We start from the raw sequence: 174,820 nt of genomic DNA on the forward strand, positions 1-174,820 counted from the left end.
TATTGATTAATACTTCTTTGTTAGCTATATCTGTTATTGATACTTTTTGATCTGTATTTGTTATTATGTTTTTGTTAGTAGCATTAGCTATATCTTTTGTTGATATGTTTTTATCATCTGTATTTGTATTGATAATTACTTTTTTTTTATATTCTGTATTTTTCTTCCAACTTAATAAAGGATTGGTATGATAATTTCTCATATTTTTTACATTTCTAATGTCTTGATAATACATTTTTTTTTTATGAAAATGATATGCATATTTTTTATAATTATAAATATTTACCATATTATTAGGTCCATCAATATCACATAATATATCCTCTTCATCATCACAAGCTATTAATAAAAAAATAGACAATAAGAAAAGGATGATTTTAATTTTCATAATAAGATTTGTTTTGTCACTTATTTTTTATTATTTTTTATAAATTAATTTATGAGTTATTTGTTTATATTATTTTGAATTATGATTATGTGTGATATCTTTATCAAATAAATACCATCCACTTTTATCTTCTTCAATTAATTTAATTTTATCTAGATATTTTTTTATTAAATTTTCTTCTTCTATTTGTTCTTGTATATACCATTGTAAAAAATGATATGTAAAATAATCATGTTCTTTTAATGATAATTTAACTAAATCACTAACTTTTTGAGAAATTATTTGTTCATGTTTAAATAAATTTTTAAATACATCTTGTATTGAATTACATTGAGATGTTATATTCATATTATTATGAATATTTATATTATTCAGATCTGCATATCCACCTCGTTTATTAATGTATTTAATTAATTTTATCATATGAATATTTTCTTCTTGTGAATGATCATATAAAAAATGTGATATTCCATCAAATTCTCCATATTTATGTTCAACCCAAGATGCCATAGATAAATATAAGAGAGAAGATTCTAATTCTTTATGAAATTGTTTTTTTAATTCTAATTCTATAATGTGTTTTATCATTGATTTTTTATTTAAAATTTTTTGATTTTTAAAAATGTGGTCATTTTTTTAATTAAAGTATTTGTACCTTCTAATAATGGTAATCTTACATATGGATGACAAATCCCCATAATACTCAAAAAAGTTTTTATACCAACAGGATTTCCTTCTTCATAAAGATATTTAATCATATCTAAAATATTATAATAAATATGAAAAGATTCTTGAACTTTTTTATTAAGAGCTAAAGAAACCATTTTAGATATTTCGTTAGGGAATCCTTGTGCTATAACAGAAATTACTCCATCTCCACCACCTAATATTATAGGTAATGTAATAAAATCATCACCAGAAATTACATAAAAATGTTTTGGTTTTTCTGCTATGATATTATATGTTTGTAAAATACATCCAGACGCCTCTTTAATTCCTATAATATTTTTATAATTACTAGCTAAACGAATAACTGTATTAGGATGTATATTAACACCAGTTCTTTTAGGAACATTATATATAATTATATCACTATTAGTATGACTAGAAATTGATTTAAAATGTTGATATATACCTTCTTGAGTAGGATTATTATAATATGGGGTAACTGATAAAATAGCAATAAATTCAGATAAATCAATATTATTCATTTTATTTATAACTTCCTTAGTGTTATTTCCACCTATACCTAAAACTAATGGTAAGCTATTATTATTTATTGTTTTAATACATTGAATAATTTCTTCTTGTTCTTTATTATTTAAAGTAGGATATTCTGATGTTGTGCCTAATAATACTAAATAATCTACTTTTTCTTTTACATATTTTATCAAATTTATTATTCCATCAAAATCAATATCTCTATTTTTTTTAAATGGAGTAACTAATGCTACACCTGTTCCACCAATAAATTTTTTCATTTTTATTTTTAATTAATTTTGCAGATGTAGAATGAACATAATATTTAAAAAATTTTTTTATTTTTTTGTTTTGCAACAGATACTACAATATTTCTTCCCATTAATTCTGTTCCATTTAATTTTTCTATAGCCAATTTTGCATGTTCTTCATTAGACATTTCTATAAATCCAAATCCTTTACTTCTTTTTTTATATGATGAATCATCAAAAATAATTTTCGCATTAATTACATTTCCTATACCTATAGATGATTCAAAATGATCTTTTAATTCTTTTTCTGTAATATTATATGATAAATTTCCAACATATAATTTCGTATTTAATTTTGTATTTTTCATAAATTCATTTTTTTTAAATAAAAGCAAATTTAGAAAAATATATTTAATATCTTTTTATTTAATGAATATTCCTAGAATTTCATCTTTATTAGATAATGATTTTTATAAATTTACTATGCAAAATGCAGTACTTAAATTATTTCCTAATGTTCAAGTTAAATATCAATTTATAAATAGAGGATACCATCATTTTCCCAAAAATTTTGGAAATATTTTAAAAGAAATATTATGTACTATGAAAAATTTAAAATTAACTTATACAGAACGATTATATTTAGAAAAATATTGTCCATGTTTTGATTCTACTTATTTAAATTTTTTACATCATTATAGATATAATCCTAAAGAAGTTACGATTATACAAACTGGCTCACATATGAATATGTATATTGAAGGATTATGGAGTAGAACAATTTTATGGGAAGTACCATTATTAGCATTAATAAGTGAATTATATTATAAAATAACTAATTTACAACGAATATCATATAATAAAATTATTATTTCTACAATAAATAAATTAAAAATTTATCAAAATTTAAATGTAAAAATAGGTGAATATGGTACTAGAAGAAGATACTCTTATAAAGTACATAAAACAATTTTAAACATTTTTAATAAAAAAAAATATACATGTTTTATAGGAAGCAGTAATGTTCATTTTTCTAAAAATTTATCTATGAAACCAATTGGCACACAAGGACATGAATGGACTATGTTTCATGCAGCACAATATGGTATTAATCAAGCTAATCAACTAGCTATGCTAAATTGGATAAATATTTATAAAAATAAATTACATAATATAGCTTTATCTGATACTTATACTACACCAATGTTTTTTAAAAATTTTAATAAAACATTAACAAATCAATTTCAAGGAATTAGACATGACAGTGGAAATCCATTCATATTTATCAATAAAACACTAAAACATTATAATAAATTTCATATTAATCCATTAAATAAAACAATTATTTTTTCAGATAATTTAAATCCAAATACAGTTGCTAAAATTGCTTCTTTTTGTAAAAAAAAGATCAATTCATTATTTTGTATAGGAACTAATTTTACTAATGATGTTGGAGTTAACACATTAAATATAGTAATTAAAATGATTAAAACTAATCCAAAAAATAAATGGATATATGTAGTAAAATTATCTGATAATCATACCAAATCAACAGGTCAAAAAAATATGATTCATTTAGTCAAACAAATAGTAAAAAAATCATTATTATGACATAATGACATTATATTGTTATATCTTTATAATTAAGATACTTTGTTATGTTAAATACCATTAATAATAATCTGTTTTATATTGAAACCTATGGTTGTCAAATGAATAGTTCAGATAGTGAAATTATAATTTCGATATTATTAAAAAAAGGATTTTATTTAACATATAATATAGAAAAAGCTAATATTATTTTATTAAATACTTGTGCTATACGAGAAAAGGCAAAAGTTACTATCATAAATAGATTACAATATTTAAAATCATTAACTCAAAATAAAAATAAAATATTTGGTATTATTGGTTGTTTATCAAAAATTGAAAACGAATTTGTATCTAAAAAACTTGTAGATTTTTCCATTAATCCAAATTCTTATAAAGAAATTCCAAACATTATTAATTATATTAAACAAGGAAAAAAAATTAATTTTTATAAACTTAATACTAATAAAACAGAAAATTACGAAAATATATATCCATTTAGACAAAAAAATAAAGTTACTGCATTTTTAAGTATTATTAGAGGGTGTAATAATATGTGTACATTTTGTATAGTACCTTTTACAAGAGGAAGAGAAAGTAGCAGAAATCCATATTCTATTCTGACAGAATGTAAAAAATTATATAATAATGGATATAAAGAAATAACATTATTAGGTCAAAATGTAGATTCTTATTTATGGATCAAAACTTATAATAATCATAAAATTCATGTTAATTTTGCTCAATTATTAAATTTATTAGCTACTCACTTACCATTTATGAGAATTAGATTTACAACATCTAATCCTCATGATTTTTCTGATGAAATAATTCAAAGTCTATCTAGATATTCTAATATTTGTAAACATATTCATTTACCAGTTCAATCTGGAAGCAATAAAATGTTAAAATTAATGAATAGACAGTATACAAGAGAACATTATATTTTGTTAATAAAAAAAATTAAAAAAATAATCCCTGAATGTTCCATTTCTCATGATATTATGACTGGATTTTGTCATGAAAATGAAGAAGATCATAAATCTACAATAAGTTTAATGAATCAAATCAAATATCATTATGGATATATGTTTATGTATTCTCCAAGACCTGGTACTTATGCTTATAGACAATTACCAGATAATGTACCATATGAAATAAAAAAAAGAAGATTACAAGAAATTATTACTCTTCAAAAACAACATTCATATTTTCACATGAAACAATATATAGGACATATACAAGAAGTATTGATTGAAGGATGTTCTAAGAAAAATAATATGTATTTGTATGGTAAAAATACACAAAATATTACAGTAGTGTTTCCAAAAAAAAATTATAAAATTGGAAATTTTGTTTATGTGAAAATATTGGATTGTACATCAGCTACATTAATAGGTAATATAATTAAATACATTAATTAATTCTATATGGAGCATACTATTCAAAATATCAAAAGTAAACTTAATATTATTGGAAATGATTATGCATTACATAGAGCTTTAGAAAAATCCATTCAAGTTGCACAAACAGATATTTCGGTCTTAGTATTAGGCGAAAGTGGAGTTGGAAAAGAATTTATTCCAAAAATAATTCATCAATTGTCATACAGAAAACATTGTCCATACATTTCTATTAATTGTGGAGCTATTCCAGAAGGAACTATTGATAGTGAATTATTTGGCCATGAAAAAGGATCTTTTACTGGTGCTAATAATATGAGAAAAGGATACTTTGAGGAAGCTAATGGAGGAACTATTTTTTTAGATGAAGTTGGAGAATTACCAATTGCTACTCAAATACGTCTTTTACGAATATTAGAATCTGGAGAATTTATTAAAGTTGGATCTTCTAAAATTCAAAAAACTAATATTAGAATTATTGCTGCTACTAATGTAAATATGCAATATTCTATTCAAAATGGACAATTTAGAGAAGATTTATATTATAGATTAAATACAGTAGAAATTAATATACCAGCATTAAGATTTAGAAAACATGATATTAGATTATTAATAAAAAAATTTTCTAATGATTTTTCTGACAAATATAATATGCCATCTATTCAATTTACAGAAGAATCTATACGATATTTAGAAGCATATTCTTGGCCTGGTAATGTTAGACAATTAAAAAATATTATAGAACAAATTTCTGTAGTGGAAATCAACAGAAATATTTGTATCGATAACTTAAAAGAATATTTACCAAATCATATTACATCTATTGCTCATAATGAAAAAATTTATTCTCATTTTTCAACTAATCATGAAAGAGATTTTTTATATCAATTTTTATTTGATCTAAAAAGTAATTTAAATAATTTGAAAAATTTAATATTTCAATGGATTAAACAAGATGATGTTTTTTTAAAAAAAAATAAACATTTAATAGAAAAAATATTTGGAAATATTTTTCATTCATCTATTTATGATAAAAAACTAGATTCTATTTATCAATTAGTAAATTCATCATCATCATCAAAAGATAATATTCATAATGAAATGTCTGTTAATGTTAAAAAAAGTGACTTAAATTCTTTTTCATTACAAGAAAAAGAAATAGAATTTATTCAAAAAGCTTTAATAAAACATAGAGGTAAAAGAAAACAAGCAGCAAAAGATTTGGGTATTTCTGAACGAACATTATATAGAAAAATTAAACAATATGGATTATAAATCAAATTCAAACATAATATGTATACAATGATATTACTTAGTATATTTATTATTTTTATATGTTGTTTATTAATTATAATAATTTTAATTCAAAATCCTAAAAAAGGAATGTTTTATCAACCATTTATTGAAAATAAAATCAAATTTTTTGGTATCAAACAAACTAATTTATTCTTAATAAATATAACTTGGATATTAGCAATAATTATTTTAGTTTCTATTTGTTTATTTAATATTTTATTAAAAATTATGTCATAATGACATATATATAAAAAATAAAATTAATTTTTTTTATTTGGCATGTTTTTGGCTTAATTATAAATTAACCGTAAACTTTAAAAATAATTAATATGATGGATGTAAAGATTAAACCTTTAGCAGATCGTGTATTAATATTACCTGATCAAGCTGAAACACAAACAGCTTCAGGAATTATTATACCTGATACAGCTAAAGAAAAACCGCAAAAAGGTACTGTAGTTGCCATTGGTCAAGGAAAAAAAAATGAACCTATTACTTTAAAAAAAGGAGATAGGGTATTATATGGAAAGTATTCAGGAACAGAATTAAAATGGGAACAACAAGAATATTTAATTATGAGAGAATCTGATATAATAGCAATTATATAAATAATAATATTCAAAAATTTAAAAAAAATAATACATTATGGCAAAAGATATTAAATTCGATATTGAAGCAAGAGATAAGTTAAAAAAAGGAGTAGATGCATTAGCAAATGCTGTCAAAGTAACTTTAGGACCAAAAGGAAGAAATGTTGTATTACAAAAATCTTTTGGAGGACCACAAGTAACTAAAGATGGCGTATCTGTAGCAAAAGAAATAGAATTAGAAGATGCTATTGAAAATTTAGGTGCTCAAATGGTAAAAGAAGTGGCTTCTAAAACAAATGATGTAGCAGGAGATGGAACAACTACTGCTACTGTATTAGCACAAGCAATTGTAAGAGAAGGATTAAAAAATGTAGCAGCTGGAGCAAATCCAATGGATTTAAAACGAGGAATAGATAAAGCATTAGAAGTAGTAATTTTAGATTTAAAAAAACAATCTAGAGAAGTTGGAGGAAACAATCAAAAAATTCAACAAGTTGCATCTATATCTGCTAATAATGATGAAAAAACTGGAGCTTTAATAGCAGATGCATTTGAAAAAGTAGGAAAAGAAGGAGTTATTACGGTAGAAGAAGCAAAAGGTACTGATACATCCGTAGATGTTGTAGAAGGTATGCAATTTGATCGAGGATATCAATCTCCTTATTTTGTTACTAATACAGAAAAAATGATTACAGAATTTGATCAACCACAAATTCTATTATCTGATAAAAAAATTGCAGCAATGAAAGATCTATTACCAATTTTAGAACCTGTTGCTCAATCTGGAAAACCTTTATTAATTATTTCTGAAGAGGTCGAAGGAGAAGCATTAGCTACATTAGTAGTTAATAAAATTCGTGGAACTTTAAAAGTAGCTGCCATAAAAGCACCTGGATTTGGAGATAGAAGAAAAGCTATGTTAGAAGATATAGCAATTTTAACAGGTGGAACAGTAATTTCAGAAGAAACAGGAAGTAAATTAGAAGATGTAAAATTACATATGTTGGGAAAAGCAGAACGAGTGATAATAGATAAAGATAATACTACTATTGTAAACGGTGGAGGAAGTAAAAAAGATATCAGAGCTCGTGTAGATCAAATTAAAGCTCAAATCGAAACTACTACATCAGATTATGATAAAGAAAAATTACAAGAACGTTTAGCTAAATTAGCTGGAGGTGTCGCTGTATTATATGTAGGAGCTGCATCAGAAGTAGAAATGAAAGAAAAAAAAGATAGAGTTGATGATGCTTTAAATGCTACAAGAGCAGCAGTAGAAGAAGGTATTGTTGCAGGTGGTGGTGTCGCACTTGTACGTGCTATTAAATCATTAGATCATATTATAGGAGATAATCCAGATCAAGATACAGGAATACAAATAGTGAGACGATCATTAGAAGAACCATTGAGACAAATAGTTGCTAATGCTGGTGGAGAAGGATCTGTAGTTGTAGCTAAAGTTGCTGAAGGAACTGGTGATTTTGGTTATGATGCAAAATTAGGAGAATATAAAAATATGATTGTAGAAGGTATTATAGATCCAACTAAAGTTGCTAGAGTAGCATTAGAAAATGCAGCTTCAGTAGCTGGAATGTTATTAACAACAGAATGTGTAGTAACAGAAATTAAAAAAGATGAACCTAATACTCCTCCAATGCCTAGTGCTGGTGCCGGTGGTGGTATGGGTGGAATGATGTAAAATGAATTTTTATTTTGGCAGTATAGTATAAAAAAAAAATAGTGTCTAATTTAAGACACTATTTTTTTTTAATTCCAATTATTTTGAATTTTCAATGTTTGTTCTATTACATCTCTGACACAACCTTGTCCTCCTTTTTTTGGAGAAATATATTTAGAAATTGCTTTAATTTCTGATACTGCATCAAAAGGAGAACATGGTAAAGCAACAGATTTCATAATTTCAAGATCTGGAAGATCATCTCCCATATATAATATAGTATGTTTAGAAATATTTAGAATATTACAATATTCATTAAAATATTTTTTTTTATTATAAATTCCTTGATAAATATGATTAATATTTAATTTTCTTAAACGTTTAAAGACCATTATATCAGAATTTCTTGTTATAATACATATATTATATCCTTTTTCTTTTGCTAATTTCATTGCAAATCCATCTTTCACCGACATTTTTTTTCCTATATATTCATTTGGATATAAATATAACGTACTATCAGTCAATACTCCATCAACATCAAATATAAAAGTATGAATATTTTTCATAATATTCATATAATGTTTCATAATAGATAAAATATTTAATTATCATTTTGTAGTCTATACTATACATGTTATAGTTTATACTAGACTACTATGATAAAATTCTAAATAATAATTTTTAATATATTTTTTTTCTGATATTTTATTTTTAATGTGCAATATTTTTATTATTATTTTGATTATGGTTAAAAGATTGAAATTGTCCTTTAAAATCTTTTTGATGACGTTCTGAAATTACTTCTTCTCCTTTTTCATTAATAATGAATTTAATCATATTATCTAATATATTTCTAAATTTAGAAAAATCTTCCTTATATAAATAAATTTTATGTTTTTTATAAGTCATTTCTCCAGTTTCAGAAAAAGTTTTTTTACTTTCTGTAATAGTTAAATAATAATCACCTGCTCTAGTTTCTCTTGCATCAAAAAAATACGTACGACTACCAGTTTTTAAAGTACGTGAACATATTTCATTTCTTATATTTTCTTTTTCTTCCATTTCAATAATTAATTATATTTGATAATATTCATAAAAATAAATAAAACAAATTAAAATAAAAAAAATGGTATATAAAAAAATCATGTTATTTTATATATTTTTCCATGGTGTAATAATAAAAGTAAATCAAAATTAGATATATAAGATATATCATTAGTAATAATGACTATAGTTGTATTTTTCATTTTTTTTTGTAAAAAATTAATAATTAATTTTGTTGTTATATAATCTATTCCAGAAAAAATATCATCTAATATAATAATTTTTGGATTTCTTATAATTGCTCTTGCTATACATATTCGCTGTCTTTGTCCTACAGATAAAGTCATTCCCCGTTCTCCTAGTATTGTATTATATCCATTTTTAAAGTTTATAATTTCTTTATCTATCATTGCATTTTTAGCTGCTTCATAAACTTGATCAGGAGTAATTTCTTGATTAATACTTCCAAAAGCAATATTATTATATATAGTATCTGAAAATAAAAATGCTTCTTGAGAAAGATAACTTATATTTTTTCTAAAAAAAAATAAATTATGATTTTGCAATAAAATATTATCAATTAATATTTTTCCACTAGATGGATCATATAATCTAGACATTAATCTTCCTATAGTAGTTTTACCAGATCCAGTTTGACCAGTCACAATTAATGTTTTTCCTTGTGCAATAGTAAATGAAATTTTTTTAAATACACATTTTGTATTATAAATAAAACTAACATTGATAAATTGTATTTTCCCATAAAAATTGTTTTTTATTAAATTTTTATTCAAAATATTAGGATTGATTTGTAAAAATTGGTGAATACGTTTTATTGATACTTTTGCTTTTTCGATCGTTAATACTATCCAATTTAAAAGAAAAAAAGGAAAAATAATAATATTAATATAAGTAAAAAATTCTGCTAATACTCCTATTTCTTTTATATCTCCATTAAAATATTTTTTACCTCCAAATAAAAGAATTAATATATTACAATTTCCAATAAAAAAAATAATAATTGATGATAAAATGGTATTGATTGTAGATAAAGTAATATGTTGGTTATAATAATTTATAATCATATTATTATATTTTTTGTATAAAAATTTTTCAAAAAAAAAAGATTTAATTAAATGAATACCAGAAAATGTTTCTTGTATAAAAGAAGCGATAATTGCTTGATTTTCTTGTATATATTGACTAATTTTAAATAAATGTTTACTAATATAATAAATAATAATAAAAAGAATAGGAATAGGTATCATAACATAAAAAGATAATGATTTATTTAGACGAAACATTTGAATAAAAACCATAATAAATAAAATCATTAAATTTAATGTATACATAAATGCTGGTCCTAAAAATTGTCTAATATAAGAAACATCTTCAGTTAATCTATTCATTAAATCGCCAGTAGAATTATTTTGATAAAAAGACAAATTTAATTTTTGATAATGTGCAAAAATTTCATTTTTTATATCACATTCAATCATTCTAGATGTTATCATAATACATTGTCTCATATAATATTTAATTACACCACCAATTATTGGAATAATGGAAATAATTATTGCATATATTAAAATTTGTATTTTCAATTGATTATGAGTATTATATCTATAAATATCAATTTTATGTGTATAAGAAGCATAAAACATAATTTTAATAGTATTAATAGATTTTCCTATATAAGGAATGGGTAATAAAGTAAATATATTGGATATTACAATTAATAAACATCCTATAAAAAAACGATATTTATATTTGAAAATATATTTTTTACTAAACGACAATAACCTAATCATATTAATAAAAAATTTTGTTATTTATAAAAAATGTTAATTAGACGACACTTTAGAATAAAAATTTTGCAATTTATATATGCACAATATCTATCTAAAATGGATTCTAAAAAAGTAGAAAATAATATACTTTATAGCATTGACGAATTACATTATTTATATATTTCTCTTCTATGTTTAATTTTACAAATGCAACAACTTGCTATTATAACAATTCAAGAAAATAAAATATTATTAAATAATAAAATTATTCAACAGTTTGCATATAATTCTATTATTAATATATTATCTCATAATAAATATATAATTGAATATAATTCAAAAAAATATTGGAAATATTTTTTATGGCAAAAAGATGAATATTATATTAATATTTTATTACAAGATTTAATACAATTGAATGATGATAATATGTTTATTAATAATAATAATGTATCCTATTTTCAAAAAGACAAACATTTTATTATAACATGTTATAAACAATTTTTTTTTACAAATAAAAAATTAATAGAATATATAGAAGATTCATATCATACATATACAATATGTACTAAACTTGATTTATTTATAGCTCATCAAATGGTATATAAAACATTAAAATATATTGAATTATACACTCCAAACAATTTTAAATTAATTGATATTTCTCAAAATAATCAACAATTTATTATTAATTTATATAGAAATACTATTAATCATAAAAACGAATTAAATAACTTAATAGAACGAATTTCTACAAATTGGACAATAAAAAGAATATATATTATCGATTTAATAATATTACAAATGGCAATTTGTGAATTTTTATATTTTCCACATATTCCTCCAAAAGCAACTATTAATGAATATATTGAAATTACAAAATTATTTTGTATGGAAAAAAGTAAAATTTTTGTAAATGGCATTTTAGATAAAATTTTACAGTTATTAAATAAAGAAAACAACTTAAAAAAAGAAATTCATCAGAAATCATAAAACACATAAAACAATTGTTTTAAATTATTACTATGTATTATATATATTTGAAATTAGTACAAAGTTCTGCTGCAGAAACTGTTTGGATGTTTGCTCTAATATTTATTGTTTTCTATTTTTTTATGATTAGACCTCAAATAAATAAACAAAAAATGGAAAAAAAATTTCAAGAAAATTTAAAAACAGGAAATTATATTGTAACAACTTCAGGAATACATGGCAAAATTATTAAAATATCAAAATATTTTTGCATATTAGAAACAGTAGTGGGAAAAATTAAAACAGAAAAAAATACAATTTCTAAAGATTTAACTTATTTACGATATGGAAAAAATAATCCAAAAGTATTATATAAAGAAATAAATCATAAATGAAAAAATCAACTTATTTAATAGGAATAACTGGCCAGATAGGAACTGGAAAAAGTTTATTATCTCATTATTTTCAACAAATGCAAGTTCCAGTATATCAATCAGATATACAATGTAAAAAATTAATGAATAATAATTGTTTTATCAAAAAAGAAATTATTAAATATTTTGGTACACAAGCATATATTAAAAATAATACAATAAATTCAGTTGTTATATCTAATATTGTATTTAATAATAATCCTGCTTCATACTTAAAATTATTATGTAAAATTATATATCCTTGGATGGTATTAGATTTTAAAATTTGGCAAAATTATCACCATAAAAAGTTATATCTCATAAAAGATTCGGCATTATTATTTGAAAGTGGTTCATATAAAAATTGTGATTTAATGATCAATATAACTTCTTCTATAGATACAATTATAAAACGAGTCAGAAAAAGAAGTCGTTTACATGTAAATCAAATTATAAATCGTTTAAAATTACAAATTCCAAATAGATATAGAATAAAATATTCTAATTTTATTATAAATAATGAATCAGATATAAATTATTTAAAATATAAAGCAAAAACTATTCATAATCTAATTATTAATAAATTGAAATATGGGAAAAGGTGATAAAAAAACAAAACGAGGAAAAATAATTAATAAAACATATGGAAAACGTAGACCAAATCCAAGAAATGCTAGAAAAACAATAAAATAATATTTATTGATTTTTATTATTTAAATAATTTATTTCCTTGATTTTATTAATTAAAAATGAAATAAAATAAATTAATTGAGAAAAATTACTAAGAGCAGACACAATATATGTCATAGATGCCCACATTAAAGATTTTTTTGCATAATTATATTCTTGATCACTTACAATATTGCTATTTTTTAACCATTTTAATGCTTTATTACTAGCATTTAATTCAATTGGAAGAGTAATCATCGCAAACATAACTACTAAACAAAATAATCCTATACCACATTGTAACAGTATCGTATTTCTACTATTAGATGTATAATATGTAGTCATTCCTGATATTATACATATATTAGTCATTCTAGAACTAAAATTGATAACAGGAATTAAAAAATTTCTAATTTTTAACATTTTATATCCTAAATAATGTTGTAAAGCATGTCCACATTCATGAGCAGCTATTGCAGCAGATGTTGTATTTTTTTGATAAAAAACATCTTTACTTAAATTAATAGTTCTGTCTAGAGGATTATAATGATCTTGAAGAAATTCTTCTACAATACATATATTTACATTCTTTATCCCATTATCTTGTAACATTTGTTGAGCAATTTCATTTCCTGTCATATTATTATGTAAATTAAATTTAGCATAAAATCGAAATTTTATTTTTAATATTTTATTAACTACAGAACTAATAATAAAACTCATTCCAATAATAATATAGTATATCGACATCATACATAATTAAAATATGTAATATTTACATATTTACATATTATATTAATTATTAATAAAATTATTTTTTTTTTTTATATAAAATGAAAATATTTATTATAACTTACATACATAATAAATTTATAGTTCAAAGAATTGACTATGAATATTCCTATAGATAAAAAATTAAAACGTGTTGTTATTATTGGTGCAGGATTTGCTGGATTACAAGTAGCAAAAAAACTCCAAAGACATAAATATCAAGTGATATTAATTGATAAAAATAATTATTATACTTTTCAACCATTATTATATCAAGTAGCTACTTCCGGATTAGAACCAGATTCTATTGCTCATTCTATAAGAACGATTATCACACAAACTAAAAATTTTTTTTTTAGATTAGCTAATGTATATTATATCAATACAAAAAATAATCAAATTTATACCAATGTTGGTCATCTGAAATATGATTATTTAATCATTGCTGTAGGATCTGTAACAAATTATTTTGGAAATAAAAATATTGAATATTTTTCATTACCAATGAAATCTATTCCTGAAGCATTACATTTAAGAAATACAATTTTACAGAGTTTTGAATATGCATTATTAACGAATAATGAAAAAGATAAAGAAAGATTAATGAATTTTGTAATTGTTGGTGGTGGCCCTACAGGTGTAGAGTTAGCTGGAGCTTTAGCAGAAATGAAAAAATATGTTTTACCATATGATTATCCTGATTTAGATATACAAAAAATGAATATTCATCTATTACAAGCATCACCAAGATTATTAGATGGAATGTCTCAATATTCTGCACAACAAGCTTTTAATAATCTAAAAGATTTAGGTGTTAAAATTTGGATTAATTGTTTAGTAAAAGATTATGATGGAAAAGTAGTTTGTACAGCAACAGGACAAAATATAGAATCTTTTAATGTTATATGGGCTGCTGGAGTTAAAGGTGCTCTAATGAAAGGATTTCTTAAAGAAGAAATAGAAATCAAAGGAGAAAGAATTTTAGTAAATAATTATTTAAGAACATTAAACTATCATAATATTTTTGCTATTGGAGATATTGCATATATGGTATCAAATAAACATTATCCTAATGGACATCCAATGACTGCATCACCAGCTATACAACAAGGAAATTATATTGCAAATTATTTTAATAATTTTTTATTAGAAAAACATAAAATTATTAAACCTTTTATATATAAAAATTTTGGTTCTATGGCAACTATTGGCAGAAATAAAGCCGTTTGTGATTTTCATTCTTTTAAATTAAAAGGTTTTGTAGCATGGATTGTGTGGATGTCAGTACATTTATTTAGTTTAGTAGGATTTAGAAATAGAGTGATAGCATTAATGAATTGGATTATCCAATATTTTCAATATCATAAAAGCGTACGATTAATCATAAAACCTTTTAATAGAAAGAAAAAAAAATCATAATTTACTTAAATATTAAATTGCTAACTATATTTTTTATTTTACTGTCTGTTTCTAAATACTCTAAAAATATATTACTTTTTGCTGTAATTCCACTACCAGCATAAATAATAATTTTATTATTTTTAAGATTAATATTAGCACATCTTAAATTTAAATATAACTCTATGTTATTTTTACTAACAGGTCCAAAATATCCAGTATAAAATTGTCTATTATATCCTTCATATTTTGTTATAAAATCTAACGCTGGTTCCTTTGGAGATCCACATATAGAAGGTGTAGGATATATTGTATTTAAAAGCTTAAAAATATTTATTTTTTTATAAAAAACAAATTTAATAATAGTTTTTAAATGAAATAAACTTCCAACTTGTATAGTTTTAGTTTTATCTATTGAAATATATCCAGCATATTTATTTTGCAATATATTTTTAATATATTCAATCACTATTTGATGCTCTTCAAATTCTTTATTGGTCCAATCATACATCATTTGATTACTATTATCTTGTGTGATAGTTCCAGCTAAAGCTACTGTTGTTAATTGTTTTTTACCAATTTCATATGTTATTAATAATTCTGGAGTGGCACTAATCCAAAATTCATAATTCATATTATACCAAAGAACCACAAAAGTATTAGGATAAGAAACAATAAAGTTTTGAAAAGTTTTACGTAACAATAAATTATTACAATCAATTTCTAAAAATTTAGATAATACAATTTTATTTAACAATCCAATATTTATAAGTTTAATTGCTTGTGCAATTAATTTATTATATTTATAGGAATGTTTGAGTAAACAAAAATCATTCTTATTATTATTCTTATTATTCTTATTATTATTCTTATTATTATTATTTTCAATGTTTATAAAAAAAATTTGTTTTGTATATATTTTAATAATTGATGTTTGATTAAAACTACTTATTAAAAAAAAATTGTCTTGATTTATTGAACCAACATTCTTGTTTGTAGAAGAATAAAAATAAATTTTATTTTCATTTGGTCTTTTAAATAAAACAAATCTTTTTTTAGAAGAGTAATGTTTAATAATTTTTTTATATAAATCTTGTATTTTAATTTCTATCATTCATTATTATTATATTCAATATTTTTTGAAATAATTATATTTGTCATTTTACAAAAACTAATAATATTATTATCATTATTAAAAATTTTTACATTGATAAAATGTAGAGTTTTTCCTGTATGAATCATTTTAGCTTTCGCAAATAAAATGCCAGTTTTAATATGTTTAATATGATTAACAGCAATTTCTATATTAAATACATTAAATAAGATTTTATTCACATATATCAATGATAAAGTACTTCCAATACTTTCAGCTAAAGAAGTAATAATACCTCCATGAATAAATCCTTCAGGTTGAAAAAACGTTTTTTGTTTATCAATAATCATTTTACCTATTAATGAATCATGATCTATATTAATATATTTAATTTGTAAAAAATGCATTAAAGTATTTTTTGTATTTAAACTATTTAAATAAAATAATAAATTATTTTTATTTTTTGCATTAATTTCCATAATACAATTATAATTAGTTTGTAATAAACAATAAATCAACCTTAATTAAATTTACAATATTTAATAATGATTACAAATTAAAAAATTAATTAATCAAAAAAATGAACAATAAAATATTTATTCCTGTATTAGGAACAAATAAACAAATTATTGGCTTTGAAGAAAAAAATATAATTCATATAAAAGGATTATTTCATCAAGCAGTTTCGATTTTTATTTTTCATCCAATACAAAAAATGTTTATGTTACAAAAAAGATCTTATAATAAATATCATTCTTCTTTATTATGGACTAATACTTGTTGTAGTCATCCAATACAAAATGAATCTATTTTAACAGCTGCTCATAGATGTTTAATAGAAGAAATGGGGTTTGATTGTTATTTAGAAAATAAATTTTATTTTACTTATTATAAATTCTTTAAGAATGGTTTAATAGAAAATGAATTAGATTATGTATTTGTTGGATATTATTCTGAATCTCCAATTATTAATACCAATGAAGTAGATACTTGGAAATGGATATATTTAAATGATTTACTTAAAGATATTAATATCTATCCTAATTCTTATACTATTTGGTTTAAAATTATTATTAATAATTATTTAAATCAATTAAATATTAAATTTTACGATTAAGAAGAAATATATATACTAAAATATGAATTTACAAAATTATGAACTATATAATATGATGAAATATGAAAAAAACTATATTATACAATAATCACATTAAATTAAAAGCAAATATGATTATTTTTTCTGGATATCATATGCCACAGCAATATATTTCGTCTATTAAAGAACATCTTGCCGTGAGACATGCAGTAGGCATATTTGATATTAGTCATATGGGGAAAATTATTTTACAAGGTAATAACGTTAAACGTTTTATTCAATATTTAACAACAAATAATATATTACTAATTAAATCTTATCAAGCACAATATTCTTGTATAATTAATTATCAAGGAGGAATTATAGATGATTTAATAATTTATCAAATTTCAGACAATAAATTATTATTAATCGTTAATGCTATTAATACAGAAAAAAATAAAAAATGGATTAATTATCATATTAAATTATATAATTTAAATAATATATCTCTTTTAGATATTACTGATAAATATTCTATTATATCTATACAAGGACCAAAATCTATAAATACTATTCAAAAGATTACTAATATTTCTTTAGATCAAATGCCATTTTATCATTTTCAAATAGGTTCATTAGCAGGAATAAAAAACATATTAATATCCAGAACAGGATATACCGGGGCTGTAGGATTTGAAATTTATATACCAAATCAGTATTCTAATTTTATTTGGAATGAAATATTAGATATAGGACATAGATTTAATATTCATCCATGTGGATTATCATCTAGAGATTCACTAAGATTAGAAATGGGATATAGATTATATGGAAACGAATTATCAGAAAAGATTACACCCATAGAAGCAGGATTATCTTGGATAACAAAATTTAATAAACAATTTATATCTAGAGATTTATTAAAAAAACAACAAACTGAAGGTCAACATAAAAGATTGATAGCTTTTCTTATTAATAATGAGAAAAAAGGTTTCATTCCAAGAAATGGACATATTTTAAAAAATAATAATAATATTACAATTGGAACAGTAACTTCTGGATGTTATTCTCCAATGTTAAAAAAAGGAATAGGATTAGGATTTATAGAAAATATTAATTTTATCACATCTAATTCAATAAATTATTTTATTTATATAAATAACCGTAATATTCCTATTAAAATAGTTAAATTACCTTTTATAAAGGTTTAGTATTTTTGATTAAAAAAACACATAATTTCATAAGATTATATATACATCATCTAAAAAAAAATTTATTATTAGCTATACCTATATTTTTTACTCAATTAGGCATAATTATTATTGGTATATCTGATAATATAATAATTGGCTTTTTTGGTAAAAAAGCATTAGCTTCAATTTCTTTAGCTAATTCAATATTTTTTATTTTTATTATTTTTGGATTTGGAATATCTTCTGGAGTGTCTTCATTAATAGCATCGTCAGATGCTAAAAATGATTATGAAGATGGTGCTAAAATTTTTTATCATGGATTAATCATAAATTTTATATTATCTATTATAATGTATGTATTCATACATTTTTTTATATTATTAATTCTACCCTATTTAGGTCAACCTAAAGAAATTTTAGAACCAACTATATCTTTTTTAAAGATTATAGCTTTATCCTTTATTCCTTGGATGATTTTTGAAATGTTTCGTAAATTTTCAGAAGGATTATCTATTTCTAGTCCTATTTTAATTAGTACTTGTATATCCACTTTTATAAATATAATTTTAAATTTTTCATTTATCAATGGATATTATTTTATTCCTAAATTAGGATTTTTAGGCGTGGGATATTCTACTGTAATATCTCGTGTTATTATGTCAATAAATATTTTTCTTATATTAACACAACATAAAAAAACAAAAAATTATTTTCATACTTATAAATATTTTGATGTAGAAAAGAAATATTTAAAAAAAATATTCAAAATTGGAATTCCTTCTGGGATTTATATGTTATTGGAAATGAGCGCCTTTTCAATTTCTTCTTTTATTTCTGGAAAATGTGGAATAAAAGAATTAGCTGCACATCAAATAGTCATTAGTCTAGTATCTTCTACTTTTATTTTAAATACTTGTTTTTCTATTCCTGGAACAGTAAGAGTAGGGAATCAATTAGCATTAAAAAATTATTATGATTTAAGAATAATAGGATGGTCTGTAATATTTATGGGGACCATATTTCTTTCTATTTGCAGTATCTTATTTATTTTATTAAGAGATGATATAGCATTATGGTATATTAAAAATGATAAAGAAGTAGCATTGATTGTACACAATATAATGATTATTGCCAGTATTGTGCAATTATTTGATGGAATACAAAGCATTTTTATGGGTATATTACGAGGATTACAAGACGTATATATTCCATTATATATTAGTTTATTTGCTTATTGGATATTAGCTTTACCAATAGGATATATTTTATCTATTAAATTAAAAATTGGTGTTATAGGTGTTTGGATAGGATTAGGTATAGGTGTCATCGTATCCTCAATTTTATTAATGATTAGATTTATAAATCTTACAAAAAAACTTTTAAATACTATTAATAATCATTAAATATCTATATTTGGTGTTGAATATTATAATAAAATAATTATGGATTATATGACTAATATTTCTATTCGTTCTTTATTATGAAAACATTTGATAATTTTTTGTTAAACAAAAATATTTTACGAGCTTTAGCCGATTTAGGATTTATTCATCCTACTAAAATTCAGCAAGAAGTAATTCCATATATATTAAAATATGACAAAGATTTGATTGCATTATCACAAACTGGTACTGGAAAAACTGCAGCTTTTGGAATTCCAATTATACAAAAAATCAAATTAAATATTTATCATCCACAAACTTTAATTTTATGTCCAACTAGAGAATTATGTCTTCAAATAACTAGTGATTTACGTAGTTTAGCAAAATATATCGCTATACAAATTATTCCTTTATATGGAGGAATCAATATTCATAAACAAATTATTTATCTTAAAAAAGATGTACATATTATTGTTGGAACTCCAGGAAGAATTAATGATTTAATTAGAAGACGTAAATTATCTTTATACAATATAAAATATCTTATTTTAGATGAAGCAGATGAAATGTTAAATATGGGGTTTAAAGAAGAATTAGATACTATTATTCAAAAATTACCGAAAAAAAGACAAAGTTTACTATTTTCTGCTACAATGTCTACCCATATTAATCTTATTGCAAAAAATTATCTTATAAATCCTATTGAAATTATTATAGGGGAAAAAAACATTGGATCTAATGATGTAAAACATATTTATTACGTAGTAAATAAAACAAATAATAAATATTATACTTTAAAAAAAATAATGGATGTTAATCCAAATATATATGGAATTATTTTTTGTCAAACTAGGAAAAAAACTAAAGAAATTGCTAATTCTTTAATTAAAGATGGATATAATGCTGATGCATTATACGGTGATTTAACTCAATTTCAAAGAGAATCAGTAATGACTAGATTTCGAAATAAAACTTTACAATTACTTGTAGCAACTGATGTTGCATCTCGTGGATTAGATGTTCAAGATATAACTCATGTAATAAACTATAATATTCCAAATGAAAGTAAACTTTATGTTCATAGAAGTGGAAGAACTGGACGAGCTGGAAATTCTGGTATTTCAATATGCATTCTTCATACTAATAAAGAAACTCGTTATTTAAAAGAATTTGAAAAAAAAATTGGAACAAGTTTTCAAAGAATTACAATTCCTACTGATAAAGAAATATGCGAAAAACAATTACTAAATTTTATAGATAAAGTAAAAAATGTATCTATTGATAATAAATTATTAAAAATTTTTTTACCAAAAATAGAAAATAAATTAGTATCATTCAATAAAGAAGAATTAATAAAACGTTTTTTTTGGTTAGAATTTAGTCGATTATTTTATATTTATAAAAATTCTAAAGATTATAAGACAGCAATATTATATAAATCATCATCTGCAGTAAAAATTAAAAAAAAGTGTACACATTATTTAGATAAACAAAAAAAGTAAACAACTAATCTAGTTGTTATGTTATTTAATTATAAATTTTTATTTCATGTCTGGAAATACATTTGGTAAATTATTTAAAATCACGACTTTTGGAGAAAGTCATGGAAAAGCATTAGGTGGAATTATTGATGGATGTCCATCAGGATTAAAACTGAATATAAATTCTATTCAAGAACAACTTAATAGAAGAAAACCTGGTCAGTCATCTATTGTTACTTCTAGACAAGAATCAGATCAAGTAATTTTTTTATCTGGTATTTTTAACGACATAACTACTGGTACTCCAATTGGATTTATTATTTATAATAACAATCAAAAATCTAAAGATTATGAACATATTAAAAATTTATATCGTCCTTCACATTCTGATTTAACTTATGCAAAAAAATATGGAATAAGAGATTATAGAGGAGGTGGCAGATCATCCGCTAGAGAAACTATATGTAGAGTTGTGGCAGGTTCAGTTGCAAAACAATTAATAAACAAAATAAAAATTATATCTTACGTTTCTTCTGTTGGACAAATATCTGTAGATAAATCTTATAGTGATCTTAATTTTGAAAATATAGAAAAAACACCTATTAGATGTCCTGATATAGATATTGCACATAAAATGATATCAAAAATTAAAGAAATCAAAAAAAATGGAGATTCTATAGGAGGAACTATTACTTGTATTATTAAAAATGTTCCAATAGGGTTAGGAGAACCAGTTTTTGATAAATTACATGCAGAATTAGCAAAAGCTATGTTATCAATTAATGCAGTCAAAGGATTTGAATATGGAAGTGGATTTTTTGGATCTACATTAACAGGATCAAAACATAATGATTTATTTAATAAAGATGCAAGTACTAAAACTAATTTTTCTGGTGGAATACAAGGAGGAATATCAAATGGTATGGATATATATTTTAAAATAGCTTTGAAACCAGTTGCTACCATTATGAAAACACAAAAAACTATTGATATAAATGGAAATATAGTAGTTATGCAAGGTAAAGGTAGACATGATCCTTGTGTTTTACCTAGAGCTATTCCAATTGTAGAAGCTATGACAGCATTAGTTTTAGCAGATTATTGGATGTTTTATAAATTATCTAAATTTTCTTCAATTAAAATGTGAAATATAATATTTTAGTTGTTATCCTAGGTCCAACTAGTGTTGGAAAAACACAAGTATCTCTTTTCTTAGCAAAAAAATTCAACACTCAAATTTTATCTTGTGATTCTAGACAATTTTATAAAGAATTAAAAATAGGCACATGTGTTCCTAATAAACAAATTTTAAATTCTATTCAACATCATTTTATTGGACATTTATCTATACATGATGATTATAATGCTAAATTATTTGAACAAGATGCAATAAATAAATTACATAACTTATTTCTTACATATTCCATTTTAATTATGGTTGGTGGATCTAGTTTATACGAAAAAGCTGTCACTGTTGGTTTGTCTCAAATTCCAAAAATTAATAAACATATCAGAAATGAATTAAGATTTAATTTTAAAAAACATGGTATTTTATTTTTACAAAAAGAAATTAAAAAATATATACATAAAATTCCTCAAACATTAGATATTCAAAATCCATTTCGTTTAATGAGATATTTAGAAATTATCAAATCGACTCAACATTCACCATCATTTTTTTTTAGTCAAAAAAAACAAAAAAGAAATTTTATTACCATCAAAATAGGTTTAATATTACCAAAAGAACAAATATATTCTAACATTAATAATAGAGTAGATGATATGATGAAAATGGGATTATTAAATGAAGCAAAAAATTATTACGAATATAGACATTTAAACAGCTTAAATACTATTGGATATAAAGAAATATTTAAGTTTTTCTCAAAAGAAACAGTAAATATATATCATACTATTGATGAAATTAAAACGCATACAAGACAATATGCAAAAAAACAACTAACATGGTATAAAAAAGATCCTGATATAACTTGGTTTAGTCCAAAAGATAAAAAAAAAATATTATTTTTTATTATAAATAAAATGGGTAATACTGGATTCGAACCAGTGACCTCCTGCTTGTAAAACAGATGCTCTAAACCAAACTGAGCTAATTACCCAATCACAATAATACATAAAAAAAATCACAAAATTATTTTGACATGAAAAAATTTAATAAAATTTCTGAAACTGTAAAAGTACTGCCACTAATTAAAATTAAATCTTCTTTATTAGATTTATATTTAGCATTTATAAATGCATCTTTCACAGAATAAAAAAATTGTACATATTGATTATTTTTTATTTTAACTAAATCTTGTAAATTTTGAATAGATAATTTTCTATCTATATTTGGTTGACAAAAATAATAAAATGCATCAGAAGGAAAATATTGTAATATTTTTTTAACATTTTTATCTTTGACAAATCCTAACACTAAATGTAATTTATTATAAAATTCTTTTTTTAATTGTTGATTAATTATTTTTATCCCTTCTTCATTATGTGCTATATCACAAATAATTTTAGGATTTAACTGTAAAATTTGCCAACGACCTTGAAAATTAGTATTTTTATTAATTTTGATAAAACCATTTTTTATAGATTGATTAGAAATAATAATATTTTTTTTATTTATTAATAATTCCACAATTTTTAATACAAGTTGTTTGTTATAATTTTGATAAATTGATTCACATGGAATTGAATACATTGAAATATCTTTTTGTTTTTTTACAAAATAAATTGGAGCATTTTTCTTCAATGCTTCTTGTAAAAAAATATGTTTAATATAATTTTTACAAAATCCAATAATAACTGATATATTATTTTTAATAATTCCAGCTTTTTCCAACGCAATTTGTGATAAACTATTTCCTAAAATTTTTGTATGATCTTTACTAACATTTGTAATAACAGAAATTTCTGGAATAATTATATTTGTTGAATCTAAACGCCCACCTAAACCAGTTTCTATAATTGCCATAAATACTTTTTGATTTTTAAAATATTCAAAAGCTAAACAAGTATTGAGTTCAAAAAATGAAATATTTTTTTGTTCTATAATTTTTTTATTTTGATTAATAAATTCTATAATAAAATTTTTATCAATTAATTTTCCATTACAAAAAATTCTTTCTCTAAAATTTATTAAGTGAGGAGAAGTAAATAATCCAATATTATATTTTTCTTCTTGAAGTATAGAATATAACATATGTGCAGTAGATCCTTTACCATTTGTTCCTGCTATATGAATGCTTTTAAAAGCATTTTGTGGATGTCCTAAATAAGAACAAAAATAATTAATTCTTTCTAATCCAGTTTGATAATAATTTTTTTCTTTTTTTTGAAATGAATAAAAACGATCCAATATCCATTTAATAGTTTCAGTATAATTCACTATTTATAATTTTTTTTTATAAAAAATCACTAAATTTACGCTTTTTAAACAAAACCTTATATTAATAATTTGAATTTTATTGAAAAAATAATAGAGGACGATATTCAAAAAGGATTTCCTATACATAATCTTAAATTTCGATTTCCTCCAGAACCAAATGGTGCACTTCATTTAGGACATGTCAAAGCTATTTATTTAAATTTTTATTTAGGACAAAAATATCAAGCTCCAGTAAATCTGAGATTTGATGATACAAATCCTAATTTATATGATGGACATAAGTATGTAGAATTTATTAAAAATGATATAATATTTTTAGGATTTAAATGGGATAAAGAATGTTATGCATCAGATTATTTTCAAATATTATATGAATTAGCAAGAATGTTGATTAAAAATGATAAAGCATATGTTGATAATCAAACTCAATATATGATTCAAATTCAAAGAAAAAATCCTATTGAAAAAGGAATTAATAGCATATTCAGAAATAGATGTGTAGAAGAAAACTTATATCTTTTTGAAAAAATGAAAAATGGATGTTTTAAAGAAGGAACTTGTGTCTTGAGAGCTAAAATTGATATGAGTTCTTCTAATATGAATATGAGGGATCCAATTATGTATAGAATATTAAAAAAAAAACATTTTCGTACCAAAAATACATGGTGTATTTATCCTACTTATGATTGGACTCATGGACAATGTGATTATATAGAACAAATATCTCATTCTTTATGTTCATCAGAATTTGAAAATAGACGTCCTTTATATAATTGGTATTTAGATCAAATTGTTGATAAACAACAAAAAATCAAACCTAAACAAATAGAATTTTCAAGATTAAATTTACAAAATGCTATTACTAGTAAAAGAGAAATACAAAAATTAATTGATAAACAAATCATTAATTCTTGGAATGATCCAAGAATATATACTATTTCAGGATTACGTAGAAAAGGATATACTGCAGTAGGTATTAAAAAATTTATTCAAGATATAGGAGTGACAAAAAGAAATAATGTCATAAATATATCTCTTTTAGAACTAAAAGTTAGAGAAAATTTAAAACAAATTGCTTATAGAGTAATGGTAATTTTCAATCCTATTAAATTAATTATAGATAATTATCCAGATAATCATACAGAATGGTTATATTCACAAAATCATCCAGACAATATAGAATTTGGATTCAGAAAAATTCCTTTTTCCAAATTTATATATATAGAAAAAAATGATTTTTTAGAACAAAAAACAAATAATTTTTTTCGTCTTTCAATTAATCAATATGTTAGATTAAAAAATGCTTATATTATAAAAGCTCATTCAGTAATTAAAGATAAAATTGGAAATATTATAGAAATACATTGTTTATATGATCCACAAAGTAAATCTGGAACTATGAATAATAATAAATATACTAATAAAATAAAAAGTACTTTACATTGGGTATCTATTGCTCATTCTATTACTATAGAAACATATATTTATCATAAACTGTTTCAATTAAATAATAAATATGCTAATTTATTTGATCAAACCAATATTAATAATCAATCAATAGAAAAAATTATTGCTTATGCAGAACCAATATTAAAAAATGCTAAAATAGGAGAACATTTTCAATTTCAAAGAATTGGTTATTTTTACGTAGTTTATGAAAATAATAAATTAATTTTTAATCAAACTTTTCCTTTAAAAAAAAATTTAAAAAAAATTAATAATAAAAAATTATGATGATGAAATTTCAAAAGAAATATTTTCATAATCCTTTATTCCAGTTCCAGCAGGAATTTTATGACCAACAATAACATTTTCTTTTAATCCATTTAAATTATCTGTTTTACTACTTATTGCAGCTTCACTTAATACTTTGGTAGTTTCTTGAAAAGAAGCAGCTGATATAAAAGATTTAGTTTGTAAAGCTGCTTTAGTAATACCTTGTAATATAGGTTTAGCAATAGCAGGAATTGCTTGACGAGTAATTAATAATTTTTTATTTTTATATTTTAATACAACATTTTCATTTCTAAATTTACGATAACTAATAATATCTCCTACTTTAAAATTTTCAGAATGACCTGAATTTACGACAACTAACATTTGAGATATTTTATAATTTTCCTCTAAAAAATCATCTTTATATTCAATACTACCTTCTAAAAATTTAGTATCTCCAACATCGATAACTTCCACTTTTCTCATCATTTGAAGAATAATTATTTCAAAATGTTTATCATTTATTTTTACGCCTTGTAAACGATATACTTCTTGTATTTCATTAATTAAATATTTTTGAACTGCTATAGGTCCTCTTATATTCAAAATATCATTTGGAGTTACTGCTCCATCTGATAAAGGCATACCTGCTTTAACATAATCATTTTCCTGAACTAATAATTGATTAGATAATTTGACTAGATATTTTTTAATTTCTCCATTTTTAGATTCTACAATAATTTCTCTATTTCCTCTTTTCACTTTTCCATGACTTACTATTCCATCGATTTCTGAAACTACTGCAGGATTAGAAGGATTTCTAGCTTCAAATAATTCAGATAAACGTGGCAACCCACCAGTAATATCACCAGATTTAGCAGTTTTTCTTGGAACTTTGACTAAAATGGTACCTGCTTCTATAAATTCATTATCTTTAACCATTAAATGGGATCCTACTGGTAAATTATATATTTTTAATTCTTCATTATTATCATTAATAATTTTTAATGTAGGAATTAAATTTTTATTTCTGACTTCTGTAATTACTTTTTCTTGAAATCCAGTTTGATCATCTTTTTCAACTTGAAAAGTTACACCTTGTTCTAAATGTTGATAAATAATTTTACCAGAATATTCTGCAATAATTACTGCATTATATAAATCCCATCTACATATTAGATCACCTTTTTTTAATTTATCTTTATGTTGAACATATAAAGTAGCTCCATAAGGAATATTTTTCACCATTAAGACAGAATTAGAATATTTTTTGTGATTAATAAGTTTCATTTCCGTTGTACGAGAAACAACAATTTCTCTTTTTTTACCATAATTAGTTTTTACAGTTGTTAAATCCTCAAATTCGATAATACCATCATAATTAGCTTTTATTGTGGATGATTCGGAAATATTACCAGCTGTTCCTCCAACATGAAAAGTTCTCAAAGTTAATTGAGTACCAGGTTCTCCTATAGATTGTGCTGCAATAACACCAACTGCTTCTCCTTTTTTAACTAATTTTCCAGTAGATAAATTTCTTCCATAACATTTAGAACACAGTCCCATTTTGGCTTCACAAGTCAATGGTGATCGAACATATACTGAATTAATTCCAGATTGTTCTATAATATATGCAATTGACTCATCAATCATGTTTCCAGATGAAATAATTATTTTATTTGTTTTAATATAATAAATATTATTTAATGATATTCTGCCTAAAATTCGATTAAATAAAGATTCTACTACTTCTTCATTTTTTTTTAAAGAAGTCATTTTTAATCCTCTTAAAGTATTACAATCTTCTATTTTAATAATTACATCTTGTGCTGCATCTACTAATCTTCTTGTTAAATATCCAGCATCAGCAGTTTTTAAAGCAGTATCTGCTAATCCTTTTCTAGCACCATGAGTAGAAATAAAATATTCTAAAATCGAAAGCCCTTCTCTAAAATTAGATAAAATAGGATTTTCAATAATTTCTCCTCCTGATGATCCTGTTTTTTGAGGTTTTGCCATTAAACCTCGCATTCCAGAAAGTTGTCTAATTTGTTCTTTAGATCCTCGAGCACCAGAATCTAACATCATATACACAGGATTAAATCCACATCTATCTTCACGCATATATTTCATTACTTGTTCTGTCAGCATTAAATTAGTATTTGTCCATATATCAATGACTTGATTATATCTTTCATTATTAGTAATTAATCCCATATTATAATTATTTTTTACATTATCAACTTGCTGAATAGCATCTAATACCATATGATTTTTATCACTTGGAATAATAATATCACCTAATCCAAAAGATAATCCACCTTTAAAAGCATTATAAAATCCTAATTCTTTAATATTATCTAGAAATTTGGTTGTTATAGGTACATTTGTTAAATATAAAATTTGTCTTATGATTTCTCTCAAAGTTTTTTTTGTAAGCGATTGATTAATAAATCCTACTTCTTTAGGAACTACTTGATTAAATAATACTCTACCTACAGTTGTTTTTATTAATTTATTAACAAACGTATTATCTGTATTTCTAATATTAACTTTTACTTTAATAATTGCATGTAAATCAATAATTTTTTGATTATACGCGATTTCTACTTCTTCTGGAGAATAAAATGTCATTCCTTCTCCTTTTACCATTGTTTTATTATCATACTGTAATTCTTTAGTCATATAATATAAACCCAATACCATGTCTTGAGATGGGACCGTTATTGGGTCACCATTAGCAGGATTTAAAATATTATGAGAAGCTAACATTAAAATTTTGGCTTCTAAAATTGCACCAAAAGATAATGGTAAATGAACTGCCATCTGATCTCCATCAAAATCTGCATTAAAAGCAGAACACACTAAAGGATGTAATTGAATTGCTTTTCCCTCTATTAATTTTGGTTGAAAAGCTTGAATTCCTAATCTATGTAACGTTGGTGCTCTATTTAATAATATTGGATGACCTTTTAATACATTTTCTAGAATATCCCAGATCATAGGATCTCTTTTATCTATAAGTTTTTTTGCAGATTTAACAGTTTTGACTACTCCTCGTTCAATTAATTTTCTAATAATAAAAGGTTTATATAATTCAGCTGCCATATCTTTTGGAATACCACATTCATGTAATTTTAAATTAGGGCCAACAACAATTACAGATCGTGCAGAATAATCCACTCTTTTTCCAAGAAGATTTTGTCTGAATCTCCCTTGTTTTCCTTTTAAAGAATCTGATAATGATTTTAAAGGTCGATTAGCTTCAGATTTAACTGCAGACATTTTTCTTGAATTATCAAATAGAGAATCTACTGCTTCTTGAAGCATTCTTTTTTCATTTCTCAATATTACCTCAGGAGCTTTAATTTCGATTAATCTTTTTAATCTATTATTTCTAATTAATACACGACGATATAAATCAGTCATATCAGAAGCTGCATAACGACCACCATCTAATGGGACTAAAGGTCTTAATTCAGGTGGAATAACAGATAAAACATGAATAATCATCCAAGACACATTACCTCCATTTTTTTTACCTTCTTTAAAAGATTCTACTACTTGTAAGCGTTTTAAAGCTTCAAGTCTTCTTTGTTTAGAAGTATCATTATTAGCTGAATTTTTTAAATTTAATGATAAAGTATCTAAATCAATACGATTTAACATGTCTTCTATACATTCTGCTCCCATTTTAGCAATAAACTTATCTTTATTTGTATCTTCTACATATTGATTTTCTTTTGAAATTGTATTTAAAATATTTAAATATTCTTCTTCAGTTAAAAAAGTACCATATTTTAATGGATTATTATGTTCATCAACTGCTATTCCACTTTGTAACACTACATAACGTTCATAATAAATAATCATTTCCAATTTTTTAGAAGATAATCCTAATAAATAGCCTATTTTATTAGGAGATGTTCTAAAAGACCATATATGTACTACTGGTACAACTAAACTTATATGACCCATTCTCTCTCTTCTAACTTTTTTTTCAGATACTTCTACTCCACATCGATCACAAACAATTCCTTTATATCTAATTCTTTTATATTTTCCACAAGCACATTCGTAATCTTTTACAGAACCAAAAATTCTTTCACAAAAAAGACCATCTCTTTCTGGTTTATGTGTTCGATAATTAATAGTTTCTGGTTTTAATACTTCTCCATGTGATTCTTTTAAAATAGATTCTGGTGATGACAGTCTAATAGTAATTTTATTAAACTTATGATTGTTTTTATTATTCATTTTATTTTAATGTTTTTTATTCTTCTAAATGAATATCTAATCCTAATCCTTTTAATTCATAACATAACACATTAAATGATTCTGGATTATTAGGATCAGGCATAGGATCACCTTTAACTATCGATTCATAAGTTTTTGCTCTACCTACAACATCATCTGATTTGACTGTTAATATTTCACGTAAAATATTAGAAGCACCAAATGCTTCCAATGCCCACACTTCCATTTCTCCAAATCTTTGTCCTCCAAATTGAGATTTTCCACCTAAAGGTTGTTGAGTAATTAATGAATAAGGTCCAATTGATCGTGCATGCATTTTATCATCTACCATATGTCCTAATTTTAACATATATATTACACCAACTGTAGCAGGTTGATCAAAACGTTCTCCAGTACCTCCATCAAATAAATAAGTAGTTCCAAATTTAGGAATATTGGCTTTATTTGTAAATTCTGTAATATTATCAATAGTAGCTCCATCAAATATAGGTGTAGAAAATTTAACATTTAATTTATATCCTGCTAAACCTAACACAGTTTCATATATTTGTCCTATATTCATTCTAGAAGGTACACCTAAAGGATTTAATACTATATCTACAGGAGTACCATCCTCTAAAAATGGCATATCTTCTTCACGTAAAATACGTGCCACTACACCTTTATTACCATGTCTTCCAGCCATCTTATCTCCTACTTTTAATTTTCTTTTTTTGGCTATATATACTTTAGCCATTTTAATAATTCCAGATGGAAGTTCATCTCCTACGGAAATTGAAAATTTTTTATGTTGTAAAATATTATATGCATGTTTCATTGCAATTTCATAATTATGTAATATTTCAGAAATTAAATTATTAGTGTTTATATCATTAGTCCAATTATCATGATTAATTATTAAATAATCTTGTATACTATTTAATAATTTCATAGTAAATTTAGTACCTGATTTTATAATTTCTTTTTTATTATCATCATTATAAATTGTTTTAGAAAGTTTACCATTTAGTATAGATAATAATTTAGTTAATAATTTATTTTTTAATTCAATAAGTTGTTTATTATATTCTTTTTCTATTTTATCTATCTTTATTTTATCTAGAATTCTAGATTTTTTATTTTTTATACTTCTGGTAAATAATTTGGTATCAATAACTACTCCAAATAATGATGGTTCTGCTCTTAAAGAAGCATCTTTGACATTTCCTGCTTTATCTCCAAAAATAGCTCTTAATAATTTTTCTTCAGGTGTCGGATCAGATTCTCCTTTAGGAGTAATTTTACCTATTAAAATATCTCCTGGTTTTACCTCAGCTCCAATTCTTATAATACCATTATCATCTAAATCTTTTGTAGCATCTTCACTAACATTAGGAATATCATTTGTTAATTCTTCCATTCCTAATTTTGTATCCCTAACATCCAAAGAATATTCATCAATATGAATTGATGTAAACCAATCTTCGTTAACTACTTTTTCAGAAATTAAAACAGCATCTTCAAAATTATATCCATTACAAGGAATAAATGCAGCTTTTAAATTTCGACCTAACGCTAATTCCCCGTTTTCTGTAGCATATCCTTCACATAAAATTTGTCCTTTCTTCACTATCATGCCTTTTTTAACAATAGGTTTTAAATTAATACAAGTATTTTGATTAGTTTTTCTAAATTTAATTAAATCATATTTTTTCATAGTTGAATCAAAACTAACTAATTCTTCTATTTTCTGTTTTTTTTGATAAATAATAATTTGTTTTGCATCAACATAATAGACATATCCATCATATTCTGCATGAATTAAAATTCTTGAATCTTTAGCAACTTGTTTTTCTAATCCAGTTCCCACAATAGGAGTTTCTGGTTTTAATAATGGAACTGCTTGTCTCATCATATTAGATCCCATTAATGCTCTATTGGCATCATCATGTTCTAAAAAAGGTATTAAAGAGGCTGAAATAGACGCAATTTGATTTGGTGTTAAATCGATATAATTAACTTCATTAGGAATTACTATAGGAAAATCTCCATCTTTTCTAGCTATTATTCTATTAGATATAAAATTACCATATTGATCTATAGCATTTGCTTGAGCTATAATTTTTCCTTCTTCTTCTTCTGCACTAAAATATTTTATTGATTGCATATTTACTTTGCCATCATTTGCTAATCTATAAGGAGTTTCAACAAATCCCATTTGATTGATTTTTGCAAAAACAGCAAGTGAAGATATTAATCCAATATTTGGACCTTCTGGAGTTTCTATTGGACATAATCTTCCATAATGAGAATAATTTACATCTCTCACTTCAAATCCTGCTCTTTCTCTAGATAAGCCCCCTGGACCTAACGCTGATAATCGTCGTTTATGAGTAATTTCAGATAATGGATTTGTTTGATCCATAAATTGAGATAATTGATTTGTACCAAAAAAAGTATTAATTACAGAAGATAAAGTTTTAGAATTAATCAAATCTACTGGCATAAAAACTTCATTATCACGTACATTCATTCTTTCTCGAATTGTTCTAGCCATTCTAGCTAATCCAATACTAAATTGTGTATATAATTGTTCACCAACAGTTCTAACACGTCTATTAGATAAATGATCTATATCATCAACCTCTCTTTTTGAATTTGATAAAGCATTTAAATGTTCAACAATAGCAATAATATCTTCTTTAGTTAAAACTAAAGAAGAGTGATTAATATTTAATCCAAGACGTTTATTTAAACGATATCTTCCAACTGGTCCTAAACTATATCTAGTATCAGAAAAAAATAATTTATCTATAACACTTCTAGCAGTTTCTTCATCTGGTGGATCAGAATTTCTTAATTGTTTATAAATATATTCTACTGCTTCTTTTTCAGAATTAGTAGGATCTTTTTGTAACGTATTATAAATAATAGAATAATCTTTATTTTTTCCATATTTTTTATGTAATAAAATAGTTTTTACATCATGTTGATAAATAATATTAATATGTTTTTTTTCTATAATAGTATCTCTTTCAATTAATATTTCATTCTTTTCTAAAGAAATGACTTCTCCAGTTTCTTCATCTACCAAATCTTCATGCCAAATATTTAATATTCTAGCGGCTAATACTCTATCTAATAAATTATTGATATTAATTTTTTCTATTATTATTTCTTCTGCTAAATTAAAGATTTCTAATATATCTTTATCTCTTTCATATCCAATAGACCGAAGTAAAGTAGTCATTGGTAATTTTTTCTTTCTATCAATATATGCATACATAACATTATTAATGTCTGTAGCAAATTCAATCCAAGAACCTTTAAATGGTATAATCCTCGCTGAATATAATTTAGTTCCATTAGAATGATGAGATTGACTAAAAAATACCCCAGGAGAACGATGAAGTTGAGAGACAATTACACGTTCTGATCCATTAAAAATAAATGATCCTGATGGTGTCATATATGGATATGTTCCAAGATATACATCCTGATATACAGTTTCAAAATCTTCGTGTTCAGGATCTGTGCAATATAATTTTAATTTTGCTCTTAAAGGAATACTATATGTTAATCCTCTTTCAAGACATTCTTCTATTGAATATCTTGGGGAATCGATAGTATAACCTTTAAATTCTAAAACAAAAGAATTTCTAGCATCTGAAATTGGAAAAATTTCATGAAATGCTTTAAATAACCCTTCATTTTTTCTATTTTTTGGTTTTGTATCAATTTGAAAAAATTCTTTAAATGATTGTATTTGAATATCCAAAAAATCAGGATAATCTACATTTTTTTCTACTGTAGCAAAAGAAATTCTATCTGAATTTTTTTCTGTATTCACCTGTATTAACAGTAATTTAAATTTCTAATTAAAAATAGTTTATACATTATTGAAATTTATTTTAATTCAATATCTGATCCTATATCTTCAAATTTTTTTTTAATTATTTCTGCTTCTTTTTTATCTACAGATTTTTTAATTATTTGTGGAACATTATCTACTATATCTTTAGATTCTTTTAATCCTTTACCAGTAATTTCTTTGACTAATTTAACTAAAGATAATTTAGAATTTCCTAAAGATTTTAAAACTAAATCAAAAACATTTTTTTCTTCTTGTTGATCAATATTATTTGCTATTTTGTCAGCAGGTAGAGTAGATGTATTGTTTAATGAATGAATAGTACTAGGTTCAATGCCGTATTCTGTTTTTAATAATATCGCTAATTCATTAACTTCTTTGACTGTTAAATTTACTAATTGTTCTGCTAATTTTTTTATCATCTTATTATTCAATTTGTAAGTTATTTTTCAATGAATCAAAAATTATAAATAATTGATTTTTACCTAAAGATAATAAAATCTGTTTGATTGGATATTTAATTGATTGAATAATATCTAAAATTAAATCTTTTTTGGACTTTACATGAATTAATATATCTAAATCTTTATTTCCATAATAAAAATTTTCCTCTACATATGCACCTTTTAAATAAGGTTTTTCTAATTTTTCATCAACATGAAATTTTTTGATAATTTTAGAGGGTATATTTCCTAAATTAGAACATAAAATAGATGTATTTCCTTTTAATAATGGACTAAATGGTAAAAATTTTTTATTTTTTTGTAATGCTTTGTTTAAAAGAGTATTCTTTACTACTGTCATTTTTACATTAATGGTATTAAATTGTTTTCTTAAATTCATAATTTGATTAGCATTTAATCCTGATATATCCATTATATAAATGGAATTATTATTATCTAATAATGAATGTAAATTTAAAATATATTTAATTTTTTGTTCCTTTTTCATTATGTTTTTTTAAAACTAAACTGTTTAAATTTATTAAAATACTATTACTCATAGTAGATGATATATAAATTTTATTAATACCATCAAATCCACTTATACTTTCTTTACAATTATGTATGACCTGTTGAAATAGTTCATTGGCATTATTTAATAAATAATTAGAAGAAAAAGAAATTTTTCCAATAGAAGAATGCACAATACCATAACGATCTGATTTAAATGATCTTTTTCCACATTTAATTTCTTTTATAGATTTAGATGGATCTTTAGTTACAGTTTCTAATTTAGGATTGGGCATTAAACCTTTTGGTCCTAATATTTTTCCTACATCTAATAATTGGTTCATAATAGATGGAATTGCTATAATTACATCTACATTGAGCCACCCAGATTTAATTTTATTAATATATTCTAATCCAACATAATCTGCACCAGATTGTTTAACTTCTATTTCTTGTTCTTTAGGAACTAAAGCTAAAATACTAATATTTTTTCCTAATCCATGTGGAAATTTTATAATTCCTCTTAAAATTTGATTTTTAAAACGTTTATTAATTTTTAACCGAATAGCAACATCTACAGAAGAATCAAATTTGACAAAAGAAATCATTTTGATTATAGATATTGCTTCTTCTAAAGAATATGCTTTCTTTTCGATTTTATTTAAATATTTTTTTTGATTTTTTGTAAATTTTTTTGTTATCATTTCATTCATTATTATTTTATTCAAATAATATCAATACCTAAAGATTTCGCAGTTCCAATAATCATAGACATAGCTGATTTTATAGAATAACAATTCATATCTTTTATTTTATTATTAGCAATCGTTTTAATTTGATTCATATTTATTGTTCCTATTTTTTCACGATTTGATTCCTTTGATCCTTTTTTTTTATTTATTAAATTTAGTAATTGAATAGATACTGGAGGTTGTTTAATTATAAAAGAAAAAGATTTATTTTTATAAATATTAATAATAACTGGGCATAGTAGTCCTTTCAATCCTTTAGTTTTATGATTATATTGTTTACAAAATTCCATAATATTGACTCCTGAACTACCTAACATTGGACCAATAGGAGGAGCTGGATTTGCTTGTCCACCATAGATTTTTTGAATTTTTATGGTTTTGATCAATGTCAAAGATTCATGATATATCATAAAATTTTTTCTATTTGTGTAAAATTTAATTCTAATGGTGTTTTTCTACCAAAAATTAAAACAGATAATTCTAATTTTCTTTTTTCTTGATTTATTTTTTCAATGGTACCATTAAATCCACTAAAAGGACCATCTATTACTTTAATAGTTTCTCCAATTAAAAAAGGTAAATTAATATTTATATATTTATTAGATAATTTATCTGTATTAGTTCCTAATATTTTATCAACTTCTTCTTTTCTCATAGGTATTGCTTTTCCACCTTTTTTATCACTTAAAAAATTAATTACTCCAGGAACATTTTTGATAGCATGAATTGTTTTGAGTGCAAGAAATGCTTCTATCATAACATATCCTGGATAATGAACTTTTTCTCTATGAATTTTTTTACCTTTTCTCATATGAATAACTTTTTCAATAGGTACTAATATTTTTCCTATATATTCTTTAAATCCATTATTTTTTATTTCATGTTCTATATATGATTTTACTTTATTTTCTTGTCCACTAATCGTTTTTAAAACATACCATTTTCTTTCTAAAGGTCCCATTTTATTTAATTATTTTTTATTTTCAAAAGAAAAAATTTTTTTATAAAAAAAATAAAAATTTGATCTACTCCATATAAACATATGGATAGTAATATTGAAACAAAAAATACTAATAATGTAGTTTGTTTTAAATTGTTCCAATTAGTCCATGTTATATTATAAAATAATTCATTACACACTTCTATCAAATAATACGTTTTTTTCACAAATAAACAATATTTTTTTGCACGGATGGTAAGAATCGAACTTACGACCTTCGGTTTTGGAGACCGATGCTCTACCTATCTAAGCTACATCCGTTTAAGAGTAATATGTTTAATATGTTTATTCAATAGTATTAAATAGTGTTGTCTATTTATATTTCTTGATATGTAATTTAATTAATAATTGACACTACTTGTCCTGCTCCAATAGTTTTTCCACCTTCTCTAATCGCAAAACGTAAATTTTCACTTAATGCTACTGGTTGATTTAAATTTACTTCTATTAAGATATTATCTCCAGGCATTACCATTTCTACTCCATCTGATAATTTAATTTCTCCAGTTACATCTGTAGTTCGTAAATAAAATTGAGGTCTATATTTATTATGAAATGGTGTATGTCTACCTCCTTCTTCTTTTGTTAAAACATATACTTTAGCCTTAAAATTTTTATAAGGTTTTACTATACCAGGTGATGAAATTACCATTCCACGTTTAATATCCTTTTTTTCTATTCCACGTAATAATAATCCAACATTATCTCCAGCTTGTCCTCTATCCAAAATTTTGCGAAACATTTCAACACCAGTCACAGTAGATGTTAATTTTTTGTCACTAAATCCAATAATTTCAACTATATTTCCAGTATTAATGATTCCACTTTCTATTCTACCAGTTGCAACAGTTCCCCTACCTGTAATTGTAAATACATCTTCTACAGACATTAAAAATGATTTATCTATTTCACGAATAGGATTGGGAATATATTCATCTAATACATTCATTAAATCTTTTATTTTTTCAATCCATTTTTCTTCTCCATTTAATGCACCCAATGCAGATCCTTGTACAATAGGAATATTTTCTCCATCATATTCATATTTTGTAAGTAATTCTCTGATTTCCATTTCAACAAGTTCTAATAATTCAGTATCTGCTACTTGATCAACTTTATTTATAAAAACAACAATTTTAGGTACTCCTACTTGACGTGCTAATAAAATATGTTCTCTAGTTTGTGGCATAGGACCATCTGTTGCTGCAACAACTAAAATGGCTCCATCCATTTGAGCTGCTCCAGTAATCATATTTTTAATATAATCTGCATGACCAGGACAATCAACATGTGCATAATGACGTTTAATAGTTTCATATTCTACATGAGAGGTATTTATAGTAATTCCTCTTTCTTTTTCTTCAGGTGCATTATCAATTGCATCAAAACTTTTTTCTTCAGCTAATCCTGCTTGTGATAATACTTTTGTAATAGCTGCAGTTAAAGTAGTTTTTCCATGATCTACATGACCAGTAGTTCCTATATTTAAATGTGGTTTATCTCTTTTAAATTTTTTTTTTACCATGATCAATTAATTAAAGAATAAGCCAATGGCGGGATTTGAACCCGTGACCTCTTCCTTACCAAGGAAGTGCTCTACTACTGAGCTACATTGGCCATAATAATAATCAAAGAGCGGAAGACGGGATTTGAACCCGCGACTTTCAACTTGGAAGGCTGATGCTCTAACCAACTGAGCTACTTCCGCATGTGTATAATATGGGGAGAGCAGGATTCGAACCTGCGAAGGCACTGCCAACAGATTTACAGTCTGTCCTCGTTAACCAAACTTGAGTATCTCCCCTTTTATATTTATATTTATAATTAATTTAATACTTTAATTCAATTCAATTGTTTCTTTTCTTTTTATTTTATTATCAATATAATTTTATATAATAATTATTTTGAACAAAGCCGGTAGAGGGATTCGAACCCACGCCCCCGAGATTACAAATCACGTGCTCTGACCAACTGAGCTACACCGGCTAGTGTGTAATAATGAATTACGACTAATAAAGAATCAGGTATTCACAAATCTATAGAGATTTTTATAAATCTCAAAAAAATAATAATTTTTAATATAATTCTATTTTTATTATTTTTTTTCTAAAAAAAAATAATAAAAATATTCCTAATGTGATTAAAATATCAGCAAAATTAAAAATAAATTGAAAAAATTGTATATGATATCCTCCAAAAATAGGAATATAATAAGGAATATAAATATTAACTATTGGTAGATAAAATATATCTACTACACATCCATTCATTAATGGAGCATATCCTTGATTATTATAAATAATTAAATTATTAAATTTAGAAATTTCTGAGTATGTAATCCATTTGTTAATTACTTTATTATAAACAGTACCAGTTTTAAATAACAGTCCATATAAAGCACTATCAAAAAAATTTCCAATAGATCCTGAACAAATTAAAATTAAAGGTACAATTAAATAATTTAAATATTTATTTTGATATTTATTATAAAATAATAAAATACAATATAATATTATTATAATAAATACTAAACGTAATATACTTAAACATAATTTACCATAAAATCCTGGTAAAATAGATATTCCATAAGCCATACCAGGATTTTCTACAAATAGAATCCAAAAAAAAGAAAAAATAGAAATACCAGTACCAGGAATGAAATGAGTTTTAACATAAATTTTTAAACATTGATCTATGAAAATAGAAAAAATACTAATACTAAACATAATTTTTTTCACAATGTTAAAAATGTTAAGTATTTTATATTTTTGTAATTTTTATATATACTAATTCTTTTTCAATACTAATATCATTTACTATATCTTTTATATTGATTTTATTTTTGTTTACCATTAATAATTGATTTGATAAAGTTTCTTTACAGATATAATGTTTATATTTATTTATAATTAATATTAATTTTGTATTATTTATATATATTGTTAATAATATTTTTTCAGTAACTATACAATTATTATTTTTTCTTAATTTTTGAATATTTCTTATTAGATCTCTTATAATTCCTTCTTCTAATAATGAATTAGAAATATTTAAATCTAATGCTACAGTAAAGTTTTCATTAGATAAAATATCCCAATTTTGTATACATTGATGAGTTATTTTAACATCTTCAATAGATAATACAATATTTTTTCCTTTTAAACATATAGTATATTTTTTGTTTTTTTCCAATTTATTAATATCTTGTAAACTGAATTTTTTAATTAAATTAACTATATTTGGAGTGTTTTTTCCAAATTTAGGTCCCAAAGAATTATAAGATGGATCAATTTTTTTCTTTATTATATTAGAATATTTTTGATAAATATTATCAACTATGTCAACATGTTTGACATTAATTTCCATTTTAAAAATTTTTTCATAATGTGTTAAAAAAATTATATTTTTTTGTTTTTTTATTGAAATAATAATACGTTCTAATGGTTGCCTTATTTTAATATTATTTTTTTTTCTTAATGAAAAAACTAAATTAGTAATACTCTGAATAAGAATCATTTTTTTTTCTAATTTTGTATTTATTAAATGATTTATCCAAGTTGGGAACTTACTCATATGAACACTTTCAACATTATTTTCTTTTGTAACAGAATTTAGATCTAAAAAAATTTTTTCAGAAAAAAAAGGTATAATTGGTGAGATTAATTTTGCAATAGTCATTAAACTATTATAAAGTATTTGATATGCTGTAATTTTAGTGGATGTATAATTATTCTTCCAAAATCTTCTTCTACATATTCGTATATACCAATTACTTAATTTATTTACAACAAATGAAAAAATAATACGTACAACTTTAGTAGGATTATATTGAGAATAATAATAATCTACCATTTTAATCATTGAATGTAATTCAGAAATAATCCATAAATCTAATTCTTTATAACCATTATCTTCATCATTATCATATTTTAAAATATTATTTTTTTTACAAAATTTAAATCCATCAATATTTGCATAAATTGCAAAAAATGAATAAATATTATATAGTGTGCCAAAAAATTTATTAATTACTATATTAAGTTCTTCTTTATTAAATTTTAAATTATCCCAAGGTTCAGAACTAAATATCATATACCAACGTATTGCATCTGCACTATATTCATCAATTAAATGAAAAGGATTAATAGTATTAGCTTTACTTTTTGACATTTTTTTACCTTTTGCATCTAATATTAATCCAGTCGATAATACAGTTTTGTATGTAATAGAATTAAATAGTAAACTACCAATAGTATGTAATGTAAAAAACCATCCTCGTATTTGATCTGTTCCCTCTGAAATAAAATCTGCTGGAAATACAATATTATTATCTATTAATTGTTTATTTTCAAATGGATAATGATATTGTGCATATGGCATTGCACCAGAATCAAACCAAACATCTATTAATTCTGAATCTCTAGTCATAGGTAATCCATTTTTAGATACTAAAATTATATTATCTACAAATGGTTTATGCAAATTTATATTGGCATAATTTTCATTACTCATATCACCTGGAATAAACTTATGTAATACATTTGTTTTCATAAATCCATACTTAATAGATTTTTCTATTTCTAGATATAATTCTTGTATTGATCCAATAACTATTTGTTCTTTTCCATCTTTAGTTCTCCAAATGGGCATAGGTGTTCCCCAATATCTAGAACGTGATAAATTCCAATCTTTTACATTATTTAACCAAGTTTCAAAACGTTTTTTTCCAATATATTTTGGAACCCAATTAATATTTTTATTTAAATTAATTAATTCATTTTTAATTTTATTAGTTCGTAAAAACCAAGAATCTAAAGGATAATAAATAATTGGCTTATTAGTTCTCCAACAATGTGGATAACTATGAGTATATTTTTTTACTCTAAATAATTGATTTCTTGTTTTAAGAAGAGTAATAATTTCTTCATCTACTGAAAAGAACTTGTTTGTTTTTTGCTCTAAAATATCATAGTTTTTATTAAATTCTTGTTTTATATATTGTCCACTAAATATTGTAGGACATATATCTAAAAATTTTCCTTTTAAATCAACTAATGGAACTGGTATATTTTTTTTATTTAATACTAATATAGAAGGTAAATCATGTTTAATAGATAATTCAAAATCATCTATTCCAAATGTTGGAGCAATATGAATAATTCCAGTTCCTTCATTGATATTTACTACATTATATCCATCTATAACTTGAAAAGCATGTTGATTTTTTGAATAAGGAAAAGGAGGAACCCATGAAAATAATTGTTCATATTTAGATCCAATTAAATTTTTTCCTTGCATTTTATATAAAATACAATAAGGAATTTTTTTATTTTTTATAATTGATAATTTATTAAAATTAATATAATTATCAACTTTATAATATTTTTCAATAGGTAAAATATTATTAATTACATTTTCAGCAAAAATAATATTTTCTATTTGTAAATTTTGATTATATATAGCAACTAATAAATAAGATATATCAGATTTAATAGCTAACGCAATATTAGAAGGTAATGTCCATGGAGTTGTAGTCCATGATAAAAAATATATATTTCCTAATATATTTGGATTAATTATCTTTGGTAAAAATTCTTTTTTAGATTGAAATTTAACAATCGGAGTAATATCTGTAATTTGTTTATATACACCTGGAAAATTTAATTCATGATAACTTAATCCAGTTCCAGCAGCTGGTGAATATGGCTGAATAGTAATTCCTCTATATATAAAATGTTTATTATATAATTCTTTAATTAACCACCAAATAGTTTCTATATATTTTGTATTATAAGTTATAAATGTATTTTGATAATTTAACCAATATCCTATTTTATTTGTAAACTGAATCCAGTTTTTTATTGATTTATTTACTAAAGATTTACAAGTATTATTATATTTTTCGATACTAATTTTTTTACCTATATGATCTTTATTAATTCCTAATGTTTTTTCTACACTTAATTCAATTGGTAATCCATGTGTATCCCATCCAGGATTGATAATAATTTTTTTACCTTTTAATGTATAATATCTACAAAAAATATCTTTAATTGTTCTTGCTATAAAATGATGTATTCCTGGATCTCCATTCATAGATGGAGGACCTTCATATACAACATAAAAATCATTTCTATTATGAGTATTAAATTTGTTATATTGAAACCTTTTTTGAAGAATATTATTTTTTTCCCAAAAAAACAATATTTCTGATGAAATTTGGTTTAAATCCAAACCATTATATTCTTTAAATTTTATATTCATAAGTAAGAAAATAATCTATTTATATTATACAAAATAATCTCCATTTTATATATGAATAATAAAAACAATAAATTTTTAATAAAAAAAAACGAAACTCCATTAATGGAGCAATATAATGATATAAAATATAAATATCCAGATAGTATTTTATTATTTCAGGTAGGAGATTTTTATGAAATTTTTGGAAAAGATGCAATTATTTGCTCGAAAGTATTAAATATTGTTTTAACAAAACGATCAAAAAGTCATATTCAATTTGCTGGATTTCCATGCCATTCATTATCATCCTTTTTACCAAAATTAATACAATCTGGATATCGTGTAGCAATTTGTGATCAATTAGATATAAAAAAAGGAAAAAATATAGTTAAAAGAGGTGTTACACAATTAATCACACCTGGTGTTATAATCGATGAAAATATCTTAAATACTAAATCAAATAATTTTTTAGCATCTATATTTTCAAATAATCAAGATGTTGGATTAAGTTTTATAGATATTTCTACTGGAGAATTTTTTATAACAGAAGATACACAAGTAAATATTTTACAATATTTAGAACATTTTAAACCTAATGAAATTATTTTTCAAAAAACACATAAAACATTATATCAAGAATTATTAAAAAATAATTATTATACATATCCTATAGAAAATTGGATGTTTGATTATTCATTATCTTATGAAAAATTAATACATCATTTTCAAACTAATTCATTAAAAGGATTTGGAATAGAAAAAATGAAGTTAGGAATAATCGCTTCTGGATCAATATTAAATTATTTATATAATAATAAATATACACAATTACATCATATTACTCATATAAAAAAAATTCAAAAAGAAAATCATATGTGGATTGATGATTTTACTTTTAAAAGTTTAGAAATTTTTCATAGTCAAAATAAACAAGGAATATCTTTATTAGATATCATTGATCAAACATTAACACCTATGGGTAGTAGATTATTAAAACATTGGATATCTTTTCCATTAAAAAATATTATAGATATCCAAAAACGTCAAAATGCTGTTAATGAATTGTGTTTAAATAAATCATTATTAGATTTTATTAGACTAAAATTAAAAAATATTTATGATATAGAAAGAATGATATCTAAAATATCTATAGGGAAAATATCTCCACGAGAAATCTTAACATTACATAAATCTATTATTTATATTATTGAAATACAAAAAAAAATATTATCATATAATATAAATGAAAATAATTTTTTATTTAAAATTATTTCTTCATTAAAAAATATTGAATTTATATCTAAAAATATTGTAAATCTTATTCAACCTGATCCACCACATAATATAGATAAAGGAAATGTAATAGCTAATGGGGTGTCTAAAAAATTAGACAATTTACGATCTACATATTTATATCATAAACAACATTTACATGAATTATGTAAAATAGAAAAATTAAATACAGGAATTTCAAATTTAAAAATAGGATATAATAATATTTTTGGATTTTATTTTGAAATTAAATCTACCAAAAAACATAAAATTCCATCTTCTTGGATATTAAAACAAACATTAATTAATGTTAAAAGATATACAACAGAAAAATTAAAAAATTTTGAAATTAATATTTTAAATGCAGAACAAAAAATACATTTTATAGAAAAAGAAATTTATTATAAAATAATTAAAAAAATGACAGCAGATATTAAACCTTTACAAGCTAATGCAAAATTAATATCTAAATTAGATGTTTTATGTTCTTTTTCTAAATCTGCATTAGATAATAATTATATAAAACCAAATATTAATCATTCTTTTAAATTATTTATCAAACAAGGAAGACATCCAGTAATTGAACAACAATTTCAATCAAAAATATATTATATACCAAATGATATAATATTAGATAAAGAAAAACAACAAATTCTTATTATCACTGGTCCTAATATGTCAGGTAAATCTGCTATTTTACGACAAACTGCTATTATGATATTAATGGCACATATTGGAAGTTTTATTCCTGCAGAACAAGCCGACATTGGATTAATAGATAGTTTATTTAGTAGAGTAGGTGCATCTGATAATATTTCTTTAGGTGAATCTACATTTATGGTAGAAATGAATGAAACAGCAAATATATTAAATAATATTTCTCAAAGAAGTTTTATTATTTTAGATGAAATTGGACGAGGAACTAGTACTTATGATGGAATTTCCATAGCATGGGCAATTATTGAATTTTTACACAAAAATAATTTTAAACCTCTAACATTATTTGCAACACATTATCATGAATTAAATAACATGAATAATGTTTTATCAAGAATAAAAGTTTTTCATATTGCTGTAAAAAAAAATCGTAATAATATTATTTTTATGCGCAAATTAATATCTGGAGGATCTGAACATAGTTTTGGAATTTACGTAGCAAAAATTTCTGGTATGCCTGTATCAATAATTGTTAAAGCTAATATATTACTAAAGCAATTTATAATAACAAAAAATTTGATTCAAACTACAAATAATAATTTTACTTATCATATAAATCAAAAAAAATGTTTATTGTTATTAAAAAAAATAATATATTGTTTACATTCAATAGACATACAAAATATTAATAATTTAACAACAGACATAGCATATTTTAAAATTAAACAAATCATAAATTTATTTAATAATAATTTGCGAGAATAGCTCAGTTGGTAGAGTACGACCTTGCCAAGGTCGGGGTCGCGGGTTCAAATCCCGTTTCTCGCTTACTTAATAAAAAAACCCAGGTGGTGGAATAGGTAGACACACAGGACTTAAAATCCTGTGATCATTATTGATCGTACGGGTTCAAATCCCGTCCTGGGTACTTTTAGAATTAAAATAATTTGGAGATTCTTTAGTTATACTTACACTATGTGGATGATTTTCTTTTAATCCAGAATTAGTAATAGTTACAAATTTTCCTTTGTTAATTAATTCTTGAATAGTAGAAACTCCACAATATCCCATACCAGAACGTAATCCACCACAAATTTGATAAATTATATCTTTTATTTTTCCTCTATAAGGTACTCTAGCTTCAATTCCTTCTGGAATATATTTTTCATTAAAATTTAAATATCTATCTTTACTACCTCTATTCATTGCAATTATTGATCCCATACCAACATAAGTTTTAAATTTTCTTCCTTGATATATAATTTCTTCACCAGGTGCTTCATCAGTACCAGCAAATAGACTACCAATCATAACTGAGTTCGCTCCAGCAGCAATAGCTTTTACAATATCTCCAGAATATCGTATTCCACCATCTGAAATTACATTAACATTTTTTTCTTTTGCATATTTACATACATCAAGTATAGCAGTAATTTGAGGCATGCCTACCCCAGAAATAACTCTTGTAGTACAAATAGATCCAGAACCAATACCAACTTTTAAAATATTTGCTCCAGCATCAATAATATCTTTAGCACCTTCCATAGTAACTATATTTCCAGCAATTAAAACAATATTTGGAAAATTATTTTTAATTTTTTTAATTAAATTTAATACACTTATAGAATGTCCATGTGCTGAATCAATAGATATAATATCTACATTTTCTTTTACTAAATTATCTATTCGTTCTAAAGAATTTTTTTCTATTCCTATTGCTGCTCCTACTCTTAAACGTCCTTTAGAATCTTTACATGCATTTGGATATTTTATTATATTATCAATATCTTTAATAGTAACTAATCCAACTAATTTATTCATTTTATCTACAAGTGGTAGTTTTTCTACTTTTTCTGTTAATAATATTTTTTTAGCTTTTTCTAAAGTAATATTTTGATGAGATACTACTAATTGTTCTTTTGTCATTACATCTTCTACCAAAGAATTAATATCTACTCTATATTTTATATCTCTTTTAGTAATTATTCCTATTAATGTATTATCATTTTCAACAACTGGAAATCCAGAAATATTATGTTTTTTCATTAATAATTGAGCATCATATAATGTAGAATATCGTGATAAAGTAATAGGATTATCTATAATTCCACTTTCACTTCTTTTAACTAAAAAAACTTCTTTAGATTGATTTTGTATATTCATATTTTTATGAATAATACCTAATCCTCCTTCTCTAGCTATTGAAATAGCTAAAGATGATTCAGTCACAGTATCCATTGCCGCACTGATAATAGGAATATTCATTATTATATCTGATGTTAAATAAGTTTTTAAAGATACTTTTGATGGAAGAATGGAAGAATAAGATGGAACTATAAGAACATCATCAAAAGTTAAAGCTGTTTTTAATATTTTATTAATCATATATTAAATAAAATTTAAGTTTCAATATTTGTATGTATTATTTTTGTCAATTATAAAATATTTTTATATTTTTTTTATATATATTTTTTCATTTCAAATTTTTATATAAATTTGTTGTGAATATTAAATAATTTTAATACAATATTATTAATTATGATGAAAAAATTAAGAATTACTATTATTACAATTTGTTTCGTATTATCTTTATTTGTAAGTAGCTGTAATAAATCTAAAAATGAAAATCCTCCTACAACAACTGAGGAAGATAAAGCAGTTAATACTACAACAAATAATGAGAATACCAATGGTACTCCAACTTCACCATCTAATCCTATTGATGAAGAATCATCAAAATCTGATGAAAGTGTTACAAATTCTGGATCAAATAAAAATGAAAAAGATAAAATAATAACAACAGATTCAGAAAATAAAGAAAATGAAAAAAAATAGTAGTATTGAATTTATTATTTTAGTTAGTGAAGGTAGTGTAAGTTAAATAATTATTTTCTTATCTCTTCACTTTTTTTTTATATTATTTGATATTATTTTTATTTTTTTACCTTTACGTGATCTCATATAATAAATTTTTGATCTTCTTACCTTACCTTTTTGATGAATTTGGATTTCTTTAATATTTGGTTGAAAAACATAAAATATTCTTTCTATACCTATAGAACCACTTATTTTTCTAACAGTAAATGTTTTTGTATAACCTTTTCCTTGTTTTTTAATTACAATTCCTTTAAAATTTTGAAGTCTTATTTTATGTCCTTCTTTAATTTCAAAAAAAACAGTAATAGTATATCCAGAATTAAAATAAGGTATTTTTTTTATTATATTTTGTTGAAATAAATGTTTTATATAAAAATTAATTGACATAATAATATTATTATTTAATTTCTTGTAAAATTTGTTTATATAAATAATATAGTCTTTTTTGATAAGGACTTTCTATATATATTCTTATTAAATTTTCAGTATGAGATTGTCTTATATGAATCCATTCTTTAGTTGAACAAAAATTAATTTTCAATCCATCTTTAAAATTCATATTATGTCCTATATATATTTTTTTAATTTTATCTAAAAGTTGAATAATATTTGTATTATCATACAATTTAATTTTTTTCTTATACATATAATAATGAGGATATCTTTTTTTTAATTTAGTTAATGATATTTTAGATAATTTAGCTATATAAGTTAAAAATAATGATATTCCTAATAATGCATCTCTTCCATACCTAAATGGTGGATAAATAATTCCACCATTTCCTTCTCCACCAATAACCGCATGAACTTTTTTCATTTTTTGAATTACATTAATTTCTCCAACTGGAGTGGAATAATAAGGAACACCTTTCATAAAAGATAAATCTTTTAAAACTTGAGAAGAAGATAAAGTAGAAACTACTGGACCTAATGTATGTTGTAAGACATAATCAGCAATTGATACCAATGTATATTCTTCACCAAAAAATTTACCATTTTCACAAATAAATACTGCTCGATCAACATCTGGATCAACAGAAATACCTAAATCAGCATGCATATTTGGAACCATTTTACAAATATGTTTCAAATTTTTTTTTATAGGTTCAGGATCATGTTGAAATATTCCATTAGGAGTACAATGTATTTTTATCACTTGTACTCCCAGTTCATCTAATAACATTGGAACAGCTATACCACCAGTTGAATTAATTCCATCTACTACAATTTTAAATTTATATTTTCTAATTAGATGTTTATCTACTAATGGTAAAGATAAAATAGACTGTATATGTTTATAAATATAATTTTTATCATATACACAATGACTCCATTTTTCACATGGTACAAAATTTATATATTTTTTTTTTACTATTAAAGAAATTTTATTAAAATCTTTTAAAGATAAAAATTCTCCATTAGAATTAAAAAATTTTAAACCATTCCAATTCTGTGGATTATGACTAGCGGTTAATATTACGCCACCGTCTACTTGTTCATTGACAATAGCAAAACCAACAGTAGGAGTAGTAGTTAATCCAATATCAATAATTTTAATTCCAAAATTTATGAAAAGAATAATAATAAATTGATTAAATAATATGGATGTTATTCTACCATCTCTGCCTAAAATAATACACAATTTATTTTTTTGTTTTGTTTTTAACCATGTAGCATATGCTGCTATAAATTGCATAATTTCTATAAGAGTAAAATTGTTATTAATTTTTCCTCCTAATGTTCCTCTTATTCCAGATAAAGTTGTTATAAGTGTCAAAAATCATTGTACTTTGATATATACAAAAATATACAATATTTTTATTAATAAAAATTGATGATTTAATTTATACGTATTATATTTATATTAAAATAATAATATTACAAATATGATATCATTATATTGTTATAATAATTATTATATCTAATAATTTATAGTTTTATGTTTATAAATAAAAAATTTATTTTATTCATGATTATTAATTTAATATGCAATGAATTAATTTAATTATTATTAGTTAGTAATAGAATCGTCATTAATAAAAAGATCATTTTTATTCATAAATAATGTTTTATCATGATTATTATTGAATTTTTGTGAAAATAATGATGGTTCATTATTATTTTCAAAATCAATAAATTTTGATTGATGACTAATAAATTTAAGACGAAATTTATCTAATCCTCCATTTCTATGTTTAGATAAAATAATTTCTGCCTGACCTATACAAGACTCTTTTCCATATGTATCCCACGTTTCAAATCCATAATATTCAGGTCTATAAATAAATAAGACAAGATCAGCATCTTGCTCAATAGAACCTGATTCACGCAAATCAGAAAGAATAGGTCTTTTTCTTCCACTTCTCATTTCAACTGCTCTTGATAATTGAGATAATGCTATAATTGGAATATCTAATTCTTTTGCTATAGATTTTAAACTTCTAGAAATAATTGAAATTTCTTGTTCTCTATTTCTTATTATAAAACTAGATGAATTATCGTGAATTCCCATTAATTGCATATAATCTAAACATACTAATTTAATTCCATGTTTAGAAATTAAATGACGACATTTTGCCCTAAAATTAAATAAAGATAATGATGGAGTATCATCAATAAGCAAAGATGATTCTTTTAATTTTTTTGTTTTATAAAATAAATATTTCCAATCTAAATCTGAAAGATTTGATTGTTTTAATTTTTCTGATGAAATACCAGTTTCTGAAGAAATTAATCTTAATATCAATTGTATCGAAGACATTTCTAATGAAAAAACTGCAACTGGAATATGTTGATCTAAAATAATATTTCTAATAATAGATAGCATAAACGTTGTTTTTCCCATTCCTGGTCGAGATGCTAATATAATTAAATCAGAATTTTGAAATCCAGAAGTAATTTTATCTAAATGATAAAATCCTGAAGAAATTCCACTTAATCCAGTTTTATTGTTGCCTATTTTTTTAATTTTATTAATTGCTTTTATAATTAATGATCGTGTATTTTCATATTTTTTTTTATTTAAATAAATTTGATTAATTTCAAATAACTCAGATTCAGCTTTATCTAATAATTCAAAAACATCAGTTTCTTCATTATAACAATGTTCTATAATATTTGCAGATATATTAATTAACTTTCGTAATAAAAATTTTTGTAAAATTATACGACTATGATATTCTACATGAGCAGAAGAAACAACTTTTTGTGTTAATTCGATCAAATATAATTCTCCACCTACACAACTTAATTTACCTTCTTTACGTAATTTATTAGCAACAGTATATAAATCAATTGGATTATAATTATGATATAAATCTTGAATAGATTGAAAAATATATTGATGTTTTTTTTTATAAAATACTTCAGGAAAAATAAGATTCATGATTTCATGTAATCCTTGTTTATCAATCATTATAGAACCTAAAATAATTTCTTCTAAATCAATAGATTGAGGTGGTATTTTTCCTTTTTTAATAGAATTGGAATAATTCATACTGATGATATTAAAATTTATAAAGTAATAAATATTTGTATATTATACTTAACAATAAATAAATGAATTATTCCAAATTAACTTATTAATATTATTTATACATTTTAATTATCATTCATAATATCCTATAGATATATATTTATTTTTTCTCTTTTTAATCAATGTATCTATTTCTATGGAAGATAATTCTTCATAATATTTTATTATTTGTTCTTTGATAGTTAAATAAGCTTTATCAGGATAAAAATGTGCTCCTCCTAAAGGTTCTTTAATAATATCGTCTATAAAATTAAATTTTTGCATATCATAAGCAGTTAATTTTAAAGATTCAGCAGCATTTTCTTTATGATCCCAATCTCCCCAAAGTATTGTAGAACAACTTTCAGGAGAAATAACAGAAAACCAAGCATTTTCCATCATTGATATTTTATCTCCTATTCCAATTCCTAATGCTCCTCCACTAGCACCTTCTCCAATAATCAATACTATTATAGGCACTTTTAAACACATCATTTCGCAAATATTCTTTCCAATTGCTTCTCCTTGTCCTTTTTCTTCAGCTTCAATTCCAGGATAAGCTCCAGGAGTATCAATCAATGATACAATAGGCTTTTGAAATTTTTCTGCTAATTTCATTAAACGTAATGCTTTTCTATAACCTTCTGGATTAGGCATACCAAATCTTCTATATTGTCTATCTTTAGTATTTTTACCTTTTTGAGTTCCAATAAACATATACGTTATATCTTCTATGTTTCCAAATCCTCCTATTATAGCTTTATCATCACCAGTATATCTATCTCCATGTAATTCAATAAAAGACTTATTATTTGTAATAGATAATATATAATCTAAAGAATATGGTCTATTTGGATGTCTAGATAATTGAACTCTCTGCCAAGGAGTAAGATTTTTATGTACATTTTTAATAGTTTCTTCTAATTTTAATTGCAATTGTAAACGAATATTTGTCATATCAATACCACTATTTTTTTCTATTGTAATGCAATTAATATATTGATCCTTAACATTTTTAATAGGTAGTTCAAAATCTAAATATTCCATAAATCATATTTTTTTGATTATAGACAAGATGTAATATATTCTTTATTAAGAAAAGAAATATGTTCAGTCGAAATTCCTTTTGGACAATCTATTTCACATGCTCTAGTATTTGTACATGCTCCAAAACCTTCTTTATCCATTTGATTTACCATATTGATCACCCTTTTTTTTCTTTCTATTTTACCTTGTGGTAATAATGATAAATGAGAAATTTTAGCTGCAACAAACAACATTGCAGATTTATTTTTACATGTTGCAATACATGCACCACAGCCAATACAAGATGCTGCATCAAAAGCTTTATCTGCCTCAGAATGAGTAATAGGAATTAAATTACCATCTAAAGGATGTCCAAATGTTCCAACTGAAATAAATCCTCCAGACATTATAATTCTATCTAAAGAGGATCTATCTACTATTAAATCTTTAATTATAGGAAATGTTTTGGCTCTCCAAGGTTCAATATAAATTGTTTCCTCATTGCAAAAATTTCTCATATGTAACTGACAAGTAGTTACAAGATCGTTTGGTCCATGAGCTCTTCCATTAATATATAAGGAACACATTCCACAAATACCTTCACGACAATCATGATCAAAAGCAATTGGAAATTCTTTTTTTTCTAATAAAATTTGATTATTTAGGATATCTAACATTTCTAAAAATGAGCTATCTGGAGAAATATTATAAATTTTATATGTTTTAAAATAACCATTTACCTTATTATTTTTTTGTCTCCATATGTTTAATGTAAAATTTAAAGATTGTTTTGCTGTCATAAATATAATTTTTATACATAAGAACGAGTTTGTAACTTTACAAAGTTGAATATTAAATGTTCTTTATACATTATTTCTTCTTTAATTGACTTTTCTTTTTGATATTTCCATATAGAAACATATTTATAATTTTCATCATTTCTCATAGATTCTCCGTCTTTTGTTTGATATTCTTCTCTAAAATGACTTCCGCAAGATTCATTTCTATTTAATGCATCCATAGCAATTAATTCACTTAATTCTAAAAAATCTGCAATTCTTATAGCTTTTTCTAATTCATAATTCATACCATCTTTAATATTTCCTGGTACAAAAATATTTTTCCAAAAAAAATGGTTTAATTCTTGTATTTTCGTGATAGCTTTATATAATCCTGGTTTATTTCTACTCATACCAACATATTTCCACATTATATGTCCAAGATGTTTATGAATATAATCTACTGAAATATCTCCTTTTTTAGATACAATTTTTAATATTTTATGTCTTACATTTTTTTCTGATTTGTGAAATTCTTCATGATCAGTAGATATTTCATTTTTATTGTTAATAAATTTAGATAAATAATCAGATATAGTATAAGGAATAATAAAGTATCCATCTGCTAATCCCTGCATTAATGCAGAAGCACCCAGTCTATTAGCTCCATGATCTGAAAAATTTGCTTCACCTATGACATAACATCCGTTAATAGTAGACATAAGATTATAATCGACCCATAATCCACCCATAGTATAATGAGCAGCAGGATAAATTTTCATAGGTATATTGTATGGATTATCTCCAGTAATGGTTTCATACATATGAAATAAATTACCATATTTTGATTCTAATACTTGTTTACCATAAGATCTTATTGTATCAGTACTAATATTGTTAATCCCTAATTCATTACTTTTTTCTAATCCATAATAATTTATAGCATGATCAAAATCTAAAAAAATACCTTCGTTTGTATCATTATTTTCTATACCAAACCCGGCATTACATCTTTCTTTAGCAGCACGAGATGCAATATCTCTTGGAACTAAATTTCCAAATGAAGGATATTTTCTTTCTAGAAAATAATCTCTATTTTTTTCTGAAATATTTTTAGGAGATTGTTTACCAGTTCTTATATTAATAGCATCTTCTATATTTTTGGGAACCCAAATTCTTCCATCATTTCTTAATGATTCAGACATTAATGTTAATTTAGATTGAAAATTACCATGAATTGGAATACATGTAGGATGAATTTGTGTATAACATGGATTGGCAAATCCACCTCCTTTTTTATGAACCCTCCAAATAGCACTAGCATTAGCCCCCATTGCGTTAGTAGATAAAAAAAATACATTACTATATCCTCCAGATGCAATAATAACTGTATGTGCTGTATGTTTTTCCAATTCTCCAGAAACTAAATTTCTAGCAATAATACCTCTCGCTGCACCATCTATTACTACTAAATCCATCATTTCATGACGATTATACATTTTAATTCTACCTTTTCCAATTTGTCTAGACATTGCTGAATAACATGCAAGTAATAATTGTTGCCCTGTTTGTCCTTTTGCATAAAATGTTCGGGAGACTTTAGTACCTCCAAAAGATCTATTTTCTAAATATCCTGCATAATCTCTAGCAAATGGAACACCTTGTGCAACACATTGATCTATAATATTTGAAGAAAGTTCTGCTAAACGATATACATTTGCTTCACGTGATCTATAATCACCTCCTTTAATAGTATCATAAAATAATCTATAAATTGAATCATTATCTCCTTTATAATTTTTAGCAGCATTAATTCCACCTTGAGCAGCAACAGAATGTGCTCGTCTAGGAGAATCTTGATAACAAAAAACTTTGACTCTGTATCCTAATTCAGCTAAAGATGAAGATGCTGATGCACCCGCTAATCCAGATCCTACAATAATAATATCTAAATGATTACGATTTGAAGGTGAGATTACTTCTAAAGAAGATTTATAATTTGTCCATTGTTCATCTAATGAACCAGATGGAATTTGAGCATTAAGTTTATAATTTTGTTTCATAAAATTAATTATGAATCAAACAAAAAAAACCAAATCGCAATAAAAGAAAAACCTAAACATATAGACCAAACATAATAACATCCAAGTTTTTTAATCCATAACAAATTTTTTTTATTAGATAATCCTAATGATTGAAAAGAAGATGTAAATCCATGATTTAAATGAATACCTAAAATCAAAAAAGAAAATATATATATAAATGTATATACAGGATATTTAAATAATGTAGTGACTATTTTATAATCTGATATTACGTCTTTATTATTATTATGATAATATCTCATTGGAATTGTAAAATTCATTAAATGTAATATTAAAAATCCTAATACTAAAAATCCTGTATATATCATATTTCTACTACTAAATGTTGTAATATATTGTTTCATTGAATAATCAATACTATCTTGTGATAAAGAATTTTTTATATGCAATGTAATACCAAAAATTATATGAATTATAAATCCTAACGCTAAAACATATTCTAAAATTTTTATAAAAAAATTATTTCTCATAAAAAACACTGCATTATTAAATGATTTTTCTCCATCAAACAAAAACATATTTATACTTAAATGTAATAATAAAAATAACATAAGAAATACCCCTGTCATTGCCATGATTACTTTTTTCCCTATAGAAGATCTAATAAAATGAACAATCATCTATCAAATATATTTAATTTTTTATTTTTATAAAAGCATCTATTAATAAATCAATATCTGTTTTTTCATTAAAAAACCCAAATGAAATTCTTATTGGAGTCATTGTTCTTAATTTTTTTTTATCAGAAATAGATTGTATAACATGTGAGACTTCTTTTAAATTATATGAATTACATGAACTACCTTTAGAAATTGCTACTCCCATTAAATCTAAATGAAAATAAAGTAAATGATCTTTTTTTGGATAAAAAATATTTAATATAGATGGTATACTTTGATCAGTATCGGATAAACCATTAAACACAATATTGGGAATATTTTTTTTCAATTCTGAAATACAATATAATTTTAACTGTTTCATTTTTTTTTCATAACTATCAAAATTATATGATGATAAATTTAATGCCTCTGATAATCCAATAATACCATATATATTTTCTGTACCAGGACGAATACCATATTCTTGATATCCACCTGTTATTAATGGTTTAATTTGTTTGATAAGTTGTTTTCTAATAAAAATAAAACCAATACCTTTTGGACCATAAAATTTATGAGCACTAGCCGTTGCAAAATCAAAAGGAGAAGATTGAAGATTCATTGGATAATTTCCTATCATTTGAATAGTATCAGAATGAAAATATGCATTATATTTATGACATAGATTTCCAACATTTTCAATATCTAATAAATTACCTATTTCATTATTAGCATGCATTAAACTAACAAGAATGTTTTTATGCTTATTATTATAAGAATATTTTTTCAATTTTTGTTCTAAATCATTGATATCTACAATTCCCTTATGATTTATATGTATATATACAACATATATATTATATTTATATGATAAATCTAAAATTGTTTTCAATACTGAAACATGTTCTATAGAAGATGTGAAAATATATTGTATTTTTAAATATATTACTGAAGATCTTAATATAATATTATTTGATTCTGTTCCCCCGGATGTAAAAATAATTTCAGATGGAGAAACATGAAGATGATTAGATATTTGAAGTCTAGACTCTTCTATGATAGATTTAGATTTTCTACCATAAATATGTTGTGTAGATGATGGATTTCCAAATGAATAATTGTCTTTTAAAGTATTTACCATAATTTGTATAACCTCTTTTTTAAGAGGAGTCGTTGCTGCATTATCTAAGTACGCAATTTTCATACATAAAATAAAAACATATTATAAATAATAATTAAATATTCTATTACAAATACAAATCTATCATAATTTAAATTATAACTTATGTTTACTTTTCTGTTAGAAATTTAACTGTATATGTATATTTTAATAAGTTATCATGAAATTAATATAATCATAATAAAGCAAAATAAACTATGAAAGATTCTATTACCTCATTCATTGATACATATTTTCTTCATTTTAATGCACTTTCTTTATCTGAAGCAGCTAAAGCATATAAAAATCATATTCAAAATAATGGAAAAATGATGATCACCTTAGCAGGAGCTATGAGTACTGCAGAATTAGGCAAAATTTTAGCGAAAATGATTAGAAAAAATCAAGTACATATTATTTCCTGTACTGGTGCTAATTTAGAAGAAGATGTTATGAATTTAATAGCACATTCACATTATAAAAAAATTTTACATTATAGATCTTTAACACCATTTGAAGAAAAAGAATTTTTAAAACAAGGATTTAATCGAATCACCGATACTTGTATCCCAGAAAAAGAAGCTTTAAAAAAATTTCAAACATCTATTTTTCATATATGGAATAGAGCTAAACAAAAATCGAAAAAGTATTTTCCACATGAATATATTTATCAACTATTATTAGAACATAAATTAGAACCTTATGATATTTCACCAAAAGACAGTTGGGTATTAGAAGCAGCTAAAAAAAATTTACCCATGGTAGTGCCAGGTTGGGAAGATAGTACCATAGGTAATATTTTTACTTCTTTTTGTATAAAAAAAAATTTTTCATCTTCTATTATTAAAACTGGAATAGAATATATGATGTATTTAGCAAAATGGTATCAAAAAGAATCTAAAACAAATAAAATAGGATTTTTTCAAATAGGTGGTGGAATTTCAGGTGATTTTCCTATTTGTGTAGTTCCTATGTTATCACAAGATTTAGGACTTCATAATACACCATTTTGGTCATATTTTTGTCAAATATCTGATTCTACTACTAGTTATGGATCTTATTCAGGAGCAGTTCCTAATGAAAAAATTACTTGGGGAAAATTAGATAAAAATACTCCAAAATTTATTATTGAATCAGATGCTACTATTGTTGCACCATTAATTTTTGCATATGTATTAAATATGTAATTTATTTATTAATTTAATTAACTAAACTAAAAAAATAATTTTATGAACAATTATTCATATGATATTGTTATTATTGGCTCTGGACCAGGCGGTTATGTAGCGGCTATTAGAGCTAGTCAATTAGGATTTCGTACTGCTATTATAGAAAAGGATACACATTTAGGTGGCACTTGTTTAAATGTAGGATGTATTCCATCTAAATATCTATTACATTCTTCAAAATATTTTTTTTTATCTAAAAAAGAATATCACTCATATGGAATTACTTATGATAATATCTATTTAAATTTCAATAAAATGATGAATAAAAAAAATGATATTATTAATAATCTTAATATAGGTTTACAATTTTTAATGAAAAAAAATAAAATAGATATATATCATGGATTAGCTACTTTTAAAAATAAACATGTAATATCTATTCAAAGAATACAAAAAGATAATAATTATATCAATCAAGAAATACAATTTAAATACTGCATAATAGCTACTGGATCAGAATCACAAACTCATCCTAAATTTATAAAAAATAAAAGAATTTTATTTTCTAAAAATGCACTATCTATTCATGAAATTCCAAAAAGATTAATCGTAATTGGAGGAGGAATTATTGGAATAGAATTAAGTGCAATTTATCAAAGATTAGGTAGTCAAGTTATTATTCTTGAAACCATGGATAAATTAATTTCCAATATGGATCATTCTTTAAGTGATTCAATGAAAAAAATCTTAGAAGAAAATTCTATTCAAGTAGAAACTTCTTTATTGATTGATAATATTCAAATGCTGAAAAATAATACAGAAATATACATTACTGTCGTAAAAAAAAATAATGGTAAAAAAATAAATTATATAGGAGATTATTGTCTGATATCTATAGGACGAATTCCATATACTCAACATCTTAATTTAAATCAATTAGGAATTAAACAAGATAATAAAGGTTTTATTTTAGTAAATGAACATTTACAATGTAATACCGTTAATAATATTTATGCTATAGGTGACGTTATTGGAGGTAAAATGTTAGCACATAAAGCAGAAGAAGAAGGATTATATGTAGTAGAATATTTAGCTGGACAAAATCCAAATAAATTAAATTATAATTTAGTACCTAGTATTATATATACTTATCCTGAAGTATCTAGCGTTGGAAAAACTGAAGCAGAAATTAAAAATGAAAAAATAGAATATAATATAGGAATTTTTCCACTTAAAAATTTAGGAATATCAAAAATAATTGATAATGATAGTTGTAAGCATGGTTTTGTAAAAATTATATCAAAAAAATCCACAGATGAAATTTTAGGAATTCATATGATAGGACCTAATGTTTCAGAAATCATAATGACAGCGGCTATTGCTATGGAATTTAGAGCTACTTCAGAAGATTTATATAGAATTTGTTATCCACATCCTACATTTAGTGAATCTCTTAAAGAAGCCGCTTTAATGACTTTTACGAAACAAGCTATACATATATAATTTTTATAAGTAAATTTATTATTTGTAGTTGATAGATTAATGTTTATTCTTTCAATTATGTAATTTTTTTTTTTTTTTTATAAGAGTGTCTTTGGTTTCTATATTTTTTTCATTTAAAATACAACAATTAACCGGACATACAGTTGCACATTGTGGAACATTATAAAAACCGATACATTCTGTACATTTTTCATCAACTATAAAATAATGATCCAGTTCTTTTGGATTATAATAATTTGTTTCGTTTAAGGAAGTCCCTTCTGACATACTCCATTTTTTCCCTCCTTCATAAATAGCATGATTAGGACATTCTAATTGACATGCACCGCAATTAATACATTCTTTGGTAATTATTAGAGACATTTATTTTCATTATTAAATTTGTTCAAAAATATAATTACGTAGTAATTTATATTTTATTGCTTGTTTTTTACTATTACAACATCATCCATCCAAATTTTCCATGATTCTTCGGCTTGAATATGTAACATTTTTAATCCATTTCTAGTAATAGCATTATATTTTTTACCTTGTTTTAAAAATAATGTTTCAGTTGGATTATAAATTAAGTCATATAAATAATGTGTATCAGTTAAATATTGATATGGCAATTTTGGGCAATATTTAATTAATGGATATGTTCCTATAGGAGTACAATTGATAATAATTTTGTACATATTTAACAGTTTTTTATTTATATTTTCATATAATAAATAATTATTATTATTACTATTTCTAGAAATAAATTTATGTGGAATATGTAACTTGTTTAATACAAATGAAACTGATAAAGATACCCCACCAGTTCCTAATATTAATGCTCTAAGATTATTATTATTTTGGCATTTGATTTTCTTTATATCTTCTTTGAAGGACCGTTCAAATCCTATGATATCAGTATTATATCCAATAAGATGTTTTGTATTTTTAATTTTTGTTATTTTTACAACATTTACAGAACCTATATGAGCTGATTCTTTACTCATATCATGTAAAAATGGAATAATTTTTGTTTTATATGGAATAGTGACATTAAATCCTTTTAAATTAGGTATTTTTAAAATATATGAAATTTGCTCTATATTATCAATATCAAAAATTTCATAATTAGCATCATTAATAGATTCTCTATGAAATTTGGTTATAAAAAACTTCTTTGAAAATGAATAAAATATATTCTTTCCGACCAATCCAAATAAATTTTTTGTTTTCAATTAATTTTCTTTATTCTTCTTTCAATTGTTTGATTTTTTCTCTATATATAGCTCTTAAAATTTCATTTCTACGATATTCAGAAGGTTTTATAAATTGTTGTTTTTCTTTTAATTCTTTTAAAACTTTTGTTTTATCAAACTTTTTTTTACTTTTTTTTAAAGCTTTTTCAATAGATTCTCCTTCTCTTACGGTTGTAATTAATATCATAAATTTATATATAAATTGAATATAATAAATATAGTATAGTGGACACTATCGGATTTGAACCGACGACCTCTACTCTGTCAAAGTAGTGCTCTTACCCTACTGAGCTAAATGTCCATCATAATATTATTATTAAAATTAAATATTTTTTCATGATTCACAAAAATTAAAAACAATATGTCGTTTCATGTATTGGATAAATCTATAATAAACTTAGGAATAAGTTTAAATCAATATCAATTATTTAATATTGAATTAAATATACGTACATATGAAGATTTAATACTTTTCTATCCAAAAAAATATATTTATTCTCCTTTATTAGAAAATATATCAAAATTAAAATCTTATATCAATATTAATTCTCTTCAAATACAAATCATTGGTAAAATAACAAAATTTGAAGAAATAAATTATAAAAATAATCAATGTAAAAAAAAAATATTAATAGCAAATTTTGAAGATAACACAGGATTTATTGAATTAGTATGGTTTAAACACATCAATTTTTTGAAAAAAAAAATTAAAAAATATACATTAATTTTAGTATCCGGTAAAATCAATGTTTTTAGAGGTAAAATTCAAATTTTTCATCCTGAACTTCAATATATTAATGATAATAATTATATATATAATTCTATATATCCTATTTATTATATTCCAAACAAATTAATCAAATATGGTATCAATAATTTTTTTATCAGGAAAATGTTAAAAAAATTGATAATAGAATTAAACAATGATTTAAATATTATAGATAAAATTTTAATTCATCAAAATCATCATTTTATGACAAGAAAAAATGCTTTAATACAAATACATTTTCCGCAATCATTAAAAATTTTATCACAAGCAAGATATAGAATGAAATTTGAAGAATTATTTTTTTTAAAATTATCTCTTTTATCAAAAACAGAAAGAACAACTAATATTTCAGATAGTTATTCTTTTTCAAAATTAGGTAATCATTTCGAAAAATTTTATAATTATTTTTTACCTTTTTCTTTAACACAAGAACAAAAACGAGTGTTTAAAGAAATCAGAAATGATCTTAAACAACCTCAACAAATGAATAGATTATTACAAGGAGATGTTGGATGTGGAAAGACTATAATTGCTATATTATCTATGTTATTAGCATTAGATAATGGATTTCAATCTTGTTTAATGGTTCCAACTGAAGTTTTAGCTATACAACATTATTTGTCTATTAAAAAAATGTTTTTTGGAATTGGTATTAACATTGCATTATTAACCAGTTCTATACCTAAATCAACTAAAGATAATATATATAATGATATATTAAAAGGAAAAATTTCAATTTTAATAGGAACTCATTCATTAATTCAAGAATCTATTAAATTTAAAAATCTTGGATTAGCCATAATAGATGAACAACAAAGATTTGGAGTTGAACAGAGATCTAAAATATGGAGTAAAAATATAAAACCACCTCATATCCTAATTATGACAGCTACTCCTATTCCAAGAACTTTAGCCATGACAATCTATAATGATTTAAAAATATCGATTATCAAAGACATACCGTTAAATAGAAAACCGATTATTACTATACATGTTTTAAATAAAAATAGAAAAACAGTAATTAACATAATCAAACAACAACTTGTAATAGGAAGACAAGTATATATAGTATATCCTATGATTAAACAAACATCATCACATAATCAATACAAAAGTTTAATGTTAGGCTATCAACTATTAAAAAATAAAATATTTTCTAATATTAAACATCAAATTGGAATTTTATATGGAGAAATGAGTTATCAAGAAAAAAATTTACAAATTAATAGATTTTTACGTGGAGAAACTAAAATTATGGTTTCTACTACGGTAATAGAAGTAGGAGTTGATGTACCTAATGCATCAGTTATGTTAATTGAAAATGCCAATTCATTTGGTTTATCACAATTACATCAATTAAGAGGTAGAGTAGGTCGTGGTCCACATCAAAGTTATTGTATTATGATGACGGATAATAAAATTAATGTAGAAAGTTCTTATAGAATTAAAATAATGTGTCAAACTAACGATGGATTAGAAATTGCTAAAAAAGATTTAAATTTACGAGGTAGTGGAGATTTAACAGGTACTAAACAGAGTGGTAAAATTTCTTTAAGAATTGCAAATCTGATTAAAGATCATGAATTAATGAAAAAAGTTATTCCACTTGTAAAATATTATATTAAACAAAATCCAAATTGTTTTTTAACTCATAGCAAAATGATAAAAAATTACTTTTATAAATATTATCAATCTTTTTGGAAAGATATAGGATAGTATATAATATATAAATTAATAGTATTTATTATTACATTAATTACAAGATATTTGTTCCTCCATTATTAACAATAATGAATGTATTATATTTAAATTATACTAATAATACAATATAGTTAGTTACAGTTTTATGTGTCAAAAAATCATATAAAACAATTCATTTGATTTCATTTAAAACAAATTAAAAAATTTTAATATAAACTCACTCAATTCAATATCAATATGGAATATAATACTAGTCGTTTTCAATTGATTATTACAGAATATGGACGAAATATTCATAAAATGATTAATTACGCTATTCAAATTCAAGATAGAAATAAAAGAAATCGTTGTGCATTGAGTATTATTCGATTAATGACTATATCAAATACTAATAATTATCGTGGTAGTGGTGATAAAAAAATAATTCCATTTTATCAACATAAATTATGGAATCAATTATTTATTATGTCTAATTCTAAATTAGATATTGATAGTCCTTTTCCTAAACCAAATCCAGAACACAAAATTAACATGTTTTGTAAAAAAGTAATATATCCAAAATATTTAACTAGTTTTAGATACTATGGAAAAATTATAAGATATATGATCCCTATAGCAATTCAATGTAAAAATAAACAAAAACAAGAAGGATTATTTTATGCTATAGCAAATACTATGAAAAAAAATTATTTAAGATGGAATAGAACTTTGGTAGAAGATCATATTATTTTTAAAGATTTAAAAAAACTTTCAAATGGAAAAATATGTTTAATGAATAATACATATTCATTATTACAATGTTCTTATTTATTAAATAACAAAAAAAATAGATTTTTTTTTAAAAAAAAAAAAAGAATAACATAATATTATAATTATTTATGGCCATTTTTAAAATTCAAGGTGGATTTTCTTTAAAAGGGAAAATCAAACCACAAGGATCCAAAAATGAAGCATTACAAATCTTATGTGCAAGCCTATTAACTTCAGAAAAATTAAGAATTAAAAATATTCCAGAAATACAAGATGTAAAATGTTTAATGAAAATATTAAAAGAACTAGGAGTTACTATTGAATATAATGGTGTTGGAGATTATACATTTCAGGCAAATAAAATAGATTTAGATTATTTAAATACACAAGATTTTAGAGAAAAAGGAAAATTAATTAGAGGATCTATAATGATTGCTGGACCTTTATTAGCTAGATTCCAAACTGTGTGTTTTCCTATTCCAGGAGGTGATAAAATTGGTCGTAGACGTCTAGATACACATTTAAAAGGATTTGAATTATTAGGAAGTAATATTAATTTTTTTAAAGAACATCAATATTTTAAACTGCATACTTCTCATTCTTTAAAAGGAAAATATGTTTTATTAGAAGAAGCCTCTATTACCGGAACAGCTAACATTATTATGGCTTCTACATTAGCTAAAGGTAAAACAGTAATATATAATGCTGCATGTGAACCATATATTCAACAATTATGCAAATTATTAAATAAAATGGGGTCAAAAATTAGAGGTATAGGATCAAATTTAATACACATTATTGGCGTCAAAGAATTAGGGGGTGGGACTCATACTATTCTACCAGATATGATCGAAATAGGTAGTTGGATTGGATTATCTGCTATTACAAAATCTGAAATAACTATTAAAAACGTTAGTTGGAAAAATCTTGGAATAATTCCAAGTACATTTCAAAAATTGGGAATAAAACTAGAAAACAAAAAAGACGATATTTATATACCAGCTCAAAATTCTTATCATATTAAAAAACTTATTAATAATTCTATATTAACAATATCAGATTCTCCTTGGCCAGGATTAACACCAGATTTATTAAGTATACTAACTGTAGTAGCGACACAAGCAAAAGGAAGTGTATTAATACATCAAAAAATGTTTGAAAGTAGATTATTTTTTGTAGATAAATTAATCGAAATGGGTGCACAAATTATCTTATGCGATCCTCATAGAGCAACTGTAATTGGCTTAAATCATCAATCTACTTTAAAAGGATCAGTACTAAGTTCCCCTGATATTAGAGCTGGAATTTCACTTTTGATAGCCGCACTTTCTGCTACAGGAACTAGTATTATAAAAAATATAGAACAAATAGATAGAGGATATGAAAAAATAGATGAAAGATTAAGAATTTTAGGTGCTAAAATATTAAGAATTGATCATACTTTGATGTATGAATAAAACTAAATTTATATACCTGATTTATACTATCTTATGGTCTATTTAATTTTTTCATAAAATCCATTAACTTTATGCATATTAATTAGTCATAATAATTATGAAACAATTTGAGTACATTACTAAAAAAGGATTGAAAAAATTACAGAAAGAAATTGAAAGATTAGAAAATATAGAACGTCCCAAAATATCTATGCAAATAGCAGAAGCTAGAGATAAAGGAGATATTTCCGAAAATGCAGAATATGATGCTATCAAAGAAGCACAAAGTTTTTTAGAAATGAATATTGCTAAATTAAAAAAAAAATTATCTAATGCAAGAATTATAGATGAATCTAAAATTAATAAAACAAGAGTTTCTATTTTATCTACAGTTATAGTAAAAAATTTAACATATGGTGGAGAACAAATTTATACGTTAGTTCCAGAAGGAGAAACTGACTTAAAATCAGGTAAAATATCAATTAATACTCCTATATCTTCTGGTTTATTAGGTAAACAAGTGGGACAAATTGCTCATATAAAATTACCTAATAATATGATTTTGGATTATAAAATATTAAAAATAGAATTTAGTGAATGAAGAATAATATATTTTCAAAAATTATTATGAATCAAATACCTTGTTATAAGGTTGCTGAAACTGTTAATCAGTTAGCATTTTTGGATATTTATCCAATGAAAATTGGACATACTTTAGTCATACCAAAAAAAAATATAGATAATATATTTTCTCTTAATGAAAAAGAATTTGTATCTATTATGTCGTTTACACAAAAAGTTGCTATTGGAATCAAAAAAATTATTCCTTGTAATAGAATTGGAATGTTTATTATGGGATTTGAAATTTCTCATGCACATATTCATTTAATTCCAATGGATAAAGAAAGCGATGCAAATTTTTCTAAAAACAAAATTCAATTATCCGATCAACAATTTAAAATTATATCAGAACAAATTAAAATTGCTATTAATTGATATTTTTATAAAAAAATCACATTTTGAATTATTATTTAATGGTTGTATCTAATGTATCATATGTTTTTTTAGTTCAAGGACTGACTATAAATTATGAAATAATACACCAATAACAGACACAATAATTTGTATTCAATTATTTATTAATTTTGTGTATTAGTGCGTACGCGTACGTACCTACCGTACTTACTGACAATCATGCTTAAATATCAATAAAAAAATTAATTATTATAACACTTGTATAATTAATAATATACCTATATATAATACTTGTATCGCGTTTTTTGTATTTAATTATTATTAATAATTATGTAGTCAGTATTTTATATTAATAAAAATCAATAACTATTTAAATTACACCAGTTCCTATTATAATTACTTCTTTCCTTTCTTTGAGTGAGTATAGACCAATTCATATTTACCTGTTAACTTAATTAAGTTAGTTTTAAAATATATTAATAAAGTATTTGTTTATTATTAATTTTTATTTTATATAATAAAATATATTACGCAAGCAATAACATTTTCATACTAGTAAATATGTTCCTAATTGATGATAATAATATTTTTTAAAAGAAGGATTGATAATATTATATATACCATCCATACACTATTCACCACACCACGATCCATAGCTTGAGATATGTCATAATAAAGCTTATTTTACAACAATAGGATATGATAAGCTTAAGAACAACTAATGCTGCAGACAATGACTATATTTTTTTTGTATTTAGTTGAATATAATACCTATTATGATAATTGTTTCTGTATGTTTATAAATAACAACAAAATATATTCATTTAATGTGTTTATTATAATATTGATTTTTAATATATCCAATAAAAATGATATTTTATATTGTGATAATCATTATTCAATAATCTACAAAACATCCTATAATTTACAATGTTTATAATAGTCAACAACCATTTAATGAATAAAAAAACGTATTTTGAGTTATAAAAATATGTCTATATTGTTTCATACAAAATTATTAAATAAAAAACATAAAAATGGACTTACAATAATTTTTTTGCATGGGTTTATGGAAAATATGAATATTTGGAATGAAATTGTGAATATTCTTTCTATAGAATATAATATAATTTTAATAGATTTTCCCGGTCATGGAAAAACTCCTTTTGTAGAAAAACAAATACCTCAAATTTTAACCATGGAGAATTTATCATATTCATTAGAATTATATTTAAAAAATAATAATATAACAAAAGCATTTTTTATAGGACATTCTATGGGTGGATATGTTGCTTTAGCACTCGCCGAAAAATATCCTGAAAGATTTTTAGGATTATGCTTACTTCATTCTACAGCAAACTCAGATTCTGAAGAAAAAAAAAAATATAGAATTAATTCAATTCCCATGATTATTAATAATTATTCATTATTTGTTACGCGTAGTATTGAAAAATTATTTAATTTTAATAAATTTCATTCTTTTAAAAAAGAAATTAACTATCTCACAAAAATAGCGTTATCAATTCCAATTAACTGTATCTTAGCTATGATAAGAGGTATGTTTATTAGAAAAGATAGAAGACATGTATTACAAAATACTACGTTTCCAAAATTATATATTATCGGATCATATGATTCTATTCTTAAAAAAGAACTTCTTATTGAAGAATCTAAAATAGGCTATAATACTTGTTATAAAGAAATTCCAACTGGACATCTTGGTCCAATAGAAAATCCAAAATATATTGTACAAATACTACAAAATTTTATATATAATAAAATATTATGATATTTTGAATCAAAAAGAAATTATTAGAAAAAAATATTTGTTTTATAGAAAACATTTTTATAAATCAAAAATATTATTTAACAGTTATAAAATATTTATGCAATTGAAACAATTAATTATATGGAATCATACTTATTATCATATTTATTTGCCTATCAAAAAACAAAATGAACTTGATACATTTATTATTATTAATTTTCTTTTAAAAAAAAAAAAATTGTAACAATTCCTTTTTTAAATTTTGATACAACATGCATTGACAATTGTTTATTTAACTACCAAATTGCTAAACATACAACAAAAAATAAATATGGAATTATTGAACCAATAAATAAGATTATAATTCCAAATTATTTTATTGAAGTAATATTTATTCCATTAATAATATTTGATTTAAAAGGATATAGAATCGGGTATGGTAAAGGATTTTATGATAAATTTATTACATTATGTAGTAATAATATTTTAAAAATTGGTCTTTCTATGTTTTCTCCTATTAACAATATACAATCAGTCCATAAAAATGATCTTATACTAGATATTGTAATTACTCCAAATAAAATATTTTTTTTTAATAAAAAAATACTTTCAAAATATCCCATATAATCATTATAAACATTATAAATGATATAATAATAAATCCAATTATATTACTTTTTTCAATAAATTTTTCAGAAATTGTTTTATTAGTAATTATTTCAAGGATAATAAATAAAATATAACCTCCATCTAATGATGGAATTGGAAAAAAATTGACAAATGCTAACCAAATTGATAAAGTACCTGTTAAGACCCAAAATATTTCCCAATTCCATTCAGAAGGAAGTTCTTTTGCTATTGAAAAAAAACTACCCAGTTGTTTATACGCTTTAGTTTTAATGTAAAAAACATTTTTAAAAAATAAAATTTGATTTTTAAGTACCATAAATGTACGTATAGTACCATGATAAATAGATCCCAAAATAGAATATTTATGTTTTTCAAAAACAAAAATATTATCCATATCTATAAAACTTTTTAAATAAATTCCTATAATACCTTGTTTATTTAAAAAACATGTTGTTTTGATTAATTGTTGCTTTCTATTCAACAAAATAGAAATAAGTTTATTTTTATTTTTATATAAAATATCTTTAATTTGATCAGAAAATAAAACTATATCTGAATTAATTGATAATATTTCATCATTTTTTTTAAGTCCACATTTATACGCTAACGAATTTTTAACAACATCATTTATTATTGGAGGAACACGAGGTTTTATGATAAATTCTTTTTTATCAAATATCATTTTTTTTTGTTCATTCTTTAATAAGACATGAATAATTTTCCCCATACGATCAATAGTAATATCTTTTCCCAATAAAATTTCTTTTGAAATATCATTAAAATATGGTATGACTTTATCATTGATAAATAATATTTTATCTCCATTTTTAAAGCCTATTTGTTTTCCTAAAGAATCAAATTCAATTCCATATTTAAGATTGTTGGTCGGTAATTTGATTTCTCCATATAAAAATAATAAACCAGAAAAAATCAAAATTGATAATAAAACATTGAAAATAATTCCTCCAGATACTATTAATAATCTTTTTATTGCAGATTTATAATAAAATTTTATATTATTATTTGCTATTTTAGTATTTGAAAAACCATTATTATGTTTTATTTTTACCTTTTGATTTTGATTCTCCCTGTTCATGCCATATATTTTAACATATCCACCTAAAGGTAACCATCCAATTCCATAAATAGTATTTCCTATTTTTTTTTTATAAATAGTAAACCAAGGATCAAAAAATAACATAAACTTTTCCACATGTACTTTAAACATTTTAGAAAAGGCAAAATGACCTAATTCATGAATAATTACTAAAATAGAAAGACATAGTAACATTTGTATGGTTTTCACTAATATTTCTATCATAAATCATTATATATAATAATTAAGCCAAGACAATAAATTTAAATCTTTTTAATGATTAAAAATATATTTTATTTAGTTCTTCTATTTATATTTATTATTATAAATGTGTATAATTTTGAATTTATCTGAACTGAAAAAAGGAGAAAAAGGAATTATCAAAGGATATAAAAATAATAATTTTCCAATAAAATTATTAGAATTAGGAGTATTACCAGGTGTAAAATTTGAAATTATTTTTATATCTATTTTTTCTGATCCATTATGTATTCGCTATGATTTATCTTGTTTAGTATTACGTAAACAAGAAGCATATAATATTCTCGTAGAACTTATTAATTAATGCAAAAAAAATTAATTATAATTGGTAATCCAAATGTTGGAAAAACATCTTTATTTAATCAATTAACCGGATTAAATCAAAAAGTTGGAAATTATTTAGGTGTAACCGTTGATAAAAAAATAGGATATTTTTATCATAACACAATATATTATCAAATTATAGATATTCCTGGAACATATAGTATTTATCCATCATCAAAAGATGAAGAAATTGTTGTAAATCTTTTTTTTAATAATGAAAAAGATCAAGATTATCCAGATATAACTCTTTTCATAGCAGATGCATCAAATATAAAAAAGAGTCTATTATTATTTCAACAAATACAAGATTTAGGCATGCCTATTTTATTGATTTTAAATATGCTTGATGAAGCCAAAAACAAAGGGATTGTCTTAAATGTACAAAAATTGAAAAACATTATTTCAACAGAAATAGTATCAGTTAATGCTAGAACTGGACAAGGACTAATTCAATTAAAAGATACAATTCATTTTTTTAACGCAAAAAAAAAATTTTTCAATTATCATAAAAATGATGATTATACATTTATTGATTCTTCTTCTTCAATTGTAGATTTCAATGCTATTAAAAAAGTTCAAAAATATTATAAAATTAATATTTATAAAGCTTGGTATTATTTAGCATGCCAAAATAAAAATATACAACACAATACATATTTAAAAAAAATTAAAAATAGGTACAATATTATTTCAAACAAATTGCAAATTAAAGAAATTTGTAATAGATATGAAAAAATAGAAAATATTATTTCACAAACGGTTCATATTTGTTCTAATGATAAAATAAAAAAAATTTTAAATTTTTCAAATAAAATTGATAACTCTTTCTTCATTCATCCATTATGGGGTTATTTGATTTTTTTTTTATTTTTATTTTGTATTTTTCAAAGTATTTTTATTTGGGCTACTACACCAAAAAAATTATTAGAATTTTGTTTTTTATTTATTCAACAAAAATTAGACAATGTTTATCCGGGTCCTATCAATAATTTTATATTACATGGTATTTTACCAGGTATTAGTATGATTTTTACTTTTATTCCACAAATTGTAATTCTATTATTTTTTATTCTTCTTATGGAAGAAACCGGCTATATAAATAGAGTTATATTTTTAATGGATAGACTAATGCGACCTTTTGGATTAAATGGTAAAAGCGTAGTTCCAATGATGTCTAGCCTTGCTTGTGCAATTCCTGCAATTCTTTCTTGTAGACATATTGACAACAATAGAGAACGTTTAATCACAATATTAGCAACTCCTTTTATTACCTGTTCAGCTAGATTACCAGTTTATTCACTGATTATTTCTATTATTATTCCGGATAAACAATGGTTTTTTTTTCATTTAAGAGGCATTGTGTTAATGGTTATGTATTTGTTAGGATTTTTCACTTCATTAATGATTTCCATGATGTTTAATATTTTGTTAAAAAAAGATTATCAAAGTCATCTAATCATGGAAATGCCAACATATAAGTGGCCTATGATCAATAATATATTAATATCATTATGGATTCATATTAAATCTTTTATTTTTAATACTGGAAAAATGATATTATTAATTAGTGTATTAATTTGGAGTTTAGGTACTCTCGGCCCTGCTACAACCATAAAAAATCAATACTTTGGTATAGGTATACAACAACAAAACTTAAATAATTCTTATTTAGGTATTATAGGAAAAAAAATAGAACCATTGATTTCTCCATTAGGATATGATTGGAAAATAGGAATAGGTTTACTTTCTTCATTAATTGCTAGAGAAGTTTTTGTAAGTACAATGGCTACCGTATATAGTATAGAACAAAATCATTATCCATTAATAAAAGATAAAATGAAAAAAGACACTTATTTAAATACTAAACAACCTATTTATAATCTAGCGACAGGATTATCTTTATTATTTTTTTATGCATTTTCCATGCAATGTATGAGTACATTATCTATTATAAAAAAAGAAACTAAAACATGGAAATGGTCAATTATACAATTTATTTTAATGACTTTGTTAGCTTATAGTTCTTCTTTTATTATTTTTCACATTTTCAAAACATGAATAATTATATTTATCAATATATGATAATTGGCTTGATTTTCATATTGTCTATGATGTATTTTATAATATTGATTTTAAAAAAAATAATTTTTTTTTTAAAATCAAAAAATAAATGCGATACTACATGCAATTGCAATAAACTATTATATAAAAAATATAAATAATATTTATACTTTATCTATTTGATCTTATCTATAGAATAATATATAAATTCTTTTAAAAAATTTGATAATGAATATCCTGCATGTTGTAATTGTTTTGGAAAAATACTCTTATCAGAAAAACCTGGAACTGTATTAATTTCTAAAAAAAAAGGTGTTTCATTCACAATAATATATTCTGACCTAGAAATACCTTTTAAATTCAATATTTTACAAACTTGTTTTGCTATATGTTTCATTTTATTTTCTATCTTTTGTGATATTCTTGCTGGAGTTATTTCATGAGATTTACCAGAATATTTTGATTCAAAATCAAAAAAATCATTTTGACTAATAATTTCTGTAATTGGTAAAACTGTTATATTTTTATTAAAAGCAATCACTCCTACAGATAATTCTATACCAGATAGATAAGATTCAATCAAAATTTCTTCATCTTGTTTAAAAGCATTTGTTATGGAGGTTAATAATTGATTTTTATTATAAACTTTGGATATTCCTAAACTAGATCCAGATTTATTAGGTTTTACAAAACATGGAAGTCCTACTTTATCTAAAATTTGGTGTTCACAAAATAATTGATTTTGATTCAAAAAAAAAGATGTAGCAGTATTAATACCATATTCTTTTAATAATGTCAAACAATAAATTTTATTAAAAGTAAGATTAGAATGATGAAAATTACATCCTGTATATGGTATATTTAATAAATCAAAATAAGCCTGCATAATACCATCTTCTCCTGGAGATCCATGTATTGCATTAAAAATACAATCAAATTTTAAAATATTATTGTTAGATAAACGAATCGTAAAATTATGTCTATTCACTAAATATTTTATATTATTTTCATCTTTAAAAAACCATGTTTTTCTAAAAATATATACTAAATATGGATCAAATTCATCTTTATTTAAATGTTTTAATACGAATTTACCACTGTTTAAGGAAATTGGAGCCTCATCTGTATATCCACCTACTATGATAGCTATTGTTTTCTTCATTTTTTATTTATTTTATAATTTATTATGAAATATTATAAATACTGTTTAATTATTTTGATAAATTTATTAATTGCTATATATATACTATATAATATTACTAATGTAGCTTTAAATTGGGTCAACATTTACACTAAACATGGTTCATATGTTATAGTTCCAAATATTAGTAACTTAACCATTAAACAATCTGTATCATTGTTAAATCAATTAGGATTAAAATATGAAATATCTGAATCAGAATATAATCCATCTTTTAAACCTAATCAAATATTATATTTTTTACCAGAAGCTGGTAATCATGTTAAAATAGGACGATCTATATATATTAAAGTCAATGCTACACATTATAAAACTACAGTCTTACCTAATATTTTTAATAAAAAAAAACGAATAGCTATAAAACTACTTCATGCTAATCATATTTACGTAGACAAAATTAAATATATAAACAATATATCTAAAAATACTATTTACAAGGCATTGTTGAAAGGAAAAAATATTACATCTGGATGTGTATTACCAGTGAAACATCAAATTACTTTAATTATTGGAAATGGATATTATATCAAAAATAATTATTATGTAATTCCAAATGTTAATGGTATGCCTATTCATAATGCTATACCATTATTAAACAAACAACTATTTAACAATATTCATATTATTATAGATAATATGAATTCTTTATTATATAATGATAAATTTGATAATAATTCATTAATATATCGTCAATCTCCTAATCCAGGACATATTACTCCTGATAAAAACATTTCTATAGATTTATGGATTACTAACTATACTAATACCAATCATAATGAACAAAATAATCATACTACGAACAATGACAACAAAAAAATAGATATTTCACAACAAAATAATAATTCATATAAACCATATCAAAAAGATGATGTGAATGATATAAAAAATAATAATTAACTCAATGACGTATTATATTATATGAAAAAATTCAAATTTTGTGTACAATACACACAATTATTAATACGAATAGATAAATACTTAACACAATATATAAAGGATATTAGCAGAAATCAAATTCAATATGCGATCAAATCAGGCAATATATTAGTGAACAACAAACGTATTAAAAACAATTATATAGTAAAACCTTGTGATTGTATAGAAGGAAAAATTAATCCTTATATAGAATTTCAAATTGAATATAATAATCTTCATGGAGAAAATATACCTATTAATATTATTTATGAAGATGAAGATTTAGCAGTTATTAATAAACCTGCTGGTATGGTAGTACATCCAGGAATTAAAAATTTAACTAGTACGTTAATTAATGGAATTATTTATCATTTCAAACAAAATATTAATTTATATAGATGTGGATTAATTCATAGACTAGATAAAGATACTTCTGGATTATTAGTTATTGCTAAAAATGAATCTTCACAAAGATCTTTATCTAAACAATTTTTTCATAAAACTGTAACAAGAAAATATATTGCTTTAGTATGGGGAAATTTAAAATATAAACAAGGAACTATTAGTGGATTTATAGGAAAAGATCCTAAAAATAGAATAAAAATGAAATTATTTAACAAATTTGCCATGGGCAGACAATATTCCATCACTCATTATAAAGTTATAGAAAGATTTAAATATTTAACTTCTATTATATGTCGTCTAGAAACTGGAAAAACACATCAAATTAGAACTCATTTCAAATTTGTAGGACATCCTATATTTAATGATAAAATATATGGAGGTAATAAAATTCCAATACCAACTTCAAATCAAGATATTGCTTTTTTCAAAAGTTGTCTAAATATATTAAACAGACAAGCATTGCATTCATTTTATCTTTCTTTTGTTCATCCTACAAATAAAAAACTATGTTCTTTTACATGTCATATTCCTAATGAATGGAATTTATTATTAAAGCAATGTAGATATCAAATTTAAATCCTAAATCCTTATAATATAATAAAAGAATATGATAACAAATCCATATTAATTATTATAAATAAATACATTACTTTACTTTACTCCTAACTCCTATTCCTTCTTCTTCTTCTTACACAACTATATATCTATAATATAATATCATTCAATAGTATATATGATATAGAAAAATAAATTAATAATCCAAAAACATCTACCAATGTTGCTACAAAAGGAGCGGATGAGCTAGCTGGATCCCCTCGAAATTTTTTAATAATGAATGGTAACATAGAACCACTAAATGTACCCCATAATACAACTCCAATTAAAGATACATAAACAGTAATTCCTATTAATATAAAATGATCCCCATAATTAAATAAACGAAAATAATGCCATGTTAAAATTCGTATAAATCCTGTAAATCCTAAAAATCCTCCTAAAAACAAGCCACATATTATTTCTCTCTTCATTACAATCCACCAATCTTTAATTTTGATTTCTCCTAATGCCATTGCTTGAATAATTAATGTCGATGCTTGAGCTCCACTATTACCTCCACTAGAAACTACTAACGGTATAAATAGAGATAAAACTACAGCTTTTTCTATAAAACTAGAAAAATGTTGCATAACTGTCGTAGTCAACATTTCTCCTATAAATAACAATATTAACCACCCAGCTCTTTTTTGAATTAATTTATACAAAGGAACTTTCATATAGGATTGATTTAATACTTCCATCCCTCCAATTTTTTGAATATCTTCTCGATAATTTTCATTTGAAACCCATAATATATCATCTATAGTTACTATTCCTAATAATATTTTTTTATCATCTATTACCGGTAAAGAAAATCTATTATTCATAGAAAATATTTTAATTGCTTCTTCTTCAGTATTAGTTACACTTAATGCCGTACTATATTGTCTATCCATTAATTCATAAACTTTAGTTTTTGGATCGACTAATAGAAATTCTCGTATTTTTATATCGTCTAATAATTTACCTTTTTCATCAACTATATATATAATTTCTATGGCTTCATTATTATTTTGTCCTTCTGTTCTTATATAATCTAAAACTTCTTGTATACTCCAAGTATTTTTAACTGAAATATAATATGGAATCATTAATCTTCCAACACTATTTTCAGGATAGCCTAAAGAAACTAATGTTTTTTTTTTTTCTTCTTTTGACAAATATTTGATTAAATCTTTTAATGAATCTTTAGAAAGATTTTCTAAAAAAGAAACACGATCATCTACAGATAGATTATTTAAAAAATTAAATTTTTTAATTGGGGTAAGTCCTTCTATGATTTTTTCTTTTATAGGAAAATCTAAAACTCTAAAAATAGAAGATGCTTTATTATTTTTCAATACACTAAAAAAATAAATCACATCATTTGGATAATCATGAAATATTTTTATTAAAGAATTAATAGTTTGATTATTTAAAAATTTTTCATTAAAACGAGTTTCTAAACTATTAGCATTACACTGTTTTTTGGTATTCATTGTAATTGTAATCAATTTATTTTAAATTTTATAAAAAATTATTTTTTTCAAGTGTATTATTCATAGTTTTAAAATCTGTAAAATTACGTAATAATATTATGGTTATATATAAACATTATAAATCATTATAAATTCAACACAAATTCATATGGATTATAATTTTAAACACATTGAAAAACGTTGGCAAACATTTTGGAAAGAACAAAAAACTTTTTGTACTGAAGATAATAATAAAAATCATACATATTATATATTAAATATGTTTCCTTATCCATCTGGGGCAGGACTACATATAGGACATTGTATTGGGTATATTGCTTCAGATATATATGCCAGATATAAACGTGCTAAAGGATATAATGTATTGAATCCAATAGGGTTTGATTCTTTTGGGTTACCTGCGGAACAATACGCAATAAAAACTGGACAACATCCTTCTTATACTACTAATAAAAATATAAAAAAATATCACGATCAAATTAATCAACTTGGAATTTCATTTGATTGGAATCGTACAATATCTACTAGTGATCCTACCTTTTACCGTTGGACTCAATGGATGTTTATTCAAATATTTAATTCCTGGTATGATAAAGATATAGATCAAGCAAAATCTATAGATTGTTTAGTGGACAAATTTAATAAAAACGGAAATTTAATAGTTAATGCTAGTACTACATATCAAAATCAATTTGATTCAAATGAATGGAAATCTTACTCAAATGTCCAACAAGAATATATATTATCATATTATCGTTTAGCTTTTCTTTGTAAAGAAACAGTCAATTGGTGTCCAGAATTAGGCACAGTTTTAGCAAATGATGAAATCATAAATGGAAAAAGTCAAAGAGGAGGATATCAAATTTACAAAAAACAAATGTTACAGTGGAATATACGAATTACCGCTTATGCAGAACGATTATTAAAAGGATTAAAAGAAATTAAATGTTCTGATTCTTTGAAAAAACTCCAATATTATTGGATCGGTAAAAAATATGGAATTTCCTTAAATTTGGATATTGTTTTTATTAATAATAAAATTACGAATATAGAATCTGTTATATTTTTTCCAGAAATGATATTTGGAATAACTTTTATTATTATGTCTACAGATCATCCATTAATTGATAAAATATCTATAGAAAATTATAAAAGTAGAATTATTCATTATATTAATCAAGAAATTTCTGTAGAAGAAAAAATATCTGGTATTTTTACCGGAAATTATGTGTTTCATCCTTTAATAAAAAATAAAAAAATCCCTATTTATGTTAGTCATTCTTTTACAGTTGAGAACCAATATAAATCAATAGTTGGAATTCCAGGACATGATCAACATTGCAATCAATTTGCAAAATTATTTGGATTAGATATTATAAAAGTATTATCATCTGATTTAAAAACCCAATATGATAATACACAATATATGATAAATTCTGGATTTTTAAACGGGTTACAATCCAAAATTGCTAAAAAACACATCATGAAATTTTTAGTAAAACATAAAAAAGGGTGTCCTATCATTAGTTATCGATTGCGTGATGCAGTGTTTTCTAGACAAAGATACTGGGGGGAACCAATACCTATTTATTTTAAAAAAAATATTCCTATCCCAATACCTATAGATAAATTACCTTTAATTCTTCCTAAAATTATCAAATTTCATCCGAAAAATGGACAATCTCCATTAATTAGAGCAGAATATTGGGCATGGGATGAACAAAATGTCAAAATAGTTCATCAATCTTTAATTGATAATAAATCTGTATTTCCTATAGAAGTTCATACTATGCCTAGTTGGGCTGGATCAAGTTGGTATTTTTTACGTTATATGGATGTTAATAATAATAATTTTTTTTTATCTAAAAAAAAAGAAAAAATTTGGAAACAAGTAGATTTATATATTGGTGGATCTGAACATGCAACAGGACATTTAATTTATTCTAGATTTTGGAATAAATTTTTAAAAGATAGAGGATGGATTAATTCAGAAGAACCTTTTAAAAAAATAATTAATCAAGGAATGATTATAAATTATTCTGCGATTATATTTAAAATTAGTAGAAAAAATGTATTTATTTCTTATGGATTAATAAATAAAATTAATTCTTCATCTTTACAAGAAATTTATATAGATATAAATATAGTAAATTTAAAAGATGAATTAGATGTAATACAATTTAAAAAATATAATACAGAATTTACAAATGCAAAATTTATTTTAGAACAAGGGGTATTTCTTTGTAAAAGAAAGTTAGAAAAAATGTCTAAATCTAAACATAACGTTATCAATCCTGATAATATATGTAAAAAATATGGATCAGATATATTTAGACTTTATGAAATGTTTTTAGGTCCCATTGAAAAATCCAAACCTTGGGATGTATCTAAAATTAATGGTGTAAAAAATTTTTTAAAAAAATTTTGGAGATTATTTCATAATGTTAATGGTATTTTTAATCTCAATAAAGAAACTCCAACTATGCAAGAACAATCGATGTTACACGAAACTATTAAAAAAGTCACAGAACAAATACAATTATTTTCTTTTAATACATCTATCAGTTATTTAATGATTCTTGTAAATAAACTAACTAAATTACAATGTAACAAACAACAAATTTTAATTCCATTAGTACAAATTATGGCACCTTTTACACCTCATATAGCAGAAGAAATATGGAGTAAATTAGGAAATACAAAATCAATAATGTTTTATTCATTTCCTATTTATAATCCACAATTTCTTACCAAAACAACAATTACATATCTCATTATGTTTAATGGAAAATTTAAGTTTAAAGAAGAATTTGAACCACATCAAAAATTATCTATTATTAAAAGTAAAATTTTACATCATCCTAAAATCAAATTGATTTTGAAAACAAAAATTTTAAAAAAAATTATGATTATTCCAAATAAAATTATAAATATTTTATTTAGCAATCAATAATAATAAATTTTATGTAACAATATTAAAACATAAAATGTAGATTTGCATTCAAATAAAAATACAACATTATTATTTTTTTAATTTTTTCATACCATATTTAGAAGTGAAAAAAACTTTTATTATGTCAAAACAAAATCCAATGGAAACTGGAACCTGTAGTTTTTTTAGTTGTGTAGAAAAAAATTTTGATAAAGCCACACCATTTCTTTCTATTGAACAAGGTCTTTTAGAACAAATTAAAGCTTGTAACGCTGTATACAAAATTCATTTTCCAGTTAAAATAGATAATACAATAAAAGTTATTGAAGCTTATAGAGTTCAACATTCTCATCATAAATTACCATGTAAAGGTGGAATTAGGTATAGCACTAAAGTAACTCAAGATGAAGTTATGACTTTAGCGGCATTAATGACGTATAAATGTGCTATAGTAGATGTACCTTTTGGTGGTGCTAAAGGGGGAATTAAAATTGATCCGCAAAGCATTTCTATGGATAATTTAGAAACTATTACTCGTCGTTATACATCTGAACTTATTAAAAAAAATTTCATAGGACCTGGAATTGATGTCCCTGCTCCAGATTATGGAACAGGAGAACGAGAAATGAGCTGGATTTTGGATACATTTATGTCATTATGCCCACCTGGTGAAGTAGATGCTTTAGCATGTGTAACAGGTAAACCAATTTCTCAGGGGGGTGTACGTGGAAGAAAAGAAGCAACAGGATTAGGAGTATTTTATGGAATAAGAGAATTGTGTAGAATGAAACAAGAAATGAATTCTATAGGATTAGATGTTGGATTATGTGGAAAAACAGTTATCATCCAAGGATTGGGAAATGTTGGATATCATGCAGCAATTTTTTTTCAACAATTTGGAGCATTAATTGTTGGATTAGCTGAGAGAGAAGGAGCAATTTATAATCCAAAAGGTTTAAATGTAAAAGACGTTATTATGCATTTACAAAATACAGGTTCTATACTAAATTTTCCACATGCAAAAAATATTTATAATGCAGAACAAGCATTAGAATTAGAATGTGATATTTTAATTCCTGCTGCTTTAGAAAATGTAATACATAAACATAATGCACATAAGATTAAATCAAAAATTATTGGAGAGGCGGCTAATGGACCTATTACACCTGAAGCCGATGATATTTTAGAAAAAAAAGGAATTATTATTGTTCCAGATATTTATTTAAATGCTGGTGGAGTAACAGTCTCTTATTTTGAATGGTTAAAAAATCTTAGTCATGTTCGTTATGGTAGAATGGAAAAACGTTTTAGTGAAAATATGAATTCAGAACTTTTACAAGTCATTGAAAACATTTGCAAAACAAATATTCCAACAACCGAAAAAAAACTGATTTTAAGAGGTGCTAGAGAAATAGATTTAGTCCATAGTGGATTGGAAGATACCATGATAGAAGGATTTCATAAAATTAGAAATTTAAAAAATACATTAGGAATAAAAAATTTACGAACTACTGCATTTGTTCTGGCTATTAAAAAAATTATAGATTCTTACGAAAAATTAGGCATTTTTCCATAATCTTCTAACAAAGAAAAAGAAACAAAATATTCATGAAGTACAAAAGATCATTATTGAAATTAAGTGGAGAAGCACTAATGGGAAATAACGAATATGGGCTTCATTCAAATAGACTAAAACAATATGCAGAAGAAGTAAAAAATGTAGTTAATATGGGTGTTCAAGTAGCTATAGTGATAGGAGGAGGTAACATATTTAGAGGATTTTCCAGGATAAAAAAAAATATAATTAATCGTATAGGTGGAGATTATATGGGAATGTTAGCTACCGTAATAAACGGAATAGCATTTCAATCTTATTTAGAAAATGTAGGAATATGTACTTATATTCAAACGGCTATTAGAATGGATCCCATAGCAGAACCTTTTTTTAAAGACAGAGCAATTAGTCATCTAGAAAAAGGTAGAGTTGTAATTTTTGTTGCTGGATTAGGAAATCCTTATTTTACAACAGATACTGCCGCTGTATTACGTGCCATAGAAATTAAAGCTGATGTTTTATTAAAAGGCACTAAAGTAGATGGAATTTATACTGAAGATCCAAACAAAGATAAAACTGCTAAAAAAATAAAAAATATATCTTTTGATATGATTTATAAAATGGGAATAAAAGTCATGGATACAACCGCTTTTATTTTGGGTAATGAACATAATTTACCTATTATTATTTTTGATATCAACCGTATAGGAAATTTAAAAAAAGCAATATCTGGAGAATCAATTGGTACTATTGTAACCAACTAAATAACATAATATTATGGAAGAAATAAATGAAATTTATTCTTCTTGTCAAAAAGATATGAATAATATTTTAAAACAATTTAAAAATGATATTATTCGCATTAGATTAGGAAGTCAATCCTTATTATCTTTTTTAGAAAAAATTAAAATTAAATATTATGATTTTTTTATAGATTTAATTAAAATTGCCAATATTTCTATTTTAGATAATATGAATTTAACTATTCGTCCATGGGATAAATCTTTAATTTCAATTATAGATAAAGCAATTATAGATTCTAATTTAGGATTAATGCCTACAAATAAAGGAGAATATATCCATATTAGAATTCCTATAATGACGGAAGAAGGTAGAAAACATTTGATAAAAAAAATTAAAACTGAAACAGAACAATCTAAAATACTGATTCGAGTCATAAGAAAAAAATATAATCATATGATGAAAAAGAAGTTAAATTTATCTCAAGATATATTAAAAGAAGGAGAATATCATATACAAAAAATAACAAATAATTATATTCAAAAAATTAATGAAATTTTTATTTTAAAGGAACAAGAAATATTAACAATATAGTAGTCATATTATAAAGTAAATTTCTATATTAATGATTAAAAAATATTCAATTCAAACATTATTGGATAATTATAAATTTTTCTTAAACAAAAAAGTTATAGTAGAAGGGTGGGTACGTTCGTTTAGAAATTATATATTTATATCCTTAAATGATGGGTCTACTATTCGGAATATTCAAATTATTGTATCATTAAAAAAATTCAAAAAGAATTTTTTAAAAGAAATAACCATTGGAACATCTATTCATGTTATAGGAATTATAACTAATAGCATAGGAAAAGAACAATTTATAGAGTTAGAATCTTATTTTATTAAAATTTACGGTAAAGTAGATAATTTATTATTTCAACAATCTATATTACAACCTAAAAAACACAGTTTAGAAAAACTTAGAACACAAAGACATCTAAGATTTAGAACTAATGTATTTAGTTGTGTTATGCGTATTCGTCATCATATAGCTTTTTCTATTCATAAATATTTTAATGATAATGGATTTTTTTATATTCATACTCCAATTATTACTACTTCAAATGCAGAAGGTGCTGGAAATATGTTTCAAGTAACTACTTTGGATCTAAAACATATTCCATGGATAAAAGATAATATAATTGATTATCAAAAAGATTTTTTTAAATGTCAAACTTATCTTGGAGTTTCTGGTCAATTAGAAGCAGAAGCAGCATCATTAGCATTAGGCAAAGTTTATACGTTTGGTCCAGTTTTTAGGGCAGAAAATTCAAATACTTCAAGACATTTATCAGAATTTTGGATGATAGAACCAGAAATGGCATTTTATCATTTAGATGATAATATGAATTTAGCAGAAAAATTTTTAAAATATATTATTCAATATATCATTGAACATTGTGTAGATGATTTATACTTTTTAACACATTATATTTATACAAATGAAGAAGAATCTTTACTAAAACAATTGGAATCTTTATTAACCATTAATTTTGAAAAAATTAGCTATACTGAATCTATCAAGATTCTTAATAAATCTATACATAATAATAAAGTTAATTTTTTGCATCCTGTTATTTGGGGAATGGATTTGCAATCTGAACATGAACAATATTTAGTAAATAAATATTTTAAAAATCCTATTATTATATTTGATTATCCATATCATATTAAAGCTTTTTATATGAGAATAAACAATGATGAAAAAACAGTAAGAGCTATGGATATTTTATTTCCAAAAGTAGGCGAAATTATTGGAGGATCTCAAAGAGAAGAACGTTATGATGTCCTGATGACAAGAATGAATAAACATAATATAAATAAAAAATTACTTTATTGGTACTTAGATACAAGACGTTTTGGCTCAGTTCCACATAGTGGATTTGGATTAGGATTTGATAGATTAGTTCAATTTATTTCAGGAATGCAAAATATTCGTGATGTTATTCCTTTTCCAAAAACTCCAAATCATGCATAATTATAAACCATGTTAAAACAACAATTATTTCAAAAAATACAGCATAAACTATCTCCAAAACAAATTCAATTAATGAAATTAGTTCAATTATCTACTTTAGATTTTGAACAACAAGTAAAAAAAGAACTAGAAGAAAATCCAGCTTTAGAAAAAATAGACGAAGAAGAAATCTCAAAAGATTATGATGATAATCATTTAGATACTCTTATGAAAAATAAAATAAAAAATGTAGATTTCAATAATAATCATGATAAAATTTTACATATTAAAAATAATCTTCAAGAAGAAAATTATCATCCTATAGTTTCTGGAATATCTTTTCAAGAATATTTAAAAAATCAATTGCATACATGTAGATTTTTGAATAAAACAGAATTATTAATAGCAGATTTTATATTGGGTAATATCGATGACAATGGATATATAAGAAGAAAAATGTATTCTCTTGTTGAAGATATTTTTTTGATTCTTGGAATCTCTATTAATCTGGAAAAAATAGAAACAATTATTGTTAATTATATACAACAATTAGAACCTATTGGTGTTGGGGCAAGAAATTTACAAGAATGTTTATTAATTCAATTATCATATAAAAAAACATCAAAAGAAATTGTTTTGGCAAAAGAAATTATAAAAAATTATTTTAAACTATTTGTAAAAAGACATTATCATAAATTGCAAAATAAATTAGGAATAACCACAAATATTTTACGAAAGGTAGTTCATAAAATAGAAAAATTAAATCCAAAACCAGGTAAACTTTATTCATGTAATTCAAAAACTATCAATTATTTAATTCCAGATTTTACAATTTTAGTTATGGATGGTAATTTAGAACTTTCTTTAAATAAAAGAAATAATCCAGAATTGAAAATATCTACCTTATACTTAAACATGTTAAAATATTATAAAAATTATAATAAAAAACAACAAAATTACAAGAATATTATCATTTTTTTGAAAAAAAAAATAGATTCAGCAAAATGGTTTTTAGATGCTATTAAACAACGTAAAAATACATTAATGTTGACTATGAATGCTATAATGAATTATCAAAAAAAATATTTTTTAACTGGTGATACATCAAATATCAAACCAATGATTTTAAAGAATATATCTCAAAAAATTGGAGTTGGAATTTCTACTGTATCTCGTGTAGCTAACAGTAAATATGTTAATACACCATATGGTACTTTTTTAATAAAACAATTTTTTTCAGAAAAAATGACAAATATAGAAGGACAAGAAATTTCTTCTATTGAAATCAAAAGATTATTAAAAGAATTTATAGCCAATGAAAATAAAAATCAACCAATTACTGATGAAACATTATCAAATATTTTTAAAAACAAAGGATATCTCGTCGCAAGAAGAACAGTTTCTAAATACAGAAATCAAATGAATATACCAGTAGCGAGATTAAGAAAAATGTTATAATTTATTTAAATTCCAATCATATATCATGTAATTTATTATTTTTTTTTTAATTCAAAATAAAATTATAATCATCAATTAGTTACAATAATCATCCTCAAAATTTTTGGCATAAAATTTCATTTTTTTTAAAAAAAGTAATAATCCATTTGATCTAATTGGAGTTAAAAAATTATGAAATCCTATTTCACTAATAAAACTTGCTTTTGATGAAATAATTTCAAATGGATATCTTCCTGAATATACAATAATCATCATTGCAATTAATCCTTTAGGTATTAAAGCATCACTATCAGCATCAAAAATAACTTTCATACCAATTAATTTGGCATCTAACCACACTTTAGATTGACATCCATAAATTAATTTATCTTCAGTTCTAAATGTATTATCTTGTTTTGGTAATCTATTACCTAAATATAATATATATTCATATTTATCTTGCCAATCATGTAATTGTTCAAATTCTTGTTTAATTTTTTGTTCTTTATCTTTTAATGTCATTTCATGTTATTTAAAATAAAAATAGAAACAACAATTATGATTAATTATTATTATGAATGTTGCTGTCTAGCTATTTTTGTTGCTGTTGTCATATTTTTCAATGAATTTATAACTTCATGCCAAGTTCTAGTTTTTAATCCACAATCTGGATTAATCCAAATATTTTTAATAGGCAATTTTGTTGAAGCTTTATTAATTAAATTTAATATTTCTTTTACTTCAGGAATCCTTGGAGAATGAATATCATATACACCAGGACCTATTTCATTTTGATATGAAAAATTAGAAAATGCATTCAAAAGTTCCATTTTAGATCTTGCAGTTTCTATAGTAATTACATCAGCATCTAAATCAGAAAGATATTTTATAATATCATTTACCTCACTATAACAGATATGTGTATGAATTTGTGTTTCATCTTTAACTACACTGGAAGATAATCGAAATGCTTTAATTGCCCAATTAAAATAAAATTTCCAATGTTTATTTTTTAATGGCAATCCTTCTCTTAGTGCTGGTTCATCTATTTGAATAATTTGAATACCAGTATTTTCTAAAGATTTTACTTCTTCTCTAATTGCCCATGCAATTTGATAAGCAGTTTCATAATATGGTTGATCATCTCTTACAAATGACCATTTTAACAGAGTAACTGGTCCAGTTAATATTCCTTTTATTAATTTGTTGGTTTGAGATTGAGCAAACGATATCCATTTTACAGTCATATCAGAAACTCTTTTTACATCTGCATAAATTATTGGTGGTTTAACACATCGACTACCATAACTTTGTACCCATCCGTTTTTTGTAGAAACAAAGCCTTTTAATTTATCTGAAAAAAATTCTACCATATCGTTTCTTTCAAATTCACCATGTACCAAAACATCTAAATTAATTTTTTCTTGTGTTCTTATAGCATCTATTATAACTTTCTGTATACATTGTTCATATGTCTTTTTAGTAATTACATTATTTTTGAAATTTTTTCGTAATTTTCTGATTTCCTTTGTTTGAGGAAATGACCCTATAGTTGTAGTTGGAAATAACGGAAATTGAAATTTTTTTTGTTGTGTTTTTTGACGAATATGAAAAGAATTTTTTCTATTGAGATGTACTTTTGTTATTTGTTGTTTAATAATACATTGTTTTTTTTTGTCAAAATATTTCAAATTATTACACAGTTTTTCTTTATTCCCATTTAAAATATTTTCTAAATCATTTAATTCATAAAGTTTTTGTTTAGCAAAAGCCATTTTATTTATTATATTTTTCGAAATTGATGTTTCACATTCTAAATCAATCGGTATATGCAATAACGAACAACTAGGGGCAATCATAATTCTTTCTTTACCTAATTTTAATATTGCTTGTTTAATAAGTTTGATAGAATGAGTATAATTATTTTTCCATATATTTTTTCCATTAATTATACCTAAAGAAAGTCCCATTTTTTGTTTTTGCAAAAAATCTAAAATTTTAGTTAATTGACTATAATTTTCTACTAAATCAATATGTAAATTAAATCTTGAAGACAAATTTTTAAATATATCTAAATTTTTTTCTTCCAAACTATCAAAATAAGAAGTTACAATTATGTTAATTGCATTATCATCACAAATTTTATTTATAGTTTGATAAACATATTTAAATGATTTTATTATTTGATCAGTTAATGAATCAAAAACTAAAATTGGTTCATCTAGTTGTATCCATTTAATATTTTTTTGAATTAAACGTTGTATAATCTCTATGTAAATAGGTAATAAATTATCTACTAAATCGAATTTATTAAAAATTTTATTTTTTTCTTTACCTAAATATAAATAACTAATAGGTCCAATTAAAACAGGTTTTGGAATAGCTTTATTTATTATTTCTTTATATTCATCAATTTCATTAAATAATTTCATAGAATAAATTCCAAATTTTTGATTTGGTTCAAATTCTGGTACTATGTAATGATAATTTGTATTAAACCATTTAGTCATTTCCATGGCTTTTAAATCCAATTCATTTTTTTGAATTCCTCTAGCCATAGCAAAATAAATATCTATATCTTCCTTAAATTTAGTAGAATATACTTCTGAAATATTACCAAGTAAAAATGACATATCTAAAACATGATCATAGAAACTAAAATCATTACATGGAATTAAATCTATTCCACATTTTTCTTGTATTTTCCAATTATTGATTTTTATTGTTTTTCCAATATTAAATAAATCTTTTGAAGTAATTAGATTATTCCAGTAATCTTCACAAGCTTTTTTCAATTCTCTTTTTATTCCTATTCTAGGATAACCTAAATTATGTTTCAACATCATAATATCATTTCAATTAAATGAACAATATATAATATTTTTTTAATAATATCATTTTATCGATTATTGATTATATGTTATGTGTAATCATATAAATATTTTAAAATATTTTTATCTATAAATGAAAAACATATATTCCTTCTTTTCATCATTATTTTTGCAGTTTGACAGACTTGATAAAAAGATATTTTTTGATTATTATTACTTCCAAAAGAAAAAGAAGAAATATATTTAGGAGGGAACCCAATACCAAAAATATTAGCCCCAACTCCTACTATTGTAGCAGTATTAAATTGAGTATTAATAGAAGATTTAGAGTAATCACCCATAATCATTCCAAAAAATTGAATAGGAATTCTAATAAATTTTTTTTTATCATAACTCCACACTTTCACATTAGAATAATCATTTCTTAAATTAGATACATTAGTACCAGCTCCTATATTACACCATTCTCCAATTATAGAATCTCCTATAAAACCATCATGAGCTTTATTAGAATATGAAAGAAATATAGAATTTCTTATTTCTCCACCAACTTTACATTGTGGTCCTATCGTAGTTGCTCCATAGATTTTTGTTCCCATATTTAATAAAGAATTTCTACAAATTGCTGCAGGTCCACGAATCATTGATCCTTCCATAAGATTAACTCCTTTTTCAATATAAATAGGCCCTATTTTAGCATTTAGTATAACATTATAAGAATATACATTTTCCTCAAAAAAAATATTTTTTTTATCAATAAGATAATTTGGGCCAAACAAAGAACAAGATTTTTTATCTTTTGTTAAAAAATCAAAATCTTGTCTTAAAACTTTATCGTTATTAATAAATAAATCCCATATATTTTGAATATAAATAATTTGATTAAATGAATATATTTTTTTATATTGTTTATGATTTTTGACAAATTTTATTATATTTTCATAATTTTCATAATTATTAATATGTATACGTGTAGCTACCAGGATTGTTGAATAAAAAATTGCTTCATTTTCTTTTAATTTCAATAATAATTCTATTAATTTTTCATTTGGTAAAAATGATGAATTAATCATCAATACGTTTTTTATATTTAATTGTTTTTTACATGTATACTTTTTTGAAAGAAAATTTTTTGTATAAATTATAGATTTACCACCAATATATTTTTCCCATCTTTCTTTAATAGTTAATATTCCTATACGAATGTCTGATATCGTTTTAGTAAATGTAATAGGTAATAAATTAACCCATTCTATTTCACCATCATATAATATAAAATATTCATCCATATTAAATATTATATTTTTTGTATTTCTTTTTAAATTTTTCTGATGGACCTGTTTTTCTCACCAATTTTTTTGCTCCAGTATAAAATGGATGTGAATAACTAGATATTTCCATTTTATATAATGGATATTCTATTCCATTTAATTTTATAAATTCTTTTGTATTTACTGTTGATTTGCAAATAAAAAATTTATCATTATTAATATCCTGAAAAACAACTGGTCTATAATTTTTTGGATGTATGTCTTTTTTCATAAATTTAGTATTATTTAAAAATTATTTTTGATAGGAAATCTATAAATCATTCCATTAATATTCATACCAGCTCCTAATGATGCCATTAAAATGGTATCTCCAGGTTGAATTTTATGATGTGGCATTTCTCCTTTAAGAATTAAATCTAATAACGTAGGTACAGTAGCTACAGAAGAATTACCAAACTTTTGAATCGTCATAGGCATTAATTTTTTATATAATCCTTTTTTTATTGAAGAATAATTATACAATTTTAACAATCTTTTTAAAATTGCATAATCCATTTTAGCATTCGCTTGATGAATTAAAATTTTTTTTATATCGTTAAGATGTAAATTAACATGATCTAATATATTTTTTAACATTTTTGGAAATTCAGTTAATGCATACTCATAAATCTTTCTTCCATTCATTCTAATATTTAATAATGATTTTTTATAATTTGGATTTAAAGAAGGACCATTAGTAAGATAATGAAGTTCTTCATTATTATTACATTGAGAATCAAAATAAAGAATACCATAATTTTCTTCTTTAGTATCTACATCGACTGCAGATAAAACTGCTGCTCCTGCACCATCAGAAAATATCATAGCATTTTGATCATGGGGATCAATAACTTTAGATAAAGTTTCTGAACTTGTAATTAAAATATTTTGAGCATATTTAGATCGGATCAACTGATCTGCTAATATCATTCCTTCTATCCAGCCTGGACAACCAAAAATCATATCATATGGACGACATTTATGATTATTGATTTTGAGTTTATTTTTTACTCTAGATGCTATAGATGGCATTACATCAGACTGATAAGATAGTGGATTAATATCACCATAATTGTGTGCTGATATAATATAATCTATTTTTTCTTTGTATATTTTAGAATTAAGTAACGCTTTTTTTGCAGCTATAGTTGCAATATCAGAATTTAATAATCCTTCATGTACATATCTTCTTTCCTCTATTTCTGTAATTTTTTTAAAATTTTTAATAATTTCTTGATTAGATTTTTTTATTTTGAATCCTTTTTGATCGTAAAAAGAATATTTCAAAAAATGATCACTTTTTATAATTTTTGTTGGTAAATAATGACCAGTTCCTGTAATGATTGATCGAATCATTCAATAAAAATTGATTTTTTGAATTTAAAAAAATTATCTATCATGGACAAATTTCATGAAAATATAAAATTGGTAAAAATGTTTGATAATATATCTTCAACATATGATTTATTAAATCATTTATTATCTTTTTGTATTGATCTTTATTGGAGAAAACAACTTATTAATATAATATATGAATATATTAAAAAACAACAAAATTTCAAATTTTACCAAAAAATGATTTTAGATTTAGCAACTGGTACAGGCGATATCGCTATTTTACTTGCTAAAAAATTTCAAAAAGATTACATTATAGCTATAGATCCTTCTGAAAAAATGTTACATATAGCAAAAATGAAAATAAAAAATAATGGATTAGAACAACAAATCAAACTGATTCAAGGATATTCACATTATATTCCTTTCAATAATCACACTTTTGATATCATAACTATTTCTTTTGGAGTTAGAAATTTTATAGAATTAAATATGTCTTTTAGGGAAATATTTAGAATTTTAAAACCGATTGGCTTGTTAGGAATATTAGAATTTTCTCAGCCATCTAATGTTTATATCAAAAAAATTTATAATTTTTATTCCAATGTTATATTAAAACATATAGGTAAAAAAATTTCTAAAAATATTTTTGCTTATGATTATTTACAAAATTCTATTAAAACTTTTTCATTTTTCGGAAAAAAAATGAAAGATTTGTTAAAATATCATAATATACCAATTGTTTATATGCAAAAATTAACATTTGGAATAGTTACTATTTATTTATCTAAAAAACCAAAATGATAAAAAGAAAAAACTTTTCATTATGAATACTTTTTCTGGATATTTAATTTCATTTTTTATTAAAAAAAGAATTCAAGATCTAGAATTAACATTAAAATATCCTATAGATATTCAACATAGATTATTAAAACAACTTCTGTTTTTTTCTAGAAATACAGAATTTGGTACAAAATATAAATTTCATGATATTCAAAAATATCAACAATTTTATAATAGAATTCCTTTGTGTAAATACAGGGATATACACCCAATAATTAAACGAATAAGACAAGGTGAAAAAAATATATTATGGCCAGGAAAAGTAAAATGGTTTGCTAAATCATCAGGAACTACACATACAAAAAGTAAATATATTCCAGTCACTTATCTTGCAATGAAAGAAGGTCATTATAAAGCAGGACAAGATATGTTATCTATATATTTACATAATCATCCAAAAACAAAAATTTTTTTTGGTAAAGCACTTCGTTTAGGAGGTAGTCATAAATTACATAAAAATTATAATACATTTTATGGTGATTTATCTTCTATTTTAATTAAAAATCTTCCACTTTGGGCAGAATATATTAGTATTCCAAAAAAAAATATTGCATTAATCAGTGAATGGGAAGAAAAATTAAAAATTTTAATTAAAGAAACAATGAATCAAGACGTAAGAATTATGTTAGGTGTTTGTTCTTGGTTATTAATTTTTTTAAATCAATTATTAAATTTTACAAATAAAAAAACGATTAATGAAATATGGCCAAATATAGAAGTTATTTTTCATGGAGGTGTTAATTTTGATCCATATAGAAAACAATATAATGATATCTTTTATCAACATACGCCTCCTCATTATTATAATGTATATAGTGCATCAGAGGGTTTTTTTGCAGTACAGGATAAAAAAGATTCTAAAGATTTATTATTATTATTAAATCATGGAATATTTTATGAATTTATTTCTATGGATGATTTTTATCATTCTTCTCCAAAAATTATTCCTCTAGACGAAGTAGAATTAAATAAAACTTATGTTTTAGTAATATCTACTAATGCCGGTCTTTGGAGATATATAGTTGAAGACACCATTAAATTTACTAATTTAACACCTTATAGAATTTATATTTCAGGAAGAACAAATCATTTCATCAACTCTTTTGGAGAAGAATTAATTATGGATAATGCGGAAAAAGCTTTGAATCAAACTTGTATTAAAACTGATTCTATCATTAATGAATATACAGCTGGACCAATTTATATTAATAAACAACATACTGGTGCTCATGAATGGATTATAGAATTTAAAAAACCACCAAAAAATGTATTTAATTTTAGAGATATTTTAGATCAAGAATTAAAAGATTTAAATTCTGATTATGAAATTAAAAGATATAAAAATTTAGTTTTACAACCTCCTATTGTATATATAGCAAGACATGGCTTATTTTATGATTGGTTAAAAATGAATAAAAAATTAGGTGGTCAAAATAAAATTCCTCGTTTATCTAATAACAGAAAATATCTTGACGATTTACTTAAAATCAACTAAAAGACGTATAAAATATTTTTACCTTTAAAATTGAAATTAATAATAAATTATTTTATGTCTTTAACTATCAATAATAAACAAGATATATTTAAAACTTATGGAAAGTCAATTTTTGATACTGGATCTTCTAAATCACAAATTGCATTCTTTACATATAGAATTAATCATTTAAGTAAACATTTAAAAAAACATAAAAAAGATTTTAATACTGAAAGAACACTTGTAAAATTAGTTGTAAAAAGAAAAAAACTATTAAAATATTTAAAAAGAAATAACTTAGATAGTTATAAACAGTTAATTGTTCTATTAGGGTTAAGAAAATAAATAAATTATAATACTATAATATGCATCAGCCAAATATAATAAAAGAAATTTGTTTTTTAGAAGATGGACGGACTATAGCAATAGAAACTGGAGAATTAGCCAAACAAGCTGATGGCTCAGCCCTTATTAGAGCAAATAATACTATTTTATTAGCAACAGTAGTTGTTTCTACACAAATCAAACATGATATTAATTTTTTACCACTAACTATTGATTATAGAGAAAAATATTATGCAGGAGGTAAAATACCTGGGGGATTTATTAAAAGAGAAGGAAAACCATCTGATGAAGAAATATTGACAATGAGATTAGTAGATAGAGTATTGAGACCAACATTTTCAAAGTTCTTTAGAAAAGAAATACAAATTATGATTTCTCTTTTATCTTATGATAAAACATTTTTACCATATGAATTAGCAGCATTAGCTGCATCAACAGCATTATCAGTTGCAGGAATCCCATTTAATGGTCCTATATCTGAAGTACGTATTATACGTATAAATGGAAAATTTATAATAAATCCTTGTTTAGATCAATTAAAAAACGCAGATTTAGATTTAATAGTAGGAGCATCTAAAAAATATATTATTATGTTAGAAGGAGAAATGAAAGAAATAGAAGAAAATATTCTTATTCAAGCTATTTCTATAGCTCATCAAGCAATTAAAGATCAAATAGATGCACAACTTAAATTAAGTACAAAAATTAATAAAATAAATTATTTATTTGAATTAGATTTTAATGTAGGATCATTTTCTTTATTAGAACAATATACATTGAAAAAAAATTTTTTTTCATATTCTTATAATTTAATAAAAAATATGTATAATCAATTTTTAGATAAAAAAACAAGATCGATTAAAGAAAAATTAATTTTAAATAATTTTAAAAAAAACAATGCTTTAAATGAAAAAAATGAATTAATGATTGATCAATTTTATGAAATAATTAAAAAAAAAATCATAAAAAATATGATATTAAAAGATAATGTTAGATTAGATAATAGAACTTTTGAACAAATACGTCCTATATACGGAAAAGTCAACTATTTACCTGGGGTCCATGGATCAGCATTATTTTCAAGAGGTGAGACACAATCTTTAACTACAGTTACTTTAGGATCTTCTTCAGACGCTAATAAAATTGATAATGTTATCATGGAAAATAATGAAAAATTTTATATACACTATAATTTTCCTCCTTTTTCTACTGGAGAAATACGTACAATTAGAGGTGTTTCTAGACGTGAAATAGGTCATGGAAATTTAGCAAAACGAGCATTAAAAAATTTAATTACACATGATAATCCTTATACAATACGAATTGTTTCTGATATTTTAGAATCTAATGGATCTTCATCCATGGCAACTGTTTGTGCATCTAGTTTAGCATTAATGGATGCTGGAATTCCATTAAAAAATCCAGTATCTGGAATTGCTATGGGATTATTTATCGATAATAATAACACTGTTATATTATCTGATATTCTTGGAGAAGAAGATGGATTTGGAGAAATGGATTTTAAAATTACTGGTACTAAAAATGGAATTACTGCATGTCAAATGGATGTCAAAAAACAAATATTATCTTTAGATATATTATATAAAATATTAAATCAAGCCTTACAAGGTAGAAATTTCATATTACAACAAATGATGAAAATATTACCAACGCATCGAAAACAGTTAAAATCATCTGCTCCAAAAATACATATTTTAAAAATTCCTAAAAAATTTATAGGATCTGTAATTGGATCTGGTGGAAAAGTTATTCAAGAAATACAATCTTGTACAGAAACCGATATTTTAATTGAAGAAAAAGAAGATATTGGTTATATTGAAATTATTGGAAATGATGTAAACAAAATTTATCAGGCTATTGATATAATTAAAAAAATTACGTTTGTTCCAAAAATTGGAACAATTTATAAAGCTAAAGTAAAATCTATTAAAAGTTTTGGAGTCTTTGTAGAAATATCAAAAGGAGTAGAAGGATTATTACATATTTCAGAAATATGTTGGAAAAGATTGAATAACATAGAAGATGAATTACATTTAGGAGAGATTATTAATGTCAAATTTATTGGATTTGATAATAAAAATAAAAAAATGAAATTTTCTAGGAAAGTTTTATTACCTAACCCAAACCAATAAAATAAACAATGATTAATAAATAGTATAAATAAATCAAATCAATAAATATGAGACAACTGAAAATAACTAAACAAGTCACTAATAGAGAATCTGAATCTTTAGACAAATATCTTCATGAAATCGGTAAAATTCCTTTATTAACACCAGAAGAAGAAGTCCAATATGCTAGAAAAGCTAGAAATGGTGATGCATCGGCAATAGATAAATTAGTTAACGCTAATTTACGTTTTGTAGTATCTGTGGCAAAACAATATCAAAATCAAGGATTAAGTCTTTGTGATTTAATCAATGAAGGAAATTTAGGATTAATCAAAGGTATATTACGTTTTGATGAAACAAGAGGATTTAAATGTATTTCTTATGTTGTTTGGTGGATAAGACAAGCAATTTTACAAGCAATAGCTGAACAATCTCGTTCTATTAGACAACCTACTAATAAATTAGCATTATTAAATAAAATATTAAAAACTTTTTCTCAATTAGAACAAGAATTACATAGAAATCCAACTCCTAGAGAAATTGCAGAATATTTAAAAATGAATGAAAAAGATGTTGAAGAATCTATTAAAAATTCAGGTAGACATGTTTCTATGGATGCACCGTTAGTAGAAGGAGAAGATTCTAATTTATATGATTTAGTAAGATCAGATGAATCTCCTAGACCAGATGAAGATTTAGAAAAAGAATCTCTTAGGAAAGATATTCAAAGAATATTAGAAACTTTAAGTGAAAGAGAAAGACGTGTAATTGTATTACATTTTGGATTAAATGGGGCACCACCAATGACTTTAGAAGAAGTTGGCCAATCCTGTGATTTAACTAGAGAAAGAGTTAGACAAATTGAAAGTATCGCTTTAAAAAGATTAAAACATTCCTCTAGAAGTAAAATTTTAAAACCTTATTTAGGTTAATTAAATTAAATAAATGAAATGAGACCTCGACGGGATTCGAACCCACAACCTTCTGATCCGTAGTCAGATGCTCTATTCCATTAAGCTACGAGGCCTTAATAATAGATAAAAATTTATTTATATTTAATGAAGAATTACCAACTAGTCCACCATCTACATCTTTTTGTTTAAAAAACTCTTTACAATTTAATTCAGTAATACTCCCACCATATACAATATGTATTTTATCAGACACAAATTTACCATATTTATTTTTAAATAACAATCTAATATGATTATGCATCTTTTGAACTTCGTGATAATATGGGACTTCCCCTGTTCCTATTGCCCATATTGGTTCATAAGCAATGATGAAATTTTCTATTTCTTTGACAGAACATATAAAAATAGTTTGTTCTAATTGTTTTTGTATTGAAATAAATTGTTTATTATTGTTTCTTTCATTTAATGTTTCTCCTATACAAAAAATAATTTTTAATCTATTTTTTAATGCGATGTATATTTTTTCTAATAATATTTTATTTGTTTCATTAAAATATGTTCGTCTTTCACTATGTCCTAATATTACGTTGTTAATGCCTATAGATTTTAACATTATCGCAGAAACTTCTCCAGTATAAGATCCTTTTTCCATATCATGGATATTTTGTGCAGCAATATGAATATTAGTTCCTTGTACAATTTGATTTGAAATATGCAAAAATGGATAAGATGGTGCAATAATTATTTTTTGATGATTTTTTTCTATTTCTTTTTCATGATTAAAAAATTTTAATAAATGTCTTAAAAAATGAGTTGTATCATAAAAATTATAATTCATTTTCCAATTTGCAATAATAATTTTTTTCTTCATTTATATTCATTGATTTAAATATTAAATATAACAAAATAGTTATATATAATATTTTGAAAGCCATTTCTTCTAATTCATGGGATAATATTTTATTTTTATTGTTTTTCAAATACAAAAGATTTTTTAACATTTGGTTTAAAGAAACATATTCAAATTGTGATTTATGTTCTATAATATTACAAATTTTTTCCAATTTTTGTGTATAAATATAAATAATATCATGATATGAAATTTTATCATTATCATTTATATTTAATTTTATCATTATAATAATAATATAATTAATAACATCCATATATGTATTTTCAATTGTTTCTTCTTTAACAATTTGAAATCCTTTTTTTTGAATATTAATGATTCTAATGGTTTTTGCAATAATTAAATCTATGATAGAATAATTATCAATATATTTCCATGACATATCATAATTTTTCAATTTTGTTTTAAATAATTTTTTACAATTATTAATGACAACATGGATTGAAATATTATTCATATTATTATTTGATTTTAACAAACAAATTTAAAAATAAATAAGTAATCATTAATTGTATTTTTGATTGTATGAAGGTAATTTTTATAATCATAACATTATTATGTAGGAAACTACTACATATTATTGTTATATTTAACAATAGTGTAAATAAAAAAACAATCACTCATATAATGTATTGTGTATTGTTTAACAAAAATATGCTAGTTTTTTTTAAACTATTGCTATAGTAAGTAAATAATTCATTCTACTTGTCCAAATAAATTGAATAAATACATTAAATATCAGTAGTAATTAATAAAATTAATTATTATAATAACATATTATTTGGTATGTATTAAATTATATTGTTTATCCTATATTTGTTTTTATTAACAAATAATACGAAATATTATTCATTTTTTCACATATATCAGATGTTCACACATACAAGCATTTTTTTAATAAGCAATAAATAGTAGTAGTAACAGTAATTAATAATATAATATTAATTATGATATTATATTTTCATGTACAAACGTAAATTATAAAATACAGTATCAGGATCAATACACAAGATCAATACAATTATAAAATATTATATTTTATAATTATGTAATCTGAATTAAATTATAATTTATATTATAAAATCAATGATATAATGTAAAATTGGTTACTTCAAAAAAACAACCTTATTAATAGTTTTTTATGTCAATAAATATGTTTTATGTATAAAAAAATTTTTTATACATTAAGTGATAAGTTATAATGTTAAAATTTATACACATTTTATCAACAAAAAAGAATTACAATGTATGTATGATAATAATATTAAAAATTTTTACAAATTGTATTCTATGTCTTCAGGAATAGAAATCAATAGCAAAAATGTTAAAAAAAATTCTATTTATGTTTCGATAAAAGGTAAAAATTTTAATGGTAATCAATTTGCGTATGAAGCAATTTTAAATGGTGCTTTAATTTCTATTGTAGATAATAAAAAATATGCATTAAATCATAAAAATATTTTTTTTGTAAAAAATGCTTTAGATTTTTTACACCAATTAGCTCATTTTCATAGACAACAATTAAAATATATACCAATTATAGCAATTACAGGAAGTAATGGAAAAACTACAACTAAAGAATTAATTGCCTCTATACTTTCTAAAAAGTATGATATAGTACATTATACTAAAAATAATTTAAATAATCATATTGGAATTCCTTTAACTATTCTTTCAATTCCTAAAAATGCAAATATATCTGTTATAGAAATAGGAGCTAATCATGAAAAAGAAATAGAAAAAATGTGTTCTATCATTGATCCAGATTATGGATATATAACTAATTTTGGAAAAGCACATTTAGAAGGCTTTAGAAATATAAATGGAGTTATTCGTGGTAAATTAGAATTATATAATTTTTTAAGACAAAATAATAAAACAGTATTTGTTAATGGAGATGATAAAATTCAACTTACTAACAGTTTAGGAATATCTAGATATATTTTTTCTAAAAAAAAAGTTTTTGATGTAAATATTAAATATTATGGTAATGATATTGGTAATACTATATATGTTAAAAATAAAATATTTTTTTCAAAATATTTAATTGGTGATCATAATTTATATAATATGGCATCTGCAATTACGATAGGACTTTATTTTCATGTTTCTTTAAAAGATATTCAACAATCAATTAAAGATTTTATTCCAAATAATAATCGTTCTCAAATTATTAAAAAAAATAAATTAATAATTTATAATGATTGTTATAATGCTAATCCAAGTAGTATGATTAGTGTATTGAATTTTTTTAATAAAATTAAAGGCAAAAAAATTGCGATTTTAGGAGATATGTTTGAATTAGGAAAATTTTCTATAATAGAACATGAAAACATTATAAATTTTTTAAAAAAAAGTAAAATTGAAATATCATGTTTAATTGGTCAACATTTTTATAATATTAAATCAAATATAAATTGCAAAAAAATTATTCGATTTTATAATAAAGATTATTTTATTAAATGGTGGTATATGAATAAATATTATATTCAAACAGATTATATTATTATTAAAGGATCTAGAAAAAACGCTTTGGAAAATATTATTCATTTATTTTAAGATCTTTGCATATGACTATCTTAAATAGTACATTTGTAAACTATCATATACATATATATACATATGAAAACAATCACCAAAAATACATACCTGAAGTGGTTTGAAGATATGTCTTTTTGGAGAAAATTTGAAGATAAATGTAGATCTCTTTATTTACAACAAAAAATTAGGGGATTTTTACATTTATATAATGGGCAAGAAGCTATTCCAGCTGGAATTACTCATGCTATTGATATATCGATAGATAGAATAATATCTGCTTATAGATGTCATATTTTACCTATTTCTATGGGTGTAGATCCAAAAAAAATTATGGCAGAATTATTAGGTAAAGAAACTGGAACTTCTTGTGGAATTGGTGGATCAATGCATATTTTTAGTAAAAAATATCGTTTTTATGGAGGACATGGTATAGTAGGTGGACAAATTCCATTAGGTGCTGGAATTGCTTTTGCAGATAAATATTTTAATAGAAAATCTGTAACCATCACATTAATGGGTGATGGGGCATTTGGCCAAGGTGTATTACATGAAACGTTTAATATGGCTATGATATGGAAATTACCAGTAGTTTTTGTATGTGAAAATAATCAATATGCTATGGGAACGTCTATTCATAGGAATAATCAAATACAAGAACTTTATAAAATTGGGTTATTATATGGAATGCCATCTAGTACTGTAAATGGTATGAATCCAGAAGATATTGCAAAATCTATGTATCCTGCGGTTTATAGAGCAAGAAATGGCAAAGGACCTAGTTTTTTAGATATTCAAACATATAGATATAGAGGACATTCTATGTCAGATGCTGAATCATATAGAAGTAAAGATGAAATTAATTTGTATAAAAAACAAGATCCTATTTTAAAATTAAAAACACTCATTTTAAATAATCAATGGGAAACGTTAAATAATCTCACATTTATTGAAAATAAAATAAAAAAAAAAATAGAGTATTGTGTAGAATATGCAGAAAAATCAAATTTTCCTTCTTTAAAAAAAATGTATGATGTTGTATATAAAGATACCAATTATCCTTTTATAGATAAAGAATAAAAATTTAATCATATTATTAAACATTAATAAAATAAATTTATAATAATCAATTTTTGAAAACATGGCAGACATCATATTTATGCCCAGATTAAGTGATACTATGGAAGAAGGAACTCTTGTAAAATGGAATAAAAAAATAGGTGATCAAGTGTTCGAAGGAGATATTTTAGCTGAAATTGAAACAGATAAAGCTATTCAAGATTTTGAAATTGATATTAATGGAGTATTGCTTTATTGTGGAATAAAAGAAGGTGAAAAAGCACGTGTTAATGATATTTTAGCAATTATTGGACAATATGGAGAAAATATAAGTTCTTTGATCAAAAAGAAAACTATTAATAAACTAAAAACAGAGCCAGAAAAAAAATCAGAAACAGAGCTAGAAAAAGAATCAGAAACAAAGCCAGAAAAAAAATCAGAACAACAAAGAAAATTCATTTCTCCTGTTGCAAAGAAGATGATTCAAGACAAAGGAATAAATATTCATAATATGAAAGGAACTGGAGATAGTGGAAGAATTGTAAAAAAAGATATTGAATTATATTATGAAAACACTAATAATATGAATCAACATTTTATTGTTTCTAATATGAGAAAAGAAATAGCAACTCATTTAACATTATCTAAATTTACTGCCCCTCATTATTATTTATTTATTGAAATAGAAATGGAAAATATAATTCAATTAAGGAAAAAATTAAATGATACATTATCTAATAATCATAAAATATCTTTTAATGATATTATTGTTAAAGCAGTATCACGTATTTTAAAAACACATCCTTATATTAATGCTACATGGAAAGAAAAAGAAATTATTTATCATTATAATATAAATATAGGAATAGCTGTTGCTATACACGATGGATTAATGGTACCAGTGATACATAATTCTGATCAAAAATCTTTATTACAAATATCAAAAGAAATTAAAGATAAAGTCGAACGTTCAAAATTAAGAAAACTTCAACAACAAGAAATAAAAAATAGTACATTCACTATTTCCAATTTAGGAATGTATGGAATAGATTCTTTTACTTCAATTATTAATATTCCAAATTCTTCTATTTTATCTGTAGGAACTATTAAGGAAAAACCTATTGTAAAAAATCATAAAATAAAAATTGGCAATATTATGAAAATAACATTGTCTTGTGATCATAGAGTTATAGATGGTAATAAAGGGTGTAATTTTTTACTAGATTTAAAAAAAATGTTAGAGGATCCAATCACTATTTTAGTTTAGTGTTCGTTTTGTTTTTTATAAATGATATAAGTATTGATAGTATAAAGCATGTAATTGTAATTAATGATAAAAGACTTTCTGTCAATATTGAAGAAAATGGCCATAAATCATATGTTTCTAATATTAATTTGATACCTAATAAAAAAATAATAACAAATGCAAATTGCTTGATAAATACATTTTTTTTAATGATTTTTGCAAAAATTTTAGCGAAATATCTCATGGTAAAAATTCCCATAAAAGTTCCTAATAATATTAAAAAAAAATTTTTTGAAAATGCAATAATAGCAAATAAATTATCAATTGAAAAAGATAAATCTATTATTTCTATAGATAATATCATTTTCCAAAATGAATTGTAAATGTATTTATTATTATTAAATTTTAAATATTTTTTATCTTTTAAAAAGAAAAAACAACTAATATATATTAAATATATTCCACCTAATAATTTTAACCACCATATATGAATTAATATTGAAGAGAAAAAAATGGCTAAACTTCTAAAAAAATAAGCTCCAAATATTCCATATTGCATAGCTTTTGGTCTATATTTTTCTTCTATCTCATTTATCATAGATGCTAATATTACTACATTATCCATAGACAATATACTTTCTATAAAAAAAATATTGATTATGATAGATAAAGAAATTATTGGATGATTGATAATATCTATTATAAACTGTTTCATTGATGCATTATTACATAAATAAAATATATAAAAATATTAAATTGGTATAAAAAATATAATAATATGAATAATATTTTATTTATAAGTTGTGAAGAAAGTGTTTTAATTATATTTGTTGCAATAATTATTTTTGGACCTAAAAAAATTCCAGAAATTGCTCGTGGTATAGGAGAAGGAGTAAAATTTTTGAAAAAAGCAAAAAATAAAATACAACAAGAAATTATTAATAAAAAATAAATAATAATTATCTATTTCTATAATCTTTAATATCTGATTGGTTCATCAAAATATTTCCTAACATTTTGATCATATTTTCTCTTAAAATATTATTTAATTCTTGCATATTATTAGATATATTATATGAATGTTTAATAACATTTACAATATATTTTTTTTGTTTTATAAAAAAAATTCCATGTTGTCCAAATATTGGTTTAGAAGTTACGTTTTCTTTTAATGAAAAAGCTGATCCAATAACTTTTGGTTCTTTATAATTATCTATCCAAGATTGATTAAAATTAATTTTTAGGTTGTGATTTATGTTTTTGTGAAATAACTTAGATAATTGTTTTAAATTTAAAGATTTATATTGTATTTTATTTTTAAAAAATTTATGAATTTTATTTTTTCTTATTTTATAAATTAAATCATTTTTTATTTCTAAAATAGAATATCCTGGTTGTTTTATTGTAGATAAATAAACTATGATATAATAATCTTTATTTTTATTATATAATATATTAGAATCACCTTCTTTTCTTATTTTATCAAATGACCAATTAATAATTTTTCTATCTATTTCAGTATTTAATCCTTTGATTTGATAATCATTTTGTTTTATATCTTTTAAAAAAATTGTTTCATATTTATTTGTTCTTGCATTATTAATCAATTGATTTAAACATTTGTTTTTATTTGTCATTAAAAAATTTTGTACATTGTTCAATAATTGTATTTTTGTTTTTTGAGATGGAATCAATGTTGTTGTCAAAAAAAGAAATTTGTATGCTGGAATTGGATGACTTTTATTATCTATTTTAATAATATGATATCCAAATTTAGTTTCAATAATTTTTATTGTTCCTGTTTTAATTTTTGGATCAAATATATCAAAAGTACGTACAGATTGTAGATTATTATAATTATATTGCATACTTCCTAATTTGCCATTATATATTTTAGCATTTAAAGAATCATCAGATATTTTTTTAACATAAAAAATAAATTTTGATGGATTGTTTTTTAAAATTTTATACAAATTATAAGCTGTTTTATAAGCTTCTTCTTTTGTTCTATGATTACAAGAATTAATAGCATTTTTATGAGAAATTAATATATGACTATATGTAACAAATTCAGAAACCCGTTTTTTTCCTGTTATTTTAGCGATTAAATAGACATTATCTTTTTGAATGATAATAGGGTTATAATTTTGACTTTGATCGTTGATAAATTTTTTTAAATTATAAGGTAAATTTTTTTTTAAATAAAAATTTTCATCAAAGACAGTTTCATATTCCTTTTCCTTAGATAATAAATCATGATAATCATTTATATATTTAAGTTGATATAATAAATTATGTATTTTTTTATCAAAATATTGTTTATCGATGACTGATGGTTTAGTTTTTGCAATTACAAAACTTACAGTTCTTATATTTTCTTTATTATATAAAAATTTATTTTTTTTTATATAATTTATTAATTCCCAATTTTTAACAGATAAAAAATTATATTTTTTTTCTATTTCAGAATAAGGTATTAAAATATAATCAATAATAGAATACCAATTTTTATTTAAATAATGTCTTTTAGCTTCTAAAGACGTGGAATTTAAACCATACATTAACATTTCTATATATTTTTTAGATAAAATTCTTTTTGGAATATTGTTTCTTTCATAATTCCACAGATTTTTATCTTGATATATTTGATAATTATTTGATGTATTATTCTCTAATTTTTTTAAATAAATTAAAAATTTTTTAATATTAAATGAACCATCAGAATTTTTAAATTCTGAAATATAACTATATATTGATTGATGAGATATCGCATTCCAAAAATCTTTTTCTGTCCATTGAATACCTAATTTCTTTGCTTCTTGATTTAATAACATTTCGTATACTAATGATTTCCAAGATTCTTCTTGTAAAAAAACATCTGGAACATTTTGACGAAACTGTTTTAATAAATATAATGTATTTAAATAATTATTTAAATAAATAGGTTCTTTATTAATTTTACCAATAATATTATCTTTTTTTTTTAAAAAAAAAAATAATCCATTAACTTCCAGTATCATAGTAAATACAAAACATACTATAAACATGAATATAATCCAATAATTTTTTCTAATACTTTGTAAAACAGCCATTTTTATTTAAAATTTCAAATATATTGATTTTTTTTGATAAGTAATACTGATTTTATTTTTTTGAAGTTTTATTAATTTATTATATATGTATTAAAATATTTATCCATAATATGCGTTCATTGTATTCATTGTAAGTTATAAAATATAATAATTATTATATTGTAATTCTTCATTCTTCTATATCTATATATCATATCTTGTATATTTTGATTTAATACATTAACTCATTTAAATACCATTATTATACAATAATAAATAATACCAAAAAATAATAAAATATTAAGAATATAAAAACTATAATAATGTTAAAAACCATAAATAGGTTTTTTTCATTTATAATTAATTGTATTTTTGTTGAAACAAATGGTAAACAAAACAACGATATAACTATACGATAATTATGGTATCTTAGCTCAGTAGGTAGAGCAAAGGACTGAAAATCCTTGTGTCCCCGGTTCGATTCCGGGAGATACCACACACAATACATACTAACATTTTATTAATTATTATTATTTTCTATTATAAAATGAATTTTCCATTTTGTATTATTATTTTCATCTTTAAATAATGGATATCCCAAATCTATACCAAATATTCCTAATGGAATATAAGAACAACGAAATCCCAATCCAATAGAATTTTTCATATTATTAATAGAGAATTTATTTGAATTTGGTAAAATAATATTTACACCTTCTAAAAATACATTTGCCCATAATTTATTATTCTTAATATTATTAAACATCAAATAACGCATTTCTAAAAGATATTTATCATAAAGGAATCCTCCTGGATTATTAAAATTTTGTAATGAATAACCTCTTAATGGAATAAAATTATATGGATAAAATATTCCATATATATTTTTGTGTCTACCTCCCATATAAAATTTTTGAAAAGCAAATAAATCTTTATTATCATTATATTTCCCTAAAATGCCAAATTCACATCCAGTTTTAAATACAAGATTAGTACATATTTGTTTATACCAATAAAATAAAGATTTTATTTTAAAATATTCTAACCATGAATTCTTAGTATGTTCATCATTAAATATTTTACTATATGGTAATGTAAATATACCATTAATTTCTATTTGTGATCCACTTAAAGGAAATATATTGTTAGATTCTTTAGAAAATTTTTTTAAAGCAATTAAATAATATAAATTATTTAAATACAGAGGATGTTTTATTATATTATTACTATGATAAATATATCTATCATAATTAATACCAAAATCTAATTTATAATATGGATCATTAAGCAATGTTATAGGAGTACTTAATCCAATAGAATACTGTCTTTTATTATTTAATAATTTATTATTATCTGTTATATTATAATTATTATCATGATATATTTCATTGAATAATAACAAATCAGGATCACAACTATTTTTAATAATTTTATTTAAACAATTTATTTTGACAAAATAAGATATGTTATTATTGTCTCCTATCCTAGGTTCTATAAAAGACATTCCATAATGTTGGTAATTGGTTCCCAATTTATTATATAATAATAATTTTTGTCCATCCCCTTGAGGATTTGGAAATGGATTCCATTGTTTGATATTAAATAATTTTTTAATAGAAATATTTTTCAAATATATATTAAAACTTCCTAAACAATTTTTTATGTTATCAGATCCAATCATAAATTTAAAATAATTATGATTATTTTCAATCACTTGCCATGTTAAATCAACTAAATCATGATTATGATAAATAATTTTTGGATATACTAACTTAAAAAGATCTAATGATTGTAAACGGTTCAAATCTTCATAAATTTTTTTAATTGATATACGATCTCCTATATGATGTTTTAATTCCCTTGTAATAATATGATTTGACGTAATTGTATTACCATCAATATGGATACTTTTAATATATAAAGGATGATTTTCTTTTATTTTAATCTCTAAATATATTTTATCATTTATTACTTTTGTTTCTGAAATGAATATTTTAATAGAAAAATATCCTAAATTAAGATAATTATAAATTATACTATTACTTATATTTTGATTGAAAATTAAATTTTCAAGTTTTTGTTTATTATAAATATCTCCATTATTATAATTTAATATTTCTTTTAAATATTTTGTACTATAAACAGTATTTCCTACAAAATTGATATTTCCTATATAATATTTTTTACCTTCTGATATATTTACTATTACTTCATAATTTTTTTGATCATTTTTAATAATCTTATTGAATGTAATTTGAATATCTCTAAATCCACAAGATTGATACTTAGATATAATATTTTCGATTCCTTTATTATAGTCTAAATCAATATTTTTATTATAAAAATAATATAAATAATTATTATTATTATTATTATTATTATTTTGTTTCATTATTTTATCTAATTCTTTATCAGAAAATATTTTATTTCCATTAAATAATATTTTTGATAAAAAAATTTTATTACCTAGAAAAACATCTAAAACTAAAAAATTATTTTTTTTCTGATATTCTATATTAGCACTTATTGATACTTTTAAATATCCTTGTTTAATATAAAAATCAATAATTTCATTTTTTATTTTTTGAATAAAATCATCAGATATCATATCTGAATGATTATTATTCTTGATACAACTGAATTGATGTTTTTCTAGATCTTTAGTGACTCCTTTAATAAGAATTTTATCAAAACATATTCTATCTTCTAATTCAAAATAAATATTAATTTCATTTTTATTCTTTTTATTATTATGAATATTTTCTTTATAAAGAGAAATATTTTTAAATAAATTACTATTCCATAATCTATGAATTGCATTATATATTGTTTTTCCTTTAATATTTAAATAATCTCCTTTATGTATATTTGATATTTTTGATATTTTATCAATACTATATTTTGTTGTTCCTTTAATAAAAATATTTTTTATAACAACAACATTTTGTGGTATTATTGGATTCTTTTTATTATTCTCTTTATATTTTGTTTTTTCATATATGTCATAATCTATGTTTCTGTTATCAGATCGTTCATTTTTTCTTTCATCATCTATTTCATTTTTTCTTTCATCATCTATTTCATTTTTTCTTTCATTATCTATTTCATTTTTTCTTTCATCATCTATTTCATTTTTTCTTTCATCATCTATTTCATTTTTTTTTTCATCATCTATTTCATTTTTTCTTTCATCATCTATTTCATCATTGACTTTATTTATTATTTCATTATTCTTATTAATTACTATAATGATATTTTTCGTATTTACATATGAAATATTCATTAATACTAATACAAAGAAATAAAATACAAATAATATTTTTTTTAAATTATTCTGTAATTTTTCCAAAACGACGTTTTCTTCTTTTATAATTTTCTATAGCTGCAAATAAATCTTGTTTTCTAAAATCTGGCCATAATATATCTGTAAAATATAATTCAGCATAAGCCGATTGCCATAACAAAAAATTGCTTAATCTTTGTTCTCCACTTGTTCTAATCACTAAATCAACATCTGGTATATCTTTAGTATATAAATTTTGTTGAAACAATGAATCATCAATGTTTTCTATAGATAAACATCCATTAAGAACTTGTTTAACTATTTTTTTTGTAGCTTCTATAATTTCTATTTTAGATCCATAACTCAAAGCCAAAACTAAAGTAATTGATGTATTATGTTTTGTTTTATTTATAAATAAAAATAAATCTTTTTGAATATGATTAGATAATTTTTTCAATTCTCCTATAGCTATAATTCTAATATTACTATCATCAATTTCTTTTAAATACTGTTTGAAATATGAATGAAATAAATTCATTAATTGATCTATTTCTTCTTTTGGACGATGCCAATTTTCCGAAGAAAAAACATATAATGTGATATAAGGAATACCTAATTCTTTACATCCATTGATAGTATCTTTAATAGAATGTATAGAATGTTTATATCCACAAATTCTTAATTTTCCTCTTTTTTTAGCCCATCGCCTATTTCCATCCATAATGATAGCTACATGTTTAGGGATATTATCATTATTATTTAAATTTTTTTCTAAACGTGTATTCATTAGTTCAGCAATAAACAATACCAATCAAATAATATACAGAAAAATAGATTGATCTTCAAATATTGAATTAATTTCTTTGATCCATACCCCATAATAATTTTTCTCTTAAAGTTTTATAATAAATATATTCTTGTTCTTGAATAAGATATATATAAAATGGAGCTTTTTTAATATATAATTCATTTTCTTCTTTTAACGAAGTTAATCTAGTATCCATAGATAAAGAATAATATTGAACACGACTATGTATTTTTAAATGAATTTTTTTATTATCCGAAATAATTAGTGGACGAGAAAATAAATTATGAGGAGAAATTGGTGTAATAACAAAATTATTATTATCAGGATCAATAATTGGACCTCCACAGCTTAAAGAATATCCAGTAGAACCAGTTGGTGTAGAAATAATCAATCCATCTGCCCAATAAGATGTTAAAAATTTATTATCTATATAAGTATCTATAGTAATCATAGATACTGTTTCTTTTCGTAAGATAACTATTTCATTTAAAGCAAAATTAAAAAATGGTTTTTTATTATCTATTAATATAGATGTTTCTAAACATAATAAACTTCTAGGACAAATATGAAATTTATAATTAAATATTTGATCAAGTTTTTTTATTAAATCTTCTTGATTAAACGTTGCTAAAAATCCTAAATTACCTGTATTTACTCCAATAATGGGAATTCTAGTATCTCTGATCAATGTAATAGCATATAATATTGTTCCATCTCCACCAAAAGTAAACATAAACTTAAAATCTTTTGTTAATTCATTATAATTATAAATTATAGGAAATTTTAAATGTTTTAATTCTTGAAATGATGATAATAAATCAAAAAATGATTTTTCTATATATATATCTATTGCATGATGATATGCATAAGTTATAAATTGAATAAAATATGGAATATTTTTGGCAATAAATCTTTGTCCATATAAAGCTATTTTCATTTTAGAAATGTTATGTTTAAGTAATTTACTAAATTACTTATAAAAATGTATTTTCACTTTGTTATGATGCAACATGAAAAATTATTTTTTTACTTCTAAAATATTATTATTTGGAGAATATGTCATTCTAGAAAATTATAGTGGATTATCTATTCCAAATCATTTTTATACAGGATATTTAAAATTTCCATCTGTATTTCGTTATTATAATAACAAGCAATTTAACTATACTAATCATGAATTAAGAAAATTTGCTTTTTTTTTAAAAAAAACAAGAATAAATATTGATTTTAATAAATTATATAATGACCTTAATAAAGGTATTATATTTTCTTCTAATATTCCTAAAGGATATGGAATTGGTAGTTCAGGTGCTTTAGTTGCTGCTATATATCATAAATATTATATAGCACCACAACCACAACAACAGAAAGGTCAACTATCAATGAATAATATAATTGCATTAAAACAAATTTTTAGTCAAATGGAGTCATATTTCCATGGAATTAGTTCTGGGATGGATCCGTTAATTTGTTATTTAAATAAACCAATTTTAATTAAATCAAAAAATGATATTACTATTGTCAATCTACCAAAAAAATTAAATCAAAATATTGGAAAAGGTGCTATATTTTTATTAAATTCAGGATTTCCAAAAAGAACTTATTCTATGATAAAAATTTTTTTCAACAAACTACAAAATACACAATTTAAAAAAATTTTCATTAAAGAATTTATACAATATAATAATAAATGTATTGTTTCCTTTCTACAAGGAAATTTCAAAATTTTATTCCATAATATCAAAATTATTTCCTTTTGGATATTAAAATATTTAAATACAATGATACCAAAACAAATATTAAAAATTTGGAAATATGGATTATTAAATAATATTTTTTATTTAAAATTATGTGGATCAGGTGGTGGAGGATTTACTATTGGATTTACTTATGATTATGATTTATCTAAAAAAAAATTAAAAAAATATCAAACAATCGTAATTTTTAGATTTTAAAATAAATCATGATAATCCAAAATAAAAAAATTCAATATTTACGTTTAAATCATTTTTTATCTATATCTGGTATTGCTTCTAGACGAAATGCTGATAAATTAATTAAATCAGGAATTGTTAAAATAAATGGAAAATTAGTCAATAAACTGGGAACTTATATTCATATTAATGATATTGTAACAGTGTATGGAACACGTGTTAAAAGTCAAAAAAAAATATATATACTTATCAATAAACCAAAAGGATGTATTACTTCAACACATGATCCATTACATAGAAAAACAATTATGAATTTAGTTACAACACAAAAAATAGAAAATCAAAAAATTTATCCTATTGGACGATTAGATTATTTTACTACAGGTGTTTTATTATTAACTAATGATGGATATATTACAAATATATTCACACATCCAAAATATAATATACAAAAAATTTATCATGTTGTTTTAAATAAAATGATTACAAATGAAGATATAAATAAAATAAAAAATGGAAAAATTTATTTAAAAGAAGGTAAAGTGATAATTGATTATATAAAATATTTAAAATATAAAAATCAATTAAAAATAAAAATGCATATAGGATGGAATAAAATTATTAAAAGATTATTTAAAAAATTGCATTATAAAGTGATTAAATTAGATAGAATAAATTTTGGAGGATTTACAAAAAATAAATTAAAAAGAGGAAAATATAAATTTTTATCACAAGAAAAAGTATATAATATGTTAAAACAACATTTATATCATTTATGAAAAAAATAAGTATAATTAATGGTCCAAATTTAAATCTTATAGGAACACGAGAAATTGAAATATATGGTAAAGATACATTTACAAAATATTTGAATAAAATTAAAACAAAATTTGTAAATATTGAACTGTCTTATTATCAAAGCAATTGTGAAGGTCAAATTATAAATATTTTACATAAAATTGGTTTCTGTATACTAGATGGTATCCTTTTAAATGCTGGTGCATATACTCATACATCTATAGGAATTGCAGATGCTATAAAATCTATAACTACTCCAGTTATAGAAATTCATATTTCTAATATTTATTCTAGAGAATCTTTTAGAAAAAAATCTTTTTTATCTCCTGTTTGTAAAGGGACTATATTTGGTTTTGGATTAAAAACTTATGAATTAGGTATTTTAAGTTTTTCTATATAAAAATTTTTTATTTAAATTTTGTATATGTTGAATAATTTTTTTTCTTCCATCTTGATTTTTTATAAAAACAAATTTTTTATTAACCAATTTATTAATTACATTTTGATATATATTTATATGATTATTTAAAAGTTTGAAACTTAATTTATCAGTTTTTGTAAATACAATACAAAAATGTATTTTATACATAATTAATTTTTTTATAAAATTCAAATCAGATGTTTGAATAGTTAATCTACTATCTATAATCACAAAAACACAAACTAAATTATTTCTACTATGAAAAATATAATTATTCATTAATTGAATATTTTGTTGTTTGTGAAATTTTGATAATTTGGAAAATCCATATCCAGGTAAATCTACTATTTTCCATTTATTATCTATCAAAAAAAAATTAATATATTTAGTTTTGCCAGGAAAAGAAGATACTTTAGCAATTTTTATATTACCTAAAATAAAATTAATAAAACTAGATTTTCCTACATTAGAACGCCCAATACAAGCATATTCTGGGTATATTGAACTTATTAATTGATTTGAATCAGTAACACTATATTCAAATTTAACAAAAAAATTTTTCATAATTAAAATCTAATTTTGATAACCATTTTTCTAATATTGTAACAAAGATTTTTGGGTGTTCCATCATAGGAACATGTCCACATTTATCTATCCAATATAATTCAGAATGTGGTAATAATCTATGAAATTCTTGAGCAACTATTGGGGGGGTTACTGGATCTTGTTTTCCCCATATTAAACAAATAGGTTGTTGAATGATAGATAAATCTTTAGACATATTATCTTTCATTGCACTTTTAGCGATATATAAGATTTTAATTCCTTTTTTTTTATCATTAACTATATTAAATACTTCATCTACTAATTCTTTAGTTGCTATTTTTGGATCATAAAATACCTCTTGTGATTTTTTTTTTATATATTCATAATTTTCTCTTTTAGGAAAAGCTTCTCCAAAAGATTTTTCAAATAATCCAGAACTTCCAGTTAATACTAAAGAATGAACTAAATCATTTCTTTTTTTTGCTATAATTAGAGCAATATGTCCACCAAGAGAATTTCCTATTAATGTAGCCTTTTGAATTCTAATTTTGATTAATAATTGTATAATATATTTTGATAAACTAAAAATATTTGTCAGTAATAAAGGCATTTTATAAATAGGTAATACAGGAATAATCACTTTATATCCTTTTTTTGGAAAAAATTCTAAGAGTGCATTAAAATTACTCAATCCCCCCATTAATCCATGAAGTAATATCAATGGATGCCCCGTACCTTCTTTGATGTAAGAAAAGTCTTGTTTTTTAATAAACATATTTATGTTTTATCTTCTTTCTTTGTTCATAATAATATATGCTTCTTTTGCCGCATTTTCTTCAGATTTTTTTTTTGAAAATCCTTTCCCTATTGTTTGAATTCCATCATTGATTAATGTTAATTTAGATAAATAATAATCTTTATCTTGATTGGATATTTGATGACTATCTTCTTTATAAGTTTCAAATTTGATAAAAAATTTGTTTTTTTGAGCCCATTCTAAAATCCATACTTTATAACTAAAAATTTCTTTTTGTATTTTAGATAAGTCAACATAATAATGTAATATTTTATCATAAATAAAACGTTTACATCCTAAATATCCAAGTTCTAAATAAACAAATCCTATTAAAGCTTCTAATGTATTTCCTAAAATATTATAAAATTTATGATTTAAAAAAATATTTTCAAACAATAATTTCTTGGAAATTTTATTTAAATTTTTTCTGCATACTATTTTTGATCTAACTTGTGTTAGATCTCCTTCTTTTTTTTCTGGTAGCTCTTCACACAAAAAATGTGAAATAATAGAATTTAATACTGCATCTCCAAGAAATTCTAATCTATGAAAATCTAAATAATCATGATTTGAAGATTTTATTTTAGTATTCATTAAATCATATACAAATACTTTTTTTAAAAGTGTTAAATTTTTAGGATCAAATCCTAATATTTTTTTTAATGCATCAATTGAAAAAATTGAATTTTCTTTTTTTTGAATAATCATAATAATAGTATTATTACTTACTTGACTATTTTGTTAAATAAAATACATACATTATGTCCACCAAAACCAAAAGTATTGCATAGATTTATATTAACATATTTTTTTATTTTATTATTTGGTATAAAATTGATTTTTGAATCTATTTTATTATCAATTTGAAATAAATTAATAGTTGGAGGAATGATATTTTTAGTTAATGGTAAAATCGAAGCTATTGCTTCGATAGCTCCAGCTGCCCCTAATAAATGTCCAGTCATGGATTTAGTAGAATTAATATATATTTTATAAATGTGTTCACCAAATACTTTTTTAATAGCTTTAATTTCTGCTAAATCTCCTAAAATAGTAGATGTTCCATGAGAATTAATATGATTAACTTCTTTATATGTAATTCCTGCATCTTTCATAGCTAATTTCATAGCTATAATTATCCCTTTTCCTTCTGGATGTGGAGTAGTAATATGATATGCATCTCCTGACATACCAATACCTCCTATTTCTGCATACATTTTAGCGTTTCTATTTTTTGCATGAAAATATTCTTCTAATATAAGACATCCTGCTCCCTCTCCTAAAACAAATCCATCTCTATTTTTATCAAAAGGACGAGAAGCAGTTTTATAATCTTCATTTCTAGTAGATAAAGCATGTAAAGCATTAAATCCGCCAACTCCACTTTGCGTAATTGCCGCTTCTGAACCACCTGATATTATAATATCCGCTTTTCCCAAACATATTAAATGATATGCATCAACAATAGCATTTGATGAAGACGCACAAGCAGAAACTGTAGCATAATTTGGTCCATGAATTCCATATTTCATTGAAATATATCCAGAAGTTGTATCAATTAACATTTTAGGAATAAAATATGGACTAAATCTAGGTGATCCATCTCCTTTTACATAATTAGAAATAGAATTTTCTAAATTAAGTAATCCTCCTATTCCAGATGCCCAAACTACACCAATTCGTTCTTTATTAATGTTTTTATTAGTAAAATTAATTTTACTATCTATTATTGCTTCATCCGTAGCAATAATACCATATTGAATACAATGATCTAATTTTATACGATCCTTTGAATTAAAAAAAATACTAGCATCATAATTTTTTAATTCACAAGCAAATTTGGTTTTATATTTTTTAGTATTAAAATAAGTAATGAGTTCACATCCATTTACTCCATTAATAAGTGATCTCCAATAATCTTTTATATTATTTCCTATAGGTGTTATACACCCCATCCCAGTTACTACTACTCTTTTTTTTTTATATTTTATCATATAAAATATTCATACTTTTTTATCTTTTATAAGCTCTTGAATAGATGTTATTGCCTCTTTAACAGTAGTAATTTTTTCTGCTTCTTCATCAGAAATACTAATATTAAATTCTTTTTCAAATTCCATAATTAATTCCACAATATCCAAAGAATCAGCTCCTAAATCATTAGCAAAATTAGCAGATGGAATTACATCTTTCTTTTCTATTCCTAATTTGTCAGAAATAATAGAATTAATTTTTGATGAAATATCAGACATAAATTAAAATTTTGATTTCATACAAAATTAGAAAACTTTTTTAAATAAAAAATGAATTTTTTAAATTATTGAATATGATTTATTTAGGTAATTATTAAATATTTTAATTTTTATAATAAAATAATTATATAATTATTATATATTTTCAATATCCCACCATATAAGATTTGTAATTCTACTTGTTTATGATCATATAATTGTATTATTTTTATCAATCCTGTTTTCAATATAGCAATCAATGGTGCATGATTTTTTAATAATTGAAAACTACCATATTCTCCAGGGAGAATCACTGACTTAACATGATTTTTATATAATAATTGTTGATCATTAATAATTTTTATTTTCATTATTATAACATTTTTTTTCCTATTTCTATGACTTCATCAATAGTACCCTTTAAATGAAACGCATTTTCTGGTAAATGATCTAATTCACCATTAATTATCATATTAAATCCTCCTATAATCTCTTCAATTTTTACAAACTTTCCATCAATTCCTGTAAATTGTTTAGCAACATGGAAAGGTTGAGATAAAAAACGTTGAATACGTCTAGCTCTATGAACAATTTGTTTATCTTCTTCACTTAATTCTTCTATTCCAAGAATAGCTATAATATCTTGTAAAGAATTATATTTTTGCAAAATTTCTTTAACACGTTGAGCACAAAAATAATGTTGTTGATCAATAATATTTGGAGATAAAATTCTAGAAGTAGAATCTAATGGATCAATTGCTGGATATATTCCTAATGCAGATATTTTTCTAGATAATACAGTAGTGGCATCTAAATGAGAAAAAGTTATAGAAGGAGCAGGATCAGTTAAATCATCTGCAGGAACATATACGGCTTGTACTGATGTTATAGAACCTTTCTTTGTCGATGTAATTCTTTCTTGCATCGATCCCATTTCAGAAGATAAAGTAGGTTGATAACCTACAGAAGATGGAATTCTGCCTAATAAAGCAGAAACTTCTGAACCGGCTTGAGTAAATCTAAATATGTTATCAATAAAGAATAGAACATCGTTACCTTGTGTACTACTACTAATTTGATCATTATTATTATTATTGAACATATTCTTATAATCTCTATAATATTCTGCTAATGTTAAACCAGTAAGAGCGACTCTCGATCTTGCACCAGGAGATTCGTTCATTTGTCCAAAAATAAAAGTTGCTTTAGAATTTTTGAGACTTTGTTTATCAACTTTAGTAAGATCCCAAAATCCATTTTTCATATTATTCATAAATTCATCTCCATATTGTATAATTCCGGATTCTAACATTTCTCTTAATAAATCATTTCCCTCTCTTGTTCTTTCTCCTACACCAGAAAATACAGAATGTCCTCCATATTTTTTTGCGATATTATTAATTAGTTCCTGTATTAAAACAGTTTTACCAACTCCTGCTCCTCCAAATAATCCAATTTTACCTCCTTTTGGATATGGTTCAATTAAATCAATAACTTTAATTCCTGTATATAATATTTCTGATGTTGTAGATAAATCTTGAAATTTTGGTGCCGAAACATGAATAGGTTTTACTATTTGTTTATTTAATTTATATAATCCATCAATAGGATCACCTAATACATTAAGAACACGACCATTCACTGATTCACCTATAGGAATACTAATTGGATTACGAGTATTTATAACGGAATTACCTCTTTGTAATCCATCAACTTCAGACATAGCAATACAACGAACTATATTATTTCCAATATGTTGTTGAACTTCTAATATAATATTTTTTTTACTATTATTTGATAATTCTATTTTTAATGCATCATAAATTTTAGGTAGATCGGATCCTGTTTGAAAAGAAACATCAATTACTGGACCTAAAATTTGAGTAATTTTTCCTTTTGATTCTAATTTTTTTTCCATGAAAATATAAGATCCGCTTTTTATGTTAAACCTGTATATTTAACAGATTATTAAATTATTTAAAGTTACAAAAATTAAAAAATTTTGAAAATTTACTCATGTATAGAGGATTTTTACTCATTTTCTCCATGTGTATTTTCACTTGGATTTTTTGATGGAGTTCATTTGGGTCATAAAAAATTAATTAATTATTTATTAAAACAAACAAAAAAAGAAAAATATACCTCTGTTTTATTAACTTTTAATCCTCATCCTAAGGAAGTATTAAATCCAAAACAAAAAATATTTTATTTAAATACTTTATCTGAAAAGATATGTCATTTAAAACAAACTGGAATTGAACATCTTATTATTCATCCTTTTACAACAAAATTTTCACAAATGAATATTCAAAATTTTTTAAAAAACAAATTACTTTCTTCAATTAAAATTGAAATTTTTATAATAGGATATGATTTTCATGTAGGAAAAAATAGAATACATGCTTATAATAATTTACAATATTGTTCAAAATTATATGGATTTACATTAAAACAAATAAATCCATATAAAATACAAAATACAATAATATGTTCTACTAATATTAGACAATCTATTTTAAATGGAGACATTAAGTGGTCAAATCAAGCTTTAGGTTATTCATATTCTTTATCTGGTTATGTTATTAAAGGGAATGGAATAGGTAGAAAAATATTAACTTATCCTACTGCTAATATTCAAATAACTAATAATAAAATACTTCCTAAAAAAGGAGTTTATGCCGTCAATGTTTTATTTTTAGAAACAATATATCAAGGAATTATGAATATCGGAACTTCACCAACTATAAATATAAATAATAAAAAAATTAAAATTGAAGTTCATATTTTTAATTTTTGCAAGATTTTATATGGTAAAATAATCAATCTGTTTATTATAGAAATGATTAGAGAAGAAAAAAAATTTAATTCCATTCAAGAATTAAAAACACAAATTAAATTGGATCAAATAACAGCAAAATCTGTTTTAAAATTTCAATCAAGTTGATAAATAATAATATTAATAATCTTATTCAAGATTTAAAAAAAACTTGTTTAAAAAAAATTATCAGATTAGTATCTTTTGATGAAAACGTTTCACATAATATTAAAACACAATATAAAAATAAACCCTTTTGTAATTATTCTACAATATCTCAATTAATGGAAAAAATATCTGGATTATCTATTTTTCCTGAATCCAACTTATTTTTTTATTTTTTTATTTTGCTAAAACAAAAAAAATGCATTTTATCTAATACATTTCATTATTATTCAACATGGGCATATAATATATTAAAAGATTTCCAAATTTTAGATTTTAATTTAACTAATATAAAAAATTTTTTTTCTTATACTATTTCTATAGAAAAAATAAACATATGGAATACAAATACTTATAATACACAATCTAACTTATTAAAAGAAAATATTTTGTTTTGGCAAGAAATAAAAAAATACTATTATTATCTTAATACTGAATTACTGAAAATCAAAAAGGGATATACTGGAATGATTTTTAGACAAGCAATTTCTCAATTTGAAAATTATTTATTTAACAATCAAGAATATTTTTTATTTTTAATTCCTTCTAATTTATATTTTTTAAATGAATGTGAAAAAAAACTTATTCAAAATTCAATTAAATTTAATGTAGGATCTATTTATTATTATAATAAATACTCAAAATCATATCATTATAATGTTTTTTTAAAAAAAAAAAAAAAGAATAACATTAAAATTTTTAGTGGATCTAGAGATATTGATCAAATTAAAATAATAGAACAAATTATTCATAAACTGATAAAACAAGGATCTAAAATAGATCAAATAATTATTATATTAGGTGATAGTTATTTAATTGAATTGTTATCCAATACATTACATAACTTAAATATTCCAATACAAACATCTATTGAATTTCCATTATATAATTTGTTATTGCATAATACATTTTATTCAATTTTACAATTGATTAAAAATAAAGAAATATATAAAAAATTTTATAAAAAAGATATATTACGAGTATTATCTAATGGATATATAAAAAAATTTTTTCTTAATAATAATATATCATGCATAGAAAACATTCATGCTATAAATGATGATAATTATTTAAACATACAACTTGTCAATAAATATATAATAGATGATATAAAAATTATTTTTAATAATTACAATAACATATTTATTTGGTTTTTACAAATACTTAAAATATTTCAAACATTTTTATCCCAATCTGTTAAAGAACATATATTGGAATTACAATTTATTCTGAAATTAGAAAAATATCTTACAAAAATCATTGATATAACAAATAATTTTAATTTTGATATACAAGATTTATTAATTATTTATCAAAACTTTATCACTAATAATACAATACCATATCCATATAATAATACAAAAGGATTAAAAATAATAAAATTTCATAATAACTTTAATTTAGATTATTTAGAAAATACAATTATTACATCTTTTAATGAAGGATGTATTCCTCCAATTATGCAAAATTATATAGACAAAACTTTTTTATCTACTGAGCTTAGAAATAAATTTAAAATCTATTGTATATACAATAATAAAAATAATAATAAATATTATTTTCAATATATTCAAAATATTTTGAATAATTCAAACAACATTTTTTTAATATATAATAATGAAAAAGATGAATTTAATTCAGGAGAAAAAAGTCGATTTATACATCAAATGGAAATAAATTACACATTTGATGAAAATACAACAACAAAATATCAAGTATGTAATAATAATAATGAAAATAATCAACAATCAATAATAATAAAAAAAACAAATTATATAATTAATAGATTACATAAAATTGCCAATTCTGGATTTTCTCCATCATCTATTATGTTATATAATAAAAATAAATTAGATTTTTATTACAATAAAATACTTGAATTAAACAATATTAAAAATATTTCATTTAAACAAAAAATTGGAAATATTGTTCATAAAATATTAGAAATTTTATATTCTCCCATTAAAGGACATTTATTAAAATTAAAATATATTCATGAGATGAAAAATCATTATTTTGATATTTCAAAAAGAGTAATATATAAATATAAAACTAAAGATACAGATACTAAAAATATATTCTTATTGTCTTTAGTTACCACTTATGTAAAAAATTTTATTTCTTGGGATGAAAAAGAAATTTTAAATGGACATAAAATTGTGATAAAAGAAATTGAATATACCGTTTCTACAAAAATTAATCAAATGATCATGATGCATTATGATACAGTTTATTTAAAAGGAATAATTGATCGTATAGATGAATATGACGGTATAACTAGAATTATTGATTATAAAATTGGAGTTTCCAAAGTAAAAAATCTTTATATATCTTCAAAAACAATTCAAAATATTTTTAACACTCCATATTATGGAAATATAATGCAATTATTAATTTATATATATTTATGGTATAAATCCCCTATAGTTAACTCTAAAATCTCTCCATTAATTGCAATTGTTGCTCCTGAAAAAGAAAAAAATAATTATATTTCTACTATATATATAAATATTTTTAAAAATAAACAAATCATATATGAATGTTATAAACAAAAAATTTTTCCACATTTAACTAAAATAATTTCAGAAATTTTAGATCCCAAAATGCCAATTATAATAAATTATATTAATGATTTTTAATATATAATTCTATATAATTACCTACTTCTTCAGTTGAATAATATTTTTCCAATGGATGAACAATATCCTTGGTGATAATATTATTATTTATAGAATTTTTAACTGCATTTTCGATAAGTTTTTGTTCTTTATATAAACCAAAATAATGAAACATCATAGACACTGATAATATACATCCTAATGGATTGGCAATATTTTTCCCTGCAGCTTGAGGATAAGATCCATGAATAGGTTCAAATAAAGCTTTTTTATTTTTTCCAATAGAAGCAGATGGTATCATTCCTAAAGAACCACTTAATATACTAGCTTCATCAGATAATATATCCCCAAACATATTATCTGATAATATCACATCAAAATCTATAGGATTCATAATAATTTTCATAGAAGCATTATCTACATATAAACATTCCAATTGTACATGTGGATAATCTAATGCCAGCTTTTGTATTACTTCACGCCATAATCTAGATGTTTCTAACACATTAGCTTTATCAACTAATGTTAATTTTTTTTTTCTAGCATCAGCGGCTTGGAATGCCATAATTCCAATTTCTTTAATTTCATCTTTCGAATACATACAATAATCATAAGCTATTTCACCATTTTTTAAACGACCTTTTTTTCCAAAATAAATTCCACTACTTAATTCACGATATATTACAAAATCTACATTAGGTAAGATTGGTTTGTTTATAGTATTAGATGAATAATGAATATTTTCATAACCAATTATTGGTCTTATATTACAAAATAATCTCATTTTTTTTCTTAAACGTAATAATCCATCTTCTGGTCTCATTCCAATTGGATAATTATCATATTTATCATCACCTATAGCACCAAATAAGACTGCGTCTGCTTTCAGACAATTTTCTATAGTATCGTCAGGCATTGGATTATTATATTTTCTAATTGCTAATTTACCTGCTATAGCTTCTGTATACAAAAAATTATGATTAAATTTATTATTTATACACAATAAAATTTTTTTCCCTTGTCGTATTACTTCAGGTCCAATTCCATCGCCCTCTATAATCACTATCCTTTTTTTCATATGATTTTGTATTAATTATATTATATGGAAATAGGAGGTTTTCTTTTCAAACATCTCAATATTTTCTGTTATAGATCTTAAATATGATAAATTATCATATCCATTAAGAAAACAATTTTTTTGATATGAATTAATTGTAAAATTTTGATATTCACTAGTTTCTAAAATCATTATTTTTTGCTTTATTAAATTAATTAAAATTTTGGTTTTATAATTTTGTTCTACTTGATAAAATAATTTATTCAAAAAGGTATTAGATACTTCTAAAGTTAATAATCCATTATTAAATGCATTTTCTTTAAAAATATCTGCAAAAAAACTTGATATTACTACTTTAAATCCATATTGCATTATAGCCCATACTGCATGTTCACGACTAGATCCACATCCAAAATTTCTTCCAGATAATAAAATTTGGCCTGAAAAATAAGGGTTATTCAAAACAAAATTTGTATTTAAATTATCATTTTTATTATATCTCCAATCTCTAAACAGATGTTGACCAAATATTTTTATCCCAGTTTCTTTTAAAAAACGTGCAGGAATAATTTGATCTGTATCAATATTTTCCCTATTTAATGGAACTACTTGACTAATTAAAATAGAAAATTTCTTCATAATTAAATATTTTGTTTGAGATACTTCATAATATCAACAATTTTTCCTGTAATAGCTATAATAGCAGCTGTTAAAGGACTAACTAATAAAGTTTTAACATTTGTACCTTGTCGACCTTCAAAATTTCTATTAGATGTTGATATACAATATTCTCCTTTTGGAATTTTATCTTCATTCATGCCTAAACATATAGAACATCCTGGTTGACGAAACTCAAATCCTGAATAGTAAAAAATTTTATCTAATCCTTCTTTTTTTGCTTTTTGAATCACTCTTTGTGATCCAGGGACTATCATAGCCTTAACATGAGTCGCAATTTTTTTACCTTGTATTATAGAAGCAACTATTCTAAGATCTTCTATTCTAGAATTTGTACAACTTCCAATAAACACATAATTAATTTTTTTCCCTATTAGTAATTCACCTGGCTTAAATCCCATATATTTTAATGCTCTTTTATGATTTTCATTAGATGAATATGGAATTCTATTAGTAATTTTTATCCCCATTCCAGGTGTTGTACCATATGTTATCATAGGTTCTATATTTTCAACATCTATAATATATTGTTGATCAAAATTATAATTTATATCTGTTTTTAAATTTTTCCAAAAAGATTTTAATTTATTATTTGGATTACCCTTTAATTTATTTTTTAAATAATTAAAAGTAATTTGATCAGGTGCAATTAATCCTCCCTTTGCTCCCATTTCAATACTCATGTTACATATTGTCATTCTTCCTTCCATACTCATATTTTCAATTACTAATCCAGTATATTCTATAAAATACCCTACACCTGCATCAACTCCTAATTTAGATATGAGATATAAAATTATATCCTTTGGAGTTACTCCTATTTTTAATTTTTTACCATTTAATTTAATATTCATTTGTTTAGGTTTTGTCACCAATAAACATTGAGATGCTAATACCATAGCAACTTGACTAGTTCCAATTCCAAAAGCAACACTACCAAACGCACCATGTGTAGAAGTATGACTATCCCCACATACAATTGTCATTCCAGGAAGAGTCATGCCCAATTCTGGACCAATCACGTGTACTATGCCATGATTTTTATCTCCCATGTTATACAAATCAATTCCAAATTTTTTACAATTTTTGGTTAATAAATCAATTTGTTTTTTTGATAGTGTATCTGAAATTGGAAGATGCTGATTTAATGTAGGAACATTATGATCTGCAGTTGCAACAACTTGTTTAGATCTAAAAACAGATAAATTTCTTTTTTCTAATTCAGAAAAAGCTTGAGGGCTTGTAACTTCGTGAATATAATGACGATCTATATATAGTATATTAACGTCTTTTTCTACATTAGTAGTAGTAACTAGATGAGAATTCCATATTTTATCAAATAATGATTGTTGAGTAGGCATATAATAATTTAAGAATGATGTAAAATAGCCAATTGATTATTTTTTAGTTGTGCTTTTTTTAATAAACATTTTAATTCTTGATCTTCTACTTGTTTATTTTTATCTGCATAATCTAAAAACACAGAATAAATAATATCTAATGTATTTTTTGTAAAAGAATATCCTAATTTTTTATAACGATATGCTAAAGCAGATCTTCCACTTCTAGCAGTTAAAATAATTGATGAATCATCTATACCAACATCTTCAGGATTAATGATTTCATATGTTTCTCTTTTTTTAATAATTCCATCTTGATGAATACCAGATGAATGAGAAAAAGCATTTTTTCCAACAATAGCTTTATTTGCTTGTACTTTCATTCCAGTATATTTAGAGACTAAATCACTAGTATAACAAATTAATTTTGTATTAATATTAGTATATACATTCAAATTTTTATATTGTTTAATAATCATTGTTATTTCTTCTAATGAAGTATTTCCAGCTCTTTCTCCAATTCCATTAATTGTACATTCGACTTGTTTTGCACCATTAAGAATACCATATAACGAATTAGCTGTTGCTAATCCTAAATCATTATGACAATGAGTAGATAATGTGACGGTATGAATTTTGTTGACATTTTCTTGTAAAAATTTAATTTTATTTCCATACTCATATGGTAAACAATTTCCTGTTGTATCTGGAATATTAATTACAGTTGCTCCATTTTTTATTACTTCTTCACACACTAAAGCTAAAAATTCATTATTTGTTCTACCAGCATCTTCTGCATAAAATTCTATATCTTCTACAAATTTTTTAGCATATTTAACCGATGAAGCAGCAATTTCTAAAATTTTATCTTTAGTACTATTAAATTTATAACGTATATGACAATCCGATGTTCCTATGCCAGTATGTATTCTAGCTTGTTTTGCAAATTTTAATGAATTGGCAGCAATTTCTATATCTTTTTTGATTGCTCTAGATAATGCACATATAATTGGATTATATACAGATTTACAAATTTCTTGAACAGATTGATAATCACCTGGACTTGACGCAGGAAATCCTGCCTCAATTATATCTACTCCTAACAATTCCAATTGTTTTGCTATTTGTACTTTTTCTACACAATTTAATTTACATCCTGGGACTTGTTCTCCATCACGTAGCGTAGTATCAAAAATTTTAATTTGATTTTTCCCCATAGTATTTATTTTATTTAATTTTTTTCAAAACTATTTTTTATAAAATAAATATTCATATACATAATACAGACATTTACAATGTTTATTTATTTTGGAATAATATACATTATACTTATTATCAATTTTAATAATAAGAAAATATTACGATGTCCATAAAAAATGATAAATTATTTTTATTAATTAAATCATTATCAAAATCAGAAAAAATACATTTTAAATTATATGCAACAAGGATAAAAACAAATAAAAACGCTAAGTTCACTAATTTGTTTGAAAAAATAAATAAAATGAATTTTTATAATGATAAGAAAATATTAAATAATACATCTATATCAAAAAAACAATTATCTAATATAAAAGCTCATTTATTTAAACAAATTTTAATCAGTTTAAAATTACAAAATCTTGAAAAAGATAATGATTTGAAAATATTAAATTATATTTTTTTTGCTAAAATATTATATAATAAAGGATTATATATACAAAGTTTAAAATTTTTAGAAAAATCAAAAATTATTGCTAGAAATGAAGAAATGAATATCATTTTATTGGAAGTAATAGAATTTGAAAAAATGATTGAATCTCAACATATAACTAGGAGTATTCGTACTAAATCTGGAGAATTATCTTTAGAATCAAAAGAATTAATTGAACAATTGAAATGTCAAAATGCGTTTTCTAATTTATCTTTAGAATTATATAGTTTATATCTTAAGGTTGGATATGTTAGAAATAAAAAAGATAAAATATTTATAGAATCTTACTTTAGAACCAATCTTCCAAAATTTAATATCAAACATCTTAATTTTTATGAAAAATTATATTTATATCAAGCAAAAGTCTGGTATCATCATATACAACAAAATTTTATAATGTGTTACCAATTTTCCAAAAAATGGGTAAAATTATTTAAAAATAATAAAAATAAAAAACAAATACTTCCAATTAGTTATTTAAAAGGATATCATCATTTATTAGATACTTTATTTTATTTAAATAATTATTATAAATTCATTCATATTTTAGCAGAATTTGAACAAGAAGTCAAAAATAATAATATGATTTTAAATGTAAATACTAAAGTATTAATTTTTATGTATAAATATTCTAATCGAATTAATAAACACTATATGGAAGGAACTTTTTCAGAAGGAATTAATAATGTAATTCCTTCTTTATTAAAAGAATTCAATAAATTACATAATTTATTAGATATTCATTATATTATGATTATTTATTATAAAATAGCTTGTTTATATTTTGGAAGTGGAGATAATCAAAATACTATTTTATATTTATTAAAAATTATGGAAAATAAACAAATAAATATACACAAAGATTTACAATGTTCTGCAAGACTTTTATATTTAATGGCTTGTTATGAAAGTGGATTAGATGATAATATGGATGGAAAAATACAATCTGCTTATAAATTTTTTGTCAAAATGGATGATTGGTATATTGTACAAAAAAAAATTATCTTTTTTTTTAAAAATATTGGCAATATGTTTCCCAATCAAATTAAAACACAATTTAAAAAATTAAAATATAAATTATTAAAATATTATTTTCATCCTTATGAAAAAAGAACTTTTTTATATTTAGATATTATTTCTTGGTTAACTTCTAAAATCGAAAATAGACCCATAGAACAAATTATTAAAGAAAAATTTATATCACGTTATAATCATATCAGATAATTAATCATTTTTTTTTGTAAAAAATAAAATATCATTAACAAAATTATAATCAAATATGAAAAAAAATAAATTCATAATCATTCTTATTGATTCATATTGATTGATATTTATAATCTCTAATATAGTATTGTTTAATTTTTACTTACTTATCAAAGTATAAAACAAATACTACTCCACATTAAAGAAAAAAATTTTACATTTATTATAAGAAACAAAAATCATAAAAATAATATTACTACATGTAACACAAATAATGCGACAACAATGCTTTTTTATCATTACAATTTTTATAATTATTTTTTTAAATGCAAAATATTCTCGATGAACTCTCTTGGAGAGGATTAATAAAAAATACAGTTTCTGGTATAGAAAAACAATTGCAAAATCCAACTACTATATATATTGGATTTGATCCAACTTCTGATTCATTACATTTAGGAAATTTAATACCAATAGTGTTATTAATTCACTTTCAAAAACTTGGACATAAATCTTTAGCATTAATTGGTGGAGCAACTTCAATGATTGGTGATCCATCTGGTAAAACTAAAAAAAGAATAATGTCTTTTAACAAAAAAATTTTAAATGACAATACAATATCTATTACAAAACAATTACATCAATTATTTACTTTCTATTTAAAAGATAAAAATATAGAAATATTAAATAATTATCATTGGATAAACAAACTAGATATATTATTTTTTTTACGTACAATAGGTAAAGAAATATCCATTAATTATTTACTGGCTAAAGACAGTGTAAAAAAAAGAATTGAAAATAATCAAGATGATGGAATGTCATTTATGGAATTTTCTTATTCTCTTTTGCAAGGATATGATTTTTATTATTTAAATAATAAAAAAAATTGTTTTTTACAAGCTGGTGGATCTGATCAATGGGGAAATATTATTACTGGAATAGATATTATAAGAAAAATTACTAAAAAAAAAGTATATGGATTAACTTTTCCATTAATTACAAATTCTTATGGAACAAAATTTGGAAAAAGTGAAGAAGGAGAAAATATATGGTTAGATCATAAACGAACTACTCCTTATAAATTTTATCAATTTTTTATAAATTTATCAGATACTGAAATTGAAAAATTTGTAAAATGGTATACATTTTTTTCTAAAGAAAAAATTAATCAATTAATTATACAGCATAGAAAATATCCTGAAAATAGAAAATTGCAAAAAATAGTTGCTTTTACAGTAACTCAATGGGTTCATGGAAAGAAAATTTCTGAAGAAGTAAGTAATATTTCAAAAATATTATTTGAAAATAATAATCTAAATTATTTAAATGATAAAATATTATTTTCTATTTTCCAACATATTCCAAATTTCATTATTTCTTATGAAATATTTCAACAAGGTATATTTTTAATAGATTTATTAAAACATTTTTTTACATCTAAAAAAAATATTTTACATGCTATCAAACATAATTCTATTTCAATTAATAAAAAAATTATTAAAGAAAATATTGTCATTCAACCAAAACATATCATAGGATTAAAATATATTTTATTAAAATTTGGAAAAAAACATTTTTTTATTATTAAAATTGTATGATATTAGTTCCTATACAATTAGTATCCAAAATATTTTAATTTATAATAATCAGATCTCCAATTTTTTAAAACTAAAATTTTTATTGAAATATTAATTTGTTTGTTAAAAAAATTTTTTATACTTTTTTTGGATTCTCGTTGTAATCTATTAAGAGATAATCCATGATGACCATTTAAAATAATTTTTTGAGAATGTTTTTCTACATATATTATAGACGATATATCAATATTATCATTTTTTTCTTTAAACATATTAGTCATTACCTCAGAAGAATATGGAATTTCTTGATTATATAAATAATAAATTTGTTCTCTAATTATCTCGTTTACAAAAAATCGTTGAGATCTATCACTAATCCATTCTTTTGGATAAAATGGAGGATGTTCTGATAATAAATTAACAATTTTTTGAATTAAAAATTCTTTATTAATATTTTTTAATGCAGATATTGGTAATATATCAGAACAAGGAAATAATTTATTCCAAAAATTAATAGTTTTATGAATAATATTGTTATCATAACAATATAATCCTATTTTATCTATTTTATTAATCAAAATAATAATAGGAATATCTTGTTGTTTAAGATAAGTAAACATATTCATATATTCGTCGTGTAAAATCATATATTTTCCTATCTCGGTAATAAATAAAATAATATCAGCATCTTCTATAGATTTTTTAACATATTTCATCATCATTTTTTGTATTAAGATATTTTGTTGTTTCATGATACCTGGTGTATCAGAAAATACAATTTGATAATTTGCTTCTTCCAAAAGACCTATAATTCTATGACGAGTAGTTTGCGCTTTTTTAGTTACTATAGAAATGTTTTTTTTAACTAAAGAATTTATTAATGTAGATTTTCCTACATTTGGAAATCCAATAATATTTACAAATCCAGATTTATATATCATGATATCTATTTTTTTTGATAAAAATTATTTTTTGTTGATTAACACAATCTATCAAGATTATAGAATGTTCATCAAGATTACCTTTAATAAGTTCTTTAGATAATTTATTCATTATATCATATTGAATAACTCTTTTTAATGGTCTTGCTCCAAAAATAGGATCATATCCTTTTTTTGATAAATATAAAATAGCTTGTTCAGTAATTTTTATATGTATATTTTTTGTTAATAGAAATATTTTGAATTTTTTAATTTGTAATTTAACAATATTTGTAATTTCTTCTCGCGAAAGAGGTTTAAAAAAAATAATTTCATCTATTCGATTAATAAATTCTATTTTTACTACATTTTTTAATAACTGTATTAAAGTAGTTTTTATATTTTTTATGTCTCTATTATCATTCAAAAAATTTTCATTATTAATGATTTCTGACCCTATATTAGATGTCATGATAATAATAGTATTTGTAAAATTTACTGTATTTCCTTTATTATCAGTTAATCTACCATCATCTAACACTTGTAAAAGAATATTAAAAACATCACGATGAGCTTTTTCAATCTCATCTAATAAAATTAGACTATATGGCCTACGACGTATTGTTTCTGTCAATTGACCACTTTCTTCATAACCAATATATCCTGGAGGAGCTCCAATCAATCTACTTATAGAATGACGTTCTTGATATTCACTCATATCTATTCTAACTATATTGTTTTCATCATCAAATAAATATTCAGCTAATGCCTTAGCTAGTTCTGTTTTACCAACTCCAGTAGATCCCATAAATAAAAAAGAACCTATAGGTTTTGTTTCATACTGTAGTCCAGCTCTAGAACGTCTTATCGCATTTGAAACTGATTGAATAGCTTCATTTTGACCTATAACTCTTTCATGCAATTGTTTTTCTAAAAAAATTAATTTTTCTTTTTCACTGGTTAACATTGTTGTTACTGGAATACCAGTCCATTTGGAAACTACTTGAGCAATATTTTCTTTAGACACTTCTTCTTGAATCATTTTTTCCCCTTTTTTTTCTTTCTTTTTTAATTCTATTTCAAACTGTTGAATTTTTTTTTCTTCTTCTTTAATTTTTCCATATCTTAATTCAGCTACTTTTCCATAATCTCCTAATCTTTCTGCCTGTTCAGATTCAAATTTAAAATGCTCTATTTTATCTTTTGCCTTTTGTAATCCTTCTACTAAATTTTTTTCATTTTCCCATTGAATTTGCAATTGCATTTGTTCTTGATTTAATTTGAATAATTCATTTTTCAAAGCATCTAATTTTTTTTGTTGATTTTTTTCTCTTTTAATAGCTTCTATTTGTATTTCTATTTTCATAATATTTCTATGCAAAATATCTAATCGTTCTGGTTTAGAATTTATTTCCATTCTTAATTTAGCTGCTGCTTCATCAATCAAATCAATAGCTTTATCTGGCAAAAATCGTTCATTAATATAACGTTTAGATAACTTTACAGCGGCAATAATTGATTCATCTTTAATCCTGACTTTATGATGACTCTCATATTTATCTTTAATTCCGCGTAATATAGAAATAGAATCTGAAATAGATGGTTCATGAACATATATCGGCTGAAATCTTCTTTCTAATGCTTTATCTGTAATAAAATATTTTTGATATTCATTTAACGTTGTTGCTCCAATAGCACGAAGTTCTCCTCTTGCTAATGCTGGTTTGAAAATATTTGCTGCATCTATAGTTCCTTCTCCACTTCCAAGACCTGTACTAACTAAAGTATGTATTTCATCAATAAACAAAATAATTTCTCCATTAGACAATGTAACTTCTTTAATAACCAATTTTAATCGTTCTTCAAATTCTCCTTTATATTTTGCTCCAGCTATTAAAGAAGCCATATCTAAAGAAAATACTTGTTGTTTTTTTAAATTATCTGGAATATCACCATTAATTATTCTATGTGCTAATCCTTCAGCTATTGCTGTTTTTCCAACACCTGGTTCACCTATTAGTAATGGATTATTTTTTTTTCTTCTAGATAATATTTGCAATACTCGTCTTATTTCTTCATCACGTCCAATCACAGGATCTAATTTTCCTTTATTTGCCCATTCATTTAAATTTTTAGCATATTTTTCTAATGTTTTATAATTATTTAAAGATTCCATATATCATATTATGTTTTATGCAGTGATCAGTGATGCATAATAATACATATTATGCAAATAAATTTATTATATTAAATATTTTCAATAAAATTGTATTTTGATTTCAATATATATGTATTTTCACTTTTATTTTTTCAACAAAATTTAGTGATTACTAAGTAAATTTATTGTAAAGAGATACATATTATAATTATGTTTCATGCCTAATGCCAATATTATATATGTATCAATATAAAATTGATCATTTTTGATCAAAAATTCTCATATATTATGATAATACAAGATGAAATATCATCAATTTCGCAAAAAATCAATAAACTAGAACAATTATTAGATATTAAAAATATCAAAAAATCATTAGAACATGATCAAGATAAAATGTTAACTCCTAATTTTTGGAAAGACAAAATAAAATATAAAAAATTTGTAAAAAATTTTCAAACTTTAAAAATCAAAATAAAAGATTTTACGCAACTGAAAAATGCAATGGAAGAACTTGAATGTATGTATTATATTTATAAAGAAGAACATATAGACACCAATATAAAAGTTCAATTAAATAAAACTAAAAAATTAGTAGATGATATAGAAATTAAAACATTGTTTAAGAAAGAAGATACTTATAATGCAATACTACAAATATCTTCTGGAGCAGGTGGTACTGAAAGCTGTGATTGGACGGCAATGTTAATGAGAATGTATATATTATGGGGTGAACATAATCAATTTATTGTGAATAAAATTCATCATACTCCAGGTGATATAATTGGTACAAAAACCGTTACTTTAGAAATTAATGGAATTTATGCTTTTGGATATTTAAAAGGAGAAAATGGAGTACATAGATTAATTAGAATATCTCCATTTAATAATAATTCAAAACGTCATACTACTTTTTCTTCAGTATTTGTTTATCCGTTTATAGAAAAAAAGATAGATATTAATATTAATGTATCAGATATTCATTGGGATACTTTTCGTTCTCGTGGATCAGGAGGTCAAAATGTAAATAAAGTAGAAACTGGAGTAAGATTAAAACATGTGCCAACAGGTATTATTATTGAAAATACTGAATCTAGATCACAAATTCAAAATCGACAAACAGCATTACAAATTCTAAAATCTAGATTATTTGAAATAGAAATTAAAAAAAATCTAGATAAAAAAAATAAAATAGAATCTAAAAAAAAAAAAATTGAATGGGGATCTCAAATAAGAAATTATATTATGCATCCTTATCAATTAGTAAAGGATTTAAGAACAGGATATGAAACTCATAAAGTACAATCTGTAATGAATGGAGAAATTAATACTTTTTTAAAAAAATTTTTAATACAAAACAACAAAAACATATTTTAATTAATGTTTTTTATAATTTTATGAAAATTCGATATATAGATTTTATAGATCAAACTTTTAATTTTCCATCTGAGGAATTTTCTATTAAAAATAATTTTTTAGAATTTCATGGTATACCATTGATCAATCTTATAAATAAATATGGTACCCCATTAAAATTTACTTTTCTTCCAAAAATTTCTAAAAATATACAACAAGCAAAAAAATGGTTCAAAAAAGCTATTCAATATAATAATTATAAAAAAAAATATACTTATTGTTATTGTACAAAAAGTTCTCATTTTGCCTTTATTTTAGAAGAAGCATTAAAAAATAATGTAAGTATTGAAACTTCTTATGCATATGATATAGACATAGTAAAAAATCTATATAAAAAAGGAAAAACAAAAAAAAATATTGAAGTTATTTGTAATGGATTTAAAACTAAAAATTATATAGAAAATATATCTGAATTAATTAATAATGGATTTTATAATACCATTCCTATATTAGATAATGTTGACGAATTAGAACAACTAAATTTAGTTATAAACTATCCATTTAAATTAGGAATACGAATAGCTTCTGAAGAAGAGCCAAAATTTGAATTTTATACATCTCGTTTAGGAATAGGATATAAAGATATTATTGTTTTTTATTTAAATAAAATCAAAAATAATCCAAAAGTAGAATTAAAAATGTTACATTTTTTTATTAATACTGGGATAAAAGATACAGCTTATTATTGGAATGAACTATTTAAATGTTTACAAATATATGCTCAATTAAAAAAAATTTCTCCAGAATTAGATATTCTTAATATCGGTGGTGGATTTCCAATTAAAACGTCTATGTCTTTTAAATATAATTATGAATATATGACTAACGAAATTGTATATCAAATTCATAAATTTTGTAAAGAAGAAAATATTGAAGAGCCCAATATATACACAGAATTTGGTACTTATACTGTAGGCGAAAGTGGTGGTATAATATATCAAATACTTGATCAAAAAAAACAAAATGATAGAGAAAAATGGAATATAATTGATAGTTCATTTATGACAACATTACCAGATACTTGGGCAATTAGTCAAAGATTTATTATGATGGCTATTAATAGATGGAATGATTCTTACGAGAGAGTATTTTTAGGTGGATTAACATGTGACAGTGAAGATTATTATAATTCTGAACAACATATCAACGCTATATATCTTCCATGTTTTAGAACCACAACCCCACTGTATATTGGTTTTTTTAATACGGGTGCATATCAAGATACTATTAGTGGATATGGAGGCGTTCACCATTGTTTAATTCCACAACCTATACATATACTGATTAATTATGATGAACAACAGAGATTTGTATATAAACTTTTTAGACGTTCACAAGAAGCTAATGAAATATTAAAAATATTAGGATATTAAATTGATTTTTCTATAATATAATGAATCCAAAAACTTTTGCAGGAATTCCACAACAATATGCTAGACTTGAAACATCTAAAATTGTTATCATTCCAATACATTATGATGATACAGTAACATGGCAAAAAGGTGCACAATATGGACCAAATGCTTTTATAAACGCATCTCAATATTTAGAATTATATGATATAGAAACTAATTCTGAAGTGTATAAAAGAGGAATTTTTTTAGCTCCTTCTATAAAAAAATTTAATAATTCACCTAATAAAATTATATATAATATTACAAAAAAATATTTATTAAAAAAAAAATTTGTTACTCTCATAGGTGGAGAACATTCTATATCCATTGGAAGTATTCGAGCTTTTGGAGAATTATTTGAAAATTTAAGCATTCTTCATATGGATGCTCATGCTGATTTACGTCCTATTTATAATAATAATCCTTATAATCATGCTTGTTCTATGTATGAGGCTTCAAAAAAATACACATTAGTACAAATAGGAATTCGTAGTATGGATATAGAAGAAACACAATATGTTCAAAAAGGAAATATATTTTATACTCATGAAATTTATAATAATAATAAATGGATGGAGCTAGCTATTAACAAATTGTCAAATAATATATTTATTAGTATAGATATAGATGTTTTTGATCCTGGTATTGCACCATCCACTGGTACACCTGAACCAGGTGGTATGTCATGGTATAATACATTATTTTTTTTAAAACAAGTTTTTACAAAAAAACAAGTTGTGGGATTTGATATTGTAGAATTATCACCAAATAAAAATGAATGTTCTACAGATTTTTTAGTTGCAAAACTTTTTTACAAATTGTTATCCTATAAATTTGAATTTAATATATGATGACTAATACTAATAAAAATCAAATTATATCTATAGATGGATATTCGTCTTCTGGAAAAAGTTTATTAGCCAAACAATTATCTAATAAATTAAAATATTATTATATAAATACGGGTGCTATGTATAGATGTATTACTTTATTAGCTATTAGACAAAAAATGTTTAACAGTGATTTATGGAATGTAACTAATTTTATTCCTTATTTAAATAATATACATTTTACATTTAAATGGAATAAACAAATGAATAAAATAGAAACTTTTTTAAATAATGAAAATGTTCAAGATCAGATCACATCTATACAAGTAACAGAAAAGGTTAGTGTACTAGCTAGTATTCCTGAAATACGTAAAAAACTGAATATTATACAAAAAAAATTAATATATATATATAATAAAAAAGGATTAGTAATAGAAGGAAGAGATATAGGAACAACAATATGCCCACAAGCTAAAATAAAAATATTTATGAAAGGCTCTACTGAGATTCGTTCTTTCCGAAGATATAAAGAATTAAAAAAAGAAGGACAAATAATATCTTATGACAAAGTAAAACATAATATTTTATATAGAGATAATTTGGATCTTTATAGAAAATATTCTCCTTTGCAAAAACCTACCAAAAATTGTATTGAAATAGATAATACTTATCTAAGTATAGATAAACAATTTCATATTATACTTAAATTAATTAATAAACAATTATATAAATGAAATTATTAAATGGAAAAATAGCAATAGTGACAGGTGGTTCTGGTGATATTGGGTCTTCTATTGTCAAAACATTTGTACAACATGGAGCATTCGTAATTTTTACTTTTTTATCTTCTAAACAAAAAGCTGATAAATTATCTTTTGAATTAAAATTAAAAAATTTTGTTGAATCGTATCACATAGATTTAAAAAATATAGATGCAACTAAATTATTGATAGAAAAAACTATAGAAAAATATAGACGTTTAGATATATTAGTAAATAATGCAGGAATTATAAAAGATAATTTTTTATTAAGAATGTCGGAACATAATTGGGATAAAGTAATAAAAACTAATATTTATTCTATGTTTAATTTAACTAAATATGCGATTATTCCTATGATAAAGCAAAGAAAAGGAAATATTATTAATATGAGTTCTGTTATTGGATGTACTGGAAATTCAGGGCAATCTAATTATTCTACTTCTAAAGCTGGAATTATTGGATTCACTAAATCGATTGCTAAAGAACTTGGATCCAAAAATATTCGTTGCAATGCTATAGCTCCTGGATATATATATACTAAAATGAATGAGCATCTTCCTAATACAATAAAAACAAATTTTATAAATCATATTCCATTAAACAGAGCTGGAACTCCTCAAGATATAGCTAATTCAAGTTTATTTCTTGCTTCTGAATTATCAGATTATATTACTGGATCTGTATTACATGTCAATGGAGGATTATTTTAGTTATTTTACACACATACATGATTTACTCAAACAAAAAAATTGTTCAGAGTTTAGGAATTATCCTAATTTCAAAATCAATTTTTCATATTGTAATATCACCAGGCTCCAGAAATGCTCCAATTATTATTCATTTTACAATGAATCCTAATTTTAAAACTTATAGTATTGTAGATGAACGTTCTGCAGGATATTTTGCGCTTGGTATGGCACAACAAATTAATAATCCAGTATTACTAAATTGTACTTCTGGTACATCAGTTATTAATTATTATCCTGCACTTACTGAAGCTTTTTATCAACACATTCCACTTATTTTTCTAACTGCAGATAGACCTCAAGAAACATCTTATTTATTAGAAGGACAATCTATTCATCAAGAAAATATTTTTCAAAATCATGTAGTTTATTCTGTACAATTAACTGAAGAAGAATCTAAGAAAGGATTATGGTATAATGAAAAATTAATTAATGAGGCTATTAATGAATGTATTAAAAAAAATAGACCTGTCCATATTAATATTCCTTTTACAGATCCCCTTTATGATACAGTAAATAATATACAAGTAAAACCTAAAATTATCAAGGAAATTCCAGTAGAAAATACAATAGTCAATTATTCATATCAAAAAGAAAAAAAAATATGGATACAATCTAAAAAAAAAATAATTTTTATCGGATTACATCCACCAAATAAAAATATAAAAAAAATCATAAAACTACTAAAAAAAGATTCTTCTATTGTTATATTTTCTGAAACTTCTTCTCAATTATACGAGAATTTCTTTTTTTCAATAGATCAATTATTTTTTAAGATGACATTAACAGAATGGTTAAGTTTAAAACCTCAACTGTTATTAACCATTGGTGGCAATATTATATCTAATAGAATGAGATATATTATGCGAAAATATCCTCCTAAATATCATTGGCATATAGGAGAAGAAACTAAACATTATCCAGATACTTATTATAAGCTAACAATTTATTGGCCTATCATACCTGAAAGATTTTTGAATATATTTCAAAATATACATTATGATTATTCTAATTATAAACAAAAATGGGTAGATTTAAGAAACAAAAGAAAAAAAAATAATAATATTTTTATAAACAAAGAAAATAGTTTTTCAGATTTAAAAGTTTTATTTTTAATATTTAATTCTATACCAAAAAAATCAATTTTACATTTAGGCAACAGTACTATTATACGATACTATCAATTGTTGGATATAAAAAAAACTTCTGTGATATCTTATTGTAATAGAGGAACATCAGGAATTGATGGTAGTGTTTCAACTGCTATTGGATATTCTATAAATAGTTTAAAAATAGTAACTTTAGTAATTGGTGATATAAGTTTTTTTTATGATAGCAATGCATTATGGAATAATTATACACCAAATTTTTTTAGAATTATATTAATTAATAATGGTGGTGGAAACATTTTTAAATTAATTACCAAAAAAAAAATTAATCAAAAAACTTTTGATTTTTTTGAAACTAAACATTCTTTAACAGCAAAACCAATTTGTGACATGTATAATTGGAAATATAAATATGTATCTAATATTGTTCTTTTGAAAGAAGTTTTATCTATTTTTTGGAATCCATCTCATAAACCGATGTTATTAGAATTAAATACAAGACAAACCAATAATAAAAAAATATTTAATGATTATATATCTTTTATTTTTTAACATCCTTTAATTATCCAAATTACTACATATATTAACACTTTTATTCTTGCTAAAATTTCTCTAATTTGTATTTTACAATGAAATGGAATACTTTTGGCATTAAATCCAATCACATCTAATCCTAAACAATTACCAATAAAAATAGCTCTTTCATTATGAAATTTTTGAGAAATAATAGTAAATCTAATTTGATTATATAATTTATAAACTCTTAACACAGAATGTAATGTATCGATACCATAAAAATCTTCATATATAAAACGAGAAGGAACACCTTTTTTTATTAATTCTTTTTTCATCATTTTAGGTTCATTATAAGTATTGTCTCTATTATCTCCACTCACAATTATATAACGTATTTTACCGTTAAAAAAAAGAGAACTTGCAGCATCTATTCTATATTTAAAATAGTAATTTATTCCACCTCCATGCAAATATTTAGAAGTTCCTAAAACAACACCATATGTGTTATATGGAATTTGATTAATCGTATTATAATTTTTTTTCATTGACAAAATACTGATTCCACAATAAGAAACAATAAAATAAGTCATAATGATAATAATTCTACGTTTGATGTTTACATTACAATAAATAATACTACTAACTAAATATGCTGTATAAATCAGTTGATTTTCATTAATTTTGAAAAATTATTATGATTATTTACTTAAACTTTATAAAGTATAATCAATGTTGTAATTTTAATAATTACACTTGTTTTTTGTGAATAAATCATCAAAACATCACTATCTATACTCTTTAGTATCATTCTTTATTATATATAAATGATTTAAATAAAAAAGAAATAATTTTTTTATTAATATCATCAACTATGTCTTGAAATAAATGAAAAGCATTTTGCTTATAAACAATTAAAGGATCTTTTTGTTCAAAAACTGCATTTTGTACTGAATGTCTTAAACTATCCATTTCTCGTAAATGCTCCTTCCATTTATCATCTAAAAAACATAATATAGTTTTTTTTTCTATTATTGAAAATAATATATATCCATTACTATTAATAATATCTTTTTTGCTAGTATTTACTACTATTTTAGTAGATTTATTATGATCTGTAAAAATATATTTAATTTTATAATCATATTTTATATTAGTATTGTTATACAATATTGTATGTAAATATTTGTTAATAATTTGATTTTTCTTTTTTTCATATAAATCAATTAATATATCATGTAAGTAATTAATTATATATTGTTCTTGATTAGCTACAAATTCTTTTTTTTTGATTGGCAAATCCACACCAAATATATTAAGAAATTCATATTTTAGATGTTTATAATCAAACAACGATTTTTTCACTGCAATTAAAGAATATAATATACTATATACCATATTAGAAATATCTAAATTCAACTTTTCCCCACACAATGCATTTTTTCTTTTTTTATAAATAAATTCCCTTTGTTTATTAATTACATCATCATAATCTAATAGACGTTTTCTTATACTAAAATTATTGTCTTCTATTTTTTTTTGTGCTCTTTCTATCGATTTTGTTAATAAAGGATGTTGGATAATATCTCCATCTTTATGTCCAAATCGATCCATTAATTTTGATAATTTTTCTGAATGTAAAAATACACGTATTAAATTATCTTCTAATGATATATAAAATTGAGAAGATCCTGGATCTCCTTGTCTACCAGTACGTCCTCTCAATTGATTATCTACTCTTCTTGAATCATGTCTTTCTGTTCCTATTACCGCTAAACCACCAAATTGTACAACATCTTTATAAAGTTGAATATCTGTACCTCTTCCTGCCATATTAGTTGCTATTGTCACAGTTCCTGGTAATCCAGCTTTTGCAATAATATCTGCTTCTTTATGATGTAATTTTGCATTTAATACATTATGTTGAATTTTCCTAAATTTTAATGTTCTACTTAATAATTCAGAGATTTCTACAGAAGTAGTTCCTACAAGTACCGGTCTATGTTTTTTTTTAGAAAGATATATAATTTGTTCTAAAATTGCATTGTATTTTTCTCGTTGTGTTTTAAAAATAAGATCTTGATAATCAATGCGTTTAATAGGTTTATGTGTAGGTATTACAACTACATCTAATTTATAAATATCTAATAATTCACTAGCCTCTGTTTCTGCTGTACCAGTCATTCCTGATATTTTATGATACATTCTAAAATAATTTTGTAAAGTAATGCTAGCTAAAGTTTGACTAGATGCTTCTATGTCTAAATTTTCCTTTGCTTCTATAGCTTGATGTAGTCCATCTGAATATCGCCTACCTTCCATAATACGACCAGTTTGTTCATCTACAATTTTTACTTTTTTTTCTACAATTATATAATCTATATTTTTTTCAAATAGAGTATAAGCTTTTAAAAGCTGATTGATAGTATGTATTCTTTGTAATTTAATAGTAAAATTTTTTATTAATTGATCTTTTACTTTGATTTCCTTGTTTTTAGGTAAATTTTGTGTTTCTACTTTAGCAAGTTCTACATTAATATCTGGAACAACAAAAAAATTAATATTTAACATATTTTTAGATAAAAATTGAAATCCTAACTCAGTTAGTTCTACTGTATTATGTTTTTCATCTATCACAAAATATAAGTCTTTATCTACTATTGTTAAATCTTTTCCATTATTTTGTAATAAATATATATTTTCTATATATTGTAAAATAATTTTAATTTTATCTTCATTTAAAAATTTAATTAAAGATTTTTGTTTTGGAAATCCTCTATATGATTGAAATAGTTTCAATCCACCTAATTGTTTGTTTCCAGATTTTATGAGATATTTAGACTCTTGTAAAAATTGTTTAACTTTCTTTTTTTGTTCTTTAACAAGAAGATCTACTTTTTCTTTTAAAAATTTAAATTCTTGTTTTTCCTCTTTATAAAAATTCACTGGACCGGAAATAATCAATGGTGTTCTAGCTTCATCTATTAATACTGAATCAATTTCATCTATAATAGCATAATTTAATTCTCTTTGAACTAAGTATGATTGTGAAATTGCCATATTATCACGCAAGTAATCAAATCCAAATTCATTATTTGTTCCATAAGTAATGTCAGCTAAATAAGCTTTTTTTCTTAAACTAAATTGATAAGAATCATAATTATCTAAACAATCCACTCTTAATCCATGAAATTCCATTAAAGGCCCCATCCAATTAGCATCTCTCTTGGATAAATAATTATTCACTGTAACAATATGTACGCCTCTTCCAGATAATGCATTTAAATAAGCAGATAAAGTAGAAACAAATGTTTTACCTTCTCCAGTAGCCATTTCAGCAATTTTTCCTTGATGTAAAACTACACCACCCATTAATTGGACATCATAATGAACCATATTCCAAATAATATGTTTTCCATGAGCATTCCATTCATTACTCCAAATTGAATATCCATCTTTTAACGTTACATAAGATTTTATTTTGGATAATTCTTCATCAAGTAATGTTGATTTTACTATTAATTTTTTTTTTTCTTTGAATCGTTTAGCAGTTTCTTTTATGACGGCAAATGCTTCTGGTAAAATCTTAAGTAAGATTTCTTGTTCTATGTTATAACATTCTTTTTGTATATTTTCTTTTTCTAAATAACTTTGTTCTAAATCATGAATAGAACATGATCTCATTTTTGTTTTTTCAATTAATTTTTTTTCTTTTTGACAAAGAGGATAAATAGCCGATTGTATTATATTTTTAAATTCTATAGTTTTTTTTCTTAAGCCATTATCTGATAAATCAGCAATTTTTTTTTCTTGAATTTTGATTTTCAACAAAAACTGTTTAAGTTTATGAAGATCTCTATCATTTTTATTTTTGAATAATTTTTTTAAAAATGTTTTAAAAAATTTCATGATTATATTTTATAATTCATATTCATCTCTATTCCAATAAAAATCTTCATCATCTCGTGGATAATCAGCCCATATATCCTCTATAGATTCAAAAACTTCTCCATCAACATTTTCTAATTGTTGAAGATTTTCTACTACTTCTAATGGAGCACCAGTACGAATAGCAAAATCAATTAATTCTTCTTTTGTTGCTGGCCAAGGTGCATCTTCCAAATGAGAAGCTAATTCTAAAGTCCAATACATATATTTATATTTTTTGAAAAAATTATATGTTTGATTTTCAAAAATAAATGATTTTTAAAAAAAACATAAAATTAGCAATTTTAAATTAAAAATGATTGAATATAATAATTCACAACTAAAAAAATATCCTAGAATAGTTTTTATAGGTGGAACATCTTTTTCTATATGTTCATTACAACAATTACACATGCTTAAATATAATATAATAGGAATTATCACTAATCCCGATAAATACATAAAAAAAAATAAAAACATTGTATTTAATAATAAAATTAAACAATATGCAATCAAAAATAAAATTCCAATATTACAACCTACAAATTTTCTTGATACTGCATTTATAGAAACATTAAAATCCTGGCATATTGATATACAAATTGTTGTTTCATTTAGAATTTTACCAAAACATATTTGGAATTTGCCAAAAATTGGAACCTTAAATTTACATGCATCTATACTACCTAATTATAAAGGTCCATTTCCTATTCATTGGTCAATTATCAATGGAGAAACACACACTGGATTAACTACATTTTTTATCAAAAATGATCGCATAGATTCTGGTAATATTATATTACAAAAAAAAATACATATTGGAAAAAATGAAACATATGGAGAAGTTGAAAATAAACTAAAAAAAATCAGCGGAGATGTTATTGTCAAAACTTTAGACCAAGTCATAATAAAAAAACAAACACATGATAATACATCTACATCTACATCTACATCTACATCTACATCTACATCTACATCTACATCTACATCTACATCTTTATTTTATGCTAGAAAAATATATAATGAAGACTGCAGAATTCAATGGCAAACATCATTTGTAGATGTTATATATAACAAAATAAGAGGATTAAGTCCTTATCCAACAGCATGGACTTATTTATTTATTAAAAACAAATTTTATAGATTTAAAATATTTTTATCTAAAAAAATATTAGTACCTCATTTATATACAATTGGATTAGTCACAATTTCTGCATTTGAAATGAAAATATCAGCAAAAAAAGGATTTATATCTATTCTTGAAGGACAAATAGAAGGAAAAACAAAAATGTCTGTAAAAAATATCATTAATGGAATAAAAATTAAAACAAATATATTTGTTAAATAAAATAAATTAAACATAAACCTCAATCAATCATTAATAATATATAACAAATCTTTAATTATATTTGCTATTTTATATTAAAAAATAACTTAACTATAAATTATATATGAATAAAACCGAATTGGTACACTCTATTTCTGAGAAAACAGGACTTGCAAAAAACGACGTTAAAACTGTCATAGAAAGTTTTATACAAACAATCATTAAATCTTTAAAACAAGGGAATAAAGTGACTTTAATAGGATTTGGAACATTTTCTGTAATAGATAGAAATCCAAGAAAAGGGGTGAACCCTAGAACAGGACAAAAAATACATATTCCTGGAAAAAAAGTAGCTAAATTTAAAATAGGATCAGAATTATCAAAATTGTAATAATTTATTATGGAGATAATCTAAAGACATTCCATTTTTTATCTGTTTCTAAATAATAGACTAATCTATCATGAAGTCTATATGGTTGTCCCTGCCAAAATTCCATTTTATATGGTTTTACTATATATCCTCCCCAATCAAAAGGACGTTTTATTATTATACATTTTTTGAAAAAAATTTTCCATTTGTTATATTGATCTAATAAATATTCTTTAGAAGGAATAATAGTGCTTTGTTTAGATGCCCAACTTCCAATCTTATGTTCTCTTGGTCTTTCATTAAAATATCTATCTGATTGTTGAATATTTAATTTAAAAGTTTTTCCTTTAATTAATATTTGTCTATTTGTATTATAAAAATAAAAAGAAATACATGTTTGTGGATTCTGTTGAATTGCTAATCCTTTAGCACTTAAATAATTAGTATAAAATATAAATCCTTTTTCAGAATATTGTTTTAGTAAGACAATTCTTGTTTCAGGTGCACCATCTTTTCCAATTGTTGATATTGACATTGTATTTACTTCTTGATCATTAGAAGACATTTTTTTTTCTTCTTGAAACCAAGAATGAAATAATTCAATTGGAATGGTAGGAATATTTTGTTCTATTAAATATTTTCTTGATTCATAATTTTTTCTATAATTGCTTAAATCCATAAATAACTAGTTTCTTTAAGTAAAAATATATTAACTTAACAAAAAAATTAAGTGTATTTCATAAATTGGCGTGATAGCTCAGTTGGATAGAGCGTTGGTCTCATAACCCAAAGGTCGGGGGTTCAATTCCCCCTCACGCTATTTTTTTTATTTAAAATAATATGAAATTTTATATTTGTAGTTCTTCTTTGTTAAATAAACTATATTTTTTATATAAAATTTCAAATTGTAAAAAAAATTTATATTTTGTTGTTCTAGCAAGTAATAATAAGGAATTAATTATCTATATATCAAATACAAATTCTGTTTTTATAACTAAAATACAAACATGTATAGAACAAACTTCTAAGGAACAAATATCAATTTCTATAACGTTAATGATAAATTTTCTTCAAACATTTATAAATGACACTGTATTATTAGTAGAAAAAAGAAAAAATATATTAGTAATTTTATATAAACAAGATTCTTACTATCTTCCTATTTATAGGAATAATGATACAAAACATTTGATTTATCCTATAATAAGTGATTATCAGAATAAACCAATTATTAAAATTGTTTTTTCTTATTCTATTTTATTAAAAATTTTAAATTATACTTTGTTTTTTTATGAAAAACAATATTTGAAACACTTAAAATATATTATAAATGGAGTAGTTTTTCAATTAACTCCTGATGTATATAATTTTATATCTACTGATACTTATAGACTTATACAATATACTATTACACATAATAACTTTACTAATAATTTACCTATAGAATTAATTATTCATTTTTCTTCTTTAAGAAAATTACATAATATTTTAAAACAAAAATTACATATTAAACAAATTATTATGGTAATAGAAAAATATAATCAAGAAAATATCGTTCAGTTTCAAATTGAAAACAATATATTTTTTTGTAAATCTTTTAATAATCCATCTATAACATTTAATTCAATATTTCCAACAAGAACTGACATATCATTTATAATAAATAAAAATTTATTTTTAAATTCTATTAAACGAATTTATATATTATCTAATAATAATCCTTGTATTATTAGATTTTCTTTTAAAAATAAGGTTAAAAATACATTAAAAATATATGAAGAAGCGTCAATCAATAATAATTATTCCATTATTAAATGTAAGTTTAAATTATTAGATAATAATCATAATATAATTATCATGAGATTTAATACTAAATTTTTAATAGAAATTTTATCATCTATAGATGAATATTTGATCAATTTTGAATTTTCTTGCGATAAAAATATTGGATTGTTAAAACCAATCGTTAATAGAAATAATAAAGAATTAATTAAAATTTTGATTATGTCCATAATATGAAAATATCATATAATTGGCTCAAACAATATATTAATTTTAATCTCAATATAAAAAAAATATCCGATATATTAATAAATCTAGGATTTCTAGTAAAAAATATACAAAACAATATAATAGATATTGAAATGCCTCCTAATCGTCCTGATGCCATTAGTTATTATGGTATAGCAAGAGATTTATATGCTTTTTTAAAATTTAAAAATTATAAAAAAAATGTATTATTTCTTAATACACCAAAAGTATATCAATATCATGATAATGAAAATTTAAAACAAAATAATTTTCAAATATCAATTGATCCAACTATTAAATGTATAAGATATTCTTATATAATAATTTTTAATACAAAAATTGATAAATCACCACCTTGGTTACAAACTATATTAGAATCTATTGGAATTAAATCAATTAATAATATTATTGATCTTACAAATTTTATTATGTATGAATTAGGACAACCTATACAAATTTTAAATATAGATCAAATAGAAGGTAAAAAAATTTTCATTAAATTAACAAATAACATCCATTTAAAAAATCAAGTAGAAGTTCATACCAATCATACCAAATGTATGATAATATATGATATAGCAAAACCATTATTAATTAGAAATAATCAATTAATAAATGAAAACATAAATCAAAATATTTTACTATTATGTATCAATTTACCGTATAAAAATATTCAACATTTTGATTTACATAATTTTATACAGAATGATTCAATAAGGTTTTTAGAAAAAAATATAGATCCTAATAACACATTACGTGCTTTAAGTAGATTTATTTTTTTACTAGAAAAAATAAATAATAAAAAAATATTTTTTTCTAATATTATTGATAATTATTTAAAACCCATTTATCCTATACCAATAACAATACGTTATAAAAAAATTATAGATGTAATTGGAAAACGAATTTCCAAACAAATTATAAAACAAATTATTTTACTATTAGTAATCAAAATTATAGAAGAAAATGAAAAATCACTTACAGTACTTATTCCTATTTATAGAATAGATATTAAAAGAGAAATAGATTTAATTGAAGAAATTATCCGTATATATGGTATTAATAAAATAACAAATAAATATAATAATAAACTTAAAACTTATCCATATACTTATTATTATAATAACACTACAACAAGCGAAAATATAAAATATTTAGTAACTAATCAATTAATAAATCATGGATTTCAAGAAGTTATCAATTTACCTATGATAAATGATAAAAATCAAGAAATCATTGATTTAAATTCTTATATGAAAATCAAATCTATTCATGTTAAAAATCCAATTAATAAACATTACGATTCTATGCGAACCAATCTTTTTTTTGGCATGATAAATAATTTGAAATCAAATTTTCATAAAACTGATAATGATATAAAATTTTTTGAATTAGGAAAAATTTTTTATGATAAAAAAAATCATTTTTGCGAAAAAAATTATTTAGGATTAAGTATATTAGAAAGCAAAAATAATAATAATTCTATTGAATATCTATTTTTATATTTAAAAGGTATTTTAGAACAAATTTTTCAAAAAACTGGAATTAAAAATTATACTCAAAAGATTTCTAATCACCCATTACTACACAATAGCATATTAATGATATATAAAAAAAATAACTTAGCAGAAATAGGAATCTATAAAAATCATATAAAAGGTAAACAAGTAGTTTATGCAGAAATATATTGGGAATATTTTATATTATCAGTTATCAAGAACAAAAATTTCACGTTGTATAAACATTATAAATTTCCTATTTTAAAAAGAGATTTATCCATTTTAGTAGATAAAAATATATTATTTGAGACAATTTATCAAACATTAAAAAAACAACAATATAAACTCAAATTAATCAAAAATATACAAATATCAGATTTATATGAAGGTAAAAATTTACCTATTTCAAAAAAATCTTACATGATCAGATTTTGGTTTGGAAGCAACAAACAAACATTAACTAATTCTATAATTACTAATCTAATAGATAATATCATCATTTTTTTAAAAAAAGAATTAGGAGCCGATATTAGAAGAAATATCTAATAATTTTTTCAATATTTTTGTCATACTAATTTTTTCTCTTAAAATATGGGAGATGGAAGCTATTGGAATTCTTTTTTGTTGCATAGTATCTCTATCTCTCATAGTTACTGTATTATTATTAATAGTATCATAATCTACAGTAAAACAAATAGGAGTACCTATAGCATCCTGTCTTCTATATAATTTTCCAATAGAAGTTTTTGCGTCATAAATTAATTTATGATCTATTTTAAGATCATTAAATATTTTTTTTGCAATTTCTGGAAGACCTTTTTTTGAAACTAATGGTAATATTGCTGCTTGAATAGGAGACAAATAATAAGGAATTTTTAATACAATCCTATTATTACCATTGGGTATTTTTTCTAACTTTAAAGAAGAAGAATATATAGCTAATAAAATTCTATCTAACCCAAGTGAAGTTTCAATTACATAAGGAATATAATTGTTTTTTGATTGTTCAAAAACTCTTAATTTTTTGTTTGAAAAACATTCATGTTTTCTTAAATCAAAATCTGTACGACAATGTATACCTTCTATTTCTTTAAAACCAAAAGGAAAATTAAATTTTATATCTGTTCCATAACTTGCATAATGAGCTAATTTTTTTTGTTCTATCATTTGATATTTATTATTTCCTAAATTAAGTTCTAAATGCCATTTTAAACGTAATTTTTTCCAATAATTATACCATTTTTTTTCTTCTTTTGGAGAAATAAAAAATTGTAATTCCATTTGTTCAAACTCACGCATACGAAAAATAAATTGTCTAGCTATTATTTCATTTCTAAATGATTTTCCCACTTGTGCAATACCAAATGGTATTTTCATTCTAATTGATTTTTTTACATTAATAAAATTAGTAAAAATTCCTTGAGCAGTTTCTGGACGTAAAAAAAATCCTCCTTGTGTTTCATTTATTTTAAACATCATATTAAATAAATGAATATTAGTCCAATTTTGTGATCCATAAATGGGATCACAAATATTTAATTTTTTTATCAAAGATTCAATATCATCTAACTTATTATTTAATAAATATTTATCCAATATGTCTAAAATTTCTTTTTTATTTTTTGGATTGTTTTTTAATAAAGATTCTTTGATTAGAATTTCTGGACTATATCTCTTGTTAGAATCTTTATTATCAATTGATAAATCATTAAATTTATCTATATGTCCAGATGCTTTCCATACATCAGTATGCATTAAAATCGAAGAATCTAATCCAACTATATTATCATGCAGTTGAATCATAGATCTCCACCAATATTCTTGGATATTTTTTTTTAATTCTATTCCATATGGACCATAATCATAAATAGAACTTATTCCACCATAAATTTCACTAGAAGGATAAATAAATCCATAATGTTTTGCATGAGATACTAAAAAATGCAAATTTGTTTGATTCATTTTTTTTATAAAATATTATTCAAATATTTGTCTAAATCTAATGCGGCCATACATCCAGTTCCAGCTGAAATAATAGCCTGACGATATATAGGATCTTGTACATCTCCTGCTGCAAATACTCCTGGTTTATTAGTAGATGTATTCCCATTTTGAACGGAAATATAACCTAAATTATCCATGATAATTTGATTTTTAAATATTTTTGTATTTGGAACATGTCCAATAGCAATAAATAATCCACTAATTAAAATCGTATAACTTTTCTCATTTTTTGAATCAAAGACTTTAATTCCTTCTAAAAACTGTTTACCTATAAACTTTACAATATGAGAACAAAAAAAAATTTTTATATTTTTTTTTTGAAAAATTATTGTTTGCAATATTTTAGATGCTTTAAAATAATTTTTTCTTACTAAAAGATAAACATTATTACAAATTTTAGATAAAAAAATAGCTTCTTCTAAAGCAGTATCTCCACCACCTACAACAGCAACATCTTTTCCTTTATGAAAAAATCCATCACATGTAGCACAAAAAGAAATTCCTAATCCTAATAATTCTTTTTCTTTTTTTATATCTATACCTAACAATTTAGGATTAGAACCAGTTGCAATAATTAACCCTATACTTCGTATATATTCTTTTTTACTATAATAAATATAATGTATACCTCCTTTTTTATCAGATAATTCTACTTGAATAACATTTTTAGGAATTAAAATAACCTTAAATTTTTTGGCTTGTTCTTTGCAAAATTCCATAAATTGAGAACCATTAATACCTTGCGGATATCCTAAATAATTATCAATATAATGTGTAGTCGTTAATTGTCCTCCTGGCATCGATCCCATAAACATAATTGGATTAAGATCAGCACGTGCTGCATATATAGATGCAGAATATCCAGCTGGTCCAGATCCAATAATTACGCAATTGTTGATTTTATTTTTAAACATAAAAACATTATTTTGTGTTTTTAATATGTCAGATTTTAATTGTTTTATTACAAATTATTTATATTTAACTTATGTTAATAAAAAAACTTATATCTTCTGCAATATTAGAAAAAAATTTTATGCATTTACTGGAGAAGAATTAGTGCGACAATATATAATATTTTTATTAAAACAAAAACATTATAAAACATCTGATATATCTATAGAATATCCTTTTCAAATTAATAATGTAAATAATAGATTGGATCTTTTAGTTTATAAACAACAAAAACCATATTTATTGATTGAATGTAAATCTCCAAATATTTCAATTACACAAAAAACATTAGATCAAATTTCTAAATATAATCTAAAAATAAAAGCACCATATTTAATGATTAGTAATGGAATTAAACATTTAATCTTGAAAATCAATAAATATCATAAAAAATATTTATTTATGGATGATATTCCATTATAAATATTAATAACAATTATGAATATACTCTATCAGATCTACTATTTTATATGCATAACCTACTTCATTATCATACCATGATATTATTTTCACAAAAGTAGAATTTAACATCATACTTGAACTTGCATCAAAAATAGAAGTTCTAATATCTCCTATAAAATCTGTAGAAACGACTAATTCGTCAGTATATCCTAATATTCCTTTTAATGATGTTTCAGATGCAATTTTCATACTAGATTTAATTTCATTATAATTTGTATAAGATTTTAAACAAACAGTTAAATCTAAAACAGAAGCATCTAATATTGGAACTCTAAAAGCCATTCCAGTTAATTTACCATTGAGACTTGGAATGATTTTTCCAACTGCATCTGCCGCACCAGTAGATGAAGGAATAATATTATTTAATGATGATCTACCAGATCTCCAATCTTTAGAAGAAACAGAATCAACTACTTTTTGTGTTGCAGTAGATGCATGTATTGTAGTCATTAATCCTTTTATAACTCCAAAATTATCATTTAACACTTTCACAATAGGAGCTAAACAATTAGTAGTACAAGATGCATTAGAAACTATAGAAGGCTGATGAATTTTGAATGTTTGATGATTCACACCCATTACATACATAGGAATATCCTTATCTTTTGGTGGGGCAGATAATATTACTTTTTTTACTCCAGATTTTAAATGAAGACTAGCTAATTCTTTAGTTAAAAATAATCCTGTAGATTCTACAACATATTCAACATCCAATTTATTCCATTTTAAATTATATGGATTTGTTTCATTAGTAACTGTTATTTTGTTGCCATTTACAATTAAATCATTACCTTCTATATTAATTTCACCTTTAAATTTTCCATGAATTGAATCATATTTTAACATATAAGCTAAATAATCAATTGGCGCTAAATCATTAACGGAAACAATATGAAAATTTTCTTTTTCTATAATAGAACTTAACACCATTTTTCCTATTCTTCCAAGACCATTGATTCCTATTTTAATCACAGACATAATAAAATTTTTAATTTTTTACTTTTAAAAAATTGATAAACGTAGAATTAGGAATATTTACTTTACCTATTTGACGCATTTTTTTCTTTCCTTTTTTTTGTTTTTCTAATAATTTTCTTTTTCTAGATATATCACCTCCATAACATTTAGCAGTTACATCCTTTCTTAAAGCTTTGACTGTCTCCCTTGCAACAATTTTACCAGAAATAGATACTTGAATCGGTATACTAAACTGATGTTTTGGAATAAGTAAAGATAATTCATGACAAATTTCTTTTGCTCGTATTAACATATAATTTTTATGAACAAGAATAGATAAAGGATCAATTTGTTGATGATTAATAAATATAGTCAGTTTTTTTAAATCAGAACTTTTATAAGTTAAAAAATTATAATCAAATGATGCATATCCTCTAGAAATAGTTTTTAATTTATTATAAAAACCGAACATAATTTCAGATAGTGGCATTTCAAACGAAAAATTAACTCTTTTTCCAAAAGATAAATATTTATGTGATCCAATCATATTACCACGTTTTTCCATACATAAAGAAATAATAGATCCTATAAAATTTTCTTTACTTATAATATTAACTAAAACATAAGGTTCCTCTATTTTAATCAGTTTCTCCATATCAGGAAATTCTGAAGGATTATTGATGATCATAAAACCATTAATATTTTTTTTAAAAACTCTATAAGACACATTAGGAACCGTAATAATAACATTCAATCCATACTCTCTTTTTAAACGTTCTTTTATAATTTCCATGTGCAGTATTCCTAAAAATCCACAATGAAATCCATAGCCTAATGCAGAAGAAGATACGGTATTAAAAATTAAAGAAGCATCATTTAACTTTAATTTTTCCATTGATGAAAGTAATTCCTCATAATCATTAGAATCAGAAGGATAAATACTAGCAAATACCATTGGTTTTACTTCTTCAAAATCATCTATAGATGTTAATGCAGGATCTTTATCATTTGTAATGGTATCTCCAACTTTCACTTCATCCGCATTTTTTATTCCAGACACAACATAACCAACATCACCAGTTATTATCTCATTTTGAGCTATTTTTTTTAATTTTAATTTACCTATTTCATGTGCATAATAAATTTTCCCAGTGGACATAAATCTAAGTTTTTGTCCTTTTTTTATCACTCCATTCATTACTTTAAAATAAGCAATAATTCCTTTAAAAGGATTATAAACAGAATCAAAAATCATAGCTTGAAGAGGATAATGTAAATTTCCTTTAGGATGTGGTATTTGTGTAATAATGTTTTCTAATACCTGTTTAATACCTATACCTTGTTTAGCACTAACAGATATAATCTCTTTATGAGATTTACATCCTAATAATTCCATCATTTCACAAATAGTATTATCATATCTAGGGTCATTATTATCTAATAAATCCACTTTATTAATAATTGGAATAATAATAAGTTTTTTTTTCAATGCTAAATACAAATTAGATATAGTTTGTGCTTGAACACTTTGTGTACAATCGACTACCAATAAAGCACCTTCACAAGTAGCAATAGAACGAGAAACTTCATAAGAAAAATCTACATGACCAGGCGTATCTATTAAATTTAGAGTATACATATTATTTTTATAACTATAGTTCATATGAACTGCATGACTTTTAATAGTAATTCCTCTTTCTCTTTCTAATTCCATATCATCTAATAACTGATTTTTGTTGTTATTAGAAGGTATAATAGTATTTGTGAATTCTAATAATCTATCAGCTAAAGTACTTTTACCATGATCTATATGTGCTATAATACAAAAATTACGAATATAACGAATCATACAAAAATTAATTAAAAAAAACCTTTAAGTAAAATAAGGAAATATTATTACCTATTCAATTTCAATCAATAGGATTACTAATATTATATTCTATACTACTTAATTAAACTACAAGGTATTATTTAATCATATTATTATTTAATTTACATTTATGATTAAAAAGATTCATAGTATATATTAATCCATGAACTACAAATGAAAAAATTATATCCATACTAATATCTAAATTTTTTAATATATATTCTAATTCATTTTGATACCAAGTACCTAATACATAATCTTCTATTTTATATTTTTTTATCAAAAAATCATTTTTGATACCAAATCTAAGACGTGCATAATTAGAATTTTCTAATTCTTTTTCAATACTTTTCAATCCATTATGTCCAGCAGTTCCACCTTTTCCTTTTAAACGAAAATTGCCAAAATTAAGATAAATATCATCTAATATGATAAGGATGTTCTGTAAAGACACTTTTTTTTTTTCATCCAATATTTTACTGCATGGCCACTTTCATTAACATATGTATAAGGCTTTAAAAAAAATATTTTTTTATGTTTATATGATAACATTGAAGAAATAAATCCAAATTTTTTTTTTATAAAAGTAAATGAATACTTTTCAGATATTTTATCTAATATCAAAAATCCAATATTATGTCTAGTATAATTATACCTTTTTCCAGGATTACCTAATCCTATTATTAAATATTTTATATTATTATCATACATATCTCATAATATATTATTGATTTTATTACTTCTTATCTTATCGCACATAATTTCATGTACTCTAATACCAATTTCATACAGTGATTTTACCATATGTATACCACATGTTTCTAATATTTTCATTTTTGATTGTGCTGTTTCAATTTCTTTTCCTATAATAGCGCCTGCATGACCCATAGTAATACCTTTAGGCGCAGTTTGACCAGCTATAAAACCAATTATAGGTTTTTTATTTATAGTTGGTAAATTTTTAAACCATTTTGCTGCATCTATCTCTAATTGTCCTCCAATTTCTCCAATTAAAACAATACATTCAGTTTCTATATCATGCAAAAATAAATTAATTACATCCTTAATATTTATTCCAATAATAGAATCACCACCTATTCCAACTGCTGTGGAAATTCCATAACCAATTTTTAATATTTGATCTGCTGCTTCATAAGTTAATGTTCCTGATCTAGAGACAATTCCTATATTACCTTTTTTTCTAAAAACAATATTTGGCATAATTCCAATTTTTGATTTATCTGACGAAACTATTCCAGGACAATTGGGTCCAATTAAATAGCTGTTCTTACCTTTTAAAAAAGATTTTACTCTAATCATATCATATATTGGAATTCCTTCTGTAATACAAACAATAATTTTCATTTTAACACTAATAGCTTCCATAATAGCGTCTGAAGCAAATGCAGATGGAACAAAAATAATACTTACATTACCATTGGTATGCTTTACAGCTTTTTCCATAGTATTAAAAATCGGAAGTCCTAAAGATATTTGACCACCTTTACCTGGAGTTACTCCACCAACTATTAATGTTCCATAATTCAACATTTGTTGAGTATGAAATAAACCTTCTTTACCAGTTAATCCCTGAACAATTACACGAGAATTTTCATTAACTAAAATACTCATAACAAATAATAAATTATTTTATTTTTTTTGTTTTTATTCTTTCTATATAAGATTTTTTATATGTATTAATTTTAATAAATTCTCCAGCATTTATAAATACAGGCACTAATAATGTATTTAGAGTTTCTAAAATAGCTATTTTACTAGATTTTTGAATAATATCTCCTTTTTTTACAGAAATGGTATCTTTAATTTGCAAAATAACAGTAGATGGCATTTTAATACATAAAATTCTTTTTATATTATTTTCAATTTGAAAATAAATATAAAAATTCATTCCTTCTTTGATAAATTCAATATTTTTCATAAATATATTATCAATTTGAATTGTTTGATAATTTTCAATATTCATGAAATAAAATAATTGTTTTATTTTATATAAAAATATATAAATTTTTGATTTTACTTCAACTTCTGGTATTTTATGTTTTGAAGGAAAATTCTGTTCTAATATATTTTGATTAATAACATGTCTTAATTTAGTCCTCATAAATGCATCTCCTTTTCCAGGTTTGACATGCATAAAATCAATTACTTTATAAATTTCATTATTATATTTTATATATAATCCTTTTTTAATATGTACATAAAGTTTTTTTTTTAACATAACATTTTATTATACTATTTGTTTTACTAATTTTGCTATTACTACTGCTTCAACAACTAATTGACAGTTCACATATCCTTTTCCTTCCATATGTACAATGCCCATTTTTATAGGATTTTTTAAAATTACTCTAATAACTAATATATCTCCAGGAATTACTTTTTTTTTAAATTTAACTTGTTTTATTTGTAAAAAATATGTAGAATATATTTCTGGATTTTTTACTTTACTCAAAACTAAAACACCTCCAACTTGTGCAATTGCTTCTACTTGTAACACACCAGGCATTATAGGTTCATTAGGAAAATGTCCAATAAAAAATGGTTCATTTATTGTTACATTTTTAATTCCCACTACATAATTATCTTTTAATTCTAAAATTTTATCCACCAATAAAAATGGAGGTTTATGGGGTAAGATTTTCATTATATTTTTAATATCACAAATTGGTTTTTGTGTCAAATTAAATTTAATATTATGATTGTCTTGTTGCTTAATTTCACTAATAAGTTTATTAGCAAATTTTACATTAATTGAATGATATGGTTTATAAGCAATTATTTTACCTATTAATTTTTTTCCAATTAAAGTTAAATATCCAATAAGATCTAAAAGAAAATGATTAGCAATTTCCTGATTATAATTATAAAATGATTGTTTTTTATTAGATGTTTCTGTATCATCACATTTTATTGGTCTATCATATAAAAAACAAACACTCTTTGAACTTGCTATATTATTTTTAAATTGATTTATATGTTTAAATACAGAATTTTGAACACTAACCCAACTTAAATCAAAATCTACTATCGTCATTATTTCAAACTTGTTAGATGGAAAGGCAAAAATGACGCTACCTGTTTTATTATCTTGATAAGAAACTACATTTTTTATATAATAACATTCTCTATCAGCATTTTGTTCTATCATTCCAGCTTGTTCAATAGCTTCTACAAAATATTTAGAAGATCCATCCATAATAGGAATTTCTACATTATCTAATTCTACTATAATATTATCTAAATCCATCCCTGTTAAAGCGGCAAGTACATGTTCACTCGTACGAACTAAATATCCATTTTGATTTTTTAAAATAATTCCTTTATTTGTTTCATTAATTACATATGATAAATTTGCTTGAATACATGGATGATTTTCTATATCTTTTCTTATAAAAATAAATCCAGTATGTTCAGGTGCTGGTTTTAACGTCATTGTAACATATTCATTTGTATACAATCCTACTCCTTTTAAAGAAATTATTTTTGAAATAGTTTTTTGCTTTTTCAAAATACTTTTTTATTTAAAATTATCAAATTCAAACTATTTTATAACATAAAAAAAATTACTAAATTAAATACACAAATTAAACTTGGTGTTATTATGTTAAAACGTTTTATATTTTTTTTTAATAGGATTTATTCTTGGATGTATTATTATTTACTTAAAAATTAAAATTTAATCAAAATAAAATATTTTATTGCAATTTTTATGAAACGAACATTTCAACCTTCTAATAAAAAAAAATTAAATCTACATGGATTTTTAATAAGAATGAAAACCAAAAATGGAAAACAAATTATATCTAGAAGAAGAAAAAAAAAAAGGAGTAAATTATCAGTTATCAAATTTAAAAAATAAATTAATTAATTAATTAATAAATATTAAATAATTCGATTTCTCCTAATTTTGGTAAATGTTTTTGTCCTTTTTTGTATACAATACGTTTACCTTTACATAAAATATCTTGGTATGCAAAAAAATGAGATAAATCACCTATATCGATTATTGTTGGGATTAAATCAATGTCATATGTAACACAATTATACTTATCAATATAATTTATTCCTATATCAAAAATAAATTGTTGTCTGTTTTTTTCAATTAAAATTTGTCTATAAATTTTATCCATTAATTTGATTTTATTTTCAGGAATATCAGAATAAAAATATGCTTCTTGTTCTAGATTTTTTGTAGTCGCAAGTATATACAAACCTATTAAAATAGATAATGCATTATATTTTCTTATAATTTTTTTTTTCAAATCTCCAGGATAATTTCCAGCTTCAAAAAGAATACAAGATGTTCCACTGTTTTGAAAATTATCACCTACTGCTGTAGGATAAATTTGATCAGAATATCTTCCTATAGATCCTATTTGTGGTAAAAAATTATACATTGTTTTTGCAATAATAGAAATCAATCCCATAGCTTTTTTTCTTTCTAAATGTATTTTAATGGAATGTTCTTTTCCAATTGAAGGAGATAAAAATGATATAATAGATGGATTAAATATTTTATCCCCAATATTATAAATACTTTTTTGATCATGTAAATTAAATAATATATTTGGTTGATGAATTTTGATTTCATTAAATAACACTTGAATTTCAGGAGATTGTAATTGTAAGGCATCTCTATTTAAATCAATATTAATAGCATTTCTTCTTTGAAATATTTCAGATCCATCTGGATTTAACATAGGAATAAAAACAATATTTAATTTTTGTTCTAAAAATTTTACTAAATCGGTATTGTTTTGTTTTAAAAAAAAATGTAAAATATCAAACATTGCTTTTGTTCCAGTTGTTTCATTTCCATGCATTTGTGACCAAATAAAGACTTTATAATATCCTAGTCCCCATTTGATTTTAAAAATTTTTCTATTTTCTATAGATCTTCCAATTGGACTTATAGAACAAATTTTTTTATATTTTTTTATTATCTTTAAAAGATTAAAATATCGAAATACTTTAGAATCATTGATTTCATGATCCATAATGATAGAATAATAATTAGATAACCAAGCATCTATATTCAAAAAACTAAATATGTTACTCATAAAACATGTTATAAAAAAATTATATTTTGCATTGCATTTAAAATAAAATAATAAATTGTAATATAAATGCATAATAAATATAAATACATATATATTTTAATTAATAAATAAATACCATATTTTGTATGAAAAAATTATATAAAATCAATTATATTGAATCTTTTATATTAATTTTACAATTTTGTATATTAAATGTTATTAATCTTATTTTTAAAAATTTCTTAATATCAATTAATATACCTAAATATATTATATTTTCAATATTATATATTATTCCATTTTTATGTTTATTTGCATATATTTTTTATACAAATAAAAAAAAAAATATATATATAGATTTTTCATTTAAACTTTCTTCATATAAAATTTATACTATATTATTTATTATAATGTTATGTATAATAATATGTAATAATTATTTTATTTCTTTAATTCCTAAAAATGGCCCTATTATAGGCAATATGCACAAAGAAATAGAACACTTTGTTATAGAAGAATCTAAAAATATAATTACTTTTTTTTTTATAACATCTATATTAGCGCCTATATGTGAAGAAATTCTATTTAGAGGAATTATTTTACATGGCATGTTAAAAAATAATATACATCCAGTCAAAGCAATTTTATTTTCTTCTTTTTTATTTGGATTAACTCATATGAATCCTTGGCAATTTATAAGTGGATTCTTAATTGGAAGTTTTATTGGATTTATTTACTTTATTAATGTTTCTATTACAGATTGTATATTCTTACATATATTTAATAATGTTTTTGCTTCATTCATGTTATTATTTATGAAAAATCATGAACAAATATTTTATAATTTTACTTCCAATTATATTATATTAATTAGTTGTATTACTATTATTATTTTAGGTTGCATTTTTATTTTTAAAAATAAAAGAAAATGGAAAATACTGCCTTAACAATTCTAGGATGTCACTCTTCCATACCTACAACTAAATTTTATCCAACATCTCAAATTTTGAAAATAAAAGGTTATTATTTTCTTATAGATTGTGGAGAAGGAACACAAGTACAATTAAGAAAGTCAAAAATCAAATTTAATAAAATTGAACATATTTTTATTTCTCATTTACATGGAGATCATTTTTTTGGATTAATTGGATTATTATCAACATTTAATTTATTAGGCAGAGAAAAATCTGTGAATATTTATGCACCAAAAGGGTTAAAAGAAATTATAGAATCACATTTTAAATGGTCATATACTAAATTAAAATATTATATTATTTATATAGAATTATCTTCTGATAAAACAGAAAAAATTTTGGATAATGAAAAGGTAGCAATTTATACAATTCCATTAAAACATAGAATTTATACTAATGGTTTTTTATTTAAAGAAAAATCTAATTATCGTAAATTAAATATGCATGCAATACAACAAATTCCTTATATAAATGTTGTGGATTATAAAAATTTAAAAATAGGAAAAGACTTTAAAACACATGATGGGATAATTATTCCAAACTCAAAATTAACTTTTAATCCAAAAAACACATTATCTTATGCTTTTTGTTCAGATACTTCTTTTTATCCTAATATTATAGAACAAATACAATTTGTAGATTTATTATATCATGAATCAACTTTTTTGAATATAGAAAAAATTAGAGCAATTAATACTGGTCATTCAACTGCTTATCAAGCAGCTATTATAGCAAAAGAAGCAAAAGTAAAAAAATTATTATTAGGTCATTATTCTCATAGATTTACGGATATTCAAGATTTTGAAAAAGAAGCACAAGAAATTTTCAATCATGTAGAAGCATCCAAATCTTTACAGACTTATTTATTATAACATAATATTTAAATAATTTATTTTATTGTAGTACCAAAATATCGTTTGACTTTTGCTTTCTAGATAATAATAAGTTTTCATATCAGAAAGAATTATTCAAAATAATAAAATTTAATCTAGGAATTTTTTTGACATGATATCGTAATTTTTTAGAAAGATATTTTCTAAAAATTTTAGTTTTATAGTTAATTTGATTTATAATTTGTTCATCTATAAAAGGATAAATTGAAATATATCCTTTTATTAAATTCATATTTTGACTAAAACTAATTTTAATTAATGTAATTAAAATGCCTTTTTTTAAAATTTCTTTATTGACTTCTTCTTGAAGCATATTTGCTATTTCTGAATAAAATATTGAATTTAATTTTTTCTTTTGAAGAGGATTCATTTATTCATAATTTTAATTATGTAATTTTAATTAATAAAAATTTGTAATCATACAAATAATTTTGTAAAATTGTATTTTTTATTGTATTGGTCCCATAGCTCAGTATGGTTAGAGCACCTGACTCATAATCAGGTAGTCGTTGGTTCAAATCCAACTGGGACCACACCCAATCGTCTACCTACTACTACATAGTTAGTGACTGGATGAGGATTCGAACCTCAAACTTATAGTTTAGGAAACTATTGTTCTATCCAATTAAACTATCCAGCCAAGTATTTTTTTGATATAATAGATATTGTAAGCTTATTTTTTCTTTTTTTAAAAAAAACAAACCCATTTTTCATTGCATATAATGTATGATCTTTTCCAATTCCTACATATTTACCTGGAAAAAATTTTGTTCCACGTTGACGAACAATAATACCACCAGATTTAATATATTGATTACCATATACTTTTACACCTAATCTTCGACCAGCAGAATCTCTACCATTTCTAGAACTTCCAGAACCTTTTTTATGTGCCATATATTATTTTTCTACAAAATTCATCACTTTTAACTTGGTAAATTTAGGTTTAAATCCTCTTTTTACTTTATATCCTTTTCTTCTTTTTTTTTTAAAAATAATAATTTTATTTCCTTTTACATGTTTCAAAATTTCAACTTTAATTTGAATTGTTTCTAAAAATGGGCTACCTATTTGAACTAATCCATTTTTATAAAAAAACAATACTTGATCAAAAACAACTTTTGTTCCTAATACCATATCACAATTAAAAGGAATATATAAATATTTATTTTCAATAAATTTAAATTGTATTCCTCGAATATTAGCAATAGCATATATCATAATCCAATTGATTTAAATAGCATATTTTGTGCTTTTATAATACATTCATAAAGATAATCTACTTCTTGAAAAGTATTATATATAGAAAAACTAACACGAATCATACCTTCTACATTAAAAAAATTCATTAATGGTTGTGCACATAAAGTTCCCGTTCTAACTGCAATTCCTAATTTATCTAAAATAATACCAACATCAAAATAATGTAATCTATCTAAATTAAAAGAAATCATACTAGATTTAACATCAATATTATTCATACCACCTCCATATAAATGAATTCCATCTATAGAATTTAAACGTTTTATTGCATAAATTAAAAGTTCTTTTTTATATAACTGAATATTTTCGATTCCAATTTCTTGAACAAAATCAATAGCGCTACCCCAAACAATAATTCCTTCTATATTTGGAGTTCCAGCTTCAAATTTAAACGGTAAATCTGAATAATGACATTGTTGAAAACTTACATATTTAATCATTTCTCCTCCTGATTGATAAGGAGGTATTTTATCTAAAATATTTTTTTTACCATATAAAACTCCTATTCCAGTAGGTCCATACATTTTATGTGCAGAAAATACATAAAAATCTACATTCAAATCTTGTACATCTATATTAAAATTAGATGGAACTTGTGCTCCATCAATTAACACCATTGATCCATATTGATGAGATTTTTTTATAATATATTTTACTGGATTTATAATTCCTAATACATTAGATAAATGAGTTATGGAAACTAATTTAGTTTTATATGAGATAATAGAGTCAAAATATTCTAATTCTAATAATCCATTTTTATTAATTGGAATAATTTTTAATATTGCTTGTTTTCTATCACAAAGAATTTTCCATGGAATAATATTAGAATGATGTTCCATAGATGAAATAATTATTTCATCTCCTTTTTCAAGAAATATTTCAATACTGTAAGCAATTAAATTAATAGATTCTGTTGCTCCTTTTGTAAAAATAATTTCTGAAGCAGATTTAGCATTAATCATGTTTTGTATTTGTTTTCTAACAAATTCTACTTTATCTGTAGCTTTTCTACTTAAAAAATGTACACCTCTATGAATATTAGAATTGTGGTGTATATAAAATTCATTTGCTGTTTTAATAACTTTTATTGGTTTTTGAGTAGTAGCAGCATTATCTATATATACTAAAGAATGGGAATCAATTTTAGTTTTTAAAATAGGAAATTGATCTCTAATAGTTTGAATTTCTTTTTGTGACAACATTATACATTATATATATTATTTTTAATTTTATATTCGATATAATTAATAATTAATATTTTAATTTTACTAATCTTAATATTTTGTAATATTTTGTCTAAAAAAGAAATTAACAATAAAATTTGTACATTATATTTATTCAGTCCTCTAGATTGTAAATAAAATATATCATTTTTATTAAAATTTCCTATAGTACATCCATGTGAACATCTAATGGCATTAGAAAAAATTTCCAATTGAGGTTTGGATATAACATGAGCTTCTTCTGAAAGAAGAATATTTTGATTTTTCTGAAAAGCATTAATTTTTTGAATTAATTTACTAACAAAAATTTTTCCATGAAAAATACTAATTGATTGATCTAATAAAATATTTTTATATAATTGTAAACATTTAGAATTAGAAAATAAATGTTGAATAAAAGTTTCATTATCAATTATTTGTTGTTGAGATAACAAAGAAATGCCATATAAATAAGATGAAGTATTCTTTCCATGAGAAAAAAAATTGAGATAATTTTTAATAAATTTTGCTTTCAATGATAAAGTATATGTAGAACAAGAACTATCCATATATTGTTTAATATAAGTATTATCTACAAAATATGTATCTTCTAAATCATTTTGTACTTTATAATAATCAATTTTACTATTATGCATAGCATAAATTTCAGTGACAGAATTATTAATAAATGAAGATTTTTCCAATGATAATGATTTACAACTTTCAATAATGTTTACATAAGAAGATTTTCCAACTATAATTAAATTCCTGAAATATAACATAGTTTTTTTATAAGATTTAGTAGAAATATGTAATATTTCTATTGGATGTTTCAAAATAACATGATCAGGAATATATATATAAACACCATTTATTGAAAAAATAGTATTTATGATACTAAACGGATTATAATATACATTTAATAATGTACTATAAAATGGTTTAATATATTTTTCTTTTTGTGAAAAAATATTAGATATAATGATTTTATTGTCGTATACATTATCAGGATAAATAATATAATTATATTGTCCATTAATACACACAATAATATAAGATTTTTTACAATATAAAAAATGTTTTATTTTTTGTAATATGGTATAGTTGGAATTAGGATTTACTAATTCTATATTTTTTTTGATTGCAAAAAAATTAAATTCTTTATCAAAAATTGAAAATAATGTATTGTATTTATTATCAAATATAAACCCTTTTTTGATAAAAGTATTAATTGCTTGATGTCTTAATTTAGAAATAAAAAGATGCTCTCCTTTATAATGTTTTGCAGAAAAAGAAGAAATTACTTGTTTTTTTAAACAATCTTGGTTTTCCATATAAATATATTACTGTTTCAGTATAATTAGTATAAAAATTAGTTGATTATCCAATCATATCCTTGTTTTTCTAATTTTTCCACTAATTTTTGATTTCCAGATTTAACAATTTTTCCATTATGTAAAACATGAACAATATAATCTGAAAATAAATAATCTAAGAATCTTTTATAATGTGTAATTATAAGGAGAGAATTTAGATTGGTTTTGAATAATTTTATTACTTTTGAAATAATACGTAAAGAATCAATATCTAATCCTGAGTCTACTTCATCTAAAATAGATAATAAAGGATTCAACATTGCCATTTGAAAAATTTCATTTTTTTTTTTTTCTCCTCCTGAACAGCCATCATTTAAAGATCTATAAAAAAATTCTTTAGAAAGATTTAAAAGTGTAGCAATTTCTTTCATTTTTATTATAATATCTTTAGCTAGTAATTCTGGTAATCCTTTTGATTTTCTAATTTCATTAATCGATGTTTTTATAAAATTAATCACAGAAATACCTGGTATTTCGATAGGATGTTGAAATGATAAAAAAATACCTAATTGAGATCTTTGTTCAGGAGAACAATTAATTAAATTTTTATTATAAAAAAAAATATTTCCTTTTGTTATTTTATATTCTGGTTTACCAGATATAACAGATGCTAATGTACTTTTCCCGGATCCATTAGGTCCCATAATTACATGTATTTCTCCAGGTAAAATTTTTAAATTTAATCCTTTCAAAATGTGAGTTTGATTAATATCAACATGTAAATTTTCAATATGTAACATATAATGATTATTTGATTATCCTATAGTTCCTTCTAGGGAAATTTCCACAAGTTTTTTGGCTTCTATAGAAAATTCCATTGGTAATTTATTTAAAATATCATTACTAAATCCATTAACAATAATAGAAATAGCTTTATCTTTACCTATTCCTCTTTGATTACAATAAAAAATTTGATTTTCTCCTATTTTTGATGTAGTTGCTTCATGTTCAACTTTAGAAGTTGAATTGTTAACATCAATACTTGGAAAAGTATGTGCTCCACATTTATTTCCTATTAATAATGAATCACATTGAGAAAAATTTCTGGAATTTTTAGCCTTATCAGATATTTTAACTAATCCTCGATAATTATTTTGTGCATTTCCAGAAGATATTCCTTTTGATATAATAACACTTTTTGTACCATTTCCTAAATGTATCATTTTACTTCCTGTATCAGCTTGTTGAAAATTTTTGGTCATAGAAAGTGAATAAAATTCACCAATTGAACCATCACCTTTTAAAATACATGATGGATATTTCCACGTAATAGAAGATCCTGTCTCTACTTGAATCCAAGATATTTTAGCCATTTTTTCACATAAACCACGTTTTGTGACAAAATTCAATACGCCTCCTACACCTTGTTTATTTCCTGGGTACCAATTTTGAACCGTAGAATATTTAACTTCAGCTTTATCTAAAGCAACAATTTCTACAACTGCTGCATGTAATTGATTTTCTTTTCTTTGAGTAGCTGTACATCCTTCTAGGTAACTTACATAAGATCCTGTATCAGCTACAATTAAAGTTCTCTCAAATTGGCCAGTTCCACTTTCATTAATTCTAAAATATGTAGACAATTCCATTGGACAACGTACTCCTTTTGGAATGTAACAAAAAGATCCATCTGAAAAAACAGCTGAATTAAGTGAAGCATAAAAATTATCTTGTTGACCAACTACTGAACCAAAATATTTTTGAACTAAATTTGGATATTTTGTTATAGCTTCATTAATTGAACAAAATATAATACCATTTTCTTGTAATAATTTATCTTGATATGTAGTAGTTAACGAAACAGAATCTAATACAAAATCCGTAGCAACATAATGTGATTTTTTATTTGTATACACTCCTAATTTATCAAATGTTTGTGATAATTCGGTGGTATCGGTATTTATATTCTTTAATTCATCATTTATAGTTAATTTGGTTTTTGGAGCAGAAAAATATATAATATTGTTAAAATCAGGTATATTATATGTAATATTTGACCAACGTGGTATTTTCATTTTTTTCCATTTTGAATAAGATTCTAATCTCCAATCTAAAATCCACTTAGGTTCATTTTTTTTTTTTGATATTGTTTTAATAGTTTCTACGTTTAATCCTTTTGGTATTTTTTCTGATTCTATAGGTGTATAAAATCCATATTTATATTCAGAATGAATAAAATTTTCCAATGATTTATTTTTCTTTATCATATTTTATTTTATGATGAAAAACTTTTTCCACAACCACAAGTATGTTTAGCATTAGGATTTTTAAAATAAAATCCTTTTCCATTCAATCCTCCTGAATATTCTAAAGTGATTCCTAATAAATAAGGATAACTATTTTTATCTATTAAAATGTTCATTTCTTTATAATGAAAAATTTTATCTTCTTGATTTGGTTGATTATCAAAAGACAATTCATATGATAATCCAGAACAACCACCATTTTTAACTCCAAATCTTATAAATGAACTATGATAAGATAACCCTTCATCTTTCATAATAGAAAATAATTTATTTTTAGCTTGATCAGATATAATAATCATATAATTAATTTTTTATTGTTTTTAACAAAAATTTTGTTTTATTTAATTTAATACCAAATTTATCACATAAACCAGAATTAATCTCTAAAATATATTTTATATTATTTAATTCTTTATTAAGAATTATCTCTTCCATGGGAAAAACATTTTTCTTAATAAACGAAACAACATAATTTTGATTTATATATATAATATCTAAAGGAATTCTAATATTGTCCATATTTAAATTCTTTATATCTTCTTCATTATTCAAAATAAATAACATTCCTCTATTTTCTTTTAAAGAAGATCTATATGATAATCCATTATTTATTTGTATTTTATCTACTGCGATTTCTACATCTATCTTTTTTAGATCATTTTTATTTATTATATATAATTCTCCATTCTTGATAAAATTAATTTCTAATTTATTTCCAATATCAAAATCAAATAACATATCATTTTCATTATCTTCTTTTTCAGAAGAAATAATAAAAAATAAAAATAAAAACAAAATAATAACAAATATTTTTTTCATAATTTTTAAGAAAAACAATTTTTATTTTGTTTGATAATAAAAAGAAGAATAATTCCAAAAATAATGCAAGGTATACTCAGATATTGAGCAGTATTTAACCAAAACATATGATGATGAATTTGTTCATGTTGTGGTGATTCTTTTAAAAATTCTAAAATAAAACGAAATGACCAAATAATTGTAAAAAATAAACCAGATAAATATCCAACAATATATTGATCTTTTTTTATAAAAAAATATATACATAATAATAAAAAAACAACCAAATAAATAATAGATTCATATATCTGAGTAGGATGTCTAGGAATTAATGATGATCCATATACACTATCCATTTGATAAAATATTACTGACCAAGGTAAATTAGAAGGTTTACCAACTATTTCAGAATTAAAAAAATTTCCTATTCTTATAAAGAAAGCAGCTAATGAAATTACTATACATAATCTATCAGTTAACCAAAAAAAAGGTTTTCTAATTACTTTTTTTCTGTATAATAAACTAGATATTATAATACCTAATGTAGCTCCATGACTAGATAAACCTCTAAATCCAACAAATTCATATCCTTTAATAATACCTAATAAAAAATGTGTTTTATTTTCTTTAATTGGAAAAAATGCTTCAATCCAATGATCAAAAAAATATGAAAAATCATAAAATAATACTTGTCCAACTCTAGCTCCAATAATAGTTCCTAATGTTGTATATATTAATAATGAATCCAAATATTTGATAGAAATATTTTCTAATTCATAAATAGATTTCATAATATACCATCCTATCAAAAAAGATAAAAAAAACATTATACTATAAATATGAATAGTAAAATATCCCCAAACAACAAATTTATTTATTGGATCCCAATGTATATATATCATTATTTATATTGAATAATATTTCAAATTATTTATACATGTTGAAACAAATTTTCATAAAACATATTAACACTTTTTTTTTTGTATAAAATTTAAATAAGATCCATATTCAAACCATTTAATTTCTTCTTCATTATAAGAATGTTTTACAGTGATATTATCAACTAAACCATTGTTATGAACTAATCTAACTTTGATATTTTTACCATTTTGAAAATTATAATTACTGATAAAAAAATTTAACACATCATCTTCATATATTTTATCATAATCAGATAGTTTTAAAAAAGTTAATGCTAAAATACCTTGTTTTTTTAAATTCATTTCATGTATTCTGGCAAAGGATTTTACTAAAACAACACGTATTCCTAAATAACGTGGTTCCATAGCTGCATGTTCTCTAGATGATCCTTCTCCATAATTTTCCTCTCCTACAATAACAGTTCCTATATTTACAATTTTATAATATTTTGCCACATCTGCAACAGTACCGTAAGATTTTGTTATAACATTTTTAATATTGTTATTTTTATTATTAAATGAATTAATTGCTCCAATTAATAAATTATTAGATATATTTTTCAAATGTCCTCTATACTTAAGCCAAGGACCAGCCATAGATATATGATCTGTGGTGCATTTTCCTTTAATTTTCATTAATAATCGAAGATTTAATAAATCTTTTTGGTTCCAAAATGAAAAAGATGATAATCTTTGTAATCTTTCTGATTTAGGATTTATATTAATCGATATATTATTTTTTGGATTGTTTTGTTGGTACAAAAATTTATATCCAAATAATTTTAATTTTTCTTTTTTATTTTTAAAAAATATTGGAAGATCACTATATTTAGGAATGTCTAATTTTATATTAATTCCATTTTCATTTTTTATACTATCTTCTTTTGGATTAAAAGTTAAATTGCCAGAAAATACTAATGCAGTTACAATTTCTGGTGATGCTATAAAAGCATGTGTATTTGGATTACCATCATTTCTAGACGAAAAATTTCTATTAAAAGAATGAATAATTGTGTTTTTTATATTATTATTGTTATTTCTAGACCATTGTCCAATACATGGACCACATGAACTAGAAAATATTTTAGCTCCAATACTCTTAAAAATTGATAACCATCCATTATTTTTCATTAAATAATAAATTATATTAGAGCCTGGTGTAATTAAATATTCAGAAGATAGTTTTAATTTAGTCTTTTTAGCTTGTTTAATAATAGATATTGCTTTTGAAAAATCTTCATATGATGAATTTGTACAAGACCCAATTAATCCTACTTCTATCTTAATTGGCCAATGATGTTTAAATACTTCTTTTTTCATGTTAGAAATTGGAATACTTCTATCTGGAGTAAAAGGACCATTAATATGTGGTTCTATCATAGATAAATTCATATTAATGACTTGATCATAATATTTTATTGGATTTTCATAAACTTGTATATCTGATTGAAAAAGATTTTTGATTGGATGTAATATTTCAGAAATTTTTGTTCTTCCACTTTTATATAAATAGTCTTCCATTGTATCATCATACGGAAATATCGATGCTGTAGCTCCAATTTCTGCTCCCATATTACATATGGTAGCTTTTCCAGTACATGATAATGTTTCAGCTCCTTTTCCAAAATATTCTATAATTGAACCTGTAGCGCCAGATACACCTATTATTCCGGATAATTTTAATATTACGTCTTTAGGTGATGCCCATCCACTTAATTTTCCAGATATATGAACTCCAATGATTTTTGGTTTTTTTAATTTAAAAGGTATACCATACATTACTTCTACTGCATCTGCCCCACCTATTCCTATGGCTAACATTCCTAATCCTCCAGCATTAGGAGTATGAGAATCTGTACCCAGTATTAAGCCAGCTGGAAATGCATAGTTTTCTAAAATAACTTGATGAATAATTCCATATCCAGGTGGCCAAAATTCTATTCCATATTTTGCAGATGCAGATTTTAGAAAATTATATATTTCTTTATTTTTTATTTCAGAATTTATGACATCATGTGAATATCCATATTGAGCTTGTATCAGATGATCACAATGAATAGTAGTAAGAAGTTCAGTATGCTCTTTGTTTGTCTGCATAAACTGTAATAAGGCCATTTGAGCTGTTGCATCTTGCATAGCTAAACGATTTGGAATTAATTTTAAATAAGAATTATGTTTAATAATATTATTTTTTACATCATATAAATGTGAATACAATATTTTTTCAGAATAGGTCATGGGAGTTTGAATTTTTTCTTTTATTTCATTTATTTTTACTTCAAACTGTGAATAAAAATTTTTAATCATATTAAAATCACAAATCATAATTATTTTTTATTAATGTTTTATTTATAAAAACATAAACTTTTGTATAAAAGTAAATAGGTTTTTATCTATGTGTTGTATACAAGGTTGATAATTATTATATTAATCGTCGTAATTATATAATAATAAGGTAACATAATTTAATACCTGTAATATTATCAAAATTATAATAATAATTTTGTAGGACATATATTTACATACAATAATTTTTTTTGTAATTAATTAATGGAGAATGAAAAAACAATTTTATCACTGCCTAACTAACCTAACCATAAAATATCAAATTATAATATGATTTTTTAAATCAATATTATTTAATTATTATTAGGTATGAGTAGTAAATCATATTTAATTAATTTTGATTTGAAGTAATTTGTGTAACTAATAAATTAAATTCTTTAGCAGCAGTTAATAAATGATCAAATACACTTGATTGTATTTTTTCATATTTTATAGATTCAGAAGTAATAGCAAAACAATAAAATTCAACAGGTAATCCATATGGAGTTGGTTCTAAATTTCTCACCATTAATACTTCTTCATTTGAAATTTTTGGATGTTGATATAAATATGATAAAGCATATTGTCGAAATAATTCTATATTTGTTAAATTCATTTTTTTTAAAAACGAATTTTTAATAAATTGATTTTTAGTTATCATTTCTATTTCTCGTTTTTTTTCCTGAATATAATTTTTTATCAACTGTATTTCATCAAATTTTTTTAAAATTGAAGCAGTACAAAAATGAAATGATCTAATATCAAATAAAATAGATCGTTTAATTCTTCTAATGTTTTTTATTTTCATCACTTCAAAATTAGTTATGGCAGTAGATATTAAATCATAAGTAGGAACAATGGTAATAGTTTTATCAAAATTTTCTATTTCTGCAGAAATTAAATTAATTTCTTTTATAGTTCCTTCTACTTTATATTTATGAATTCCAACCCAATCTCCTACTTTAATCATTTTAGTAAATGCCATTTGAACACCAGAAACAAAACCTAATATTACGTCTCGAAATACTAAAATTAAAATAGCTGTAATTGCTCCTAAACTAGTGAATATAGTTGTAAGATCATTTTTGGTTAATATTGCGATAATAATTAAAAAACACAAAATAACAGATAAAATTTTCAAAAGTTGAGAAAAAGATCTTACTGCAATTGTTTGATGATTATTTTCATTAGTAGCAATTTTCATAATTGAGTTAATTACTCTAATTAAAAATTGTAAAATAATCAAAACAAATAATATATCAAATATTTTTGATAGATAACTAATTGCATTTGGATATTCATTAAAAAATGGATGAATTAAAATATAACTAATAAAAAATGTAAAAAAATGAGATAAACTATCAAAAACTTTATTTTCATAAAAAATATTGTTCCAATTAAAATTAGTAGAATCTCCTATTCTTCTACTTATAAAACGTACTCCTTTATTAAAAATCCATGCTATAACAATAATTAAAATAATAAATAATAATAATTTGAAAATTATAATCATTGTTATGCTCCACCATTTTTTAATTTCTAACTGATTAAAAAAAATAATGATACCCTTCATACTGTTATATACTAACCAATCCCAATGTTTTTATTAAATATGATACACAATAATTTTTGAATCATTGTCTTTTTCTTGGAAGATTGAATAATATAATAGATATTAAGTTTTTTTGCATTATAAAAATATAAAATAAATTTTTAATTTAATTTTTAAATTAACCAGGT

156 protein-coding genes, 14 tRNA genes and 1 pseudogene are annotated in these 174,820 nt (G+C 22.8%); 75 read left to right on the plus strand and 96 right to left on the minus strand.

The window, feature by feature from the left end:
- The 4 genes from H0H37_RS01905 to H0H37_RS01920 all read right to left on the minus strand — a co-directional run.
- On the minus strand, nt 1–388 hold a 388-nt coding region (locus tag H0H37_RS01905; RefSeq protein WP_185882284.1), incomplete at its 3' end, for a hypothetical protein.
- A 69-nt stretch (nt 389–457) separates the two neighbouring features.
- Nucleotides 458–976: a ferritin gene (locus H0H37_RS01910; protein WP_185882285.1), complete on the minus strand. Its 519-nt coding sequence runs from the start codon at nt 974–976 to the stop codon at nt 458–460.
- Between the two features lie 11 nt (nt 977–987).
- A complete protein-coding gene (gene dapA, locus H0H37_RS01915) occupies nt 988–1,869 on the minus strand; it encodes a 4-hydroxy-tetrahydrodipicolinate synthase (RefSeq protein WP_185882286.1) in 882 nt (293 codons plus the stop codon).
- A 44-nt stretch (nt 1,870–1,913) separates the two neighbouring features.
- Complete coding sequence (locus H0H37_RS01920) at nt 1,914–2,207, minus strand: RNA recognition motif domain-containing protein (RefSeq protein ID WP_185882287.1); 294 nt, start codon at nt 2,205–2,207, stop codon at nt 1,914–1,916.
- A gap of 61 nt (nt 2,208–2,268) precedes the next feature.
- Here H0H37_RS01920 and pncB point away from each other — a divergent pair, with 61 nt between their 5' ends.
- The 6 genes from pncB (at nt 2,269) to groL (ending at nt 8,417) form a co-directional block, all read left to right on the plus strand.
- Nucleotides 2,269–3,450 (plus strand): nicotinate phosphoribosyltransferase, encoded by a 1,182-nt coding sequence (pncB, locus tag H0H37_RS01925; RefSeq protein ID WP_185882288.1) that lies wholly within the window; start codon nt 2,269–2,271, stop codon nt 3,448–3,450.
- 47 nt (nt 3,451–3,497) lie between these two features.
- A complete protein-coding gene (gene miaB, locus H0H37_RS01930; RefSeq protein ID WP_185882289.1) occupies nt 3,498–4,853 on the plus strand; it encodes a tRNA (N6-isopentenyl adenosine(37)-C2)-methylthiotransferase MiaB in 1,356 nt (451 codons plus the stop codon).
- 6 nt (nt 4,854–4,859) lie between these two features.
- Nucleotides 4,860–6,107: a sigma-54 interaction domain-containing protein gene (locus tag H0H37_RS01935; RefSeq protein ID WP_185882290.1), complete on the plus strand. Its 1,248-nt coding sequence runs from the start codon at nt 4,860–4,862 to the stop codon at nt 6,105–6,107.
- A gap of 27 nt (nt 6,108–6,134) precedes the next feature.
- A complete protein-coding gene (gene secG, locus H0H37_RS01940; RefSeq protein WP_317168498.1) occupies nt 6,135–6,365 on the plus strand; it encodes a preprotein translocase subunit SecG in 231 nt (76 codons plus the stop codon).
- Nucleotides 6,366–6,457: 92 nt separating this feature from the next.
- The gene (locus H0H37_RS01945; RefSeq protein ID WP_185882292.1) at nt 6,458–6,736 is read left to right on the plus strand and encodes a co-chaperone GroES; all 279 of its coding nucleotides are present in this window, start codon (nt 6,458–6,460) and stop codon (nt 6,734–6,736) included.
- A gap of 37 nt (nt 6,737–6,773) precedes the next feature.
- Entirely contained in the window at nt 6,774–8,417 is a 1,644-nt protein-coding gene (groL, locus tag H0H37_RS01950; protein WP_185882293.1) for a chaperonin GroEL, read from the plus strand.
- Nucleotides 8,418–8,485: 68 nt separating this feature from the next.
- Here groL and H0H37_RS01955 read toward each other — a convergent pair whose 3' ends face one another.
- The 3 genes from H0H37_RS01955 to H0H37_RS01965 all read right to left on the minus strand — a co-directional run bounded on the left by H0H37_RS01955 (nt 8,486) and on the right by H0H37_RS01965 (nt 11,254).
- Nucleotides 8,486–8,986, minus strand: a complete 501-nt coding sequence (locus tag H0H37_RS01955) for a KdsC family phosphatase (RefSeq protein ID WP_185882294.1) — start codon at nt 8,984–8,986, stop codon at nt 8,486–8,488.
- Nucleotides 8,987–9,110: 124 nt separating this feature from the next.
- Nucleotides 9,111–9,461, minus strand: coding sequence for a DUF3276 family protein (locus H0H37_RS01960; protein ID WP_185882295.1), 351 nt, complete (start codon nt 9,459–9,461; stop codon nt 9,111–9,113).
- 80 nt (nt 9,462–9,541) lie between these two features.
- Nucleotides 9,542–11,254, minus strand: a complete 1,713-nt coding sequence (locus H0H37_RS01965) for an ABC transporter ATP-binding protein (RefSeq protein ID WP_185882296.1) — start codon at nt 11,252–11,254, stop codon at nt 9,542–9,544.
- 30 nt (nt 11,255–11,284) lie between these two features.
- On the opposite strand from H0H37_RS01965, the gene nusB reads away from it, so the two are divergent.
- The 4 genes from nusB to H0H37_RS01985 are packed head-to-tail and all read left to right on the plus strand — an operon-like array spanning nt 11,285 to nt 13,311.
- Nucleotides 11,285–12,226, plus strand: a complete 942-nt coding sequence (gene nusB / locus H0H37_RS01970; RefSeq protein ID WP_185882297.1) for a transcription antitermination factor NusB — start codon at nt 11,285–11,287, stop codon at nt 12,224–12,226.
- A gap of 32 nt (nt 12,227–12,258) precedes the next feature.
- The gene (gene yajC / locus H0H37_RS01975; protein ID WP_185882298.1) at nt 12,259–12,600 is read left to right on the plus strand and encodes a preprotein translocase subunit YajC; all 342 of its coding nucleotides are present in this window, start codon (nt 12,259–12,261) and stop codon (nt 12,598–12,600) included.
- Nucleotides 12,597–13,223: a dephospho-CoA kinase gene (gene coaE, locus H0H37_RS01980; protein WP_185882299.1), complete on the plus strand. Its 627-nt coding sequence runs from the start codon at nt 12,597–12,599 to the stop codon at nt 13,221–13,223. Before yajC ends, coaE begins: the two co-directional genes overlap by 4 nt.
- Entirely contained in the window at nt 13,210–13,311 is a 102-nt protein-coding gene (locus H0H37_RS01985; protein ID WP_185882300.1) for a 30S ribosomal protein THX, read from the plus strand. The genes coaE and H0H37_RS01985 overlap by 14 nt, the downstream gene beginning before the upstream one ends.
- Nucleotides 13,312–13,314: 3 nt before the next feature.
- Here the strand turns inward: H0H37_RS01985 and H0H37_RS01990 are convergent, their stop codons facing one another.
- Nucleotides 13,315–14,040, minus strand: a complete 726-nt coding sequence (locus H0H37_RS01990; protein WP_238785477.1) for a zinc metallopeptidase — start codon at nt 14,038–14,040, stop codon at nt 13,315–13,317.
- A 138-nt stretch (nt 14,041–14,178) separates the two neighbouring features.
- Here H0H37_RS01990 and H0H37_RS01995 point away from each other — a divergent pair, with 138 nt between their 5' ends.
- Nucleotides 14,179–15,477, plus strand: a complete 1,299-nt coding sequence (locus tag H0H37_RS01995; RefSeq protein WP_185882301.1) for an NAD(P)/FAD-dependent oxidoreductase — start codon at nt 14,179–14,181, stop codon at nt 15,475–15,477.
- 1 nt (nt 15,478) lies between these two features.
- On the opposite strand, the gene H0H37_RS02000 is transcribed toward H0H37_RS01995, so the two are convergent.
- Both H0H37_RS02000 and H0H37_RS02005 read right to left on the minus strand, forming a co-directional pair.
- Nucleotides 15,479–16,570, minus strand: coding sequence for a chorismate-binding protein (locus tag H0H37_RS02000; protein WP_185882302.1), 1,092 nt, complete (start codon nt 16,568–16,570; stop codon nt 15,479–15,481).
- Nucleotides 16,567–17,028, minus strand: coding sequence for a PaaI family thioesterase (locus H0H37_RS02005; protein ID WP_238785478.1), 462 nt, complete (start codon nt 17,026–17,028; stop codon nt 16,567–16,569). Before H0H37_RS02005 ends, H0H37_RS02000 begins: the two co-directional genes overlap by 4 nt.
- A 101-nt stretch (nt 17,029–17,129) precedes the next feature.
- Between H0H37_RS02005 and H0H37_RS02010 the strand changes: the two genes are divergently transcribed.
- The 6 genes from H0H37_RS02010 (at nt 17,130) to miaA (ending at nt 23,768) form a co-directional block, all read left to right on the plus strand.
- Complete coding sequence (locus H0H37_RS02010) at nt 17,130–17,666, plus strand: isopentenyl-diphosphate Delta-isomerase (protein ID WP_185882303.1); 537 nt, start codon at nt 17,130–17,132, stop codon at nt 17,664–17,666.
- Between the two features lie 62 nt (nt 17,667–17,728).
- The gene (gene gcvT, locus H0H37_RS02015) at nt 17,729–18,838 is read left to right on the plus strand and encodes a glycine cleavage system aminomethyltransferase GcvT (RefSeq protein ID WP_238785479.1); all 1,110 of its coding nucleotides are present in this window, start codon (nt 17,729–17,731) and stop codon (nt 18,836–18,838) included.
- Between the two features lie 5 nt (nt 18,839–18,843).
- Nucleotides 18,844–20,223: an MATE family efflux transporter gene (locus H0H37_RS02020; RefSeq protein ID WP_317168500.1), complete on the plus strand. Its 1,380-nt coding sequence runs from the start codon at nt 18,844–18,846 to the stop codon at nt 20,221–20,223.
- A gap of 77 nt (nt 20,224–20,300) precedes the next feature.
- Nucleotides 20,301–21,704: a DEAD/DEAH box helicase gene (locus tag H0H37_RS02025; RefSeq protein WP_185882304.1), complete on the plus strand. Its 1,404-nt coding sequence runs from the start codon at nt 20,301–20,303 to the stop codon at nt 21,702–21,704.
- Between the two features lie 46 nt (nt 21,705–21,750).
- Nucleotides 21,751–22,830 (plus strand): chorismate synthase, encoded by a 1,080-nt coding sequence (aroC, locus tag H0H37_RS02030; protein ID WP_185882305.1) that lies wholly within the window; start codon nt 21,751–21,753, stop codon nt 22,828–22,830.
- Nucleotides 22,827–23,768: a tRNA (adenosine(37)-N6)-dimethylallyltransferase MiaA gene (miaA, locus tag H0H37_RS02035; RefSeq protein ID WP_185882681.1), complete on the plus strand. Its 942-nt coding sequence runs from the start codon at nt 22,827–22,829 to the stop codon at nt 23,766–23,768. Before aroC ends, miaA begins: the two co-directional genes overlap by 4 nt.
- Here miaA and H0H37_RS02040 read toward each other — a convergent pair.
- Both H0H37_RS02040 and H0H37_RS02045 read right to left on the minus strand, forming a co-directional pair.
- Nucleotides 23,728–23,803: transfer RNA gene (locus H0H37_RS02040), tRNA-Val, on the minus strand. The two genes, miaA and H0H37_RS02040, sit on opposite strands and share 41 nt — an antisense overlap.
- Nucleotides 23,804–23,835: 32 nt before the next feature.
- Complete coding sequence (locus H0H37_RS02045; protein ID WP_185882306.1) at nt 23,836–25,083, minus strand: bifunctional folylpolyglutamate synthase/dihydrofolate synthase; 1,248 nt, start codon at nt 25,081–25,083, stop codon at nt 23,836–23,838.
- Nucleotides 25,084–25,143: 60 nt separating this feature from the next.
- Here H0H37_RS02045 and glnS point away from each other — a divergent pair, with 60 nt between their 5' ends.
- A complete protein-coding gene (glnS, locus tag H0H37_RS02050; RefSeq protein WP_185882682.1) occupies nt 25,144–26,817 on the plus strand; it encodes a glutamine--tRNA ligase in 1,674 nt (557 codons plus the stop codon).
- Here the strand turns inward: glnS and rpoC are convergent.
- The 16 genes from rpoC to ileS form a co-directional block, all read right to left on the minus strand.
- The gene (gene rpoC / locus H0H37_RS02055) at nt 26,812–31,056 is read right to left on the minus strand and encodes a DNA-directed RNA polymerase subunit beta' (protein ID WP_185882307.1); all 4,245 of its coding nucleotides are present in this window, start codon (nt 31,054–31,056) and stop codon (nt 26,812–26,814) included. The two genes, glnS and rpoC, sit on opposite strands and share 6 nt — an antisense overlap.
- Nucleotides 31,057–31,072: 16 nt before the next feature.
- A complete protein-coding gene (gene rpoB / locus H0H37_RS02060; RefSeq protein WP_185882308.1) occupies nt 31,073–34,885 on the minus strand; it encodes a DNA-directed RNA polymerase subunit beta in 3,813 nt (1,270 codons plus the stop codon).
- A gap of 56 nt (nt 34,886–34,941) precedes the next feature.
- Nucleotides 34,942–35,328 (minus strand): 50S ribosomal protein L7/L12, encoded by a 387-nt coding sequence (rplL, locus tag H0H37_RS02065; protein WP_185882309.1) that lies wholly within the window; start codon nt 35,326–35,328, stop codon nt 34,942–34,944.
- A 4-nt stretch (nt 35,329–35,332) separates the two neighbouring features.
- Nucleotides 35,333–35,857 (minus strand): 50S ribosomal protein L10, encoded by a 525-nt coding sequence (gene rplJ / locus H0H37_RS02070; RefSeq protein WP_185882310.1) that lies wholly within the window; start codon nt 35,855–35,857, stop codon nt 35,333–35,335.
- A complete protein-coding gene (gene rplA / locus H0H37_RS02075) occupies nt 35,835–36,587 on the minus strand; it encodes a 50S ribosomal protein L1 (protein ID WP_317168501.1) in 753 nt (250 codons plus the stop codon). Before rplA ends, rplJ begins: the two co-directional genes overlap by 23 nt.
- Complete coding sequence (rplK, locus tag H0H37_RS02080; protein ID WP_185882311.1) at nt 36,584–37,021, minus strand: 50S ribosomal protein L11; 438 nt, start codon at nt 37,019–37,021, stop codon at nt 36,584–36,586. Before rplK ends, rplA begins: the two co-directional genes overlap by 4 nt.
- The gene (nusG, locus tag H0H37_RS02085) at nt 37,018–37,572 is read right to left on the minus strand and encodes a transcription termination/antitermination protein NusG (RefSeq protein ID WP_185882312.1); all 555 of its coding nucleotides are present in this window, start codon (nt 37,570–37,572) and stop codon (nt 37,018–37,020) included. Before nusG ends, rplK begins: the two co-directional genes overlap by 4 nt.
- Nucleotides 37,573–37,577: 5 nt before the next feature.
- On the minus strand, nt 37,578–37,778 hold the full coding sequence (secE, locus tag H0H37_RS02090; protein WP_185882313.1) for a preprotein translocase subunit SecE: 201 nt from the start codon (nt 37,776–37,778) through the stop codon (nt 37,578–37,580).
- A gap of 20 nt (nt 37,779–37,798) precedes the next feature.
- Nucleotides 37,799–37,872: transfer RNA gene (locus H0H37_RS02095), tRNA-Trp, on the minus strand.
- 76 nt (nt 37,873–37,948) lie between these two features.
- Nucleotides 37,949–39,136 (minus strand): elongation factor Tu, encoded by a 1,188-nt coding sequence (tuf, locus tag H0H37_RS02100; RefSeq protein ID WP_185882314.1) that lies wholly within the window; start codon nt 39,134–39,136, stop codon nt 37,949–37,951.
- A 20-nt stretch (nt 39,137–39,156) separates the two neighbouring features.
- Nucleotides 39,157–39,228, minus strand: a tRNA-Thr gene (locus H0H37_RS02105).
- 17 nt (nt 39,229–39,245) lie between these two features.
- Nucleotides 39,246–39,319: transfer RNA gene (locus H0H37_RS02110), tRNA-Gly, on the minus strand.
- Between the two features lie 12 nt (nt 39,320–39,331).
- Nucleotides 39,332–39,415, minus strand: a tRNA-Tyr gene (locus tag H0H37_RS02115).
- Nucleotides 39,416–39,523: 108 nt separating this feature from the next.
- Nucleotides 39,524–39,597 (minus strand) — tRNA-Thr (locus H0H37_RS02120).
- An 89-nt stretch (nt 39,598–39,686) separates the two neighbouring features.
- On the minus strand, nt 39,687–40,337 hold the full coding sequence (locus H0H37_RS02125; RefSeq protein WP_238785480.1) for a signal peptidase II: 651 nt from the start codon (nt 40,335–40,337) through the stop codon (nt 39,687–39,689).
- 34 nt (nt 40,338–40,371) lie between these two features.
- Nucleotides 40,372–43,875 (minus strand): isoleucine--tRNA ligase, encoded by a 3,504-nt coding sequence (gene ileS / locus H0H37_RS02130; protein ID WP_185882316.1) that lies wholly within the window; start codon nt 43,873–43,875, stop codon nt 40,372–40,374.
- 51 nt (nt 43,876–43,926) lie between these two features.
- Between ileS and mutS the strand changes: the two genes are divergently transcribed.
- From mutS to H0H37_RS02145, 3 genes are all read left to right on the plus strand, one after another.
- Nucleotides 43,927–46,548 carry a DNA mismatch repair protein MutS gene (gene mutS, locus H0H37_RS02135; RefSeq protein ID WP_185882317.1) on the plus strand — a complete coding sequence of 874 codons (2,622 nt, stop codon included), beginning with the start codon at nt 43,927–43,929 and terminating at the stop codon, nt 46,546–46,548.
- Nucleotides 46,539–46,611: transfer RNA gene (locus tag H0H37_RS02140), tRNA-Gly, on the plus strand. The genes mutS and H0H37_RS02140 overlap by 10 nt, the downstream gene beginning before the upstream one ends.
- Before the next feature lie 14 nt (nt 46,612–46,625).
- Nucleotides 46,626–46,711: transfer RNA gene (locus H0H37_RS02145), tRNA-Leu, on the plus strand.
- Here the strand turns inward: H0H37_RS02145 and guaB are convergent.
- A complete protein-coding gene (guaB, locus tag H0H37_RS02150) occupies nt 46,693–48,168 on the minus strand; it encodes an IMP dehydrogenase (protein WP_185882318.1) in 1,476 nt (491 codons plus the stop codon). The two genes, H0H37_RS02145 and guaB, sit on opposite strands and share 19 nt — an antisense overlap.
- 153 nt (nt 48,169–48,321) lie before the next feature.
- On the opposite strand from guaB, the gene H0H37_RS02155 reads away from it, so the two are divergent.
- Entirely contained in the window at nt 48,322–48,618 is a 297-nt protein-coding gene (locus H0H37_RS02155; protein ID WP_185882319.1) for a hypothetical protein, read from the plus strand.
- A 66-nt stretch (nt 48,619–48,684) separates the two neighbouring features.
- On the opposite strand, the gene rplS is transcribed toward H0H37_RS02155, so the two are convergent.
- The 8 genes from rplS to H0H37_RS02195 all read right to left on the minus strand — a co-directional run bounded on the left by rplS (nt 48,685) and on the right by H0H37_RS02195 (nt 57,887).
- Complete coding sequence (gene rplS, locus H0H37_RS02160; RefSeq protein WP_185882320.1) at nt 48,685–49,047, minus strand: 50S ribosomal protein L19; 363 nt, start codon at nt 49,045–49,047, stop codon at nt 48,685–48,687.
- A 10-nt stretch (nt 49,048–49,057) separates the two neighbouring features.
- Nucleotides 49,058–50,437 carry a phosphohexomutase domain-containing protein gene (locus tag H0H37_RS02165; protein ID WP_185882321.1) on the minus strand — a complete coding sequence of 460 codons (1,380 nt, stop codon included), beginning with the start codon at nt 50,435–50,437 and terminating at the stop codon, nt 49,058–49,060.
- 234 nt (nt 50,438–50,671) lie between these two features.
- A complete protein-coding gene (dnaB, locus tag H0H37_RS02170; protein ID WP_185882322.1) occupies nt 50,672–52,156 on the minus strand; it encodes a replicative DNA helicase in 1,485 nt (494 codons plus the stop codon).
- Between the two features lie 111 nt (nt 52,157–52,267).
- Nucleotides 52,268–53,221 carry an acetyl-CoA carboxylase carboxyltransferase subunit alpha gene (locus H0H37_RS02175; protein ID WP_185882323.1) on the minus strand — a complete coding sequence of 318 codons (954 nt, stop codon included), beginning with the start codon at nt 53,219–53,221 and terminating at the stop codon, nt 52,268–52,270.
- A gap of 17 nt (nt 53,222–53,238) precedes the next feature.
- Nucleotides 53,239–54,000, minus strand: a complete 762-nt coding sequence (locus H0H37_RS02180; protein WP_185882324.1) for a succinate dehydrogenase/fumarate reductase iron-sulfur subunit — start codon at nt 53,998–54,000, stop codon at nt 53,239–53,241.
- 11 nt (nt 54,001–54,011) lie between these two features.
- Nucleotides 54,012–56,042 (minus strand): fumarate reductase/succinate dehydrogenase flavoprotein subunit, encoded by a 2,031-nt coding sequence (locus H0H37_RS02185; protein ID WP_185882325.1) that lies wholly within the window; start codon nt 56,040–56,042, stop codon nt 54,012–54,014.
- An 8-nt stretch (nt 56,043–56,050) separates the two neighbouring features.
- Nucleotides 56,051–56,704: a succinate dehydrogenase gene (locus H0H37_RS02190; RefSeq protein WP_185882326.1), complete on the minus strand. Its 654-nt coding sequence runs from the start codon at nt 56,702–56,704 to the stop codon at nt 56,051–56,053.
- Nucleotides 56,705–56,717: 13 nt separating this feature from the next.
- Complete coding sequence (locus tag H0H37_RS02195; protein WP_185882327.1) at nt 56,718–57,887, minus strand: cysteine desulfurase family protein; 1,170 nt, start codon at nt 57,885–57,887, stop codon at nt 56,718–56,720.
- A gap of 173 nt (nt 57,888–58,060) precedes the next feature.
- On the opposite strand from H0H37_RS02195, the gene H0H37_RS02200 reads away from it, so the two are divergent.
- Together H0H37_RS02200 and lpdA are read left to right on the plus strand one after the other, a co-directional pair.
- On the plus strand, nt 58,061–59,029 hold the full coding sequence (locus tag H0H37_RS02200; protein ID WP_185882328.1) for a deoxyhypusine synthase family protein: 969 nt from the start codon (nt 58,061–58,063) through the stop codon (nt 59,027–59,029).
- 42 nt (nt 59,030–59,071) lie between these two features.
- A complete protein-coding gene (gene lpdA, locus H0H37_RS02205; protein WP_185882329.1) occupies nt 59,072–60,514 on the plus strand; it encodes a dihydrolipoyl dehydrogenase in 1,443 nt (480 codons plus the stop codon).
- Nucleotides 60,515–60,565: 51 nt separating this feature from the next.
- On the opposite strand, the gene H0H37_RS02210 is transcribed toward lpdA, so the two are convergent.
- The 4 genes from H0H37_RS02210 to H0H37_RS02225 all read right to left on the minus strand — a co-directional run bounded on the left by H0H37_RS02210 (nt 60,566) and on the right by H0H37_RS02225 (nt 62,050).
- Nucleotides 60,566–60,877, minus strand: coding sequence for a 4Fe-4S dicluster domain-containing protein (locus H0H37_RS02210; protein WP_185882330.1), 312 nt, complete (start codon nt 60,875–60,877; stop codon nt 60,566–60,568).
- A 53-nt stretch (nt 60,878–60,930) separates the two neighbouring features.
- Nucleotides 60,931–61,728 (minus strand): shikimate dehydrogenase family protein, encoded by a 798-nt coding sequence (locus H0H37_RS02215; RefSeq protein ID WP_185882331.1) that lies wholly within the window; start codon nt 61,726–61,728, stop codon nt 60,931–60,933.
- 10 nt (nt 61,729–61,738) lie between these two features.
- Nucleotides 61,739–61,936, minus strand: a complete 198-nt coding sequence (gene rpsU / locus H0H37_RS02220; RefSeq protein ID WP_185872670.1) for a 30S ribosomal protein S21 — start codon at nt 61,934–61,936, stop codon at nt 61,739–61,741.
- A 39-nt stretch (nt 61,937–61,975) separates the two neighbouring features.
- A tRNA-Val gene (locus H0H37_RS02225) sits at nt 61,976–62,050 on the minus strand.
- 60 nt (nt 62,051–62,110) lie between these two features.
- On the opposite strand from H0H37_RS02225, the gene recG reads away from it, so the two are divergent.
- The 8 genes from recG to H0H37_RS02775 all read left to right on the plus strand — a co-directional run bounded on the left by recG (nt 62,111) and on the right by H0H37_RS02775 (nt 69,775).
- A complete protein-coding gene (gene recG / locus H0H37_RS02230; RefSeq protein WP_185882332.1) occupies nt 62,111–64,234 on the plus strand; it encodes an ATP-dependent DNA helicase RecG in 2,124 nt (707 codons plus the stop codon).
- A gap of 222 nt (nt 64,235–64,456) precedes the next feature.
- Entirely contained in the window at nt 64,457–65,083 is a 627-nt protein-coding gene (locus H0H37_RS02235; protein ID WP_185882333.1) for a DUF4290 domain-containing protein, read from the plus strand.
- 14 nt (nt 65,084–65,097) lie between these two features.
- Nucleotides 65,098–66,426 (plus strand): UDP-N-acetylglucosamine 1-carboxyvinyltransferase, encoded by a 1,329-nt coding sequence (gene murA, locus H0H37_RS02240; protein ID WP_185882334.1) that lies wholly within the window; start codon nt 65,098–65,100, stop codon nt 66,424–66,426.
- Between the two features lie 97 nt (nt 66,427–66,523).
- On the plus strand, nt 66,524–67,006 hold the full coding sequence (greA, locus tag H0H37_RS02245; RefSeq protein ID WP_185882335.1) for a transcription elongation factor GreA: 483 nt from the start codon (nt 66,524–66,526) through the stop codon (nt 67,004–67,006).
- Nucleotides 67,003–67,401 (plus strand): HIT family protein, encoded by a 399-nt coding sequence (locus H0H37_RS02250; protein ID WP_185882336.1) that lies wholly within the window; start codon nt 67,003–67,005, stop codon nt 67,399–67,401. The genes greA and H0H37_RS02250 overlap by 4 nt, the downstream gene beginning before the upstream one ends.
- Nucleotides 67,402–68,371: 970 nt before the next feature.
- Nucleotides 68,372–69,169: an alpha/beta fold hydrolase gene (locus tag H0H37_RS02255; protein ID WP_185882337.1), complete on the plus strand. Its 798-nt coding sequence runs from the start codon at nt 68,372–68,374 to the stop codon at nt 69,167–69,169.
- Nucleotides 69,170–69,173: 4 nt separating this feature from the next.
- Nucleotides 69,174–69,392 carry a hypothetical protein gene (locus tag H0H37_RS02770; RefSeq protein WP_238785481.1) on the plus strand — a complete coding sequence of 73 codons (219 nt, stop codon included), beginning with the start codon at nt 69,174–69,176 and terminating at the stop codon, nt 69,390–69,392.
- Nucleotides 69,393–69,424: 32 nt separating this feature from the next.
- Entirely contained in the window at nt 69,425–69,775 is a 351-nt protein-coding gene (locus H0H37_RS02775; RefSeq protein ID WP_238785514.1) for a 5-formyltetrahydrofolate cyclo-ligase, read from the plus strand.
- Here the strand turns inward: H0H37_RS02775 and rseP are convergent.
- Complete coding sequence (gene rseP / locus H0H37_RS02265) at nt 69,741–71,099, minus strand: RIP metalloprotease RseP (protein WP_185882338.1); 1,359 nt, start codon at nt 71,097–71,099, stop codon at nt 69,741–69,743. The genes H0H37_RS02775 and rseP overlap by 35 nt on opposite strands.
- Before the next feature lie 115 nt (nt 71,100–71,214).
- On the opposite strand from rseP, the gene H0H37_RS02270 reads away from it, so the two are divergent.
- Complete coding sequence (locus tag H0H37_RS02270; protein ID WP_185882339.1) at nt 71,215–71,439, plus strand: FeoA family protein; 225 nt, start codon at nt 71,215–71,217, stop codon at nt 71,437–71,439.
- The gene (feoB, locus tag H0H37_RS02275; protein WP_185882340.1) at nt 71,439–73,517 is read left to right on the plus strand and encodes a ferrous iron transport protein B; all 2,079 of its coding nucleotides are present in this window, start codon (nt 71,439–71,441) and stop codon (nt 73,515–73,517) included. Before H0H37_RS02270 ends, feoB begins: the two co-directional genes overlap by 1 nt.
- A 178-nt stretch (nt 73,518–73,695) precedes the next feature.
- On the opposite strand, the gene H0H37_RS02280 is transcribed toward feoB, so the two are convergent.
- The gene (locus H0H37_RS02280) at nt 73,696–74,682 is read right to left on the minus strand and encodes a D-alanine--D-alanine ligase (protein WP_185882341.1); all 987 of its coding nucleotides are present in this window, start codon (nt 74,680–74,682) and stop codon (nt 73,696–73,698) included.
- A gap of 24 nt (nt 74,683–74,706) precedes the next feature.
- On the opposite strand from H0H37_RS02280, the gene H0H37_RS02285 reads away from it, so the two are divergent.
- Together H0H37_RS02285 and H0H37_RS02290 are read left to right on the plus strand one after the other, a co-directional pair.
- Nucleotides 74,707–75,618, plus strand: coding sequence for a PASTA domain-containing protein (locus tag H0H37_RS02285; RefSeq protein WP_185882342.1), 912 nt, complete (start codon nt 74,707–74,709; stop codon nt 75,616–75,618).
- 21 nt (nt 75,619–75,639) lie between these two features.
- A complete protein-coding gene (locus H0H37_RS02290; RefSeq protein ID WP_185882343.1) occupies nt 75,640–76,617 on the plus strand; it encodes an RluA family pseudouridine synthase in 978 nt (325 codons plus the stop codon).
- Nucleotides 76,618–76,745: 128 nt separating this feature from the next.
- Here the strand turns inward: H0H37_RS02290 and mgtE are convergent, their stop codons facing one another.
- The gene (mgtE, locus tag H0H37_RS02295) at nt 76,746–78,116 is read right to left on the minus strand and encodes a magnesium transporter (protein ID WP_185882344.1); all 1,371 of its coding nucleotides are present in this window, start codon (nt 78,114–78,116) and stop codon (nt 76,746–76,748) included.
- A gap of 148 nt (nt 78,117–78,264) precedes the next feature.
- On the opposite strand from mgtE, the gene leuS reads away from it, so the two are divergent.
- The 6 genes from leuS (at nt 78,265) to rpoN (ending at nt 86,822) form a co-directional block, all read left to right on the plus strand.
- Nucleotides 78,265–81,069, plus strand: coding sequence for a leucine--tRNA ligase (leuS, locus tag H0H37_RS02300; protein WP_185882345.1), 2,805 nt, complete (start codon nt 78,265–78,267; stop codon nt 81,067–81,069).
- A 121-nt stretch (nt 81,070–81,190) separates the two neighbouring features.
- Nucleotides 81,191–82,624 (plus strand): Glu/Leu/Phe/Val family dehydrogenase, encoded by a 1,434-nt coding sequence (locus H0H37_RS02305; protein WP_185882346.1) that lies wholly within the window; start codon nt 81,191–81,193, stop codon nt 82,622–82,624.
- 32 nt (nt 82,625–82,656) lie between these two features.
- On the plus strand, nt 82,657–83,367 hold the full coding sequence (pyrH, locus tag H0H37_RS02310; protein ID WP_185882347.1) for a UMP kinase: 711 nt from the start codon (nt 82,657–82,659) through the stop codon (nt 83,365–83,367).
- A 13-nt stretch (nt 83,368–83,380) separates the two neighbouring features.
- Complete coding sequence (locus tag H0H37_RS02315) at nt 83,381–83,938, plus strand: ribosome-recycling factor (RefSeq protein ID WP_185882348.1); 558 nt, start codon at nt 83,381–83,383, stop codon at nt 83,936–83,938.
- Between the two features lie 31 nt (nt 83,939–83,969).
- The gene (gene asnS / locus H0H37_RS02320) at nt 83,970–85,385 is read left to right on the plus strand and encodes an asparagine--tRNA ligase (RefSeq protein WP_185882349.1); all 1,416 of its coding nucleotides are present in this window, start codon (nt 83,970–83,972) and stop codon (nt 85,383–85,385) included.
- Nucleotides 85,386–85,394: 9 nt separating this feature from the next.
- Entirely contained in the window at nt 85,395–86,822 is a 1,428-nt protein-coding gene (gene rpoN, locus H0H37_RS02325) for an RNA polymerase factor sigma-54 (RefSeq protein WP_185882350.1), read from the plus strand.
- A 75-nt stretch (nt 86,823–86,897) separates the two neighbouring features.
- Here the strand turns inward: rpoN and H0H37_RS02330 are convergent, their stop codons facing one another.
- The 5 genes from H0H37_RS02330 to H0H37_RS02350 form a co-directional block, all read right to left on the minus strand.
- Nucleotides 86,898–87,323 carry a SufE family protein gene (locus tag H0H37_RS02330; RefSeq protein WP_185882351.1) on the minus strand — a complete coding sequence of 142 codons (426 nt, stop codon included), beginning with the start codon at nt 87,321–87,323 and terminating at the stop codon, nt 86,898–86,900.
- Nucleotides 87,324–87,373: 50 nt separating this feature from the next.
- Complete coding sequence (gene metE / locus H0H37_RS02335; RefSeq protein WP_185882684.1) at nt 87,374–89,644, minus strand: 5-methyltetrahydropteroyltriglutamate--homocysteine S-methyltransferase; 2,271 nt, start codon at nt 89,642–89,644, stop codon at nt 87,374–87,376.
- A gap of 77 nt (nt 89,645–89,721) precedes the next feature.
- Nucleotides 89,722–90,921, minus strand: coding sequence for a putative sugar nucleotidyl transferase (locus tag H0H37_RS02340; protein WP_185882352.1), 1,200 nt, complete (start codon nt 90,919–90,921; stop codon nt 89,722–89,724).
- Nucleotide 90,922: 1 nt separating this feature from the next.
- Nucleotides 90,923–91,174: a type B 50S ribosomal protein L31 gene (locus tag H0H37_RS02345; protein WP_185882353.1), complete on the minus strand. Its 252-nt coding sequence runs from the start codon at nt 91,172–91,174 to the stop codon at nt 90,923–90,925.
- Nucleotides 91,175–91,188: 14 nt separating this feature from the next.
- The gene (locus tag H0H37_RS02350) at nt 91,189–92,298 is read right to left on the minus strand and encodes a 3-oxoacyl-ACP synthase III family protein (protein ID WP_185882354.1); all 1,110 of its coding nucleotides are present in this window, start codon (nt 92,296–92,298) and stop codon (nt 91,189–91,191) included.
- Nucleotides 92,299–92,316: 18 nt separating this feature from the next.
- Here H0H37_RS02350 and ubiE point away from each other — a divergent pair, with 18 nt between their 5' ends.
- From ubiE to H0H37_RS02375, 5 genes are read left to right on the plus strand one after another with little or no spacing between them, the layout of a single operon-like run.
- Nucleotides 92,317–93,081: a bifunctional demethylmenaquinone methyltransferase/2-methoxy-6-polyprenyl-1,4-benzoquinol methylase UbiE gene (ubiE, locus tag H0H37_RS02355; protein WP_238785482.1), complete on the plus strand. Its 765-nt coding sequence runs from the start codon at nt 92,317–92,319 to the stop codon at nt 93,079–93,081.
- Between the two features lie 22 nt (nt 93,082–93,103).
- Nucleotides 93,104–94,615 carry a GH3 auxin-responsive promoter family protein gene (locus tag H0H37_RS02360; protein ID WP_185882355.1) on the plus strand — a complete coding sequence of 504 codons (1,512 nt, stop codon included), beginning with the start codon at nt 93,104–93,106 and terminating at the stop codon, nt 94,613–94,615.
- A 54-nt stretch (nt 94,616–94,669) separates the two neighbouring features.
- On the plus strand, nt 94,670–94,939 hold the full coding sequence (gene rpsO, locus H0H37_RS02365) for a 30S ribosomal protein S15 (protein ID WP_185882356.1): 270 nt from the start codon (nt 94,670–94,672) through the stop codon (nt 94,937–94,939).
- A 20-nt stretch (nt 94,940–94,959) separates the two neighbouring features.
- On the plus strand, nt 94,960–97,092 hold the full coding sequence (locus tag H0H37_RS02370) for a polyribonucleotide nucleotidyltransferase (RefSeq protein ID WP_185882357.1): 2,133 nt from the start codon (nt 94,960–94,962) through the stop codon (nt 97,090–97,092).
- Between the two features lie 47 nt (nt 97,093–97,139).
- Nucleotides 97,140–98,003, plus strand: a complete 864-nt coding sequence (locus H0H37_RS02375; RefSeq protein WP_185882358.1) for a sigma-70 family RNA polymerase sigma factor — start codon at nt 97,140–97,142, stop codon at nt 98,001–98,003.
- A gap of 21 nt (nt 98,004–98,024) precedes the next feature.
- Here H0H37_RS02375 and H0H37_RS02380 read toward each other — a convergent pair.
- From H0H37_RS02380 to H0H37_RS02390, 3 genes are all read right to left on the minus strand, one after another.
- Nucleotides 98,025–98,098 (minus strand) — tRNA-Arg (locus H0H37_RS02380).
- A complete protein-coding gene (gene tpiA / locus H0H37_RS02385; protein WP_185882359.1) occupies nt 98,089–98,856 on the minus strand; it encodes a triose-phosphate isomerase in 768 nt (255 codons plus the stop codon). The genes H0H37_RS02380 and tpiA overlap by 10 nt, the downstream gene beginning before the upstream one ends.
- Nucleotides 98,813–99,352 (minus strand): nucleotide modification associated domain-containing protein, encoded by a 540-nt coding sequence (locus H0H37_RS02390; RefSeq protein ID WP_185882360.1) that lies wholly within the window; start codon nt 99,350–99,352, stop codon nt 98,813–98,815. Before H0H37_RS02390 ends, tpiA begins: the two co-directional genes overlap by 44 nt.
- An 833-nt stretch (nt 99,353–100,185) precedes the next feature.
- On the opposite strand from H0H37_RS02390, the gene H0H37_RS02395 reads away from it, so the two are divergent.
- The 3 genes from H0H37_RS02395 to H0H37_RS02405 all read left to right on the plus strand — a co-directional run bounded on the left by H0H37_RS02395 (nt 100,186) and on the right by H0H37_RS02405 (nt 103,759).
- A complete protein-coding gene (locus H0H37_RS02395) occupies nt 100,186–101,454 on the plus strand; it encodes a UDP-N-acetylmuramoyl-tripeptide--D-alanyl-D-alanine ligase (protein ID WP_238785483.1) in 1,269 nt (422 codons plus the stop codon).
- A 63-nt stretch (nt 101,455–101,517) separates the two neighbouring features.
- Nucleotides 101,518–102,513 (plus strand): pyruvate dehydrogenase (acetyl-transferring) E1 component subunit alpha, encoded by a 996-nt coding sequence (gene pdhA / locus H0H37_RS02400; RefSeq protein ID WP_185882361.1) that lies wholly within the window; start codon nt 101,518–101,520, stop codon nt 102,511–102,513.
- 61 nt (nt 102,514–102,574) lie between these two features.
- On the plus strand, nt 102,575–103,759 hold the full coding sequence (locus tag H0H37_RS02405; RefSeq protein ID WP_185882362.1) for a dihydrolipoamide acetyltransferase family protein: 1,185 nt from the start codon (nt 102,575–102,577) through the stop codon (nt 103,757–103,759).
- Here the strand turns inward: H0H37_RS02405 and H0H37_RS02410 are convergent.
- Nucleotides 103,746–104,453 (minus strand): TerC family protein, encoded by a 708-nt coding sequence (locus tag H0H37_RS02410; RefSeq protein ID WP_185882363.1) that lies wholly within the window; start codon nt 104,451–104,453, stop codon nt 103,746–103,748. The genes H0H37_RS02405 and H0H37_RS02410 overlap by 14 nt on opposite strands.
- Nucleotides 104,454–104,516: 63 nt before the next feature.
- Between H0H37_RS02410 and H0H37_RS02415 the strand changes: the two genes are divergently transcribed.
- Nucleotides 104,517–104,690 carry a twin-arginine translocase TatA/TatE family subunit gene (locus tag H0H37_RS02415; RefSeq protein ID WP_185882364.1) on the plus strand — a complete coding sequence of 58 codons (174 nt, stop codon included), beginning with the start codon at nt 104,517–104,519 and terminating at the stop codon, nt 104,688–104,690.
- 7 nt (nt 104,691–104,697) lie between these two features.
- On the opposite strand, the gene H0H37_RS02420 is transcribed toward H0H37_RS02415, so the two are convergent.
- Complete coding sequence (locus tag H0H37_RS02420; RefSeq protein WP_185882365.1) at nt 104,698–106,830, minus strand: SurA N-terminal domain-containing protein; 2,133 nt, start codon at nt 106,828–106,830, stop codon at nt 104,698–104,700.
- Nucleotides 106,831–107,232: 402 nt separating this feature from the next.
- On the opposite strand from H0H37_RS02420, the gene H0H37_RS02425 reads away from it, so the two are divergent.
- Nucleotides 107,233–107,305: transfer RNA gene (locus tag H0H37_RS02425), tRNA-Phe, on the plus strand.
- A 24-nt stretch (nt 107,306–107,329) separates the two neighbouring features.
- Here the strand turns inward: H0H37_RS02425 and H0H37_RS02430 are convergent.
- From H0H37_RS02430 to H0H37_RS02440, 3 genes are all read right to left on the minus strand, one after another.
- Nucleotides 107,330–110,092 carry a POTRA domain-containing protein gene (locus H0H37_RS02430; protein WP_185882366.1) on the minus strand — a complete coding sequence of 921 codons (2,763 nt, stop codon included), beginning with the start codon at nt 110,090–110,092 and terminating at the stop codon, nt 107,330–107,332.
- Nucleotides 110,093–110,138: 46 nt separating this feature from the next.
- Complete coding sequence (locus H0H37_RS02435; protein WP_185882367.1) at nt 110,139–110,879, minus strand: isoprenyl transferase; 741 nt, start codon at nt 110,877–110,879, stop codon at nt 110,139–110,141.
- A gap of 67 nt (nt 110,880–110,946) precedes the next feature.
- A complete protein-coding gene (locus H0H37_RS02440) occupies nt 110,947–111,837 on the minus strand; it encodes an NAD kinase (RefSeq protein WP_185882368.1) in 891 nt (296 codons plus the stop codon).
- A 73-nt stretch (nt 111,838–111,910) separates the two neighbouring features.
- Between H0H37_RS02440 and H0H37_RS02445 the strand changes: the two genes are divergently transcribed.
- The 3 genes from H0H37_RS02445 to H0H37_RS02455 are packed head-to-tail and all read left to right on the plus strand — an operon-like array spanning nt 111,911 to nt 114,032.
- Nucleotides 111,911–112,855: a GHMP family kinase ATP-binding protein gene (locus H0H37_RS02445; RefSeq protein ID WP_185882369.1), complete on the plus strand. Its 945-nt coding sequence runs from the start codon at nt 111,911–111,913 to the stop codon at nt 112,853–112,855.
- Between the two features lie 8 nt (nt 112,856–112,863).
- Nucleotides 112,864–113,613, plus strand: coding sequence for a pseudouridine synthase (locus tag H0H37_RS02450; RefSeq protein ID WP_185882370.1), 750 nt, complete (start codon nt 112,864–112,866; stop codon nt 113,611–113,613).
- Entirely contained in the window at nt 113,610–114,032 is a 423-nt protein-coding gene (locus H0H37_RS02455) for a type II 3-dehydroquinate dehydratase (RefSeq protein WP_185882371.1), read from the plus strand. The genes H0H37_RS02450 and H0H37_RS02455 overlap by 4 nt, the downstream gene beginning before the upstream one ends.
- Here the strand turns inward: H0H37_RS02455 and yihA are convergent.
- The 7 genes from yihA to atpD all read right to left on the minus strand — a co-directional run bounded on the left by yihA (nt 114,015) and on the right by atpD (nt 119,544).
- Entirely contained in the window at nt 114,015–114,617 is a 603-nt protein-coding gene (gene yihA / locus H0H37_RS02460; protein ID WP_185882372.1) for a ribosome biogenesis GTP-binding protein YihA/YsxC, read from the minus strand. The two genes, H0H37_RS02455 and yihA, sit on opposite strands and share 18 nt — an antisense overlap.
- Nucleotides 114,598–115,374: an alpha/beta fold hydrolase gene (locus H0H37_RS02465; RefSeq protein ID WP_185882373.1), complete on the minus strand. Its 777-nt coding sequence runs from the start codon at nt 115,372–115,374 to the stop codon at nt 114,598–114,600. The genes yihA and H0H37_RS02465 overlap by 20 nt, the downstream gene beginning before the upstream one ends.
- 9 nt (nt 115,375–115,383) lie before the next feature.
- Nucleotides 115,384–116,103: a ribonuclease III family protein gene (locus H0H37_RS02470; protein WP_185882374.1), complete on the minus strand. Its 720-nt coding sequence runs from the start codon at nt 116,101–116,103 to the stop codon at nt 115,384–115,386.
- Between the two features lie 17 nt (nt 116,104–116,120).
- Nucleotides 116,121–117,389, minus strand: coding sequence for a beta-ketoacyl-ACP synthase II (gene fabF / locus H0H37_RS02475; RefSeq protein ID WP_185882375.1), 1,269 nt, complete (start codon nt 117,387–117,389; stop codon nt 116,121–116,123).
- A 9-nt stretch (nt 117,390–117,398) separates the two neighbouring features.
- The gene (locus tag H0H37_RS02480; protein ID WP_185882376.1) at nt 117,399–117,647 is read right to left on the minus strand and encodes an acyl carrier protein; all 249 of its coding nucleotides are present in this window, start codon (nt 117,645–117,647) and stop codon (nt 117,399–117,401) included.
- Between the two features lie 110 nt (nt 117,648–117,757).
- On the minus strand, nt 117,758–117,997 hold the full coding sequence (locus H0H37_RS02485) for a FoF1 ATP synthase subunit delta/epsilon (protein WP_185882377.1): 240 nt from the start codon (nt 117,995–117,997) through the stop codon (nt 117,758–117,760).
- Between the two features lie 2 nt (nt 117,998–117,999).
- The gene (gene atpD / locus H0H37_RS02490) at nt 118,000–119,544 is read right to left on the minus strand and encodes a F0F1 ATP synthase subunit beta (RefSeq protein WP_185882378.1); all 1,545 of its coding nucleotides are present in this window, start codon (nt 119,542–119,544) and stop codon (nt 118,000–118,002) included.
- Between the two features lie 84 nt (nt 119,545–119,628).
- Here atpD and H0H37_RS02495 point away from each other — a divergent pair, with 84 nt between their 5' ends.
- The gene (locus tag H0H37_RS02495; protein ID WP_185882379.1) at nt 119,629–120,570 is read left to right on the plus strand and encodes a bifunctional riboflavin kinase/FAD synthetase; all 942 of its coding nucleotides are present in this window, start codon (nt 119,629–119,631) and stop codon (nt 120,568–120,570) included.
- A complete protein-coding gene (locus H0H37_RS02500) occupies nt 120,567–123,245 on the plus strand; it encodes a PD-(D/E)XK nuclease family protein (protein WP_185882380.1) in 2,679 nt (892 codons plus the stop codon). The genes H0H37_RS02495 and H0H37_RS02500 overlap by 4 nt, the downstream gene beginning before the upstream one ends.
- Here the strand turns inward: H0H37_RS02500 and leuB are convergent.
- Genes leuB through H0H37_RS02520 form a run of 4 tightly spaced genes read right to left on the minus strand, consistent with a single transcriptional unit; the run spans nt 123,232 to nt 127,516 of the window.
- Nucleotides 123,232–124,302, minus strand: coding sequence for a 3-isopropylmalate dehydrogenase (gene leuB, locus H0H37_RS02505; RefSeq protein WP_185882381.1), 1,071 nt, complete (start codon nt 124,300–124,302; stop codon nt 123,232–123,234). The two genes, H0H37_RS02500 and leuB, sit on opposite strands and share 14 nt — an antisense overlap.
- 15 nt (nt 124,303–124,317) lie before the next feature.
- A complete protein-coding gene (gene leuD, locus H0H37_RS02510) occupies nt 124,318–124,920 on the minus strand; it encodes a 3-isopropylmalate dehydratase small subunit (RefSeq protein ID WP_185882382.1) in 603 nt (200 codons plus the stop codon).
- Nucleotides 124,921–124,922: 2 nt separating this feature from the next.
- Nucleotides 124,923–126,320 (minus strand): 3-isopropylmalate dehydratase large subunit, encoded by a 1,398-nt coding sequence (gene leuC, locus H0H37_RS02515; RefSeq protein WP_185882383.1) that lies wholly within the window; start codon nt 126,318–126,320, stop codon nt 124,923–124,925.
- A gap of 8 nt (nt 126,321–126,328) precedes the next feature.
- Nucleotides 126,329–127,516: a 2-isopropylmalate synthase gene (locus tag H0H37_RS02520; RefSeq protein WP_185882384.1), complete on the minus strand. Its 1,188-nt coding sequence runs from the start codon at nt 127,514–127,516 to the stop codon at nt 126,329–126,331.
- 146 nt (nt 127,517–127,662) lie between these two features.
- Here H0H37_RS02520 and H0H37_RS02525 point away from each other — a divergent pair, with 146 nt between their 5' ends.
- Together H0H37_RS02525 and tyrS are read left to right on the plus strand one after the other, a co-directional pair.
- Complete coding sequence (locus H0H37_RS02525) at nt 127,663–129,216, plus strand: hypothetical protein (protein WP_185882385.1); 1,554 nt, start codon at nt 127,663–127,665, stop codon at nt 129,214–129,216.
- A 305-nt stretch (nt 129,217–129,521) separates the two neighbouring features.
- Nucleotides 129,522–130,796 (plus strand): tyrosine--tRNA ligase, encoded by a 1,275-nt coding sequence (gene tyrS, locus H0H37_RS02530; RefSeq protein ID WP_185882386.1) that lies wholly within the window; start codon nt 129,522–129,524, stop codon nt 130,794–130,796.
- A gap of 17 nt (nt 130,797–130,813) precedes the next feature.
- Here the strand turns inward: tyrS and era are convergent, their stop codons facing one another.
- Together era and H0H37_RS02540 are read right to left on the minus strand one after the other, a co-directional pair.
- Nucleotides 130,814–131,716: a GTPase Era gene (gene era / locus H0H37_RS02535; protein WP_185882387.1), complete on the minus strand. Its 903-nt coding sequence runs from the start codon at nt 131,714–131,716 to the stop codon at nt 130,814–130,816.
- Nucleotides 131,706–133,871, minus strand: coding sequence for an ATP-dependent Clp protease ATP-binding subunit (locus H0H37_RS02540; protein ID WP_185882388.1), 2,166 nt, complete (start codon nt 133,869–133,871; stop codon nt 131,706–131,708). Before H0H37_RS02540 ends, era begins: the two co-directional genes overlap by 11 nt.
- A gap of 270 nt (nt 133,872–134,141) precedes the next feature.
- Here H0H37_RS02540 and prfB point away from each other — a divergent pair, with 270 nt between their 5' ends.
- Genes prfB through menD form a run of 6 tightly spaced genes read left to right on the plus strand, consistent with a single transcriptional unit; the run spans nt 134,142 to nt 140,661 of the window.
- Nucleotides 134,142–135,230 carry a peptide chain release factor 2 gene (gene prfB / locus H0H37_RS02545; protein WP_185882389.1) on the plus strand — a complete coding sequence of 363 codons (1,089 nt, stop codon included), beginning with the start codon at nt 134,142–134,144 and terminating at the stop codon, nt 135,228–135,230.
- Nucleotides 135,231–135,250: 20 nt separating this feature from the next.
- Entirely contained in the window at nt 135,251–136,642 is a 1,392-nt protein-coding gene (locus H0H37_RS02550; protein WP_185882390.1) for a type III PLP-dependent enzyme domain-containing protein, read from the plus strand.
- Between the two features lie 20 nt (nt 136,643–136,662).
- Nucleotides 136,663–137,514 carry an agmatinase gene (speB, locus tag H0H37_RS02555; protein WP_185882391.1) on the plus strand — a complete coding sequence of 284 codons (852 nt, stop codon included), beginning with the start codon at nt 136,663–136,665 and terminating at the stop codon, nt 137,512–137,514.
- Nucleotides 137,511–138,227, plus strand: a complete 717-nt coding sequence (gene cmk / locus H0H37_RS02560; RefSeq protein ID WP_238785484.1) for a (d)CMP kinase — start codon at nt 137,511–137,513, stop codon at nt 138,225–138,227. The genes speB and cmk overlap by 4 nt, the downstream gene beginning before the upstream one ends.
- Nucleotides 138,224–138,964, plus strand: a complete 741-nt coding sequence (gene fabG, locus H0H37_RS02565; protein WP_185882392.1) for a 3-oxoacyl-ACP reductase FabG — start codon at nt 138,224–138,226, stop codon at nt 138,962–138,964. Before cmk ends, fabG begins: the two co-directional genes overlap by 4 nt.
- Before the next feature lie 17 nt (nt 138,965–138,981).
- Nucleotides 138,982–140,661, plus strand: coding sequence for a 2-succinyl-5-enolpyruvyl-6-hydroxy-3-cyclohexene-1-carboxylic-acid synthase (gene menD / locus H0H37_RS02570; RefSeq protein ID WP_238785485.1), 1,680 nt, complete (start codon nt 138,982–138,984; stop codon nt 140,659–140,661).
- On the opposite strand, the gene H0H37_RS02575 is transcribed toward menD, so the two are convergent.
- From H0H37_RS02575 to H0H37_RS02585, 3 genes are all read right to left on the minus strand, one after another.
- Nucleotides 140,658–141,215: a SanA/YdcF family protein gene (locus H0H37_RS02575; RefSeq protein WP_185882393.1), complete on the minus strand. Its 558-nt coding sequence runs from the start codon at nt 141,213–141,215 to the stop codon at nt 140,658–140,660. The two genes, menD and H0H37_RS02575, sit on opposite strands and share 4 nt — an antisense overlap.
- 214 nt (nt 141,216–141,429) lie before the next feature.
- Nucleotides 141,430–144,531 (minus strand): preprotein translocase subunit SecA, encoded by a 3,102-nt coding sequence (locus H0H37_RS02580; protein WP_185882394.1) that lies wholly within the window; start codon nt 144,529–144,531, stop codon nt 141,430–141,432.
- A 9-nt stretch (nt 144,532–144,540) separates the two neighbouring features.
- Nucleotides 144,541–144,774, minus strand: coding sequence for a DUF2795 domain-containing protein (locus H0H37_RS02585; protein WP_185882395.1), 234 nt, complete (start codon nt 144,772–144,774; stop codon nt 144,541–144,543).
- 91 nt (nt 144,775–144,865) lie between these two features.
- On the opposite strand from H0H37_RS02585, the gene H0H37_RS02590 reads away from it, so the two are divergent.
- Complete coding sequence (locus tag H0H37_RS02590) at nt 144,866–145,897, plus strand: methionyl-tRNA formyltransferase (protein WP_185882396.1); 1,032 nt, start codon at nt 144,866–144,868, stop codon at nt 145,895–145,897.
- A gap of 103 nt (nt 145,898–146,000) precedes the next feature.
- Nucleotides 146,001–146,267, plus strand: coding sequence for an HU family DNA-binding protein (locus tag H0H37_RS02595; protein ID WP_185882397.1), 267 nt, complete (start codon nt 146,001–146,003; stop codon nt 146,265–146,267).
- A gap of 7 nt (nt 146,268–146,274) precedes the next feature.
- Here H0H37_RS02595 and pdxH read toward each other — a convergent pair whose 3' ends face one another.
- Nucleotides 146,275–146,925, minus strand: coding sequence for a pyridoxamine 5'-phosphate oxidase (gene pdxH, locus H0H37_RS02600; protein ID WP_185882398.1), 651 nt, complete (start codon nt 146,923–146,925; stop codon nt 146,275–146,277).
- 67 nt (nt 146,926–146,992) lie between these two features.
- Between pdxH and H0H37_RS02605 the strand changes: the two genes are divergently transcribed.
- From H0H37_RS02605 to H0H37_RS02615, 3 genes are all read left to right on the plus strand, one after another.
- Nucleotides 146,993–147,066: transfer RNA gene (locus tag H0H37_RS02605), tRNA-Met, on the plus strand.
- Nucleotides 147,067–147,086: 20 nt separating this feature from the next.
- A complete protein-coding gene (locus tag H0H37_RS02610; RefSeq protein ID WP_185882399.1) occupies nt 147,087–148,265 on the plus strand; it encodes a DNA polymerase III subunit beta in 1,179 nt (392 codons plus the stop codon).
- Nucleotides 148,262–150,322: a phenylalanine--tRNA ligase beta subunit-related protein gene (locus H0H37_RS02615; protein WP_185882400.1), complete on the plus strand. Its 2,061-nt coding sequence runs from the start codon at nt 148,262–148,264 to the stop codon at nt 150,320–150,322. The genes H0H37_RS02610 and H0H37_RS02615 overlap by 4 nt, the downstream gene beginning before the upstream one ends.
- Here the strand turns inward: H0H37_RS02615 and H0H37_RS02620 are convergent.
- A complete protein-coding gene (locus tag H0H37_RS02620) occupies nt 150,293–151,738 on the minus strand; it encodes a glycine--tRNA ligase (protein WP_185882401.1) in 1,446 nt (481 codons plus the stop codon). The two genes, H0H37_RS02615 and H0H37_RS02620, sit on opposite strands and share 30 nt — an antisense overlap.
- A gap of 5 nt (nt 151,739–151,743) precedes the next feature.
- Complete coding sequence (locus H0H37_RS02625) at nt 151,744–152,694, minus strand: NAD(P)/FAD-dependent oxidoreductase (protein WP_185882402.1); 951 nt, start codon at nt 152,692–152,694, stop codon at nt 151,744–151,746.
- Between the two features lie 25 nt (nt 152,695–152,719).
- Here H0H37_RS02625 and H0H37_RS02630 point away from each other — a divergent pair, with 25 nt between their 5' ends.
- A complete protein-coding gene (locus H0H37_RS02630; RefSeq protein ID WP_185882403.1) occupies nt 152,720–153,154 on the plus strand; it encodes a type I restriction enzyme HsdR N-terminal domain-containing protein in 435 nt (144 codons plus the stop codon).
- Nucleotides 153,155–153,157: 3 nt separating this feature from the next.
- Here H0H37_RS02630 and gap read toward each other — a convergent pair whose 3' ends face one another.
- The 6 genes and pseudogenes from gap to fabZ form a co-directional block, all read right to left on the minus strand.
- Nucleotides 153,158–154,171, minus strand: a complete 1,014-nt coding sequence (gene gap / locus H0H37_RS02635) for a type I glyceraldehyde-3-phosphate dehydrogenase (RefSeq protein ID WP_185882404.1) — start codon at nt 154,169–154,171, stop codon at nt 153,158–153,160.
- A gap of 10 nt (nt 154,172–154,181) precedes the next feature.
- The gene (gene lepA / locus H0H37_RS02640) at nt 154,182–155,996 is read right to left on the minus strand and encodes a translation elongation factor 4 (RefSeq protein ID WP_185882689.1); all 1,815 of its coding nucleotides are present in this window, start codon (nt 155,994–155,996) and stop codon (nt 154,182–154,184) included.
- A 121-nt stretch (nt 155,997–156,117) separates the two neighbouring features.
- Nucleotides 156,118–156,731 (minus strand): annotated as a pseudogene (pth, locus tag H0H37_RS02805) (aminoacyl-tRNA hydrolase).
- A 3-nt stretch (nt 156,732–156,734) separates the two neighbouring features.
- Entirely contained in the window at nt 156,735–157,652 is a 918-nt protein-coding gene (sucD, locus tag H0H37_RS02650; RefSeq protein WP_185882405.1) for a succinate--CoA ligase subunit alpha, read from the minus strand.
- Nucleotides 157,653–157,665: 13 nt separating this feature from the next.
- Nucleotides 157,666–158,259, minus strand: a complete 594-nt coding sequence (locus tag H0H37_RS02655) for an elongation factor P (RefSeq protein ID WP_185882406.1) — start codon at nt 158,257–158,259, stop codon at nt 157,666–157,668.
- Between the two features lie 9 nt (nt 158,260–158,268).
- Complete coding sequence (fabZ, locus tag H0H37_RS02660; protein ID WP_394798455.1) at nt 158,269–159,549, minus strand: 3-hydroxyacyl-ACP dehydratase FabZ; 1,281 nt, start codon at nt 159,547–159,549, stop codon at nt 158,269–158,271.
- A 201-nt stretch (nt 159,550–159,750) separates the two neighbouring features.
- Here fabZ and rpmH point away from each other — a divergent pair, with 201 nt between their 5' ends.
- Entirely contained in the window at nt 159,751–159,900 is a 150-nt protein-coding gene (gene rpmH / locus H0H37_RS02665) for a 50S ribosomal protein L34 (RefSeq protein WP_185882407.1), read from the plus strand.
- Between the two features lie 13 nt (nt 159,901–159,913).
- On the opposite strand, the gene H0H37_RS02670 is transcribed toward rpmH, so the two are convergent.
- Nucleotides 159,914–161,101, minus strand: a complete 1,188-nt coding sequence (locus tag H0H37_RS02670; protein WP_185882408.1) for a M14 family zinc carboxypeptidase — start codon at nt 161,099–161,101, stop codon at nt 159,914–159,916.
- Between the two features lie 125 nt (nt 161,102–161,226).
- Between H0H37_RS02670 and H0H37_RS02675 the strand changes: the two genes are divergently transcribed.
- Nucleotides 161,227–162,027: a CPBP family intramembrane glutamic endopeptidase gene (locus tag H0H37_RS02675; RefSeq protein WP_185882409.1), complete on the plus strand. Its 801-nt coding sequence runs from the start codon at nt 161,227–161,229 to the stop codon at nt 162,025–162,027.
- Complete coding sequence (locus H0H37_RS02680; RefSeq protein WP_185882410.1) at nt 162,009–162,926, plus strand: ribonuclease Z; 918 nt, start codon at nt 162,009–162,011, stop codon at nt 162,924–162,926. The genes H0H37_RS02675 and H0H37_RS02680 overlap by 19 nt, the downstream gene beginning before the upstream one ends.
- Nucleotides 162,927–163,008: 82 nt before the next feature.
- On the opposite strand, the gene H0H37_RS02685 is transcribed toward H0H37_RS02680, so the two are convergent.
- The gene (locus H0H37_RS02685; protein ID WP_185882411.1) at nt 163,009–163,317 is read right to left on the minus strand and encodes a ribosome-binding factor A; all 309 of its coding nucleotides are present in this window, start codon (nt 163,315–163,317) and stop codon (nt 163,009–163,011) included.
- A gap of 88 nt (nt 163,318–163,405) precedes the next feature.
- Between H0H37_RS02685 and H0H37_RS02690 the strand changes: the two genes are divergently transcribed.
- Nucleotides 163,406–163,480 (plus strand) — tRNA-Ile (locus H0H37_RS02690).
- 33 nt (nt 163,481–163,513) lie between these two features.
- Here H0H37_RS02690 and H0H37_RS02695 read toward each other — a convergent pair.
- The 12 genes from H0H37_RS02695 to H0H37_RS02750 form a co-directional block, all read right to left on the minus strand.
- Nucleotides 163,514–163,587 (minus strand) — tRNA-Arg (locus tag H0H37_RS02695).
- Entirely contained in the window at nt 163,578–163,844 is a 267-nt protein-coding gene (gene rpmA / locus H0H37_RS02700; RefSeq protein WP_185882412.1) for a 50S ribosomal protein L27, read from the minus strand. The genes H0H37_RS02695 and rpmA overlap by 10 nt, the downstream gene beginning before the upstream one ends.
- Before the next feature lie 3 nt (nt 163,845–163,847).
- Nucleotides 163,848–164,168 carry a 50S ribosomal protein L21 gene (rplU, locus tag H0H37_RS02705; RefSeq protein ID WP_185882413.1) on the minus strand — a complete coding sequence of 107 codons (321 nt, stop codon included), beginning with the start codon at nt 164,166–164,168 and terminating at the stop codon, nt 163,848–163,850.
- Complete coding sequence (locus H0H37_RS02710; RefSeq protein WP_185882414.1) at nt 164,165–165,415, minus strand: aminotransferase class V-fold PLP-dependent enzyme; 1,251 nt, start codon at nt 165,413–165,415, stop codon at nt 164,165–164,167. Before H0H37_RS02710 ends, rplU begins: the two co-directional genes overlap by 4 nt.
- Nucleotides 165,415–166,749, minus strand: a complete 1,335-nt coding sequence (locus tag H0H37_RS02715) for a SufB/SufD family protein (RefSeq protein ID WP_185882415.1) — start codon at nt 166,747–166,749, stop codon at nt 165,415–165,417. The genes H0H37_RS02710 and H0H37_RS02715 overlap by 1 nt, the downstream gene beginning before the upstream one ends.
- A 38-nt stretch (nt 166,750–166,787) precedes the next feature.
- Nucleotides 166,788–167,531, minus strand: a complete 744-nt coding sequence (gene sufC / locus H0H37_RS02720; protein WP_185882416.1) for a Fe-S cluster assembly ATPase SufC — start codon at nt 167,529–167,531, stop codon at nt 166,788–166,790.
- Nucleotides 167,532–167,546: 15 nt separating this feature from the next.
- Nucleotides 167,547–168,998 carry a Fe-S cluster assembly protein SufB gene (gene sufB / locus H0H37_RS02725; protein WP_185882417.1) on the minus strand — a complete coding sequence of 484 codons (1,452 nt, stop codon included), beginning with the start codon at nt 168,996–168,998 and terminating at the stop codon, nt 167,547–167,549.
- 8 nt (nt 168,999–169,006) lie between these two features.
- Nucleotides 169,007–169,336 (minus strand): HesB/IscA family protein, encoded by a 330-nt coding sequence (locus H0H37_RS02730; RefSeq protein ID WP_185882418.1) that lies wholly within the window; start codon nt 169,334–169,336, stop codon nt 169,007–169,009.
- A 4-nt stretch (nt 169,337–169,340) separates the two neighbouring features.
- A complete protein-coding gene (locus H0H37_RS02735; protein ID WP_185882419.1) occupies nt 169,341–169,856 on the minus strand; it encodes a DUF192 domain-containing protein in 516 nt (171 codons plus the stop codon).
- A gap of 5 nt (nt 169,857–169,861) precedes the next feature.
- Nucleotides 169,862–170,737 carry a prolipoprotein diacylglyceryl transferase gene (gene lgt / locus H0H37_RS02740; protein ID WP_238785489.1) on the minus strand — a complete coding sequence of 292 codons (876 nt, stop codon included), beginning with the start codon at nt 170,735–170,737 and terminating at the stop codon, nt 169,862–169,864.
- A gap of 63 nt (nt 170,738–170,800) precedes the next feature.
- Nucleotides 170,801–173,080: an aconitate hydratase gene (locus tag H0H37_RS02745; protein ID WP_185882420.1), complete on the minus strand. Its 2,280-nt coding sequence runs from the start codon at nt 173,078–173,080 to the stop codon at nt 170,801–170,803.
- 352 nt (nt 173,081–173,432) lie between these two features.
- A complete protein-coding gene (locus H0H37_RS02750; RefSeq protein ID WP_185882421.1) occupies nt 173,433–174,653 on the minus strand; it encodes a mechanosensitive ion channel family protein in 1,221 nt (406 codons plus the stop codon).
- Between the last annotated feature and the right edge of the window lie 167 nt (nt 174,654–174,820).

The sequence above is a fragment of the Blattabacterium cuenoti genome, from assembly GCF_014252335.1.
Taxonomy (GTDB): domain Bacteria; phylum Bacteroidota; class Bacteroidia; order Flavobacteriales; family Blattabacteriaceae; genus Blattabacterium; species Blattabacterium cuenoti_AL.

Excerpts from the sequence above, each read along its gene's own strand:
- H0H37_RS01910 (WP_185882285.1), bottom strand. The coding sequence starts at position 976 with ATGATAAAACACATTATAGAATTAGAATTAAAAAAACAATTTCATAAA.
- dapA (WP_185882286.1), bottom strand. The coding sequence starts at position 1,869 with ATGAAAAAATTTATTGGTGGAACAGGTGTAGCATTAGTTACTCCATTT.
- H0H37_RS01920 (WP_185882287.1), bottom strand. The coding sequence starts at position 2,207 with ATGAAAAATACAAAATTAAATACGAAATTATATGTTGGAAATTTATCA.
- pncB (WP_185882288.1), top strand. The coding sequence starts at position 2,269 with ATGAATATTCCTAGAATTTCATCTTTATTAGATAATGATTTTTATAAA.
- miaB (WP_185882289.1), top strand. The coding sequence starts at position 3,498 with ATGTTAAATACCATTAATAATAATCTGTTTTATATTGAAACCTATGGT.
- H0H37_RS01935 (WP_185882290.1), top strand. The coding sequence starts at position 4,860 with ATGGAGCATACTATTCAAAATATCAAAAGTAAACTTAATATTATTGGA.
- secG (WP_317168498.1), top strand. The coding sequence starts at position 6,135 with ATGATATTACTTAGTATATTTATTATTTTTATATGTTGTTTATTAATT.
- H0H37_RS01945 (WP_185882292.1), top strand. The coding sequence starts at position 6,458 with ATGATGGATGTAAAGATTAAACCTTTAGCAGATCGTGTATTAATATTA.
- groL (WP_185882293.1), top strand. The coding sequence starts at position 6,774 with ATGGCAAAAGATATTAAATTCGATATTGAAGCAAGAGATAAGTTAAAA.
- H0H37_RS01955 (WP_185882294.1), bottom strand. The coding sequence starts at position 8,986 with ATGAAACATTATATGAATATTATGAAAAATATTCATACTTTTATATTT.
- H0H37_RS01960 (WP_185882295.1), bottom strand. The coding sequence starts at position 9,461 with ATGGAAGAAAAAGAAAATATAAGAAATGAAATATGTTCACGTACTTTA.
- H0H37_RS01965 (WP_185882296.1), bottom strand. The coding sequence starts at position 11,254 with ATGATTAGGTTATTGTCGTTTAGTAAAAAATATATTTTCAAATATAAA.
- nusB (WP_185882297.1), top strand. The coding sequence starts at position 11,285 with ATGTTAATTAGACGACACTTTAGAATAAAAATTTTGCAATTTATATAT.
- yajC (WP_185882298.1), top strand. The coding sequence starts at position 12,259 with ATGTATTATATATATTTGAAATTAGTACAAAGTTCTGCTGCAGAAACT.
- coaE (WP_185882299.1), top strand. The coding sequence starts at position 12,597 with ATGAAAAAATCAACTTATTTAATAGGAATAACTGGCCAGATAGGAACT.
- H0H37_RS01985 (WP_185882300.1), top strand. The coding sequence starts at position 13,210 with ATGGGAAAAGGTGATAAAAAAACAAAACGAGGAAAAATAATTAATAAA.
- H0H37_RS01990 (WP_238785477.1), bottom strand. The coding sequence starts at position 14,040 with ATGATGTCGATATACTATATTATTATTGGAATGAGTTTTATTATTAGT.
- H0H37_RS01995 (WP_185882301.1), top strand. The coding sequence starts at position 14,179 with ATGAATATTCCTATAGATAAAAAATTAAAACGTGTTGTTATTATTGGT.
- H0H37_RS02000 (WP_185882302.1), bottom strand. The coding sequence starts at position 16,570 with ATGATAGAAATTAAAATACAAGATTTATATAAAAAAATTATTAAACAT.
- H0H37_RS02005 (WP_238785478.1), bottom strand. The coding sequence starts at position 17,028 with ATGGAAATTAATGCAAAAAATAAAAATAATTTATTATTTTATTTAAAT.
- H0H37_RS02010 (WP_185882303.1), top strand. The coding sequence starts at position 17,130 with ATGAACAATAAAATATTTATTCCTGTATTAGGAACAAATAAACAAATT.
- gcvT (WP_238785479.1), top strand. The coding sequence starts at position 17,729 with ATGAAAAAAACTATATTATACAATAATCACATTAAATTAAAAGCAAAT.
- H0H37_RS02025 (WP_185882304.1), top strand. The coding sequence starts at position 20,301 with ATGAAAACATTTGATAATTTTTTGTTAAACAAAAATATTTTACGAGCT.
- aroC (WP_185882305.1), top strand. The coding sequence starts at position 21,751 with ATGTCTGGAAATACATTTGGTAAATTATTTAAAATCACGACTTTTGGA.
- rpoC (WP_185882307.1), bottom strand. The coding sequence starts at position 31,056 with ATGAATAATAAAAACAATCATAAGTTTAATAAAATTACTATTAGACTG.
- rplL (WP_185882309.1), bottom strand. The coding sequence starts at position 35,328 with ATGATAAAAAAATTAGCAGAACAATTAGTAAATTTAACAGTCAAAGAA.
- rplJ (WP_185882310.1), bottom strand. The coding sequence starts at position 35,857 with ATGAAAAAGGAACAAAAAATTAAATATATTTTAAATTTACATTCATTA.
- rplK (WP_185882311.1), bottom strand. The coding sequence starts at position 37,021 with ATGATATATCATGAATCTTTGACATTGATCAAAACCATAAAAATTCAA.
- nusG (WP_185882312.1), bottom strand. The coding sequence starts at position 37,572 with ATGGGACCTTTAGAAAGAAAATGGTATGTTTTAAAAACGATTAGTGGA.
- tuf (WP_185882314.1), bottom strand. The coding sequence starts at position 39,136 with ATGGTAAAAAAAAAATTTAAAAGAGATAAACCACATTTAAATATAGGA.
- H0H37_RS02125 (WP_238785480.1), bottom strand. The coding sequence starts at position 40,337 with ATGTTTAGTATTAGTATTTTTTCTATTTTCATAGATCAATGTTTAAAA.
- ileS (WP_185882316.1), bottom strand. The coding sequence starts at position 43,875 with ATGAATATAAAATTTAAAGAATATAATGGTTTGGATTTAAACCAAATT.
- mutS (WP_185882317.1), top strand. The coding sequence starts at position 43,927 with ATGAATAATAAAAACAATAAATTTTTAATAAAAAAAAACGAAACTCCA.
- guaB (WP_185882318.1), bottom strand. The coding sequence starts at position 48,168 with ATGATTAATAAAATATTAAAAACAGCTTTAACTTTTGATGATGTTCTT.
- H0H37_RS02155 (WP_185882319.1), top strand. The coding sequence starts at position 48,322 with ATGATGAAAAAATTAAGAATTACTATTATTACAATTTGTTTCGTATTA.
- rplS (WP_185882320.1), bottom strand. The coding sequence starts at position 49,047 with ATGTCAATTAATTTTTATATAAAACATTTATTTCAACAAAATATAATA.
- dnaB (WP_185882322.1), bottom strand. The coding sequence starts at position 52,156 with ATGAATTATTCCAATTCTATTAAAAAAGGAAAAATACCACCTCAATCT.
- H0H37_RS02175 (WP_185882323.1), bottom strand. The coding sequence starts at position 53,221 with ATGGAATATTTAGATTTTGAACTACCTATTAAAAATGTTAAGGATCAA.
- H0H37_RS02180 (WP_185882324.1), bottom strand. The coding sequence starts at position 54,000 with ATGACAGCAAAACAATCTTTAAATTTTACATTAAACATATGGAGACAA.
- H0H37_RS02185 (WP_185882325.1), bottom strand. The coding sequence starts at position 56,042 with ATGAAACAAAATTATAAACTTAATGCTCAAATTCCATCTGGTTCATTA.
- H0H37_RS02190 (WP_185882326.1), bottom strand. The coding sequence starts at position 56,704 with ATGATTGTTCATTTTATTAGATCTTCTATAGGGAAAAAAGTAATCATG.
- H0H37_RS02195 (WP_185882327.1), bottom strand. The coding sequence starts at position 57,887 with ATGAAAATTGCGTACTTAGATAATGCAGCAACGACTCCTCTTAAAAAA.
- H0H37_RS02200 (WP_185882328.1), top strand. The coding sequence starts at position 58,061 with ATGAAAGATTCTATTACCTCATTCATTGATACATATTTTCTTCATTTT.
- lpdA (WP_185882329.1), top strand. The coding sequence starts at position 59,072 with ATGAACAATTATTCATATGATATTGTTATTATTGGCTCTGGACCAGGC.
- H0H37_RS02210 (WP_185882330.1), bottom strand. The coding sequence starts at position 60,877 with ATGTCTCTAATAATTACCAAAGAATGTATTAATTGCGGTGCATGTCAA.
- rpsU (WP_185872670.1), bottom strand. The coding sequence starts at position 61,936 with ATGATATTAATTACAACCGTAAGAGAAGGAGAATCTATTGAAAAAGCT.
- recG (WP_185882332.1), top strand. The coding sequence starts at position 62,111 with ATGTCGTTTCATGTATTGGATAAATCTATAATAAACTTAGGAATAAGT.
- H0H37_RS02235 (WP_185882333.1), top strand. The coding sequence starts at position 64,457 with ATGGAATATAATACTAGTCGTTTTCAATTGATTATTACAGAATATGGA.
- murA (WP_185882334.1), top strand. The coding sequence starts at position 65,098 with ATGGCCATTTTTAAAATTCAAGGTGGATTTTCTTTAAAAGGGAAAATC.
- greA (WP_185882335.1), top strand. The coding sequence starts at position 66,524 with ATGAAACAATTTGAGTACATTACTAAAAAAGGATTGAAAAAATTACAG.
- H0H37_RS02250 (WP_185882336.1), top strand. The coding sequence starts at position 67,003 with ATGAAGAATAATATATTTTCAAAAATTATTATGAATCAAATACCTTGT.
- H0H37_RS02255 (WP_185882337.1), top strand. The coding sequence starts at position 68,372 with ATGTCTATATTGTTTCATACAAAATTATTAAATAAAAAACATAAAAAT.
- rseP (WP_185882338.1), bottom strand. The coding sequence starts at position 71,099 with ATGATAGAAATATTAGTGAAAACCATACAAATGTTACTATGTCTTTCT.
- feoB (WP_185882340.1), top strand. The coding sequence starts at position 71,439 with ATGCAAAAAAAATTAATTATAATTGGTAATCCAAATGTTGGAAAAACA.
- H0H37_RS02280 (WP_185882341.1), bottom strand. The coding sequence starts at position 74,682 with ATGAAGAAAACAATAGCTATCATAGTAGGTGGATATACAGATGAGGCT.
- H0H37_RS02285 (WP_185882342.1), top strand. The coding sequence starts at position 74,707 with ATGAAATATTATAAATACTGTTTAATTATTTTGATAAATTTATTAATT.
- H0H37_RS02290 (WP_185882343.1), top strand. The coding sequence starts at position 75,640 with ATGAAAAAATTCAAATTTTGTGTACAATACACACAATTATTAATACGA.
- mgtE (WP_185882344.1), bottom strand. The coding sequence starts at position 78,116 with ATGAATACCAAAAAACAGTGTAATGCTAATAGTTTAGAAACTCGTTTT.
- leuS (WP_185882345.1), top strand. The coding sequence starts at position 78,265 with ATGGATTATAATTTTAAACACATTGAAAAACGTTGGCAAACATTTTGG.
- H0H37_RS02305 (WP_185882346.1), top strand. The coding sequence starts at position 81,191 with ATGTCAAAACAAAATCCAATGGAAACTGGAACCTGTAGTTTTTTTAGT.
- pyrH (WP_185882347.1), top strand. The coding sequence starts at position 82,657 with ATGAAGTACAAAAGATCATTATTGAAATTAAGTGGAGAAGCACTAATG.
- H0H37_RS02315 (WP_185882348.1), top strand. The coding sequence starts at position 83,381 with ATGGAAGAAATAAATGAAATTTATTCTTCTTGTCAAAAAGATATGAAT.
- asnS (WP_185882349.1), top strand. The coding sequence starts at position 83,970 with ATGATTAAAAAATATTCAATTCAAACATTATTGGATAATTATAAATTT.
- rpoN (WP_185882350.1), top strand. The coding sequence starts at position 85,395 with ATGTTAAAACAACAATTATTTCAAAAAATACAGCATAAACTATCTCCA.
- H0H37_RS02330 (WP_185882351.1), bottom strand. The coding sequence starts at position 87,323 with ATGACATTAAAAGATAAAGAACAAAAAATTAAACAAGAATTTGAACAA.
- metE (WP_185882684.1), bottom strand. The coding sequence starts at position 89,644 with ATGTTGAAACATAATTTAGGTTATCCTAGAATAGGAATAAAAAGAGAA.
- H0H37_RS02340 (WP_185882352.1), bottom strand. The coding sequence starts at position 90,921 with ATGGATGAATATTTTATATTATATGATGGTGAAATAGAATGGGTTAAT.
- H0H37_RS02345 (WP_185882353.1), bottom strand. The coding sequence starts at position 91,174 with ATGAAAAAAGACATACATCCAAAAAATTATAGACCAGTTGTTTTTCAG.
- H0H37_RS02350 (WP_185882354.1), bottom strand. The coding sequence starts at position 92,298 with ATGATTCGATCAATCATTACAGGAACTGGTCATTATTTACCAACAAAA.
- H0H37_RS02360 (WP_185882355.1), top strand. The coding sequence starts at position 93,104 with ATGAATACTTTTTCTGGATATTTAATTTCATTTTTTATTAAAAAAAGA.
- rpsO (WP_185882356.1), top strand. The coding sequence starts at position 94,670 with ATGTCTTTAACTATCAATAATAAACAAGATATATTTAAAACTTATGGA.
- H0H37_RS02370 (WP_185882357.1), top strand. The coding sequence starts at position 94,960 with ATGCATCAGCCAAATATAATAAAAGAAATTTGTTTTTTAGAAGATGGA.
- H0H37_RS02375 (WP_185882358.1), top strand. The coding sequence starts at position 97,140 with ATGAGACAACTGAAAATAACTAAACAAGTCACTAATAGAGAATCTGAA.
- tpiA (WP_185882359.1), bottom strand. The coding sequence starts at position 98,856 with ATGAAGAAAAAAATTATTATTGCAAATTGGAAAATGAATTATAATTTT.
- H0H37_RS02390 (WP_185882360.1), bottom strand. The coding sequence starts at position 99,352 with ATGAATAATATTTCAATCCATGTTGTCATTAATAATTGTAAAAAATTA.
- H0H37_RS02395 (WP_238785483.1), top strand. The coding sequence starts at position 100,186 with ATGTCTTCAGGAATAGAAATCAATAGCAAAAATGTTAAAAAAAATTCT.
- pdhA (WP_185882361.1), top strand. The coding sequence starts at position 101,518 with ATGAAAACAATCACCAAAAATACATACCTGAAGTGGTTTGAAGATATG.
- H0H37_RS02405 (WP_185882362.1), top strand. The coding sequence starts at position 102,575 with ATGGCAGACATCATATTTATGCCCAGATTAAGTGATACTATGGAAGAA.
- H0H37_RS02410 (WP_185882363.1), bottom strand. The coding sequence starts at position 104,453 with ATGAAACAGTTTATAATAGATATTATCAATCATCCAATAATTTCTTTA.
- H0H37_RS02415 (WP_185882364.1), top strand. The coding sequence starts at position 104,517 with ATGAATAATATTTTATTTATAAGTTGTGAAGAAAGTGTTTTAATTATA.
- H0H37_RS02420 (WP_185882365.1), bottom strand. The coding sequence starts at position 106,830 with ATGGCTGTTTTACAAAGTATTAGAAAAAATTATTGGATTATATTCATG.
- H0H37_RS02430 (WP_185882366.1), bottom strand. The coding sequence starts at position 110,092 with ATGAATATTTCATATGTAAATACGAAAAATATCATTATAGTAATTAAT.
- H0H37_RS02435 (WP_185882367.1), bottom strand. The coding sequence starts at position 110,879 with ATGAATACACGTTTAGAAAAAAATTTAAATAATAATGATAATATCCCT.
- H0H37_RS02440 (WP_185882368.1), bottom strand. The coding sequence starts at position 111,837 with ATGAAAATAGCTTTATATGGACAAAGATTTATTGCCAAAAATATTCCA.
- H0H37_RS02445 (WP_185882369.1), top strand. The coding sequence starts at position 111,911 with ATGAAAAATTATTTTTTTACTTCTAAAATATTATTATTTGGAGAATAT.
- H0H37_RS02450 (WP_185882370.1), top strand. The coding sequence starts at position 112,864 with ATGATAATCCAAAATAAAAAAATTCAATATTTACGTTTAAATCATTTT.
- H0H37_RS02455 (WP_185882371.1), top strand. The coding sequence starts at position 113,610 with ATGAAAAAAATAAGTATAATTAATGGTCCAAATTTAAATCTTATAGGA.
- yihA (WP_185882372.1), bottom strand. The coding sequence starts at position 114,617 with ATGAAAAATTTTTTTGTTAAATTTGAATATAGTGTTACTGATTCAAAT.
- H0H37_RS02465 (WP_185882373.1), bottom strand. The coding sequence starts at position 115,374 with ATGTTTATTAAAAAACAAGACTTTTCTTACATCAAAGAAGGTACGGGG.
- H0H37_RS02470 (WP_185882374.1), bottom strand. The coding sequence starts at position 116,103 with ATGATTATTCAAAAAAAAGAAAATTCAATTTTTTCAATTGATGCATTA.
- fabF (WP_185882375.1), bottom strand. The coding sequence starts at position 117,389 with ATGATAAAATATAAAAAAAAAAGAGTAGTAGTAACTGGGATGGGGTGT.
- H0H37_RS02480 (WP_185882376.1), bottom strand. The coding sequence starts at position 117,647 with ATGTCTGATATTTCATCAAAAATTAATTCTATTATTTCTGACAAATTA.
- H0H37_RS02485 (WP_185882377.1), bottom strand. The coding sequence starts at position 117,997 with ATGAAAATAAAAATTATTAATGATCAACAATTATTATATAAAAATCAT.
- atpD (WP_185882378.1), bottom strand. The coding sequence starts at position 119,544 with ATGGAAAAAAAATTAGAATCAAAAGGAAAAATTACTCAAATTTTAGGT.
- leuB (WP_185882381.1), bottom strand. The coding sequence starts at position 124,302 with ATGAAAAAAAGGATAGTGATTATAGAGGGCGATGGAATTGGACCTGAA.
- leuD (WP_185882382.1), bottom strand. The coding sequence starts at position 124,920 with ATGAAGAAATTTTCTATTTTAATTAGTCAAGTAGTTCCATTAAATAGG.
- leuC (WP_185882383.1), bottom strand. The coding sequence starts at position 126,320 with ATGCCTACTCAACAATCATTATTTGATAAAATATGGAATTCTCATCTA.
- H0H37_RS02520 (WP_185882384.1), bottom strand. The coding sequence starts at position 127,516 with ATGGGGAAAAATCAAATTAAAATTTTTGATACTACGCTACGTGATGGA.
- H0H37_RS02525 (WP_185882385.1), top strand. The coding sequence starts at position 127,663 with ATGTCCATAAAAAATGATAAATTATTTTTATTAATTAAATCATTATCA.
- tyrS (WP_185882386.1), top strand. The coding sequence starts at position 129,522 with ATGCAAAATATTCTCGATGAACTCTCTTGGAGAGGATTAATAAAAAAT.
- era (WP_185882387.1), bottom strand. The coding sequence starts at position 131,716 with ATGATATATAAATCTGGATTTGTAAATATTATTGGATTTCCAAATGTA.
- H0H37_RS02540 (WP_185882388.1), bottom strand. The coding sequence starts at position 133,871 with ATGGAATCTTTAAATAATTATAAAACATTAGAAAAATATGCTAAAAAT.
- prfB (WP_185882389.1), top strand. The coding sequence starts at position 134,142 with ATGATAATACAAGATGAAATATCATCAATTTCGCAAAAAATCAATAAA.
- H0H37_RS02550 (WP_185882390.1), top strand. The coding sequence starts at position 135,251 with ATGAAAATTCGATATATAGATTTTATAGATCAAACTTTTAATTTTCCA.
- speB (WP_185882391.1), top strand. The coding sequence starts at position 136,663 with ATGAATCCAAAAACTTTTGCAGGAATTCCACAACAATATGCTAGACTT.
- cmk (WP_238785484.1), top strand. The coding sequence starts at position 137,511 with ATGATGACTAATACTAATAAAAATCAAATTATATCTATAGATGGATAT.
- fabG (WP_185882392.1), top strand. The coding sequence starts at position 138,224 with ATGAAATTATTAAATGGAAAAATAGCAATAGTGACAGGTGGTTCTGGT.
- menD (WP_238785485.1), top strand. The coding sequence starts at position 138,982 with ATGATTTACTCAAACAAAAAAATTGTTCAGAGTTTAGGAATTATCCTA.
- H0H37_RS02575 (WP_185882393.1), bottom strand. The coding sequence starts at position 141,215 with ATGACTTATTTTATTGTTTCTTATTGTGGAATCAGTATTTTGTCAATG.
- H0H37_RS02580 (WP_185882394.1), bottom strand. The coding sequence starts at position 144,531 with ATGAAATTTTTTAAAACATTTTTAAAAAAATTATTCAAAAATAAAAAT.
- H0H37_RS02585 (WP_185882395.1), bottom strand. The coding sequence starts at position 144,774 with ATGTATTGGACTTTAGAATTAGCTTCTCATTTGGAAGATGCACCTTGG.
- H0H37_RS02590 (WP_185882396.1), top strand. The coding sequence starts at position 144,866 with ATGATTGAATATAATAATTCACAACTAAAAAAATATCCTAGAATAGTT.
- H0H37_RS02595 (WP_185882397.1), top strand. The coding sequence starts at position 146,001 with ATGAATAAAACCGAATTGGTACACTCTATTTCTGAGAAAACAGGACTT.
- pdxH (WP_185882398.1), bottom strand. The coding sequence starts at position 146,925 with ATGGATTTAAGCAATTATAGAAAAAATTATGAATCAAGAAAATATTTA.
- H0H37_RS02610 (WP_185882399.1), top strand. The coding sequence starts at position 147,087 with ATGAAATTTTATATTTGTAGTTCTTCTTTGTTAAATAAACTATATTTT.
- H0H37_RS02615 (WP_185882400.1), top strand. The coding sequence starts at position 148,262 with ATGAAAATATCATATAATTGGCTCAAACAATATATTAATTTTAATCTC.
- H0H37_RS02620 (WP_185882401.1), bottom strand. The coding sequence starts at position 151,738 with ATGAATCAAACAAATTTGCATTTTTTAGTATCTCATGCAAAACATTAT.
- H0H37_RS02625 (WP_185882402.1), bottom strand. The coding sequence starts at position 152,694 with ATGTTTAAAAATAAAATCAACAATTGCGTAATTATTGGATCTGGACCA.
- H0H37_RS02630 (WP_185882403.1), top strand. The coding sequence starts at position 152,720 with ATGTCAGATTTTAATTGTTTTATTACAAATTATTTATATTTAACTTAT.
- gap (WP_185882404.1), bottom strand. The coding sequence starts at position 154,171 with ATGTCTGTGATTAAAATAGGAATCAATGGTCTTGGAAGAATAGGAAAA.
- sucD (WP_185882405.1), bottom strand. The coding sequence starts at position 157,652 with ATGAGTATTTTAGTTAATGAAAATTCTCGTGTAATTGTTCAGGGATTA.
- H0H37_RS02655 (WP_185882406.1), bottom strand. The coding sequence starts at position 158,259 with ATGTTAAAAAAAAAACTTTATGTACATATTAAAAAAGGATTATATATA.
- rpmH (WP_185882407.1), top strand. The coding sequence starts at position 159,751 with ATGAAACGAACATTTCAACCTTCTAATAAAAAAAAATTAAATCTACAT.
- H0H37_RS02670 (WP_185882408.1), bottom strand. The coding sequence starts at position 161,101 with ATGAGTAACATATTTAGTTTTTTGAATATAGATGCTTGGTTATCTAAT.
- H0H37_RS02675 (WP_185882409.1), top strand. The coding sequence starts at position 161,227 with ATGAAAAAATTATATAAAATCAATTATATTGAATCTTTTATATTAATT.
- H0H37_RS02680 (WP_185882410.1), top strand. The coding sequence starts at position 162,009 with ATGGAAAATACTGCCTTAACAATTCTAGGATGTCACTCTTCCATACCT.
- H0H37_RS02685 (WP_185882411.1), bottom strand. The coding sequence starts at position 163,317 with ATGAATCCTCTTCAAAAGAAAAAATTAAATTCAATATTTTATTCAGAA.
- rpmA (WP_185882412.1), bottom strand. The coding sequence starts at position 163,844 with ATGGCACATAAAAAAGGTTCTGGAAGTTCTAGAAATGGTAGAGATTCT.
- rplU (WP_185882413.1), bottom strand. The coding sequence starts at position 164,168 with ATGATATATGCTATTGCTAATATTCGAGGAATACAATTTAAATTTATT.
- H0H37_RS02710 (WP_185882414.1), bottom strand. The coding sequence starts at position 165,415 with ATGTTGTCACAAAAAGAAATTCAAACTATTAGAGATCAATTTCCTATT.
- H0H37_RS02715 (WP_185882415.1), bottom strand. The coding sequence starts at position 166,749 with ATGGAAAACCAAGATTGTTTAAAAAAACAAGTAATTTCTTCTTTTTCT.
- sufC (WP_185882416.1), bottom strand. The coding sequence starts at position 167,531 with ATGTTACATATTGAAAATTTACATGTTGATATTAATCAAACTCACATT.
- sufB (WP_185882417.1), bottom strand. The coding sequence starts at position 168,998 with ATGATAAAGAAAAATAAATCATTGGAAAATTTTATTCATTCTGAATAT.
- H0H37_RS02730 (WP_185882418.1), bottom strand. The coding sequence starts at position 169,336 with ATGATTATTATATCTGATCAAGCTAAAAATAAATTATTTTCTATTATG.
- H0H37_RS02735 (WP_185882419.1), bottom strand. The coding sequence starts at position 169,856 with ATGAAAAAAATATTTGTTATTATTTTGTTTTTATTTTTATTTTTTATT.
- lgt (WP_238785489.1), bottom strand. The coding sequence starts at position 170,737 with ATGATATATATACATTGGGATCCAATAAATAAATTTGTTGTTTGGGGA.
- H0H37_RS02745 (WP_185882420.1), bottom strand. The coding sequence starts at position 173,080 with ATGATTTGTGATTTTAATATGATTAAAAATTTTTATTCACAGTTTGAA.
- H0H37_RS02750 (WP_185882421.1), bottom strand. The coding sequence starts at position 174,653 with ATGAAGGGTATCATTATTTTTTTTAATCAGTTAGAAATTAAAAAATGG.